At 62.1% G+C, this 230,686-nt stretch carries 226 protein-coding genes, 1 tRNA gene, 1 other RNA gene and 1 riboswitch (1 of these 229 cut by a window edge); of the genes, 125 read left to right on the forward strand and 103 right to left on the reverse strand.

The annotated features are described in order from the left end of the window. The first annotated feature begins 205 nt into the window (after positions 1-205). Positions 206-1,000, forward strand: a complete 795-nt coding sequence (locus tag QRM57_RS12820; protein WP_284986897.1) for a GntR family transcriptional regulator — start codon at positions 206-208, stop codon at positions 998-1,000. 109 nt (positions 1,001-1,109) lie between these two features. On the opposite strand, the gene QRM57_RS12825 is transcribed toward QRM57_RS12820, so the two are convergent. After that, entirely contained in the window at positions 1,110-1,898 is a 789-nt protein-coding gene (locus QRM57_RS12825) for a PspA/IM30 family protein (protein WP_235520643.1), read from the reverse strand. Between the two features lie 100 nt (positions 1,899-1,998). Next, positions 1,999-4,077: a TPM domain-containing protein gene (locus QRM57_RS12830; protein ID WP_284986898.1), complete on the reverse strand. Its 2,079-nt coding sequence runs from the start codon at positions 4,075-4,077 to the stop codon at positions 1,999-2,001. A gap of 321 nt (positions 4,078-4,398) precedes the next feature. Between QRM57_RS12830 and QRM57_RS12835 the strand changes: the two genes are divergently transcribed. The 6 genes from QRM57_RS12835 (at position 4,399) to QRM57_RS12860 (ending at position 10,840) form a co-directional block, all read left to right on the forward strand. Then, positions 4,399-6,027, forward strand: a complete 1,629-nt coding sequence (locus QRM57_RS12835) for a trypsin-like peptidase domain-containing protein (protein WP_284986899.1) — start codon at positions 4,399-4,401, stop codon at positions 6,025-6,027. A gap of 237 nt (positions 6,028-6,264) precedes the next feature. Beyond that, positions 6,265-7,068, forward strand: a complete 804-nt coding sequence (locus QRM57_RS12840; protein WP_284986900.1) for an electron transfer flavoprotein subunit beta/FixA family protein — start codon at positions 6,265-6,267, stop codon at positions 7,066-7,068. Positions 7,069-7,081: 13 nt separating this feature from the next. Further along, positions 7,082-8,035 carry an electron transfer flavoprotein subunit alpha/FixB family protein gene (locus tag QRM57_RS12845; RefSeq protein WP_284986901.1) on the forward strand — a complete coding sequence of 318 codons (954 nt, stop codon included), beginning with the start codon at positions 7,082-7,084 and terminating at the stop codon, positions 8,033-8,035. Positions 8,036-8,040: 5 nt separating this feature from the next. Continuing rightward, positions 8,041-8,820: a PIG-L deacetylase family protein gene (locus QRM57_RS12850; protein WP_284986902.1), complete on the forward strand. Its 780-nt coding sequence runs from the start codon at positions 8,041-8,043 to the stop codon at positions 8,818-8,820. Positions 8,821-8,894: 74 nt separating this feature from the next. Then, a complete protein-coding gene (locus QRM57_RS12855; RefSeq protein ID WP_211714223.1) occupies positions 8,895-9,440 on the forward strand; it encodes a gluconokinase in 546 nt (181 codons plus the stop codon). Then, the gene (locus QRM57_RS12860; protein WP_284986903.1) at positions 9,437-10,840 is read left to right on the forward strand and encodes a GntT/GntP/DsdX family permease; all 1,404 of its coding nucleotides are present in this window, start codon (positions 9,437-9,439) and stop codon (positions 10,838-10,840) included. The genes QRM57_RS12855 and QRM57_RS12860 overlap by 4 nt, the downstream gene beginning before the upstream one ends. Positions 10,841-10,928: 88 nt before the next feature. Here QRM57_RS12860 and QRM57_RS12865 read toward each other — a convergent pair whose 3' ends face one another. The 4 genes from QRM57_RS12865 to QRM57_RS12880 form a co-directional block, all read right to left on the reverse strand. Next, positions 10,929-11,759 carry an anti-sigma factor gene (locus tag QRM57_RS12865; RefSeq protein WP_284986904.1) on the reverse strand — a complete coding sequence of 277 codons (831 nt, stop codon included), beginning with the start codon at positions 11,757-11,759 and terminating at the stop codon, positions 10,929-10,931. After that, the gene (gene sigK / locus QRM57_RS12870) at positions 11,752-12,477 is read right to left on the reverse strand and encodes an ECF RNA polymerase sigma factor SigK (RefSeq protein ID WP_502868648.1); all 726 of its coding nucleotides are present in this window, start codon (positions 12,475-12,477) and stop codon (positions 11,752-11,754) included. Before sigK ends, QRM57_RS12865 begins: the two co-directional genes overlap by 8 nt. A 78-nt stretch (positions 12,478-12,555) precedes the next feature. Then, complete coding sequence (locus QRM57_RS12875) at positions 12,556-13,023, reverse strand: tRNA (cytidine(34)-2'-O)-methyltransferase (RefSeq protein WP_211714220.1); 468 nt, start codon at positions 13,021-13,023, stop codon at positions 12,556-12,558. Between the two features lie 42 nt (positions 13,024-13,065). Continuing rightward, positions 13,066-14,004: a J domain-containing protein gene (locus QRM57_RS12880; RefSeq protein ID WP_284986905.1), complete on the reverse strand. Its 939-nt coding sequence runs from the start codon at positions 14,002-14,004 to the stop codon at positions 13,066-13,068. Between the two features lie 111 nt (positions 14,005-14,115). On the opposite strand from QRM57_RS12880, the gene QRM57_RS12885 reads away from it, so the two are divergent. Together QRM57_RS12885 and QRM57_RS12890 are read left to right on the forward strand one after the other, a co-directional pair. After that, a complete protein-coding gene (locus QRM57_RS12885) occupies positions 14,116-15,057 on the forward strand; it encodes a diacylglycerol/lipid kinase family protein (protein ID WP_284986906.1) in 942 nt (313 codons plus the stop codon). A 75-nt stretch (positions 15,058-15,132) separates the two neighbouring features. Continuing rightward, on the forward strand, positions 15,133-15,804 hold the full coding sequence (locus tag QRM57_RS12890) for a hypothetical protein (protein ID WP_284986907.1): 672 nt from the start codon (positions 15,133-15,135) through the stop codon (positions 15,802-15,804). A gap of 20 nt (positions 15,805-15,824) precedes the next feature. On the opposite strand, the gene QRM57_RS12895 is transcribed toward QRM57_RS12890, so the two are convergent. Continuing rightward, positions 15,825-16,241 carry a hypothetical protein gene (locus tag QRM57_RS12895; RefSeq protein ID WP_284986908.1) on the reverse strand — a complete coding sequence of 139 codons (417 nt, stop codon included), beginning with the start codon at positions 16,239-16,241 and terminating at the stop codon, positions 15,825-15,827. A gap of 89 nt (positions 16,242-16,330) precedes the next feature. Between QRM57_RS12895 and QRM57_RS12900 the strand changes: the two genes are divergently transcribed. Together QRM57_RS12900 and QRM57_RS12905 are read left to right on the forward strand one after the other, a co-directional pair. Further along, a complete protein-coding gene (locus tag QRM57_RS12900) occupies positions 16,331-17,026 on the forward strand; it encodes a helix-turn-helix transcriptional regulator (RefSeq protein ID WP_235520629.1) in 696 nt (231 codons plus the stop codon). Positions 17,027-17,035: 9 nt separating this feature from the next. Further along, entirely contained in the window at positions 17,036-18,259 is a 1,224-nt protein-coding gene (locus QRM57_RS12905) for a cysteine desulfurase family protein (protein WP_284986909.1), read from the forward strand. A 38-nt stretch (positions 18,260-18,297) separates the two neighbouring features. Here QRM57_RS12905 and QRM57_RS12910 read toward each other — a convergent pair whose 3' ends face one another. Continuing rightward, positions 18,298-19,536, reverse strand: a complete 1,239-nt coding sequence (locus QRM57_RS12910) for an NAD(P)/FAD-dependent oxidoreductase (RefSeq protein WP_284986910.1) — start codon at positions 19,534-19,536, stop codon at positions 18,298-18,300. A 176-nt stretch (positions 19,537-19,712) separates the two neighbouring features. On the opposite strand from QRM57_RS12910, the gene mnmA reads away from it, so the two are divergent. Both mnmA and QRM57_RS12920 read left to right on the forward strand, forming a co-directional pair. After that, a complete protein-coding gene (gene mnmA, locus QRM57_RS12915) occupies positions 19,713-20,834 on the forward strand; it encodes a tRNA 2-thiouridine(34) synthase MnmA (RefSeq protein WP_235520696.1) in 1,122 nt (373 codons plus the stop codon). A 94-nt stretch (positions 20,835-20,928) separates the two neighbouring features. Continuing rightward, a complete protein-coding gene (locus QRM57_RS12920) occupies positions 20,929-22,554 on the forward strand; it encodes a gluzincin family metallopeptidase (RefSeq protein ID WP_257369224.1) in 1,626 nt (541 codons plus the stop codon). Between the two features lie 19 nt (positions 22,555-22,573). Here the strand turns inward: QRM57_RS12920 and QRM57_RS12925 are convergent, their stop codons facing one another. Then, a complete protein-coding gene (locus QRM57_RS12925) occupies positions 22,574-23,401 on the reverse strand; it encodes a caspase family protein (protein ID WP_284986911.1) in 828 nt (275 codons plus the stop codon). Between the two features lie 242 nt (positions 23,402-23,643). Here QRM57_RS12925 and QRM57_RS12930 point away from each other — a divergent pair, with 242 nt between their 5' ends. The 4 genes from QRM57_RS12930 to QRM57_RS12945 all read left to right on the forward strand — a co-directional run bounded on the left by QRM57_RS12930 (position 23,644) and on the right by QRM57_RS12945 (position 29,209). Beyond that, positions 23,644-25,272, forward strand: coding sequence for an ABC transporter substrate-binding protein (locus QRM57_RS12930; RefSeq protein ID WP_257369222.1), 1,629 nt, complete (start codon positions 23,644-23,646; stop codon positions 25,270-25,272). 126 nt (positions 25,273-25,398) lie between these two features. Beyond that, the gene (locus tag QRM57_RS12935; RefSeq protein WP_284986912.1) at positions 25,399-26,490 is read left to right on the forward strand and encodes an ABC transporter permease; all 1,092 of its coding nucleotides are present in this window, start codon (positions 25,399-25,401) and stop codon (positions 26,488-26,490) included. Between the two features lie 2 nt (positions 26,491-26,492). After that, positions 26,493-27,506, forward strand: a complete 1,014-nt coding sequence (locus tag QRM57_RS12940; RefSeq protein ID WP_257369220.1) for an ABC transporter permease — start codon at positions 26,493-26,495, stop codon at positions 27,504-27,506. Next, entirely contained in the window at positions 27,503-29,209 is a 1,707-nt protein-coding gene (locus QRM57_RS12945; RefSeq protein ID WP_284986913.1) for an ABC transporter ATP-binding protein, read from the forward strand. The genes QRM57_RS12940 and QRM57_RS12945 overlap by 4 nt, the downstream gene beginning before the upstream one ends. 78 nt (positions 29,210-29,287) lie before the next feature. Here the strand turns inward: QRM57_RS12945 and QRM57_RS12950 are convergent, their stop codons facing one another. After that, positions 29,288-29,944 carry an NADPH-dependent F420 reductase gene (locus QRM57_RS12950; RefSeq protein WP_284986914.1) on the reverse strand — a complete coding sequence of 219 codons (657 nt, stop codon included), beginning with the start codon at positions 29,942-29,944 and terminating at the stop codon, positions 29,288-29,290. A 160-nt stretch (positions 29,945-30,104) separates the two neighbouring features. Between QRM57_RS12950 and QRM57_RS12955 the strand changes: the two genes are divergently transcribed. Together QRM57_RS12955 and QRM57_RS12960 are read left to right on the forward strand one after the other, a co-directional pair. Continuing rightward, entirely contained in the window at positions 30,105-30,494 is a 390-nt protein-coding gene (locus QRM57_RS12955) for a chorismate mutase (RefSeq protein ID WP_235520619.1), read from the forward strand. Positions 30,495-30,497: 3 nt separating this feature from the next. Beyond that, a complete protein-coding gene (locus tag QRM57_RS12960) occupies positions 30,498-31,532 on the forward strand; it encodes a uroporphyrinogen decarboxylase/cobalamine-independent methonine synthase family protein (protein ID WP_284986915.1) in 1,035 nt (344 codons plus the stop codon). Here QRM57_RS12960 and QRM57_RS12965 read toward each other — a convergent pair. The 6 genes from QRM57_RS12965 to QRM57_RS12990 are packed head-to-tail and all read right to left on the reverse strand — an operon-like array spanning position 31,529 to position 37,781. Continuing rightward, a complete protein-coding gene (locus QRM57_RS12965) occupies positions 31,529-32,254 on the reverse strand; it encodes a DUF4166 domain-containing protein (protein WP_284986916.1) in 726 nt (241 codons plus the stop codon). The two genes, QRM57_RS12960 and QRM57_RS12965, sit on opposite strands and share 4 nt — an antisense overlap. A gap of 11 nt (positions 32,255-32,265) precedes the next feature. Beyond that, positions 32,266-33,558 (reverse strand): DUF58 domain-containing protein, encoded by a 1,293-nt coding sequence (locus QRM57_RS12970; protein WP_284986917.1) that lies wholly within the window; start codon positions 33,556-33,558, stop codon positions 32,266-32,268. Positions 33,559-33,590: 32 nt separating this feature from the next. Beyond that, entirely contained in the window at positions 33,591-34,631 is a 1,041-nt protein-coding gene (locus QRM57_RS12975; RefSeq protein WP_284986918.1) for an AAA family ATPase, read from the reverse strand. Further along, on the reverse strand, positions 34,628-35,830 hold the full coding sequence (locus QRM57_RS12980; RefSeq protein WP_284986919.1) for a DUF4350 domain-containing protein: 1,203 nt from the start codon (positions 35,828-35,830) through the stop codon (positions 34,628-34,630). The genes QRM57_RS12975 and QRM57_RS12980 overlap by 4 nt, the downstream gene beginning before the upstream one ends. Then, entirely contained in the window at positions 35,827-36,510 is a 684-nt protein-coding gene (locus QRM57_RS12985; protein ID WP_284986920.1) for a DUF4129 domain-containing protein, read from the reverse strand. The genes QRM57_RS12980 and QRM57_RS12985 overlap by 4 nt, the downstream gene beginning before the upstream one ends. Continuing rightward, the gene (locus QRM57_RS12990) at positions 36,507-37,781 is read right to left on the reverse strand and encodes a DUF7847 domain-containing protein (RefSeq protein ID WP_284986921.1); all 1,275 of its coding nucleotides are present in this window, start codon (positions 37,779-37,781) and stop codon (positions 36,507-36,509) included. Before QRM57_RS12990 ends, QRM57_RS12985 begins: the two co-directional genes overlap by 4 nt. 223 nt (positions 37,782-38,004) lie before the next feature. Between QRM57_RS12990 and mtrA the strand changes: the two genes are divergently transcribed. The 7 genes from mtrA to secA all read left to right on the forward strand — a co-directional run bounded on the left by mtrA (position 38,005) and on the right by secA (position 48,412). Beyond that, positions 38,005-38,679: an MtrAB system response regulator MtrA gene (mtrA, locus tag QRM57_RS12995; protein ID WP_211714198.1), complete on the forward strand. Its 675-nt coding sequence runs from the start codon at positions 38,005-38,007 to the stop codon at positions 38,677-38,679. Then, positions 38,651-40,615, forward strand: a complete 1,965-nt coding sequence (gene mtrB / locus QRM57_RS13000) for an MtrAB system histidine kinase MtrB (RefSeq protein ID WP_284986922.1) — start codon at positions 38,651-38,653, stop codon at positions 40,613-40,615. Before mtrA ends, mtrB begins: the two co-directional genes overlap by 29 nt. Then, the gene (locus tag QRM57_RS13005) at positions 40,612-42,330 is read left to right on the forward strand and encodes an LpqB family beta-propeller domain-containing protein (protein WP_257369206.1); all 1,719 of its coding nucleotides are present in this window, start codon (positions 40,612-40,614) and stop codon (positions 42,328-42,330) included. The genes mtrB and QRM57_RS13005 overlap by 4 nt, the downstream gene beginning before the upstream one ends. A gap of 106 nt (positions 42,331-42,436) precedes the next feature. Next, entirely contained in the window at positions 42,437-43,438 is a 1,002-nt protein-coding gene (locus QRM57_RS13010; protein WP_257369205.1) for a ComF family protein, read from the forward strand. Between the two features lie 142 nt (positions 43,439-43,580). Then, complete coding sequence (gene hpf, locus QRM57_RS13015; protein ID WP_235520694.1) at positions 43,581-44,309, forward strand: ribosome hibernation-promoting factor, HPF/YfiA family; 729 nt, start codon at positions 43,581-43,583, stop codon at positions 44,307-44,309. 29 nt (positions 44,310-44,338) lie between these two features. Next, positions 44,339-45,628: a winged helix-turn-helix domain-containing protein gene (locus QRM57_RS13020; protein ID WP_284986923.1), complete on the forward strand. Its 1,290-nt coding sequence runs from the start codon at positions 44,339-44,341 to the stop codon at positions 45,626-45,628. A 42-nt stretch (positions 45,629-45,670) separates the two neighbouring features. Next, entirely contained in the window at positions 45,671-48,412 is a 2,742-nt protein-coding gene (secA, locus tag QRM57_RS13025; RefSeq protein ID WP_284986924.1) for a preprotein translocase subunit SecA, read from the forward strand. A 93-nt stretch (positions 48,413-48,505) separates the two neighbouring features. Here the strand turns inward: secA and QRM57_RS13030 are convergent, their stop codons facing one another. Beyond that, complete coding sequence (locus QRM57_RS13030; protein WP_284986925.1) at positions 48,506-48,928, reverse strand: Rv3235 family protein; 423 nt, start codon at positions 48,926-48,928, stop codon at positions 48,506-48,508. A gap of 152 nt (positions 48,929-49,080) precedes the next feature. Next, positions 49,081-49,854 carry a LysM peptidoglycan-binding domain-containing protein gene (locus tag QRM57_RS13035; RefSeq protein WP_284986926.1) on the reverse strand — a complete coding sequence of 258 codons (774 nt, stop codon included), beginning with the start codon at positions 49,852-49,854 and terminating at the stop codon, positions 49,081-49,083. Between the two features lie 139 nt (positions 49,855-49,993). Here QRM57_RS13035 and QRM57_RS13040 point away from each other — a divergent pair, with 139 nt between their 5' ends. Then, positions 49,994-50,566 (forward strand): hypothetical protein, encoded by a 573-nt coding sequence (locus tag QRM57_RS13040; RefSeq protein WP_284986927.1) that lies wholly within the window; start codon positions 49,994-49,996, stop codon positions 50,564-50,566. On the opposite strand, the gene QRM57_RS13045 is transcribed toward QRM57_RS13040, so the two are convergent. Then, entirely contained in the window at positions 50,563-50,784 is a 222-nt protein-coding gene (locus QRM57_RS13045; protein WP_257369199.1) for a helix-turn-helix domain-containing protein, read from the reverse strand. The genes QRM57_RS13040 and QRM57_RS13045 overlap by 4 nt on opposite strands. A gap of 152 nt (positions 50,785-50,936) precedes the next feature. Here QRM57_RS13045 and QRM57_RS13050 point away from each other — a divergent pair, with 152 nt between their 5' ends. Genes QRM57_RS13050 through QRM57_RS13065 form a run of 4 tightly spaced genes read left to right on the forward strand, consistent with a single transcriptional unit; the run spans position 50,937 to position 59,304 of the window. After that, complete coding sequence (locus QRM57_RS13050) at positions 50,937-51,581, forward strand: CpaB family protein (protein ID WP_284986928.1); 645 nt, start codon at positions 50,937-50,939, stop codon at positions 51,579-51,581. Beyond that, positions 51,578-52,888: a CpaE/TadZ family protein gene (locus tag QRM57_RS13055; protein WP_284986929.1), complete on the forward strand. Its 1,311-nt coding sequence runs from the start codon at positions 51,578-51,580 to the stop codon at positions 52,886-52,888. The genes QRM57_RS13050 and QRM57_RS13055 overlap by 4 nt, the downstream gene beginning before the upstream one ends. Positions 52,889-52,945: 57 nt before the next feature. After that, positions 52,946-57,802, forward strand: a complete 4,857-nt coding sequence (locus QRM57_RS13060; protein WP_284986930.1) for an NAD-glutamate dehydrogenase — start codon at positions 52,946-52,948, stop codon at positions 57,800-57,802. Between the two features lie 32 nt (positions 57,803-57,834). Then, on the forward strand, positions 57,835-59,304 hold the full coding sequence (locus QRM57_RS13065) for a sensor histidine kinase (RefSeq protein WP_257369195.1): 1,470 nt from the start codon (positions 57,835-57,837) through the stop codon (positions 59,302-59,304). A 152-nt stretch (positions 59,305-59,456) separates the two neighbouring features. Here the strand turns inward: QRM57_RS13065 and QRM57_RS13070 are convergent, their stop codons facing one another. Next, positions 59,457-59,705: a WhiB family transcriptional regulator gene (locus QRM57_RS13070; RefSeq protein ID WP_003804966.1), complete on the reverse strand. Its 249-nt coding sequence runs from the start codon at positions 59,703-59,705 to the stop codon at positions 59,457-59,459. A gap of 240 nt (positions 59,706-59,945) precedes the next feature. On the opposite strand from QRM57_RS13070, the gene QRM57_RS13075 reads away from it, so the two are divergent. Continuing rightward, the gene (locus tag QRM57_RS13075) at positions 59,946-60,446 is read left to right on the forward strand and encodes a hypothetical protein (protein ID WP_374111519.1); all 501 of its coding nucleotides are present in this window, start codon (positions 59,946-59,948) and stop codon (positions 60,444-60,446) included. Between the two features lie 25 nt (positions 60,447-60,471). Here the strand turns inward: QRM57_RS13075 and QRM57_RS13080 are convergent, their stop codons facing one another. Further along, on the reverse strand, positions 60,472-64,608 hold the full coding sequence (locus QRM57_RS13080) for a type VII secretion EssC family protein (protein WP_284986931.1): 4,137 nt from the start codon (positions 64,606-64,608) through the stop codon (positions 60,472-60,474). A 169-nt stretch (positions 64,609-64,777) separates the two neighbouring features. Here QRM57_RS13080 and QRM57_RS13085 point away from each other — a divergent pair, with 169 nt between their 5' ends. The 10 genes from QRM57_RS13085 (at position 64,778) to QRM57_RS13130 (ending at position 76,057) form a co-directional block, all read left to right on the forward strand. After that, positions 64,778-65,395, forward strand: a complete 618-nt coding sequence (locus QRM57_RS13085) for an acyltransferase (protein WP_211714185.1) — start codon at positions 64,778-64,780, stop codon at positions 65,393-65,395. After that, a complete protein-coding gene (locus QRM57_RS13090) occupies positions 65,392-66,483 on the forward strand; it encodes a DegT/DnrJ/EryC1/StrS family aminotransferase (protein ID WP_235520596.1) in 1,092 nt (363 codons plus the stop codon). Before QRM57_RS13085 ends, QRM57_RS13090 begins: the two co-directional genes overlap by 4 nt. Further along, positions 66,483-67,469 (forward strand): Gfo/Idh/MocA family protein, encoded by a 987-nt coding sequence (locus QRM57_RS13095; protein ID WP_284986932.1) that lies wholly within the window; start codon positions 66,483-66,485, stop codon positions 67,467-67,469. The genes QRM57_RS13090 and QRM57_RS13095 overlap by 1 nt, the downstream gene beginning before the upstream one ends. Positions 67,470-67,655: 186 nt before the next feature. Then, a complete protein-coding gene (glf, locus tag QRM57_RS13100; RefSeq protein WP_284986933.1) occupies positions 67,656-68,840 on the forward strand; it encodes a UDP-galactopyranose mutase in 1,185 nt (394 codons plus the stop codon). Continuing rightward, complete coding sequence (locus QRM57_RS13105) at positions 68,837-70,843, forward strand: glycosyltransferase (RefSeq protein WP_284986934.1); 2,007 nt, start codon at positions 68,837-68,839, stop codon at positions 70,841-70,843. The genes glf and QRM57_RS13105 overlap by 4 nt, the downstream gene beginning before the upstream one ends. Positions 70,844-70,845: 2 nt before the next feature. After that, on the forward strand, positions 70,846-71,703 hold the full coding sequence (locus QRM57_RS13110; protein ID WP_284986935.1) for an ABC transporter permease: 858 nt from the start codon (positions 70,846-70,848) through the stop codon (positions 71,701-71,703). Next, the gene (locus tag QRM57_RS13115; protein WP_284986936.1) at positions 71,704-72,435 is read left to right on the forward strand and encodes an ABC transporter ATP-binding protein; all 732 of its coding nucleotides are present in this window, start codon (positions 71,704-71,706) and stop codon (positions 72,433-72,435) included. 71 nt (positions 72,436-72,506) lie between these two features. Further along, on the forward strand, positions 72,507-74,609 hold the full coding sequence (locus QRM57_RS13120) for a DUF6541 family protein (RefSeq protein WP_284986937.1): 2,103 nt from the start codon (positions 72,507-72,509) through the stop codon (positions 74,607-74,609). Between the two features lie 2 nt (positions 74,610-74,611). Continuing rightward, positions 74,612-75,097, forward strand: a complete 486-nt coding sequence (locus QRM57_RS13125) for a GtrA family protein (protein ID WP_167263114.1) — start codon at positions 74,612-74,614, stop codon at positions 75,095-75,097. 3 nt (positions 75,098-75,100) lie between these two features. Continuing rightward, complete coding sequence (locus tag QRM57_RS13130; RefSeq protein WP_284986938.1) at positions 75,101-76,057, forward strand: glycosyltransferase family 2 protein; 957 nt, start codon at positions 75,101-75,103, stop codon at positions 76,055-76,057. A gap of 76 nt (positions 76,058-76,133) precedes the next feature. Here QRM57_RS13130 and QRM57_RS13135 read toward each other — a convergent pair whose 3' ends face one another. Continuing rightward, positions 76,134-79,334, reverse strand: coding sequence for a chitobiase/beta-hexosaminidase C-terminal domain-containing protein (locus QRM57_RS13135; protein ID WP_284986939.1), 3,201 nt, complete (start codon positions 79,332-79,334; stop codon positions 76,134-76,136). 493 nt (positions 79,335-79,827) lie between these two features. Between QRM57_RS13135 and QRM57_RS13140 the strand changes: the two genes are divergently transcribed. The 3 genes from QRM57_RS13140 to QRM57_RS13150 all read left to right on the forward strand — a co-directional run bounded on the left by QRM57_RS13140 (position 79,828) and on the right by QRM57_RS13150 (position 82,830). Then, on the forward strand, positions 79,828-80,643 hold the full coding sequence (locus tag QRM57_RS13140; protein ID WP_284986940.1) for a hypothetical protein: 816 nt from the start codon (positions 79,828-79,830) through the stop codon (positions 80,641-80,643). Between the two features lie 332 nt (positions 80,644-80,975). Then, a complete protein-coding gene (locus QRM57_RS13145) occupies positions 80,976-81,266 on the forward strand; it encodes a hypothetical protein (RefSeq protein WP_284986941.1) in 291 nt (96 codons plus the stop codon). Positions 81,267-81,378: 112 nt separating this feature from the next. Next, positions 81,379-82,830: a hypothetical protein gene (locus tag QRM57_RS13150; RefSeq protein ID WP_284986942.1), complete on the forward strand. Its 1,452-nt coding sequence runs from the start codon at positions 81,379-81,381 to the stop codon at positions 82,828-82,830. A gap of 83 nt (positions 82,831-82,913) precedes the next feature. On the opposite strand, the gene QRM57_RS13155 is transcribed toward QRM57_RS13150, so the two are convergent. Beyond that, positions 82,914-85,256 (reverse strand): GH25 family lysozyme, encoded by a 2,343-nt coding sequence (locus tag QRM57_RS13155; RefSeq protein WP_502868649.1) that lies wholly within the window; start codon positions 85,254-85,256, stop codon positions 82,914-82,916. A gap of 673 nt (positions 85,257-85,929) precedes the next feature. On the opposite strand from QRM57_RS13155, the gene QRM57_RS13160 reads away from it, so the two are divergent. The 6 genes from QRM57_RS13160 (at position 85,930) to QRM57_RS13185 (ending at position 92,122) form a co-directional block, all read left to right on the forward strand. Beyond that, a complete protein-coding gene (locus QRM57_RS13160; protein ID WP_284987081.1) occupies positions 85,930-87,153 on the forward strand; it encodes a TadA family conjugal transfer-associated ATPase in 1,224 nt (407 codons plus the stop codon). Next, complete coding sequence (locus QRM57_RS13165) at positions 87,153-88,004, forward strand: type II secretion system F family protein (protein ID WP_257369186.1); 852 nt, start codon at positions 87,153-87,155, stop codon at positions 88,002-88,004. Before QRM57_RS13160 ends, QRM57_RS13165 begins: the two co-directional genes overlap by 1 nt. Further along, entirely contained in the window at positions 88,001-88,942 is a 942-nt protein-coding gene (locus tag QRM57_RS13170; RefSeq protein WP_284986944.1) for a type II secretion system F family protein, read from the forward strand. The genes QRM57_RS13165 and QRM57_RS13170 overlap by 4 nt, the downstream gene beginning before the upstream one ends. 664 nt (positions 88,943-89,606) lie before the next feature. After that, the gene (locus tag QRM57_RS13175) at positions 89,607-90,317 is read left to right on the forward strand and encodes a helix-turn-helix transcriptional regulator (RefSeq protein WP_284986945.1); all 711 of its coding nucleotides are present in this window, start codon (positions 89,607-89,609) and stop codon (positions 90,315-90,317) included. Positions 90,318-90,458: 141 nt separating this feature from the next. Continuing rightward, positions 90,459-91,379: a DUF2971 domain-containing protein gene (locus QRM57_RS13180; protein WP_284986946.1), complete on the forward strand. Its 921-nt coding sequence runs from the start codon at positions 90,459-90,461 to the stop codon at positions 91,377-91,379. A gap of 500 nt (positions 91,380-91,879) precedes the next feature. Continuing rightward, a complete protein-coding gene (locus QRM57_RS13185) occupies positions 91,880-92,122 on the forward strand; it encodes a DUF3263 domain-containing protein (RefSeq protein WP_284986947.1) in 243 nt (80 codons plus the stop codon). A gap of 2 nt (positions 92,123-92,124) precedes the next feature. Here QRM57_RS13185 and QRM57_RS13190 read toward each other — a convergent pair whose 3' ends face one another. Beyond that, positions 92,125-92,511, reverse strand: a complete 387-nt coding sequence (locus tag QRM57_RS13190) for a hypothetical protein (RefSeq protein ID WP_284986948.1) — start codon at positions 92,509-92,511, stop codon at positions 92,125-92,127. Between the two features lie 52 nt (positions 92,512-92,563). Between QRM57_RS13190 and QRM57_RS13195 the strand changes: the two genes are divergently transcribed. From QRM57_RS13195 to QRM57_RS13205, 3 genes are read left to right on the forward strand one after another with little or no spacing between them, the layout of a single operon-like run. Next, on the forward strand, positions 92,564-93,058 hold the full coding sequence (locus tag QRM57_RS13195; protein ID WP_284986949.1) for a hypothetical protein: 495 nt from the start codon (positions 92,564-92,566) through the stop codon (positions 93,056-93,058). A 17-nt stretch (positions 93,059-93,075) separates the two neighbouring features. After that, a complete protein-coding gene (locus QRM57_RS13200) occupies positions 93,076-93,213 on the forward strand; it encodes a hypothetical protein (protein WP_211711671.1) in 138 nt (45 codons plus the stop codon). Between the two features lie 7 nt (positions 93,214-93,220). After that, positions 93,221-93,481, forward strand: a complete 261-nt coding sequence (locus QRM57_RS13205; protein WP_211711672.1) for a hypothetical protein — start codon at positions 93,221-93,223, stop codon at positions 93,479-93,481. A gap of 370 nt (positions 93,482-93,851) precedes the next feature. On the opposite strand, the gene QRM57_RS13210 is transcribed toward QRM57_RS13205, so the two are convergent. Together QRM57_RS13210 and QRM57_RS13215 are read right to left on the reverse strand one after the other, a co-directional pair. Continuing rightward, entirely contained in the window at positions 93,852-95,501 is a 1,650-nt protein-coding gene (locus QRM57_RS13210) for a hypothetical protein (RefSeq protein ID WP_284986950.1), read from the reverse strand. A 211-nt stretch (positions 95,502-95,712) separates the two neighbouring features. After that, entirely contained in the window at positions 95,713-96,981 is a 1,269-nt protein-coding gene (locus QRM57_RS13215) for a prolyl oligopeptidase family serine peptidase (RefSeq protein ID WP_284986951.1), read from the reverse strand. Positions 96,982-97,109: 128 nt separating this feature from the next. On the opposite strand from QRM57_RS13215, the gene QRM57_RS13220 reads away from it, so the two are divergent. After that, positions 97,110-97,235, forward strand: a complete 126-nt coding sequence (locus tag QRM57_RS13220) for a hypothetical protein (RefSeq protein WP_284986952.1) — start codon at positions 97,110-97,112, stop codon at positions 97,233-97,235. Positions 97,236-97,289: 54 nt separating this feature from the next. Here the strand turns inward: QRM57_RS13220 and QRM57_RS13225 are convergent, their stop codons facing one another. The 45 genes from QRM57_RS13225 to QRM57_RS13445 form a co-directional block, all read right to left on the reverse strand. After that, the gene (locus QRM57_RS13225) at positions 97,290-97,583 is read right to left on the reverse strand and encodes a hypothetical protein (RefSeq protein ID WP_284986953.1); all 294 of its coding nucleotides are present in this window, start codon (positions 97,581-97,583) and stop codon (positions 97,290-97,292) included. Positions 97,584-97,587: 4 nt separating this feature from the next. Next, positions 97,588-98,403 (reverse strand): M23 family metallopeptidase, encoded by an 816-nt coding sequence (locus QRM57_RS13230; RefSeq protein WP_284986954.1) that lies wholly within the window; start codon positions 98,401-98,403, stop codon positions 97,588-97,590. An 8-nt stretch (positions 98,404-98,411) separates the two neighbouring features. Next, positions 98,412-99,122, reverse strand: a complete 711-nt coding sequence (locus QRM57_RS13235; protein WP_284986955.1) for a collagen-like domain-containing protein — start codon at positions 99,120-99,122, stop codon at positions 98,412-98,414. Next, a complete protein-coding gene (locus QRM57_RS13240) occupies positions 99,106-99,429 on the reverse strand; it encodes a hypothetical protein (RefSeq protein ID WP_284986956.1) in 324 nt (107 codons plus the stop codon). Before QRM57_RS13240 ends, QRM57_RS13235 begins: the two co-directional genes overlap by 17 nt. A 22-nt stretch (positions 99,430-99,451) precedes the next feature. After that, a complete protein-coding gene (locus QRM57_RS13245; RefSeq protein WP_284986957.1) occupies positions 99,452-101,071 on the reverse strand; it encodes a hypothetical protein in 1,620 nt (539 codons plus the stop codon). Continuing rightward, positions 101,071-101,544 (reverse strand): hypothetical protein, encoded by a 474-nt coding sequence (locus QRM57_RS13250; protein ID WP_284986958.1) that lies wholly within the window; start codon positions 101,542-101,544, stop codon positions 101,071-101,073. Before QRM57_RS13250 ends, QRM57_RS13245 begins: the two co-directional genes overlap by 1 nt. A 62-nt stretch (positions 101,545-101,606) precedes the next feature. Beyond that, complete coding sequence (locus tag QRM57_RS13255; protein ID WP_284986959.1) at positions 101,607-102,395, reverse strand: hypothetical protein; 789 nt, start codon at positions 102,393-102,395, stop codon at positions 101,607-101,609. Position 102,396: 1 nt separating this feature from the next. After that, positions 102,397-103,476, reverse strand: coding sequence for a hypothetical protein (locus QRM57_RS13260; protein ID WP_284986960.1), 1,080 nt, complete (start codon positions 103,474-103,476; stop codon positions 102,397-102,399). A 9-nt stretch (positions 103,477-103,485) separates the two neighbouring features. Continuing rightward, complete coding sequence (locus tag QRM57_RS13265) at positions 103,486-104,262, reverse strand: hypothetical protein (protein ID WP_284986961.1); 777 nt, start codon at positions 104,260-104,262, stop codon at positions 103,486-103,488. Next, the gene (locus QRM57_RS13270; RefSeq protein ID WP_284986962.1) at positions 104,255-106,915 is read right to left on the reverse strand and encodes a tape measure protein; all 2,661 of its coding nucleotides are present in this window, start codon (positions 106,913-106,915) and stop codon (positions 104,255-104,257) included. Before QRM57_RS13270 ends, QRM57_RS13265 begins: the two co-directional genes overlap by 8 nt. Beyond that, on the reverse strand, positions 106,908-107,357 hold the full coding sequence (locus QRM57_RS13275; protein ID WP_284986963.1) for a hypothetical protein: 450 nt from the start codon (positions 107,355-107,357) through the stop codon (positions 106,908-106,910). The genes QRM57_RS13270 and QRM57_RS13275 overlap by 8 nt, the downstream gene beginning before the upstream one ends. Beyond that, on the reverse strand, positions 107,291-107,656 hold the full coding sequence (locus tag QRM57_RS13280) for a hypothetical protein (RefSeq protein WP_284986964.1): 366 nt from the start codon (positions 107,654-107,656) through the stop codon (positions 107,291-107,293). The genes QRM57_RS13275 and QRM57_RS13280 overlap by 67 nt, the downstream gene beginning before the upstream one ends. Positions 107,657-107,756: 100 nt before the next feature. Further along, on the reverse strand, positions 107,757-108,329 hold the full coding sequence (locus QRM57_RS13285) for a phage tail tube protein (RefSeq protein WP_284986965.1): 573 nt from the start codon (positions 108,327-108,329) through the stop codon (positions 107,757-107,759). 66 nt (positions 108,330-108,395) lie between these two features. Continuing rightward, the gene (locus QRM57_RS13290; RefSeq protein ID WP_284986966.1) at positions 108,396-108,614 is read right to left on the reverse strand and encodes a hypothetical protein; all 219 of its coding nucleotides are present in this window, start codon (positions 108,612-108,614) and stop codon (positions 108,396-108,398) included. A gap of 196 nt (positions 108,615-108,810) precedes the next feature. Then, on the reverse strand, positions 108,811-109,080 hold the full coding sequence (locus QRM57_RS13295) for an HK97 gp10 family phage protein (RefSeq protein WP_284986967.1): 270 nt from the start codon (positions 109,078-109,080) through the stop codon (positions 108,811-108,813). Between the two features lie 4 nt (positions 109,081-109,084). Beyond that, on the reverse strand, positions 109,085-109,435 hold the full coding sequence (locus tag QRM57_RS13300; RefSeq protein ID WP_284986968.1) for a hypothetical protein: 351 nt from the start codon (positions 109,433-109,435) through the stop codon (positions 109,085-109,087). After that, the gene (locus QRM57_RS13305) at positions 109,435-109,866 is read right to left on the reverse strand and encodes a Gp19/Gp15/Gp42 family protein (protein ID WP_284986969.1); all 432 of its coding nucleotides are present in this window, start codon (positions 109,864-109,866) and stop codon (positions 109,435-109,437) included. Before QRM57_RS13305 ends, QRM57_RS13300 begins: the two co-directional genes overlap by 1 nt. A 15-nt stretch (positions 109,867-109,881) precedes the next feature. Then, positions 109,882-110,169: a hypothetical protein gene (locus QRM57_RS13310; RefSeq protein ID WP_284986970.1), complete on the reverse strand. Its 288-nt coding sequence runs from the start codon at positions 110,167-110,169 to the stop codon at positions 109,882-109,884. A 1-nt stretch (position 110,170) separates the two neighbouring features. Beyond that, a complete protein-coding gene (locus QRM57_RS13315; RefSeq protein WP_284986971.1) occupies positions 110,171-111,100 on the reverse strand; it encodes a phage major capsid protein in 930 nt (309 codons plus the stop codon). Between the two features lie 8 nt (positions 111,101-111,108). Beyond that, positions 111,109-111,471 (reverse strand): DUF2190 family protein, encoded by a 363-nt coding sequence (locus tag QRM57_RS13320; protein WP_284986972.1) that lies wholly within the window; start codon positions 111,469-111,471, stop codon positions 111,109-111,111. Positions 111,472-111,473: 2 nt separating this feature from the next. Next, complete coding sequence (locus tag QRM57_RS13325) at positions 111,474-112,736, reverse strand: head maturation protease, ClpP-related (RefSeq protein WP_284986973.1); 1,263 nt, start codon at positions 112,734-112,736, stop codon at positions 111,474-111,476. A gap of 14 nt (positions 112,737-112,750) precedes the next feature. Further along, positions 112,751-114,085 carry a phage portal protein family protein gene (locus QRM57_RS13330; RefSeq protein WP_284986974.1) on the reverse strand — a complete coding sequence of 445 codons (1,335 nt, stop codon included), beginning with the start codon at positions 114,083-114,085 and terminating at the stop codon, positions 112,751-112,753. A 16-nt stretch (positions 114,086-114,101) separates the two neighbouring features. Then, positions 114,102-115,949 (reverse strand): terminase large subunit domain-containing protein, encoded by a 1,848-nt coding sequence (locus QRM57_RS13335; RefSeq protein ID WP_284986975.1) that lies wholly within the window; start codon positions 115,947-115,949, stop codon positions 114,102-114,104. Continuing rightward, positions 115,903-116,571 carry a terminase small subunit gene (locus QRM57_RS13340; RefSeq protein WP_284986976.1) on the reverse strand — a complete coding sequence of 223 codons (669 nt, stop codon included), beginning with the start codon at positions 116,569-116,571 and terminating at the stop codon, positions 115,903-115,905. The genes QRM57_RS13335 and QRM57_RS13340 overlap by 47 nt, the downstream gene beginning before the upstream one ends. Then, a complete protein-coding gene (locus QRM57_RS13345; protein WP_284986977.1) occupies positions 116,568-116,966 on the reverse strand; it encodes a hypothetical protein in 399 nt (132 codons plus the stop codon). The genes QRM57_RS13340 and QRM57_RS13345 overlap by 4 nt, the downstream gene beginning before the upstream one ends. A gap of 193 nt (positions 116,967-117,159) precedes the next feature. After that, entirely contained in the window at positions 117,160-117,456 is a 297-nt protein-coding gene (locus QRM57_RS13350; RefSeq protein WP_284986978.1) for a hypothetical protein, read from the reverse strand. 112 nt (positions 117,457-117,568) lie between these two features. Further along, positions 117,569-118,321 (reverse strand): hypothetical protein, encoded by a 753-nt coding sequence (locus tag QRM57_RS13355; RefSeq protein WP_284986979.1) that lies wholly within the window; start codon positions 118,319-118,321, stop codon positions 117,569-117,571. Continuing rightward, on the reverse strand, positions 118,318-118,650 hold the full coding sequence (locus QRM57_RS13360) for a VRR-NUC domain-containing protein (protein ID WP_284986980.1): 333 nt from the start codon (positions 118,648-118,650) through the stop codon (positions 118,318-118,320). Before QRM57_RS13360 ends, QRM57_RS13355 begins: the two co-directional genes overlap by 4 nt. Before the next feature lie 2 nt (positions 118,651-118,652). Next, complete coding sequence (locus tag QRM57_RS13365) at positions 118,653-119,690, reverse strand: HNH endonuclease (protein ID WP_284986982.1); 1,038 nt, start codon at positions 119,688-119,690, stop codon at positions 118,653-118,655. Between the two features lie 192 nt (positions 119,691-119,882). Further along, positions 119,883-120,092, reverse strand: coding sequence for a hypothetical protein (locus QRM57_RS13370; protein ID WP_284986983.1), 210 nt, complete (start codon positions 120,090-120,092; stop codon positions 119,883-119,885). 369 nt (positions 120,093-120,461) lie between these two features. After that, entirely contained in the window at positions 120,462-120,779 is a 318-nt protein-coding gene (locus tag QRM57_RS13375) for a hypothetical protein (protein WP_284986984.1), read from the reverse strand. A gap of 774 nt (positions 120,780-121,553) precedes the next feature. Beyond that, the gene (locus tag QRM57_RS13380; protein ID WP_284986985.1) at positions 121,554-121,853 is read right to left on the reverse strand and encodes a hypothetical protein; all 300 of its coding nucleotides are present in this window, start codon (positions 121,851-121,853) and stop codon (positions 121,554-121,556) included. Beyond that, complete coding sequence (locus tag QRM57_RS13385; RefSeq protein ID WP_284986986.1) at positions 121,850-121,981, reverse strand: hypothetical protein; 132 nt, start codon at positions 121,979-121,981, stop codon at positions 121,850-121,852. Before QRM57_RS13385 ends, QRM57_RS13380 begins: the two co-directional genes overlap by 4 nt. A gap of 169 nt (positions 121,982-122,150) precedes the next feature. After that, a complete protein-coding gene (locus tag QRM57_RS13390) occupies positions 122,151-122,354 on the reverse strand; it encodes a hypothetical protein (RefSeq protein WP_284986987.1) in 204 nt (67 codons plus the stop codon). Between the two features lie 143 nt (positions 122,355-122,497). Further along, positions 122,498-122,923: an ASCH domain-containing protein gene (locus QRM57_RS13395; RefSeq protein WP_284986988.1), complete on the reverse strand. Its 426-nt coding sequence runs from the start codon at positions 122,921-122,923 to the stop codon at positions 122,498-122,500. 119 nt (positions 122,924-123,042) lie between these two features. Then, a complete protein-coding gene (locus tag QRM57_RS13400; RefSeq protein WP_284986989.1) occupies positions 123,043-124,305 on the reverse strand; it encodes a DNA polymerase III subunit beta in 1,263 nt (420 codons plus the stop codon). Further along, positions 124,302-124,598 (reverse strand): hypothetical protein, encoded by a 297-nt coding sequence (locus tag QRM57_RS13405; protein WP_284986990.1) that lies wholly within the window; start codon positions 124,596-124,598, stop codon positions 124,302-124,304. The genes QRM57_RS13400 and QRM57_RS13405 overlap by 4 nt, the downstream gene beginning before the upstream one ends. Next, positions 124,598-124,990, reverse strand: a complete 393-nt coding sequence (locus QRM57_RS13410; protein WP_284986991.1) for a hypothetical protein — start codon at positions 124,988-124,990, stop codon at positions 124,598-124,600. The genes QRM57_RS13405 and QRM57_RS13410 overlap by 1 nt, the downstream gene beginning before the upstream one ends. Further along, positions 124,977-126,317 carry a ParB/RepB/Spo0J family partition protein gene (locus QRM57_RS13415; RefSeq protein WP_284986992.1) on the reverse strand — a complete coding sequence of 447 codons (1,341 nt, stop codon included), beginning with the start codon at positions 126,315-126,317 and terminating at the stop codon, positions 124,977-124,979. Before QRM57_RS13415 ends, QRM57_RS13410 begins: the two co-directional genes overlap by 14 nt. Further along, a complete protein-coding gene (locus tag QRM57_RS13420) occupies positions 126,314-126,637 on the reverse strand; it encodes a hypothetical protein (RefSeq protein ID WP_284986993.1) in 324 nt (107 codons plus the stop codon). The genes QRM57_RS13415 and QRM57_RS13420 overlap by 4 nt, the downstream gene beginning before the upstream one ends. Positions 126,638-126,659: 22 nt before the next feature. Beyond that, positions 126,660-126,860: a hypothetical protein gene (locus QRM57_RS13425; RefSeq protein WP_284986994.1), complete on the reverse strand. Its 201-nt coding sequence runs from the start codon at positions 126,858-126,860 to the stop codon at positions 126,660-126,662. Then, positions 126,857-127,129: a hypothetical protein gene (locus QRM57_RS13430; protein ID WP_284986995.1), complete on the reverse strand. Its 273-nt coding sequence runs from the start codon at positions 127,127-127,129 to the stop codon at positions 126,857-126,859. The genes QRM57_RS13425 and QRM57_RS13430 overlap by 4 nt, the downstream gene beginning before the upstream one ends. Beyond that, positions 127,126-127,896 carry a hypothetical protein gene (locus QRM57_RS13435; RefSeq protein WP_284986996.1) on the reverse strand — a complete coding sequence of 257 codons (771 nt, stop codon included), beginning with the start codon at positions 127,894-127,896 and terminating at the stop codon, positions 127,126-127,128. The genes QRM57_RS13430 and QRM57_RS13435 overlap by 4 nt, the downstream gene beginning before the upstream one ends. Continuing rightward, positions 127,896-128,129, reverse strand: a complete 234-nt coding sequence (locus QRM57_RS13440; protein WP_284986997.1) for a hypothetical protein — start codon at positions 128,127-128,129, stop codon at positions 127,896-127,898. The genes QRM57_RS13435 and QRM57_RS13440 overlap by 1 nt, the downstream gene beginning before the upstream one ends. A 208-nt stretch (positions 128,130-128,337) precedes the next feature. Then, positions 128,338-128,697: a helix-turn-helix transcriptional regulator gene (locus QRM57_RS13445; protein WP_284986998.1), complete on the reverse strand. Its 360-nt coding sequence runs from the start codon at positions 128,695-128,697 to the stop codon at positions 128,338-128,340. 173 nt (positions 128,698-128,870) lie between these two features. Between QRM57_RS13445 and QRM57_RS13450 the strand changes: the two genes are divergently transcribed. The 14 genes from QRM57_RS13450 to QRM57_RS13515 all read left to right on the forward strand — a co-directional run bounded on the left by QRM57_RS13450 (position 128,871) and on the right by QRM57_RS13515 (position 140,655). Next, positions 128,871-129,455 carry a hypothetical protein gene (locus QRM57_RS13450; RefSeq protein WP_284987000.1) on the forward strand — a complete coding sequence of 195 codons (585 nt, stop codon included), beginning with the start codon at positions 128,871-128,873 and terminating at the stop codon, positions 129,453-129,455. A gap of 16 nt (positions 129,456-129,471) precedes the next feature. After that, a complete protein-coding gene (locus tag QRM57_RS13455; RefSeq protein WP_284987001.1) occupies positions 129,472-129,849 on the forward strand; it encodes an ImmA/IrrE family metallo-endopeptidase in 378 nt (125 codons plus the stop codon). A gap of 26 nt (positions 129,850-129,875) precedes the next feature. Further along, complete coding sequence (locus QRM57_RS13460) at positions 129,876-131,318, forward strand: recombinase family protein (RefSeq protein WP_284987002.1); 1,443 nt, start codon at positions 129,876-129,878, stop codon at positions 131,316-131,318. Between the two features lie 34 nt (positions 131,319-131,352). Next, entirely contained in the window at positions 131,353-132,402 is a 1,050-nt protein-coding gene (locus tag QRM57_RS13465; protein WP_284987003.1) for a DUF6602 domain-containing protein, read from the forward strand. Positions 132,403-132,562: 160 nt separating this feature from the next. After that, the gene (locus QRM57_RS13470; protein ID WP_284987004.1) at positions 132,563-132,967 is read left to right on the forward strand and encodes a TadE/TadG family type IV pilus assembly protein; all 405 of its coding nucleotides are present in this window, start codon (positions 132,563-132,565) and stop codon (positions 132,965-132,967) included. Between the two features lie 124 nt (positions 132,968-133,091). Next, a complete protein-coding gene (locus QRM57_RS13475; protein WP_350309848.1) occupies positions 133,092-133,484 on the forward strand; it encodes a hypothetical protein in 393 nt (130 codons plus the stop codon). Positions 133,485-133,525: 41 nt separating this feature from the next. After that, positions 133,526-133,936 (forward strand): pilus assembly protein TadG-related protein, encoded by a 411-nt coding sequence (locus QRM57_RS13480; protein WP_284987006.1) that lies wholly within the window; start codon positions 133,526-133,528, stop codon positions 133,934-133,936. A gap of 65 nt (positions 133,937-134,001) precedes the next feature. Further along, the gene (gene prfB / locus QRM57_RS13485) at positions 134,002-135,120 is read left to right on the forward strand and encodes a peptide chain release factor 2 (RefSeq protein ID WP_235520578.1); all 1,119 of its coding nucleotides are present in this window, start codon (positions 134,002-134,004) and stop codon (positions 135,118-135,120) included. A 208-nt stretch (positions 135,121-135,328) separates the two neighbouring features. After that, a complete protein-coding gene (ftsE, locus tag QRM57_RS13490) occupies positions 135,329-136,093 on the forward strand; it encodes a cell division ATP-binding protein FtsE (RefSeq protein ID WP_026540084.1) in 765 nt (254 codons plus the stop codon). Beyond that, the gene (ftsX, locus tag QRM57_RS13495; RefSeq protein ID WP_211711497.1) at positions 136,090-137,004 is read left to right on the forward strand and encodes a permease-like cell division protein FtsX; all 915 of its coding nucleotides are present in this window, start codon (positions 136,090-136,092) and stop codon (positions 137,002-137,004) included. Before ftsE ends, ftsX begins: the two co-directional genes overlap by 4 nt. A gap of 55 nt (positions 137,005-137,059) precedes the next feature. Continuing rightward, on the forward strand, positions 137,060-138,475 hold the full coding sequence (locus QRM57_RS13500) for a M23 family metallopeptidase (protein ID WP_235520577.1): 1,416 nt from the start codon (positions 137,060-137,062) through the stop codon (positions 138,473-138,475). Between the two features lie 65 nt (positions 138,476-138,540). Continuing rightward, positions 138,541-139,011 (forward strand): SsrA-binding protein SmpB, encoded by a 471-nt coding sequence (smpB, locus tag QRM57_RS13505; protein ID WP_235520576.1) that lies wholly within the window; start codon positions 138,541-138,543, stop codon positions 139,009-139,011. Positions 139,012-139,111: 100 nt separating this feature from the next. Then, positions 139,112-139,480, forward strand: a transfer-messenger RNA (tmRNA) gene (gene ssrA / locus QRM57_RS13510). Between the two features lie 188 nt (positions 139,481-139,668). Then, positions 139,669-140,655: a S1C family serine protease gene (locus QRM57_RS13515; RefSeq protein WP_284987008.1), complete on the forward strand. Its 987-nt coding sequence runs from the start codon at positions 139,669-139,671 to the stop codon at positions 140,653-140,655. Positions 140,656-140,659: 4 nt separating this feature from the next. Here QRM57_RS13515 and QRM57_RS13520 read toward each other — a convergent pair whose 3' ends face one another. Beyond that, entirely contained in the window at positions 140,660-141,034 is a 375-nt protein-coding gene (locus QRM57_RS13520) for a hypothetical protein (protein ID WP_235520574.1), read from the reverse strand. Positions 141,035-141,071: 37 nt separating this feature from the next. On the opposite strand from QRM57_RS13520, the gene QRM57_RS13525 reads away from it, so the two are divergent. Continuing rightward, positions 141,072-142,520, forward strand: coding sequence for an MFS transporter (locus tag QRM57_RS13525; protein ID WP_284987009.1), 1,449 nt, complete (start codon positions 141,072-141,074; stop codon positions 142,518-142,520). Positions 142,521-142,537: 17 nt separating this feature from the next. On the opposite strand, the gene QRM57_RS13530 is transcribed toward QRM57_RS13525, so the two are convergent. From QRM57_RS13530 to QRM57_RS13560, 7 genes are all read right to left on the reverse strand, one after another. Beyond that, the gene (locus QRM57_RS13530) at positions 142,538-143,251 is read right to left on the reverse strand and encodes a metal-dependent transcriptional regulator (protein ID WP_284987010.1); all 714 of its coding nucleotides are present in this window, start codon (positions 143,249-143,251) and stop codon (positions 142,538-142,540) included. A gap of 9 nt (positions 143,252-143,260) precedes the next feature. Beyond that, positions 143,261-144,049: a class I SAM-dependent methyltransferase gene (locus tag QRM57_RS13535; RefSeq protein ID WP_284987082.1), complete on the reverse strand. Its 789-nt coding sequence runs from the start codon at positions 144,047-144,049 to the stop codon at positions 143,261-143,263. 120 nt (positions 144,050-144,169) lie between these two features. Continuing rightward, positions 144,170-145,576, reverse strand: coding sequence for an aminotransferase class V-fold PLP-dependent enzyme (locus QRM57_RS13540; protein ID WP_257369175.1), 1,407 nt, complete (start codon positions 145,574-145,576; stop codon positions 144,170-144,172). A 33-nt stretch (positions 145,577-145,609) separates the two neighbouring features. Continuing rightward, positions 145,610-145,723: riboswitch (SAM riboswitch) on the reverse strand. Between the two features lie 183 nt (positions 145,724-145,906). Continuing rightward, entirely contained in the window at positions 145,907-146,719 is an 813-nt protein-coding gene (gene hisN, locus QRM57_RS13545) for a histidinol-phosphatase (protein WP_211711505.1), read from the reverse strand. 54 nt (positions 146,720-146,773) lie between these two features. Then, entirely contained in the window at positions 146,774-147,889 is a 1,116-nt protein-coding gene (gene rsgA / locus QRM57_RS13550; protein WP_284987011.1) for a ribosome small subunit-dependent GTPase A, read from the reverse strand. A 2-nt stretch (positions 147,890-147,891) separates the two neighbouring features. Continuing rightward, positions 147,892-149,262 (reverse strand): 3-phosphoshikimate 1-carboxyvinyltransferase, encoded by a 1,371-nt coding sequence (aroA, locus tag QRM57_RS13555; protein WP_257369174.1) that lies wholly within the window; start codon positions 149,260-149,262, stop codon positions 147,892-147,894. A gap of 6 nt (positions 149,263-149,268) precedes the next feature. Further along, positions 149,269-149,784, reverse strand: coding sequence for a DoxX family membrane protein (locus tag QRM57_RS13560; RefSeq protein WP_284987012.1), 516 nt, complete (start codon positions 149,782-149,784; stop codon positions 149,269-149,271). A 180-nt stretch (positions 149,785-149,964) separates the two neighbouring features. Between QRM57_RS13560 and QRM57_RS13565 the strand changes: the two genes are divergently transcribed. Continuing rightward, positions 149,965-150,768 (forward strand): sigma-70 family RNA polymerase sigma factor, encoded by an 804-nt coding sequence (locus QRM57_RS13565; RefSeq protein WP_235520567.1) that lies wholly within the window; start codon positions 149,965-149,967, stop codon positions 150,766-150,768. Further along, positions 150,765-151,025 carry a mycothiol system anti-sigma-R factor gene (gene rsrA / locus QRM57_RS13570; protein WP_235520566.1) on the forward strand — a complete coding sequence of 87 codons (261 nt, stop codon included), beginning with the start codon at positions 150,765-150,767 and terminating at the stop codon, positions 151,023-151,025. The genes QRM57_RS13565 and rsrA overlap by 4 nt, the downstream gene beginning before the upstream one ends. A 95-nt stretch (positions 151,026-151,120) precedes the next feature. Here rsrA and QRM57_RS21070 read toward each other — a convergent pair whose 3' ends face one another. The 5 genes from QRM57_RS21070 to QRM57_RS13590 form a co-directional block, all read right to left on the reverse strand. Then, positions 151,121-151,195: a 50S ribosomal protein bL37 gene (locus QRM57_RS21070; RefSeq protein ID WP_369299106.1), complete on the reverse strand. Its 75-nt coding sequence runs from the start codon at positions 151,193-151,195 to the stop codon at positions 151,121-151,123. A 103-nt stretch (positions 151,196-151,298) separates the two neighbouring features. Further along, on the reverse strand, positions 151,299-151,913 hold the full coding sequence (locus QRM57_RS13575; protein WP_284987013.1) for a PadR family transcriptional regulator: 615 nt from the start codon (positions 151,911-151,913) through the stop codon (positions 151,299-151,301). Next, positions 151,913-152,761: a DUF4097 family beta strand repeat-containing protein gene (locus QRM57_RS13580; protein ID WP_284987014.1), complete on the reverse strand. Its 849-nt coding sequence runs from the start codon at positions 152,759-152,761 to the stop codon at positions 151,913-151,915. The genes QRM57_RS13575 and QRM57_RS13580 overlap by 1 nt, the downstream gene beginning before the upstream one ends. A gap of 108 nt (positions 152,762-152,869) precedes the next feature. Next, positions 152,870-153,469, reverse strand: a complete 600-nt coding sequence (locus tag QRM57_RS13585; protein WP_014922202.1) for a GDSL-type esterase/lipase family protein — start codon at positions 153,467-153,469, stop codon at positions 152,870-152,872. 138 nt (positions 153,470-153,607) lie between these two features. Beyond that, positions 153,608-157,402 carry a multifunctional oxoglutarate decarboxylase/oxoglutarate dehydrogenase thiamine pyrophosphate-binding subunit/dihydrolipoyllysine-residue succinyltransferase subunit gene (locus QRM57_RS13590; RefSeq protein ID WP_284987016.1) on the reverse strand — a complete coding sequence of 1,265 codons (3,795 nt, stop codon included), beginning with the start codon at positions 157,400-157,402 and terminating at the stop codon, positions 153,608-153,610. A 483-nt stretch (positions 157,403-157,885) separates the two neighbouring features. On the opposite strand from QRM57_RS13590, the gene QRM57_RS13595 reads away from it, so the two are divergent. From QRM57_RS13595 to QRM57_RS13615, 5 genes are all read left to right on the forward strand, one after another. After that, positions 157,886-159,238 carry a hemolysin family protein gene (locus QRM57_RS13595; RefSeq protein ID WP_284987017.1) on the forward strand — a complete coding sequence of 451 codons (1,353 nt, stop codon included), beginning with the start codon at positions 157,886-157,888 and terminating at the stop codon, positions 159,236-159,238. Further along, positions 159,235-160,305, forward strand: a complete 1,071-nt coding sequence (locus QRM57_RS13600) for a hemolysin family protein (RefSeq protein ID WP_284987018.1) — start codon at positions 159,235-159,237, stop codon at positions 160,303-160,305. Before QRM57_RS13595 ends, QRM57_RS13600 begins: the two co-directional genes overlap by 4 nt. Positions 160,306-160,412: 107 nt before the next feature. Next, entirely contained in the window at positions 160,413-161,414 is a 1,002-nt protein-coding gene (locus QRM57_RS13605; RefSeq protein WP_284987019.1) for a metal ABC transporter solute-binding protein, Zn/Mn family, read from the forward strand. Between the two features lie 141 nt (positions 161,415-161,555). Further along, positions 161,556-162,371: a metal ABC transporter ATP-binding protein gene (locus tag QRM57_RS13610; RefSeq protein WP_284987020.1), complete on the forward strand. Its 816-nt coding sequence runs from the start codon at positions 161,556-161,558 to the stop codon at positions 162,369-162,371. Next, the gene (locus QRM57_RS13615; protein WP_284987021.1) at positions 162,372-163,262 is read left to right on the forward strand and encodes a metal ABC transporter permease; all 891 of its coding nucleotides are present in this window, start codon (positions 162,372-162,374) and stop codon (positions 163,260-163,262) included. Here the strand turns inward: QRM57_RS13615 and QRM57_RS13620 are convergent. Then, the gene (locus QRM57_RS13620) at positions 163,259-163,726 is read right to left on the reverse strand and encodes a Fur family transcriptional regulator (protein WP_235520689.1); all 468 of its coding nucleotides are present in this window, start codon (positions 163,724-163,726) and stop codon (positions 163,259-163,261) included. The two genes, QRM57_RS13615 and QRM57_RS13620, sit on opposite strands and share 4 nt — an antisense overlap. A gap of 94 nt (positions 163,727-163,820) precedes the next feature. On the opposite strand from QRM57_RS13620, the gene QRM57_RS13625 reads away from it, so the two are divergent. Further along, positions 163,821-164,474, forward strand: coding sequence for an MBL fold metallo-hydrolase (locus QRM57_RS13625; RefSeq protein ID WP_257369163.1), 654 nt, complete (start codon positions 163,821-163,823; stop codon positions 164,472-164,474). On the opposite strand, the gene cds1 is transcribed toward QRM57_RS13625, so the two are convergent. Further along, complete coding sequence (cds1, locus tag QRM57_RS13630; RefSeq protein WP_284987022.1) at positions 164,471-165,553, reverse strand: L-cysteine desulfhydrase Cds1; 1,083 nt, start codon at positions 165,551-165,553, stop codon at positions 164,471-164,473. The two genes, QRM57_RS13625 and cds1, sit on opposite strands and share 4 nt — an antisense overlap. A 71-nt stretch (positions 165,554-165,624) precedes the next feature. Between cds1 and QRM57_RS13635 the strand changes: the two genes are divergently transcribed. Genes QRM57_RS13635 through QRM57_RS13645 form a run of 3 tightly spaced genes read left to right on the forward strand, consistent with a single transcriptional unit; the run spans position 165,625 to position 168,118 of the window. Continuing rightward, positions 165,625-166,542 (forward strand): sulfurtransferase, encoded by a 918-nt coding sequence (locus QRM57_RS13635; protein ID WP_284987023.1) that lies wholly within the window; start codon positions 165,625-165,627, stop codon positions 166,540-166,542. Next, positions 166,539-167,693, forward strand: coding sequence for an NAD(P)-dependent alcohol dehydrogenase (locus tag QRM57_RS13640; RefSeq protein WP_235520554.1), 1,155 nt, complete (start codon positions 166,539-166,541; stop codon positions 167,691-167,693). The genes QRM57_RS13635 and QRM57_RS13640 overlap by 4 nt, the downstream gene beginning before the upstream one ends. Next, positions 167,690-168,118, forward strand: a complete 429-nt coding sequence (locus QRM57_RS13645) for an HIT family protein (RefSeq protein ID WP_257369159.1) — start codon at positions 167,690-167,692, stop codon at positions 168,116-168,118. The genes QRM57_RS13640 and QRM57_RS13645 overlap by 4 nt, the downstream gene beginning before the upstream one ends. Before the next feature lie 61 nt (positions 168,119-168,179). Here QRM57_RS13645 and hrpA read toward each other — a convergent pair whose 3' ends face one another. Genes hrpA through QRM57_RS13660 form a run of 3 tightly spaced genes read right to left on the reverse strand, consistent with a single transcriptional unit; the run spans position 168,180 to position 173,337 of the window. Continuing rightward, complete coding sequence (gene hrpA, locus QRM57_RS13650; RefSeq protein ID WP_284987024.1) at positions 168,180-172,127, reverse strand: ATP-dependent RNA helicase HrpA; 3,948 nt, start codon at positions 172,125-172,127, stop codon at positions 168,180-168,182. A gap of 13 nt (positions 172,128-172,140) precedes the next feature. Beyond that, positions 172,141-173,133: a helix-turn-helix transcriptional regulator gene (locus QRM57_RS13655; RefSeq protein ID WP_284987025.1), complete on the reverse strand. Its 993-nt coding sequence runs from the start codon at positions 173,131-173,133 to the stop codon at positions 172,141-172,143. 33 nt (positions 173,134-173,166) lie between these two features. Beyond that, on the reverse strand, positions 173,167-173,337 hold the full coding sequence (locus QRM57_RS13660) for a hypothetical protein (RefSeq protein WP_014922190.1): 171 nt from the start codon (positions 173,335-173,337) through the stop codon (positions 173,167-173,169). An 81-nt stretch (positions 173,338-173,418) separates the two neighbouring features. Between QRM57_RS13660 and QRM57_RS13665 the strand changes: the two genes are divergently transcribed. Next, on the forward strand, positions 173,419-174,387 hold the full coding sequence (locus tag QRM57_RS13665; protein ID WP_235520550.1) for a GlxA family transcriptional regulator: 969 nt from the start codon (positions 173,419-173,421) through the stop codon (positions 174,385-174,387). A gap of 3 nt (positions 174,388-174,390) precedes the next feature. On the opposite strand, the gene QRM57_RS13670 is transcribed toward QRM57_RS13665, so the two are convergent. The 6 genes from QRM57_RS13670 to QRM57_RS13695 all read right to left on the reverse strand — a co-directional run bounded on the left by QRM57_RS13670 (position 174,391) and on the right by QRM57_RS13695 (position 179,011). Then, positions 174,391-174,693, reverse strand: coding sequence for a protealysin inhibitor emfourin (locus tag QRM57_RS13670; RefSeq protein ID WP_235521624.1), 303 nt, complete (start codon positions 174,691-174,693; stop codon positions 174,391-174,393). 79 nt (positions 174,694-174,772) lie between these two features. Continuing rightward, complete coding sequence (locus QRM57_RS13675) at positions 174,773-175,816, reverse strand: M4 family metallopeptidase (protein ID WP_284987026.1); 1,044 nt, start codon at positions 175,814-175,816, stop codon at positions 174,773-174,775. 157 nt (positions 175,817-175,973) lie between these two features. Further along, positions 175,974-176,046 (reverse strand) — tRNA-Arg (locus QRM57_RS13680). 108 nt (positions 176,047-176,154) lie between these two features. Then, on the reverse strand, positions 176,155-177,660 hold the full coding sequence (locus QRM57_RS13685) for an FAD-dependent oxidoreductase (protein ID WP_284987027.1): 1,506 nt from the start codon (positions 177,658-177,660) through the stop codon (positions 176,155-176,157). Beyond that, entirely contained in the window at positions 177,657-178,529 is an 873-nt protein-coding gene (locus QRM57_RS13690; RefSeq protein WP_284987028.1) for an FAD:protein FMN transferase, read from the reverse strand. Before QRM57_RS13690 ends, QRM57_RS13685 begins: the two co-directional genes overlap by 4 nt. 5 nt (positions 178,530-178,534) lie before the next feature. Beyond that, on the reverse strand, positions 178,535-179,011 hold the full coding sequence (locus QRM57_RS13695; RefSeq protein WP_284987029.1) for an FMN-binding protein: 477 nt from the start codon (positions 179,009-179,011) through the stop codon (positions 178,535-178,537). Between the two features lie 243 nt (positions 179,012-179,254). On the opposite strand from QRM57_RS13695, the gene argS reads away from it, so the two are divergent. From argS to QRM57_RS13820, 25 genes are all read left to right on the forward strand, one after another. Then, the gene (gene argS / locus QRM57_RS13700; RefSeq protein WP_235521620.1) at positions 179,255-180,904 is read left to right on the forward strand and encodes an arginine--tRNA ligase; all 1,650 of its coding nucleotides are present in this window, start codon (positions 179,255-179,257) and stop codon (positions 180,902-180,904) included. 3 nt (positions 180,905-180,907) lie between these two features. Further along, the gene (gene lysA, locus QRM57_RS13705; protein ID WP_257369152.1) at positions 180,908-182,380 is read left to right on the forward strand and encodes a diaminopimelate decarboxylase; all 1,473 of its coding nucleotides are present in this window, start codon (positions 180,908-180,910) and stop codon (positions 182,378-182,380) included. Further along, positions 182,373-183,689: a homoserine dehydrogenase gene (locus tag QRM57_RS13710; protein WP_235521618.1), complete on the forward strand. Its 1,317-nt coding sequence runs from the start codon at positions 182,373-182,375 to the stop codon at positions 183,687-183,689. The genes lysA and QRM57_RS13710 overlap by 8 nt, the downstream gene beginning before the upstream one ends. Beyond that, positions 183,690-184,793 carry a threonine synthase gene (gene thrC / locus QRM57_RS13715; RefSeq protein ID WP_284987030.1) on the forward strand — a complete coding sequence of 368 codons (1,104 nt, stop codon included), beginning with the start codon at positions 183,690-183,692 and terminating at the stop codon, positions 184,791-184,793. Between the two features lie 2 nt (positions 184,794-184,795). Next, positions 184,796-185,770, forward strand: coding sequence for a homoserine kinase (gene thrB / locus QRM57_RS13720; RefSeq protein ID WP_284987031.1), 975 nt, complete (start codon positions 184,796-184,798; stop codon positions 185,768-185,770). Between the two features lie 300 nt (positions 185,771-186,070). Then, a complete protein-coding gene (rho, locus tag QRM57_RS13725; protein WP_284987032.1) occupies positions 186,071-188,245 on the forward strand; it encodes a transcription termination factor Rho in 2,175 nt (724 codons plus the stop codon). A 253-nt stretch (positions 188,246-188,498) separates the two neighbouring features. Next, complete coding sequence (prfA, locus tag QRM57_RS13730) at positions 188,499-189,572, forward strand: peptide chain release factor 1 (RefSeq protein ID WP_235521614.1); 1,074 nt, start codon at positions 188,499-188,501, stop codon at positions 189,570-189,572. 33 nt (positions 189,573-189,605) lie between these two features. Continuing rightward, complete coding sequence (gene prmC, locus QRM57_RS13735; protein WP_284987033.1) at positions 189,606-190,478, forward strand: peptide chain release factor N(5)-glutamine methyltransferase; 873 nt, start codon at positions 189,606-189,608, stop codon at positions 190,476-190,478. Between the two features lie 12 nt (positions 190,479-190,490). Continuing rightward, a complete protein-coding gene (locus QRM57_RS13740) occupies positions 190,491-191,327 on the forward strand; it encodes an L-threonylcarbamoyladenylate synthase (protein ID WP_284987034.1) in 837 nt (278 codons plus the stop codon). After that, positions 191,324-192,109, forward strand: a complete 786-nt coding sequence (locus QRM57_RS13745; protein ID WP_284987036.1) for a WecB/TagA/CpsF family glycosyltransferase — start codon at positions 191,324-191,326, stop codon at positions 192,107-192,109. The genes QRM57_RS13740 and QRM57_RS13745 overlap by 4 nt, the downstream gene beginning before the upstream one ends. Further along, positions 192,110-193,069, forward strand: coding sequence for a glycosyltransferase (locus QRM57_RS13750; RefSeq protein WP_284987037.1), 960 nt, complete (start codon positions 192,110-192,112; stop codon positions 193,067-193,069). Between the two features lie 278 nt (positions 193,070-193,347). Beyond that, complete coding sequence (locus QRM57_RS13755; RefSeq protein WP_235521609.1) at positions 193,348-194,463, forward strand: MraY family glycosyltransferase; 1,116 nt, start codon at positions 193,348-193,350, stop codon at positions 194,461-194,463. A 118-nt stretch (positions 194,464-194,581) separates the two neighbouring features. Further along, positions 194,582-195,073, forward strand: coding sequence for a Cg1360 family ATP-synthase-associated protein (locus tag QRM57_RS13760; protein ID WP_284987038.1), 492 nt, complete (start codon positions 194,582-194,584; stop codon positions 195,071-195,073). Next, the gene (locus tag QRM57_RS13765) at positions 195,060-195,395 is read left to right on the forward strand and encodes a hypothetical protein (RefSeq protein ID WP_257369142.1); all 336 of its coding nucleotides are present in this window, start codon (positions 195,060-195,062) and stop codon (positions 195,393-195,395) included. Before QRM57_RS13760 ends, QRM57_RS13765 begins: the two co-directional genes overlap by 14 nt. 81 nt (positions 195,396-195,476) lie before the next feature. Next, positions 195,477-196,277 carry a F0F1 ATP synthase subunit A gene (atpB, locus tag QRM57_RS13770; protein WP_211711545.1) on the forward strand — a complete coding sequence of 267 codons (801 nt, stop codon included), beginning with the start codon at positions 195,477-195,479 and terminating at the stop codon, positions 196,275-196,277. A gap of 80 nt (positions 196,278-196,357) precedes the next feature. Continuing rightward, on the forward strand, positions 196,358-196,576 hold the full coding sequence (gene atpE, locus QRM57_RS13775; protein WP_011775261.1) for an ATP synthase F0 subunit C: 219 nt from the start codon (positions 196,358-196,360) through the stop codon (positions 196,574-196,576). Positions 196,577-196,627: 51 nt separating this feature from the next. Continuing rightward, positions 196,628-197,185 carry a F0F1 ATP synthase subunit B gene (locus tag QRM57_RS13780; RefSeq protein WP_257369141.1) on the forward strand — a complete coding sequence of 186 codons (558 nt, stop codon included), beginning with the start codon at positions 196,628-196,630 and terminating at the stop codon, positions 197,183-197,185. Then, entirely contained in the window at positions 197,185-198,012 is an 828-nt protein-coding gene (locus QRM57_RS13785) for a F0F1 ATP synthase subunit delta (protein ID WP_284987039.1), read from the forward strand. The genes QRM57_RS13780 and QRM57_RS13785 overlap by 1 nt, the downstream gene beginning before the upstream one ends. Before the next feature lie 86 nt (positions 198,013-198,098). Beyond that, positions 198,099-199,736, forward strand: a complete 1,638-nt coding sequence (gene atpA, locus QRM57_RS13790) for a F0F1 ATP synthase subunit alpha (RefSeq protein ID WP_211711786.1) — start codon at positions 198,099-198,101, stop codon at positions 199,734-199,736. Positions 199,737-199,812: 76 nt separating this feature from the next. Continuing rightward, complete coding sequence (locus QRM57_RS13795) at positions 199,813-200,703, forward strand: F0F1 ATP synthase subunit gamma (RefSeq protein ID WP_257369139.1); 891 nt, start codon at positions 199,813-199,815, stop codon at positions 200,701-200,703. 84 nt (positions 200,704-200,787) lie between these two features. Further along, the gene (gene atpD / locus QRM57_RS13800; protein WP_144649785.1) at positions 200,788-202,239 is read left to right on the forward strand and encodes a F0F1 ATP synthase subunit beta; all 1,452 of its coding nucleotides are present in this window, start codon (positions 200,788-200,790) and stop codon (positions 202,237-202,239) included. 1 nt (position 202,240) lies between these two features. Then, positions 202,241-202,525 carry a F0F1 ATP synthase subunit epsilon gene (locus QRM57_RS13805; RefSeq protein WP_026540143.1) on the forward strand — a complete coding sequence of 95 codons (285 nt, stop codon included), beginning with the start codon at positions 202,241-202,243 and terminating at the stop codon, positions 202,523-202,525. Between the two features lie 10 nt (positions 202,526-202,535). Next, a complete protein-coding gene (locus QRM57_RS13810; RefSeq protein ID WP_235521603.1) occupies positions 202,536-202,967 on the forward strand; it encodes a DUF2550 domain-containing protein in 432 nt (143 codons plus the stop codon). Positions 202,968-202,972: 5 nt separating this feature from the next. Continuing rightward, entirely contained in the window at positions 202,973-204,271 is a 1,299-nt protein-coding gene (locus QRM57_RS13815) for an alpha/beta hydrolase (protein WP_284987040.1), read from the forward strand. After that, positions 204,253-206,769 (forward strand): DUF2156 domain-containing protein, encoded by a 2,517-nt coding sequence (locus tag QRM57_RS13820; RefSeq protein WP_284987041.1) that lies wholly within the window; start codon positions 204,253-204,255, stop codon positions 206,767-206,769. Before QRM57_RS13815 ends, QRM57_RS13820 begins: the two co-directional genes overlap by 19 nt. A 107-nt stretch (positions 206,770-206,876) precedes the next feature. Here QRM57_RS13820 and QRM57_RS13825 read toward each other — a convergent pair whose 3' ends face one another. The 3 genes from QRM57_RS13825 to nucS all read right to left on the reverse strand — a co-directional run bounded on the left by QRM57_RS13825 (position 206,877) and on the right by nucS (position 209,334). Beyond that, the gene (locus tag QRM57_RS13825) at positions 206,877-207,080 is read right to left on the reverse strand and encodes a cold-shock protein (RefSeq protein WP_018776337.1); all 204 of its coding nucleotides are present in this window, start codon (positions 207,078-207,080) and stop codon (positions 206,877-206,879) included. A gap of 272 nt (positions 207,081-207,352) precedes the next feature. Continuing rightward, complete coding sequence (locus QRM57_RS13830) at positions 207,353-208,591, reverse strand: N-acetylglucosamine-6-phosphate deacetylase (RefSeq protein ID WP_284987042.1); 1,239 nt, start codon at positions 208,589-208,591, stop codon at positions 207,353-207,355. Positions 208,592-208,638: 47 nt separating this feature from the next. Continuing rightward, entirely contained in the window at positions 208,639-209,334 is a 696-nt protein-coding gene (nucS, locus tag QRM57_RS13835) for an endonuclease NucS (protein ID WP_235521599.1), read from the reverse strand. Between the two features lie 49 nt (positions 209,335-209,383). On the opposite strand from nucS, the gene QRM57_RS13840 reads away from it, so the two are divergent. Then, entirely contained in the window at positions 209,384-209,728 is a 345-nt protein-coding gene (locus QRM57_RS13840; RefSeq protein ID WP_257369134.1) for an Rv1322 family protein, read from the forward strand. Positions 209,729-209,747: 19 nt separating this feature from the next. Then, the gene (locus tag QRM57_RS13845) at positions 209,748-210,542 is read left to right on the forward strand and encodes an alpha/beta hydrolase (protein ID WP_284987043.1); all 795 of its coding nucleotides are present in this window, start codon (positions 209,748-209,750) and stop codon (positions 210,540-210,542) included. Positions 210,543-210,634: 92 nt separating this feature from the next. On the opposite strand, the gene QRM57_RS13850 is transcribed toward QRM57_RS13845, so the two are convergent. After that, positions 210,635-211,927 (reverse strand): AI-2E family transporter, encoded by a 1,293-nt coding sequence (locus tag QRM57_RS13850; RefSeq protein ID WP_235521596.1) that lies wholly within the window; start codon positions 211,925-211,927, stop codon positions 210,635-210,637. Positions 211,928-212,129: 202 nt separating this feature from the next. Between QRM57_RS13850 and QRM57_RS13855 the strand changes: the two genes are divergently transcribed. The 8 genes from QRM57_RS13855 to QRM57_RS13890 all read left to right on the forward strand — a co-directional run bounded on the left by QRM57_RS13855 (position 212,130) and on the right by QRM57_RS13890 (position 221,576). Continuing rightward, on the forward strand, positions 212,130-213,878 hold the full coding sequence (locus QRM57_RS13855; RefSeq protein ID WP_284987044.1) for a DUF8094 domain-containing protein: 1,749 nt from the start codon (positions 212,130-212,132) through the stop codon (positions 213,876-213,878). 36 nt (positions 213,879-213,914) lie between these two features. Next, positions 213,915-214,901 (forward strand): tetratricopeptide repeat protein, encoded by a 987-nt coding sequence (locus QRM57_RS13860; RefSeq protein ID WP_257369131.1) that lies wholly within the window; start codon positions 213,915-213,917, stop codon positions 214,899-214,901. Then, on the forward strand, positions 214,901-216,001 hold the full coding sequence (locus tag QRM57_RS13865) for an NADH:flavin oxidoreductase/NADH oxidase (RefSeq protein WP_257369130.1): 1,101 nt from the start codon (positions 214,901-214,903) through the stop codon (positions 215,999-216,001). Before QRM57_RS13860 ends, QRM57_RS13865 begins: the two co-directional genes overlap by 1 nt. Positions 216,002-216,043: 42 nt before the next feature. Next, positions 216,044-216,919, forward strand: coding sequence for an ABC transporter ATP-binding protein (locus tag QRM57_RS13870; RefSeq protein ID WP_257369129.1), 876 nt, complete (start codon positions 216,044-216,046; stop codon positions 216,917-216,919). Further along, a complete protein-coding gene (locus QRM57_RS13875; RefSeq protein ID WP_284987045.1) occupies positions 216,901-218,472 on the forward strand; it encodes a transporter in 1,572 nt (523 codons plus the stop codon). Before QRM57_RS13870 ends, QRM57_RS13875 begins: the two co-directional genes overlap by 19 nt. 86 nt (positions 218,473-218,558) lie before the next feature. After that, positions 218,559-219,341 carry a glucosamine-6-phosphate deaminase gene (gene nagB, locus QRM57_RS13880; RefSeq protein ID WP_257369127.1) on the forward strand — a complete coding sequence of 261 codons (783 nt, stop codon included), beginning with the start codon at positions 218,559-218,561 and terminating at the stop codon, positions 219,339-219,341. A gap of 8 nt (positions 219,342-219,349) precedes the next feature. Beyond that, positions 219,350-219,688: a DUF3039 domain-containing protein gene (locus QRM57_RS13885; RefSeq protein WP_211711563.1), complete on the forward strand. Its 339-nt coding sequence runs from the start codon at positions 219,350-219,352 to the stop codon at positions 219,686-219,688. Positions 219,689-219,800: 112 nt separating this feature from the next. Further along, a complete protein-coding gene (locus QRM57_RS13890; protein WP_284987046.1) occupies positions 219,801-221,576 on the forward strand; it encodes a DEAD/DEAH box helicase in 1,776 nt (591 codons plus the stop codon). A gap of 73 nt (positions 221,577-221,649) precedes the next feature. Here the strand turns inward: QRM57_RS13890 and QRM57_RS13895 are convergent, their stop codons facing one another. Further along, positions 221,650-222,276 carry an isochorismatase family protein gene (locus QRM57_RS13895; RefSeq protein ID WP_235521588.1) on the reverse strand — a complete coding sequence of 209 codons (627 nt, stop codon included), beginning with the start codon at positions 222,274-222,276 and terminating at the stop codon, positions 221,650-221,652. Then, positions 222,276-223,604 (reverse strand): nicotinate phosphoribosyltransferase, encoded by a 1,329-nt coding sequence (locus QRM57_RS13900; protein ID WP_284987047.1) that lies wholly within the window; start codon positions 223,602-223,604, stop codon positions 222,276-222,278. The genes QRM57_RS13895 and QRM57_RS13900 overlap by 1 nt, the downstream gene beginning before the upstream one ends. Before the next feature lie 37 nt (positions 223,605-223,641). Between QRM57_RS13900 and clpS the strand changes: the two genes are divergently transcribed. The 6 genes from clpS (at position 223,642) to rdgB (ending at position 227,953) form a co-directional block, all read left to right on the forward strand. Then, positions 223,642-224,004, forward strand: coding sequence for an ATP-dependent Clp protease adapter ClpS (gene clpS, locus QRM57_RS13905; protein ID WP_235521586.1), 363 nt, complete (start codon positions 223,642-223,644; stop codon positions 224,002-224,004). Then, the gene (locus QRM57_RS13910; protein WP_284987048.1) at positions 223,997-224,563 is read left to right on the forward strand and encodes a DUF2017 domain-containing protein; all 567 of its coding nucleotides are present in this window, start codon (positions 223,997-223,999) and stop codon (positions 224,561-224,563) included. The genes clpS and QRM57_RS13910 overlap by 8 nt, the downstream gene beginning before the upstream one ends. Before the next feature lie 64 nt (positions 224,564-224,627). Further along, positions 224,628-225,701, forward strand: coding sequence for a glutamate racemase (murI, locus tag QRM57_RS13915; RefSeq protein ID WP_416404501.1), 1,074 nt, complete (start codon positions 224,628-224,630; stop codon positions 225,699-225,701). Further along, entirely contained in the window at positions 225,698-226,492 is a 795-nt protein-coding gene (locus QRM57_RS13920; protein WP_284987051.1) for an MBL fold metallo-hydrolase, read from the forward strand. The genes murI and QRM57_RS13920 overlap by 4 nt, the downstream gene beginning before the upstream one ends. A gap of 46 nt (positions 226,493-226,538) precedes the next feature. Further along, positions 226,539-227,297, forward strand: a complete 759-nt coding sequence (gene rph / locus QRM57_RS13925; RefSeq protein ID WP_011775233.1) for a ribonuclease PH — start codon at positions 226,539-226,541, stop codon at positions 227,295-227,297. After that, a complete protein-coding gene (gene rdgB, locus QRM57_RS13930) occupies positions 227,294-227,953 on the forward strand; it encodes an RdgB/HAM1 family non-canonical purine NTP pyrophosphatase (RefSeq protein ID WP_284987052.1) in 660 nt (219 codons plus the stop codon). Before rph ends, rdgB begins: the two co-directional genes overlap by 4 nt. Positions 227,954-228,037: 84 nt before the next feature. Here the strand turns inward: rdgB and QRM57_RS13935 are convergent, their stop codons facing one another. Beyond that, positions 228,038-228,799, reverse strand: a complete 762-nt coding sequence (locus QRM57_RS13935; protein WP_257369291.1) for a DedA family protein — start codon at positions 228,797-228,799, stop codon at positions 228,038-228,040. Between the two features lie 153 nt (positions 228,800-228,952). Here QRM57_RS13935 and QRM57_RS13940 point away from each other — a divergent pair, with 153 nt between their 5' ends. Beyond that, a complete protein-coding gene (locus tag QRM57_RS13940; RefSeq protein ID WP_284987053.1) occupies positions 228,953-229,963 on the forward strand; it encodes a 3'-5' exonuclease in 1,011 nt (336 codons plus the stop codon). A 66-nt stretch (positions 229,964-230,029) separates the two neighbouring features. Continuing rightward, positions 230,030-230,581: a DUF4395 domain-containing protein gene (locus tag QRM57_RS13945; RefSeq protein WP_284987054.1), complete on the forward strand. Its 552-nt coding sequence runs from the start codon at positions 230,030-230,032 to the stop codon at positions 230,579-230,581. A gap of 9 nt (positions 230,582-230,590) precedes the next feature. Here QRM57_RS13945 and QRM57_RS13950 read toward each other — a convergent pair whose 3' ends face one another. Then, positions 230,591-230,686 carry the end of an ADP-ribosylglycohydrolase family protein gene (locus QRM57_RS13950; protein WP_257369119.1) on the reverse strand. It continues 975 nt past the right edge of the window, so only the last 96 of its 1,071 coding nucleotides appear in the window; its start codon lies off the right edge, out of view; it ends in the stop codon at positions 230,591-230,593.

The raw sequence follows: 230,686 nt of genomic DNA on the forward strand, positions 1-230,686 counted from the left end.
TCGCTGGGCTCATAACCCAGAGGTCACAGGTTCAAATCCTGTCCCCGCAACTGGATGAAGATCCGGATCAGTATTACTGATCCGGATCTTTTGCCTTAAGGGCAGGTCGGGCCGCCGATGCTAGCATCGAAGCCGATTGGCCGCGCACGGAATTCCTTTGCGTCTGATAGTTGCCATACTTTGCCAGAACAGAGGAGACGGCCCATTGGTCAATGAAGACCCCCACCTTGGCCTCGATCGTCGGATCCTTCAACGGGACAGCCCAGTCGCTGTCTACCAGCAGGTGGCCGACGTCCTGACAGAACAGGTCAGCCGCTTGGAACCGGGCTCCCGCATACCAACGGAAGAGTCCCTCATGGATGAGTACGGGATCAGCCGTACTACTGTTCGTAAAGCCATTGAGAAGCTCGTGGTCAAGGGTCTCCTGATCCGCAGGCAGGGAAAGGGGACGTTCGTGATGGCCCAGCGGCCGGTCAAGATGCTCAACCGCCTGGCACCGTTCATGGAGACGTTTACTGCGGCGGGGATGAAGACCGTCAAAGGGCTCATCGAATACAAGTGGATGGAAAAGGATCAATCGGTGCCGGCCAAGCTGGTCTCCGAGGACAACCTTGTTCTGGTCATTCGCCGCTCCTATTCAAGCGCGGGCTGGCCTTATGCAATTGCTGAGATATTCATACCGTCGCACATTGGACGCCACATCAGTCTTGCCGACGCGGAGCGGAACTCGATTTACCAAGTCATCCAGGACAGGACCCTCAAGCCCCTGCACCGGGCCGAAATCACGGTAACCATGCATGCTCCCCCGGAGCACCTCGCTGACGCCCTGAACGTGCGTGAATTCCCCATGGTCCCGCGCTTGGAACGGACCACGCTCGGACCCCACGGCGAGGTTCTGGAATGCACGGTGACGTACTTCCATCCGAAAGGTTTTGAGATCCGGGCCGAAGTGGCAACGGATGCCAGCCCGGGCCAGGACCAGCCGCAGCCTGGTGGATAGTTGCCGTGCTGGAGTCAAAAGAGGCAACAAAAAAGTGGGTAGGACCGGTATCCGGTCCCACCCACTTCAAGGTTTATAAGGGTGCCGGCTTGAACGTGCCGGCGGCTTTCTAGAGCTTGTCGAAGTCGGCTTCGTCAACGGTCGAGCCGCTCGAGGCCGGGGTGCCGGCACCGATAGCCGGCTTGGCGCCGCCGGACTTGAGTGCCGCGAGCCGGGCCTCGATTTCGGTCTGTTCGCCGAGGTCTTCCAACTGGTTGAACTGGGCATCGAGGCTGGAGCTGGCGAGTTCCTGCTGGCCGAGGACCTTTGCCTCTTCGCGGCGGATCTTCTCTTCGAAGCGGCCTACTTCGCTGGTCGGGTCCATGATGTCGATGCTCTTGAGGGCGTCGTGTACCTGGGACTGCGCAGCGGCTGTCTTCGAGCGTGCCACGAGCTCGTTGCGCTTGGCGGTGAGCTGGTTGAGCTTGTTCTTCATCTGGTCAAGCCCGGTCTTGAGCTTGTCCACAACCTCGGTCTGGGACGCGATGCTGGGCTCAGCCGTCCGTGCCTCGGATTCGGCAGTCATCTGCCGCTGGATGGCCACCTTGGCGAGGTTGTCGAACTTCTGGGCATCCGCGGCGTTGCCGGAAGCACGGTATTCGTCGGCCTTGCGGGACGCAGCGAGTGCTTTGTTGCCCCAGTCCTGGGCATTCTTGATGTCCTCGTTGTAGTCGGCCTGCAGCATCCTGAGGTTGCCGATGGTCTGCGCCACAGCTGACTCGGCCTCGGCAATGTTGTTCGTGTAGTCGCGGACCATCTGGTCCAGCATTTTCTGCGGGTCCTCTGCCTGGTCGAGCAAGGCGTTGATGTTGGCCTTAGCCAGCTGCGAGATCCGACCGAAAATGGACTGCTTAACCATGGTGTTGCCTTTCGTCCTGCTCAGTGGATGCCCACTGAAATCAGTGATCAGTTGTTGTACCGCTGCTATTTGGGGCACGGACCCCGCTTAGTTTGTAGGTCTAGAAGCTGCCGGAATCGCCGCCACCGAAGTCGCCGCCACCGCCACCGAAGTCGCCGCCACCGCCACCGAAGTCGCCACCGCCCGAGTCGCCGCCGAAGAAGCCTCCGCCGCCCCCGCCGTCGTTGTGGCCACCACCCCAGCCACCTCCGCCGCCGTTGAGGATGGAGTTGATGAGGATTCCGCCGAGGATGGCGCCGCCGAGGCCACCACCGCCGCCTCCGCCGCCGCCGAACATTCCACCACGACCGTAGCCTTGGTCGGCGTAGCCGAACTGGTCAACGTCGGACTGTGCGAGCTGAGCTGCCTGGGCGGCGAGGGAGTGTGCCTGCTGGGCGTAGGTCAGGGCCGTTACGGGATCATTGCGGGAGATGGACAAGGCGTAGTCGAGGTTTCGCTGTGCTTCGGCCAGTCGGGTACGGGCTTCTGTGCCTACGCCGCCGCGTCGAGCTGTGATGTAGTCCGAGGTAGCGCTGATTTGGGCCTGCGCCGCCATGATGGTTTGCTGCAGCGAGGCCTGGGCGCGCCGGGCCTGTTCCTGCTGGTCCCGGATACCCGTCAACGACTGGTCCAGGACCTGATGGGCCGACTCAACTCGGCTGAGCGCGGCGATGGGATCGATCTTGCCGCCCTGAATCTCGGCCTTGACCTGCGCCAAAGCAGATTCCACGCCAGCCACCGGGCCGGCCAGCTCGGGGTGTGCACCGGACTGGATCATCGCACGTGCCTGGGCAAGGTCCTGGCTGGTTTCAGCCACGGCGCCGTCAAGCGACGCGCGGGCTTCATCCAGGCTTCCCGCAGTCTTGGATATTGCTTCGATCAGGATGTTCGTCTGGTGCAGGCTTTCCTCGGCAGCGCGGACGGCCACTGCCGCCATGCTGTTCTCACCTGCAGCCAGTTTCTCTTGTGCGGTGGAGGCGGCGTTCTGTACAAACGCGAGGCGCTCTTTGGCCTGGAGAATGTTGTCCGAAACCTGGGTCAAAGCGGTTTCGGCGTACTTGGCACGGAGTCCTTCAAGGGATTGCTCCGCGCTGGCGATCCTGGCGTCAGCGTCCTTGGCCCCAGCCGAGACTGCTGCCAGAGCCTGCGGCGCGGTCTTTTCCAGCTCGCGCAGGGAGTCGAAATCCGCCTTTTGGTCGCGGAGTGATGCCAAGGCGGCCTCGGACCGGCGAATGATCTCTCCAAGCCAGGTCCGCTGCTGTTCTTCGGTGTCCGGGATATGGTCGTCGAGCTGCTGCTGCAGCTTGAACGACTCGGTCATGTGGTTCTTGGCCTCTTCCAGAGCCTTGGTGAAGTTGCCAATTGCGGAATCGCCATACTGTGCCTGCGCGAAGCCGAGTTCCTGCTCGCTCGACTTGATCGCATCATCGGCTTCAATCAACAGCGAACCGCTCTTCTGCCTCAACTCGGGGATGCTCAGTCCAGCCAACGGGTCAAGCTGTTCGCCCTGCGGACCGTAACTTGCACTGACTGCCTTGGTGCCGGCCTTCTTGCGGCGGTTCCGGAGGTAAAGGTAGGTTCCTGCGCCACCAGCAGCAACGGCGCCGACGCCAACGAGGACGCCGACCCCTGCGTTGCCGCTGGGCACAGTTCCACTGCCGCCGCCGGCTGCGTCGCCGATAGCTGCTGCAGTATCGATTGCGGCCTGGGCATAGTCCTTCTTGCCACCTGCCAGGTTGGCCGTCACAGCGTTCTGCGTGATGTTGGCCTGCTTTGAGGCGATCGAACTCGCGGAGTTCACCACGAAGTTGTACTGACCTGCTGCAGAGATGGCCAGAACGGCGTCTGCTTTGCCCATCTTCTTGGCCGTAGCTACGGCCTGTGTCCAGGCTTTGGGATCGGAAGGATTCGTGAACGAGTCCACCGTCACCACGTACAGGTTGTACTTGTGGTCCTTAAGTGTCTTTTGAATTGCGTCCTGGACTTCACCCTTGCGGCTGCCCAGGAGATTCGCATCATCCACGATGTTCTGCCCCGACGGTATCGTCACAGGATCGGCAGCAAAAGCCGCGCCGGCCGGGAAGGCCAACACTCCAGCCACGCCAACGACAGCGAGTACGCGTTTAAATATTGACCGCATGTGCAACCCTTCAGCACGTCTGCGACTGGAACAAGGCGTACCAATCGTCACAGAATGCTCAGCGGCCCCACGCATGGTGTAAAGCCGCAGGTCGCTGTGGCAATTCCTCTTGATTCTATGGTGCACCCCATAGCCCGTCCACAGCGGTGAATATGCCACCAGCGAAATATAGGAGAAAGCGTGGCTGTTGGCACGTTTAGGGCAATCCAAGGAACCCCTGCACCGCTCGCCCTGCCCTTTCAGGAAGCTCCCAGCGAACGTCCGCTTTTGTTCCAGTGAATGGGTACATAGTTGATGAAGACGAGGACGAAAGGAAGACCCATGACGGAGAACCCAGCGCAGGGCACCGCCCCAGAGAACCGTGAGCCGTCTGAGCCACGGGCCACTTCGGGCGAGCACAACGATGCCAACGCTACCCAGCAGCAGCCTGCCTGGACTTCAGGCCAGGGTGGAGCACAACCAACAACTCCCATTCCGGCATATCAGCCGCCGGCCGGACAGCATCAGCCGCCGGCACCGACCCCCCACTACTACGGATCCCCGCAGCAAGGCCCGGCCCAAGGCGCTCAGCCTGGCGCCCAGCAGCAGGACCCAACGCAGCGTCCTGCGTACCCCTCACAGCAGCCGTTCTACGGTGGGGGACAGGCCAACAACCCGGGCTCGCATTTCAGCAACGCCCAGGGACCCCATCAGGGCCCAGGATCGCAGCACACGCCCGGACAGTCATCGGCAGTCACCACCAAACGCAAGCCGGCCTTCGGCGTCGGGACCCTGGTCGCGAGCATGCTCGCCGCTGGCTTGATTGGCGGCGGCGTGGTGGCTGGAAGCAACGCGCTGTGGGACAACAACACCTCACCGGCGGCCTCGACGGGCAGCCAGTCCAGCACGGTCATCGTGAACAACAAGGACGACGTCAACGTCATCACCGCGGCAGCCGCCAAGGCCTCACCCAGCGTGGTGACCATCAAGGCAACCAGTGGCAACGAAGGCGGTACGGGCTCCGGCATCATCCTCGATGACAAGGGCCACATCCTGACCAACACCCACGTGGTCACCCTGGACGGAGCGACGTCCAACGCTGCGATCGAGGTACGAACCAGCGATGGCAAGGTGCTCAAGGGCACGGTCGTAGGCACAGATCCTTTGTCAGACCTGGCCGTCATCAAGGTGGACGACGCCTCGGGCCTGGTTCCGGCAGCGTTGGGTGACTCTTCCAAGATCAACGTGGGGGACACCGCCGTCGCGATCGGTTCGCCGCTGGGCCTGACTGGGACGGTCACGGACGGCATCGTTTCGACCCTGAACCGCACCATCAGCGTGGCTTCGTCGGCCGCGCCGAAGGAAGGCACAGACAATTCTCAGGGCGGCGGACAGGGCTTCCAATTCGCCCCTCCAGGCGGTGGCCAGAGCCAGTCCACGGCAAATGAGGGATCCATCTCCATCAACGTGATCCAGACTGACGCCGCGATCAACCCGGGTAACTCCGGCGGCGCCTTGGTCAACAGCAAGGGTGAAATCATCGGCGTGAACGTCGCGATCGCTTCCGCCGGCAGCGGCACCTCCAGTTCTTCCAGCGGCAACATCGGCGTGGGCTTCAGCATCCCGATCAACCATGCCAAGCGCGTGGCCCAGGAGATTATCGATACCGGCAAGGCCAGCCACGGCCAGTTCGGCGTCTCGGTGCGGGCCAAGTCCTCCACGGGCAGTGACTCGAGCTTCTCGGTCGGTGCCGAGGTTGCTTCGGTGACGTCGGGCTCCGCCGCCGCGAAGGCCGGGCTGAAAGTGGGCGACGTCGTTACCAAGTTCGGGGACTACGCGGTCAGCGACCCCAACCAGCTCACGGCAGCGGTCCGGGAGCAGCCGGCGGGCGCCAAGGTGAAGGTGACCATCCTCCGCGGCGGCCAGTCGCAGGAGGTTGAAGTTACCCTCGACGCGGCTGCCCAGCAGTAAGCGCGCAGCAACAGCAGGAAAAGCGAAGTACGACGGCGGGCCGCACCCTTGGGTGTTGCCCGTTTCGTCGTTGCACCCTGCCGTGTGGCCCGAAACAGGGGTTAACGCTGGGAGTGGAATTCCGTGGGCAATATGCTTAGCTAGGACGAGCCCACGCGCTGGGCAATTCACGGCCACGCTTCTGCGTTTGGCCGTCCACAAGCATGGAAGGCTGCTTCGAAGACAGTGGAAGAGACATTGAAGATTGTCGTTCTGGTCAAGCACGTCCCGGACGCGCAGTTCGACCGGCACATCACCGGCCCAGACAACACAACCGACCGTGACGAGAGCATCCTGTCCGAACTGGATGAGTACGCCCTCGAGGCCGCGCTGCAGCTCGCCGAAGAGCGTGGCGGCCCCAAAGCCGGCAACGAGGTCATCGCCTTGAGCATGGGTCCTTCGGGAGCCGTTAATGCCGTCAAGAAATCCCTCCAGATCGGCGCGTATTCGGGCGTCCACCTGAGTGACGACGCGCTGGCCGGCTCGGATGCGGCGGCTACGTCGCTTGCCCTTGCCGCCGCCATTGAGCACCTTTCGGCTGACGGCCGTCCTGTGGACCTTGTCCTGACGGGCATGGCATCGACCGATGGCGAGACCTCGCTTGTTCCGGCGCAGTTGGCTGAGCGGTTGTCGTACCCACAGGTGACCTTCGCGTCGAGCCTGGAGGTTTCGGGCGGCCAGGTCCGCGCACGCCGCGACGCCGGCCACTTTTCGGAGACTGTCGAAGCGAGCCTTCCGGCCGTCGTTTCGGTCACCGACCAGATCAACGAGCCCCGGTACCCCAACTTCAAGGGAATCCTGGCAGCCAAGAAAAAGAAGATCGCTTCCCTGACGCTGTCCGATATTGGGCTGGACGCCTCCCAGGTCGGCCTGGCCGGTTCCTGGACAGTGGTGGAATCGGCTGATGCGCGTCCGCCCCGGACCGCGGGCACCATCATCACAGACGAAGGCGACGCCGGCATCAAGCTGGTCGACTTCCTGGCCGCACAGAAGCTGCTCTAAGGGGATCCCAACCATGGCAAATGCACTTGTTTTCATTGACAACCCGGGAGCGGCTCTCAAGAAGAGCAGCTTGGAGCTCCTGACCATCGCCCGTTCGCTGGGGGAGACCGCCGTCGCAATCACCGGTGAACTGACCGACGACGTCGCTGCCACCCTGGGTGCCTATGGCGCCTCCACGGTGTACCAGCCGTCGCTGGCGAACCTTGACGAATACCTTGTTGGGCCGAAGGCCGCCTACCTTGCGGCAGCCGTCGACGCTTCGGGAGCCACCGCAGTGCTTCTCGACAACTCGCCAGAGGGCAAGGAAATCGCAGGCCGACTGGGCATCAAGCTCAGCGCAGGTGTGATCACGGATGTCGTGGGCGTCGAAGCTGACGGCACTGCGCACAAGTCTGTGCTGGCCGGTTCCTACACCACCACTGCCAAGGCCACGACGCCGGTCACGGTGTTGTCGGTGAAGGCCAATAACGTTGAGCCGGCTCCGGTTGGTGCTACCGCTGTCCCGACGACCACCACGGTGGATGTACCGGCCGACGCCGCAGCGAACTCTGCCCGCATCGCGGCCCGCACCGAAAAGCCGGTCAGTGGGCGGCCGGACCTCAGCGAAGCCAGGATCGTTGTTGCCGGCGGACGCGGCGTGGACGGGGACTTCGGTCCACTGGAAGAGCTCGCAGACGCCTTGGGTGCCGCAGTGGGAGCATCCCGTGCTGCCACTGACGCTGGCTGGATTGGTCACGATGCCCAGGTCGGCCAGACCGGAGTCACGGTTTCTCCGCAGTTGTATATCTCGGCCGGCATTTCCGGAGCCATCCAGCAGAAGGCTGGTATGCAGACCTCCAAGGTCATCGTTGCCATCAACAAGGACGCCGAGTCACCGGTGTTCGAGATCGCGGACTATGGCATTATCGGTGACCTGTTCAAGGTCCTCCCGCAGGCCACCGCGGAAATCAAGAAGCGGAAAGGCTGATCCCTTTGCCTACTGACATCCCGTCAGCAAAGAGCCCGTTCGATGCCTCCACGGAGCGTGTCGAGCGGGTGCTTTGTTTTACCGCCCATCCTGACGACATCGATTTCGGCGCTGCGGGGACCATCGCGGCCTGGACGGCAGCCGGTGTCCAGGTCAGCTACTGCATCATGACAGACGGCGATGCCGGTGGATTCGATCCTGTGGACCGGGAACGCATCATCGAGTTGCGGGCTGAGGAGCAGAAGCGTGCCGCTGCGTTGGTTGGTGTCACTGACATCCATTACCTTCACGAGCGCGACGGCTACCTTGAACCGACTCACGGCGTCATCAAGCAGGTGGTGAAGCTGATCCGTGAGATCCGGCCGGACATCGTCTTGACCATGCATCCGGAGCGGAACTGGGACCGCCTCCAGAAGAGCCACCCCGACCACCTTGCCGCAGGGGAAGCGGTGACCCGGGCCGTGTATCCGGCGGTGGAGAATCCCTTCGCCTATCCGGAACTGGCGGAGGCCGGGCTCGAGGCCTACAAGTTGCCGTGGCTCTGGTTTATCTCGAGCCCGGAGGCCCGGGAGAACCACTTCGTGGATGTCTCGGCCCACGTTTCCGCCAAGCTCGACGCCATACGGGTCCACGCGAGCCAGCACCCGGATGTCGAGGCGATGGAGAGGGTGGTCCGCGGACTGATGCTCGCTAACGGACAACGTGCCGGACTGCCGGAGGGGACCAGCGCCGAGGGCTTCCATGTGGTGTCCGTCAATGGATCCAGCACCATAGCAGGCTTCTGATATTGCCGTGATGTAACCCGTGTCATATGCTTGGTCTCGGTTAAATCATATTTATTCGAGGAAGGCAGACTTTGATGGCGAAGACTGCGCAACAACCCGTACTGGTGATTATGGGAGTCTCCGGTTCCGGCAAATCGACTGTGGCCGGTGTTCTCGCCGGGAAGCTGGGATGGGATCTCGCTGAGGGCGACGACCTTCATCCCGAAGCCAACGTCGCCAAGATGCAGTCGGGGCTCGCCCTCACTGATGAGGACCGTTGGCCTTGGCTGGGCATCATTTCGGATTGGATCCGTCAGCGCACGGACGCCGGAATCCCGGCAATCATTACGTGCTCGGCACTGAAAAAGAAGTACCGCGACGTTCTCCGCGGCGAAGGAGTGGTCTTCGTTTTCCTACAAGGAAGCAAGGACAAGATCTCGGACCGACTGGCCTCCAGGCACGGGCATTTCATGCCGCCGTCGCTTCTGGAATCGCAGTTTGACGCCCTGGAGGAACCCACCGACGACGAGAACTACATCTCGCTGTGCGTTTCCGCGTCGCCCGCCGAAGAAGCGGATGAAGTCATCGAGCGGCTTGGTCTTCGCCCCGCAGGCGCCAATACCGGAACGAGTGCTTCGTGAAGGCCCTGGAAACTGCGACGGAGGTCCAGCAATGGGCCGCGCACGACACGCAACTCCTCGTGGTGGCAGCGTTGGGAATCGCCCTGATCGTAGTGCTGATCGCGAAACTCAAGATGCACCCGTTCCTCGCCCTTGTCCTGGGTTCGGCCTTTGTGGGGCTGGCATCAGGGGTGGAGCTGGGGAAAGTCATCACCAACTTCGAGGACGGTGTGGGCGGTGTCCTGAAGGAAGTTGGCCTGCTGATTGCGCTTGGCGCCATGCTCGGAAAGTTGCTCGCCGATTCCGGCGGTGCCAACCGGGTTGTCGATACTTTGCTGGCCAAGGCCAGCGGCAACAAGCTGGTCTGGATGATCACGCTGGTTGCTGTCATCATCGGCCTGCCCATGTTCTTCGAGATCGGGCTCGTCCTGCTGCTCCCGGTCATCGTGCTGGTCACCCAGCGATCCAAGATGAAGCTGATGCGTATAGCCATCCCGGCTTTGGCTGGCCTGTCGGTGCTTCACGGCCTCGTGCCGCCGCACCCCGGACCGCTCATTGCCATCAGCGCAGTGAAAGCGGAACTGGGAACAACGCTGGGCCTGGGCATCTTGGTGGCTATCCCCACCGTTATCATCTGTGGCCCGCTTTTCTCACGCCTTGCTGCCCGGTGGGTACCCGTAGACGCTCCTGCCGTTGCTGGTGGCATTGACACCCAGCACACGGCGGACCTGAGCGATGTCAAGCGCCAGCCTTCCTTTGGCGTGACGCTGCTGACCATCATTTTCCCGGTTGTCCTGATGCTCCTGAAGGCCTTGGGGGGCATCATTTGGCCGGACGCCGCAACTGCGCCCGGCATCAGGATCTTCTTCGACTTCGTCGGCCAGCCGCTGGTAGCCATGACCCTTGCAGTGCTCCTGGCAATCGTTACCTTCGGCTACGCCGTGGGATTCACAGGAACCAGGATCACGGCGAAACTGGGGGAGAGCCTGGGCCCCATCGCAGCCATCCTCCTCATTGTGGGTGCCGGCGGCGGTTTCAAGCAGACGCTCATTGGTGCCGGAGTGGGAGACGCCGTCAAGAAGTGGGCAGAAGGGGCCAACATGTCGGTCCTGGTCCTGGGCTTCATTGTCGCAGTGGCCCTCCGCCTGGCCACCGGCTCGGCAACGGTCGCCACGGTCACGGCAGCCGGTATCGTCGCGCCCCTCGCCAGCAGCCTGAGCCCAACCCATGCAGCTCTGCTAGCGTTGGCGATCGGCGCCGGCTCGCTGTTCCTCTCTCATGTCAACGACGCCGGATTCTGGTTGGTCAAGGAACTGTTCGGCCTCACGGTCGGGCAAACGTTCAAGACGTGGTCGGTCATGGAGACCTTGATTTCCGTGGTTGGATTCGGCTTCGTGATGCTGCTGTCGCTGGTCTTATAGCTTCCGAAACGCAGTAAGACGCCCGACGGCGGCCGTCCCCTCTTAGGTGGGGTGGCCGCCGTCGGGCGTTAAGTCAGCAGGTCAGCGCTCAAGCGGAAAGAGCTACCACCAGCACCGGGGCTGTGGTGGGCGCTTTCGACCCGCCCGCTGGTTCCACCGTGATGGCTACGGAGGACGCCGAAGAGAGGCCCTTCACAACCGCGGGCTTCGAGAGCGTCTGCGCATCCATGGTGCCCTGCGGTACGGGGGCGGATCCGTCCTTTGGCAGCGTCCACAGCTGGTAGACCTTGCCCTCGGGTGCAGGTGCTACGCCATTCATCAGGACCACAAAGGAGTCCTTGGCCGAGGACGCCGAGATGGTGGCTGTGCCGCCGCCGGGAACCGCTGCAGACTGCTTCTGGACATCCTGTGCCTGGAGGACCTGGTTGACGGGATCATTCTGGGCGGAGACATACGACCCCACACCAATCCCACCCAGGGCAAGCGCCGCGGCGGCTGCCGCTCCTACGATCCATCGGCGCGCGCCACCATTGCGGCGTTCTTCGCGCTTTACCCTGGCTGCCGCGAGATCGTCGACGGCGGGCACGGCCACCGTAGACGCTGCGGGCGCGGAGGCCGGCTCCGTTGCAGCGTCCTTGGTGATGCGGTCCATGATGTTTCCGAAAAGTGCGGCAGGCGGCTCTTCCTCGGGCGCAAAGCTGACCGCAAGGGTCTCGCGGGCTTCACGGACCCGCTCCAGGAATTCCTGAGCTTCGGGGGCGTCCTTGACGTACTCATCGATCATGGCCCGTTCATCGTCACTGACGGCGTCCAGGGCATAGATCTCAGCCAATTCGAGGACCCGGCCCTCGGCGAGGTCGGTAGCAATGTCGTTGGCAAACATTCTGCGGATAAAGCCTCCACCAGTGTTCTCACTCAAAGGAACCCACCCCCAGGCAGGTCTTCAGGCGCAGCAGTCCGTCGCGGATGCGGGACTTGATCGTGGGAACGGCGGCGCCAAGGTGCTCGGCCACTTCCCGGTAGGTCAGGCCGCCGTAGTAGGCGAGCCGGACCGACTCGCGCTGGGTGTCAGTCAAGGTGCCAAGGCATCGGCTGACGGCCTCGGCTTCGAGGTTGCTGTCCGCTTCCTCTGCCACCACGTCCCTGTCCGGGTCCAAGCTGGCTGCGCCGTATTTGGCCTCACGGTCCGTTGCGGACTGCACGGAACGCACCCGATCAATGGCGCGACGATGCGCGATGGTCATGAGCCAGGCCAGCGGAGTTCCTGCGGCACGGTCAAACTTTGCTGCGCCTTCCCATACCTGGATGAAGACTTCCTGGGTGGCGTCTTCGCTGAGGTCCGGGTCAATCAGGACCCGCTTGGCCATGCCGAATACCCTCCGCGAAGTGAGACGGTAGAACTCTGCGAAGGCCTGCTGGTCTCCTGCGGCCACAAGGTTGAGCAGGCCGGTGAGCTGCGAGTTCAGGTCTGTCGCAGTATCGGCCGGCTCGACCACCGGAACGGAGGGTTTGTTGGGGATGTCCATCACCGTCCAGCATATGTTGTCCCGTTTGAATCGCGCAGCATGAGCCGCTGGTGTTGTGGGCGCGGCGGGACGGTGCCTTGCTGCCATCGCGCTGGTCTGCTGCACGCTCACGTGGGCTCCCTCAATGAATATCCGGGCCAGGGGTTGTCCCTGCATAAGGTATTCGGTGCTGTGGGGTCCTTGGATGGGCTAGAGTTTGGCGCCCGCGAATCCGTTTTGCCGCCAGGCCTCGAAGACTGCGATCGAGGCCGCGTTGGCCAGGTTCAGTGAGCGGAGGGAAGGCTTCATGGGCAGGCGGACACGTGCGGTGACGTGGGGATCCTGCTTGAGCCATTCCGGCAAGCCCACGGACTCGGGGCCGAACATCAGGACGTCCCCTTCGCGGTAGCTGATGTCCGTGTAGGACGTTTCGCCGTCGGCGGTGTAGGCGAAGACGCGCTCCGGCTGCAGGGCCGACCACGCGGCGTCGATGTCCTTGTGGACAGTCACGACAGCCAGGTCGTGGTAATCGAGGCCGGCGCGGCGCAGCTTGGCGTCGGAGAAGTCGAAACCCAAGGGCTCCACCAAATGGAGCTCAGCCCCGGTGATGGCCGCCAGGCGGATAGCGTTGCCCGTATTGCCCGGGATTTCTGGAGTGTGGAAAAGGATGCGGAACACTGTCCCATCTTAGTCAGGGGCCCGGGGAGCTGCCGATTGGGCCTAATGCATCCCGCGGAGGAGGCGTGCCAGAACCGGTACCACTACCGTGTTGGGTGCCGGTCCGGAGCTGAGGAATTGCTTCAAGCCCCGGGCCAGTCCTGCACCGTTGACCACTTCCACCGGGTTGTGGGTGGACTGGCCCTTGCCGTACTGGTCGATGACCGGTTCGTGGAGGTTTCCGTCCGGACTGTGCAGGACCACCCAGCCGGTGACGTTCAGTTCAGGAAAGATCTCCTGCATATGGCGGACGATGTGAGCCAGTTGCGGGGGAGCCACGGAACGTCCGCCATGCCGCAGCGACTGTCCGTCCCACGCATAGGCGCCTTTGGGCAGCAGCATGGAGCCCACCAGGGCAAGCCGGTAGCCCGACAGGACAGCGTGGTCGATGTGGTTGTTGTCCGACGGCGAGCGGAGACCGTTGATCAGGCGGGCCGCGGGGATAGCGGTCAGGACTTGCCTGCTGATGAGCTGGACCGTTCGCATCTCGCGCTGGATGCGCGCTTCGGCACCGAAGATGCCACGTTTGCGGGGTATCCCGTGGACTTGCCTGGCAGCTTCTGCCGCGGAGATAAGGGGTACCTCGTTGGGGTCCTCGAAGCCGGGCACGTAGACCGGTGGATCGCCCGCTGTGTTCCGTTGGGCCTGGGGTCGTTTGATGTTGGTGGTCGGACCCGGAGCGGACGCGCCGGAGTAATCGCCTGGCCGCGGCTGGCTGACACCCGACGCTCCGCTGGCATAGCGGCGGTCATATTCTGCCCTGCGCTGTGGGTCGATCAGTGTCTCGTAGGCCAAAGTCACCCGACGGAAAGTTTCCGCTTCGCCGCCGTGATCCGGGTGGGCCATACGGGCAGCCTTGCGGTAGGCCACTTTGATCTCCTTGTCCGTTGCCGTGACGGCGACGCGGAGAACCTGATAGTGCGAACTGCTGCCCTCGGCCAAGCACAGGCCCTTCTCTTATGACGGTCCGCGCAAGACAGACGCGGCACTGGCAAGTTTATCCAGCTACGTGGTGAACGAGTGCAGGAGGGTGCGTGGTTCCCGGCTGGCATAATGCAGGCTGTGACGTCACCCGCCCTTCCCGTCCCGCCCTCCGGCGCGTCGGGAAATATTGTCCTGGCAATAAATCCTGCTGCTTCCTTTGGACGTACCCGCCATGCCGGGCACCAGGCCGCAGGGTGTTTCCGCGCCGCAGGCTGGGACGTCGTCGTGCTTGAAGCTGAAGATTATGGCGCCCTGGCTGACATGGTGGACCGGGCGCTGGGCGGGACGGGTGTGGCTGCGTTGGTGGTGGTGGGAGGCGATGGCGTGGTCCACCTGGGCGTCAATGCCCTTGCCGGCAAGCACATTCCGTTGGGCATCGTCCCCAGCGGTACCGGCAATGACGTGGCGCGTTTGTTGAACCTGCCCCTCCATGACACCACCGCCGCGTGTAGGCAGGCGCTGGCCGCGCTGGCGTTCGGTGGGCGGAAGATCGACGTCGGGCGGGTCACCGTGGAGGGTCGCACCACCTGCTTTGCAGGGGTGCTCTCAGCCGGTTTCGATGCAGCAGTCAATGAACGGGCCAATTCCTGGCGTTGGCCGCGGGGAAAGAACCGATACAACCTGGCGATGCTGCGTGAGCTTGTCTCCTTCGGTCCGATCGAATATCGGGTGACTGCAGACGGCCGGCAGTGGAGGCAGCGGGCGTTGTTGATCTCCGTGGCCAACGGGCAATCGATCGGTGGCGGGATGAGGATCACCCCGGAAGCCGCCCCTGACGATGGATGGTTGGACCTGTTCGTGGTGCGGCCGCTTTCCAGGCTGCGCTTCCTGGCTGTCTTCCCCAAGGTGTTTGCGGGAAACCATACCGACCACCCGGCAGTACAGATCCGTAGGGTGAGGCAGGTGCGGCTGGAGGCTGCTGGTGTCGTTGCTTATGCCGACGGCGAGAGGCTGGGCGAATTGCCTGTCGATGTGGAAGTGGTGCCTGGCGGCTTGCGCGTCCTCGCCTGAGCGGTAGCCGGATAGACTCGATCGCGTCAGGGCCGCGGGCCGGGGCCGGGAAAGCCGGAAGGGGCTTGAGCGACAGTGTCAGGGAATGTTCGACGGCGGTTGGCCGGGTCGGCTGCCATCGCCGCCGTAGGTGTCCTGTTGGCCTCTTGCAGCGTCAACGTCCCGGATCCGGAAGCGCCGAAGCCCTCGCCGTCGGAGTCCACGCTTTCGACCCCCACCATTACGCCCGGGCACGATGCGGAGGCCGTGGCTGCCAAGGACCTTCCCATGACTGCAGGAAGCACCTTGGCTTCGGGGGATCCTGTGACGGTCTCCAGCCGGATGGAGGAGGTGCCCGGGTGGTCACTGGTTCATTCGGGCCTGCAGGGCGAAGTCCGGTACAAAAGGGCCGATGGATGCGCGTTGGCAATCCGGGTCAGCGTCAACCAGGGCCCTCTGGTGGTCTCAGGCGACGACAACGCTTCAACCAGGGCATTGTTCCAATACCTGGATGCCGGGATCGCCGCCGAGACTCTGAAGCCCGCCTCACTTCGATGGGGAGGAGACACTGACAAACCGCAGCACAGTGTGGAGTTCCTCGCCCTGGACTCCTCATCTCCCGGAGGGACCGCGGCGCTGGTGCTGGCAAGGCTATTCAGTGCGCCGGCGTCCTCGGTGTACATCTCCCTCGCTTGCCCGAATCCTGGAGCGCTTGCGAGCGCGCGGGCGGAGATGGTTTCCAAGCTGGCAGTAGTTCCCCCTTCCTGAGCGGCTTGCCCGGCTGGGTCCTAGCCTTGCGGTGCTCGGGCTGTGGCGAGGCGGTTCAGCGCCAATGCTCCTATGAGGAGGCCGAAATCCCTCAGCGCAACATCGAAGAACGCGCCAAGGACCAAAAGGTTGACGATGATGCCGAGCAGCCAGGCGGCAACCACCAAAGAGCCTACGCGCGGACGCACAGCGACCAGGAACCCGGCGACTACCTCCACCACGCCCACCCCATACATGAAGACTTGCGCAGGCACCGGTACCACGGCCGTGGCAACGGGAGCGAGGTAGTGGGTCCACTCCGTCAGGAGGTTGGTGAACTTGTCGAGGCCGAAAACCACGGGTGCGACCGTAAAGACGGTCCGTAGCAGGATGAACGCCTGCCGGTCGGGATTGCGGCGAAATGTGGCCCGCGGCATTGCTGTTGTTGAGGTTTCCATGACTCATCCTTTCTAAAAATAGATACCTTGATTTTAGAACCGCCGGATTCTTAAATCAATGAATCTACTTTTAGAGATAAGCTGTTCCCATGGGCGCAACCGACTTCCCCTGGATCCGAAAAATCGCCGCCGTAGCCTCCTTGGGGGAGGAGAACCGCCGGGCGCTGTACCAGTACGTGCTGGCATCGGGTGAAGCCGTTGGCCGGGACCAGGCTGCCACGGCCCTTGGACTATCGCGAAGCACGGCGTCCTTCCATCTGGACCGGCTGGTGGACGACGGGCTTCTTCGCGCAGAGTTCAAAAGGCCGGGAGGTAAAACCGGTCCCGGGTCCGGGCGGCCCGCCAAGCTCTACAGGCCCACACTCGATGAAGTCGGCGCCTCGGTTCCGCAGCGGAGCTACGACCTTGCCGGCCACCTCATGGCTTCCGCGATTGCCCACTCCGCGGCGGAGGGAGTTCCGGTCTCACATGCCCTTCTCGATGTGGCCGATGCCTCCGGCAGGGAGGCCGGTCGATCGGGTGACTTCATTGGCGCACTCGCCGACTGCGGCTACCAGCCAACGCCCGACGACGCCGGCGGGTACCGGCTGCTCAACTGCCCCTTCCATCGACTCTCCCGGGACCACTCAGAGGTGGTTTGCCCCATGAACGGGGCCTTCCTGCGGGGTGTGGCGGTGACGTCCGGTGCCGACCCGTCAACGGTGGTGGGAGACACAGGGCCCGGACATTGCTGCGCCAGGATCACCCGCCACATTGACGACTCCGGCCACGACGCGGCCCGGTAGAATTGCAAGGTGCCTGTATACCTCGATCACGCTGCCACCACGCCCCTTTCGGCTGAAGCGCTCGCCGTCATGACGCGTGAGCTGGCGCGAACAGGCAATCCGTCCTCGCTTCACGGCGCGGGCCGTCGTGCACGCCGCGCGGTGGAGGATGCCCGCGAGACGTTGGCTGCCGCAGCCGGCGCCCATCCATCGGAAGTGATCTTCACTTCGGGTGGAACTGAAGCGGACAACCTGGCTGTCAAAGGCCTGTTCTGGGCCCGCCGTGACGAAAATCCGCGCCGGACCCGCATCCTCTGCTCCGCCGTCGAACATCACGCCGTCATGGACACCGTTGAGTGGCTCGAGCGCCACGAGGCGGCTGACGTCGTATGGCTTCCCGTGGACAGTGAAGGCGCCGTCCGGTTGGATGTACTCCAGCGCGAGATCGAACGTGACCCTGATTCGATCGCCTTGATTACCGTGATGTGGGCCAACAATGAGGTCGGGACCATCCAGCCGGTAGCCGAGGTGGTGGGGCTGGCCAAGCCCCACGGAATCCCGGTGCATTCGGACGCCGTCCAGGCATTCGGTTCTGTTCCCGTCGACTTCCGGGGATCGGGCCTGTCTGCAATGTCCGTCTCAGGTCACAAGCTCGGCGGACCAGTGGGCGTGGGCGCGTTGTTCCTGGGCAGGGCCGTGACCTTGACTCCGGTTCAGCATGGTGGCGGCCAGGAGCGGGACGTACGTTCGGGAACCCTGGACACGCCGGCCATCGCTGCGTTCGCTGCGGCCGCCGAAGCAGTCACCGCCCATTTGGCCCAAGAGCAGGAGCGGCTGGCTGGCCTGCGCGACCGCCTGATCGACGGCGTTCTGGCGGCGGTTCCCGATGCCGTACTGCGGGGAGCGCCGGGCGCTGGCCGCCTTCCCGGCAACGCCCACTTCACGTTCCCGGGATGTGAAGGGGATTCGCTGCTCTTCCTCCTTGACCTGGCCGGCGTGGAGTCGTCCACGGGATCGGCATGCACCGCGGGAGTGCCGCGCCCTTCGCATGTCCTCCTTGCCATGGGTTTGGATGAGGACACGGCCCGCGGGGCACAGCGGTTCACCCTGGGCCACAGCTCTACGGATGCCGACGTCGAGGCTCTCCTCAAGGCATTGCCGGAGGCCTGTGCACGGGCCCGGCAGGCCGGGATGGCGGGCCACGAGTCCAGCATTCAAACGGCGGCGACGGTGGCCAGGCAGCACCAGGCCTGAGCTGTTGCGCGCCGCCAGGGCGTGGGCAGTTCCGCCCGTTACGGGGTGGGCAGAAGGTCCTCGAGGGGGACTGCCGGATCAGCCAGCCGATCCAGGCTGACGCGAACCCTGCCCGTGATGAGGGCCTTGATCGCCTTCTGGACACGGCGTTGGTTGATGCTCATGCCTGCAACCACGCAGCCGTCGTTGACCCAGAAAGCGATGAAGCTGCCGTCAGCCACGGTGCCGCGAATGACGGGCGAAAGGCCGGACGCCAGTGAAGGGAAGCCCGAGTATTCCATGCTCGCCTCGTACTGGTCGGTATAGAAGTAGGGCACTGCATCAAAGGTGGCGTCCTGGCCAAGCATTGACTTCGCCGCGGTCTTGCCGCCGTTGAGCGCATTGGACCAGTGTTCGCTGCGGTGGTGTTCGCCGGTGAATGGATGGAGGGCGTTGGCCACATCTCCTGCGGCAAGGACGTCCGGGGCACTGGTGCGGAGGGCGCTGTCCACCAGGATCCCGTTGCGGACGGCCAGGCCCGCTGTCTCGGCGAGTGCGGTATCCGGGACGACGCCGACGGCAACGACAACGACGTCGGCCGGGAGCCTTTCGCCGCTGTCCGTGACCACTGCTTCCACTGTTCCGGCGCGTCCCTCGATTCCCGCAGCGCTCGCCGGAAGCCTGAAGGCCACACCGTGATCCTGGTGAAGGCGTTGGAAGTAGCGGCCCAATTCCGGTCCAATGGCGGCACTCAGCGGAATATCCTCCAGCCCGAGAAGAGTGACGTCGTTGCCGTACGTGCGGGCTGCCGCCGCCAATTCCATGCCGATCCAGCCGGATCCGATCATGACCACTTTCCTGCCGCCGGCTTTGAGGAGGCTTTGCAGCCGCAGGCTGTCCTCGAAGGTCCGGAAGGTCATGACGCCCGCCAGGTCCGAGCCGGGAAGGGGGATGGTCCTGGGGCGTGCGCCGGTGGCGATGAGCAGTTTGGCGTATTCCAGACGGTGGCCACCCTGCAGCACTATCCGATGGTTGGACGGATCGAGCTCCACCGCGGCGTTGCCAAGCAGGAGTTCGACGCCGTTCTCCTGGTACCAGCCGGCAGGAACCACGGGCACGGAATCTTCGCCCGCCTTTCCGAGGAGGAACTCCTTGGAGAGGGGAGGGCGGAGGTAGGGGATACGGTTCTCGGCGCCGAGCAGTGTGATGGGACCATCGAAACCTTCGTCCCGCAGGGTCCTTGCGGCAGTGGCACCGGCAAGGCCGCCGCCGGATATGACCATTCGTCCTGTAGCCATGTCAGCTCGATTCTAAAATCAGTTGTTCTCATTTTAGAATTATGAGTAGGAGTGGTCAAGGCATTTAGCACACTCCGGCTACCGCGAGCTAGAATGGACGGGCACACTGGCCGTTCCGGGCCGGACACAGGGCAGCCCCAAACACACAGAAAGCCAGCATGCGAGTACTTGCAGCAATGAGCGGCGGAGTCGACTCCGCCGTGGCAGCCGCCCGCGCCGTCGAAGCGGGTCACGACGTCGTCGGGGTCCACCTCGCGTTGTCGCGCATGCCGGGGACCCTCCGCACCGGAAGCCGCGGTTGCTGCACCATCGAGGATTCCCGTGACGCTTGGCGTGCTTGCGACGTCCTGGGCATCCCGTACTACGTGTGGGACTTCTCGGAGCGTTTCAAGGAAGATGTGGTCCAGGACTTCATCGATGAGTACGCCGCCGGGCGCACGCCCAATCCGTGCATGCGCTGCAACGAGCGCATCAAGTTCGCCGCATTGCTGGAGAAGGCCATTGCTCTGGGTTTTGATGCTGTGTGCACCGGCCACTATGCCAAGGTCATCGAAGACGCCGACGGTAACCGCGAACTCCATCGTGCCGCTGACTGGGCAAAGGACCAGAGCTACGTTCTGGGTGTCCTGACCCACGAGCAGCTCAAGCACTCCATGTTCCCGCTCGCTGATACGCCGTCCAAGGCGGAGGTCCGCGCCGAAGCTGAACGCCGGGGCCTGTCCGTGGCAAACAAGCCGGACAGCCACGACATCTGCTTCATTTCCGACGGCGACACGCGTGGCTGGTTGGCCGAAAAGATCGAGATGACCACCGGCGATATCGTCGATGAAACCGGCGCCAAAGTCGGGGAGCATCCCGGTGCCAATGCCTTCACGGTGGGCCAGCGTCGTGGCCTGAAGCTCGGGACTCCCGCTGCCGATGGCAAGCCCCGGTTTGTCCTGGAGATCCGTCCCAAGGAAAACAAAGTGGTGGTTGGTCCCGAAGCGCTCCTGGCCATCGATGAGATTCGCGGCATCAAGGTTTCGTGGGCGGGCCTGCCCATTTCCGAGGTTGCTACCGGTGCGGAGTTCGATTGCTACGCCCAGGTCCGCGCCCACGGTGATCCCGTGCCGGCAGTTGCACGCGTGGAAGCAGTGACCGACGACTCCGGCATTGAGCGGGCTGAGCTCGTGGTTACCCTGACGGATCCCTTGCGTGGGGTTGCGCCGGGCCAGACAGTCGTGCTCTACCAGGGGAGCAGGGTACTGGGCCAGGCAACCATCGACGCCGCCCGCTCCCTCCAGCGCGCGGCACTCTAAAGGGCCATTGCCACCGGATTGGCCGGCCTCCATACTGGGCTAAGCAGCGTTTCCGCTGCGGTATGTGGGGTCCGCATCCGGGATGGCGATGACTGTGGCATTTCCAAAGAAGGGCCCGGGAGATGTCAAAGCCGGGCAAATGGTCACGGTGACCGTCCTGGCTGAGGGGCCAATCGGAGCGGACGGTACTGCCCCGGAGACGGCGCAGGTACGGATCCCTGTGGAACGGCTGAGGCGCGGACCCACCGGGCACCGCTACGCGATCCACATCCGGAAGTGGCGCGGTACCAACGTATCCCCGGTGACGCTTACCAGGCAGGGAGACCCCTGGCAGTTGGTCGACGAGCCGCCGCCGCACGGTCTGCGGGAGCTGCTGGATGACACCCGCTTCCTGGCCCAACATGTGTACGGGGTGGCGATGAGCACTTTGGACATCTTTGAAAGCACCCTGGGACGGCGTATGCCTTGGAACCCGGAGGGGCGCGTGGTCCTCAAAGCCCGCGACCTGGTCACAGCCACGGATACCGGATACCAGCGTGGAAGCAACATCATCCGCTTCGGCTCGGTGGATCGGATGGGATACAAGGTTCCGACGGCCCTCTACAGGGACATCGTGGCCCACGAGGTGACGCACGCGATCCTGGACGGATTCCGTCCCGCCTGGGCCGATGAGCTGGCCACCATGGAGCAGCTGGCGATGCACGAGGCCCTGGCTGACCTCGTGGCTATCCTCTCGGTCTTTTCTTCGCGGGACGTCGTCTACCGTCAACTTGAAGCAGCCCGAGCCGGTTTCGGAGCCGGGCAGGTGGTCGATGACGTGGTCATGATGCGATCGCTGTTCGATTTCGCCCGCGACCTGTTCGCCCGGGGTCCGCTGCGTGAGCCGTTCGTGGGCGTTGTCCCCGACCACTGGCAGGAGCTGTGCGAACCTCATGCACGCGGTGCCGTGGTGGTGGGCGCCGTGCTCCGTGCCGTCCAGCGGCTCTGGGGCGAAAGGAATGCCAGGCTGGGAGACGGGCAAAGCCTCCGGCAAAAAGCCGAATCCGGGTCCATCGTGGCAACCCGGGTCCTGCGGATGGTTATCCGGGGACTGTCCTACATGCCGCCGGTTGATGTGTCCTGGCGTGATCTCCTGCGGGGCATCATCGCAGCCGACCTGGACATGGTCCCGGAGGACATCCACGGGTACCGCGAGGCGCTTCAAGCGGAATTCTCCGCAATCGGCATCCGGAGGGTGTCCAGGGACAACATCAGCGGCGTTGAGAACTACCAGGGGCTCCGCTATCCCATCCGCCTATCGGCCCTGGGCTCGGACCCCCAGGAAGTGCAGCGCTTCGTCTGGGAAAACCCGAGGCTCCTGGACGCGGCACGGCTGGAACGACGGACTCCACTGAGCTCCACGCGCGTCCGGACATCGGAGCGCGTGTCCCCGGACGGGTTCGTCATTTCCGAAATTGGGGCTTCCTTCATCCAGACGGTGCGGATGAGCCGGCGGGAAGCGAACGTCCGCCTCGGGTTGAGGACCACAAGGGACTACGTGGACATTCGGGGTGGAGGACTTTTGCGGTTCGACGCCGGTGGGCGGCTCGTGTATGCCGCGCTGAAGCCCGTGATGGACCGGGACCGGCAAGGGAAGTTGTTCGGTTCCGACCAACAGCACGACGCCGAGCTGGCCGCCTCAGCGGGCGTGCGAAACAGGTTTCACGGCACCGGTGACTAGGCGATTCATGCCCGAACTGTCACGTTCCCCATGCGGCCTTGCGGGCTGCTCTGGGGGCTTCCAGTTGCGCCACTTGGTCAAAGCCTCCGGCCTTCAGGCCTTTGCTGACCAGCTTGAGGATTTCGGCCCGCCCCAACGCCCCGTCGGATCGGAGTGTCTTCAGGAAGTTGTAGGTGAAGGCGCCGTTATAGCGGCCCTCTATCAACGCGTCGGCGGCCGTTTGGTCCGATCGGCAGGCCGCCATCAGCACTGGAGCTGACAGCTTGGCGGTTTTGACCAGGTCGCGCAGGCTTCGGAGCTCCTTGTCTTCGTTCGCTATGGCAGCTTCCGGCGTCGGTGCGGGGAGGAAACGTGGCCGCCTGCCAGGTAGCAAGTCCAGGGACTTGAGCCCCGTGCCGCTGTGGCAGGTGTCCAGGACAACGTCCATGAGGACACCTGCGGGCAGGCGGGCAAAAACGGCTGAGAGTTCATCATCCGAGATCACGGTGTCGGGGTCCCACGCGTCCCCGCTGCTGTTGATGTCATGGCAGGCGAAAGCCTCATCCAGGCTGTCGTCCTCGTCCCCGTTGGTATCAGGGATTTGGGTGCCGTGGCTGGAAAAGGTGAAAACGAGATGTGTGGCTTTGCCGGCGACCGCCGCGTCCACCAGTTTGTTCAGCTCCGCCATGACTGACTTCTTCGTGGCCTGGGCGTCGCAGAGAACGGTGATGGCCGAAGCCTCGAAGCCGTAGGAGTCTGCCAGGACAGCGGCCAGGTCCTTGGCATCGTTCACGCAGCCCTGTAGCCAGCTCGACTGCGGCAGGGAAGCGAACTGATTGATACCTACGCAGAGTGCTGCCTTATCCATGTGCTTGTCCAAGCTGTCGCCCCTTGACTGATCACCCGGGACCACCATATTCCCGCCTCCGCGGCTGGGCAACGGCTGCCGGACGAAGAAGAAAGCTACTGGAAGGTAAATTTTATGTCTCGAATCACAAAATCCGGGGTTCTCCGCTCGGGAAGTCTGGTTGAATCGTGGGATCAAGAGTGTCCGCCGTCACAAATTTTCCACGGCGGCGCGCCCAATCCATCGAACAGAAGGTTCACCAGATGGCACTGAACAAGAAGGCCCTGCACGGCGTTATCGCGCTGGCGGGCATCTCCGCATTCGCCTTGACGGCATGCACGGGGCCCTCCGGAGGCGGTTCATCATCCGCTCCGGCTGCCGGCGGCCCCATCGCCTACGGCACCACGGACAAGGTCACCTCCCTTGACCCGGCAGGCTCCTACGACAACGGTTCATTCATGGTGATGAACCAGGTCTACTCCTTCCTCCTCAATTCCAAGCCGGGCAGCGCAGAGCCCGTACCCGACCTCGCCGAATCGGCGTCGTTCACGTCCCCTTCCGAGTACACGGTCAAGCTCAAGTCGGGGCTCAAGTGGGCCAATGGCCACACCTTGGACTCCAAGGACGTCAAATTCTCGTTCGACCGCCAGGTAGCCATCAACGACCCCGCTGGACCGGCCTCGTTGCTTACCAACATCCAAAGCGTGAGCGCACCGGATGCCACCACCGTGGTGTTCAAGCTCAAGAACGCCAATGACCAAACGTTCAGCCAGATTCTCAGCAGCCCTGCCGCGCCGATCGTGGACGATGAAGTCTTCCCGGCAGACAAGATCCTCTCGGACGACGAAATCATCAAGGCCAACGCCTTCTATGGCCAGTACACCATCGACAGCTACAAAAAGAACGAGCTGGTCAGTTTCAAGGCATTTGCCGATTACAAGGGTGTCCTTGGCAAGCCGGCGAACGACGCCGCCACCATCAAGTACTACGCCAGCCCCACCAACCTGAAACTGGAAATCCAGCAAGGTGCCATTGACGTTGCCTTCCGCAGCCTTAGCGCGACGGACATCGACGATCTCCGCAAGGATTCCAAAGTCAAGGTCCTCACAGGCCCCGGTGGCGAAATCCGCTACATCACTTTCAACTTCGACACCATGCCGTTCGGAACCAAGGCCACCGGTGCTGATCCCGCCAAGGCACTTGCCGTGCGGCAGGCAATCGCCAACCTTGTTGACCGCCAGGCCATCGCCGACCAGGTTTACAAGGGCACCTACCTGCCCCTGTACTCGAACGTCCCCAACGGATTCATGGGAGCCAACGAGTCCTTCAAGGACGCCTATGGCGACGCCGGCAAGCCGAGCCTGGACAAGGCCAAGAAGGTCCTGACAGATGCCGGGATCACTGAACCCGTCTCACTGAACCTGCAGTACAACCCGGACCACTACGGTGGATCCTCCGGCGACGAATACGCCATGGTGAAGGAACAGCTGGAGAAGTCCGGCCTGTTCAAGGTCAACCTGCAATCCACCGAGTGGGTGACCTACAGCAAGGCCAGCCGCGCCGACGAGTACCCGCTGTTCCAGTTCGGTTGGTTCCCGGACTTCAGCGACGCGGACAACTACCTCACCCCGTTCTTCCCGGAGGGCGGCTTCCTCAAGAACCACTACAACAACGCCACGGTCAACGACCTCATCGCCAAGCAGCTCACCGAAGCGGACAAGACCAAGCGTGAATCTGACATCAAGGATGTCCAGAACGCACTGGCTAAGGACATCTCCACCTTGCCCCTGCTCCAGGGTGCCCAGGTGGCAGTTGTCGGCAGTGGCGTGAACGGTGTCGACAAGACACTGGATCCGTCCTTCAAGTTCCGCCTCGGAACTGTCTCCAAGTAACCGAGCCTCTCCATGGAAGGAAGGCGGGACGTCCACCAGACGTCCCGCCTCCTTGCTGAACACCAAGGTGGGCAGCACGCATGAGCCAAATCCCGCGCAATCCACGGGCAGGAAATACAGGTAACAATGACAACACTTATTGAGGTCCCCGAGGCAGAGCCAGGGATCGTTGCTCCAAAGAGCAAGTCCAGGTCCGGAGGAGGGCTTGGCAGATACATCGTGGTCAGGTTCTTCCTGATCATCCCCACAGTTTTTATCCTCGTGACACTCGTCTTCTTCCTGATGCGGGTCATAGGCGACCCCATCACCGCGGCACAAGGTGGCCGGCTTCCTCCGGACGTCCTGGCGCAGCGCATCCATGACGCCGGCTACGACCGGCCCGTTCTCGTCCAGTACTTCGAATACCTCGGCCAACTCCTGACCGGGAACTTCGGTACCACTATCACGGACCGGCGTCCCGTCGTCGAGGTGCTCACTACCTTTGGTGCGGCAACCCTGGAGTTGTCCATCAACGCACTGATCGTTGCGCTCGCAGTGGGCATTCCGCTCGGACTTATCGCCGCGCAACACCGGGACAAGACGTCCGACGCCGTGCTGCGGTTCTTTGCGATCCTTTGCTACGCGACACCCGTCTTCTTCTCGGGACTGCTGCTGAAGCTCACCTTCTCCGTCTGGCTGGGTTGGTTTCCCGTCGCGGGCCGTGCTTCAACCCGGACGGAACTGACCATGGGCGGACTGGCGGCGCCGTCGGGCATCTATTGGCTGGACGCGATTCGCAGCGGCAACTTCACGGCACTGGGCGATGTCGCAGCCCATGCGGTTCTCCCTGCCATCGCGTTGGGCTTGTTGACCGCCGGGGTGTTCCTGCGACTGGTGCGCACCAACGTGATCGGCACCCTCGGCAAGGACTACGTCGAGGCCGGCCGGTCCCGGGGTGTCAGCGAGTACAGGCTGGTGACCAAGCACGCCTATAAACCGGCACTGATTCCGGTCATTACCGTCATGGGCCTGCAGATCGCGTTGATGCTGGGCGGTGCCATCCTGACGGAAACCACGTTCGAGTGGAAGGGCCTTGGGTACCAACTGGTTCAGTACCTCAATGCCCGCGACTTCGTGGCAGTACAAGGCATCGTGGTGCTGCTGGCCATCATCGTGGCCGTCACCAACTTCATCGTGGACATCATCGCCGCGCTCATCGACCCCCGAGTGAGGTACTGACCATGAGCACACCAACGCTCACACCGCCCCGGCAGCCCCTGTTCTCGAGGCTTCCGGTAGTGTCCCACCTCAAGAAGAGCGTAGGGCTCCAACGCGGCATGCTCATCGTGGGGGTAGTCCTGAGCGGGCTGTTCATCCTGACCAGCATTTTCGCACCGCTGCTGGCACCCTATGGATATTCCCAGCTCAGCGATGCCTCCGGTTCCTTCCCCACGCAGCAGGCTCCCGGTGGAAATCACCTGTTGGGAACCACCGTGGGCGGCTACGACGTCCTGTCGCGGGTTATCTGGGGATCGCAGACAGCCGTAACCGTCATCATTGTGTCCGTTGCAATGTCCCTGTTCCTCGGTGTCGCACTGGGGTTGCTCAGCGGGTACTTCGGGGGCTGGCTTGACCGGATACTCGTGGTGGTCGCGGACGCCATCTACGCCTTCCCGACGCTGCTCCTGGCAATCGTCATCTCCATTGTCATCAGCCGGGGCCAGTCCAGTTTCTGGGGCGGGATCTTCTCCTGCGCGTTCTCGATCACCGTGGTGTTCGTCCCACAGTATTTCCGCGTGATACGCGCCGAAACCATCCGCCTCAAAGCCGAACCATTCGTCGAATCGGCCAAGGTCCTGGGCGCCTCGAGCCTGCGCATCATCGGACGGCACATCTTCAAGAACGCCACCAGGACCCTGCCGCTGATGTTTACCCTCAACGCATCGGAGGCCATTCTCACCCTGGCCGGCCTGGGCTTCCTGGGTTTCGGCATCGAACCAACGTCAGCAGCCGAGTGGGGTTTCGACCTCAACAAGGCCTTGGCTGACACCTCGTCGGGAATTTGGTGGACAGGTGTCTTCCCGGGCATCGCGATCGTCCTGACAGTGCTGGGCTTGACGTTGGTCGGCGAGAGCATCAACGACCTCAACGACCCCCGCATCCGCGGACGCAAGCGCGCCGGCAGGACCCCGGTACTGTCCGCAACCCCGGAAACAGGAACGCCGGAAACCCCGGCAGAGGCAGGAAAGCCATGACCACCAACCTTGGAAATGTCTCAGACCAGTCCGTTGCTGGTGAGCCCGTGCTCACCATTGACCGTCTCCAAGTCACTTTCGCCACCGATGGCGGAGACGTTCACGCCGTCAAGGACGTCAGCCTGGAGGTGAAGGCCGGTGAAGTAGTGGCCATCGTGGGCGAGTCGGGATCGGGAAAGACCGTCACCGCAAAAACGATCCTGGGCTTGCTTCCCGAAACGGCCATCAGCTCCGGTGCCGTGGTGATCAATGGCAACAACGTGATCAGTGTCAGCAAATCCACGCTCAGGAAAATCCGTGGCAGGGATGTTGCCATGGTCTTCCAGGAACCCTCCACGGCGCTGAATCCTGTCTTTACCGTCGGATGGCAAATAGCCGAAGGTATCCGGGCACACGCAACGGACGGCAAGCGTGTTTCCGCCAAGGAAGCCAAGAAGAGGGCCACCGAGGCGCTGCGGAAAGTAGGTATCCCGGACCCTGAAACCAGGGTCGATTACTATCCGCACCAGTTCTCCGGAGGCCAAAAACAACGTGTCGTCATCGCCGCGGCGCTCGCGTTGAACCCCGGGCTGATCGTGGCCGACGAACCCACCACGGCGTTGGACGTCACCGTCCAGGCCGAAATCCTGCAGCTGCTGCGCGACCTCAGGGACAACTACGGCACCTCCATTGTGCTCATCACGCACAACATGGGCGTTGTGGCTGACCTCGCTGACCGCGTGGTTGTCATGTATCAGGGCGACGTGGTGGAGGAGGCGCCGTCCCGCGTCCTCTTCGCCGAACCCCGCCAGGAGTACACCCGCAACCTCCTCGCCGCGGTTCCCCATCTGGGCCGGCACTCGGCCTCTGAAGGTGCCCGGAGCCGCCTCCACCAGGACGGCAAGGTACTGGTTGAGGCCAAGAACCTGACCATCGAGTACCCGGGCCGGTTCGGACGGCACGGGTTCAAGGCAGTGGACAACGTCAGCTTCACGGTGTCAGAGAACGAGGTCTTTGGCCTGGTGGGTGAATCCGGCTCCGGAAAGTCCACGATTGGTCGCGCCATCGCAGGCCTGAACCGGACAACCGGGGGCAGCTTGAAGGTGCTCGGCTACGAGATGCTGGACTTCAAGGAACGAACGTTCCGTCCGCTGCGGAAAGAGATCGGGTTTGTCTTCCAGGACCCGGCGGCGTCCTTCAACCCGCACCTGACCATTGGTGAGTGCGTGGCGGAGCCGCTTGTCATCCACACGAAACCGAGCGCCGCCGAAGCGAGGAAAAAGGTCGGTGAGCTACTCGAATCAGTCCAGTTACCGGCGTCGTATGCTCAGCGCTACCCCCACGAGCTATCGGGTGGGCAGCGGCAAAGGGCCTCCCTGGCGAGGGCGCTGGCGCTGAACCCGCGGCTTCTGATCGCCGACGAACCCACGTCGGCCCTGGATGTATCGGTGCAGGCCAAGGTACTGGACCTCTTCAAAGACATCCAGGAGCAGTTCGGCTTCGCGGCGCTCTTCATCAGCCACGATCTCGCAGTGGTGGACATGTTGTCGCATTGGGTGGGCGTGCTTTACAAAGGCCAGCTGGTGGAGCAGGGGATCGGCAACCATGTGATGGGTTCGCCCCAGCATGACTACACCAAGCGGCTTATTGCCTCGCTGCCGGTGCCGGACCCGGACGAACAAGCACGACGGCGGGAAGCGCACCGGGCACTGCTGGGCGGCTAGCCCGGCATTTATCCCGGCGCGTGAGCCACAGCAAAGGCACGCCCCCTGCATGGGGGCGTGCCTTTGCCGTAGTTGGTTCTATTCGGAAACGATGCCGATATTGAACATCTTTCCTTGGGGCTGTTGCATGAAAATCCGCAACCAGAGGGGGAGCCACATCTCCATTGCGCGCGCAGCGTCCAGCCCGCCCAGATCCCGGATGTGCGCGGGCGTCCACCCAAATTCCTGGAGCAGGCCCGACACTACGGCCTTGGCGTCAGCGTCGTTGCCGGCCATGAAGATGTCATGCGGCGCCGGGAGCCGGCCGGGATCCACCATGACCGGTGCGGTGACGGTGTTCAGCGACTTCACCACCCTGGCTCCCGGATGGGCTCTTTGGATGGTTTCGGCGATGCTGTCCGTATTGCAGACCGTGAGCGGGGGAGGGAATCCCTTCGATGAATCCAACGGGTTGGAGACGTCCAACAGGATCTTGCCGTCCAGGGTGGCGTCACCTGCCTCGGCCAGGACTGACAGGCTCACGGTGCCGGGGGTTGCGTTGATGATCAGGCTGGACCGTGCACAGGCCTCGGCGAAGGAGCCGGCGCTTGCCCCTGCGCCTGCGCTTCGGGCCCATTCCATGCCTTTGGGATTACCGGCCTCGCGGGAACCCATGGTTACTTCATGACCCAGGGTGACGAGTTTTCCGGCGAGCGCGTGCCCTACCATTCCCGTACCCAGCACAGCGATTTTCATGGGAGCTCCTTTGCCTAGGCTGCGGTGATGGTGCCATTCTGCTCCGTTTCCGGCGGCAGGAACACTGCCCACACCGGCTCGCCAGGCGTGGTGCATGCCCTGCTTGCGGAGGGCAGGTAACAACGGCGCCGTCACGTCCCCACACCCTAGACTGGGGTGCATGACCGAGTACAACAATGCCCTTCCCGATGACGCCGATTCCTTCAACCCGGCTGCGAGTTCCCTGGCCGGCCAGGTGGACCGCGCCGTCATGGATGAGCTGCTGTCCATTCGGTCCAGTATCGACAACATTGACGCGACCCTGGTTTTCCTCCTCGCGGAACGCTTCAAGGCCACCCAGAAAGTAGGGGTGCTCAAAGCCACGCACAAGCTTCCTGCTGGTGACCCGGGGCGTGAAGCTGCCCAGATCGCGCGGCTGCGGAGACTCGCTGAGGACGCGCACCTTGATCCCGCCTTCGCGGAGAAGTTCCTGAACTTCATCATCAGCGAAGTGATCCGACACCATGAGGCTATTGCCGAGGATCACCAGATCTCCAGCCAGCAGGCCTGATCCATGTCCTCATTGAATGACCTGCGTGCCAGTGCCACGGCGCTGGGGCCGTGGCCAGGCAGCGACCCGGCAGAAGCAAACCGGATTATCCGCGGCGAGTTGGGCGACCCGCATCTTCCGTTCCTGCCGTCGTTGCCGGACAGGGGTGTGGGATCGGACCCCGTTGGCCGAACGGGTTCCCTGCTGGTGGACCTGGCCATCGATGTCCAGCCCCATGGTTGGCGTCTGGTGGACAGGCCCGGCAAGGACGCCCAACGCGCTCGTTCAGCCCTGTCTACCGACATCAACATCCTGGCCGACATCGCCGGCGCCGAGGATAGTTCGGCCACGGCCCTGAAAGTCCAGTTGCTGGGCCCGATGAGCCTCGCTGCCAGCCTTTACCTGCACAACGGGGAGCGGGCCCTCCTGGACTATGGCGCCAGGCGGGATGTTGCGGAGTCCCTTGCTGCGGGCGTTGGCGACTATGTCCGCAGGATCTCAGCCGCGGTGCCGGGCGCCGGGATCGTGGTCCAGGTGGACGAACCGGATATCGCGTCGATCATGGCAGGGACCATCCCGACGGCGAGTGGTTACCGAACGCTGAGGTCCATCCCGGGGGAGGAAGTGACAGGCGCTTGGCAGTTGGTCATCAAGGCGCTCAAGGCTGCGGGTGTGGTGGAAACCGTTGTTTCGGTTCCCGAAATAGAAGCACCCATTGACCGAGTGATCGCTGCCGGGGCTGACGGTGTCGCCGTGCCTCTCAAGGCCCTGACGACCCGGCAATGGGAACAGCTTGCAGAGGCCGTGGAAAACGGCAAACGCTTGTGGGCGGGTGCCCTGCCGACGGGAGATCCCCAGTCCCTGCTGCCCCGGACTGCCGACGTGGTGGAGTGCATCTGGAAACCGTGGCGCCAACTCGGCTTGCCGGCATCGCAGCTTGCCGGGGTGCGGGTCACCCCGTCCACTGGTTTGGAACACTTCACACCGTCGTCCGCCAAAGCCGTCCTTTCGAAGCTGACGAAGGTCGCTGACGGTCTGGACCAACTCATCCAGGGCTAAATCCGTTCCTCCCAGCGGTCCGGTTCCGCGTACCGTGGGAGTGTTGTGCCGGGTGCCGTGCCCGGCAGGTAGGGTGCCAGGCGGTAATGGAACCGCCCGGCATACACCAGGACCAGGCCGATCTGCGGTTGGATGACCTTGACCTGGATCCGGTGCTTGCCCTCGACGCCGTCCCACCACTGCTCGGCGTAGGCGCGGGCGTCCAGGGCTTCAGGCAACGGAATCCGCAACGGCCCCAGCAGGAGCCGGCTTGCTTTCGACACTCCACGCAGCCGGCCCTCTGGGGTGACGCTGACATCCAGGTCCGTGACCAACCGGCGGTACCGGCCCACATGGTCCACCAGTCGGGCTTCCACCCCTGGTGCCGGTTGCCCGCCCGACGTCGGAATCGCACTGGTCGTGTCATGGAAAAGCCGTGTTCCGGACGGGAAGTAGATCTCGCGGCGGGCTGTGAGCGCTGGTCGCCCGAAGGGGTCGACATGGGCGTGGTTTTCTATGCGGAACGGTATGCCTTCACCGTACTCGGGGAAGAAGGCCTCCTCGCTTCCGGTCAATGCGAGGAGGGGCCGCAGCCACTTCTGCCGGCAACCCACAACATCAAAGATCCCCTCGCCTATGCCATAGGTGCCTGAACCAGCGGAAAGCGAAAAATACTCCTGGAGTTCCGGCGTCAGTCTCTTGAAGTCCTCTCCGAGGGCGAGTTCATAGATGGGGCTGTTCATGGGCGTCCTTCCTAGAGCCGTCCGGCGGCTTTGAGCCGTATATAGGTGTCTGCGAGCAGAGGCGGAACGTCGAGGGGGTCAGCGTCCACCACCTCGGCTCCGAGTTGTCGCAGTTGGGCTGTAACAGCGGCCCGCTCCAACAGTGCGCGTTCAGCGGCGGCTGCACGGAACACCTGGCTGGCCGTGGTCCGTTGTTCCTTCATCCCGGTGAGCAGGGGATCGCGGACCGAGGCAACCACTACCGCGTGTTGACGCGACAACTGCGCGACGGTGGGGAGCAACCCTTCTTCGGGGGCGCCGCCGTCGAGCGCCGTCAACAAAACCACCAGCGAGCGGTGCGCCGAGACGGCCCGCATTTGGCCCGGTATCTGTTGCCAGTCAAGTTCGATCAGTTCCGCTTCCAACGGGGCCATGGCCTGGACCAACTGCCCGAGCAGATTGCCCTTCGACGCCGATTCGACCCGGGCGCGCAGCCTCCTGTCGTAAGCGAGGAAGTCCACCCGGTCTCCACCCCTCTCGGCGAGCACAGCCAGCAACAAGGCGGCTTCGATGCCTGTATCGAGGCGGGGTTCATCGTTGATTCTCGCGGCGGCTGTGCGGGACGTGTCGAGGACGATGACGACGCGGCGGTCCCGCTCCGGGCGCCACGTCCGCACCACTACGGAGGTCCGGCGTGCCGTGGCGCGCCAATCGATGGACCGGACATCGTCTCCGCGGACGTAGTCCCGCAGGGAATCGAACTCCGTTCCGGCGCCGCGGATCTGCACAGCCGCCTTTCCGTCCAGTTCCCTGAGTTTCCTTAGCTTGGAGGGCAGATGCCGCTTGGAGTGGAAGGGTGGCAGCACCCGCAGCCGTCCGGGGAGCACGCGCGTACGCTGGCGGGCGGCCAGGCCCAAGGGCCCCATTGAGCGGATAGTCAGGTGCGGGCTTTCCAGGTCCCCGCGACGCCGGGGTACCAGGGCCACGGTCAGGCGGCCCCTCTCACCGGCCGGGACCGTGAGGCTTTGGACAGGGCTGATGGCTCCCGCGGAAGGCTGCCATGCATCACGGATACGGGCCCGCAGTTTACGGCTGGTGGGATTGGATACCATCACCACCGAATCCGCTTGGCCTTCAAGCGTGACGTTGCCGGGTTGCCGTCGTTCCAAACCCAGTTTGGCCGGAGACACCGCCACCACAAGGTCAAGGACCAACAGGAGCAGGAGTCCGATGCCGACAAAGAGAACAGTGCTCCACGCGGGGAACACCACCAAGGGAACCAAGCCCAGCACGGCCAGGAGCACGAAACGCCCGGTAATTGCCACTTAGTCCGCCCGGTCCTTGAGAAATCCTGGAATCATCGCGGCACCGGGACGGACGCCAGGATACTGCCCAGGACATCGTCCACCTGGATGCCATCCATCTGGGCTTCCGGCCGAAGGCCCACCCGGTGCCTCAGGCAGGGCAAGGACAACGCTTTGACATCGTCCGGGGTCACGAAGGTCCTGCCCGACAACCACGCCCACGCTTTGGACGTATTGAGCAATGCGGTGGCACCTCTGGGGGAGACCCCGAGCTGGAAAGAAGGTGCGGACCTGGTGGCCCGCACCACGTCCACGATGTACGCAAGAATTTCGGGTGCAACGGTCACATCCGCTACTGCCGCCTGGGCGGAGGACAGCTCGACGGCGCCAGCGACCGGCCGCACGCCGGCGGCTGCGAGGTTGCGTGGATCAAAGCCGACGGCATGGCGCCGGATGACCTCAATTTCCACGGCCCTTCCCGGCAACGGCATGGTCAGCTTGAGGAGGAAACGGTCGAGCTGGGCCTCAGGCAAAGGATAGGTGCCTTCATACTCCACAGGATTCTGCGTGGCCGCCACGATAAAAGGAACCGGCAACGGACGGGACAGCCCATCGACCGAGACCTGGCGCTCCTCCATGGCTTCCAACAGTGAAGCCTGGGTCTTCGGCGGTGTCCGGTTGATTTCATCCGCGAGCATGATGTTCGTGAAGACCGGGCCTTCGCGGAAAGTGAATTCGGACGAGTGGGAGTCGTACACCAGGGAGCCCGTCACATCGCCTGGCATCAGGTCGGGGGTGAATTGCACCCGCTTGGTGTCCAGGCTGAGAGCGGTGGACAACGCCCGTACCAGGAGTGTCTTCGCCACCCCGGGCACACCCTCCAGGAGCACATGGCCGCCACACAGCAGGGCGATCAGCATTCCAGTCACGGTGGCATCCTGGCCAACGACAGCCTTGCCCACTTCCGCCCGGACGTTGAGCAGCGACTGTCGTGCAGGGTCTTCTCCGGCCGGCCGCTCCGGTGCCTGCTGTGGGGCGGCGCCGCCTGCGTGTTGGCTGTTGCTGTCCGTGTAGCTGTTCGGCTGGCTGCTCATCGGGCGGTTGCCTCCTCTTCGATTCGTTCGATCTGTTGGGCCCACTGCACCAGTTGGCCTTCGGTTGCGGGTATGGCGTCGATCAGGACTGACCGTACTTCCGGTGCCGGCCTCCCCAAGCGGTTGGAACAGGCGTCCACGATGGCTTCGGCGGTGGCGTCGGCCCCGAGGTTGAAATGACGGGCCAAGCGGGTGAGGGTTCCTGCCCGAAGATTGTCCGCTGCGCGGTCTATGGCCCGGGAGTCCTGGTACAGCCGGGCCCTTCCCTCTGCTGTCTCTGCTGCCTTGACAACCACGGGGAGCGGTTCAAAGACCAGCGGCCCCATGCGCCTGCCCCGCCAGGAAATGGCAAGGACGGCCACCAAGCCAAGCCAGGGGCCGGCGAATGCCAGCCATCGGGGTGCCAGCTCGTTCAGGGTAGGTGTCGAATCCGATGCCGCAACGTCTTCGATGCCGGGTAGGTACCAGACAAGCTCGGCATTGTTCCCAAGGGTTCGCAGCGCCAGGGCGGCGTTTCCCTCAGATGCGAGGTGTTCGTTGTCGAGCACCTCGGTGCTGCCGATGGCCACCAACCTCCCGTCGGCTGATGCGGCGTAGACGCCCGGTCCACCGTCCCGGATGGGGTAGCAGACTACGGGACCCTGGAAAACAGGTCCCTGCACGGAAATTCTGCCGGCCGACGTGGCGTCCTCCTGCTCGCAACCCGGCTCTATCGCGGTGGTTGCTTCAGGAACGACGCCACCGGGATGGAAGTCCGGCCCCAGTCCACCGAGGCTCCGCAACCTTGGCTTGACCAGCACCAACCGGTCGGCCATCGCCGCAACATCCTGTACTTGGTCCTGATTGAGGAAACCACGGGGATCATAGACAAGCACTGTGGCTCGGGGCTTTTCAGTCAACGCGGCCCGGGTCTCCTCCAACGTGTCGGTCGGAGTGACGGAAACGCCGTGCTGCCCCAGGATTTCTGCCGCGGCCATGGCGCCATCCGGGGCGGGATTCCGGGCGGACAGGGGGCGCTTGTCGCTGTTGCCAGTGAGAGTGGAAACAGCGAGAAAGGCCACCAAGCCGGCGAGCAACGCACCGATCGCGATCCACGCCAGGTTCTTTCGGAACCAGTCAGGGAAGCCGCGCCGGGAGGAGCCGCTGGTGGGTGCCGCCTCATCCGAACCTTGGGAGTGTTCCTGCAAAGTTGTCGTCATCGTGGCACCGCGAAGCCGGCAGCTGCCTGCCCTGCATAGTCGGGCTTCATGGCAAGGACATCGGTATCCAACTGGCGCAGGGAATCGTAATCGGCTTTCGTAGCCCCCGCCTCGCCGTAGCGTATTGCGTCGAACACGCGGGCAGCGGCAATGAGCCTGCTTTGTGCGGCCCCAAAAGCACTTCCCAGTTGGGCTGCCGCTTCGTCTGCGGTCCTGCCGGCCCGGACATCAATGACGTCCCGCTCTTCAGCGGACCTGACCAGGGCGCGGAACAAGTCGACGACGGCGGCCGGCCAGTCGCCGTCGTCGGCCGCGGCTGCGGCACGCGAACGGTACCCGTCCGCATCCATGATGCGTTCGTCACCATAAATGTCCCTGACCCCTGCTTTTCGCCGTGCGTTCAACCGTGGCCGGACCACAAGGATGGCCACGATAACGACCGCTACGGCCACAGCGAGGATGATGGGCACGGCGAGGTCGGGTCCTGGACCGGACAGCTCACCGTCGAAGGACGAGAGCCAGTCCAGGAAATCCCGCCACAGCTGGTCAACCCAGCCTGGACGTGCGTCGGGGTATTGGGCTTTTGCGAGTTCTTCGGCAGCCCATTGGCGCGCCTCGTCGCGACCCGGTGTCACTGGGGGCTCTGTGCCCACCAGCACGTTCCAGCCGGGAAACCTCATGCGGGAGGACGCTGACCAGGCGGGATGTGTGGAAACTGTCCACCGGCTGGTGGCTGCCCGTTGCCGGGTAGGGCCGAAGGGGCGCCCGGGATGCCGTCAGGGTCCGCTCCGGTTTCCATTAACCGCATCAACTCCACATCAAGGCCATCACGACGCATGCGCAGGTCCATGTAGAGCAACGCCAGAACTGACGCCTGGAAGGCAAAAGTTACCGAGCCCACCAAAGCTCCGATGGCGGAGGAAATAACCGTACTGACCACCATGGTGGAAGCGACTGTGTCCTGGTCGGGATGGGGCGAGACCACTCCGCCGATGGCAGTGGCAGCCAGAGAGGCCGGGATCTGCACGATCTGGGCAATGATTCCCACCATGATCGCCACTACGAGGGTGATCCCGAAAATACGCCACCAGTTGTTCTTCGTCAGCTGCCAGGACCGAAGGAGGCCGTCATAGACGCCCGTGCGTTCCACGACGATGGCCGCCGGGGCGAGCATGAGCTTCAGGCCAATCCACACAATAAGGACGACTGAGCCCAGCCCCACCGGGAAGACAATAAACAAGGCCATGGGCCCCATTGCCGTAAACAGCAATACCGCGATCCCCGCTACGGCAGCAACAGCGAGCAACCCGCCCAGCGTCAGCAAGGCTGCTACGCCAAGCAGAGGCCAGATCCTGCGTCCGGCGAGCGTCCACATCTGCTTGAAGCCGGTCCGTCGGTTAAGGACCGACCGCGCCACCGGGACCACCAGCACTCCCTGGAGGACCGAGCCAAGGAAACCGATCAAGACCGAAATACCCATGGCCCCTGCCATGACGGCAAAGACCGGGCCCATCGCTTGGAGGAACTCCTCCTCGGAGTTGACGGTTTCAAGGGATGAGGTCATCTGAACCATCCCCACCGTGACTGCCCCGATCAGGATCGCCCCGATGGCCTGCACGATCAGGGCCGAGCCAAACATCGCCGCGGCGTTGCGGCGGATGGTTTGGAAGGAGCCGTCGAGGATCTCGCCGAACTGCAACGGACGCAATGGAATGACGCCGGGTTTTGGGGGCGCAACGTAGAGGGGCTGGCCGTAGGGAGCTCCGGGTGGCCACCCTGGCGCAGGCTGTCCCGGGACGCCTTGGCTACCGGCCGGCGGAACTGCCCACGCTGGAGGGCCGCCCCACTGTGGCTGGTTGCCCCACGCGGGTTGGTTGCCTGGCGGTGGCTGGTTGCCCCACCCGGGTTGGTTGCCTGGCCACCCATCCTGGCCGTGCTGTGGTTGTGACACGATATCCTCCCCATAAGGCCCGCTCCGTCGACGTCCGACGTCCCCCATACGGACCCTCGCACCCAGCCTATAGTCCCGCCGTCGTCGCTCCTAGCCTGCCGCGGTGCCGCCGTCGACAAGCATGGCCGCGCCGTGGTGCGTTACGGTGGAATTGCCCTGGGGGCGCCATGCCGTGCGCCGTGCCCAACGGGACAAAGACTTGGCGATAAGGGAATATATAACTATGAAGGCACGCATTCTGGTAGTGGACGACGACGAAGCACTCGCGGAGATGATTGGTATCGTCTTGCGCAATGACGGCTTCGAGCCCGTCTTCTGCGCGGATGGCGGACAGGCCTTGGAAATCTTCCGTTCCTCGAAGCCCGACCTCGTGCTGCTGGACCTCATGCTCCCGGGCTCGGACGGCATTGAAGTGTGCCGCCAAATCCGTGGCGAGTCAGATGTTCCCATCGTGATGCTCACGGCGAAGTCCGATACGTCCGATGTGGTCCGTGGCCTCGAGTCCGGTGCCGACGACTACGTGCCCAAGCCCTTCAAGCCCGCCGAACTGGTGGCGCGTGTTCGTGCGCGCCTGCGTCCGGGCGAACAGAAGGCCCCCGAAACGCTGCGTATTGCGGACGTCACGATCGACGTCGCAGGGCACCTGGTGACCCGTGGCGGGGAGCGCATTTCGCTGACGCCCCTCGAATTCGACCTTCTTGTGGCCCTCGCCCGGAAGCCGTGGCAGGTCTTTACGCGCGAGCTCCTCCTCGAGCAGGTGTGGGGGTATCGGCATGCCGCGGACACGCGGTTGGTCAACGTCCACGTCCAGCGTTTGCGCTCAAAGATTGAACGCGACCCGGAAGCGCCAGAGGTTGTCTTGACGGTGCGTGGTGTCGGATATAAAGCAGGTTCCTGAGTCCGCAGCCGGCGAGGCCGGCGCGGCAAAAGGGGATGCTGCCCCCGAGGTTTCCGAAACAGCCGGCGTCGAACAACCGACGCCGGCTACTTCGGCCACCCCAAAGCCGGCAGAATCGTCCCCGCCTCCGGCACGGGACCTCTCGTGGTTCCTGACCCGTACCCGGATCTGGACACGCCGGGCCCTGATCCTTGTCCTGCGGGTGTCGCGGCTGGTTGTCACCGGCATAAGGCACATCCGGCCTGGCCTGCGCTTCCTGTGGAAGTCCTTGCTGCGCCGCTGGCGCCGTTCACTGGAATTCCGAACGGTCCTCACCACGTTGCTCCTGGCCGTGACATCGTTCGCCATCGTGGGTGCGTACCTTTCCAACCAAATCGCCAACAACCTGTTCCAGGAACGACTCGCCCAAGCGGAGTCAGAGTCACGCTACAACGTCAAACAGGTCCAGGACACGTTCGACGGCGCCCAGGTCACCGACCAGTCGAGCGTCATCACCTTGGTTTACGACACCCTCACGGCTGTGGAAGGCCGTGGATCGGTCATTCAACGGCGATACGTCTTCGAAGCCAAACCCGAACAGACCAAGCCGCGAAACCGCTGGGTAGAGTCGAGGGCCTCGGACCAATTGACAGTCCGGGTCATACCGCCGGAGTTGCGCAAGGCCGTACAGGAAGGCGGGAAGCAGCAGTTCTGGGCCTCCACGCAGTTCCCCGTGGGCAACGAGGACCGGCCCGGCATCGCGGTCGGAAACCTGGTGACGTTCAACGGCACGGCCTATGAGCTGTACCTGATCTATGACCTCAACACGGCCCAGCAAACCCTCAATGAGATCCAGAACGTCCTTTGGGCCGGTGGCGCCGCACTGGTTCTCATGATTGGTGCCATTGCCTGGTACGTCACCCGGAATGTCGTCAGTCCCGTGAGCCACGCTGCAGTGGTCTCGGAGAAGCTAGCCGCCGGGCAGCTGCAGGAACGCATGGTAGTCAAGGGCGAAGACGAGGTGGCACGATTGGGTGCCTCGTTCAACCACATGGCTGCAAGCCTCCAGGAACAGATCACCCAGCTGGCGACGCTGTCCCAGATGCAGCAGCGCTTCGTCTCCGATGTCTCCCACGAGCTCCGCACCCCGCTGACCACCGTGCGCATGGCCGCAGAGGTCCTTTTCGATGCCCGTGACGAGTTCGATCCCATGAACAAAAGGTCTGCGGAGCTGCTCTATCACCAGGTTGAGCGTTTCCAGTCGTTGCTGTCGGACCTGCTTGAGATTTCCCGGTTCGACGCCGGCGCCGCCGTCCTTGACGCCGAGCCCCAGGACATCTTCCAGGTGATTTCCCACGTCATTGACGGTGCGGCGCCCGTGGCCGAGGAGTATGGCTCGGAAGTCCGGCTGAGCGCCCGCCAGAAGAGCATTGTGGTGGAAATGGACTCCCGGAGAATCGATCGGATCCTGCGCAACTTGCTGCTCAATGCACTCGAACATGGTGAAGGCAGGCCCATCCATGTTTCGGTGGCAGCAAACCATGATGCTGTGGCCGTGTCCGTCAGGGATCACGGCATCGGCATGAGCCAGGCAGAGGCAGCGAGGGTATTCGACCGTTTTTGGCGGGCAGATCCGGCCCGTGCCCGAACCACTGGAGGGAGCGGCCTTGGCCTGTCAATCGCTGCCGAGGACACCAAACTGCACAACGGATGGCTGCAGGCCTGGGGCCGTAAGGGATCGGGATCCAATTTCCGCCTGACGCTGCCGCTGCGCCAAGGCGGCACCATCGTAAAGTCGCCGTTGCTTCTGGAACCTGCGGACATCGAATTCCCCGGATCGGCAAACGAACGCCACATGCTGGTGCTTGGTACGGGATCCACGGGCAATCCCGGTCAGACCGCTTCAGATGCTGACCGGAATCCGCAAACAGGCAGCGGAACGGGAGAGGCCCCGTGACGAGAACGCGTTTTGCCCGCTCCAAGGCCGCAGCCGTCATTCTGGCCGTGCTGATGCTCCTGCTCACCTCCTGCGCGCAAATTCCCCGATCAGGACCAGTTGGCAAGAGCAAGGATGAAGGTGCAGGCAATCCGAATGCGCCGGTATTCTTTCCTGCCGCTCCGCGGTCCGGTTCCAGCCCGGAAACCATCATTGAGGACTTCTACATGGCCGGCAGCGGCTATGAGGACGATTACCCTGTTGCCCGCCAGTACCTGACACAGGCGCAGTCGGTGACCTGGAAGCCTGACAAGAAGGCCCTCGTTTTCCGTGCGGCGCACGTGGTCAAGGCTGCCGCGGAAAACGAATACGTCTACGAACTTGATCTTGCCTACTCCGTGGACGCTGACGGCGTTGCCACCCAGTTCCCACCGGGAACCAAGGAGACCATCCCCCTGACCTTGGAGCAGGTAGAGGGGGAGTGGCGCATTTCAAAGGTCCCGGACGGCACGGCTATTCCGGAAGAAACGTTCAAGGTCATTTATGGGGCAAACCCCATCTACTTCTACGACCCGACCTTCACCTACGCGGTCCCTGACTATCGGTGGTTCATCAAGAAGAACACCGTCAAATCGATGACCAGCGCCTTGTTGGCCGGCCCGGCACCCTACCTTCGGGGCGCTGTGGTCAGTGCTTTCCCATCGGGGATGAAACTTGCCCGCGAATCCGTGCCCGTGGTCTCAGGTGCTGCGCAGGTGGACCTGTCGGCGAAGGAACTGTTTGATGCCTCCGCGGAGGATCGCCAGAGGATGCAAAACCAACTGGCCCTGACCTTCAGGAGCCAGCCTGATGTCATCAACGTCCAACTTCGGGCAGACCAGGACCTGGTCCGGGTCGAGGACAACGGAACGGTGCTGCCGCCCGTGCTGGACAAAAATGTTCCTGCACACCAGATCGCCGTGAACAATGGTGACCTGGTGCGGTACGAGAACAACAGGGTTTCCCCGCTCCCGGACATCCAATCCGTTGCGGGCTTGGGGCCGCATGCTCCCGCGGAGTCGCCAGTGTCCCAGACGGCCGCCTTCCTCAACGGTGACAGGACCACCCTGTACTCCATCGAACCAGGCCAGCCCGCGCGACAACTCACCACCAGGAGCACACTGACCGGGCCATCGTTCAGCCCACAGGATTGGGTTTGGACCGCGGGGCCCGGTGCCAACGGCGCTGCCGAAGTGGTGGCGTACAAACCCACCGGAGTTCCACCGGGCACCACCGTGCCTGCCGTCACGATCACCCCGTCCTGGCTCTCGGGCCGGACCGTGAAGGATTTCCGGGTGTCCAGGGAAGGGACGCGGGCCCTGGTCATTTCGGAGGCCAACGGCAAATCCGCGGTCCAGATCACCGGAATAGTCCGTACTCCTGACGGCGTGCCCAAGGACCTCACAACTCCCGTCACCCTCCTTAGCACCGGCAATGCAAACCAGGGTGTGTGGATTAACGGGTCAACGGTAGCCGTGATGTCCGGCTCCGCGACGTCCACGGTTGTTCCGGAGTTGCTCAGTTTGGCCTCAGGGGAACCCCAGCAGCTCGCACCCTGGGACGGACTGACCAGCCTCAGTGCCGGCAACGGATCCGAGCAGATCTATGGTCAGTCAGAGGCGGGGATCTTCCAGCGGGTCGGCAACGGCTGGGAACTCCAGCTCAAAGGACCTACAGAACCCGCGTTTCCCGGCTGACGTCTTCGTCAGGCCGCTATCACGGCCCTTTGTCCACATGGGGCCTCTGTCCACATAGGGCTACGAAGTCCTTCCGTGCAGTAGTGCACTGGCACAGGCTGATGGAATGACTTCGTTTCCTCCCGCCGCAAAAGCCGCCCGCCCCCGTCGCCGCGAGGACCCTGACCTGGAAGCCACAGCCAGCGGTCCCGCACGGCGTCGCGGACCGGACAGGCAACCCATGGGCAGGATCCTTTCCGCGCTCCAAAGAACCGCGGCTGAATTGTTGGCCCTGCTGATCCCTGTTGAATGTGTCTGCTGCAATGCCGAAGACACCGTCCTGTGTCGAACTTGCGCCAAGCGGGTCCGGCAACTCTGCAGGCAGCCCTTTCGGGCGGAGCAGGAGGCGCCCGCCCTGGTCGAGTTCGACGGTACGGCGAAGATCGGTGTGGTGGCTGCGGGGCCGTACCGCGATGAACTGGCGCAATGCCTGCTCTCGTTTAAACACCATGGCCAATGGAAGTTGGCCGGAGTGCTGGCGAACTGCCTGAGCAAGGCCGTGGACTCTGCCGCAGGTGGCTTGGAAGGCTATCGCCTCGTCCCGGTACCAACCAGTACAACGGCGTTCGCGAAGCGCGGATTCAGCCCTGTGCACCTCCTGCTCTTCTGGATGCGGCTCCGGAGGACACACCCGCAAGGCCGTGCATTGGATGCGCTGGTGAAGACCGCCCGTCCGTTCCGCCACGGGCTGGGCCAATTCGCACCCCGCGATCTTGCCATTTGGCTTGCCAACTCCGTGCTGGGTGGCGACGCCGGCCAGGATCGGGGCGGGCAAAAGGGGCTGGGGCGGGGCGGGAGGGTCAGCAGGGTCCGCGGCTCCATGCGTGTGCGGAGCCGCTGGCGCAAGGAGCTCAATGGTGCCCGATGCATACTGATCGACGACGTGCTCACTACGGGCGCCACCCTGGCCGAGGCTGCGCGGGCCGTCACCGCGGCCGGAGGCGTGGTTTGCGGCGCTGTTGTTCTCGCGGCCACGAGGCCACCAGCCTACGCCTCCGTAGTGATCGCAGACGACCCCATGGCAGTTGATAAGACAAAATCAAAAAATAAACGGCCAAAGGATGAATAACACGTGACGATGAACTAACGTCGGTTGTGGGTACCAAGAACAGATGTACCTGTCGATAGCGGCTCGGAAAGGGGCTCGACTGTCCGTCAGACCAGCCCCCAACAGAGTCGTTGTCGTGTCACCGAGTTATTTGGAGGGCACCATGGAGTTCATGATCAGCGGACGAAATCTGACAGTTTCTGACCGCTTTCGCGAATACGCCGGCGAAAAAATCTCGAAGATTGAATCGCTGGGGGATAAGGTCCAGCGAGTAGACGCCAAGGTTTCCAAGGAAACCAATCCCCGGCAGACGCCGGGCCAGCTCACCGTCGAAGTGACAGTCCTGGGCCGAGGCCCCGTTATCCGTGCCGAGGCCACAGCCGCTGACAAATTCGCTGCCTTCGATCTTGCGTACAACAAGCTGCTGGAGCGGCTCCGCCGTGCGAAGGACCGCAAGAAGGTCCACCACGGCCGCCACACGCCCAAGGCCGTCCGGGAGGCCACGGCAACGTTGGAGCCGGCCAGCACCAGCGAGCCGCTCTACGTCGAGGCAAGCAATCACCAGGACTCCGAGCCACAGACCGATGAGCGTTCTCCCTACGAGATTGAGAACGACATCCCGGCGGGCGATTCACCCGTCCTGATCCGCCGCAAGGTATTTCCCGCAGCGTCGCTGACACTCGACGACGCCGTGGACAGCATGGAACTGGTGGGACACAACTTCTATCTGTTCCTGGACAAGGAAACCAACGCGCCCTCGGTCGTTTACCGGCGCAGTGGCTGGACTTATGGTGTGATTACCCTTGATTCGACGTGCGAACCGGGTGAGGAGGCAGTGGAAGAGAAGATCCACGCCTATCGCTCCGATGACCAGGCCGCTACGGCAAAGTAAGTCGTCAACTCCTGCATGAAGGGACTTCAATGACCGCTTCGCTGAGCCTCTCACAGGCACGGCGGATCGCATTGGCAGCTCAGGGTTTGGCAAAGGTCCGGCCTACCGGCCCCGTCACAGCACGGGCGGTGGGCCGGACCTTTGCCCGGCTCCAGTTGGTCCAGATCGATTCCGTGAACGTAGTGTCACGCAGCCACTACCTTCCGTTCTTTTCCCGGTTGGGTAACTACGACCCCGACATTCTGCATGTCATGGCTGGCCGGAAGCCGCGCAAGATGATGGAGTATTGGGCGCACGAGGCAAGCTTTATCCGGCCGGAGCACTTCCACGACCTCCTGCTGTGGCAAAAGCGCGCTTGGGTGGGCGCGCACACCCTGGATCCCTTGGAACGTCAGGGTATGGAAGACCGCATTCTCTCGGCCCTCGCCTCAGGGCGTCCAATGACCGCGTCCGAACTGACTGCGAAGCTCGGGCATGTCCACGATGCTTCGCGAGACCAATGGGGTTGGAACTGGAACATGGTCAAACGCGTGCTTGAGCACCTCTTTGAAGAAGGAAGGGTTTCCGCGGCTACAAGGACCCAGCAATTCGAGCGGAAATACACCCTCACCACCCGGGTCGTTCCGGACCTGGCTCCGCCGGTCCTTGATCCCGAAGCATCCTTGGACCGACTGATCGAGGCCGCCGCCCAAGCCCATGGCATTGGCACGGTGCGGTGCTTCTCGGACTATTTCCGTACACCGGTGAAGGCGGGAGCGGAATCGGTCCGGCGTTTGGTGAAGTCCGGGCGGCTGGAACCTGTCTCCGTCCGCGGCTGGGACCGGGAAACCTTCAAGCACGTCGAGGCAAAATTGCCGCGAAAAGCGGAAGGGCGTGCTTTGCTCAGTCCTTTTGACTCATTGGTCTTTGAACGTCGACGCCTGGAAGAGCTCTTCGGCTTCCACTATCGGATTGAGATCTACACCCCGGCTGCCAAGCGACGATTCGGCTACTACGTTCTGCCGTTCCTCCTGGGCGAACGCATTGTGGCGCGGGTGGACCTGAAGGCGGATAGGGCCTCCGGCCAGTTGCTGGTGCGCTCGGCGTTCGGTGAGGCCGACGCACCGGCGGATACCGCCGTCGAACTTGCCGCAGAGCTCTGCCTGATGGCCCAATGGCTCGGCTTGGACGAAGTGGTGGTTTGGCCCGTTGGTGACCTTGCAGCCAGCCTGGCCAGTGAGGTGGCAGTCCTCAGTGTCGATAGTGCCCGCCCCGCCCAGCCGAGCAGTCCGCTCACAGGTGAACCCGGCAACGTGGCGTTGGTCTCTCCCGTAGACTGAAACAGCCAGAATTCGGCAGCATGAGACTGGGAGCAATTTCACGTGGCATCACTAATCGAAAAACTTCTCCGCACGGGTGACAAAAAGACACTCAAGCAACTGCGGAACTATGCCGATTCCATCAATGCCCTGGAAGACTCTTTCAAGTCCTTCACGGACGCTGAACTCCGTGAGGAAACGGATCGCCTCCGCGCCCGCCACCAAGACGGCGAGACCCTTGAGGCACTGCTGCCCGAAGCCTTTGCCGGCGTTCGCGAGGCGTCATCACGGACCCTGGGAATGCGGCACTTCGATGTACAGCTGATGGGCGGGGCCGCCTTGCATTTGGGCAACATCGCCGAAATGAAAACCGGTGAAGGTAAAACCCTTGTTGCCACCGCACCGGCTTACCTCAACGCCCTGACCGGCAAAGGCGTCCACGTTGTCACGGTGAACGATTACCTTGCCGAATACCAGTCCGAACTCATGGGACGCGTCTACAGGTTCCTTGGCCTCACCAGTGGTTGCATCCTGTCCAACCAGGACCCAGCGGTGCGCCGTGAACAGTACGCTGCCGACATTACTTACGGCACCAACAACGAGTTCGGCTTCGACTACCTGCGCGACAACATGGCCTGGGATGCCAGCGAACTGGTGCAGCGCGGCCACAACTTCGCGATCGTCGATGAGGTTGACTCCATCCTCATCGACGAGGCGAGGACACCCTTGATCATCTCGGGACCGGCGCAGGGCGACACCAACCGGTGGTACAGCGAATTCGCGAAGGTTGTTACGCGGCTTCAGCCTGAGGTCGACTACGAAGTGGACGAGAAGAAGCGGACCGTCGGCGTGCTGGAAGCCGGCATCGAAAAGGTTGAGGACTATCTCGGAATCCAAAACCTGTACGAATCTGCCAACACGCCCCTCATCGGCTTCCTCAACAACGCCATCAAGGCGAAGGAATTGTTCAAGCGGGATAAGGACTACGTCATCCTCGACGGTGAGGTCCTGATTGTCGACGAGCACACCGGGCGCATCCTGGCTGGACGCCGCTACAACGAAGGCATGCACCAGGCCATTGAAGCCAAGGAAAATGTCGAGATCAAGGCCGAGAACCAGACTCTCGCCACGGTGACCTTGCAGAACTACTTCCGCATGTATTCCAAGCTCTCCGGCATGACCGGTACGGCCGAAACCGAGGCCGCGGAATTCATGAGCACCTACAAGCTTGGCGTCGTTCCCATTCCCACCAACCGGGATATGCAACGTATTGACCAGTCAGACCTCGTGTACAAGAACGAGGTCGTCAAATTTGATGCAGTGGTAGCTGACATTGCCGAGCGCCACGAAAACGGGCAGCCGGTACTCGTTGGAACCACCAGCGTTGAAAAGAGCGAATACCTGTCGAAGCTCCTGGCAAAGGAAGGCATCCGCCACGAAGTCCTCAACGCGAAAAACCACGCACGGGAAGCCTCCATCGTGGCCCAAGCGGGCCGTAAGGGTGCGGTAACCGTTGCCACCAACATGGCTGGCCGTGGTACTGACATCATGCTCGGCGGCAATGCAGAGTTTACCGCCATCGCCGAACTGGCCAAGCGTGGTCTCGATCCCGAAGAGAACTCCGAAGAATACGAAGCCGCGTGGCCCGAAGCGCTTGCCGCAGCCAAGCAGGCCGTCAAGGACGAGCATGAAGAAGTCCTGAACCTCGGTGGTTTGTACGTCCTGGGTACCGAACGCCACGAATCACGCCGTATCGATAACCAGCTGCGCGGACGTTCAGGCCGTCAGGGCGACCCCGGCGAATCCCGTTTCTACCTTTCGCTGACTGATGACCTCATGAGGTTGTTCAACTCCGGCGCCGCCGAACGGCTGATGAACAGTTCAGTACCTGATGACGTAGCGCTCGAGTCCAAGCTGGTGTCCCGCGCAATTGCCTCGGCCCAGGGCCAGGTGGAGGCTCGCAACGCGGAACAGCGCAAGAACGTCCTTAAATACGATGATGTCCTCAACCGCCAGCGCGAAGCCATCTATGGTGACCGTCGCAGGATCCTCGAAGGCGACGACCTTCACGAAAAGGTCCAGTACTTCCTCGAGGACACCATCAATGCACTGATCGAGGCAGCAACCGCCGAAGGAACCGGCGACGATTGGGACTTCAACCAGTTGTGGACGAACCTGAAGACGCTCTACCCGGCCACGGTTACACCCGAAGACATCATCGAGGAGGCCGGCGGCAAGTCACGCGTCACGGCAGAGTTCCTGAAGGATGAGATCCTCTCCGACGCCCGGCTCGTGTACCAGGCCCGCGAAGAAGCCATCGGATCGGAGAGCATGCGCGAGCTTGAACGCCGTGTGGTCCTGTCAGTCCTGGGACGAAAGTGGCAGGAACACCTCTACGAGATGGATTACCTCAAGGAAGGAATCGGGCTCCGGGCCATGGCCCAGCGCGATCCCCTGGTCGAGTACCAACGGGAAGGTTTCGTCATGTTCCAAAGCATGATGGAAGCCATTCGCGAAGAGAGCATCGGGTTCCTGTACAACCTTGAAGTCGAAGTGACGCCCGCCGAGGACGTAGTGGTCGCCGACGATACTGCCACTGGCACGCATACAGAGCACCACGATCCGCAAATCCGGGCGGCAGGCCTGCAGGCACCGGAGAAGCCGGCGCAGTTGCAGTACACCGCACCTGGCGAGGACGGAGCAACCCAGACCCGGGTGGAGGGCCGCGCGTCAGGCCGTTCCGGCAATCCCGCCAAGGCGGCTGGCCAGGAGCCACGCAAATCTGCGAAGAAGAAGCGCCGCTGACCCTCGGTAGCTGCGAGTCTAAAGGGCGAACCCCGGACCTAAGGTCCGGGGTTCGCCTTTATTCATTGGTCCCGCCTTGCGATGGGTACGCTGTCAGCCAATTTCGAGCGCAGTAACCTGCCATACACCATCCAGGCGTTCGAGCCTCATGGCTACCGCGCGGCAGCGTTGCTCTTCCGCCACCACGATGCTGGCCTCACAGATGGACTCGGAGATGGAGCATGTCCGAACGGATCGGACCATCGGACTGCTGTGGGGCTGCTGGCTGCCGCGGACCCTGGCGGCATGTTTTCGGGTGAGAGCCGCCCGGTGCTGCAAGGAGAGGTAACACTCGGCATCAAGGGAACGTGAGAGTTGCTGGAGGGGCCGCGTCCCTGCGAGAACCTCCAAAGCTGCCTGTGCAATGCTCCTCGCAACGAGTCGAACGTCGACGTCCGCGCTGTTGGAGCTGCGGACGACGCCGGTCCCACTTCTGCCTTGACGGCTTGCCGGCCTGCTCGGAGTCGTAACGGTCATGGTCATACCTCATGCATTCACAACATGGGCTCGGGCGTGGGGTCGCCGTTGCCTGGGTGGCTTCTGCTGGGATGACGATGGATGGGAGTCGGGATGCTGTTGGAGCCCCTGAGTGGGCTCGCAGTCGGACCTTCGGGACCGCGGATTCCGGGCTAGCCGGGGGGTGGAGGCTGGAGGACCTGGCCTGGCTGCAGCAGGGTCGGGTCGGCACCAATCGTGGAGCGATTCGCGTCGTACCATTTGGGCCAGGACAGGGCGATGTCTACGTCGGTGGCGAAGGGCCCGAGCCGTGACGCCGCGATGGACCACAGCGAGTCTCCGGGTTGCACGATGACGTCTGCTTTCCCGGGAGACGTGGCCTGCCGGGACGCGGGCCGGCTGAGGAGCCCGGGATCAACAACGGGGTGTTCGGGTTTCCATCCCGGACTAATGGCCTCGACCCTTGCCGAACCTGTTTCGACAGGCGCTGGAGCGCCAACCTTCGGCGTGCTGTGCGATGTCGGGGTCCACGATGCTCCGGTGGAATCGGTGGTCACCGTGTCTGTGGCGTGCCACCCAGGTTCGGGTTGTGTTGCTGCTTGCGCGGCGCCGGAGGCCAGCAGGTTCAGGCCGAGTACGGCTGCAGCAAGGCGCAGCATAAAACCGGGGCTGAACTTGGAAATGGTACGGGCGGCCTTAGTCCGGCCTCTGCGCTGCATCGCGGTGGCCAGGAAGGCAAGGAAACATGAGGCGGTCCACCACGTCGCAATGGAGCTGCCAACGATGCTGGCGGAGGTTCCCAAAAGGTGGTCAAGGGAGGACTGTTGATGATGATGTTCGGCAGCCAACCATTGGCCCATCAAGACGGTGCCGGTGAACGCCAAAAGCAAACCAAGCCCGAGTAACGAAGCAGCAAGGACCAGGTCTTTGCGTAGTGTTCGCGCCATGCCAAGCCCCCAAAGCCTAGTTTGATGTCGTTTGATCGTCTTTGACCCATTCTGATGGGTTTTGTCGGCGATTGTCCAATCCTTGTCACCAGAAAGCGGTGAATTGTCCTGCCTTCCTAGTGCAGCCTAGTCTGGCCACATGAGATGGGACTCTCTTTTCAGCGATTTGGAAGCACAATTTTCGGCCGAACGCGCGCTCCGTGATGAGTCGGAGATAACGGAACGGGCCAGGGTTGAACTCGGTGGCATCGAACTCAGCGACCGGCTCCGCGGCGTGGTTGGCTCAGGCATCAAGGTCATGCTGATGGATGGCAGCGTGCTCCAAGGTGGGCTAAGCCACGTCGGCAGTGAGTGGATTGTGCTCACTGAGGGAGCGCGGCAATGGTTGATCCCTCATGGATCCGTGCTGTCCTACCAGGGGCTTGGGAGGCTGGCAGTCAAGGAGGCATCCCGTGTTCAACGTTCATTGGGAATCGCTTCGGCGTTGCGGGCCCTGTCCAGGGGCCGCATCCCCCTCGTCGTCTACCTGGCTATCCGGAATGGCGGCGGCCATAAGCTCGATGGGGTTATCGACAGGGTGGGGAGCGACCACTTTGACTTGGCCGTCGTGCCGCAGGGTGAGGAGAGGCGCGCCGGAAGCGTTGCGGCGGTTGTGACCGTTCCCTTTGTCGCGTTCACGGCCATCAGCTCTCCGGGTGGCCAGGAGTTCTAACGCTGGGCGGTTTTGGACCTGGACTCTTCGATCATTCGGCTGGTTTCTGCATATCGGTCCTGGATGTACTGCTCCAGCATCGCTTCCTCGATGCGCCATTGTCCGCGCCCTCCCACCTGTATGGCCTTCAGTTCCCCGCTGCGCACTAACGCGTAAGCCTGGGGGGAGTTTATTTGGAGTTGTTCGGCGACATCCGCCAGAGTCAGGAATCGGGGCATGGCTCCATTTTGCCATCGGTGGTGCTGTTTGGGGTAGTTATCCACAGTTTCGGGCTATTTGGGGTCGTTCGCTTTGGGGCCGCCGCCCGCCCCGGGCAAGAATGGGAGGCAAGTCCATAGGACATGCCCAAACTCGTAGGGGGAGCTGGAAAATGGGTCCAAATGCAGTGGCGGCGGCCGCGCGCTTGAGGAAGCCCTCGTGGAAGGACCCTCGACTGCTTGTCGGGATTCTTCTGGTACTCCTGTCCATTGCCGGCGTTGTCGCGCTCGTGGGCGCGGCCGACAAGACGACTCAGGTATATGCCGCCCGGGAGGATATCGCAGTTGGCCAGCGGATTACCGAAGCAGACTTTTCCATCGTCAACGTGCGTTTGGATGCCATCGAATCGAACTACGTTACCGTCGAAAGCGGCTTACCTTCCGACAAGGTCGCTGTACAGAGGGTAGCGAAGAATCAATTGATTCCGCAGGGCAGCCTGGGTACGGCCGACCTCCTGAATCGTAAGCCGGTTGCCATATCGGTGGATGAAGAACTGCCCGAGCAGGCCGTACCTGGGGCGCGGGTGGATGTGTGGGTTGCGATGCCCGGAACCGACAGGTCATTCGAAGAACCTGAATTGTTGTTGCCGGGCGCGGAAATCGCACAGGTGTCGGAAGGTGCCACTACCTTGGGGGCTTCGAAGACAAAAGTTGTACTGGTGCTGGTGACCGATGAACAAATGCCCAAGCTGTTGGGTGCGCAGGCCAATGATGCCAAGGTGTCCGTTGTGTGGAACCCGGCGGGCTTGGCCCGGTGAGTATTCCCGTCGTAACCGTTGGCACAGCTGAAGAGGACGTCGTGGGTGGGCTTGAGCGCCTGCACGGACCGGTAACGGTTGTCCGGCGTTGCTCCGAGCTTGCAGAACTGATTGCCGCATGCCAAAGCGGGCTGGCTATGGCCGCCGTCGTTGCCGAAGGCTGCCGGGAGCTGACCGCAACCCTCGTTGACCGCCTTGGTGCCGTGGGGGTCTCGGTAGTAGCCCTCACTGACGATCCCGAGGAATCCCGACGACTCCAGTCAATCGGCGTTGTCGCCGCCGCACCCGGCATCAATCCGTCCGCCCTCGCCGACCATATCTCTGAAGCAGTAGGACGTGTTGCGTCAATTGCTGGAGCCCATTCCGGATACGGCAGCGCATTCTCGGATCCGGCCGCTGAATTGACCGGGGTGCCGGCGCCGGCAGATGTGGAGGAAGGGGCGCGCGGAAAAGGTGAGATTATCGCCGTCTGGGGTCCGACAGGTGCACCCGGCAGGACCCTGGTAGCGGTCAACATCGCGGCGGAACTCGCCGCAGACGGCAAATCAGTGATCCTGGTCGATGCTGACAGCTATGGTGCCAGCGTTTCAGCGGTTCTTGGCCTGCTGGAAGAGTCGGCAGGTCTGGCGCAGGCGTGCAGGCTGGCTGATCAGGGCTTGCTCGATGACAGGGCTTTGGAGTCAGCGGCTTCCTTCGTATTTACCAAAGGAGGCGCTTTCCGCGTTCTCACCGGAACCACGCGTGCGGACCGTTGGACTGAGCTCAGGGCAGCGGCGCTTTCCACGGTTCTTGAGCTGGCCCGTCACGCGGCGGAATTTGTGGTCGTGGACACGGGATTCTGTCTTGAGTCGGATGAGGAACTCACCTTTGACACCATGACTCCGAGGCGCAACGCGGCAACCCTCCGCAGCCTGGAGATGGCTGACCTGGTGCTTGCTGTTGGAGCGGCGGATCCCATTGGGATACCGCGCCTGATTCGCGGCTTGGCTGATCTTGCATCAGTCGTTCCGCAGGCACTGCCCCGTGTGGTGCTGAACAAGGTCAAGCAATCCACCGTGGGCCATTCGCCCAGGCGGCAACTGGAAGAGGCGTGGGAACGGTTCGGACCCGGCCGGGCCATCGACGCGTACCTTCCCTCGGATCCTGCTGCCTGCGAGTTGGCCCTGCTGACTGGTGCGGTCTTGCTCGAAGCTGCCCCGGACTCACCACTCCGTCATGCCCTAGCCCAACTCGTTTGTGCGCCTGGCCAGCAAAAACGCAATTCTTTGGGTCGATCAACCAGAGCCCTTCGCTTTTATAAGCGATAGGCTCACCATGTGGGCTGCAGAGTCGCAGCAATCAACTTGTGATGGAGGCGTTTGTCGATGTCGTCAGGATCCAGCGTGGAGGATCGGTCCGATGCAGCAGTTGTCCGTGAAGGGTTCTTCGGTGACTACTATGAGCATCTCGCAGAGGAGGATTCCCGCGCATACTCGCCTGAGCTGTTGATGTCGCGGGCTTCCCATCACAGGACTGTTGCCCAGTCCCGCCGACCGGGCAATGCCGTGGTGGAAGTCTCCGCCGAATCCGACCGAAGCGTCGTCTACATCGTCACCGACGACATGCCCTTCCTCGTTGACTCGGTCAATGCTGAGCTCGTTCGCCAGAACTGCGCCATCCGACTCGTAATGCACCCTCTGTTCGTGGTGTCGCGCGATCGGACGTCCGGGGAACTGGCCAAGATCTCCAGGGTGCCGTCCAATGTGGGTATCTCCAGCGGTGATACAGCAGCACTGCCAAGCGTGGCTCATCTCCTCGGTGACGGTGACAACGCGTCACACATGGAATCGTGGATTGCTGTCGAGATCGACCGCGTGAGCGATGAAGTCCGCGAAGAGCTCGTCGCCGGCCTGCAACGCGTGCTGGGCGACGTCAGGGCAGCCGTCGAAGACTGGCCGAAAATGCGCAGCAAGGCACTCGAACTGGCTGAAGCGCTGGGAGGCGTCTCCCACCCGGAACAGGTTGCCGAACTACGGCAGGCCCAAGACCTCCTGCGATGGTTGGATAACGGAAACTTCACTTTCCTGGGGTACCGGGAGTACGACCTCGTCAATGAAGACGGCGAAGACGTCCTGCAACTGCGGGAAGACAGCGGCCTCGGCTTGCTCCGTGCCGGAGACTCCACCCGCCAGGTCCAGCACCTGACTGATGCCGGGCGAAAGCGTGCCAGGGAGAAGCGCGCCCTGGTCATTACCAAGGCCAACTCGCGCTCTACCGTGCACCGGCCTGCTTACCTCGACTACATCGGTGTCAAAAGCTTTGATGCGCTGGGCAATGTCAACGGTGAACGGCGCTTCATCGGGCTTTTCGCGACCAGTGCCTACACCGGATCCGTGCGCAGCATACCGATTGTGCGGGACAAAGTGGATGCAGTCCTGCGTAACGCCGGATTCCCGATCGACTCCCACTCGGGCAAGGACCTGCTCGGCATCCTCGAGACGTATCCCCGCGATGAGCTGTTCCAGATCGAGGTAGCTGACCTGGCTGCCACGGCCACGGGTATCCAGCGTCTGCAGGAACGCCGGCGCACCAAGCTGTTCCTTAGGCCCGACATTTACGGTCGATTCATGTCAGCCGTGGTCTACTTGCCCCGCGATCGCTACACCACCAGCGTCCGGCTCCGGATCGAGCAGGAACTCCGTGAGACCTTCCAAGCCGAGAGTATTGACTACGAGGCCCGGATTACCGAGTCGGCTTTGGCCCGTGTCTTCTTCAGGATCCGGTTGCCCCGGGCCGCGGAGCTTGCCGAGGTTAATGTAGAAGAGCTCGAACATCGCCTGATGCGGGCATCGAGGTCGTGGAGCGAAGGTATCGCAGAAGTCCTGCGGGAGAACCGTCCAACAGCAGAAGCCGATGTCCTGTCGGCTCTGTGGGCTGAGGCATTCCCGGCCGGTTACCGCGTGGATTACGAAGTCGAAGATGCCCTGGAAGATATCGAGCGATTCGAGAAGTACGGTGCCGAAGCGGAAAGGGCGGGGGCATCCACCCAGCAGGTCAAGCCGGGGGTGCATGTATACCTTCCGGAGGGCGCGGGTGAGGTGTTGGAAGAGGACGCACGCGTCAAGCTCTACCTGATGGAACCCAAGAGCCTTAGCCAGATCCTTCCCTACTTCCATAACCTCGGCCTCGAAGTCCTCGACGAGCGCCCCTTTGAGATTGAAACCGCAGACAACCGGGACTTCTTCCTCTACGACCTTGGTCTTAAGTACCCTGCCGGGGTTGATCCCCTGACCACGGGTGACCTGCTGGGCGATTCGTTTGGGGCAGCGGTGACCGGGGCTGTGGAGTCGGACAACTTCGACAAATTGGTCCTCCGTGAAGGTATGCACTGGCGGCAGGTTGTGGTGCTGCGCGCGTACGCCAAGTACATGCGGCAAATGGGCAACACCAACTCCTTCGGTTTCATAGCTGACACACTCCTCGGGAACCCGGACGTTGCCCGAGGCCTCAACGAACTGTTCTCGGCGCGCTTCGATCCCGCGGTTCCCGAGGACCTCCGGGCTGACCGACAGGCTGCTGCCCGGGATGCACTCGCGGAATCCATTGAGCAAGTAGCCACCTTGGATGCCGACCGCGTCCTGCGGACTTTCGTGAACCTTATCGAGTCGACGCTGCGGACCAACTACTTCCAAAACAAGGACTACGTCAGCTTCAAGCTGGATCCGACCTCGATTGATGGGCTACCTTTCCCGCGCCCCATGTTCGAGATCTGGGTTTACTCCCCGAGGGTGGAAGGTGTGCACCTCCGCTTTGGAAAGGTGGCCAGAGGTGGTCTTCGCTGGTCGGATCGGCGGGAGGATTTCCGCACTGAGATCCTGGGCCTTGTTAAGGCCCAGACGGTAAAGAACGCCGTGATCGTTCCCACTGGAGCCAAGGGCGGCTTCTTTGCCAAAAAGCTTCCTAACCCTGCCGTCGACCGGGCCGCCTGGATGGCCGAAGGAATCGAAAGCTACAAGACCTTTATCCGGGGATTGCTGGACATCACTGACAACCTCGTCACCTCAGCGGACGGCGAGAGGCTGGTGCCGCCGTCGGACGTTGTCCGGCATGACGGCGACGACTCCTACTTGGTGGTGGCAGCTGACAAGGGCACTGCAACGTTCTCGGATACCGCCAACGGGCTGGCTGCCGAATACGGGTTCTGGCTCGGCGACGCCTTTGCCTCCGGCGGTTCGGTCGGCTACGACCACAAGGCCATGGGCATCACGGCACGCGGAGCCTGGGAATCCGTCAAGAGGCACTTCAGCGAGTTGGATCTCGACACCCAATCCGAAGAATTCACGGTTGTCGGCGTGGGCGACATGTCAGGCGATGTCTTTGGCAATGGCATGCTGCTTTCCCGGCACATCAGACTGCTGGCAGCCTTTGACCACCGCCACATCTTCCTGGATCCGACTCCCGATGCGGCGGCGTCCTTCGCCGAAAGGCAGCGGCTGTTCGAATTGCCCAGGTCTTCCTGGGATGACTATGACCGCTCCGTCATCAGCGAAGGCGGTGGCGTGTACGCGCGCCAGGCAAAGACCATTCCGGTCTCGGACCAGGTCCGCAAGGCGCTGGGACTGCCCGACGGCACAACCCAGCTCAGCCCGCCGGAACTCCTCCGCGCGATCCTGCTGGCGCCGGCCGACCTTCTCTACAATGGCGGCATCGGTACCTACGTCAAGGCCAGTACCGAGACGCATGCCGCGGTGGGGGACAAGGCAAACGATGCCATTCGCGTCGATGGCCGCGACCTGCGGGTCAAGGTGGTGGGCGAGGGTGGAAACCTGGGTCTGACCCAGCGTGGACGCATCGAGGCTGCCCTGCAGGGGGTCATCCTTAATACGGATGCGATCGACAACTCGGCCGGCGTGGACTGCTCCGACCACGAGGTCAACATCAAAATCTTCGTTGACAGGATGGTCGCGGCAGGCAAGCTGGAAGCCGCGGACAGGGCATCGTTCCTGGCCGATATGACCGATGAAGTGGGACGGCTGGTCCTGCAGGACAACATCGACCAGAACATCCTGCTCCTCAACGACAGGACCCGGGTTGCCGATTGGAGCCCGAGCTACGAGCGCCTGATGGATTGGCTGGAGAAGTCCGCAGACCTCAAGCGGGACCTTGAAGCGCTGCCGACTACCGACACCCTGCGTGCGAGGTTGGAACAGGGCCAGGGCCTGACGTCTCCGGAACTGGCTGTCCTGGCGGCCTACGCGAAGATCGAGCTCGGCGCAGCCCTCCGCGACAGCAACCTTGCCGATGATCCGTGGTTCGCGGACACCATCCGCAACTACTTCCCCAAGCAATTGCGCGAGAAGTTCGACGCCGAATTGGACACCCATCCGCTGCGGCGCGAAATCATCGCCACTGTGGTCGCCAATGACATCATCAACCTGGGCGGCATCACCTTCGCGTTCCGGGCCATGGAAGAGACGTCGGCAAATGAAGTCGCAGTCGCCAAGGCTTTCGTCGCCCTGCGTGAAATCTACGACCTCGACCCCATGGTCGATGAACTGAATGCGCTTCCGGCGTCCTTCCCTACAGAACACTGGAGCGAAGTACACCTGGACATCCGCAGGTTGCTCGACCGCGCAGTGCGGTGGGTGTTGGGTCAAGGCATGGCGTCCCAGCCGATTTCCGAGGTCGTGGAATCGTTCAAGCCGATGCTGGCTCCGCTGCGTGCAAAGCTGCTGGACTACTTGCGGGGCGAGGATAAGGTCCGCATCACCGGCTGGTTGGAGAAGGCACGCGGTTGGGAACTGCCGGATCATCTGGCACACAGGTGGGCGGAGCTGTTTGAGAGCTATGCCCTTCTGGATATTGCCCGGATCGCCCGGACCGGAAACGACACGGTCGAGGACGTCGCCCACGTCTACTACACGGTGTTCAACCGCTTCCACGTCGATTCACTGCTGGAGCGAATCAGTTCGCTCCCACGTGACGACCGCTGGCAGGCGTTGGCCCGCGCTGCACTCAGGGATGACCTTTATTCGACGGTGGCAGACATGACGACGTCGGTACTTGAGTCGACTGAGTCCGGCACCTCGGCGGAGGATCGCCTGAGGGCATGGGAGGGGCAGAATGCCGAGCAGCTCGGCCGGGCCAAGACCATGTTCGATGAGGTCAACGCACTCGAAGCCGACGACATGGCGTCACTGTCGGTAGCATTAAGGCTCTTGAGGTCAATCGTTCGACGCTAGGAGCAAGTCCCGGCGTCGCAAATGGAGGTGCAGTGGCAATCTTTACAGACCCCATCAGGGAACACGCTGATTTCGGGCCTGGAGATGCCGAATGGCTGCACCTCCTCGTCGGTGACTGGCAGATGGTCGCCGACCTGGCTTTCGCGGACCTTGCGTTGTGGTTCCCGCACCCGGAGCTCGGCTATATCGCCCTCGCCCACGTACGTCCGTCGACATCGCATACGGTGTTCCATGCGGACTTCGTGGGTGAGGGCATCCGCTCCGACCTCCGCCCATTGGTGGACAAGGCGTGGAACAGCCGATCGATCGAACGATCCAGTGAAACCAGCTGGAGCAGCGAGATGGCTTTGCGCGTGGAAGCAGTTCCCATGGTGCGCAACGGCCGCACACTGGCCGTTGTCACTTCGCACATGGACCTGTCCAGTTCGCGGATGCCGTCCCGGCTGGAACTGACCTATCGCCAGTGCGCGTACGACCTCCTACGGATGGGAACGCTCGGGTTATGGCCCGACTTTGCCTCACCGACGGGATCCCGCCGAGGGGCGCCCCGTGTTGGTGACGGGCTTATCCGTCTCGATGCCGACGGAGTCGTGCAGTATGCCAGTCCCAACGGAGTGTCCGCCTTCCGCCGTCTCGGCGAAGTCGAATCGCTGGAGGGACGCTCGCTCGCCGAAGTGACTGCCGGTCTGCTGAAAGATCGCCGCATGGTGGACGAAACCCTGCCATTGGTGGTTACGGGCAGGATGCCCTGGCGCAGTGAAATCGAGTCCCGGGGCGTGAGCCTGTCTCTTCGGGCCATTCCCTTGCGCGACGAGCAGCATCGATTCGGGGCCCTCGTTCTCTGCCGTGACGTTTCCGAGCTTCGTCGGCGGGAGATGGAACTCGTTACCAAGGATGCCACCATCCGGGAGATACACCACCGGGTGAAGAACAACCTGCAGACTGTGGCTGCGCTGCTGCGCATGCAGTCCCGCCGTATGGTCAGTGACGAAGCCAAGCAGGGTCTGGAACAGGCCATGCGGCGCGTAGCCACCATTGCACTGGTTCACGAGACACTTTCGCAGGGTTTGACGCAGAGCGTCGACTTCGATGAGCTCATCGGACGGCAGTTCCGGTTGTCGGCCGAGGTTGCCTCTCCCTCCCAGCAGGTACGCACAGAACGTTCCGGGCTGTTCGGCGAATTGCCCAGCGACTTCGCCACTCCGTTGGCTTTGGTCATCAACGAACTCGTCACCAATGCAGTGGAGCACGGGCTCGAGGGGCGGACTGGAACCGTATGGTTGTTGGCGGACAGGGCCGACGGGGACGGGAACGACGAATTCCTGACGGTCACCATCGCAGATGATGGCGTTGGATTGCCGGACGGGCAGTACACGGAGGGCCTGGGCCTTCAGATTGTCCGCACGCTGGTGACCAGTGAGCTCGGGGGATCGATCCAGTGGAGGCCGCGTGAAGGCGGCGGGACCGCCGTCGAAATCGTCCTGAACCTTGCCCGGTCCTAGGGCCCGGAGGGCACCAACCCGGGTAAACCAGGGCTCGAGTAACCCGGGCCTGCGGGAGACGTAGCAACCCAGCTGGGCTGAAAGCGTCACAGCGCGTTAAAACAGAAGGCCGCGGACCCTCGGGTCCGCGGCCTTCTTGATGGGTTCTATGCCTAGGAAGCGCGACGTGCGCGAGCTGCCCGGCGCTTGAGGGCACGGCGCTCGTCTTCGCTCATGCCGCCCCAGACGCCGGCGTCCTGTCCGGATTCCAAGGCCCACTGCAGGCAGGTATCAACTACCGGGCAACGACGGCAAACGCTTTTGGCTTCTTCTATCTGGAGAAGTGCTGGTCCGGTATTGCCGACTGGGAAGAAGAGCTCCGGGTCCTTGTCGAGGCAGGCTGCGCGATTACGCCAATCCATGCTGATCAGTCACTCCATTCGTGAGAACTAGTAGGGTCCCTTTTGTGAAAACATTCACGAGAGGCTCCAAAGGAAAGGGGCCCGCATGGGCCCCCTTGGTCGTCTGAGTCAAGCGTTTCATGTTAACGCCTTGTAAACAAGGGGTGTTAGCGGACCAAATGCCCGGAATCCGTGAGCGATGCATCACATCAGCGGCCGGTGCCCTCACTGCTAGATGACTATGTCCGGTAGTGTGCCAGTGTGTCAAGACCTCCAGTTAACCCCAGCCAATCCACGCCCGAACCCGACGGAAAAGACGGGCCCGCCGTCTCGACGCCCGGCACGATCGGGGCACCCGGACGCACTCCGCGACCGCTCGGCGTCGCAGTCATCTCCTTGGTTGTCGTACTGGAAGCACTGGCTCTCCTGGGCGCCGCTGCCTGGTATGCATTCGAGCTGCTCACGGGAGCGCCTGTGCTGACGTTCTGGGGTGCGATTTTTACCCTGGGGTTGCTCTTGGCTTTTTCTGCGTGGCTGTTTGCCGTAGGCCACTTCCTGTTCCGGGGTTACCGGTGGACCCGTGCGGCCGCGTTGGTGGCACAGTTGTTCGTCCTCACCATCGGCTTCCCCACCATGACCGGCGGTTTGGTGCTGCCGGGTTTGGCGATGATCATTCCCGCACTCGCGGCGATAGTGTTCTTGTTCCAAAAGGACGTCATCGCTTACGCATCACGCACCGGCGGCACGTCAGCGGCACTATAGGCCGCTCCGTCCTCGTCATCAGACGTCAATGGGCTGCCAGGGCTCCTTGATATGGAGTCACCTCTTTTCCCTGGATAACGAAACCCCTGCCTGGGCGCGCGGGGCCAACATCGTCGAGCCTTGCTCCAAAGAGTTCACCGTCATGCGGTGTTGACGGGGCCAAGACCACTCCGGCGCCAAAGGACCGCACGTCGCCGGCCAGAGGCATGTGATGCACGAGTGCCGGTCCCGTCGTGGCTGTAAGCACGATTCCCCGGACTTTACCTGTCAGCGCGGTGAGCGCATGGCGGCCCTCGGCATTCATGGCGTCCGCGTCGTCCACCAGCAGGATGCTGTTGGGATCCAAGGCGCCGGCTTCTGCCTGGTCGGCGATGGAAGCCCAAAACGAACCTGTACCGTCGGCTCCGTCAGGGTATACCCACGGCACCAGTGGGTTAAGGTGCCGGAGGCCGGCCAGCGCGGAGCTTTTGCCGGAGCAGCGCCCACCCAAAATGGCGCTGACGCCCCGTTCCGGAAGAGGGAGGGCAACGGGAATGGCTTCATCGCCCCCAACACCCAACCACAGGGGGGCTCGTGCATCTCCATCTGGGGAAAACTGGTCCGAGCCCTGGGGGAGCGGAGCCGTGGTGCAGGCTTCGGGCACGACAGCACTTTGCCGCACTTCTTCCAGGCACCGGAAGAACTCCTCGGCGCTGAGCATGTCAGGAAGTGGCCTGATCCGAAAAGGCGGTTCAGAATTCTCCAAGTCCTTGAAGGGCCATGCGCCCGACCCTGGAGCTTCCCGGAACTGTGCAACGTTGGAGTGGCCGTCAATGAAATTACCGGTGACCACAGCCCGACCAGCGACGTCTTCGATCTCGGGAAGCCGCGGCCAATGGAAACGCGCTTCCTCCGTGGACCCGCTGGGAAAGTACGCCCGATTGGGGACTGCGGCGAAGAAGCGCGAACTGACGAGCTCTCTCTCACCTGAGATCAGCACAGAGATGCCGAGGGGAGTGCCGTCGCGGACGATGTCGTGCAATGCCGCCTCTACCCATCCAAAAATCCCGTTCCGCAGGGCGTTGGACCACGAGCACCACCCCGTCACGATCAGTACCAGTGGAGTGCCGGATCGTGCGGCATTCCGGGGGTCGCGTCGAACATCCAACTCCCCTGCAAGGCGCTTGACGATTCGCGCCGCGAGGGGCAATTGGTGCAGCCCCGCACGGCCCCCGAGGAGTTGCTCTTGAGCCGCGTCTTCCAACAGCCCGATGGCGTCAAGGACGTAGAGGTGAGGTTGTGGATGGGCTGTGGCCAGCATGGCGGCCACTGCCCTGAAGGAGGTCATCACGCCGCTGGATGTGCTGCCGATCATGGCCAGATGTCCATGTTGGGCCGGAATCCACGTCAAGGGTTCGACGACTTGCTGGGCTGGCGCATCCACGAGTGCAAAGGGTCCAACGCGCCATGATGAGGCTGTTGTAGAGTCCTCGCCTTGGGCCGATCCGGGGGCCGGGAGACTGTGGTTCCAGGCTATGGAATCGGGCAGCGGGTCGGCTATTGGAGAGCGCGGATGCAGCCCGCCCATGGCCTGCCAGAGTTCAGGGAGAGTGGACGCTATGGTGGCCGTCCCTGCGCTCGCCTGTTCATCGCGCTCATTGGGCCCGGCGTCGGCGACAGCGCGTTGCAATATGGCCTGGGTAGCGGGCTTGACAAGGACCTGCCCGTAGGCGGACCCGGGTCCGGAAGACGCCGTTGCGGAAGGCACGTCCAGTGATGCTGTCTGGAATTCTTCGGCGTCACCTGAGGCCCTGGCCAGAAACGCGCGTCCCGGACTCCCGACGTGAATGGAAGCCGCAGCCTTGTTGTTAATGATGTCCAAAGACTCTGCGTCGGATTGCACCCTCAGCGCAATGCTGGAGGTGACGTTGGCCCGGATGTCGGCGGTGAGGGCTCCTTGGGGTCTTTGCGTTGCCATCACCAAATGAATTCCCAAGGAACGCCCGATGGCTGCAATGCGCATGAGTTCTTGAAGAGCGCCGGGCGCTTGGTCCACGAGCATGCGGAACTCATCAATGACCAGAAGCAGGTGCGGTATGGGGGAGGACTGCCGATCCGAACGGTGGTACTGACTCAGGTCTGACACGCGCGCCTCTGCAAGCGCCTCTTCCCGGCGGCTGATTTCGGCACGGAGTGAGACGAGTGCGCGGTCGAGATGATGCTTGGTGAGGTCGGTCAGCATCCCTACGCAATGCGGGAGGCTCGCCAGCGGAGCCAAACCCGAACCACCCTTGAAATCGATGAACAAGAACGTTGCGTAGTCCGGGGAGTGGTTTAGGGCTATGGACGCTACCAAGGTTCGCAGCAGTTCCGACTTCCCGGAGCCCGTGGTCCCGGCAACCAGAAGGTGTGGGCCGTCGATCTTGAAATCGAAGGTCATGGGGCCAACGCCGCCCTGGCCCAGCACCGCAATAAGACCGGTTCGGCTTAGGGGGTCGGCCCAGCGTCGCAGCAGCCTGCGCGGTCCGCCCTGATGCAGATCAGTGAACGAGCAGCTGTCGGGAATGTCGTCGCCGTCACCGGTCCTCTTGTTCCATGTCTCCGACGCCAAGAACCGGCAAAAAGCGTCAAAGACGTCCACGGGGATGAGGTCGGGGATGAAGTCCTGGTGGGAGCCTTCCACCCGAAGGACGCCAGCGGTCCCGGATGACCCCAATTCAACAGTTGGCAGCAGTTGCGGCGCCCAGCCGGAGCAGTCGATGACCTGCCAGCCAACCCGGCGTGCGGCTGTCAGCACCGATGTTATGGATTCAGTACCGCTTCCGCCGGGATCATCGATGATAAAGAGCCTGCCAGGCGGAATGCCATGGCGGTTAAGGGCAGTGATGGCTGTCAGGTTATTGGCTGCCAGGGTCACGGTGCTGAGGAAACGGGCGGGCAAGGGCAGTCTTCTGATCGGTCCCAGCAGGATGATGGGTGTCTGGGACGAGCCTTGGAAACTGCCTAACTGCATCAGCACAAATCGGAGCAGGGCGTCCACATGGTCCTGGTGTCCACGAAGCCTCACCAGGGGGATCTTCGGATCCAAGGTCACAGCGGCTGTCCCGATGGCAGGCGGCTGGAAACGGGGATCGTGAGGCACCATGCGAACATTCGCCACGGAATTCATAATGGTGCCGAGCCGCACCCACGTGCCGTCGCCCGACGTCGGCTCCCCGTCCGTCGTCGGACTCTTCTCTGGCTGGCAAGGCCCAGCCGGGTACTGAAGTTCCTGGCTGTCCGCTCCCATGGCCAGGAGTGGACGGTACTTTGCCATGACGATATCGGCGGCCGAGGGAGAGCACCGCCGGCGTCGGGCAATATCTTCCTGCACTGCCCGGGAAAGGGCCTGAACCCGGTCCTTCCGCTCTTTTCGGCCAGTGAGTAGCGGGACCAGCAGGCTGACTGCGGAAAGTGCAGTAAATCCGAGATACATCCATGTGCCAGTGACAGCGACCAGTGCTACGCCGGCTATCAGCGGCAGTCCTGCTGCCAGCGCCAAGGGCAGGCGGCGGGTTGTGGGTGATGCGTGCACCACGTCCAGGGGCTCTTCAACCGAGCATCCAGCGAGTGCAGATAACTGCGATAAGGCTCCTCCTATGTCAGGGGAGATGCTGAAAGTCGAGTTGCCGCAGCGGATCGAGGATTCCGAGTTGATGGGGCTTCGCCGCGTTGCCTTCCCGCAGACGTACAGGGGTGCAGCTCCTTCCATCTGGCTCACCACTACTGCCGTGCCGCTAACCTCCAGTACAGCGTGCTCCCGTGACATCGCCGAATCCGGTATCTGGATATCGACCTGGCCGCGTCCGATCATGAACCGCCCGCGCCGGAGCCGGAAAACCGAGCCGGCGGCCGGGCCGGAGTGGGCCAGAAGCACCAACGGGACCGATCCGCCCTCCTGAGTCTGGGGCTGCAGCGGAGGGCCGTCCACCAGGATGGCGCCGGAAACCAACGGGGGAATTCCCACGGTGAGAGCAGTTAATTCCAGTCCCTGAACAGTAAGAAGGGCAGTGCCATGGGTTTCAGCAATGAGGGATTGAACGTCGACGCCGGACGTTCCGGCAGGCACTGCGATGGACAATTCAGTGGGCTCGACATTCCGCTCCGCACCGGGGCTGCGGACCAGTGTGCACTCCAGGGGCATCGTGTTTCCTTTCGCAATAAACTGCTTCACCACCGACGATAGGGATTCGGCGATGGGAGTTCAGGACCCCTCATGGCCTATGTGGACAACAGGGCCAAGCCTGTTCCCCATGCCGGTGACTTGACGCCGTGGCATGGTGTCTCAGCTAAGATGAGTTTCGTTGTCGCGTGTGCTCAATGAGGAAGGACCTTCACCGGTGATAGTGGTTGCGGAGAGCGCCGATGTTTCAGACAAGGCTGTAATTGGTGATGGATCAAAGATTTGGCATCTGGCCCAAGTCCGCGAGCAGGCCGAACTTGGCGTCAATTGCATCGTAGGACGGGGTGCTTACATTGGCACCGGGGTCAAGATGGGGGACAACTGCAAAGTTCAAAACTATGCACTTGTCTATGAGCCCGCGGAACTGGAAGCCGGAGTTTTCATCGGCCCGGCCGTGGTGTTGACGAACGACACCTACCCCCGTGCCGTTGGCCCGGATGGGAGCCAGAAGAGTGCCCATGACTGGGAACCTGTGGGCGTCACGATTCGCGAAGGTGCGTCCATTGGCGCCCGCGCCGTGTGCGTCGCCCCGGTGACCATTGGACGATGGGCCACCGTGGCTGCCGGAGCAGTAGTCGCCAAAGACGTCCCGGACTTTGCGTTGATGGTCGGAGTTCCGGCCAAGCGCCATGGTTGGGTTGGCAAGGCCGGATTCCCGCTGAAGCGCAGCGGAGAGAACTGGGTGTGCCCCGAAACCGGCGCAACGTATGTTGAACAGAACGAGATTCTTCGAGAGGTAGAGGCATGAGCCCCGAATTCATTCCCCCCGCAAAGCCCATCATTGGCGAAGACGAGCGGAAGGCCGTAGACGCCGTGCTGGCTTCCGGCCAGCTCGCCCAGGGGTCGGAGGTGGCAACCTTCGAGCAGGAATTCTCGCAGGTCCTCCTCGACGGCAGGGCAGCGGTGGCGGTTAACTCCGGCACCTCCGGTTTGCACCTTGGCCTCCTGGCTGCCGGTATCGGTGCCGGGGACGAAGTCATCGTTCCATCCTTCACTTTTGCTGCCACCGCGAACTCCGTTGCATTGACCGGCGCAACGCCGGTCTTCGCCGACGTCGACCCGGACTACTACACGCTGGACCCCGCTTCCGTCGAGTCGAAGATCACGGATCGTACGGCTGCCATCATGCCTGTCCACCTCTACGGACACCCTTTCGATGTTGACGGCATTGGCGCACTCGCGGCAAAGCACGGCGTCAAGGTCTTCGAGGACGCTGCACAGGCCCACGGCGCGGCCGTCAACGGACGCAAGGTCGGTACGTTCGGCGACTTCGCAATGTTCAGCCTTTACCCCACCAAGAACATGACGTCCGGCGAAGGCGGCATGGTGAGCACGGGCCTGGCCGACGTCGAGCGCCGGCTTCGGCTGCTGCGTAACCAGGGCATGGAACGGCAGTACGAGAACGAACTGGTCGGCTTCAACTGCCGGATGACCAATATCCACGCTGCAATTGGTCGCGTGCAGTTGACCAAGGTCGAAGCCTGGACGAAGACACGCCAGGAAAATGCAGCCTTCTTCGACGCCAACATTGAGGGCGTCGTCACTCCCAAGGTTGCGGACGGCTACGAGCACGTCTACCACCAGTACACCATCCGCATCGCAGAGGACCGCGACGGCTTCGCGAAGGCACTCCGCGAGGAGTACAACGTGGGCTGTGGCGTCTATTACCCCATCCCCAACCACCGGCTCGCTCCGTTCCAGACCTCCGATGACCTGCCGGTAACCGAGGAAGCGGCGGCAAGCGTGCTTTCGCTCCCGGTTCACCCGTCGTTGAGCCAGGACGACCTTGACCGGATCGTTGCCGCGGTCAACGCCGTTGCAAAGGCAGGCAGCTAGTGGCGAATCTCCGCGCAGGCCTCATCGGATTGGGAATGATGGGGCGCCACCACGCCCGCGTCATCCGTGAACTCGAAGGCGTGGACCTGGTGGCCGTAGCGGATTCCTTCGGGGACCCGCACAATGTTGCCGATGGCTTGACCGTCTGTGGCTCCGTGGATGAACTCATTGAGCAGGGCATTGACATGGCTGTCGCTGCTGTGCCAACGGTTCTTCACGAGGAAGTGGCACTGAAGCTCGCCGAGGCCGGTGTGCACTGCCTTGTCGAAAAGCCCATCGCGAACGATTCCGAGTCTGGCCGACGCATCGCCAAGGCGTTTGAGGCCAAGGGACTCATTGGCGCCGTGGGGCACATCGAGCGCTTCAACCCTTCGCTGCAGAGCTTGCGGGAGCGACTGGAGAACGGCGATTTGGGAGACGTGTACCAGATCAGTACCCGCCGACAGGGCCCGTTCCCTGCAAGGATCGCCGATGTCGGAGTGGTCAAGGATTTGGCCACGCATGACATCGACCTCACGGCATGGCTTGCGCAAAGCAACTTCGTCAACGTCATGGCGCACACCACGTCCAGGAGCGGACGGGAGCACGAGGACATGGTCACCGCCATTGGCCATCTGAAGAGTGGGGTTGTCACCAACCACATCGTGAACTGGCTGTCTCCCATGAAGGAGCGGACCACAGTTGTCCTGGGTGAGCGTGGTGCTTACATCGCCGATACCATTTCTGCTGACCTGACATTCATCGAGAACGGAACGTTCCAGACGGACTGGGACTCTGTCGCGGCGTTCCGTGGTGTCTCGGAGGGTTCATCCACGCGTTTCGCGTTGGCCAAGCGGGAGCCGTTGAAGATGGAGCACGAAGCTTTCCGGGACGCCGTCCTCGGAAAGTCGATGAACATTGTCACAATGGCCGAAGGCCTTGAGACGCTCCGGGTTGCTGAGGCTGTACTTGAATCGGCCGATTCAGGCTCCGTGATCGCGCTCTAGTACCAAGCTTCACGCAAGGATCGACGGGAGGCTGGCCCCAGTGCCAGGCCTCCCGTTTGCTTTTTCGACTCATGGGAAAGGCTTCCGTGGCAGGCCCCCGAATCGGGGAACAATCGGAACGTCGGGTAGCCTTGACCAGTAGACGTGGGCATTTCTGTGCCCGCACGCCAATACACAGGAGAGTTTGTGAACGCTGATCTCGTCGTCGTCGGCTCGGGTTTCTTTGGCCTGACCATTGCAGAACGCGCCGCTACCGAGTTGGGGCTGAAGGTCGCGGTTCTTGATCGCCGCCACCATATTGGAGGAAACGCCTACAGCGAAAACGAAGAGAAGACTGGAATCGAGGTTCACCGCTACGGCGCGCACCTCTTCCACACTTCGAACGAACGCGTCTGGGAGTACGTGAACCGCTTTACGAAGTTCACCAGCTACCAGCACAAGGTTTACACCAACCACAAGGGTGAGGTGTACCCGATGCCCATCAACCTGGGCACCATCAACCAGTTCTTCCGTTCCGCGCTGAGCCCCTCGGAGGCGAAGGCGCTGATCGCAGAGCAGGCCGGTGAACTCGCGGGCACGGATCCCCAGAACCTGAACGATAAGGGCATCCAGCTGATCGGCCGCCCCCTGTATGAAGCTTTCATCAAGCACTACACCGGCAAGCAGTGGCAGACGGATCCCAAGGACCTGCCGGCCGAGATCATCTCCCGGCTTCCCGTGCGCTACAACTACGACAACCGGTACTTCAACGACACGTATGAGGGCCTCCCGGTTGACGGCTACACCGCCTGGATCGAACGCATGGCGGACCACCCCAACATTGAAGTCATCCTGAACGCGGACTTCTTCGACGACGGCGAGTACGGCCGGTCTTCGGTCCTGGGCCAGGTTCCGGTTATCTACACCGGGCCTGTTGACCGCTACTTTGACTACGCAGAAGGCGACTTGTCGTGGCGCACCATCGACCTTGAAGAAGAAGTGCTCCCGATCGAGGACTTCCAGGGTTGCGCTGTCATGAACTACCCTGACGCCGATGCCGCCTTCACCCGCATCCATGAGTTCCGGCACTTCCACCCGGAGCGGGACTACACCAAGGATGCCACCGTCATCATGCGCGAATTCTCCCGCTTTGCGGAAAAGGGCGACGAGCCGTACTACCCGGTGAACACCTCCGACGACCGCCAGAAGCTCCTGGCCTACCGCGACCTGGCCCGGGGCGAGAAGTCGGTCCTGTTTGGTGGCCGGCTCGGAACCTACAAGTACCTCGACATGCATATGGCCATCGGCTCAGCACTGTCCATGTTCGATAACAAGATCAAGCCGCACTTCACGGGCGGCGCAAAGCTTGAAAGCGGAGGAGTGGACGCATGACCGCTACTACCAACGAAAGCCAGGAGACTGCCATGACGGCTGAAAATGCCTCGGAAGCCTCAACGCAGGAGAGCCTGCGTATCGTCCAGCGCGTTGTGTTCCCCGCGAACCGGGACTTGGATACGCTTCCGCTCTATGTCGACCCGGACACCAGCAAGGTGCAGAAGGACGACGGCGGCAGCAGCGCCGTCGTGCAGGCAGTTGGCATGACCCGCAAGCTGCACCCGGAAGATATCCTGGACCGTGGCTCGGTGCAGGTTCGCCGTGGCGAGCGTCTGTCTTTCGGCTCGTATTTCAACGCCTTCCCTGCCAGCTACTGGCGCAAATGGACGGTTGCAACCAAGACCGTCCTCCACCTCGACACCGAGGGCGAGGGAACCGTCATTGTCTACCGTTCCAATGCCCGTGGGGCGGCGCAGCGGGTGGACTCGATCCTTGTGGAAGGCGAGTCGAGCAACGATTTTGAGTTGCCGCTTGCTCCCTTCGGTGATGGTGGCTGGTACTGGTTTGACCTGATCGCCGGCGGTGACGGCATGACTTTGAAGAGTGCCCACTGGGCTGTTCCCGATGAGGGCCGCCCGCAGGGCAAGGTGACGCTTGGCGTCACCACGTTCAACCGCGCCGACTACTGCCTTGAGACCATCAAATCCATTGATGCCGATGCAGGTCTCCGAGAGATCCTTGCCGAGCTCATCATTGTGGACCAAGGCAACAAGAAGGTTGCCGACGAAGCAGGTTTTGATACTGTGGCCGAGTCCATGGGCGATCAATTGCGCGTCATCAACCAGGGCAACCTGGGCGGATCCGGTGGGTTCGCCCGCAACATGTACGAGATGCTCGTGTCGGACAAGAGCGATTACGTCATGCTGCTGGATGACGATATCGAGCTCGAAACAGAAGGCGTCATGCGCGCAGTTGCGTTCGCTGACCTCTGCCGGAAGCCCACCATCGTGGGCGGCCACATGTTTGACATGTACAACAAGTCGGTGCTCCACGCCTACTCAGAGGTAGTGAACTTCTACCGTTTCCTCTGGGGCCCGGTGGAGGGACTCGGAAACCACGACTTCTCCGCAGCCGGCCTCCGTTCAACCCCGCAGCTTCACAGGCGTTGGGACGCGGACTACAACGGGTGGTGGATGTGCCTGATCCCCAAGACCGTGGTGGAAACCATCGGTTTGTCCCTTCCAGTCTTCATCAAGTGGGATGACGCCGAGTATTCCCTGCGTGCCCGCGCGGCAGGCTTCCCGACCGTCACGCTTCCGGGTGCCGCAGTGTGGCACGTTTCCTGGGCTGACAAGGACGACTCCGTTGACTGGCAGGCCTACTACCACGAACGCAACAGGCTCATTGCCACATTGCTGCATTCGCCCTTCCCCAAGGGCGGACGTATCCTGCGCGAAAGCCTGAACGCTGACGTCAAGCACTTGGTGTCCATGCAGTACTACCCGGAGCAAGCCCGCATCATGGCGCTTCGCGACGTCCTGGCCGGTCCCGGCAATCTGCACCAGCAGTTGGCGACCACTATGCCGAAGCTCCGCGCCATGCGCGACGAGTTCCAGGATTCACAAATCAAGACGGATCCTTCGGCCTTCCCGGAGGTGTTCCGTAAGCGGCCCCCGAAGAAGCCCCAGTCCTACAAGCAGCCGGGTGCTCTTGGCCTGCTTCCCTGGGCAGTGAAAACGGTCCTCAAGCAGACATTGGCCCCGGTCCGCGATTCCGCCAAGGTTAATCCTGAAGCGCACGTGGCGCATCAGGACGGCAAGTGGTGGAGCCTGGCACATTTGGACAGCGCAGTGGTTTCCAATGCCGATGGAACCGGCGCCTCGTGGCACCTGCGTGACCCCCAACTGGCGCGTCAGATGTTGGTTGAGTCCGCCAAGCTTCACGCACAGTTGTTCTCAAACTGGGAGACTCTGAGGGCCCAGTACCGTGAGGCCCTGCCGGAGATTACGTCGGTGGAATCCTGGCGGGAAACCTTTGAAGCGTCGGAGACCAGCAAGTAGCGATGGCAACCTCCACAGATACTTATGCTGTTCCGGGGGTAGGCGCCGGACTTCTGGATGTCTACCGCCGCCGTTACCTCCTGAAGTTGATCGTCCGCAAGGAACTTAGGGTCCGCTACCGGGGGTCCGTGCTTGGCTTGGCGTGGTCCTACGTGAAGCCATTGGTCCAGTACGTCGTTTTGTTCTTCGCTTTGGGTATTGTCCTGCGTGTCGGGGACCAGATTCCCAACTATGCGCTCTACATGTTCTCGGGCGTTATTGTCATCAACTTCTTCACGGAGGCCTTCTCCAACGCCACGCGTTCGATTGTCTCGAACGCGGCATTGGTCAAGAAGATTTATCTTCCCCGCGAGCTCTTCCCGGTAGCTTCGGTGTGGGTGGCCGCAGTCCACTTCCTGCCACAACTGGTGGTGCTGCTTGCCGCTGCCCTGCTGGGCGGTTGGCACCCTGACGTCATGCAGCTTTTCGGGGCCCTCTTGGGCTTCGTTATCGTTGCAGTCACGGCCACTGGACTGGGGCTGCTGGCTGGGGCGATCAACGTGTTCTTCCGCGATGCCGAGAACATCGTTGACATGCTGATGATGGTCATTACCTGGACCTCGCCGGTGCTTTATGACTGGACCATGATCCGCCGTCTGGCGGCACCGTGGGTCCTCTTCGTGTATCAACTCAACCCCATTACGGTCGCCGTGGAACTGTTCCACTGGGCGTTCTGGTATCCCACCGTGGACCGTCCCGTGGAGCTACCACCCCACCTTTTGATCACGGGATTCGTTGGTTTGGGTATGGCGGCCTTGTTCCTGGTCGTCGGCCAGCTCGTGTTCCGTAGGCTCGAGGGCCACTTTGCGCAGGAGGTTTAGATGGGCGCCGCAGTAATCGTCAAAGGGTTGAAGAAAACCTTCAACCTACGGCACTCGCACTCGCTGAAAGAGACGCTGGTCTGGCTCGTTAAAGGCCGGAAGGGCGACCTGACCAGGAAGTTCGATGCCCTGCACGACGTCAGCTTCGAGATTCAGCCGGGGGAGACCGTCGCTCTTCTGGGCTTCAATGGCTCCGGTAAATCGACTCTGCTGAAATTGATATCCGGCGTGATCCTGCCGGACCAGGGGACCGTTCGCACCAAAGGGCGTGTGGCAGGCCTGATCGAAGTCGGCGCGGGCTTCCATCCAGACTTGTCGGGACGGGAAAATGTGTACCTCAACGCTGCCATCCTGGGAATGTCGGAGCAGGAGATCCAGGACAAGTTCGATGACATCGTAGCTTTCTCCGAGATTGAGCAGTTCATCGACACCGAAGTGAAGTTTTACTCCTCGGGTATGTTCCTTCGCCTTGCCTTCGCGGTGGCGGTCCATACCCAGCCGGATATCTTCCTGGTGGATGAGATCCTGGCCGTGGGCGACGAACCCTTCCAGCAGAAGTGTTTGGCCAAGATCAAGCAACTTTCCGATGAGGGGAGGACCTTGGTGGTGGTCAGCCATGACCTCGATATGATCTCGCGTATCTGTGACCGGGGTGTCGTTCTTTCCTCGGGAACGGTGCAGTTTGAGGGACCTGCTGACCAGGCTGTGGCCTGGCTCCGGGAACGCAACTAACCGACATCAATTGTAAGAGTCGTCTGTCAACGGATGGCTGGTAAAAGCATCTTAGAAAGGCGATCGTAGGGATGGGTATCGGCCCGCTACTGTTGTGTGTACTCCTGATCGTTGTTTTGTGGTGGGGGCCAGGCTGGCTCCTGGGCGAGGCACTGGGCGTGCGTCGTATTTTGCTGCCCGTCGTGGCCCCGTTGCTGGGAATGGGCGTGCTGACTGTCATCGGGGTCATGGGCAACGCTTTAGGCTTGAGCTGGCAGTTGCTGCCTGTCGTGTTGGTTCTAGTACTGCTGTCCGCGTTCCTTTTCGTAGCCCGACTGGCTCTCCAGCGGCGTTTCCCGGACAAGTTCGATAGTCCTCCCGCAAAGAGCATTTTTGGGAAGCACCACTTCAAGGGGACGTGGTTGGTCATTGCCGCCGGTCTCGTAGCAGGTGGCGCCGTCGCCGCGGTCTCTTGGACCGTTGGTACTGAGGGCCTCCTGGGAATTAACCAGGACTGGGATATTCCCTGGCACGCCAACATGATCCGGTTGATCTCGGTCAACCACGAGTGGGATCCCAGCATCGCAGGCAACTTTGCCTACTACGACACCAACATTGCCGAAGCCCCGATCCGGAGTTATCCGATCGCCTTCCACGCCGTGCTGTCGCTGTTCTGGCCGATGAGCGGTGTCAGTATCCCCGTGTTCCTGAACGTCTTTGTCATGGTGATGATGGGCGTCCAGTTGCCCCTGAGCACCATGGCGCTGACAATGGTGGTCACCCGCCGTCCCCTCGCAGTGGCAGCCGCGGGTGCCGTGTCGGGTTGGTTCACGGTGTACCCCTACGACTTGCTCTGGCGTGGTCCGCTGATTCCATTCTTTGCCGGGATGTTGCTGGTGGGCCCTTTTGTTTACCTTGCTGTCAAAGGTGCTGTGGACCGCCGGAAATTCTGGATTCCGGGAATCGCCTTCGGCGCAGTGGGCCTGATTGCTGTTCACCCTTCCCTGGCCTTTGTGGTCTTGCCGGTACTGGTTTTCTGGATGCTCTCGGCGCTGATACGCCGCAAGGGAAGAATCCTTGGGATTACCGTCTACTTGGCTGTCTCGGGTGTGCTGGCCGTCATCCTCGGACTGCCCATCATCGCCCAGATGTTGAAGGAATCCGAAAGGGTTTCCAAGCAGGTCTGGGCAGCCGACACGGACCGCAACGGTGCCATCCAGAACATCATTTTCCTGAATCATGGCTCCATGGCCATGCCCATCCTCACGGCCATGGTGGCCTTGGGCTGCCTTGCGTTGGTCTTCAGGATCCGTATGTGGTGGTACTTCGGCCCCGTTCTGGCATTTGCCTTCCTGTCGGTATACACCATGGGTTCGAACAACCCGCGCTTCATGTCCTTGACGGCGCCTTTCTATGATGATCAGTGGCGGATTTTCGGCATTCTCGTCATGCTCCTCATACCCCTTGCGGGCCTGGGTGTTGCCCAGGTGGCGGAGGCAGTGGCTTGGCTTATTGGAAGGCTTCGTGCGTCCCGTTCCACCAATCGGGAGGTGGGCTCGTCGCACCGCGGCAGCATGGTGCTGACAGCTGCCGTGGCGGCCGCTGTGCTCTTGGTCAGTGGCATTGCTGCGATCCCATACTTCAAACAGAACGCTGAGCGGATCAACATCAACACCAAGGTGGACGGTGCAACGCTCAGCAAATCCGAGGTGGACCTGCTCAGCAGCATGGACCGCTATGTTCCGCAGGATGCCACCGTGCTGAACGATTCCTGCGACGGTTCGGTGTGGATGTATGCGCTCGGGAACCGTATGCCCATGATCCGCCACTTTGAGATCCTTCCCACCAACCGGCAGTTGCTGGTCCTCCAGAAGTTGGGTGACCTCGCCTCCGACGACGCCGCCCGTGCCGCTGCTTCCGAGCTCGGCATCGAATGGGTGTACATCGCCGATGGACGGATCCGCGCGTGGGATGAGCCCAAGCCGGGCCTGACACAGCCGGATTCCATCCCGTACCTTAAGCTCGTGGTGCGAGAAGGCAACGCGGCTCTGTACCAGATCGACTGGAGCCAGCTCCCCGGTGGTAAACAAGCCTTCGACGCCGCGTCCAAGGACCGTCTTCAGCTCGACGGTGTCTCCGGCATCCTTGAGAACACCAAGCCTGATGGCATTGCCCCGCTAGGAAGGATCTGCTGATCATGAAGGCTTTCATCGGAAAGTTCATGGCCTCGAGCCTGTTCAAGTTCCTCGTGGTGGGCGGCCTGAGCTTCCTGGTCGACCTTGGCCTGCTTGCTCTGTGTTTCCAGGTCTTCGGCTGGCCCCTGTGGCTCGCAACAGGAGCCGGTTTCTGGGGCAGCTTCTTCTTCAACTACTTCCTGCAGCGCCATTTCGCCTTCAACGGTGGGGGTACTGCTTTGGGCGGCGTTCTCAGGTACTCGGTCCTTCTGGCATTCAACACCGTGGCCGTCATGGGCATAGTGGAGCTGTTCCAGTTCCTGGGTGCTGGTTATGTAGTGGGTAAAGTAGTTGCGACGATTGTCACCATGGGGTGGAACTACTTCATCTACAAGCACTGGATCTTCCCGCAGCAAAAGCAAGTGAAGAACGCCACTGAACCTGTAAATGGCGAGCCTGACTCCGGCTTGCCGGCCCAAAAACTCACACCTAACAGCAGCGAAGGATAATCGATGTATCGAGGCGTTCGAATAGCCGCGGTAGTACCGGCCTATAAAGAAGAAAACCACATCGCACGGGTCATCGAAACGATGCCCGACTTTGTCGATGACATTGTCATTGTTGATGACTGCAGTCCGGACGACACCTCTGGCGCTGCCCGCCGGGCCGACGACGGCCGGGTCACCTTGATCCGCCACGAGGTCAACCAAGGTGTGGGTGGCGCTGTCCTGACGGCCCACAAGGCTGCAATGGAACTGGGCTCAGACATCAACGTTGTCATGGCCGGCGATGCGCAGATGGATCCCGATTACCTTCCGCAGCTGCTGGACCCTGTGGTTGACGGCTACGGTTTCGCCAAGGCCAACAGATTCTTCTCCGGTGAATCGTTTGCCGGCATGCCCGGGTACCGTATCTTCGGCAACATTGTTTTGTCCTTCATGACAAAGCTGGCTTCAGGTTACTGGCACATCTTCGATCCCCAGAATGGCTACACCGCCATCCGGACGGAGGTGCTGCGCCGTCTGCCAATGAATAAGGTAGCGGCCCGGTACAGCTTTGAGAACGACCTTCTCATCCACTTGAACATCCTGGACGTTCCGATCGTGGACGTGCCCATCCCGGCCGTGTACGGCAATGAGGTGTCCAGCATCAAGCTCCGGAAGGTCATCCCGGAACTGCTGGCAATGCTCTTCGGCGGTTTTTGGCGCCGGGTGTGGTGGAAGTACATGGTGTGGTCCTTCTCCGCAGTGGCACTCCTGCTCATTGCCGGGATCGCATTGATCGTTATGGGCCTGGTTGCCGGGATCTGGGTTCTGGCAGCCAGTGTGGGTTCACCCACGGCGGGGTCGGTGATGCTTGCTGTGGTGCCGTTTGTGCTGGGTGTGCAGATGCTGTTGGTCTCGTTGCAACTGGATATTCAAGCCAGTCCCAACAGGCCGTCCATGCACCCCATGAAGGAACGCACCTAGACTGCCAACTCAGAGACAAAGGGAGAGCCCGGACGCATCATGCGTCCGGGCTCTCCCCATTATGAATCCCCTTCAGCTATGGGAGGGAGGTGAATCCTCCCCAGCCCCAACCCACCTGGCTGCGGGACAGCCAGCCGGAGGTTCCGTTGCCCGGGTAGAGGAAGAGGTTGCCACCCGAGTCCCTGGCGAGGAGATCGTTCTTGCCGTCTCCGTTGAAATCACCCGGGCCCAGGATGGCGGTCATTCCACTCCAACCACTTCCCACCTGGACCCTGCTGAGCCACCCGCCGGTACCATTGCCGGGGTACAGCCAGAGGATGCCCGATGTGTCGCGGGCAAGGACATCGGTCTTGCGGTCGCCATTGAAGTCACCGGTGCTGAGGATCGCATTCATGGCATTCCACCCGGCGCCCACCTGCACGCTGGAAGTGAATCCGCCGGTTCCGTTGCCGCGGTAGAGCCATAGGGCGCCGGCAGAGTCCCTGGCAAGGATGTCGGCCTTGCCGTCACCATCGAAGTCACCCGGGGCGAGGATGAGTGTCATGCCCTGCCAAGCCGTTCCTGCCTGGACCTTGGGCTGCAGTCCACCGTTTCCGTTGCCCGGATAGAGCCAGAGGACCCCGCTGGTGTCGCGTGCCAGGACATCGCTGCGGCCGTCTCCGTTGAAGTCTTTTGTGGGAATTATGGCATTCAACGAGTTCCAGCCGGTCCCCAAGGACCGCTGGGTGAGCCATCCACCGGTTCCATTGCCCGGGTAGAGCCACAACGTGCCGCTATTGTCCCGTGCCACCACGTCGTTCTTGGCGTCACCGGTGTAGTCCTTCCAAGTGCTGGCCGGAGGGGAAGCCACGGTGTAGTTCTGCGTCACGACGGCGGAACTGTTGTTGGAGGTGTCCACCGCGAAGTACTTCAGGGTCATGGCTGCTGTCAGGGTGATCGCTGCCGTGTACTTGTTGCCGGCTGTAGCCGTTGGATTTGCACCGTTGGTCGTGAAGTAGATGCTGGATCCCGGCTCATTGGACGCCAGGGTGATCTGTTGATTCGCTGGGTAGCTGCCACCTGGTGGAGTCGCTGTCACAATCGGCGGGGTGGTGTCCAGCACCGTGTAGTCACGGGACACCACTGCCGAGGCATTGCCGACGGCATCCACAGCCACAGCCTTGACCGTGGTGTTTGCTGTCAGGGCGAAAGCGGCGGTGTAGGCCTTGGTAGAACCTGTAGCGGACGTCGCCGGCGTGGTGCCGTCGGTGGTGTAGAAGATGCTACCTGCCTCATTCGACGACATGGTGACCTGCTGCCCGGAGGCGTAACCCCCGGCTGCGGGGGACACCGTGAGGGTAGGGGCCACGTTGTCCACGACATAGGTTTGGCTCGTCACGGGGGAGGTATTACCGGCCGTGTCCCGGGCAAAATATTTCAGTGTCATGGACGTCAAAGGGATTGGCCCGCTGTAGACAGGGCTGCTGGTTGTGGGCGTTGAACCGTCGGTTGTGATGAAGATAGTGGCGGCTTCATTCACAGAAAGAGCAACGGACTTGTTGGGCCCGTATGTTCCTCCCACGGGATCCACGGTGACTACCGGCGCAGTCGTGTCGGCAGCAAAAACTGTCACATTCCGCGAGGCCGTCGCCGTGTTTCCTGCGTTGTCCCTGGCCTCCACGGTGAATGTTGCGGGACCGCTTGGGACGTTTGAGTACACCTTGGGAGATGTGCAGTCCGTAAAGGCATTGGAGCCAAGCTTGCACCTGAAACCGGCTGCGTCCGGTGACGACGAGGAGAAGGTGAAGGATGGTGAGATGCCTACGGTCGCGCCCTCCGCCGGATCACTGATGGCAACCTGCGGGGCAGTCAGATCAGCAGTGACCGTCACCGTGCTTACGGGGCTGATGTTTCCTGCTCTGTCCGTGGCTCTGACTCCGAGCACGTGTTGTCCCGCTGTCGCGAGCTTGAACACGTAGCCGGTGGCGCATGCCGTGAACGTTGTGGTGGAGTCGACTGAGCACGACAGGGTCGAATCCGAGTCGGAGGTTGCACCAAGGACCGGTGAACCGTTGACCGTCGATCCCGCCGCAGGAGAAGTGATGATGGGGGCTGCGGGAGCTGTCAGGTCGATGGTGAACGCCCGGGACACCGGAAGTCCCGAAGGCGCGGCCCGGACGGAGAACGTATAGGCGCCGTTCGGCAGGGCAGCAGCCGGGGTAAAGGTGCCCCCGGTGCATACTTGCCATACCGGCGTCGCGGTACTCAACTGGAGGCTGCATTCAAGTGCTCCGCCGGAAGGCGTGGATGCCACCACGAAAGTCGGCGTGGAGTCGTTGGTGAAAGCCGGATTGGGGGCTTGCGTGCCATCGGCAGCCGTTGGGCCACTGGTGATTGATGGAACGACGCCGCCCAAGGACAGGAGCCTGCCGCGCTCGCTTGGCTTCGCGGGGTCAAGCTGACCTGGGTCTTCCATGACCAGCAACTTCCCGTCCCGAATGCCGAGGCCTCCGATCATACTGAAGCCCAAAGCCCACTTGTTGTCGACGGAATCCGTGCTCAAGTCGATGCGTGAGATGGTGTCCTTTCCGGCGTCGGCACTGGAGGTTCCGCCTGCGGTGCCTGTGTAGAGAACCAAGGGCGACTGCCAGTCGTAATAGATTGCTGTCGGCTTTCCGACGTTATAGAGCGGCGAAGGAACGAAATTCGTCAACTCACCGTCGTCCGGGGCCGTGAAGACGGTCAGTCCCGAGGTCTCCGCAACATACACCACCACGTTTCCAGCACTGTTTCGGTGCGTTGCTGCCAAGCCAAGAGAGCGGGAGTTGACGGAGGCGATGGACTCTATGCTCGGGTGGAGGGCGGTCGGGTCAACAATCTTCACGATTGACCGGGCGTTCCCGAATGAGAGATAGATGTTGCCGTCGGGGCCATCGCTGACGGCGTTCGGCCGCAAGTCCCCATCGAAGATGGTCAGCTCGCTATCGTATTCGAACGTACTGCTTCCGGAATTCCAGCGGGCGCGAACGACATCGGAACTTCCGACGGCGGCGTCAGGAATGAAGGCGATCTCGTCCCCGGAGCCCACGGCGGCAGGTGTCGGATCGATCATGGCCGGGGTACCGGCTAACGCCGGGCCGTTGTCGTGCCCCGGAAGGGTTCCGCCGAGGCACGTGGACACTTCCAGGCCTCCAGGCGTCGAGCCTGACGCCTCTGTTACACGGCAGAAACCGGCCCGGGCATCTGATACCCATAGTCTGCCTTGTGGGTCCACTACCGTTCCCGCTGCCTTGGTCAAGCCGGTAGTCAAGGTTTGGCGGGCTTGATCTGCAGCTGCGGGCCCGGCGCTCAGCACACCTGTAAGGGCTGCTGAGGCCAAGCTTGCAGTGGCCAGGAGTGCGGTCAACGTATGACGGCGATGCTCCGGACCGCCCGCACTGCGGGAAGAAGAAAGCGTTGTTGGATGAGAGGTTCTTGAGCGACCGGCGAAGGCAAGACATGCCAAACCAAGCTGAAGAACACTGCGATTGCGCGTGTCCACCGAGGGATCCCCACTTCATTCGGATGCTCCCCAGCTCCGCATGCATTGGTTATTCGCCCCACGCCGTCTCCGGCTGCGTCTATGTATATCTTCCACCAATCCCACGATTTGTCACTACTATTGCGCGGATTGTTCCTTCCCCAGTCACCCGGCACGGGTTCCCAGACCGATTCCGGGAAGGATTGTCATGGGGGCGCGGGACGTCTTGACCGCGTAACTGGAGCAATTCACGATGGGGGTGGAGGTAACAATGCGCAGACTATTTCCCACTGCCCTGCCGGTGCTGATGCTCCTGGTCGCCTGCACGGCCCCTTCGCCTCAACCAACATCCGCTACGCCACAACTGGGCCCGGATGCGTCGCCAGGCAGCAATCCATCCGCGTCAGCAACCTTGGTTCCAGGCGGGCCGGCACCTTCTGGGACGCTCAACGGCGTAGCCGAGGGAGACGGTGCCCCGGGAGAGGATGAACCCGGACGGTTTTCATTCCTATGCTCAAGCCTTGATGCGTCCCCGGTAGTTCAGTTGTCGAGCCTGGCTGAGGTTTGGGCGGCCAGCAACTATACGCGGATCGCCTCCTGCGAGGTGACGTATGCGGGATCCGGGCCGTTCGAACCGACGGCCCGGGAAGCTGAAGCAATTTCCACAGCGGCGATGCCGGGCGGGAGCTCGGGCAATGGTCTCGATACCCTGTTGGACGTCCTCCGCTTGTGCACCCGGATCAGCGACGAGGCCGGACCTGGCGGCTTCGACGAGGCAAGCCGAGGGACCCTACTTGCTTCTTCGGCATACTGCCCTAAGGGGCCGCAAGGGAAAATCATTGCCGCTTGGGCGCGGGGTGAGAGGTTTGGAGATGGCTCCCACGCAGTGGCCGATGGCGTGGCAGCGGGCACTTTCCAGTTGCTCAAGCCAGGCGCCTATGCCGAGGACTGTGCGTGGACAGTCACCGGATCGGACGGTTCGGTTGTGGCCCGTGGCGGGCTGGCTGAAGCGGCCAAACAGGTGGTTCTTGAGGACGGGCAGAACTTTACTAGTGACAAATGCGGAATTTGGGGGAAGATGTACTAAGACGCAGCCGGAAACGGCTTGGGGCGAATAACCAATGCATGCGGAGCTGGGGAGCATCCGAATGAAGTGGGGATCCCTCGGTGGACATGCGCAGGCGCAGTGTTCTTCAGCTCGGTGTGGCGACTTTCGCCTTGGCCGGTTGCTCAGGAATCAAAGTAAATACGTCCCAACCTTCCGCTCTTGATGTGGCCCGTGTTGCCGAAAAGGACAACAAAGTTGCCACTGAGCGGCCAGAGCCCAAGATTCGATATCAATTTACTTGCACAGCTGCCGACGGCAGCCCCATCGGCAAGTTCTCGAGTCTTGAGGAGGTGTGGGCGTCGACAAGGTACATGCAAATCACGGACTGCCAGGTTACGTATGTCGGCAGTGGACCCTTTGTGCTGACCTCCGAGGAGACGGCTGCGGTCAACGCTGCCGTAGCCGCCGGTGCTCCCGCAGGGCAGGCCACGGACCTCTGCCTCCGCATCGTCAGGGCCTGCACCCGCACAGACCTGCGAGGTCTCCCGGAGGCGCTTGCGGCTTATGGCGTTCCGGTGGTGAAGGGAGCCTTGACTCTCGCGCCACTGGCTCCGCAAGCAGCCCTGCTTACCCGTTGGCTCAAGACCGCGGTAGCACGCTAACCAGTAAGTCGCAGGTGTTATTTCTCATGGTGCTGTGATCTTTATTGACAGCAATTCGAAGCGACGGATTCGTCGCATACAACCGTACTGATTTGTGTGGCCACATGGTCTAATGAAGGTGGTCTCACGTATTGGCTGTTCATCGTTATCGGGAAACGGACTTTGTTTGGGGGCAAACGAAGATCACCCGTTGCGCACAATCAAGGGAGTGATCTTTATGGCGTTTCGAATTGGAACGGCAAGCGCTGATATAACGCCGTCTCTGAGTACCAACCCGTATATGGCGGGGTATGGTTCCACTGATGGTGGTCGCGAGGCCACGAGCAGTTCGCCATTTGAGCCCCTGTACGCCCGCGCCATCCTGATTTGGGAGGACGCGAGTCCTCACATCATCATCAGCTTGGATGTCCTGGCCTTGCCGCGTGCCATGCATCAGCGGATCAGGGACAGGATCCTCGGACTTGCTGACTGGGCGGACAGTGACATTCTGATTCAGGCCACACATACACACAATGGTCCGGTGCTGATAGACACCCTCCATCCGTACATGGCGTATGGCTTGGTGGATCTTGGCCTGGTGCGCTCCTACAGTGCGGACCTTGAGGACACTATTGTCAACCTCGCCCAGGAGGCCCTGAACGCGAATGAAACATCCGTGACCTTTGACTACAAAGTTTCGACTCAGAACTTTTCTGCGAACAGGGTGGGCCTTCCCTATACCGAAACAGCAGTCCCCATTCTTGTTGCCCGGCGTGGGAATGGTACGCCAGCGGCTGTTATCTTCAGCTATGGCTGCCACCCGATTAGCGCAGGCCTGCGTACGCTCTTCGATGGGGATTTTGCTGCAGGTGCCTGCAACTACATCGAGAATCGCAACCCGGATTGCTTTGCGATGTTTGTCCAGGGACCCGCCGGAGACCAGGACCCTGGTGGCGTGCGAAGCTGGGAACTCAGGGACCAGCACGGGGATGCCCTCGGAGCTACCGTGAATTCAAGTATGCAGTCCGCGGGCCGCGCCCTCAGCGGGCCACTGCTCACCAGGTACCAGGAAGTCCAATTGCCGTTGGATATTACTCCGACGCCCGCCAACCTGGCCGCAGTGCGTGCTGCCTATGTGGCCCGGCTCGGAAACCCCAACGGCCAACCGCAGTGGTATCAGCGCCATGCACAGGTCATGATCGGACGCATCGACAGCAACAGTTTTGAAACAGCCGTTCCGTCGCCCTTTCAGGTGTGGAAGTTCAATGGAAGCCCTCAGTTGAAGATCGCAATGATCGGGGGAGAACTGGTCAGTGGATACGCCGCCTATTTCCGGAGCCGCAATGGAGGTACGAACGGGATCATTGTTGGGGGATATGCCAATGAGTCGTGCTGCTACATTCCCAGCAACGAGTTTTTCCCGCCCTCCATGCCCCTGGGAAGTTATGAAGGAGGGTGGGAACCGGACTTTCCGGGCATTGCAGGGGGTTCGATGACCGTCTACGGACATTTGGCACATTTCAAGGCCGGTACCAACGGAGTGGAGACAACCTTGATAAATGCCATGAATACACTGCTCGCGTAATCACGCCAACATCCTGGAGTTTCCCACCAGCTCCGTCTCCGGCACCGTTCCTGTAACAGTGCCGGAGAGGGGCGGCAAATAGCTTATCTTGCTGCAGGTGCCAGTATTGTCAGACCGTTCCAGCCGGAGCCGATCTGGGTCGCCGTTCCCCAGGATTTGCCCGGTCCCACTGGGTAGTATCTGAGTTCCCCGATGGTGGTCCGGGCAATAATTCCGCTGGAACCCGGACCAGCGAAGCCACTGACGGCATCGAAACTCGAAATGATGTTCCACCCCTTTCCAACCACGGAGGCGGCCTCAGGAACAAAATTTCCCGTGCCGTTGGAGCGGTACAGTTTGAGGTCTCCGGTGTTGGTTTTAGCCAGCAGGTCGGCATTGGAGTCTTTGTCGAAGTCCATTTGAACAATATCCAGACCGGTCCAACCAGTCCCGATCGCAACCCCGGTGGAGACTGTCTTTCCGGTGGGGTTGTTGAAATAGTACAAGCGGCCGTTTGAGTCGTAGCCGACAATTCCCGGGTGGGCATCCGACTTTTTCCAAGTGCCGACGCTCAAAGTCCAGCCCTTCCAGTTGCTTCCAAGGGGAAGTGGTGCCCCAAATCCCTTGCCGCTCTTTCCGGGATAGACGTTCAGCCTTCCGTCGTTCCATTGCGCAACGATGTCCAGTGCGCCGTCGCCGTTCCAGTCAGTGACAAAACCGGCGGTCAGACCGGCCCACCCTGTCCCGATCAAGTCTTGTGGCAGTAGGGCAGTGGTGCCGGTGCCTGGGTACCGGTAGAGATTCACATCCGGCCGCACGGCCAGCACGTCTTCCTGATCGATTCCCAAGGTCGAATCGACATCCACAGGCGTTCCGCTGATCAGGGTTGCGTCGTTCCAGCCCAAGCCAATGAGGGTCCGGGTTCCCCACGTCCCGGAATTTGCGGGGTAGTAGTAGAGGTCTCCATTGGAGGCACGGGCATTCAGTCCTTGGGAGTCGGCTCCGGAGAAATTCGTCGAAGAGCTGACCGCAGTCATTCCATCCCAGCCCGAACCGATGACTGAGGCTGGTTCGCCAAGGAAGTTGCCCCCGCCGTCGGACCTGTACAGCCTGAGGGTTCCATCCCCAGTACGGGTGACCATGTCTTGGTTGCCGTCACCGTCGAAGTCGATCTGGTTGAGTTGGTGTCCACTGAAACCGGTCCCTATCAGGACCCCGTTTCCGAGACCTCCACCACCGTTGTTCGGGTAGCTGTATAGGTTGCCCTTATAGTCCTGGCCTACGACACCCGGGTATCCATCTTTGAGATTCCACCACCCAACAGTCAGCGACATTTCTTTCCACCCGGAACCTACCTGGATGGGAGCGTAGAAACCGCCTCCGGGGGCGCCCCTGAACACTTTCAGAGTTCCATCTGACCATTGCGAGAGGATGTCCTGGACGCCGTCCTGGTTCCAGTCCACTACGTAAAGTGCTGATGCCCCCGACCAGCCTGAGCCAATCGCTACAGGCCCCGTAATCCGGCCAGTACCGCTGGCCGGGAAGGCATCCAAACCTCCCCCGGAGTTGGTAGCGAGGATGTCGGCTCCTGATGCGATGGACGGATTGGGTGGGGAAGAAACACCCCGGGCGAAGGTCCGCAGCTGGTCGTAGCTGCCGTTGAAGATGTTGGAGTCACCCTCGAACGGTCCGGTGCTGCTGTATTGCCACATGGAGTAGTTGCCCCAGCTCACGGGCAAGGTTCCGGGCGTCTTGGTGGGGTTGTTCCAGTAGGAAGCGATCCACAAGGGATAGCTGCCGAAAGTGGAGTTCCCCACGCACGTGTTCCACCAGTCCGTGGTGCTGTAGATGACTGGGAACCGGCCCGTCAGCGCCATGACGGTGTTGCCGAAGTCTGCCGCCCACTGGCCAAGTTGCGCCTTGGACATGTCGTAGCACGTGTTCCCGAAGTAGAAGCCGTTGATGGTGCGTCCGGCATAGGGGTTGTACTCAATGTCGAGGACGGGCGGAAGGGTGTAACCGTCCGCGGTCCAGCCTCCGCCATTGGCCACAAAATACCTGGCCTGGTCAGCGCCTGAGGACCAGTTGGGGATGGCAAAGTGGTAGGCCCCACGCACCATGCCTGCGTTTCGTGAGCCGTCGTATTGCTGGGCGTAGTTTTCGTTGAGGTAGTAATTGCCTTCAGTTGCCTTGACGTATGCCCACCTCGAGCCCTGGTTCCATTGGCTCTGCCAGTCGACGTTGCCCTGATGGGCACTGACGTCCTGGCCCGCAATCCCGATGCTGGGCCGCCAGTGTCCAGTGTCAGCCCCCAAGGGCTGGACCGGGGCTTGCTCAAGCGTTTGGGCGTCCGCAGGTGCCGGGGAACCCTTTCCTTGGGCGGCGGCAGTGACCCGTGGGGAGCGCTGTCCCATCTCGGCTCCGCCGGCCGGGATAGCTGATCTCATCGCCACGTTCTTTGCCACCGCGTCTTGCCCGCTGCCCGGCAACGCCTTTGGATCCGGCGCCTGCGCCGCCTCGTTCAACGGTTGGCCGGGCGGCTGCGTCGGCGGGGAGGAAGGTCCGACGGCGGTTCCCGGCTTGGGTTCCGCGGGTGCGGTCGGAGGGACATACGGTTGGGCATCCTTCTGGGGAGCCACAGCGTCTGTGCCCGTCGGAGCGGGACGTGGGCCCTGCGATGGCGTCGGTTGCGACGTGGCAGACGGAGCCGGCTGGGGTCCCGTTGACACGGCTTGCGCAGGAGCTCCGAGGCAACTGCCAGCCACGAGGGCGGTCGCAAGGGCAAGGCCTGCGTTGGTCCACGTCAACCGTCGGGGCACGTTGAGGGATGGTTTTTTCATTTGCATTCCGGCCCTGTGCCGCGGCTCAGCGGCGCATGGTGTGGCTTGCGGACAAGCTCCGGGGCGGGCGCCTGCGCATGGGACCAAAGGCCAGCTCCTAACGGCCTTACCCTAACATTCTGGAACTGGAGTGACTAGTGGGGTTGAGGATACTGCAGTGACTCCTGATTCTGACTTATCCACATGTGCCTCCGAGTGACTTGAGGGGCTTTTGGCGCTCGCCTAGCGTGAGTCACTCGAGATGCGCTCGGTTGACCAATCCGTGACCATTGGGGGAGATGTGGACGCTGTAAAAATAGTCGAGGGCGAGGTCCGCGAACTTATCCGCCGCAGGGGTTTGGATCCCTTGGAGCAAACGGCCGACGTGCGTCGACTTGTTGAGGCCGCGGTCAGCGACTATGACGAGCGGGCGCTCCTCGGGCCCCTTCCACCTTTGGGACATCTCGAGGCGGCGCGCCGCCACGTCTTTGATGCCGTCGCCGGTTTCGGTCCCTTGCAGCCACTTCTGGATGACCCCTCCATCGAGGAGGTCTGGATCAATGCTCCCCATGAAATTTACGTGGCCCGGAAAGGGGAATCTGAACTGACTGCCCTGAGCCTCACCGAGCAGCAGGTCCGGGACCTCGTTGAAAGGATGCTTAAGAGCTCGGGCCGGCGGCTGGACCTGTCATCACCGTTCGTGGATGCTGCGCTGCCGGACGGCTCAAGGCTGCACGTAGCCATCCCCGATATCACCCGGAAGCATTGGGCAGTGAATATCCGGAAATTCATTGCCAAGGCAAGCCGCCTGGAGCACCTCGTCGAGCTGGGAAGCCTGACACCCCAAGCAGCCAGATTCCTGGGCGCTGCCGTGGCCAGTGGCCTCAACATTTTGGTGTCCGGGGCCACCCAAGCGGGAAAAACCACCATGCTGAACTGCCTGGCGGCGAATGTCGGTTCCCGCGAAAGGGTAATCACGGTAGAAGAAATCTTCGAGCTTCAACTGCCTCTCCGCGATGTCGTGGGCCTGCAGTGCAGGCAGCCCAACCTGGAGGGTGAGGGCGAAATCCCGCTGCGTCGGTTGGTCAAGGAAGCACTGCGTATGCGGCCCGACCGCCTCATCGTCGGCGAAGTCCGTGAAGCCGAGAGCCTGGACATGCTGATCGCCCTTAATTCGGGCCTTCCCGGTATGTGTACGGTGCACGCCAACTCCGCTCATGACGCTGTAACGAAGATCTGTACCCTGCCACTGCTGGCAGGGGCCAACATTTCCAGTGCCTTCGTCCTACCCACGGTCGCTTCATGCGTAGACCTCGTGGTGCACTGCGGTCGCCACTCCACCGGGCGCAGGCAGGTTACCGAGGTGCTCTCCCTGGGGCGCCGCGTGGAGAACGGGATCATCGAGTCATCCCAAGTCTTTGGCATGGTTGGCGGCCAGTTGCAGCCCAGAGCCAATTCCATGCCCGCGGTCGAGAAGTTTGCCCGGGCAGGTTTCGATGTTGCCGCCCTCCTGGAGTTGAACTGATGGCACCACTTCTCGGGATTCTCTGTGGCCTTGGCGTATTTCTGGTGTGGTGGTCCACGTGGGAGCAGCCCGCCGGAAAGAAGAAAGCCAAGCCGCGGCGACTGGACCTCTTGCTGGTATCGGCGGGGATAGAAAAGGTAACGGCTGGCGGGCTCATCGCGACCTGCGCTGGATGTGGCCTTCTCGCCCTTCTCGTCTTCTTTGTGCTGACGGCCTCGCTTCCCATCGCTGTGTGCTTCGCAATTTTCGGTTCCTGGGTGCCCTTCGGCGTGGTTCGCTGGAGGGCGAAGAAGCGCCGCGCGGCGCTCCGCGTCCTTTGGCCGGACGTAGTGGATCATCTGCGCTCCGCCATCCGGGCGGGCCTGGCGTTGCCGGAGGCACTGATTCAGTTGGGTCACAACGGGCCGGATGAATTGCGTGCCCTGTTCCTCGACTTCGGGGCCGATTACAGGTCGGGTGGACAATTCGATGCTGCTTTGAACAGGCTGAAGGAGCGACTGGCTGATCCAGTGGCAGACCGGATTATCGAAGCACTTCGGATGACCCGGGAGGTGGGCGGATCCGACCTTGGCCGGATGCTTGGCACCCTCGCTGAGTTCCTGCGGGATAGTGCCCGGACACGCAGCGAGCTTGAGGCCCGGCAATCCTGGACGATTAACGCCGCCCGCCTCGCCGTCGCGGCCCCGTGGATCATCCTGGTGGTGATGGCAAGCCGGCCGGAGGCGATGCGGGCCTACAGCTCACCCCTTGGCGCCATGGTGCTGCTGGGAGGCCTCCTGGTCTCCGTGATCTGCTACGCGGTCATGCTGCGAATAGGCGCGTTGCCTGAGGACGAACGGATCCTTGCATGAGTTCAACAACAGCGCTCGCGGTCCTGTGTGGACTCCTGCTTGGGGCAGGGGTGTGGCTGACGATGGTTCGCCTGCCTTTCCTGCGCGGCATCACTCTGGCCGAACGAATCGAACCGCAGCTGAAGTCCAGGAACCTCGAATCGCGCCTTCTGCGCCCTCCCACGCAGAACCTGACGCCATTCGGACCCCTGGAACGGATACTCCGTCCAGTGATTCGTGACGCAATGCGGCAACTTTCCCGGTTCAATGTCGGTTCGACCGCTCTGGCCAAGCGGTTGGCGCGGGCGGGTTCGCAGAAGTCGACTCTTGATTACAGGGCCGAGCAATTGCTGTGGGCCGGCGCTGGCTTCGTGCTTGCTGTTCTGGTGGTTGCTGTCCGGGCAGCGACTGGACAGTTCAGCCCGGCACTACTGGTGGTCGCGGTCATCGGAAGTGCATTGGCGGGTTATCTGCTGCGTGACTACGTTCTTGGCCAACACATCAAGCGGCGCGAGTCCAGGATGCTGTCCGAATTTCCAGGCCTTGCCGAGCTCATGGCCTTGGCCGTTGCTGCAGGGGAGAGCGCGATGGGCGCCATGGACAGGGTGACCCGCAGCTCCAGCGGCGAGCTTTCCGCCGAATTCGCCAGGGTCATCGCGGATGCCCGCTCCGGAAAGCCGCTGCCAGAGGCCCTGCGAGGCTTTTCCTCCAGGGCGGAGCTGCCACCCCTCGTCAGGTTCTTCGACGGGCTGGTGGTTGCTGTGGAACGCGGCACTCCACTGGCCGGCGTACTCAGGGCGCAGGCTGCCGACGTCCGTGACGCCGCCAAACGCGAGCTGATGGAATCAGCCGGCCGGAAAGAGATCGCCATGATGGTGCCGCTCGTTTTCGGTGTACTTCCACTCACGGTGGTTTTTGCCGCCTTCCCAGCCATTGCAGCCCTGGAAATCAGCCTCTAGGAGGCTGGCCAGGTCCATCTCATCATCCTGTTCACCAACAAGCTGCTTCAACACCAGCTCGACACATAGTGGGGAAATCATGAAGGAAAAAGCTCAAAGCACAATTGCAGCCTGGGTCCTGGTACTTGGTTGCGGCTCTTGGTTCACGGCCGGACTGGGGGAGACAATGCCGGCCACGGACGACCATGAACGGGGGGACGTACCGGGTTGGGTCATGATCACACTAGTGAACGCGCCCTAATCTCACCGGCAGGAACATCGGCGAGTTGGCTGGGGGAGAACACACACCACTCACATTGGTAACAGTGGTCTAATCTCACCCCTCGGCCTCTACTGGCTGCTACTGATGCTCATGACGCTGCCAACGGAGTGCACCGGGGAACCCTGGAAGAGACGTTTGAACGGGCGGCACGGAACTCTTCGGCGCACTTGGGAACAACCCTGTTAGCTGGGTGTACATCCCACCGTAGGACGAGTACTGGCCATCACTCATTCATCGTGCCCGGGTTGTTCTGCCTGCCGCCGTCAAGGAGGGGCAATGAGGGCAGGTCTTCCGTGTCACGAAAGCCGGACTACAGCCACTAAACAATTGCACCGGCACGGGCCGCTGCTGGCCTCTGTCCGGACAACGGCGGTCAAAGTCACGCGACACTGGGGGCATCACATGGTACACAGAGAAACTGGATCGAGGTTCGAAACAGAAGCCGACGAAGCCGTCGAGCAAATCGGACCGGGCCGGAGCCTCCGCATCATCTCGTCGCCGGGCGGTGGCAGATCTGCAGCCCTCAACAGCATCGTCAACCGGCTAGAGCGAACAGGTCACACAGCATTCGTCGTTCGAGCCCTCCGCACTCACCGAAACATCCCGTACTCCGCAATCGCACGCCTGGACCTACGCGCCGAACCAGGTCACCCCGTTTTACGGCTCGCAGACGACCTAACCGCCCAACTGACCGTCAAACCACGCACCCTGCTAGCCATAGACGATATCCACCACGTCGACCCATACTCGCTAGCCGTGATTGAAGACGCTCTCCGCCGCTCAAACTGCCCATTGATCACCACGGCACCAGATGATCTTGAGCTGACATCGGACCACCTCGCAGTTACGAGTACCCGCAGCGAGACACTGATAAGCCTCCCAGCAGCAGCGGTGGTGCCCACCCGCAAAGTCCGTCTGCCGCCACCGCAGTATGAGCTCACCCCGCGTGAAACTGAGGTTTGTGCTCTTGCGAGACACTGCACAAATTTGGAGATCGCAAATCGCCTACACCTCAGTGTCCGTACCGTCGAGAACCACATCTCCAATGCGCTCCGGAAGACCGGGGCTTCCTCCAGATTGGACCTCTTTGACCTCGGCCAGGGTAGACGGTGAACCGCCGGCCATGGTGCACCACCTGCGGCCACCACCACGGGAACGAACGCTGCACGGCCACGACACACCACGCAGTAACAGACGGGGCTTCGAAGTGCGGTTGTACGGGGGAGCTTGGCGATGCTGGATAGATTTGATGCCATGACATTCTTGCCAACACAGATCGAGGAAGAACCGGCAACCGGAGAGGTCTTCCACTACACCTCCGCAGATGTAGCAATCTCCAACATCCTGGCCACGGGCACCCTGCGACTTTCTCCGATGCATTCGACCAATGACCCTTGGGAGAGCGAGCCCATCTACACTGGCTTCTCTCTGGTAGATCCAGAGGATGAGAAGCAATTCGACGGGGATAGATTCAGGGCCGCCACCAAGGAGATCGACCACCACATAAGGCTCCGTTCCAAAGTGCTCTGCCTCACCAGAGATTGGGGCCAGGGCCTTCCGCGATTCGAAGGCGAACGCCGCGGATGGCGTCACCTCTCGTCCTGGGCACATTACGGCGGTGGCCACGCTGGCGTCTGCATGGGATTCGACCTTGAAAAGCTCCACGAGGCGTTCGAAAAGGTCGGAGGTTCAGACGACCTTCGAGTCTCCGGCCCTATCTCCTACTGGCGAGGGCCCCGTGCGCCGTTCCTGGATTCAATCGACACCAGCCACCTGATCCGGTACGGCACGGACGCCGTAGCCAGGCACTACGCGGAAGTATTCAAAAAGCAAATCTTCTTGTCTAAGCATGCCGACTGGAGCGCGGAATACGAGTACCGTTTCGCTCTCATGAACCAGTCCACGCTTCCGGAGTACATCGACATCAGCGACGCCTTGACGTGCGTGTTCCTGGGGCACTCCTTCCCCGACTGGAAGCTGCCCTCCTTGCACGAGGCGCTGTCGAAGTTCGGAAACATCGACATCAACCGAATGCGCTATCACAACCGCACAGTCCAGGCTCTCCCACCGGGTGAACCTGAAGTGGCAGGCACCGCCTTCCCACCGACAGAGGGTGGGTCCCTGATGGAACGCGTAGATGCTCTTGCGGGCGAAGCGAAGTACCACGTCCAGTAAACGCTGAGCCTGAAGCCGCCCATGGGCATTGAATGAGCATGGGCGGCCCAAGCCAGGACACCGCTATGTAAGCAGGCCCATCAGATCAATGACGACCGCGGCCAGGCTGAGCATGACCACCGTCCAGTCCAGCGGCGTCCATCGATAAATGCCACGCCATTCTTTCGCATGCCGACCAGGCATAACGATCACCCGTCCTTCTCCAGGAGGGGAGACTGGCAACACTTTCAATATGTCGTTGCTTATGACACGTCGACATTATTACGATGTAGCCAGCAACCCAACCTAGGTTTAGTTGCTCTGGCCGGGCACTCCTTCACAGTCCGCAAAACTCTGGAGTGCTCGGCCCCACGTACTTAAGCTAAGACCGCACACTGGAATTTCCGCAACGCGTCGTCGGCAAGTCGCGTGTCCAAGCCATTAATTCCATAAAAACCCCGGCGAGTCGCCCCTATCTTCGTGACGCAATTCTGTCGTGCCTCAGCCGTAGGCTGTCCGGGATGCTCACTGACCAACAAAAAGCCATGCTCGACCTCGCCGGGGAACACTTCAAACATGCGGGCTCGCTCGACACGGCAGCCATGGAACGCTTCGGGATGACACCCACTAGGTACTGGCAGGAAATGAACCACCTTATCCGGACAGAGTCTGCCGTCGCATATTGTCCGCAGACCGTGGCGCTGCTCAGCAATCGCCGCCGGCCGCCGAAACGAACCGGCAGCAGGCTCACTCAAGTTCGTTGACCTTAGCGGCCACCACCGTGCAGGCCCGTTTCGCGCTGGGCCCGGTCCAGGATCCTGTCGGCGTACTCCCTCAGGCGCACCCAAATGGCGGCATCCCTGTCAGCTACTCGGTCCCTGATCTCCCGGATGAGTGGAAGCGGCGTTTTTGGGTTGGACACCACGCGTCCGAGGATCTGCGCGTTATCGAACGTTGCAGCCCACGCTAGATGCTCCGCAGTCACGCTGGGACGGCCAAGCACGCCCAGGACGACCTCCAAGTGAGCGTCAGGTGTCATTAGCGCTTCCAGTACTTCTGGGCGGACGCTGGACCTGGCGAGGACCGACACGGCCGCCTTCCAGTCCCCGGCCAGAGCCTCGGCTTCGAACGTCTCGGCGTCGTATCCAGTCATCACACCATCATGCCAAAATGGCTGGCGTGAGGTGACCCGGTAGCGTTCTTCCATGGAAGAAATAATCGGTGCCGCTATCGGGCTGGCCGGCGCTTGTGTCGGCGGCGGAATTCAATGGGCCATCGCCAAGCAAAAGAGCCGGTCTGACGCAATAGATAAGATCAGGGAACGCCAAGTGCTGTTCGCTGCGTCCGTTTCGCAGTACCTGCTTTACGTCCGGAACGTTGAGTACGCAGAGAACAAGAACCGGGCGAGAAATGATCTGCGGCATCTGTCCAAGGAACAGAATGCCGACCTAAGTGCAAGGTACCGGACGGTTGTGTCCTCCGCTTATGCACTCATGGCATGCGGCGACGTGGGCCTCAGGGACAAAGCAGAGAAGTTCCTGAGAAAGTTCGAGGAATATGCTGAGGGGCTTCGGGACATCACAACTGGGGACCAGGGCGATTTCCCGAAGCAGGATCCGGTCGACCTGGCTACGAGCAAAATTCGTGACCACAAGCCATCACTCCGGCGTAAGCCTAGACAGATCAGAAAGGGTTCCTGACGTACGTGGAAGTGACCTTGACAATTCAAAACGAACAGGGCGAGACCGGACAGGTGTCCGCTGTGCAGCCAGATTACGAGTCCGCTCTAGCCGCGGCCCGGGAGCTGGTGCCCGAGGGATTCAAAGCCATCGTCATCCGGACTGATCTGGCATGATGCTCGAATGACTGACAAAGAGATCCCCGAAGAAACTATCCAAACCCTCCTGGCAGCGTCCAGGACGTACGAGGAATTGCAGCTTGCTTGGGAGAAGGTGCACCTCCGCTGGAGTAACGGCGAGGCCACCATCGAGGAGGACCGCGCGGCCGACACCGCACGGCGGGGCGCATTGGAAGAACTGAAACGCCTAGAACGGGAACTTGGAACCAGCCTCGGTGAGGTATCTGAGTACCTAAAGAAGTCACCCTCTGACCTGCGCAAATAGTCGTTCCAGCCCCTGGCCAACCGAGAATGGTCAGGGGCCTGACTGTCGCGTGTACGACAGTTCCAGTCACAGCGCAAGTCAAATTACGCGAACCGATGGATGTCCGGTTATGTTCATTTCATGGGGCTTGAAAGCACAACAAAAGATGAACCGCCGGTGGACCGGACATGTGATCACTGCAACGCAGCAGTGAACGGTGACGGGAAGGACTGGAAGCACGAGATAGGTATGTGGTTTTGCCCATCCTGCAAAGACTCCTACTGGCACGGTCCACCAAGAACATAACGTCAACATAACGTCAAAAAGGCCCCCAACCCTCGCGAGAGAGTGTGGGGGCCTTAGTCTTGTGGCGAGCTTCCCTTCTTCTGCGCTAGCCCCGATCAGAGTACGGCGCGTCGTTTCTGACGCCGGATCCGTTGACCACATTGATGTAGACGTACTTGCCCGAGCCTAGGGATGTGCTTCCCAGTTTGGCGGTTACAGATTCCAGTCGGGGATTGATGCCAAGTTGCTTGCCGTAGTTCGGGTTGTAGTTCACTGCCGCGACGGTCTTGTCGAACGTTCGGCCGGAACGGTCGGTCCATTTCACCTGTATGGTCCCGCCACTCAAGTTTTGGCCAGTGACCAATACATCTCCACTTGAGGAGGGGAAGATGGAGTCAGTGATAACTGGTGTCATACTGCCCGCCCTCATCTGGTCCAGCATCGGAGCCCACGTTCCCCGACAAGTGAAGAAGGGGTCCCACATGTAGGAGATCACTTTCACGGGGTAGTTGCCGATCTGCTGCAGTTGGCGGTCATGCCGTGCTTTAGTGCTCTGGCCACGGTAGTTGCCGTCACAGGTGTTCTGGCTGGTGCCTGGCGCCATGCCTTCCATGTTGGCCCATAGTTCAGCGCCGGTGCCTTCAACGCCGTCGGCCATGGCGAGGAAGAAGTCGCGATTCGATGCTGTGTACTTTTCGCCCCAGGTACCGTTGCCGACGATTGAGGCTGTGTATGGGTCTACGCTGGCACCGGCTTCGTGGCCGAAGAACGACCCGCCGTTTCCTGTCCCCATGCCGTCCTGAGGCGCGATGGCCAGACGCACGCCATTAGCCGTCCCGGCGATTTTTCGCACTGCTTCGCGGGCGTTGTCCGGGGTGAGGCGGCCCGGAGTGTCATTGCGGGCAGCGATGTAGGGGCTCACCAGTGCGGCGCGGCCCGGCTGGTACTTGGCAATCGCGGCGTTCTGAAGGCTGTAGAGGGCAAGTGTTGAGTCCCAAAAGCCCCCGTCTGCGACGGGCATTTCCGTGTAGAGATAGTAGCCGGCGAGGCCTGGCACGTTGTTCACTTTTCCCTGGAATTGCAGGAAGCGGTTGGTGAACGCGCTGAAGGTTGATTGGTAAGAAAGGTCCACTAGGTAGGTTAGGTCCGTCCGCTTCACGGGTGAGGGCATGCCGACGTACACCTTCATCCCAAGGGCTGTAGCCGCCTTGGCTACGGAAACAGATGTGGAAGTGGTTCCGCTGGTGATGACGACAACGTCATAGGTGCCATCGGACGAGTTGCAGCCCGTTCCCTGAGTAGGAATGACCATGACTGTGTAAACGGTCGTGCCACTGGTTACAGTCTTGTCCCTGGGGCATGAAAGTGCAGGCGCACCCCATGAGTTCCCATCGGTGTAGCTGAAATATCGGTTTACCTTGACCCCGGAAGCCGCTGCGGTTGCACAGTTGACGCCCGATATTGAGCACTCCGGTGGAACTGCTGCGAGCGTTGAGGGTTTCAGGTATGCCCCGAAGGTGATGACGGTATCCCCGCCGACGGATTTGATGTCGGTTAGTTTGGCGGTGTTTGCGGCGTCATTCGTGCTGCCGAAGATGAAGTATCCGCTAATGGGGTACACAGGGGTTGGGGCCGCTTGGGCGCCGGGCCCTTGAATGCAGCCGATGAGCAACACGAAGGCGGCGAAGAGAGAAGTGGCGAAATGCCGAACGTTGATGGGACTCGTAGAGGACGACTTGGTCCTGAATTTTTCCACGATGGATCCTCGGGCTCGTAGGGTGAGACCTTGGACCTATGGCAAAAGAATGACGCGCAGGGAACCCAAACTCAAGGACTTGACGGGGATCTTCATAACCAACACAAGATCGCAAACAGCCTTGGACAAAATTGACAAGTCCCTTTGGTGTCTGTCCTCGCAGTGCGTCACATCAACTACAGAATGGTTCCCTTGGCTGGGAAATCCGTCCCTAAGAAAGCCGGAGATCCCGGACCAAAGGACTCTTCACATCCCATGCAGCAAGTCCGATAGCCTCAATCGATGCTCCCGATTCCAGCCGGACACTGATGTTTTGCGTAGAGCTACCTGCGGGCAACTCAACGTACTTGAAGTATCCGACACCGCGGTAAGTCGAGAAGTGGAAGCCCTGCTGAGTGAGGGATTCGTGAGTTGATCCCTTGGCCGCGACGCTGAATACCATGCCCTTTGTGCTCGCGGCGGCAGAGTTCTCAACATCAAATGCTATTCGGAGTTCATTTTCGCCGGTCCACTTGACCCATGTAACCGACTCATTCAAATCACGTTCGCCCCAGGAATCGCCATCTTCGACGTGCCATAGTGGAAATGCCAATCGACGGGCTTCGCCCTCGACGGGAGGAAAGTAGGTCGTCGTTGGCGCCGGGATCTCTGCAGTAGATTTCAGAAACTGAAGCATGAAAGGAGTCGGCTGAACACTATGACCTTCATTCCGCGACGTCAGATGGAGCGAAACGGAGCCAACAGAATCAGACTGGTCCGCAAGGGACTGCACTCGATCCACGAACTCCAACGTTTCCTGGAAGGCGCTATCCCCTCGGTTTGTAATGATCGTCATAGGCGGCACCGACCGCGTTGACAACAGTCGCTCGTAGACATTGGTTCTTTCCGGGTGTTCTTCCGTTAGGCTGGCCAGAGATCGCCCTTGGAGGGCCATTTTCTCTACATCCGCCAAGGAGTCCTTGTCCGGGTACTGCAGGAGGTCCAGTTGCGGTACTTCCGCAACTGCCCGCGCAACCTTGAGCTCCGCTGCAATCATCAGCGCGCCGTACCCGCCCATTGAGCTGCCGTAGAGGACAACATCTGCGATGTTGATCCCGCGTCGCTCGCAGAACTCTTTGATGAATGCCGCTAGTTCGGAAACTATGTCTTCCTCCGAACTGGCGAACCATGAGGCGGCTAGATCTGGAGACGAGTTCAACATCGGGTCGCTCAATGAGAGAACGTCCCATTCGGGGAAGCCTGAGGCCCAGGACCAACGCGGGTAAAAGGGCGCCTGCGGAGGGGCATCTTTCCGCTGGGCTGACGGCAGGAAACAAAGCAGTTTCTTCGGTTCCGCCGCAAAATTGCCGAACGCCTCTATGCCAAGACCACGCGTCGTCTCAGACGTGATAACTCGATCTCTCGAAGAGAACTCAGGGTCACGTGAAACATCAGAAAGTGTAAGAGTTGCGTCCATGGCGGCCGCGATCTTGTTCGACATACTTGTTGCCTATGTTTGAAGGGTCTATTCGGTGGCCAATGCTACCAACGAGTAGGGGGCATGCTGGCACTTGGCCACTACTACGGTGGGAACACGCCGTTCCACGGTGAGAATGGTAACCTAGCCCTATGACTACTTTGCATCAGTCCATCGATCAGGAACACACGGACGTGGAAGCGGAAGCTGAACGCCTCGTAGGCCCGTTCGATCAGGACGAACTCAAAGTGCACGAATACCCCGGCGGGATCAATTGATCAAACAAAGCCAACAAGACCCCCACCCTCGCAATGAGAGTGGGGGTCTTTTGCTTATTGGTTGTCTTCCGGAGCAAGGATCGGCAGGTACTTCCGGAGCCAGTCATTGACGCCAGGCACGGCCAGGACACGGGTGACAAGCGCAGTGAGAGCCGCGATTGCCACGAGGATCCCGTTGAGCGCCGGGAAAACCCAGGCTGGCAGGTACACCTCATACGGCTTCAATGCCTCGACTGTCGCCAGCAGGACGCCATTGAGCAGCGGTACCAGTGCGACGACAGCGAACACCGTTCGCAGGACAGCGGAGCGCGGGTTGCGCTCCTGCGTGGACAAAATGTGATCAGCCATTGGATTATGCCTTTCCCTGTGCGTTGACCGCGTTCTGGATGACTTCTTCAAGGTCGTCCAGGCGGTCCAGGATCTTGAGGTCGTTCTTGTTGGTGAGGCTCGGCAGGGACTCGCCGCCGATGATGGACTTGTTGGTGCCCTCGTTGTTGAAGATTGCTTCGTGGATGGCATCCACCTTCTTGCAGGCAGCCTTGACGTCAACGAACAGCTCGGAGATGGTCGGGCCGCCGGTGAAGGCCGCGGTGTTCAGGAACGTGTGCATATCGGGCATGTCGTCCTCCTGGGGAGTTGTGGTGATTGTGCCAGCGGGGCCGATGGAGGCGCCGCGGATCTGGTCTGGGTACTCGGTGCAGTACAGGGCCGGTTTTACGCGGCCATAGGTGCCGTTGTTGTAGTTCGGGCGGGCCGGGATTACCTCGAAGTGGAGGTGGGCTCCAGTGGTCCAGATTCCGGAGTTGCCTGTGAGTGCGATGAGTTGGCCCTTGCGTACTCGCTGGCCTCGGTTGATCAGCGTTGCTGAGAGGTGCGCCATTATGAAAAGTGGCCCGCCGTCGTCAGCCTGGAGCCCGACAGTGAGCCCGCCGCCCGCCGTCATGAGCCAGGGGTTATCAGAGCCGTCCAGGGTCAGCCAGAACTGTTCGAACTCGATGTAGCCGTCAGCAGGTGCGTAGACCGGTGTTCCGCTGGGCGCGGCCCGGTCCTCGCCAGTATGCCCGCCGTCAGGGTTCACGCCGCCGGGGGCAGAGCCGAACGAACGGACGATCCCAGCAACGAAGGAAATCGGCCATTTGGATTCGAGTGGGTATGCGTATTTGCCCATTGGCACTCCTATGTTTTTGGCGCGGCCGGGGCAGCGCAGGTGTAGGTGCTGGAGCCGGGCGGGTCCGCTGTGCAGGTGTACCCGGCCATCGGGCCTGACGAGAATGTGATTGACGAAGGAGATGCGCCTGGTTGCCCGTCAGTTCCGTTGGCACCATTCGCCCCTGCAGCGCCCGCAGGTCCCGCCGGGCCGACCGGACCTATCGGGCCTTGCTCGCCCTGTGGGCCGGGTGGTCCGGGCACGGTGGAGTCAGCGCCCTTCACGCCGTCACTTCCATCTGTGCCATTGGTTCCGGCAACGCCAGCGGCTCCCGCAGCTCCGGTGTCCCCTTTGCCGCCCTTCTCACCGGGGATGCCCTGGGGGCCGGGGACGCCTTGGATGCCTTGGACGCCCTGAGGACCCTGTGTCGGTTCCGTAGCGGCGCGTTCGAGGTTCCGGCAGGTCTCAGAAGCGGCTGCAGTTTGGTCTGTGGTCTGGCAGAGAGCGTCCGTGGCCGCTTGTGCGAGGTTCTGTTTCTCCTGCGCCTGCGTCGCCCCGTACTGGGCATTGACCTCAGCCAGCCGGTGATTGTCGAAAGCCAGCCACCCAGCAACGGCGACAGCCGCAAGGAGCAGCAACGAAAGACCAGCAAGGAGAAGCTGTGTCCTCTTGCTAGCCTGTCGCGATCTGGCCGCCGCTGATGCGGCCGCCTGAAGCTCTGGATCATTCAGTGTCGTCATGCTCATCCTCCGTTGGCCATTCGGCGGGATCGGGTTGGAGATCATGAACGAGCAACTGGTCCCGCCACTTGCCGGCCGTCGCCTTCACACGGGATGTGTACCGCTTGTTCCGCCGGCGTTCTTTCTCGAAATCGCTGGCTTGCTTCTGGAGCTGAGCTTCGAGGGAGGCGACTCTGGCTTTCAGTAGTTCCTCCACCGCAATCTCCCTGCGTTCGCGTTTCTTGTCTGCCCGGTCGATGAGCTTCCAGGCGCCACCGCCGCAGGTTGCGAGACCTGCGACGATGGCGGTGATGAGCGCTGGCTCCACACGCGTATCCGTCCTGTCATTGCTAGTTCACGAACCCTTTGGCGGTGATGAGCGGGGCAGCGAAGAAACGGCCGATGGCGTCAGCAATCTCCTTGCGGAAGTGCGTGGTGTCACCGGGGATGAAGATGGACGGTGGCGCTTCCTTGTTCGCGATGGCAGCAGTGTCAGCAGCGGTCGGCGTGATGCCCGCATCGGCAAGAGCCGGTCCGATGAGGTAATCCATGACGCTGTAGAACGTGCCAGGGTAGAGGTACTTCATCTGGTTGATGAGTGCCCACACACGCGTGTGGCCAGCGGTTCCAGCGGTCTCGGTTGAGCGAAGCGTTGGTCCGAAGAACAGGACGCGCTTCTCGCCAGCGGGCAGGAAGTCCAGCACCTTGCGGTGGTTCGCCAAGATGTGATCTGCCATCACGCCTTCGAGGCCGTTGACGACAAAGTCCCAGTCGTTACGGGCGGCCCAGAACACAAACGGTGTGGTCTTCACGAGGTTCTGCCCACTGACGAACAGGGTGGATCCTGTGACGGTGAGTGCGGCGCCGCTGTTGGTCCGGGTGAACGTCCAGGTATTCGTTGCGAACGTGAACGCGAGAGTGCCAGGAATGCCTGCCAATGAGCCCGCGTAGGCACGATCTCTCGGGATGAAGGACTTGAACTTTGTCACCACAGCCACAGCGCCAGATGCCGGGATAGACCCGCCGGTGACTGTGAAGTAGAGCTGGTGGACGCCCATACGAATCAGAACCTCATCCGTGGTATCGCCGGAGCGTCCACGGTTGTTCACCGTGGTGCCGGGCAGCAGTGTCGCCGCTCGTGCCGGCCACGCCTCGGACGCCAGCCAAGTCTGACCGGTGCCGCCGCCCTCAGTGAGGGAGTCTCCCCATGCGTCGAAGACGGTCCGGGACGGGTTCACTGGTGCGTCTGTGGCCCACGCTTGGAAGACGTTGCTGAGGCTCGTGCGGCGGGAAATGATGGGCCCGGTAGGGCTCCACTCAGTGAGGACCTGCATGGTGACGCCGTTCGCGACCGAGACGCGCTTGACGTCGATCTCGAACGGATTCACAACCCCGGGGTTATTCAGTGTGCTCGTGGCGATCGTCGAGGTCTCGGTGCGGTGGCGGCCAGGAGGCAAGGTGTTGAGGTCCTGACCAGACACAACCAAGGAGCTCTGTGACGCCACCGTCTCCCACGTAGTGAACGATCCGTTGACGTTCTGCATGCGCGACCAGAGCCGGCCAGGGTTTGACGTCGCATACTCGATAGCCATCTGGGCCACCCGCCCAGGGGCGACCGGCAACACATCAATTGGACCAGCGAACCCGCCCGGAACGGGAGGCAGGTTGGTCATCGTCAGGGCGTTGGTGAAGCTGTCCACCCGGTACTGGCGCATGTCAACGACAGTGTTCCAGTCCGTGCCGTTCGGAACCGTTAGGGGCTTGTTGACGATGTTCCAGTTGGCAGCGTCGTACGCCGCGCCGGACGTAAAACCCACCTTGGCGCTGACAACGTCACCGTTCGGGGAGATGACCGTTTGATTCGCTAAGTACGGCGTGTTTGGCTTCCACGAAGACGCATCACCCGGGGGGCCCTGGATGCCTTGGGACCCGCGAACGTTGGCGAGGAACGCCCACTTCCAAGTAGCCATCAGGACTTACTCCATTCGTAGACGTTCCCCGTGTTGAGCGGGTTGGCCGGGTCGCTGGGGTCGTCTTTGAGCCAGAGCGTGAACGGCCGCGGGTCAGTCGGTGGAGCAAGGGACACGTAGACCATGCGGGTGTTCTTCGGCGGCTTCCCGAACAGGTCAGAGAACGCGCCACCAGTGAGCGGCACCTGCAGTTGCCAGTCCGGGAAGTTGTAGCCACCAAAAGTGCGCGGAACGATGGACTTCACCCAGACGATCTGGACCGTGTACCAAGCGTCATCGAGCATTTCAACGGTGGGCGCGAGGTCGACGGACCAAGAGCCGTTAGCCGCCGGCGTGACCTTGACTGGCTCCCGCGGGAAGATGACCCCGCCTTCTTTGGTTTGCGGGGCGTTGAGCGTGAAGAGGAGCTGGGGGAACTTGCCAGTGAAGCTTGCGCCCACGACGTCCTTGATGTTTCCGCTCACTACTGCCATAGGGGCCTCCTGGGCATAAAAAAGCACCCCTTAGGGTGCTTGGTCGTTTAGGTGTCCTCGCCTTACGAAGTCACACGGAAGAGTTCGCCCGTGGAGGGATCCACGCGGATGTTTGCTGGCTGCGTCGTCGTGGGCAACCCAGAGATGACTACCTTCGGCGCTCCGAGCTGCAGCGCTACAGAGCTGACAAGGAGCATCCCCAGAGCTCCGGACGAAACAGATGCGTTAGGCATGTTTATCGTGGTCCCGCCCGCGCCAGTGTTCTCCAGCGTCAGTCCGCCAAGCTTGATCTTCTTGCCCTCGGCCACGGTCAGATCGTTGTTCAAGGTGGTAGCACCCTTGATGTCCAAAGTGCCCTCAGATGTCAGGTTGCCGTTCGCCGCGATCCTGAAAGATCCAAATTCCGCAGATCCGTCCGGGTTGATCTTCGCGGAACCGCTGGTGATTTTCCCTGTCGGGTCGATCTCCATGGTGCCAAATTTCGCTGACCCGTCTGGCCGGAGTTCGATGTCTCCCGCTTTGAACAGCCCGCCAGATGCAATTTCCAAGTTGTTGAGGACCGTCATAACCCCGGAGACGTCGACATTTCCGGATACGTCCAATGGCCCCGAGATCACGACATCCCCAATGAAGGTGACCAGGCCGGAAGCTATTAGCCGGCCGATGATTTCAGCGGTTCCTGTAACCACAAGGCCGCCGTTTTCGATGGTGATCACGCCGCCGCTGTGAACCCGAAGCCCGCTGCGGCCGATGGCCATGTTGTTCTGGTTCGAGGCGTACTCGAGCTGCCGGACACGCTGCACGAGCCGCTGAATGACAGGGTCGTTCTCCAGGTTCTGGATCTGTGTCATGTCAGCCTCCCTGCTGTTGAAGTTGGAGGTCCACGGAGTCCTCACTGAAGGTGAAGCCGAGCAGCCGCCAGTCGCTCCAGCCGTTCGGCACGTAGAAGGCATCTTTGAGGTTCACGCGCACGGTCCCACCAAGCAGCAGCTCAGAGGGTGCCACAACGCCGTCCGGGCGGATACTGAGGCTCAGCTGCTGGGTAGGCTCGTTCTGCGCTTCCACATCAGCCCGCGCACGGGCCGCGAGCTGGTCACGGTTGCTGATCCCGGAATAGGACACCACCCGTTCCAGCGCGGGGAAGTCGGATGTCGCGAAGGATTCCTCGGCTTTCACCAGGATGTCTTCTCCGCTTCCCTCGCCCGTGCCGATGACCTTGTTGGCCACGTTCGCGCCGGACCCTTTTTCCTTGATGCCGATAATGTCCGTCTTCTTCGTGGTGGCGTCCCACTCCCAGTAACCGCTGACCAGGTTCCCGGAACGCATGGCCCACTGGAGTTTGTAGTCAGGAGTCCATTGCGGTGGGAAATCGATGTCCGGACCGCCATCCGTCTTGATCAGCTCGTCAAGGGCATCAGCGACGCTGGGGAACTTGTACCCGTAGTACTCGCGTGTGTACGGCCCCGGCAGGTCGTCCTCCCAGACGATGGGGAGGTCATACCGCGCCAAGGGTGCCGCGTCCATGCCTTCCTGAATGGCCTTCTTGGCGATGGTCGCCAGATGCCCGGTAAAGACCAGCGGCGGGAGCTTCTCCACGCCGGCGCCGTGCATAGGAAGCACGTGCCGTGATTTCCAGATCCACCAAAGATCCGCCAGCTGAACTTCCAGCACGCCCGTGAAAACGTCTCGGTCGGTGTCAACGATCAGGCCAGCGTAAACAGGGGTCCGGTTCCATTCGACTACCAAAGCCCGCCGAAGCTTAGCCATGGTCACAGGGGTGACGACTTCCCGCACCTTCGCGTTTTTGGTTAGAAACGTTGCTGCGCCCGGGGATGTGGCATTCAGCTGACGGCCGCCGGAGAAGGTATCCGCCGGGACCTCGATACGGTCACCCCAGGCGGACGTGCTGACGGAGAAGACCTTCCACGCCACAGGGCCTCCTCAGATGTAAGTGTCGGTCAGGGTGAGCGCTACGGTTGCTGTGCCGCCTGCGCTGGCAGGGGCAACGGACAACAGGCTCTCCGTGTTCGGCGGGATGGTCGGCGTGTACGTGAGCCCGAGCCCGTGATGAATGACAACGCCGTTGATCCGGAGCCGGCCATCCGCGTAGTCGATCTCGTGCGGAGACGCGAACCACAGCGGCTGCGTCACCTGGAACGGCTGCCCCATGACGTACACCGTGTACCCGAGCGCGCTGGTGCCCTGGACTTTCAGCGTCGGGGTTGCCGGGTAGTTCCCGCGGTTGATGATCCCGCCGATCTCGGCGGCCTGGGTGGTGACATACTGCTCGGTGTTTCCGTACTTCAGCGGGTCAGGACACCAGAGCGTCAGCTGGTAATCGGAGTTCGAGGTCCCGTGGATGGGGTCCACGTCGACGTCGTCAACGTGGGCTTCTGCCCACTGCGTGAGCCCGCCCTTGGTGACCTCGATGCGCTGCAGCGAACCGTCAGCGCCCAGCCCTGTCAGTTGCAGGCCTTCGCGTTCCCTCTCGGGGATGCTCTGCGCCAGGACCTTCCCTGTGATGTTCACGGATCGCGACTCCGGGTAACGGGGAAGGACGTAGGAGCCGGGGCCCTGGGGGTGAGCTTTTTGCTCGCCCCGCAGAGGCACCCGGTCATCCCATCCGTCCAGCCCGTCCTTCACCACGGTCAACGGCCCCAGGCCAGGGCGACCGAACAGCTGGAGCCCGCCAATGACGATCAGGAGGTCATCAGACACGTTCCCTCCTCAGCTTGTAGTTGAGTTGGTTGTCAAAGGCACGCGCAACGGATTCCGGTGTCATCTGGTCCCGGATCGGCATGGTCACGTGGACGGTTGCCCCGGTTCCCTGCCATCCGGCAGCAGCAGCTCCAGCAGGTGCACTTGTGTTGCTGGTGGTTCCTGTCAGGCTCGCGGCACCCATGATGGTGTTTGCTGCTGCCTGCACCTTCTGCTGCTCGCTCGTGATGCCCTTGGCGAAGTCGCCAGCCAGGGCCTTACCCGAGTATGACGTGTAGCCCCTACCGGAGAACGGGCCCTTCTTGGCTGGTGAGAACGGGAAGAACTGACGTGCTCCTTCGAGGACCCCTCCGATGGCGTCACCGATGGCACCGGCGGCCCCGGTGATCCCGTCGATGAAGCCTTGAATCAGCGCTTTCCCGGAATCGAGGAGCAGCGTGCGTAGATTTCCGAGGGATTCCAGAATCCGTGCTGGGAGGCTGGTGAAGTAGCCGACCGCGCCCGAGACGAAATCCCCGATCCCCGTTGTGACGGCGGACCACAGCCCCGCGAAAAATCCGAGAATTGCCTGCCAGTTGTTGATGATCAGGTAGACGGGGTTGAACTGAAGGAACATTCCAACAGCCCACGCAACGAAGGCAGCTATCCCGTTGCCGACGTTGTTCCAGGCGTCGATGAAGAACTGACCGACCGCAAGCGTTCCGGCCAGGAACAGGGCCCACACGGCTTGGAATCCGGGGAGGAAGGTTCCCGTGAACCAGTTCACGACGTTTTGCACCACGGACTGGATGAAGTTGAAGACGTTCGAGAAGATCTCGCGCCCCAGCTCCGTCTGGGTGAAGAACCAGACCAGGCCTGCCACCAGCGCAGCTATTGCGATGATGATCAGGCTGATCGGGTTAGCGTTCAGTGCTGCGTTCCATGCCCACTGCGCGGCTGTCGCAACACCCATGGCTACCACGCCGGCGGCGGTAGCGACTCGTTGAGCAACGAGCGCCGCTGTTGCCCGAATGGTGGCGAACATGCCCGTGGACTGGGCAGCCGTATTCGCCCCGGTCGCCGCGGCGTGCTGCATTTCCAAGCGGATGGCTTGGACACGCAGGATGTTGTTGGCGAGGTTCACCGGTGCCATCGCGACTTGAGCCGCCTGTAGGGAGAACATCGACGCGCCCATCGCGGTCGTGGCGATCCTCCACGCGACGAAGCCAGCCACGATCGCCGGCATCCACGCGATGATGGTGTCCACATGGTCCGCGAGGAAACCCAGGGCACCCACGACTACGTTGAGACCAACGCTTGCGAGCTTGGTCGCAGCGTCCGTGACCTTGGGCAGTTGCTCGCCGAAGGCAACGAAAGCTGGCCCGAGGGTGCTCAGGGAGCTGCCGATACTGGAGAACGCTCCGCCGGCTTGGCCTGCGGCTGGTCCGATGGAGGCGAAGAAGTTGCTGACGCTGCTGAAGTCCAGTTGCTTGAAAGCATCGGCAAGCTGGTGGATGACGAAAGCTGCCTGCTCCATGAAGCCAGGGAAGCCCGAGCTTGTTATGTCTCCGTCGTTCGCGATCCATGCTTCCCGGAAGGCCCGGATACCGCCGCGCATCTCCCGGAAAACGTCCCCGGAGATCGCACCCACCCTCTGAAGGAAGCCGGTGAATCCGGAGGCGGTGATCTGGTCTCCGCCTGAGCGGAAGGCCAGCACGAAGGCGTTGATGGAACCGATCGCTTTGTCCATGGCCACGAAGAAGTTCGCGGCGAAGTTGGAGATGATCGGTCCGACTTTGGTTTGGAAGGTGTCAGCCCAAGCCGCGGCGAAGGGTTTCAGTCGAGTGGTGAGGCCTTCGAAGATCAGCTGGACCTGGTTGAAGACCGGCTTCACCAAGGGCAGGAACCCGCCGACCAGCGCCATGCCGAAGTTCGCCATCGCGGACTTCATATTGGCGAACGCGCCGCGGGTGGTGTCGCCCGATTTCTTGGCTGCCCCACCGATGTTCTCGGTCAGGACCTTGTTGAAGGTAGCCGCGTCAACTTTGCCCTTGGCGACCATGGCGGTCATCTCAGAGGCTGTAACGCCGTAGTGCTTGGCCAGCATTTGCAGGACGCCGACGCCGCGGTCCCCGAACTGGTTCAGGACGTCGTTGGTGACCTTGCCCGAGTTGGTGACTTTGCCCATGATGGTGCCCATTTCGCCCAGGGGAACCTGGGCGGTGGAGGCAGCATCGGCGACGAGAGTCAGGTACTTGGACATCTCTTCGCCGGGCTTGATACCAGAGGCGAGCGCGGTTGAGGCGACGTTGGCGGCGTCGCCCATGCCGAAGGCTGTGCCCTTGACCGAGGCAAGTGCGTTGGACATGACCTCGGAGACGGTCTCGGTGTTGTTGCCGAGGCCCTTCATCTTGGCGGTGGCGTCTTCGATTTGCAGGGCTTTGCTGATGCCGCCCTTGATGCTGATGGCTCCGATAGCGCCAACGATGGCTCCGCCAGCGAGCAGGGACTTACCGACGATACTGCCGATTCCCTTGACTGCGGATCCGAAGGCGGTAGAGAACCGCCGTCCGCCTTCGGATCCTGAGGCTTCGACCTCGCTGGTGACCTTGGTGCGGAACCCGGGGAATACCGGGGTGATCGCTACCTGGCCGGAACCAACCTCATCAGCCATCAGTGGCCTCCGTCCGTATCTGCCCGAAGGCGCTCTTGGAACGCAGCCGCGCGGTGAGGGCCTGGCGTTCTTCGGGGGTGACGGTTTCCGCTGTTTCTTCGGTGTCCCACGGAAGGTCGAGGACCAGTTGCTTCTCGTCCTTGCCCCGGGTGGCGCCGAACACTCGCGCGAACGTGCCGGCGGCGTAGATTTCGCGCCTGCTCATCGGGTAGCGCCACTCGAGCATCGACATGCTTAGATGCGAGTCGAGTTCAAGGGTCAGGCCCTCGATGAGGTCAGCGGCTTCCTCGTAACTGCAGCTGACGCCGATCTCATCGGCGCTGAGTCCGAACCGGGCCCGGAAGTCGTACCGGACCGCCGGCCAGTGATCAGCTGCTAGTTTGAGGAAGGCCCAAATTTTCCCTGCTGCCCACCCAGCCGCTCTCCCACGGCCTGGAGCCATTCCATGGTGAAGAGGATGGTGTCAGCACCGTCCTGGAGGCCTTTGAGGGTTGCCGAGTCGGCTGCTGGCATGATCTCGTCCAGGACGTAATCAACCATTTCCATCTCGGGCAGTTCCTGGTCCTCGATGGTGAGGAGCTGCTTCATCTTTGCGTAGGGGAGCAGCACGGACAGGCTGATCTCGCCGTCCGCGGCCGTCTGGCACTTCAGCGTGTTTTCCACGACGAAGCTGCGGGGCTTCGGCCCGGGCTCGGGAGCCTTCGATTCGGTGGCCTTGGCAGGGGTCTTGCGTGCTGTCATGGGAGTACTCATTTCTGAGGGTGAGCTGATGGGTTGGTGCTGCTGCGGCGCGGTCACCCATCAAGAGCCGCGCCGCAGCAGGTATAGGTAGGCGCTGGGCCTAGTCCTCTGCGGGGATAAGCCACTCGCCAAGGTGGTCGTTGTTCAGCTCCGGGGACCGATCGATCTTGTAGGTGACCTCGTAGCCCAGGACGGAGCCGCGTTCGGACTTGTCCTCCGCCACCGACTCGATGCTGACGTTCGCGGCCACACGCCGGCGGATCAGGCCGGACTTGAAGATCTCCTCCGTGAACACCACGTACTTGGCGCTCGTGCCGCCGCCGTCAATGGTGATGAAGCCATTGGCGTCCGCGGTCTTGCCACGGATGATCGCGCGCACCGTTTCGTCGGTCTGGGCGTACTTGACCTTCAGCGTGACCTTCGCCAGGCCGGACGGGATCGAGAAGCCGTCCTGCCAGAACACGATGGGGTCACCGTCCGACTCCATGGACCATTCGAAACCGCCGTCCTCGGTCAGGAGACCGGGGAGCTTGAACGCGGCAGGAAGCACAAAGGCTTCGTCAGCACCTTCAGTAGGGGTAGGAATAGGCGTGCCGAACGGACCGACACCCATGTGTCCGGTGACCGGTACGCCAACTGCTGTGACGTCATTGCCTTGGCTGTCTGCGGGCATTATTCCTCCAAATAGAAGAGGCCACCCGCAGAAGCGAATGGCTGAGTTGATTTGTGGTTGGGTGGTCTAGCTGAAGGCCTTGCCCACAACGGACAGGGTGAAGGTTGAGTACCGCCGGGGGAAACCGGTGTCATCAGGGACCTTGTAAGGCCCGTTGCTGTCGGTGACTGCTGCAACCGGGTTTGCTGGGTCCGTGCTCGGGCACGCCTCGACGATTGCGCACACGAGAAGCGCCAATTCTGTGGCTGCTTCCTTCTTCACCGAGTCGGATCCCAGAATGGTCACACCTACTGAAGCCGACCGCGTCGATATGCCGGTCCTGGCTCCACTATCGTCGCGGACGATGACTTGGAATGCTGGACGAGGCTTATCCGGAGGAGAGAATTCGTTCGAGATGAACCCGCCAGTGCGCCCACGTGCCAGTAGCTCCGCGCGGATGTGACCAGTCAGGAACTTTTCGAGGTCCGAGTGAATGACTTGGCTAGCCACGTTTCACCGAATTCAAAGCGCGGACAAGATTACCGGTCCGGGACTCGATGATCATGCTCTTGGGGTCCTCGGCAACTACCAATGCGACGTTCCTGTTGCCAGAGGACTTAATCCGGACAGTGATGTTGTCCCTGTATTCTCCGGTATCAACCGGAGCGGAGGCCTGGGCCGCAGCCTGCACTTCCTCTGCCTTTTGCTTCACCAACGAGGTGACCGGTCCGGAATGCCCAAGCTTCGAAAAGAAGGATTCGTTCCACTTCATCAGCTCACCCCGCAACCTTCTTGACCCTGAATTCCACGCCCGGATTCCAACCCGTGAACGGGCTCCTCCAGTCGGCGACTTCGCCCTCTACCTCCCAGAGCCCGGAACGGGCCCGGATCCGGTCCTGAGGGAGCACATCAATACCCGGAGCGCCGTAGAGGCTCATGCTCGTGGTTACCGAACTCCGGTTCTCGGTGTTGACTTCGGTGCTGCTGGACGGAGCAATGGCCACACCCTCGATGTCCAACGTGTCCGGGGCCGACCAGGCCCGCTCCGTGGCTTGACCCGAGTAACCATCCTCCACGAGCTGCGCCCGTTCGCGCACCACCGTTTCGCCGTTCGCCAGGGGAAACATCAGCACCGCCCTTCCGGCCAAATGAACAGACCCTCGTAGCGTCCTGAGGGTGGCGAGTGGAAGACAGGAAGGGCCGCGCTGCGACCTTCGAACACTTCCACCATCCAGCCTTGAATCTCGGTGGGGTTGGTGCTTCCAGCCAGCAGCGTGGCTGACCTTGACATTGGCCCGACACCTTCGGAGAAGGACTTCGCCCCCCTCACAGGCGGGACGTCCACCGCGCTGAGGACCATCTGCACCACGACGTCGGCAACGTCATCAGTCGTCAGATAGTCATCAGGGTTGCTGACCCGCTGGTCCACGTCCGGCCAGCGCCGCCGAATGGCGCGAGAAGCCGAGCCGAGGTAGTACTCGGCCCGAGGCTTCTCCACGGAGCTGAGTGGACGCCACGCCTTTTCGATCGTCGCGATTTCTGCCAGATCAGCAGCCATGGCGTCCACCTCCTCTTACTTCGCCGGGGTTGCCTTGGCAGGCGTCGACTTTGCCGCGGCCGCAGCGGCTGCATCAGCCGCTTCCTTGGCATCAGCTGCCGCCTTCGCATCCGCCGCAGCCTTTGCGGCAGCGGCATCAGTCGGAGATGGTGCTGAGCGTTCGACCTTGACGACACCAATGGCAACGAGCCGCTTTCGTTCCTCGGCAGTGACGCTATCCGGCAGGACCGCGCCCTTGTCGAAGTAGCGTTCGGTATCGCCGGTCTTGGCCACGATCAACGTGGCGGTGACAATGTGTCCCATATCAGACCCCCGTATTCGTGATGATGATTCCGGCGTTCGGCTCCAGAACCACAGGAACCGTCACGCGGCGAGCGCGCAGCAGGTATCCGTCGTTCTCGTCGTCGCGGATGGCCTTGGTCTCGACACCAACGCCGCCGGCGCTGGTGTAACCGGGGCCGCCCAGCTTCTCGTCAGCCATTCCACCGAGTTGCGTGGTGTCCACGAGGAGCGGATTCGCGGAAGGGGTGTGGTTGCTGCTGAGCCACGTGAGGCCCAGCGCCTGCGGCCACAGTCCGGTAACGAGTGGGTTTCCTGCTTCGCGTGGGAGCAGGCCATCGGCGTTGAGGCGAGCAATGGCCTTGGCCCACTGTTCGTCCCTGAGCACGATCACGTCCGGGTCATAGCCTTCATCCAGGCCCGTGACCTTCGCCTTGGCGAGGAGCACGCCTTCGACAATGGCGTCGCCAGTTGTCCAGGCACCAGGCGCTCCGGCCCCGGTGACGCTGTAGGTCTGGGTGATCTTGGATGCGATCACACCGAGCGCTGCGGAGTCAACGAACTTCACGGACTGGTTGACCAGCTTCGTGAAGGCTCGCTCTACGGGGCTGATGCCGAGCCGCGCAATGGCTTCATCAAAGACTGGGACGTCCTGGCCCCATTTGTTGGTCTTCGCGGCGGCCAGTTCACCGCCGGAGGCCGTGGTTTTGGGGTACGAACCGCCAGGCGCGACTGCTTCCGGTTCGTCGTTGGTGAAGATGGGCTCGCCCGTCTCGTACAGGATGGCGCCGCCCACGGCTTCGAAGCGGCCGACCAGCATGCGGTCGGAGATGTAGCGCTTTTCCAGTAGGTCGCGCAGACGCCGGGCGATCAACTTCGGGGTTTTGAGGAGGTAATGAACTTCCTCAGTGGTGCCGCCCGAGACTGTGACGGGCGGAGCGGGGTATGTGTACATCTGGGCTCCTAGTGATCCATCAGAACTTCGACGGGCACGTCTGTGCCTGCCGTCAATGCAGTGCCTACTGCGTGGGCGGCGTCGCCGGCACCAATGGTGATGACTTTCCCGGCAGCAGCTGGAATGACGCGAGCGCCGACGGCGATCGCGCCGGAGGCAAGCAGCCGCTGTACACCGCCGGGCAGGACGGTGACCTTTTCGCCGGCCTTCGCGTCGAAGGCTGCGGTTCCCACCCACGAGGGGGTGGATGCGGAGGTGGGTGAGACGCTGCGCGGAGCGGTGACTACAAGGAGCTGGCCACCAGTTACGTCTGCGGCCGCTGTGAAAGTGACCGGGGCGCCGTCGTCGAAGAGGCGTACGTGCTGTCCCATGATCAGCCTTCCTTTCCGGGGTAGAACTTGGAGTAGACGTGGTCCTCGTCGGTGGCCTCATCGACGCCTCCGGTGTAGCCCGACGGCTTCAGGTTGACCAGGCCCGGTGCGAGGCCAGCCAAGGTCTCGGCCATTCCCGGATCTGCGGCGAGCGCATTGATCCAGTGGTCGCGGCGGGCGGGCGCAATGCGGCCGTCGTTGACCGCGGAGTCGACAATTGCGGCGCGTTCGGCGACGAGCTGCTGATTGCGGGCTTCGCGTCCTTCGGCCGCTGCGGCCTGGAGGTCTGCATACTGGGCTTCGTCCAGTACGACGGTGCCGGCGGCTGCGGTGGGTGCTGCGGGGTCCTGCTCTGCGAGTACCTCGTCAACGGCGGCCAGCAAGGCGTCGTCGTCCAGGTTTGCTTCGGCGGAGATGCCGAGCCGCTCACGGAGCCCCTTTTTCAGTGCATCCGACATGGTGTCGGTTCCTTCCTCTTGGGGTTGGGTGGTGTCCTTCGGCTCGGCCGGAGGCATGTTGGAGGTCTTATCGACCAGGTGGGTGAGTTGCTGGAGTGCGTGGCCGGTTGCGAGGCTCAGGCTCTCCTTTCGGGCGTGGTTCGTGGGGACCATCGGACGTGGTGCGTCCTGTCGGCCGGCGTGGGCGAAGATCGAGAGGTCAAACTTTGCGTTGGACGCGTTGTTCTCGCCCTCTGCGTCTTTGCCCTTGCGGGTGACGACACGATCAGCCAAGCCAGCTGCCACGGCCTCTTCGGCTGTGTACCAGGTTTCCGCGTGCATTGCGGTGCGCCAGTCTTCGCTGGTGCCTCCTGCGCGTTCGGCGTAGACGCTGGCGATGGTCTCCGATAGCTGGTTGAGGATCTTGGCGGTTTCTTCCATGTCCGCGGCGTTACCCCAGCACACGGCTGAGGCGTCGTGGATCATCATTTCTGAGCCGAAGCCCATGACCACTTCGTCGGCGGCCTGCACAATGAACGACGCCGCGGATGCAGCCAGTCCGTCCACCGTTGCGGTGATGTGGGCTTTGTGCCGGCGCAGCGCGTTCATGATGGCAGTGCCGTCAAAGACTGACCCGCCGGGGGAGTTCACGAAGAGGTTGATGTTTTCGACGTCGAGGGCGGCCAGCTCGCGGACGAACTCGGAGGCATTCACGCCCCAGTAGCTGTCGATGACGTCGTAAATGTAGACGTCTGCGGTGTCCCCGGAAGCCGCTTCCATCCGGTACCACTGTTTGCCTTCAGTCGCCATTTTCAGTGGTCTGCTCATCTGAGTGCTCCTTGTCATGAACCGGGCCAGCTGCCCTGGGGGCGTTGCTCCGGCTCGCTGCGGGCTGGCGTGGGTGTTTGGCCGGTCTGGGTCTTGGTAGTCCGCTCACGGGCCGAGGACGGGTCCGCGGCCGGGAGGCTGTACTGATTCCTCAGGTGAGCTTCCAGTGGGTCATCCAAGGTGATGGCGCCGGCATCAGCCAGCCGTGCGATCGACTCGGCTGTTGCCGGGTGGCGGGAGCCGATCTCGTCAAACACGAGTTTGGGGGCTGGCTCTTCCGGTCCCCAGTTGTAATCAACGAGATCCTCAATGACGTGCTGGTTGGTGACGTCTGCGATCTGCATGGCCACGGTCTGCAACGACAGGGTGAAGAAGTCCGCAAAAGTTGAGCCCAGCGCCCAGGAGCCCGTCTCCGTGCCCAAGTTGAGGAAGTGAGCCAGAACAGCCCGGGCCATCTGCTCGTCGTAGTAGCGGATCGGCTTGTCGGCGTCAGGCAAGTCGCCCTCAACGCCTTTCATGTCGATCTTCGCGCCGTACGCAATGGATGCCCCGGAGTTGTCCCCGGACCGCAGTCCCTTGGCGATCTTCAACCCAGCTGCAATCTCTTCGTTCTGCCGCTTCACGTACTCGGTGGAGTCGAGATTGTCAGGCAGCTGCGATGCGGTGTACACCGGCACGCCCATCCCGTTCCGGTCCAGTGTTTGGGCCTGGACGCGCAACGCCCGGTCCTTGAGTAGCCAGTACTTATAGGCCGGCCGAATTGCGGACTGCCCCAGCCAGTTGCCGCCTTCCCGATCATTGACATACGCAACAAGGTTCTTCACCTCGATGCGCGGGTCCTTTTCGCCGGGCTTGGCAGAGAACTGCTCAATGGCGATCAAACCTCCGTCAGGAGCAACATCGATCTTGCTGATAGTCCGAGGCGGCCGCCACTCCAGCTTCCGCAGATGTGCCTTGCCGTTTTCGACGCGATACACCGGCTCGAAGAAGGAGTGACCGAAAGGCAGCATGGTCAACACCAGACGCAGGTGCTCAGTCCACGAGAACCTGTTGCGGGTCCGCAGCACTGGCCGCCCGGAGTCTCCAACGATGTTCAACCCCAAGTTGTCGGCTACATGCTGCGTAATCTCATCGCGTGCGCCGTTGGGGTCGATCCGGTAGGTGGTGCGCCTGATGGGCAGCGTGATGGCCCGCAGTGTTGAAACAACCTGAGCATCCTGGCGGCGCATCTGGTCAAAAACCCGGACGTTTTTAGGCCACTGAAGCTCTGGCGTCTCCTCCTCTTCTGGTGCGGCCCACCATTGAGAGGTGTTTACTGCGTAGCCTTTGGCCGATTCAGGAACTGCCATGTGCTGCCCCTCTCATCTAGAAGCCCTGGCGGGCAATGTCATCGGCGGAATAGTCGGTGTCGGACGTTTTCACGGCCTCCGGGGGCGGTGGTGGCGGTGGTGGCGCTTTCACGCGGCGCCCCATAAGCCACTTGGCGGCCGTGAAAGCCATCAACGGTGCTATCTCCGCAGGGGAGGCCCGGTGGTCCGGGATTGACGCGCCGCCACTGAATACCTTGACCACGGCGGTAGCTGCAGCTGTGTCCAAAGGAGGCTGGGGATTGTGGAAAACTGTCACGTCCCTTACGGAGTCAAAAACGTCAGCCCAGCCGCTGGTGAGGTCACTTCCCGACCACTCAGTGACCGGAATCGTGAACTTCTCGTCCTCTGCCAGGCTCTCCATCAGCGGGGAAATAGGAGCGCCCTTAGATTGGCCAGCAATGGCTTTGATCCTGCTCCGACGGCTAGGCTGCCCGGGCTTCGGAGTCTCATCCATCAGCCAGTCCTTGACCCAATCTGACCCGTTTCGTCCCGCAACAATTTCAACCTGGGCCTTGCCATCGGGCCTGTAACCGCCGAATGCCACATAGGTCATTGACCGGTCGTGCGACTGGTCAATACCAGCCCAGACGGGCGAGCCCGGCACGATGCGATGCTCTTCTGCCACTCCCTTGGACCCGTCCCCCAGGACAATCACCGGATTCTTACCCTTGTCCCACGAGCCGGGCGGGAAAGGGCCCAGCAATGTGCCCTCAGACCACTGGCAAAGCACCTCAGTGCGGAAGACCCACTCAGGATCTGTCCGGCAGGCCGCAGCAATGGTTCGCTCGGTGAAACCCGAGTTCCAATTCAGCGATGGATTCGCTTGGGCCCAGCCCTGACGGTCACGCTTATCGCAGCCCGGCGTGGCTGACCACTCCCAGAGGCCAAGCGTGTCCTCGTCTTGCTCGAATTCGGCCAGCTCGTCATCATCCAGCTCGTCATCGTCGCCCTCAACGAGGTCAGCGACGTCCAATGCTGTCGGCCCGGCCGCTCCGATCTCCTCACAAATGCCGTCCGGGTCTCCTACACCGTCATGAGCCATCTTCCGGAGATACTGCAAAACAATCGACGTCATATCGCCGGCGTTGGACAGCGCGAGAATCAACGCCTCGGCCTGCGCCATGGTCGTCTTGGTGATCGCGCCCCAAGCTTCCCAGTTCTGATGCTCGCGCAGCTCGTCAAGCATGATCAGGTTGCCGGTAAAACCACGGCCTGCACGTCGGTTGGCGGCCTTGACCTTGTACCGCGGGCCGGTCTTCTTTCCGGCCTTGCCCTGAGACTCTTGGGGATTTAGCTCCAGGGCCTTTTTGCCGTTGACCTTCACGACGCGCTTGAGGAGCTTGGACAGCTCCTCGTCCTCTTCCACGAGGTCAACGGCGCCCTGCCATACTTCCTCAGCAGTTTCGAGGTCTTGCGCCGTGCCCATGACCAGGGGCCAGCCCCAGACGATCATGAACCACAGAGCCAGTACTTGTGACAGCGTGCTTTTGCCGTTCTGGCGGGCGATCAGCACCACTGCTGTCCGGAACCTCAGTGAGCCGTCGGGGAGCAGCTCCAGCATCCGGCACAGCAGTACCTTCTGCCAGGGGTAGAGATCTACGCCCAAGGCCTCGCGGGCGAATTCGATGACGTCATAGCCAAGAGTGGTGTCCGGCGTCAGTGCCCGCAGCGGAGGGGTGCAAATACGCGGTTCTGCGTACCCGTAGATCTTGGGCCGCTTGGCCCCGGTTTGATCCGGAATCGGGACGTGGCAGATCTGGCGGTAGTAATCGCCCGGGTCTACCGCGTTCGGGCCACTAACCGGATCGGCGTGCCCTGGCGCGAGCTTGGAAGTCTGTGACACTCGCACCCTCCGACTTGGCATCCTCGGCCGGCTTCTCACCCTCTGAAGCTGCAAGGGCTGGCACTCCGACGCCCGTTGGCAACGAGGCGGGTGTTATTTGCAGCTCGGCGCAGGCTTTGAGGTACTGCGGCACAGTTGTGGTCATGGCCTTCTGCAAGGCCTCCATGCTGTCCCGCTGGGCTTCATCGATCATCCACGCCAGCGTCTTCAGGGCGGCTACCGGACCAGCGAAGCGGGCTCCGTGGAGGTGCTTGGCCTCCGTGATGGTCCTGGCCGTTGCGTCAGCGATGTAGCCGCTCTTCCGAGTTGGCTTGACCAGCGGGGCAAAGCGGTCGCCCCAGATGCGGATCTGCTCGGCTGTGGCCCTCTCAACAGCGAGCGCGGGGTGGGGGATTACCTTTCCCCGGGTGTCGGTGACTACCATTCCCTCGTCTTCGATCCGGCCCCGGGCTTCCCTGAGACGTGCGGTGAGGGTGCAGTAGGTCTCTAACGCAACCCGGTCTACTTTCCCCACCAGGTCGTTGCTTTCGACGATTTCACGCCACACCTCTGCTACTGCGTTGGGCAGGTGATCGGGTGCTTCCACTGGAGCGAGAGTGTCAGGTGTTTTGCTCTTGGTCACAGGATCAACTCCCCGATCTTCATCTTGCCGGCGCGGAGCGGCTTGGTGGACAGGTTGCCGATGGTGATGGAGTTCAACGGGCGGGCTTCGATGGTGGGCCACTCCGCGGCCCTTTGCGGACGCAGGCGTGCGACCAGGTCGGACAACTGCCTCCGTGACATTCGCCAGTCGATTAGTAGGGCAATGTCTGCGACGCTCATGTGCGGGTAGTCAGCGAGCGTGTCCGTAACAGCCGGTTCGGCTTCCTCGGACGCCGAGGGGCGGTAGTAGCTATCCCGCGCCCCGGGACGCAGTCCGCGGCGGACAGCGTTCCGGGATGCTCCCTTGCTGCGACTGATACGACGGATTGAATCGCCGCCTTGATGGGCATCCCGGAACGCTTGGCGGTCATGCATCAGAAGTAAATGCTGGCCAGCAGGTTTCTGTCATCACTGAACCGGCCTTTCGGGTAAGATATGGGTCCGTTTTCCCCGCCAACTCAACGTTCTCGCCCCAAAAATCCCTCGAGGGACTTCCGGGGGGAGAGGACGGAGCAGGCGGGGAGCGTCCGGCGGTTCGCCTTGCTGGATTTTATTGAGGTCCGGACCGCTACCAGTCTTCGGACATGACACCCATGCCGAGATCCACGCCCGTACCAGCTGCTTTGTTGCAGTCCAGATGGGCGGGCTTCCAGTTGCTCGGGTCCCACGTCAAGTGTGGGTACAGCTTGCGGGACTTCACATGCTGGACGCTGCACGACTGCTTGTGCGGATAGGTGAGGGAGTAGTCGATGCTCTGCTTGCAGATGCAACAGACCTCGTCGCGCCTTCGTCCTTCGGCTTTGACTTTGGCCAGCGCTTCACCTGCACGCCTGCCTGACCACGAGGGGATGCTCAGTCCGTTCACATCAGTCTCACCGCCTTGGCTGGACATGACAAAGGCCCCGACGGTGATCCGTCGAGGCCTTCATTCAAAGCTGTAGGGACAGCTGTCCCCTCGGAATTACTGTACTGCATTTCTAGACAGTTGTTCGACGCCTCGCCCGCATGCGCTCTGACACCTCCAGTACATCGCCTGGGTAGTAGATCCGCTGGGCTTTGGTTGTGGTCGTGACTCGATCCAGAACGTAGTGCAGCCTGCCCAGCTTCACCCAGTTCTCGAAGTCGAACTTCGTGACGATCACTCTTGCTTTCCGTTGAAGATACTGACGTACCGCTCTCGGTGGCATCGGTTCCCCTCTGGCCTTGCGCCTCAGCTTGTCCAGCACATCGCTGACGTTGTGCACGGTGTTGCATGCTGGGCACTTCACAGTGGCATCGTCTGGGTGGGCGACCAGCCGGCCATCGCACGGGACCGGATCGTCGTCTTCATCTCCACCGTCGAGCGGCTCTTCGCACTGCCCATAGACGCGTTTGTCCTCAGGCCCCCACACAAGGTCTCGTCCCTGCTGTACCCAGAGGCGGGCCATGTACAGGATCTCGCCCGCCTTCGGGTTGTCCATTGCTGTGGCGTGAGCCCGGTCCGGGAGTTGATGCAACCATGCCCGCAGCAACCAGGCATCGACGTTCATGGCTGGCTTGGACTTCGCATGACCACCACCTCCGCCACTGGCGCCCGGACTTCGGGTGACGCTCGTCTGCTCGATTGCCCCATCAATCAGGCTCAGGATCGGGCCGACGTCGGCAAGGAGTGAGTCGAGCCCCAAGATGCAGTCGGTGCAAAGGTACAACGTCGTCGGGCGGTTGCAGTCTTCGGCTGTGCAGGTCGTCATTTGTCACCTCTCAGCTCTCGTTGGATTCGGCCACTCTTGAGATCCTCGGGACGCCACACGTCCGCATCGAGGCCGGCCATTTTGAGAATCTTCAGGCAAATGACCTGGGCTGGACGCACCCGGCCCGTGGCCGTCTTCAGCTCCCGGAACAGGACACGCCTCCTGGACAAGCTGCCAAGGACGAGATCCGGAAAGCCAGCCTGCGAACGCCGGCTATCTGGGTTGTGATAGCGCAGCTCATATCCGAGGAACTGGGCGAGTTCCAGGACAGATTCTTGGAGCTGATCTTCTGATGGTGAGTTGTGTGATGAAAGTCGTTTGGTAGGCATGTTCAGTTCCGTCCTCGGTTGCGGGGGCGTCTTCTTCTCTTGGTTTGGTTCTTGGGTTTGCCTTGGGTTGAGTGCGGGGCTTCCTGCCCTTCACTGCCCTTACCTTCCAGACCCGTCCCGTCCCTACCCGTCCCGACGAATCCAGATCCGGGAGACCTATGTCCTGGGTCAGGATTTGGTCTCGTGTTGGTTCTGGATCCCGTTGCAGCCGGTTGATGCTTCGCCTGAGCTGTATGGGCCGGTGACTCGCTGGACGGGCCGGAATGAGCCGTTGCCTCGTCTGTTCCCGGAGCGGCCTGCGTGGGCGGCTCTACGGGGTGCGTGTTGTCCGTTGCCGTGGTGCTGGTGGCCGGTGTTGCACCTGTTCGGGTGTAGGTGGGTTCGATCGGAGTGCCGTGTTTGGCGATGAAAGCTGCCGTTGCTGGGCCGATGATCGGCTCTGCCGGAACTTGAAGGGTCTTCCAGGTGCTCTCGGGATCGTCTTGCCGGCGTCCGTTGCATTCGCGGCAGCAGACAACGAGTGTGTCTACGGTGCCGGCCTTGCCGGGGTTGGTGTGGTCATAGGTGGCGCCGCGTCCGGACTTAGTGTCGCCCCAGGCGACTGACTTGCCACAGTATCTGCAAGCGTCTCCGTCGCGGGCTCTTACTCGCCACGTCAGCTCATTGTTCCGGGTGTCCTTCTTTCTCTGGTTGTTCCACTCACGCTCCGCCTTCAGGATCATATGGAAGAGGTCGTTGTCCTCCACCAGCTTGAATGCCTTCCGCTCTTCGCCGTCCACCGTGATTCTGGTTTCCGTGAGGTAGCCGCAGAACTTCGCCGCTTTGATCAGCTCGTGATATCTGCCGAGAGACCCGGCCATGAGTTTCGCTGTACCGACGCTGATGATGTAATCCTGCTCGTACGCTGCGGCCTGGGTCGCGCAGCGCGCGACGAAACCGAAGCACTCGTTGAGGATCCGGTCATCGGCGTCGTCCATTTCCACGGCCGAGAGGACGATGGGGTGATTCGCCGCCGCGTCGCCCTGCTTCAGCCATGGCACTGGATGGACCTGCTTTCGTGGTTGGCGCCGTTCTCGGCGCGAGTGAGTAAGAGAATCTCCGTCGGTACGCGAGGACCAAGGGCCGGCCGGCCATGGCAGCGCGCAGGAATGTGCACTCACATGGGCTCAGCTCTAGGCCTAATACGGTCTCCGCGTAGTTGACGATGTCGTCGGCCCGCCGTTGCGGCTTCGTCATTGGGTGCGGACGCCGGTCTTGATCTGTTTGATCTGCAGGCCCAACCCTGCACGGACCAGAACTGGGGTGCGCGGGTCGATGCCGGCCCGCTCGGCTTCCTGGATGAACTGGCCCAGCTCCGCCAATGTGGCACCCGTCCTCGGGTTCTCCGCGTCCCTGGTCACTTGGATCAGTGGCATCGAGCGGCGATTGAATTGATCGCTCATCTTTCATTCCTGTCTTCGGCGCCCGGCCCGGTGCAACTGCATCGGCGAGCGCCGCCTGTTTCTGAGTAGTAGATGCCGTTGCAGGACGGCCATTGGTTGTTCTGTGTGCCGTGGTAATGCCCGCAGGTTGGGCAGCGGATCACCGGTGAGGCTTCCGGCCATTGTCGAGTAGCTGCCCCGTGGTGAACTTCCGGCAGTCGTGGGATACGGCGGTTGGTGCGGTAATCAGGATGAATGGGTTACGCACGCCGGCCCTTCGTCGCCGTGAGATTTCTTCATCGGTGAGATAGAAGACAAGGTCCCCGCAGTATGGGCACTGGGCTTCGTGAGTCATGCGGAGCTGGCAGTGAAGGACTCGAAGCCATCGCCTCATTGCCCCTCCTTGACGGCGGTAGCCCGGATGATGGCGCGGACTAGATCGTCCCGTTCCTTGCCGGCAAAGGAGTCGTAGACCAGTTCGGTGAAGGTGTCCACAGCTTCAAGGGCACGCTTCATGCTTTCGTCGTCCAGGGTTACCCGGTGCACACCGTTGGCGGCATCATGAGCATCAGACGCAGCAAGGGCGGCGGTGGCGAGTTCTCCTGCGTCTGTGGTCTGCCATGCGACGGAGGTGTTGACCAGTGCCTTCGCGGCGGCTTCCTCCCGACTGATGCTTTGCTCTCCTGCTCCAATGCGGTGTTTGTTCATGTTCGGGCCTTCCATGCCTCGGGTTCTGGGCTTTCGCCTTCGATGTAGTAATCGCGGTAGAGCATCGGCTGGTGTCCGCAGCGGGGGCAGTCTGCACTGCACCTAAGCCCTTTGCCGTCGTGGAACCTCAATGCGGTCCCGTCTGGCAGTATCTGCTGACACAGGGCGCACGTCGGAGCGACATATCCGCCCTCGAACTCGTACTCCCAATGGCTGGTCGGATCGCAAAACGGACAGGGGATCTCGCCTCCGGTCTCACTGTCTGCGTCGAAAAGCATGCCCTCATGGCAGTAGGTGTCCATGTATGGTGCACCGAACGCGGACCACTCGAACATGCCGTCGGGGTGAGTTGGAGATTCACTCACGCGATCCACTCCCAAGCCACGTATTCCTCTTCCCAGCTCGTTGAGATCGGGCCTGACCTGGTCATGTCCTTGGGGAGTCCGCCTTCTGCCATACAGTCGCCATCTTCTCCCTCGTAGTTGGCGCTATTGCTGTCAAACCAGTCCTGCATCCAGCACTCTTCGTGAGAGACGTACGGGTGCCCGCACGGGAAGCTCTCACACCCGCAGGAGTCAGGATATTGATGGCATTCCGCTGCTGAATTGCCGCGACATTCAAATTTCAGGGTTGGCTTGTCTCGCCATCCGTCGCACGTGGGTTCTGCGGCTGTCAGTTCGACGTAGTGGACTGCCGTCTTTTCGCAGAGCTTGCAGCCAGGCCGCTTGATTCCGTTCGCTGAGTGCGAGTTGTGCAGCTCCTCGATAACGCTGCTCATCGGCCGCCCCACTTCCTTCGGTCCTTCAGCAGGATTGGATCATGGGGAAGGTTTTTCGGCGGGTCGAACAAGAGCTTGCCGAACGACTCAGCTGCGAGCGCGATGCCGTTAACGAATTCCACGACAGGTTCCATGGCCTCTGCGAGGGCCTTGCCGAGGTGGGGAAGGTTGCCGCGCACATGGCGGTTGCGTGCTTCCAGGATGCGCAGCCGGTCAACGGCGGTCAGTGTGACGGCGCACAGGTCGCATCTGTAGACCCAGCGGGCCTTGCCTTCTTTGCGGATGAGTTGGCTCATGGTTGGTCCTTTTTTGTCGGGAAGATCTGGGCGTAGAAGTCGGGGTGTTCTTGCAGGAGTTGGGCGAGCTTGGCCGTCAGAACGGGGACTGGATCAGGTTTGGGTTCCTGCGCAGTGTTCGTGGTCATGCTGCTGAGTCTGACCAGGGGCCGTGTTTGATGCAGATGCCGCCCCAGTGCTGGTTCCAGCCGTTCTGCTTGGCGAAGCCTCCGGTGTCCCATGAGTGGCGGCTGTATCTTCCGCAGTCTGGGCAGTGCAGAGGTAGGCAGTGCTCGCCGGGGTGCGCGCATTCCTCCCTCATGGCTCTTCCTCGTGGTCGTAGTGCGGAAGTTCAGCAAAGCGGCTGAGGGTGTGCTCGATGTCTTCGGCCCGGTCTGCTGTGATGGCGGAGTACCCGGGCAGCCCCCAGTCGAGACGCCCACGGGCGTAAGTCGCAACCTGAGCTGAACGCCAGAACTCGGCAGCGAGTTCGACGTCGGTGAGGCGCTTGCGCTGAGACATAGTGGCTTCCTTGATTCGGTCCGCCTGCCACTGCATCGACGCTTGGAAGCCGCGCATAGCCTGAGTGAACGGGCTACCACCGGGCTCCACAGCGGGCGGGAAGCTCGGTACCGGTGGGTGAATGGTCAGCTCCAAGGGGCGGCTCATTTCGTGGCCGCCAAGTTCCAGAGGCCGAGCTGCCCGACCTCGGGGAAGGGGCAGGCCAGTGGGCGGGGGTTGGCCAGTTCCCAGTGGTAGAAGCCCGGGCGGGCCCACTCTGAGCAGTACCCGTCCTTAGTGCGGCATTCCGTTGAGTAGTGGCAGCCAACGACTTCCACGGTCCCCAGGACGTACCCCTGCAAGTGCAGGTGATTCCGGACAGCCTGCGGTGCCTCGGCACGGGCGCGCTTGTATGCTTCGAACTCGTACCCGGCCTCGTCGTCGCGCTTAGCTGCGTGGATGTACAGGGTGCCGCGGTGCTCGATGGACTGGGAACGGTTCTCGACGTCCTTGCCCGCATGCAGGATGGACCAAGCCCACGGGTTCTTCACGGTGACTGCCGTCAGCGCTGGGACTTCAGAGCCGTTCACGAGCAATCACACTCGCCTTGGGCGTTCTGCACCTTGTCACAGGCCTTGCATGTTTTGAGCTTCGGCGGGCGGGAGAGTAGCTGAGCGATCATCGCGTCTTCGTTTGCCTCGGTCATGGTCTACTCGCCTCCCAGGATGTCGTTGGGCAGCCTGACAGGCATCAGCAGATATCTGTAAGTGCTGGCCTTCTTGCCCTTCTCCGGTGCAGGAGTCAGGCAGAGTGGCTTGGTCAGCGTGTGAAACCCGAACCTCACGACATCCGCCTTTGTGGCTTTGATTCCGTCGAGAAGGTAGTGCGGGTTGAAGGCCACAGTTGCGGATCCGTCAATATTGACCGTGTCTGCCAAAAGGACGGGAGTGGCTGCCTGGTCTGCGCCTTCGTGGAAGCTCGGAGAGACGGAGATTGAACCCGGCGCCATTTTCACGAGGGCTGGAATGTTGCGCTCGTTCACTTCCTTGGCCACCATCACCTGATCCAGCACATCCCTGCGGTTGACGTCCACGGTCATGCCGTACTCGGCCGAGAAAATGGAATCCAGCTTCGGGTAGTCCCCACTGGTAGGCGAGAGAGTGAACGCCACGTCACCGGAACCGATGTTCAGCGTCTCGCAGCCACCCATCCTGTCCGCTATGTCAGCCGCGGCAAGCACGCCTACAGTGATCTTCTCGTCCACCAGGTGCTTTGCCATGGCCTTCCACGTCGCCGCCCTCAGAAGGAATTCGAACTCCTGTACCGTCCGGGACGACAGCGTCAGCGTCTCTGCCGAGAGCCGGTACCGGTCCGTGGCATGGATGGTCAGTTTCTTCCCGGTGCATCGCAGCTGCAACGCTGTGAGGATCGGCAGGGTGTCATCGATGCTCGCCGCAACGGTGGCGCGATCCAAAGCGCAGGCCAACTCTTCACGGTCCACATTGAAGACGTCCAAAACACCATGCTCAGGAATCGTCGGGTAATCAGAGAAGGCGAGAGAATGCAGGCAAGGGATCGTGTACCCCGCAGCTGTCACAGTGGTCAGCCGCTGCCCCAGCAGATCCTTGGACTCCACAGTCACCGGCACATCCCGCTTACGGGCAGTCAGTACACGGATCGTCCGCACAAGCCACTGGAAGGGAACCAAAGCCTTGGCGTTGCGCAGAGCATTCACCGGCTCGTGATTGAGCCTGGCGGACGCCGTCGTGGAGTAGTCATACCCCAACAGAGTGGCCTTGCCCCGATTGCAGTCGATGACCATGAAAGACAGGATCGGCAGAGCAGGCCGGGACGAAATGGCAACGCCTACGGCGGCAAGCTTCCGCAGCCACTCCGTACCCGTGGCAGTCACTTTCAGATCGGCGAGCGCTGGTTCTGTGGTTGTGGTGGTTTCGGTGATGGTGGCGGTCATCTTCTGGCCTCTCGTGGTTCGTGGGTGTAGTGCTGGGCTTCTTCGGCTTCGAGTGCTGCCCTGGCTGATGTGAGGTCGATTCGTGCGCGGTCCAGCTCGTCGTCTGTTTGGCGGAGTCGTCGGGATTTGCTGACGGTGTCGATCCCGTCCAGGTCGTCGGCAAGGATTTCCGTGAGGAGGTTCTGCCGGCGGATGTTCAGCGCCGAGGTGATCCTGAGTGCTTCGTCGTGGCGGCTGCGGTAGACGCGGGCCTTCTGGTCCTGCCAGTTCTTGTCGTGGGTTACGCAGGGCATCAGCGGGCCATGCCGTTCAGGCGTGTTCCGGCCTTGCGGTGGCTGCTGATGATGAGCTGGCCGTAGTCGAACGCTTCCCGGGCCGTGTCGTGCCACTGGTTCTCTTTCGAGATCGGGTGTGTGACGTCGGGTTCGTCCCAGAGGGTGAGCTTCCAACGTCCGCTTGCGCCTGGTCGGACGCCGGCACGTGGGAATCGGCGGTCATGGTTGACTTCGAACGGTGCCGACGGCCGGTAACCTTCCATGGCGTCCACATGGTCAAGGACGTCTCGTTTGGCTTTCCACTGAAGGCCCACGGGCGCCGGGTCGTCAAGGATTTCCGGCCGGAAGCCGCACCCGCAGACCGGCTCGTTGTCCGCGTTCCGCTTAAGGAAGTGCCTAGATGTCGTCATTGTCGTCACCTTCCGCGAGGGCGGCCTTCTGGGCGGCGAAGTGCTGAATTGCTTCCAGCTCGGCTTCGGTCCACTGGTATCCGTAGGAGTGCTCCAGCGATTCACGCCAAGGACCGGTGGACATATAGCCGGTATCTCGGCCCCAAGAGGCGAGGTCCGTGAGCAGCTCCTCTTTGTTCCCGCCGTGACGCACCAGGTGATTCAGGACAATGAGCTGGTCAGTGGAGAGCTTCGCGATGCCGTCAACAATCTCCTGGTCGTCGATCTCCTCGTGCTCCTCAATGCCGAGCCAGAACCCGACGGAACCAAGGTCGAGCTGCTCGGCCATGTCCAGCGCAAGCTGGTGCACGACGTCGGCTGCCGGCTTCTTCAAAATGCCTTTGAGGAAGCTCTCCCGGACAGGGGCAGCCAATTCCAAGCCGCGGATGATTTCACCACGGCGCACATCAGCGGCGATTTCCTCGGGGGTCTTCTCGGGCGGGGTCCAAGGTTTGTGCGCCTCCCGCTTGCGTGCCCAGGTGATCTTCGGGAAGTCGGGATGTACGACGGCAATGAGGTCCTTCTCTACGGCCTCAGTAACCGAGTGCTCGGTGTATGTGGGCGAGATGTCCTTCCATTCCCATTGCGGGCCCTCCGGACGGTCCACAACTTCAACACCGGCTCCTTGCAACTCAGCCGTCAGGCGAGGGAGGTTCTCCCGCCAAGCACGGACCTCCTTCTCGGCCGCCAGCCGTACCTCCCAGTCGTTAGGCTTGTCCGCAACCTGCAACAGGCGCTCCTCGGCCTTCTCGTCGTCAGCGAAAGCGAGCAGCTCGAGCGCCTGATCGATGTTGAGGGTCGCGTCTTCGATCTTGGTCTGAGCAGCCTGGGACAGCTTCGTGATTTTCGACCTTGAGCGGACGTACTTCTCACCACGGCTCAGGGACTTAGCGACGGCTTTGACGTTCATTCCCTCGCAGTCCAGCAGGGACTGCACACCGCGGGCCGCGTCCATCTCCGTGAAGTTCTCACGGTGGGTGTTCGCCACAATCATGAAGGCGATCTGCTTCGCCTTCGTATCCAGGTCGTGCCGAATCTTGCAGGCAAGGTCTGCAACGTTCCCGAGCCGGGCAGCGGCTTTTCTTCTGTGGCCCTCCAGCAACATGAATTTGCCGGCGTCCGCTCCCTCGGTCATCGGTACCACGTGGCAGTCGTCGGTATTGCCGTCCTTGGCAAGACTGTTCGCCAGCTCCACAAGATCCTGATCGGAACCGAGGTCAGAACGGGGGTTGTCGGGGTTGTCGATAAGGGCATCGACAGCGATTCTTCTTGTTTCGATAGTGGTCATGACTGTCCTTCGCAAGTGTGGGTGAATGCTTGCTCCGCCAGGGCAAGAGTCAGCGCGGCCTGTAGCCGGCTGATAGCTGCATCGAGTTCGCCATCCTGCAACGCCGAAAGGGCGCGGGTGGTCGTGCGTTCGATGCGGAGAAGGCGCAACGCAGCGTCATCACGGACTACTGGGTTGCCAAGCCACTCTTGTTCGGTGGCTGGTTCCTGCCTCTGGCGGTGGACGTTCTCCTGGTCCTTCTGAGTAAGGACCGGGACAGCGTCCGCTGTCTGGGGAAATGGGGTGGCGCCGGGGCGGGCGCCTGGTGGTCTATCTGTCATCGGCGCCCCCAACCGCCGGTCATCATCTTCTGCGCCCGGGCTGCGGGCCCGACTCGAGAACGAAGCCGCCGGCACCCGCAAGGATGATCAGCAGCCCAGCGAGGTAAGCGCCGTTGACGGTGCCCGAGGACATGAGGACCAGGGCAGCGCCGAGAATCACCAGAGGCCCGTAAAGGTAGGCGCGGCGGCGATACAGGCCGACCCGCGCCGTAGGGCGCATCACGCGCCAACCCCCGGCAAAGCCGCCGACTGCTCGTCATGGCCCCGGTACTCATGCAGAGAGAAGTTAGCTCGGGGAGTCCCGTCCACGATGATCTGCTTGGCATGGATATCGACCGCGACCTTCTGTGGCACCGGCCATTTGGTACGGGCGTAAGTTGTCAGCTGTGCCGTCAGCTCCGTGTTGTCACGGAAGTGAAGGTTCGCCCGATCCTTATACGGGCGGTGCCCGATCGGCTGCACAACGGCGAAGAGCCGCTTCCTGGTCTTCATCTTCTGCTGCCTCCCCAACGCTCAGCGACCTTGGCATCCAAAGCTGCCAACTGGTCTCTTTGCGACACGTTTGGATCGAATACCGTCACCGTGGCCAAGTGCGGCCCCGGCTTCGGCATCGGCGTCGAGGTTGGATCTCTCCACTCGAAGTGGGCGATATTCGCATCCCCTTCGGGGGTGGAGGCGGCCGCCGCCGGCACGTCGGGGGATTCGACGGCAGCTGCCGGATCAGAGGGCTGCCCCCCGGCAGCCTGTTGAGAACCATCGTTACCTCGACGGAATTCATTTGCGGTCGTTTCGACAGTCGTCACGAACAGCATGGCGTTCTGAACAACCTCGGCGAGCGCTGCTGTGATTTGTGGGAGAGCGTGATCGATGTTTCCCAGGCGGTCGAAGTGCCTGGCTGTTTTGAGAGCGCCGATAAGGTTCTCGGCGTCCGTGATTGTGGACTGGAGGTCGCTGAGGCGCCGGGAAACTGCCGGATTAACGTGCTTTGCGGCTGGGTTGATGCTGAAGTAGAAGCCCTTGGGAAGCCGCGTGCTGAATCTTGTCAGCACAGTCTGGACCTGCTCGTGGCGTTCGATCTGGCAGCCCCCGGCATCGTGGGCGCGGACCATGGCGCGCATCTCTGTCTGCTTCGGGTCCTCGTTTGGAGCCATGCCCTCAGTAACGGGCCACTGAAGAGAGAGCCCGCAGTCCTCGCACTCGAAGTAGGCGTCAGTCATGTAGCCGTCCTCGTCGCGGCCACCGTTGCTCCAGCTGCTCATCAAGCCACCTCTGCAACTGCTGGTGCGTTGCGGATGGGCCGACCCATGAGGCGGGCCTCGGCAAGCTTCTCCAACTGTTCCAGAGATGGGCCTCCGGGCGTGTAGGCGGCCTCAGCGATCTCGCGTGGGCTCATGCTGTTCATCCGGGCTGTAGCTTCGGCAAGGACGCGGCCGGCGGCTGCTATGTGGGGGCGGGCTTCCGGCGGTAGCTGCCGGAGTCTTCTGATGACCATTTGTTAGACTCATTTCTGATTCGAGAGCCAGGCCTTGTTCAGATCAGGTGCCTGGCTCTTGGGTTATCTACGGGCGGTCCAGTTGGTTCTTGGCGGAATGAAACTGGACCGCCTTCTTTCTGCCCTCAGTGGTTTTCCACTGGGGAAGTGGGGACCGGAGCGGCAGCAGCGGGGGAAGGTGCTGCCGCTCCGGAGTGTGGGCGGGTGCTCATACGTGGAGCCGGCGGGGATGCTGACTTACGGAGCGGGCGCCTGTGCGATGAGAAGCGTTTCGTGTTCCACCTTCCACGTTGGGCGCGGCTTTTTGTTCGTGGTCAATGAAGAGGTCCTCCCAGTCGCAGTCCAGGGCGAATGCGATGCCCATGGCGAATGCTTCGGAGATCGTTTTCATCTTGCCCGTCTCCACCTGCTGAACGGCGGCTTGCGAGCGGCGCGCCAGATGGGCGACATCGCGCTGCGTGTATCGCTTGGCGAGGCGTCGGCGGCGGATCAACTCCGGGTCCCGGATTTCCATCCAGACCTCCTTCTTGGCTTGCGGTGGGCGGCGACGGATCGTTGCTGAGTTCATTTCTACTCTCCTCTTTTCAAGATGACAAGTTGATCATGTTCCATATTCCACTACTTGTCAAACTGATAAGCGGCAATTTCCTTGCGTCACCTGCAAAGATGGACTTGTCACTTGTCAGAGCATGGCGTGTCGCCGCTTCCAATAGCGAGACGTAGCCGGGAAGAGTTACCGCCGTGAACATGAACCCAAGCCTCCGCAACCTCGTGGAGACTGCCGTGGAGCGTCACCAGACCTCTGTCCGGCAGCTAAGCATTCTTGCGCAGAAGCAGGGCTACAGGGTTACTCACACAACGCTCAACCAAGTGAGGAGCGGAACATACAAATCCGCCCCCTCCGAAGTGACCATCAAGGCCATTGCTTGGTTGGCCGGCGTCAGTGAGCAACTCGCGTTCACGGCCGCGGGGCAACCTGTCCCCGGTCCGCCGTTTGCCGAGGAACTGCCAGCAGGTGTCGACAATCTTCCGCCGAAAGCGCGAAAGGCTGCCATCGACATGCTGCGAGTCCTTGTGGACATGAATCAGGGCCAAGCAGATGCAGAACTCAGCAGTGACCAGGAACAGCCAATCGACATCCGTCGTGCCAGCGAGCGCCGTAACGCTCGCCCTGGACAGAAGACCGACTCTGACTTGAAAAGTAAAACTGTCGTGCCCCTAAGCGATGATGCGATAGACCGTCTGCACAAAGAGCAGTGGGAAACGTTGGCGGCCAAGAAAGCACCAGGGGGCATTGCACATGATCAGAATCCCGAGGACACCTGACTCTTACGCAAGAGAGTTGGGCGTCCAGATCCGATTCGGTTGGGTACCGGATGGGGCGTGGGGGAGCTACGACGCGGATCACCACCTGATCACGCTTCGCGTGGGCCTTGGTCCTCTGCAGCTGCTATGCACGCTCATGCACGAGCTGGGGCACGCCGCGCATCGTCACCGGGGCCGCGGTCGCCGGCAAGAGCGCGAAGCCGATACCTGGGCGGCCCTGCGGCTGATCTCAAAGCAAGACTTCATCGACGCCTATCTCGAACGCCAAGATGCGGTAGGCATCGCACACCGGCTCGGGGTTCTTCCCGACGTCGTGGAGCACTACATCACCGCCCTCACGAAAGCTGAGCGCGAATCCCTGGCGGAACTCCTCCGCGCACGCCTCGCCGCCTAAGCCTTACTCCAAGAGAGCCTTCCACCGTGAACACACAAAAGGCCCACCTTAGGGCTGTCCAAAACGCGCCCCAAAGGGCGGTCGCCTACATCCGAGTGTCCAAAGAACGCGACGGAATGATCAGCCCGGAGCTGCAGCTGACCTCCATAGAGCAGCACTGCGAGCGCAGCGGATACGAGATCGTAGAAACCATCACTGATCTCGACATGACGGGCCGCTTCTGGAAACGCCGGCAAGTTGAGCGTGCCATTGGCATGATCGAGGCCGGCGCAGCTGACGTCCTAGTTGTCTGGAAGATCAGCCGCGTATCCAGGAACCGAAAAGACTGGGCCATCGCCGTTGACCGCGTCGAAGGCATCGGCGGACGCATGGAATCCGCCACCGAACCAATGGACACCACGACGTCGTCGGGCAGGTTCGCCCGGGGCATGCTAGCCGAGCTGGCCGCGTTCGAGTCAGAACGCATGGGGGAGCAGTGGAAAGAATCCCACGCCAGGCGCGTAAAGGCCGGCATCCCCGCGAACGGGAAACCACGGTTCGGCTACCAGTACTCCAAAGAGGAAGGCTTCAGCCCAGATCCCGTCACAGGGCCGGTCTTAGCTGACCTCTACCGGCGGTACCTCTCCGGACAATCGGTCTACTCGCTCGTGAAATGGCTCAACGACGGACCAACAAGGCCCGTCTCCGGCTACGGCGTCTCCAGCGACGGCCTCTGGTCGGATCGGACAGTCAGAAGGATCATGGACCAAGGCTTCGGGGCCGGCTACATCACCTATCATGGCGAGCGCATCCCCGGTATTCACGAACCTGTCATCACGGAGGCTGAATGGATCGAGTACCAGGCACGCAGGGCGACCCGGCGCGTTCACCGGCGCAGCGAACGATCACAGTACCTCTTTTCGGGAATGATCCGGTGCGCCTGCGGGGCGACCATGCACGCTGGGCTCTACGGCAACAATCGCTCACCAAAGTACAAATGCGGTGCCGTTGGCAACAAGCGAAAGCACACGGGCGGGTACGTCATGACCAGCACGGTCGAGACGGACGTTCTGGCATGGCTTGAGAGCGTAGCGGCCAACGTTGAAGCTGAGGCCGATCTCGCTGCCCGGGCTGAGGAGCAAACAGCCAAAGCAATCGACGCAGTGGGGCATCTCCGAAAGCAACTGGCCAAGCTGAGCACCCGAATGGACCAGCTCACCAACAAGATGCTCGACGGCACAATCCCGGACGACACCTACCGGCGCCTTCGAGACGAACTGCAGGCCCAGCGCGACGACCTAGAGGTGTCCATCAGGGACGCGCTAGTGGTGGCGTCGCGGCCGCCGGCGTCATTGATACCAGACCTCTTGGAGAACTGGGCGATACTTCCACTGGATACTAAGCGTGATCTGTTGTCGCGCCTTATTCATCATGTGGAGGTTGAACCGATGCGCCCACGATCCCGGGTTACTGTCCATCCGCGCTGGTGACAACGGTCACCAGGAACTCACCGAAAGGCTGACAATGACCGAAAGCACGCAGGAACCCGAAAAGTGGGCTATGGGTATCATCGGCGAGACGCCCTCGATTGACCACGTCCACCTGGAGTGGCTTAGGAAGACCGCCAGGGAGATGGCCGACGACTGGGAGCGGATCTACGCCAGAACTTCCGGTGACAAGAGCCGGACACAAGAAGGGGGCCATGAGGCCGAAACTGCCTGGGCAGAGTTCCTGACGAATTGGCTACCCCCGACATATGAGGTCGCAACCAGGAAGTACATCATCGGCGAAGTGGACACGGGGGCCCCTCCCTTCGAGACCGACATCATTATCTACCGGCCGTCCTATCCGAAAGCGCTTCGGACTAAGACACAAGTTCTCGCAGCAGGAGTGGCAGCCGCCTTCTCAGTGAAGACCACACTCAGGGCAGAGGGCATCGCCGAAGCCGTTGATTCCTGCGCCAAAATCCAGCGAACGCTATCCGACCGGGAAGCGACCATGCGGCGCGAACTCGTAAGGCCGTTCCCGTACGGACTCCTAGCGCATTCCCACATGTGGAAGAAGCCAGGCTCGAAACCCGCCGACAACATTTCCTCGGAGCTTTACCGGCGGGACAACCAACTGTCGAGGCATCCAAAAGAGTCCCTTGAGCTGGTCTGTGTCCCAGACGTTGGCGCATGGTGCAAGCAAACTTCCTATAGCCACGGTATGCATTTTCCGCCGGACTACTTCGCGGACATGGAGCCGGAACTTCGTGATGCCACTATCGCCGAAATCGGCAAGGCTCGGCTACACACGGTTCATGTCGGGTCACAACGAGAAGATCCCGCACTTGCAATAGCAGTATTTCTAACGGCGTTGTACTCCTACCTTGCCATGCAGGACCCGGGCTTAGACGAGCTGGCCCGCTCATTCAGCAAGATGGGTGGATTCAACGAGGGGTCGGGCCTCAAGCGGGAGTGGGATGTGGAAAGCGTACTGACGGCTGGTCTGTTGTCAACCACTACGCATACCGGATGGCCCCTAGAGAATGGGGAAAATTCCCATCACTTCGGGAGTACATTCGGGTTTTAGGTTTCATCTCGACACAGGTGAGATTAGGACGCAATCACACTGATGTCAGCCGTCCTGGTTGCGGGGCTGTTGGCCCTCGCTGCGCCGGCCCTAAAGGACCTCTTTAACCAGGCAATCCATCAGGTTGCCAAGTAGGCCCCGGCGCGGAAGGGTCCGTACCTTGGGTCATTGGCGTCGATCGGCGGCCTCGGCAGCTCCCGACGAGCAGGGGTCAGCGGTCGTCGATTTCGTTCTGGTCGGGACATTGCTGACCCTGTTGTTCCTGTCAATCATCCAGTTCACCTTGGTCTTGCATGTCCGGAATACGCTCATCGATGCTGCGGCCTCCGGTGCACGCTACGGATCATTGGCGGACAGGACACCGACCGACGCCAAAGAGCGTGCTTCTGAGCTGATCGGCTCTGCCCTGAGTGCCGACTTCCCACGTGACGTTACCGCAGCCGAGGCTACGATCGACGGCCTTCGCACCTTGGAGGTGACTGTCAGGGCGCCTTTTCCGATGGTGGGGTTGATCGGGCCCGTCGGACTGATGGAGGTGAAAGGACATGCGGTTCTTTCGGGCTGACCTTGGGGGTCGGCTCAGGACGGCTATGCGGCAAAGGCCAGCTGATGCCCTGGGCGTGCGGACAGAAGTCGGGGCGGGCCGGGTACCTCATGTGATTCCCAGCGGGGCGCAGGAAGGAAGCGCGGTGGTCGAGTTCATCTTCCTGGCCTTGCTTTTAATGGTCCCGGTGTTCTATTTCGTCGTGACTGTCGGCCAACTGCAGGGCGGTTCCTTCGCCGTGGTGGGGGCGGCGGACCAAGCCGCGAAGGTCTACGTTGCCCAATCAAACCCGGCGGGCGCCCAACGGGCGGCGGAGCAAACTGTCCTCGTTGCACTGAAGGATTATGGCTACACTCCCGAGCAAGCCAGCTTTGAGGTCTCGTGCGACAGACCAGACTGCTCATCGGCGGGTGCCACGGTTTCCGTCGTTGTGCACTTGGATGTTCCCTTGCCCATGATGCCGTTTGCGGACGCCGGACAACTGACGGCAAGCAGGGTGAGTGCGACAGCAACACAGGTTGTGGGGCGATACAGATGACGGGTTGCAGATGCAGCAGGACAGCCTCGGAGGACGGCCAAATGACAGTTCTTATCATCGGGTTTGTGGCGTTGTCCCTCCTGCTGGCAACAGCGGTGATGGCCGCATCCGCTGTGTACCTGGAACACAAGAAGCTGCTCTCCCTGGCTGACGGAGCAGCGCTCGCTGCCGCGGATGCGTACGTTGCGGGGGAGATAGGCGGGGGAAGCTCGCCATCGACCACGTTGGCGGACAGCAGGGTGCTTGCGGCGGCAGGCTCGTACTTGGACAAAAGCCATGCTTTCGTTAGCCATGACCATTTGACCGTGCAAGCTGAAACAGGGCGTGGCCCGGGGGATACCGCTGTTGTGGTCCTGGCGTCCATCGCCCATCCGCCATTGATCAGTTTCCTGCTTCCCGACGGTATCGCTGTTGAGGCCAAATCCACTGCACGGTCGAGGCTAACGCAGTAATGATCCGGGCCAAAGTATCCGGCCCCGACGGGGGAGTCCGATGAATAGCGTACGCTGGGATAACCATGGCTGACATTGATTTTCCCGCAGAAATCCGCGCCCTTCGCGCAACTTACAGCTCCATCGAGAACGTCACGGATGTTGATGCCCTCAAAGCTGAGATCGCTGAACTGAGCGAGCAAGCCGGTGCGCCGGACCTTTGGGACGACCCCGCAGCAGCCCAGGTGATCACGTCCCGGCTGTCGCATCGGCAGTCGGAAGTTGAGCGACTGTCGAAGCTTGCTTCCCGCATCGATGACCTCGAGGTGCTGGTGGAGTTGGGCCAGGACGAAGGCGACGAAGCTTCCATGGCCGAAGCCGCGAAGGAATTGGCCTCCATCCGCAAGGCACTGGAGGAACTCGAAGTCGTTACCCTGCTCTCGGGTGAGTACGACGAGCGGGAAGCAGTTGTCACGATCAGGGCGGGGGCAGGGGGCGTTGATGCCGCCGATTTCGCCGAGATGCTGATGAGGATGTACTTGCGCTGGGCCGAACGCCATGGTTATCCGACCACTGTCATGGACACCTCCTATGCGGAAGAAGCGGGTTTGAAGTCCGCCACTTTCGAGGTCAAGGCGCCATATGCGTTCGGCACACTGAGCGTGGAGGCGGGCACCCACCGCCTGGTCCGCATCAGCCCCTTCGATAACCAGGGCCGGCGGCAGACCTCCTTTGCGGCCGTGGAGGTCATCCCCCTGATTGAACAGACGGACTCGATCGAGATTCCCGACAACGAAATCAGGGTGGACGTCTTCCGGTCCTCGGGACCGGGTGGCCAGTCGGTCAACACCACCGACTCCGCAGTACGGTTGACGCACATTCCCACTGGAATTGTCGTCTCCATGCAGAACGAAAAATCACAGCTCCAAAACCGCGCAGCGGCCATGCGGGTCCTTCAGTCCCGCCTCTTGTTGGTCAAGAAAGAACAAGAAGACGCGGAGAAGAAAGCACTGGCCGGTGACGTCAAAGCGTCGTGGGGCGACCAGATGCGTTCCTATGTGCTCAATCCGTACCAGATGGTCAAGGACCTGCGCACGGAACATGAAGTGGGCAACACATCGGCAGTGCTGGACGGCGATATTGACGACTTCATTGACGCTGGCATCCGTTGGCGCACGGGCAACCGCAACGCCGCTGCCAGCTAGGCCGTACAGCAGTCAGCAGATCCCGCAGGCTGTCAAAGGCTGTGAGGAGTCGGTCCGGATTCGGCGACACGCCCCTTAAAGGTCCGGTTTAGCTCCCTATCCGTGCGTATAGTCGAGTGGCCGGTGCTCTCACTTCCCCCATCGAAAGCCCGCGCTCCGGCTGTTGGACTGGGCGACTACGTCATGTCCGGCGGGGTTCTAAAGGGCCATGATCAGATTTGAGAATGTCACCAAGGTCTACGAGCAGAATGCCCGACCGGCGCTCGACTCTGTCAGCCTTGAGATCAACCGCGGCGAATTCACGTTCCTCGTCGGTGCCTCGGGCTCAGGCAAGTCCACGTTCCTGCGGCTGATCCTGAAGGAAGACAAAGCGTCCTCCGGGTCCGTTTACGTCGCGGGCCAGAACGTCGCCAACATTTCTAGCTGGCGGGTCCCCAAGCTCAGGCGCGGAATTGGCGTGGTCTTCCAGGATTTCCGCCTTCTGCCCCAGAAAAACGTCTTTGCCAATGTGGCCTTCGCGATGCAGGTCATCGGCAAGAGCCGTTCTATTATCCGCGAGACAGTGCCGGAGGTCCTGAAAACAGTGGGTCTGGAAGGCAAGGAACGGCGAATGCCGCATGAGCTCTCCGGTGGTGAGCAGCAGCGCGTGGCGATCGCCCGCGCCGTCGTCAATCGCCCCGGCATCCTGCTGGCAGACGAGCCGACCGGAAACCTGGACCCCATCACTTCGATGGGAATCATGGGAGTCCTGGACAAAATCAACCAGAACGGCACCACGGTGGTCATGGCCACCCACGACGACGACATCGTCAACGAGATGCGCCGGCGCGTGGTGGAACTTAAGAACGGTAAGGTCATCCGCGACGAAGCCAAGGCCCTGTACACATCGATGATTCCTGTGGTGGGGGAGTCGCGCCGTCTGCGCGATGCCAGCGGCGAGGAACTCGACCGGGCCCAGGGGGCACAGCTGTGAGGCTCCTGTTTATCCTCGGGGAAATCGGCAGTGGCTTGCGCCGCAACCTGTCGATGGTGATTTCCGTAGTATTGGTGACTTTTGTTTCCCTGACGTTCGTCGGCGCTGCGGGGATGCTGCAGATGCAGATCAACCAGATGAAGGGCTACTGGTACGACAAAGTCCAGGTGGCGGTCTTCCTCTGCAACGACGGTTCGACGGCGGTTGGCTGCGCATCCGGTCCGGCCACGCAGGAGCAGCAGGACAACCTGAAGGCGATGCTGGAGTCCCCTGCCGTCAAGCAGTACATCAACGACTTCCAGTTCGAATCCCAGGCCGAGGCCTACACGCACTTCAAGGAACAGTTCTCCAACTCACCGATCGTGGACTCCGTGTCCGAGGACCAGCTGCCGGCCTCGTTCCGCATCAACATGAAGAACCCCGAGAAGTACCAGATCATCAGCGAAACGTTCTCCTCCCAGCCGGGCGTCGAGACCGTGAGTGACCAAAGACAGGTCCTTGAACGCATCTTCTCGTGGATGAACGGCGCCTCCGTGGCTGCTATTGGCGTTGCTGCGGTGATGATTTTCTGTGCGGTGCTGCTGATTACGACAACCATCCGCCTTTCAGCCTTCAGCCGGCGTCGCGAAACCGGCATTATGCGGCTCGTGGGCGCCTCCAAGATGGTCATCCAACTGCCGTTCATCCTCGAAGGCGTCATAGCCGCCGTCGTTGGAGCCTTGTTGGCCTCGGTCACCCTGTGGCTGATGGCTCATTTCTGGCTCAATGGCGACCTCTCCAGACAGTTCCTTAATACGCCGTTCATTTCATCGGCGCAGGTTCTGGTGATCGCCCCGGTCCTCATTGCGCTGGGTGCGGGGCTCGCTGGTATATCGTCACTATTGACCTTGCGGCGCTACCTGAAGGTTTAGCCGTGACCCTCCCGTTTCACCGAACAACCGTGCTGACAAGCGAAAAGGACTCCTGATGACCACGTTGGACCCGACCTCCCTGCGTCGGCGCCTTGCGTCCGGCCACGTTCGGATTCTGGGTGCTGCCCTTGCCGTGGGTCTGGCTGTCAGCCTCCTGTCAGGTGCCCCAACCGCGCAGGCAGACAACCTGGATGACCAGCAGGCCGCCCTGGAAGCAGAGTCGGCCAGGGTGCAGGCCTCCCTGGAATTCGTGGACGCGAATATCGCGAAGGCTGCCGGTGACCTGGTGATCTACCAAGGCCGTCTTCCGGGAGCCCAGCAGGCGCTGCTTGAAGCTCAGGGCCGGGTTGCCGGCGCAGTCAAGGAAGTCGAAGCGTTGGCTGCCCGGGTGGAGCTTGCCCAGCAGAACAAAGCGAAGATTACCGAACAGCTGGAAAGTGATAAACAAAAAATCACTGACACCAAAAAGCTGATCGGGCAGATTGCGTCCCAGGCGTACAAATCGGGCGGCGTGCCTACCAACATCGCCCTCTTGTTCGGCTCCAGCGAAACAGGAAGCCTGACCGAGTCCATGGATTTGGCTGACCAGGCGATGCGCAGCCAAAACGCAGCGATGACCAAATTGACGCAGCAAAACGCCACGAACGTGAACTCACAGGCGCGGCTGGTTGCGGTCGAGGAGGAAATCCAGGACCTGAAGGCCAAGGCTGATGCCGCGCTGGAGCGGGAGAAAGCGGCCCGGGATGAGGCTGCGAGCAAGAAAGCCGAAGTCGACAAACTGATCGAAGACACCACCCGCTTGAACGGACAATTGCAAGCGGCCAAACCCGGGATCGAAGCCAACCTCGCTCGGGTGAAGTCCGAACAGGACAGCGTTGCAGCTGAAATCGTGGAGCGCGACCGCAAGCTACGGGAAGCGTGGGAAGCGGAGCAACGGCGTATCGCTGCGGAGGCTGCTGCTGCCGCAGCCGCGGCTGCTGCAGCACAGGGTAGGCCGGCACCCCCGGAGCAGCCTTATGTTCCGCCCGCTGCGGGATCGCCTTCGGCATTCGGTTTGCGGCACCCGTTCGCCAGCGCTGTGCCCATCACGTCGGGGTTCGGTTGGCGTGCAACCCCGCCGGGCACCATCGACTTCTACGGCACGGGTGGTTACATGCACACCGGCATCGACTTCGGTGCGGCCTGCGGTACCCCCGTCTACGCGGCCGCCGCGGGCCAGGTGTTCAACTCCGGCTGGAACTCAGCAGACGGAGGTGGCTGGCGGGTCAAGATTTCCCACGGCGTTGTCCAAGGCAACTCGCTGACCACCATCTACTATCACAACAGCAGCATTGTGGTTGCCAATGGTCAGCAGGTCTCGGCAGGGCAGCTCATTGCCTACTCGGGCAGCACAGGTAACTCCACTGGTTGCCATGCGCACTTCGAAACCTGGCTCAACGGCTCGGCAGTGGACCCCATGACCCTTCTCTAAGGTGCGGGGGCCCGCCGGGGCTGGCGTACACTAGTTGAAATCCGCATCTAACAAGGAGTTCTACTGTGCCCAAGGAAAGTGGCCGTAAGGTAGTGGCCACCAATCGGAAGGCCCGGCACAACTACCTCATTCTTGATACCTATGAGGCAGGCATTGCCCTCATGGGAACCGAGGTGAAGTCCCTCCGCGAGGGCCATGCGTCCATGGTGGATGGCTTCTGCACCTTCTACAACGACGAGCTGTGGATGGAGGGTATCCACATCCCTGAGTACAACCAGGGGAGCTGGACCAACCATGCCGCGCGCCGGCGTCGTAAGCTCTTGTTGCATCGCGAGGAACTGGACAAGATTTCGCAGAAGATCCGCGAGTCCGGCTTCACCGTGGTCCCGCTCCAGCTGTATTTCCTCGACGGACGTGCCAAGGTGGAAATCGCCCTTGCCCGCGGTAAGAAGGATTACGACAAGCGGCAGACCCTCCGCGAGCAGCAGGATAAGCGTGAGTCCCTGCGTGAACTGCGTGAACGCAACCGACGCTAGCCGGCCAAGGCGCGTGTCCGGGAATGAAACTTCCGATTAATGCGCTATGCTAAGTAGTCCGGCGGAGCTTCCACAGTCCGCCGGTTTGGTAACAAAATACGGGGATGATCGGTTTCGACGATGTTAGTCGCGACAGGTGAAGCGGGCCGAGGATGCAGAATTATCTCGTAAACGCTGTCTGCAAACCAATAAGTGCCGAATCTAAGCGCACTGACTTCGCTCTCGCTGCCTAAGCAGTAAGACAGTCCGTCAGCCCGGGGTTGCTATCGCCCCGGTTCCTGGCGTCATTTAGATAGCCACTGCTGTTTGCCTTCGTCATTGAGGTAAACGGGACTCTTAGATGACTGGGCCCGGATCAGCCGCCTGTTTGCAGGACGGCTGGGGCCGAGAAAATCCGACGCAAACTGCGCCCGGAGAAGCCCTGACAACACGACATCGGACGGGGGTTCAATTCCCCCCATCTCCACCCCGGAAAGCCCTCGGATCCTCGCGATCCGGGGGCTTTCTTCGTGCCGAAAACTACCTGCCCGTAAGCCACGTTCACCCACGGCGTACCGTAAACCGGACTAGCCCCCCAACCCCGGTCGTTGTACTGGGTAAGCGCGAAGCCGGACGGGGCGTGCGGATCGCGGTCCGACGTTTGGCAGGAGGCAAGTGATGAGTACCGAGCCTGAGTTTGAACAACAACACCCGGACGAAGACGAGGCCCTGGACGCGTATTCGCAGCTCGTCATCAGGGTGGCGGAGTCCGTAACACCCCATGTTGCTGCCATTGAAATGACAAGCACAGGGCGCCGTGGCCAAGTGCGTGTGGGAAGCGGATCCGCCGTCGTGTTTACGGGCGACGGGTACTTGCTGACGAACGCCCACGTCGTGGCGGGCATTCAGTCCGGCCGGGCCGTCTTCGCGGACGGTAAGCACACCGATGTGGAGTTGGTGGGTGCGGATCCTCTGTCCGATCTTGCTGTGGTCCGTGGGTTGAGATCCACGCCGCCTCCGGCGCTGCTGGGTAACGCGGACTCTTTGCGTGTAGGGCAGTTGGTCATCGCCGTGGGGAACCCCCTCGGCCTGGCCGGGTCCGTGACTGCCGGCGTGGTCAGTGGCCTGGGTCGCTCCATCCCTGTCCGGGCAGGAGAACACCGGCGGGTGATTGAAGATGTCATCCAGACCGATGCTGCGCTGAATCCAGGAAATTCCGGTGGGGCTTTGGCTGATACGAGGGGCCGCATCGTCGGCATCAACACTGCTGTCGCCGGACTTGGGCTGGGGTTGGCTGTTCCCATCAACAGGACGACGCAGAGGATCATTGCCTCGTTGCTGCGGGATGGCCGGGTGCGTCGAGCCTACCTGGGCCTGGTCAGCACCCCGATACCCCTTGACGCCAGTGCCGTGGTGCGGACAGGTCAGAAGGAAGGCTTGCGCGTTGTCGAGGTGATCGCGGGCTCACCTGCTGAGCGGTCCGGACTCCAGCCAGGTGATCTGGTGCTGCGTGCCCAGGGGAGGGCGGTGTCCAGCGCGGAAAGCCTCCAGAAGCTGCTCTTTGAGGAGGCGATCGGCGAACCGTTCCCGCTGACCGTGCTACGGGAGGGCCGGACCTTCCAGCTTCTCGCGGTACCTTCGGAGATGAGCCAGCAGGCGGGTTAGCCGGCTAGGCCTGGTTCTCCGGAACGTCCACGACGCCGACGAAGCGGCTGCCAACGCCTTCGTATTCGCTGCGGACTTCGCCGAGGAACAGCTTGGGCAGCTCGGAGTTCCGGTGCGTGCCGCAATAGACGAACGAGAAGTCCGGCCACCACTTCTTGGGCCGGACAGCCTCAGAGTAGCCGCACACAGCGCATGTGAGGTGGACCCAGACTGGGCGCTTTCCGGTGCGGTTGGCACGGGACTGCACGAGCCAGGCCGGGGGATTGTCCTGCATGTCGCGAAGCTCGGCCTCGCTAAGGCGGGACGGAATGCCGTGGCGTTGGGCCATTTCCATCGAAATATCCAGGGCCAGGGCGGCGTCACGTCTGCTAATCACCATTCAACGATACGGGACTCCTTCGGCGTAGGCTGTGCTCATGACTGACGCAGCCGCTGTGGAACCGAGCACCCCGCTCCAAAAACGCGTGCTGGTGGTGGCAATCGTGGCTTCGTTCATTGCGATCCTTGACGGTTTTGTGGTGAATCTCGCACTTCCGGCCATTGGGCGGGAACTGGGCGGTGGCCTGGTCATCCAGCAGTGGGTGGTGGATGCGTACTTGCTGACGTTGGGTGCCCTCATCCTGGTGGCCGGCTCATTGTCCGACCATTTTGGCAGGGCCAGGATCCTGGAATGGGGCCTGGCCGGGTTCGCGGTGACCTCGGTGATGTGCGGGCTTGCCTGGACCGGCGAAGTCCTTGTAGTCTCACGTGCCCTGCAGGGAATTGCCGGTGCGCTCCTGGTCCCGAGTTCGTTGGCCATGATCGTTACCTCGTTCTCCGGCCCTGCCCAGTCCAAAGCCATTGGCCAGTGGTCCGGGTGGACCAGCGCGGCTGCCATTGTGGCGCCGCTTATCGGCGGTGTCTCTGTGGATTTGCTTTCCTGGCGGGTCATTTTCTTCATCAACGTTGTCCCTGCAGCCCTGATCTGGCCTATGCTGTCGGGCTTGCGAGCAAGTGACGCCGCACGGGACAAGAGCAAGAAGATCGACTATCTCGGTGCGTTCCTGGCGATGGTCGGCCTGGGTGGTCCCGTATATGCCTTCATCGAGCAGGGCAGGATGGGCTGGGAGAGCCCGCTGGTGTGGGCGCCGCTGGTGGTTGGAGCCGTAGCTTTGGTGCTTTTCCTGGTCCACGAGGCGCGGACTGCCCAACCGATGCTGCCGCTAAGGCTCTTCGGCATCCGCAATTTTGCGTGGGGCAATGTTGCAACCTTGGCTATTTACGGCGGGATTTCGCTGGGGTTCTTCGTCCTGGGCATCTACCTTCAGCAGGTGGGCGGTATGGGTGCGACATTGGCCGGCATCGCACTGCTTCCGGGTACGGTCATCCTGATGCTGTGTGCGTCGTATTTTGGCGGCCTTGCCGGCAAGTATGGCCCTCGTTGGTTCATGACGGCGGGTCCGTTGTTGTGCGGCGTGGGCTTCCTGATGTCATTGACGGTCCAGGAGCCCCTCAACTATTGGACGCAGGTGCTTCCCGGCCAGATTGTCTTCGGCGTGGGTTTGGCTACTCTGGTGGCTCCCCTGACAGCGGCGATACTGGGTGCAGTGCCCACGGAGGAGGCCGGTATAGGCTCGGCGGTCAATAACGCAGTGGCTCGCATTGCCGGCTTGATTACCATTGCCTTCGCCGGGGTGATCGTTGGACCGGTGTTCACGCGGCAGGGCCTGGATAATGCCTTGCTGGTCACCGCGGCCCTTTTCGTCATCGGGGGCCTGGCGTCCGCCGTCGGGATCCGGAACCCGCCGCGCGAAGCGGCTGCCTCTGCTGGAAGCGTTACTGACACGGCGTCCGACGACGGCGGTCCCGCCAGCCAGCGCAGCTAGCCGGACGTGCGGCTGCTTCAGTGCCCGGGGAGCACGCACCCAGGATGGACTCCTGCGCTTTGCACCCAGAGAGCCGATGCGACTTCGTCGGCCAGGTCAAACTCACGGCGATCCGGTCCGCTGCCGATCCTCACAACGAGTGCCCCACCGAACGGCTTGCGCCCCATGACTTCAACAGGCGCGTCCAGCGCGATGTCCTGGGCAGCCAGGTAACGGAGGAGATCGGGGTTTTCGTCGCTGATGCGGGTGATCTTCCCGGCATGGCCTTGGTCCAGTTCGATCATTTGGTACGCGTGCGGCAAGTCCACCATTCCGTCTGCCGACGGAATGGGATCGCCGTGCGGATCCCGGACGGGGTGTCCAAGCTTGGCTGACATGCGTTCGATGAAGGTGTCGGACACCGCATGCTCAAGCATCTCGGCTTCGTCGTGGACCTCGTCCCAGCTGTAGCCCAGTTCCTCCACAAGGTAGGTTTCGATGAGCCGGTGCCGACGCACCATGGACAAGGCCAGCCGCATGCCTTCAGAGGTCAGTCGAATGGCGCTGTAGGGCTGGTGGTCAACCAAGCCCTGGTCTTTGAGCTTGCGGACCATTTCCGAGACGGAGGAGTTGGCCACGCCCAGCCTTTGGGCGAGCTGGGAGGACGTGATCGGCTTGTCCTGCCACTCCGTATAGGAGTAGATGACCTTGACGTAGTCCTCGATCGAGGAGGAGGGCGTACTGGTCTTCACACACCAAGCCTACCGTGGCGGCGCACCCTGGACCTTGAGTGCACGCCACGTTTGCGTCACGTAGGGCACGGGCACTGTTTCGCCCGCAGCATGTCCAAGATGTTCGTGGAGGTACCACTTGAGGTTATCCATGACTTTCGCACGGGTGGTCTCGCCGGCACGGAGGTAGTAACTGCGCGACTTCGCCAACTCCATGATGTCCTCCGGAGTCAGGGGATCCTCCCATGTGGTCAGGTGGCGTTCCAGGCCATGGAACTCCGGACCGATAACTGGCCGGAATCCCGGCTTGTGGACATCTCCCGCGTGCATGATCCGGGACAGCCTGTGGACCCAGGGAATGGACGTGTCCAGCTGGTTCCACACTAGGCCCATCGTTCCGCCGGGCCTGAGGATCCTGGCGATCTCCGTGCTGGCGGGGAGGGGGTCGCACCAGTGCCATGCCTGCGCAACGCTGACGACGTCGAATGCTGAGTCCGTCAGCCCTGTTGCCTCGGCTGTTCCCACCAGTGCGTTGACCTGCGGATAGCTTTTGCGCAGTTGTTCCAGCATGTCCGGTGAAGGATCGACGGCGGCAACCTCCAGGTCCCGCTGGAGGAGAAGCGACGTGAACTTGCCGGTGCCCGCCCCGATGTCGGCCGCTGTCCGGGCCCCTTGGGGCAGGATCCATTCCAGGGAGTCCATGGGGTATCCGGGGCGCACGCGGTCATAATGTTCCCCGCCGTCCTGGAAGCTTTGGCCCAGTTCGTGCCTGCGGGTGGCGTGGAGCTTGGGACCGCGTGGTCCTGCTGGTCCGGGAATGACCGCCGGATGACTCGCGGCTCCGGGGGACGGCGTGGACACGCGGAGCTCCTTCACAGGGTTGCCAAAAGGTACCCTACGAATTTACCGCAGCCGTGGAACCCTTTGGTGCGCGGATTCCTAGTCCACAGTGCAGGGCGCTGCGCCTGCCGTGCCCGGAGTATTGGGTGCCCATTCAGGGTAGCTGCGGTGGTCGTTCGCGGGTACCCAGCGGCCTTCGTCCACTACGTAGTCCCAGCCAAGTCCGTTGCGCTTGAGTTCCTCGATGCCTGCCAGCAACCTGGTGGCGTCCTCCAACCGGGAGCCGACGCCGAAGCTTGCCCGCAGCGAACCTGACGGCAGTCCCAGGCGCTTGAGCAGCGGGTGGGCGCAGAACCGGCCATCCCGAAGGCCGACACCGTGTTCCGCCGCGAGGTAGGCGGCGACCAAACCGGCGTCGAAGCCTTCCACGGAGAAGTTGACCACACCAATGGTGTCTACGGAATCGCTGAAGATCTTGTGGACAGAGACGCCCTCAATCGCTTCCAGGCCTTCAACAAGGTAGGAACGTATGGCCGCTTCATGGTCATGCCATTCCTGCTCATCCAGGCCGGCCAACACCTGGGTGGCGCGGGCCAGGGTTGCCGCTCCCAGAACGTTGGGAGAACCGCCCTCATGGCGGGCCGGGCCGGTAGCCCAGCTGACCGAATCCAACCGGGCTTCACGGACGGCTCCGCCGCCAGCCAGGTGGGGGACACCGGCGTCGAGCCAGTCAGGGCGCCCCACCACCACTCCAGCGCCGAACGGAGCGTAGAGCTTGTGGCCGGAGAAGACCAGGTAGTCGATGTCCGCTTCTGCGATGTTGATGCGGCGGTGGGGTGCAAGTTGGGCGGCGTCCACCACGATCCGTGCGCCGAACCCGTGGGCAAGGGAAGCCAGTTCGGCGATGGGGAGGATTTCACCGGTGACGTTCGAAGCGCCCGTGACCGCCAGCAGGCTCACGCCGCCTTGGGCGAGTTCATCGCGGAGTTTATCCAACGTTGCGGCCAGGGTTGGTGCTGCAACGACGCTTCGGTGGGGCACACCCTGCCAAGGCAGCAGGTTGGCGTGGTGTTCGATGTCCAGGTACAGGACCTCGCCAGCGACCTGGCCATCAACCACGGGGAGGCATCCGGCCAGCAAGTTCAGGGAGTCAGTGGTGTTGCGGGTGAAAATCACGGAGTCATCAGCCCGGCCGCCCACGAATTCACGCACGATGTTCCGGGAATTTTCGTAGACAGAGGTGCTGATCTGCGAAGCAAAACCCGCACCGCGGTGAACGCTGGCGTAGTAAGGCAAAACCTCGTTGAGGTGCGCCGAGACGATGGTCAGGGCAGGTGCCGATGCGCCGTAGTCGAGGTTGGCATAACGGACATGGCCGCCTTGGATCAGGGGCGCCTGCAACTCCGCGCCCGTGACAGCGGCCAGCGGACGTGCAGCAGCAACCGGCACTGCGCTTGCCTCAGCAAACGACGGAATGGTGTTGGCGTTGAACGTAACGGTGCTCATGGGACCTCACTTAAGAGGGACCCCCGCATGGGGGATCCGCGCTTGCCGTATCCGTTCCGGACCGGCCGGGTCGTCACCCGGGGCACCCCACCGCGAATGGAGGGTTGCCGGCCAGCAAACCGGGGTTTAGCGCTGGCACTCGTGACCTGTAAAAAAGGTTAGGGCATACCCATCAGCCACTCCAAAGCCGGTGGACATTGTTAAGCGCATTGTTACGTGGAACGAAAAAGTCGTCATTGGGCGAAGATAAAACGGCGGACGGCCCCAAAAGGGGTCGTCCGCCGTCGAAAATTTCGTGATGGTTCGATGCGGGCCGTGCCGCAACCGGAGCTAGAGGAGGTCGTCCAGCCCAGGGTTGAGGCGCTTGAGGACCTCCGAATGCAATATCGAGTTGGTGGCCAACGCGTTACCGCCGAACGGTCCGTCTTCGCCCTCCAGCGACGTGAAGCGTCCGCCGGCTTCCGTGACGATGGGCACCAAGGCAGCCATGTCGTAGAGATTCAGCTCAGGTTCGCAGGCGATATCCACGGCGCCTTCGGCGACCAGGCAATAGGACCAGAAATCCCCGTAGGCGCGAGTACGCCAGATGTCCTCTGTGAGTCCCATGAATTCGTCGAGGTTGCCGCGTTCCTTCCAGCCGGAAAGGCTCGAGTACGACATCGACGCGTCCGCCAACCGGGAGACGTTGGAAACCTTCAGGCGTGTGGCGGAGGCGAGCGAACGGCCCATGTAAGCGCCCATGTCCTTGGCTGCCCACCACCGCTTGCCCAGAGCCGGGGCGCTCACTACGCCAACAACCGGTTCGCCTTCATCGACCAGCGCAATCAACGTTGCCCATACCGGAACACCGCGAACAAAATTCTTGGTGCCATCGATGGGATCGATGATCCAACGACGCGAGCCGTGTCCGCTGCTGCCGAATTCCTCGCCCAGGACGGCGTCGCGGGGGCGGGAACGGGACAGCTGGCCGCGAATCGCTTCCTCCGCGGCCTTGTCCGCATCTGTGACGGGTGTGAGGTCCGGCTTGGTTTCGATCTGCAGGTCCAGCGCTTTGAAGCGATCCATGGTCTGGGCATCTACTGAGTCTGCGAGGACGTGGGCGAGACGCAAGTCATCGTTGTAGGTGGAAACGGGATGGGTCATGCCACCAAACTATCCTGAATCACTGGCCGCAGTGGGGACGTGAAGCCGCCACGATCAGTTGACCGTGCCCAATTCCTTGGCCTCTTTCGCTTCGAGCCGGGGATCAGCCCCAAGCAAGCGACGCAGTGAGGCAAGGCGGGCGACGCCTGACGGTCCGGCATGGCCTTCGTTGACCCACGCATCCAGTCCGCAATTGATGGCGGTTGCGTCGTGTTTGCAGCCGCGTTCGCAGCCATCCGTGCCGGGCTCCAAGTCGGGGAAGGAACGCAGGATCCGGTCCGGGTCCACATGGGCCAAACCGAAGGAGCGGATGCCGGGAGTATCGATGATCCAGCTTCCCGTGGGGGCGTCATCGAGTTTAAGGGCCAGGGCCGACGAGGAAGTGTGCCTGCCGCGGCCCGTCACCGCGTTTACGCCGCCAGTGGCGCGTTCGGCTCCCGTCAGGGCGTTGACCATGGTGGACTTGCCCACACCGGAGTGGCCGAGCATGACAGTTACTTTTCCGCCGAGGTGGGAGCGGAGCTGCGCGACGGCATCCCGGTCGAGGCGGGCGGACAGGCCGTCGTCGGAACGCGCGTCAATGCCGCCGGCCCCTGAATCGGCGGTCCGGCTGATGATTACGGGGAAGTCCAGGCTGAGGTAGTTCGCCAGCAGTTCCGCCGGGTCCTTGACGTCCGCCTTGGTGATGAGCAGCAGCGGCTCGATGCCGGCGTCATACGCGGCCACCAGGGCGCGGTCGATGAATCCGGTCCGGGGCTCGGGGTTCGCGGCCGCCACCACCACCACGAGTTGATCGGCATTGGCCACGACGACACGTTCGATCGGATCGGTGTCGTCAGCACTGCGGCGCAGGAGCGTCCTGCGCTCCTCCACCCGGACCAGGCGGGCGAGGGTATCCGGGTCTCCGGAGACATCTCCGACCAGGGCGACGAAGTCACCCGGGACCACGGGGTTACGCCGCAGTTCACGGGCCCGTGCTGCGATGACCAGGCGCTCGTTGTCGGTGTCTTCCCCGACAATTGCCCGGTACCGTCCCCGGTCTACGGTGATGACGCGCCCAATGACGGCGTCATCGTGGCTTGGGCGGTCCTTGGTCCTGGGGCGTGACCCTTTTTTGTTGGGACGGATACGGACATCGGACTCGTCCCAGGAGCGTGCGTCGCGGGCCATGGTCAGTTGCCGGCCTCTTCCGCGCCGGCAGTCCCGAGCATCCGAACCCACATGTCCGGGAACTCCGGCATGGTCTTAGACGTCGTGGCGATGTCTTCGACCTTGACCCCTTCGACGGCGAGGCCAAGGATGGCACCCGCTGTGGCCATGCGGTGGTCCGCGTAGCTGTGCACGATCCCGGAATGCAGGGCAGCTGGCCGGATAACCAAGCCGTCAGCCGTTTCCTCAGCGTCACCACCCAGCCTGTTGATCTCGGCCACCAGGGCCGCGAGCCGATCAGTTTCGTGGCCACGTAGGTGGGCAATGCCCGTGAGACGCGAAGGGCCGGCTGCAAGTGCGCAGAGCGCGGCAACGGTGGGTGCGAGTTCGCTGGTTTCGTCGAAGTCCGCGCCCTTGATCTCCTGACCACCGGTAACGGTCAGCGTCCCGTCCTGAAGAGTGACTTCCGCTCCCATGGTGGCGAGGATGCTCCGCCACATGTCGCCCACCTGCGTGGTGCCGGATGGCCAGTTGGGGATGCGGACGGTTCCTTTGGTAGCCAGCGCAGCTGCCAGGAAGGGGCCGGCGTTGGAGAGGTCCTGCTCAATCCGTTGGTCAAAGGCGCTGATGGGACCGGGGGATACCCGCCAGTGGTTCGGCACCGAATCGTCCACAGAGACCCCGACGCTGCGGAGGGTCGCCACCGTCATCGAGATGTGGTCAAGGCTCGGAACGGGCTTGCCTACATGCTCCAGGTGCAGGCCCTCGGTGAAACGCGCACCCACCAGCAGCAAGGCAGAGACGAACTGCGACGAAGCGCTGGCATCGATCACCAGGTGCCCCCCGCGCACCTCCCCGGTGCCTTCCACCGTGAACGGAAGGGCCGACGGCGTCCTGCCTCCTTCAGCGGCGACAGGAACCCCCAGCGCCACCAAGGCCTCGATGATGGTGCCCATGGGTCGGTTGCGCGCATGCGGATCGCCGTCGAACACGGTAGCCCCGCGGCGCAACGCCGCGAGCGGCGGAACAAAACGCATCACAGTTCCAGCCAGCCCGCAATCGATGGCGGTTTCTGCGCTTGTAGCCAGGGGATCCAGCGGCGTGATCAGGAGGTCGGGTCCGTAGTCGCCGTCGCCGGGTTCTTCAGTGACCGTGGCGCCGAGCTGCCGAAGGGCCTGGATCATGAGGGCAGAGTCGCGGGAATGCAGGGGAGCCCGCAGGCGAGACGGCCCATCCGCCAAAGCTGCAAGCACCAGGTACCGGTTGGTCAACGACTTCGAACCCGGGACCGTCACCGTCGCATCCACAGGGCCTTGGGCGTACGGGGCGGACCATAGCGGAAGCGAGGTTTCGGTAGCTGCTGGGTCGGTGTTGGCGGGGGTGGTGCCTGTCATGCTTCCTTATGCTCCAACTGCGTTGTCTACGGCCTTGCGAACTGCTTTGTCGGCGCGCTTGATCTGCTTGCCGGTGACCTTCCTGGCGTCGGCCGCGAGGTGCTCGGCCCGCCATGCGATGCTTGGCCGGCCCTCGGTGTCAACGGAAGCAAGCAGGACGCCTCCCGTGAGGGAAATGTTCTTGAGGAGCCGTGCCTTGCGGGCAATCCGGCCTTCCTTGGTGCTGATATCGGCTGAGCGCCACTCCACATAGGAGTTAAGGGCGGACGTCACAACCAGAACGGTTGCGGCGAAACGGGAGAGCTTGCCCAGGCCGAGCAATGTCCCGGCGCCCAGCTGGGCGCCGCCGATAACACGGGCAAGGGTCTTCTCGTCTGCCTTGAAGGGCAGGGACTCCGATGCGCGGCGCAGTACAGGCGAGAGTTGCTTCGCGGTGTCGTCCGCGTTCCGTAGCTTTCCCAGACCTGCGACGACGAAGCTGGACGCGAGCATGGGACGCGCGAGAAAACGGATAACAGACATGTCTTGCCTCCTGGATGGCTTGCCACACTATTGGATGAGTGTTGTGTTCACGGGGTGCAGTCTGCTCTAGTCTTGCACCTTTGCGGAATATTTACCCAGCGGCGGCCGTTGTGAACAACAGGTGCGGTGGAGACCGGACCGCGGCATGGTGTTGCCGCTTCGCTGAACGGAGTTGGTTTTTTGACTTTGGTTAAGGACCGGGCGGTCCTGTCAGAGCCGGGGTACGGTTCACAGCTGGTTTCACCCAAGCTGACAGTAGACTTGGCAACGATGAGCACCATTGAACCGGCCGCAGCGGCCATGTATGAAGCAGCCGAATCGTCCGCAGAGGGCACTGCGGAGGCGACGGCCGCCGTCGACGTCTCCTCTGAGACGTCCGAGCAGCGGCGTGCCCGATTCGAGCGCGACGCCATGCAGTATGTGGACCAGCTGTACTCGGCAGCGATGAGGATGGCGCGGAACCCTTCGGACGCGGAAGACCTGGTCCAGGAGGCCTACACCAAGGCCTTTTCCGCCTTCCACCAATACAAGCCCGGGACCAACCTCAAGGCATGGTTGTACCGCATCCTGACCAACACCTATATCAATCTCTACCGAAAGCGTCAGCGGGAACCCCTGCAGTCCAATTCGGACACGATTGAGGATTGGCAGTTGGCCAAGGCCGAGTCCCACACCTCCGCGGGGCTGCGGTCCGCGGAAGCCGAGGCGTTGGACCATCTGCCGGACTCCGACGTCAAGAACGCGTTGCAGGCCATCCCGGAGGAATTCCGGTTGGCGGTCTACTTCGCGGACGTCGAGGGATATGCGTACAAGCAGATCTCAGAAATTATGAACACCCCCATCGGCACGGTGATGTCGCGGTTGCACCGCGGCAGGAAAATGCTGCGGGACATGCTGGCGGATTATGCCGCCGAACGGGGCTTCAGGGCCCATACCGAAGATCAGGCCGCGGCCGGAAGCAACAATCAGGAGAAAGAGAAATGAGCGACTGCCAGGGATTGGGCGATTGCGACGATACGCGAATGCAACGGATTTATGAGTATCTCGACGGTGCGTTGACCCGTGATGACCTCAGTGAAATCAAGCAGCACCTGGATACGTGCGGGGAATGCGCTGAGCAGTATGACCTCGAGTGCCTCATCCGCACCATGGTTAAGCGTTCGTGTACTGAGTCAGCACCGGAGAACCTCAAGAATTCCATTCTTGACAGGATTCACTCCATCAAGCCCGTGGACGCCTGATCCGTCCCGGCAAAAGGTATTAAGCGTCGAGGGCCCCGGAAACCGAATGGTTTCCGGGGCCCTCGCTTTTAGGCATGTGACACTAAGCCGCTGGCTTAGGTGTTGGGACGCTTGCCGTGGTTCGCGCCGCCACGCTTACGGTCACGACGCTTACGTGCACGCTTGCTCATAGCTGGCCTCCTTCAAGGATTGATACTCAATAAAGCTGCCCTCCAGTTTCGCACACCCGGGTGCTGGGTCGCGAACCGGCGGGACCGGGAAGGGAAAAGGCGCTCAGTTTCGCAGCGAATTACGGATCGAAATGCGTGCTTGGTCCAGCACGGCACGGACAGTTTCCAGGGCCACAGGCGTCAAGGGATGCGAAGCGCCGTGCTGGCGCAATTCAACCCGGATGTCATCCCTGAACGACTGAACCATCAGCTCAGCTTCCTTCAGGATCCGCTGGCTCTCGGGTGTGTAGCCGCCGGTGTGGCTTCGGAACGTGGCCGACGAAGCGCTGCTGCGTGCGGCCTCCGCGGTTGCCGCGAGGTCCGCCCGCAGGCCGCGCATGTTGGTCCTGATGTCCTCCCGCAGGTTGTCGGCCAGCCGCCTGACCGAGGCAGAGATGGTGTTTTCCACATCGGCCAGTTCCGCTCTTCGGCCGTCCAGTTCGGCGCGGCCGGCGTCGGTGATGAAGTACTTGGTGCGCCTGCCCTCGGTTTCGGTGGCAACAAGTCCTTCTTCTTCCAGCTTGCCCAGGCGGGGGTAGATGGTGCCGGCGCTGGGGGAGTAGGTACCGCCAAAACGGTCGCCCAGGGCCTTGATCAGCTCATAGCCGTGTTTCGGGCCTGCCTCGAGCAAGGCAAGCAGGTAGAGGCGCAGGGCCCCGTGGGCGAAGACCGGGGGCATCAGAGGCCCGCTTCCCCGCCGGCGGGGTTCTCGTGGTCGGTTGTGGGCGCTGAGGCATGCATGATGTACGTCTTGCCGGACACGGTGTTGGTGCGGACCAGCATCAGCCGCTCGTCGGGTCCTACGATGGTGTGCACGTTGTTTCCTGGCTGGGCGTACAGCTGATCGTCGATCACCACCGATCCGCTGGCGGACTTCGCCACGATGTCCAGGCCGACGTCATGGGGCAGCCGGATGGTCAGGTCACCGGAAACGGAGTTGGCTCCGAGATCGTTCGTGTAGCCCTGGAGGTCGAAGCTGAGGTCGCCGCTGACCGTGTTGGCCCGGACGTTCTTGAACGTGCCGGACGCGGTAACTTCGCCGGAGACGCTTTTGGCGGTCAGGACGCCGTCGTGGTTTCTGGCGATGACCTCGCCGCTCACCGTGTTGACATGGAGTTCGCCGCTGGTTCCGTCCGCCATGACGGAGCCGGAGACGGTGTTCAGCCGGGTGCGGCCGCCGGTGCCGGACACCATGCCGTCCCCGCTCACCGTTCCGGTTTCGACGTCGACGCCATGGGGGAGGGCGATTCCCACTACCACGGAGTTGGTGCTGGTGTTGTTGACCGTGCCCATCAGGTTGCGGAACCAGCCCTGCGGACCCTGTAATTGATGGCGGACTTCCAAGCGGCCATCCACCAAGGTGACGGTCAGCGGGTCGCCGGTGATTTCGCTGATTTCGATCCGGACAAAGTCCTCGTCGTGGGACACCACGTCGAAGCGGCCCTTGACGATTCCCAGCTTCAGCGATCGGACCTGGTCCACTTCGATGGTTTGCGGACCGGTGACGGTCCATAGCTCCTCTGACATGTCCCCTCCAGATTGCGATATATCGCGTTGAATAATTTCACGATATATCGCGATTTGGAGGGGCGCAATGGTTAGCCTGATCAGAGGGCCGGCAAGGCTGCCTCGCAACTACTCGGGCTGTGCGATGTTCAACCACTGGAACCAGCCGCGGTGCAGGACGAGCCACGCGATCAAGCCGTAGCCGGCCTGCCCGGGGGTTCCTCCATTGGCGGCCAGGTCAGTCCTCCACTGCTCGTGGTTGAGCAAGGGCGAAAACGTGTCCACGTAGTGGTGGTTCCGCCGGGTGGTGACATCGGCAAACGCTGTGTTGAGTTCGGCGAGCCGCTTGTTCCGTGCTGGGTCAAGTGTGGGCGGCGGGCCGACCACAAATACCTCAACGCTGCTGTGCGAGGCGCCGTCCAGGATGTTGGCAAGGTTCAACCTGCTCCGTGCCGTGGACAAGCCGAACTCCAGGTCGCGCCCCGACAGGCCGATGACCAGGCGGTTCTCGTGCGTGTCGCTGAAACGCCTGCCCGCTTCATCCTGCCAACGGGCGGCCAGCCCCTCAGTACCCTCCATGGGACAGGGCAGCGGGAAACTCTCCACTACGACGGAGTCCTGGGGTGTACGGGCCAGCACTCGTCCGAGCCAACCCAATGCGCGGGGATCCCCCAGGCCCGCCAGCAGTTCATCTCCTACAGCTGCGATGCGCAGCTTCCTGTCTTCCACGGTTACCTCTTCACACTCGTTACGGTCCTTGCACGGTCCAGGCTCAACAGCCGGTTCGGGAACCGGTACCTGTCCCATTAAACAGAACTGCCCGGCCTGAGGCGCGCTTATCGCTCCTCGGGCCGGGCAGTTTCGGTTTTACTTGCGTTCGAACGCCTGCTTGATCAGGGCATCCTGCTCAGCAGCGTGGCGCTTCATGGAACCTGCAGCCGTGGACGCAGAGGCCGGACGCGACACCAGGCGGAGCTTACGATCGAGCTCCGGTGCCAGGTTCAAGCCCATGAACGGCCAAGGACCCTGGTTGGCAGGTTCGTCCTGTGCCCAGACGACGTCAGCGTTCGGGTACTTGGCGAGCTCCGCTTCGATCTCAGCCTTGGGCAGCGGGTACAGCTGCTCAACGCGGATGATCGCTGTGGAGGTATCGCCGGACTTCTGCCGGTTGGACAGGAGGTCGTAGTACAAACGGCCCGAAACCAGGATGACGCGGTCAACGTTCGCGGGCTGCATCTCTGGATCGCTGATGACCGGCCTGAAGCCGCCGTTCGTGAAGTCCTCGACGGCGGAAGCGGCGCCCTTGAGGCGCAGGAGCTGCTTGGGCGTGAAGATGATCAACGGCTTGCGCGGACGGCTGTAAGCCTGGCGGCGGAGCAGGTGGAAGTGCGAAGCGGCCGTGGTGGGGTTCGCGACGATCATGTTGTCCTCGGCGCACATCTGCAGGAAGCGCTCAATGCGTGCCGAAGAGTGGTCCGGGCCCTGGCCTTCGTAGCCGTGCGGCAGCATGAGTACCAACGAGGAACGCTGGCCCCACTTCTGCTCAGCCGAGGAGATGAATTCGTCAATGATGGTCTGCGCACCGTTGACGAAGTCACCGAACTGGGCTTCCCACAGGACCAGGGCGTCGGGACGCTCTACCGAGTAGCCGTATTCGAAGCCCATTGCGGCGTATTCGGACAACAGGGAATCGTAGATCCACAGCTTGGCCTGGTCGTCCGAAAGGTTACCCAGCGGGAGCCATTCGTTGCCATTGGCGCGGTCATGGAAGACGGCGTGGCGCTGGACGAACGTACCGCGGCGGGAGTCTTGGCCTGCCAAACGAACAGGCACCCCCTCCATGATCAATGAGCCGAAGGCTGCGATCTCGCCGAAGCCCCAGTCGATGCCGCCTTCACGGGACATCTGCTCACGCTTCTCCAACAGCTGCTTGAGCTTGGAGTGGACGGTGAAGCCTTCTGGAATTTCCAGGTGGGCCTTGCCGATGCGGGCAAGGGTCTCAGCGGAAATTGCCGTGGATGCAGGGGAGTTGGTCCCGAAATCGGCCTGCTGTGCGATCGGCCGCTCGATGTCCGAGACAGCTGCGGAGTCCGCAGTGATGATCGGAATCGGCGACGTCTGGGCAGCGTGGGTTTCAGCGAAGACGCGCTCGAGGCGTTCCTGGTAGTCGCGGAGCAGTTGCTCTGCTTCTTCCTCGGTGATGTCGCCACGGCCGATCAGCGACTCGGTGTACAGCTTGCGGACGGAGCGCTTGGCTTCGATCAGGTTGTACATGAGCGGCTGGGTCATCGAGGGGTCGTCGCCCTCGTTGTGGCCGCGACGGCGGTAGCAGACCATGTCGATGACGACATCCTTGTGGAAACGCTGACGGAACTCGTAGGCGAGCTGCGCAACGCGGACCACGGCTTCAGGATCGTCGCCGTTCACGTGGAAGACCGGAGCCTGGATCATCTTGGCGACATCCGTGGAGTACGTGGACGAACGCGACGAGGACGGGGCCGTGGTGAAGCCAACCTGGTTGTTGACGATCACGTGGATGGTGCCACCGGTGCGGTAGCCGCGCAGCTGCGAGAGGTTGAGGGTTTCAGCCACAACCCCCTGACCCGCGAAAGCTGCGTCACCGTGGACCATGATGGGCAGGACAGGGAAGGACTCACCCTGGTCCAGGCGGTCCTGCTTGGCGCGGACGATGCCTTCGAGAACGGAGTCCACTGCCTCGAGGTGCGACGGGTTCGCGGCGAGGTAGACCTTGGTCTGCTTGCCGTTGTCCGAGGTGAAGGTACCTTCGGTGCCGAGGTGGTACTTGACGTCACCGGAGCCCTGGACCGAGCGTGGGTCCTGGGTACCTTCGAATTCGCGGAAGACCTGGGCGTAGGTCTTGCCTGCGATGTTGGTCAGCACGTTGAGGCGGCCACGGTGGGCCATGCCGATGGCAACCTCATCCAGGCCGTCGTCGGCTGCATCAGAGATGACGGCGTCGAGCAGCGGAATCAGCGACTCGCCACCTTCCAGGGAGAAGCGCTTCTGGCCGACGAACTTGGTCTGCAGGAAGGTCTCGAAAGCCTCTGCCGCGTTGAGCTTGGAGACAATGCGGAGCTGCTCTTCACGGCTCGGCTTGGAGTACGGGTGCTCGAGCTGGTCCTGGAACCACTTGCGTTCTGCAGGTTCCTGGATGTGCATGTACTCGATACCGGTGGTGCGGCAGTACGCATCGCGCAGCACGCCAAGGATGTCACGGAACTTCAGCATCGGCTTGCCGCCAAAACCACCCGTGGGCCATTCACGGTCAAGGTCCCACAGCGTCAGGCCGTAGGTCAGGACATCGAGGTCCGGGTGCTTGCGCTGGACGTACTCCAGGGGGTCGGTGTCGGCCATGAGGTGGCCGCGCACGCGGTAGGAGTGGATCAGCTGCTGGATGCGGGCGACCTTGTTGATCTCGTCGGCCGGATCAACCTGCAGGTCCGGGCTCCAGCGCACGGGCTCGTACGGGATGCGCAGGGCTTCGAAGATCTCGTCGTAGAAGTTCTGCGCGCCGAGGAGGAGCTGGTGGACCAGCTTGAGGAACTCGCCACTGCCTGCGCCCTGGATCACGCGGTGATCGTAGGTGGAGGTCAGCGTCAGGATCTTGCTGATGGCGTTCTGGGCGATGATCTTCTCGCTGGCACCCTGGAACTCCGCCGGGTAGTCGAGGGCACCGACGCCGATGATGGCGGCCTGGCCCTTGGAAAGGCGCGGCACGGAGTGGACAGTGCCGATGCCGCCGGGGTTGGTCAGCGAAACCGTGGTGCCTGCGTGGTCATCAGCCGTGAGCTTGCCATTGCGGGCGCGCTTGATCAGGTCCTCGTAGGTGTGCCAGAACTCAGCGAAGTCCATGGTCTCGGCCTTCTTGATGTTCGGAACCATCAGGAGGCGCGTGCCATCGGGCTTGGGCATGTCAATGGCAATGCCGAAGTTGACGTGCGCGGGCTGCACGGCGCTCGGCTTGCCGTCGATCTCGTCGTAGTAGACGTTCATCGAGGGGAACTGGGAAAGCGCACGGACAACGGCGTACCCGATGAGGTGCGTGAAGGACACCTTGCCGCCACGTGCGCGGGCAAGGTTGGAGTTGATCACCACGCGGTTGTCGATCAGCAGCTTGGCGGGTACTGCCCGGACGCTGGTGGCTGTGGGTACTTCCAGGCTGGTGACCATGTTGGTGGCGATGGCCTTGGCCGGGCCCCGCAGGACGGAGACGACGTCTTCTTCCGGCGCGGTGGGTGCCTTGGTGTTCTTGGGCAGCTGGGCCGGAATGGGCTGCGTTGCGTTGCCGCCGGCGGGCTTCTTTGCTCCGTCCCGGGCAATCGTGGCCGGTTCTTTCTTGGCCGGAGCTGGTGCTGCAGGGGCAGTCTCCGTGGCAGCTGCGGGAGCGGCCGGCGCCGGTGCCGGGGCCGCTGCGGCCGGAGCCACTACGGGAAGTACTTGGGTTGGGGGATTGGCAGCTGCTGGAGCTGCGGAGGTTCCGTTGGAAGAAGTGCCGTCAGCGGAGGCAAAGGATTCGAAGAGCGGCCACCACTTGGCGTCGACCGAATTCTTGTCCTGTTGGTACCGCTCGTACAGTTCGTCAACGAGCCACTCGTTTCCGCCAAATTCCTCTGGTAGACGGTGGCTGGGCTGCTCTGGCACTTGAAATACGCCTCTTCCATGAGTGTTGTTTTCCCGCTGGCCAAGGTTGCTTTTCCGCAACGATGGGACAGGGTCCGGGTCCCGCGAACTCAGACCCCTGACAGTCTAGTTAGGATCGTTGGTTAACTGCCAATAGTGGTGACCTAAATCATGTTGGAGCTGACTTAGTGGACCAAGGCGTCCATTAATGTGCGGTAACCCGAGTGTGGGTGCCCTGCCGGCGGACTGTAGACTGAAAGTCTTATGGACAGTAAATCTAGGTGCCGGCCTGGGAACTGTCGGGGGAGCCAAACTGGCAACTCCGCACAGCGTGCCCGTCGAGCCGGCAACACCCGTTCACATGCCCATCACGCGCCGGCGTTTTCTGCCGGTGGTGCCGCAGACCATGCGTCCGCGGCGCCCGACCAGCCTCCGCCGGGCCGAATTCCCTGGCCGATGGCGTTATCCCCATTGCACGCGCCCACCCTTGGGGTGATGCGCTAAGTGGAATGGATTCTTCTCCTTGCCGGCTTTGCCCTGATTCTTGGCACCGGCTTTTTCGTAGCAGTTGAGTTTTCCTTGGTGGCTCTGGACCAATCCAGTGTCCAGCGTGCGGTCGACAACGGAGACCAAGCAGCGGCCCCCTTGTTGAAATGCCTCAAATCGCTCTCAACGCAGCTCTCCAGCTGCCAGCTCGGCATCACGCTGACCACGCTGCTGACCGGTTTCGTGATGGAGCCCTCCGTTGGTCAGTTGCTGTTGGGTCCTTTGGGCTTGTTGGGCCTTCCCTCCGAGGTGGTGCATTCGGTGGCGTTGATCGTTGCGATGGTCTTCGCGACGCTCCTGTCCATGCTGATCGGTGAGTTGGTTCCCAAGAACATGGCCATCGCCCTCGCTTTTCCGTTGGGCAAGCGGCTCGCCCGTCCGCAGCTGATGTTCACTGCAGTGTTCAAACCGGCGATTGTGGTTCTCAATGGTTTCTCGAACAAGGTGCTGAACCTTTTTGGCCTTGAGGCCAAGGAAGAGATCTCGGGGGCACGGACTCCCGCGGAACTCGCTTCGTTGGTCCGGCGCTCCGCTGAACTCGGGACGCTGGATGCCGGCACGGCCAACTTCGTGGCGAGAACCCTGAACTTTTCCGGACGCACGGCGGCGGACGTCATGACGCCGCGAATCCGGATGGAAACAATCGACGCCGACCAGTCGGTGGCCGGTATCCTCGACGCCGCACGTCGAACCGGTTACTCGCGGTTCCCCGTCATCGGCGATTCCACGGATGATATCCGCGGGGTGGTCCATGTCAAGAAAGCTGTGGCCGTACCGGCTGAGCGCCGTTCGAAGCTCCAGGCCGGTGCGATCATGACCGACGTCCTTCAGGTTCCGGAGACCATCCACTTGGATGCGCTCCTGTCCGAACTGCGTGAAGGGAATCTGCAGCTGGCAGTTGTCCTGGACGAATACGGTGGCACGGCCGGCATCGCCACCCTCGAGGACCTCGTGGAAGAGATCGTAGGCGAAGTGGCGGACGAGCACGACAAGGTCCGCCCCGGCGTTCTGCAGAGCGCATCAGGGGACTGGTATTTCCCGGGCCTTCTCCGGCCCGACGAAGTAACCGAGCAGATCCCCAACTTGGTTGTCCCCGACGAATCTGCCTATGAAACCGTGGGCGGGTATGTCATGAGCCAGCTGGGACGTATCGCCAAGACAGGCGACGTCGTGGACGCGGTCGGCGGCACGTTGACGGTGACCAGGATGGACGGCCGCAGGATTGACAGGATCTGCTTCCACCACGTGGAGACGGATGAATCGTCACCCGAAGACGCTGAAGGCGCCCATCACGAAGCAGGTGCCCTATGAGCGACTGGGTAGGAATCGTCTGGCTGGTCGTGCTCCTGATCGGAAACGCGTTCTTCGTGGGTGCGGAATTCGCGGTCATGTCGGCACGGCGCAGCCAGATAGAACCACTGGCTGAGGCGGGCTCCAAACGTGCGCAGACAACATTGCGTGCCATGGAAAACGTCTCGCTCATGCTGGCTTGCGCCCAATTGGGCATCACCGTTTGCTCGCTCCTTATTCTCCAGGTGGCCGAGCCCGCTATCCACCATTTGCTCGCTGAACCCCTCGAGCTTGTAGGTGTTCCGGTTGAGTTGGCGGACATCATCGCCTTCGCGATCGCCTTGCTGTTCGTAACATTCCTGCACGTCACCTTTGGCGAAATGGTTCCGAAGAACATCTCGGTGTCCGTGGCCGACAAGGCGGCGCTGCTGTTGGCTCCGCCGCTGATGTTCATTGCCCGCATGGTCAACCCAGTCATTTGGACCCTCAACTGGCTGGCCAATCACATCCTGCGGTTGATGAAAATCGAGCCCAAGGACGAGGTCTCTTCCTCCTTCACCCTGGAAGAGGTCCAATCGATTGTCCAGGAGTCCACGCGCCACGGATTGGTGGACGATGACGCGGGCCTGTTGAGTGGAGCCCTGGAGTTCTCCGAGCACACGGCGGCCCACATCATGGTCCCGCTGGACAAGCTCATGGTGCTCAAGACGGCTTCCACCCCCGTGGACCTTGAAAAGGCCGTCAGCCGGACGGGTTTCTCACGTTTCCCGATGGTGGACGACGACGGCGAACTCGCCGGTTACCTCCACGTGAAGGACATCCTGTCCATCCCGGAGGAGGGCCGGAAACACCCTATTGCCGAGGGGCGCATCCGTTCGTTGGCAAACCTTGCACCGGATGACGAAATCGAGCAGGCCATGTCTGTCATGCAGCGCACGGGATCACATTTGGCGCGAGTCGTTGGTGCCGGTGGCGACACCCAGGGCGTGTTGTTCCTCGAGGACGTCATCGAGCAGTTGGTTGGAGAGATCCGGGACGCCACCCAGGCGACGGGGATCCGCCGTTATGGTGGCCAGCAAGCCCAATAAGGCACAGTAAGCCAGTTCTGGCGTCGGTCGTTTCGATCGACGCCAGAACTGTCTAAATAGGAATCATTCCTATTTAGAGCTACACTGAAGCCCGTCAGTAATTGTGTTTGATTCTCATTTTGAGTAGATCCGAGGTCTTCGTGCGTCGTTCCGCCGTCCGCCTGTCCCTGGCCGCTTCTGCAGGCCTTGCCGCGCTCCTGCTGTCCTCCTGTGCTGGCCCGGCCGGGGCGGGCAACAAGTCCCAGTCAGGTGCCATCGAGGTAGTTACCTCGACGAACGTTTACGGCGACATCGTCAAGGCCATCGGCGGGGACAAGGTGGACGTCAAGGCAATCATTACCAAGACCAGCCAGGACCCGCACTCCTACGAGGCCAGCGCCCAGGACAAGCTGGTCATTTCCAAAGCCAAGCTGGTGGTGGAGAACGGCGGCGGGTACGACGAGTTCCTGCACAAAATCGCGGACGAGACCAAGATCGGCCACGAGAACATGATCAGTGCCGTCGAGGTTTCGGGGCTCGCTCCCGAGGAGGAATCCCACAGCGCAGACGCCCACAGCGACGAGCCCCACGCACACGACCACGGCAGCTTCAATGAGCACGTCTGGTACAGCCTGGACACCATGGGCAAGCTCGCTGATGCGGTGGCGGCCAAGCTCGGCAGCCTCGACGCCGGGTCCGCTGCGACCTTCACCGGTAACGCGGATGCCTTCAAAGCGAAACTCAATGGGCTGACCACCACGTTGAATAACGTTAAGGCCGCCAACGAACACCAGCCCGTGGCCATTACAGAGCCGGTTCCCCTGTACCTCCTTGAAGCGGCCGGCCTGGAGAACAAGACACCCGAGGCTTACAGCGCTGCCGTCGAAGAGGGGACCGACGTGCCGGCATCGGTACTGAAAGAGACCACCGACCTCCTCGGTTCCAAGTCGGTGCGCTTCCTTGCCTACAACGAGCAGACCGAGGGCCCGCAGACCGAAGCGGTCAAGCGCGCGGCAGAAGCCTCCGGGGTGCCGGTACTGAACTTCACCGAGACGCTGCCCGAGGGGAAAGACTACGTCCAGTGGATGGCCGACAACGTGGAGTCCATCGCCTCGGCCTTGAAGAAGTAGCTTTACCCAAGGCCCTGACTGGGGTGAAGGGTCCCGTTGCCGTCCTAAGATGTTCAGGATGGCTACGGGGCCTTTCCTGCCCCCTGCATAACACCACCAGAACTATTGCGTTCCCAGCAGCGCTTGGATCGAGGACAACTTTTGACACCGGTAGTGAGCCTCCGCGGCGCCAGCCTGCAGTTCGGCAAGAGGACGCTCTGGCGGGACCTGGATCTCGACATCAACCCGGGAGAGTTCTTTGCCGTCCTGGGGCCCAACGGCAGCGGTAAGACGAGCTTCCTGAAGGTGCTCCTCGGGTTGCAGGAACTCCAGTCCGGAACCGTTTCCCTGGGCGGCCACCCTGTGGAACGTGGCAGCAAACGGATCGGCTACATTCCACAGCAGAAGGCGTTCGCGCCAGATACCCCTTTGCGTGCCCGCGACCTGGTGGGGCTGGGGATCGACGGCCACCGCTGGGGCATCAGAGTTTCGTCGGGCAAGGTCAACCAACGGATCGACGACTTGTTGGAGCAGGTAGGGGCCTCCGATTACGCCAAGGTCCCCGTGGGCCAGCTGTCCGGCGGTGAGCAACAACGGCTCAGGGTGGCCCAGGCGCTGGCCTCGGAACCGCAGGTCCTGCTGTGCGATGAGCCGCTGCTTTCGTTGGACCTGCATCACCAGCAAGGTGTCAGTGCGCTGATCAACAAACAGTGCCACGAGAGGAACAGCGCCGTGGTTTTCGTGACCCACGAGATCAATCCTGTGATCGACTATGTGGACCGGGTGCTCTATCTGGCAGGTGGGCAATTCCGTGTGGGGACGCCACAGGAAGTGATGACCACGGAAGTTCTTTCGGAGCTGTACAACAGCCACGTGGAAGTCATCCATACCAACGGAAGGATCGTCGTCGTCGGTCTTCCGGACGCGACCACGCACTTCCATGACGATGCCCACGCCAGCGTCGGGGAGGAGCTCTAAATGGATCTCGCTTCTGTTTTTCAGACCATCTTCAATTTTGAGAACTACTCCGAGCTGCTGGTCCTGGTCCAGAACTCCATCTGGGCCGGGGCGGTTCTGGGGCTGTTGGGCGGCCTGGTTGGCACATTCGTGATGAAACGCGATCTCGCGTTCGCTGTTCACGGAATCTCGGAATTGTCCTTTGCCGGCGCTGCTTTTGCGTTGCTGATTGGCGCGGACATCATCCTCGGGTCCTTGATCGGCTCGGTGGCCGCGGCAGTGCTGTTGGGCTTCATGGGCGTCAGGGCCCGGGATAAGAACTCGATCATCGGCGTCATCATGCCCTTCGGCCTGGGCCTGGGAATCCTGTTCCTGGCGCTGTATGAGGGCAGGGCTGCGAACAAGTTCGGGCTGTTGACGGGGCAGATCGTGTCCGTTGACACCGTTCAGCTGCAGGTTCTCGCGGGGACTGCCGTCGTGGTGATGCTTGCGTTGGTGGCTATTTGGCGGCCGTTGAGCTTCGCGAGCGTGGACCCCGAGATGGCGGAGGCGCGCGGTGTGCCTGTGCGTGGACTGGCGATAGGCTTCATGGTTCTGCTGGGCGTCAGCGTGGCGCTGTCCATCCAGATCGTTGGCGCACTTCTGGTGCTTGCCTTGCTGATCACCCCCGCTGCGGCTGCTTTGAAAGTGACTACCTCGCCCAAGTTGGTGGTGGTGCTCAGCGTGGCCTTTGCCATGACCGCCACCGTGGGCGGCATCCTCCTTGCCCTTGGAAGCAGGATCCCCATCAGCCCCTACGTCACCACGTTGTCGTTCCTGATCTACGTGGTGTGCCGGGTGATCGGACGCGTCCGCGCCAAGAGGGGCCTCAACGGGCGGGTGTCGCGGGAACAGCCTGCGGGAGCGCTCTAGAGCTTTCCCGCGGCTTTCTTCGCGGTGCACTCAGGGCAGAGCCCGAAGATCTCAACCGTGTGCGCGACCTCGGTGAAGCCATGTTCCGCAGCCGTGCGGGCAGCCCAGGTCTCGACGGCGGGGGCCTCCACCTCGACCGCTTTTCCGCAGTTGCGGCACAGCAGATGGTGGTGGTGGCCGGTGACTGCGCATCGACGGTAGACGGCCTCGCCTTCGCCGTTGCGCAGGACATCAATCAGTCCGTCATCCGCCAGGGACTGCAGGATGCGGTAGGCGGTGGCAAGGGACACCGAGATGCCCTTGTTTTGCATCAGCCGGTACAGCTCCTGGGTGCTGACAAAGTCGTCCAACTCGTCCAGGGCGGCGCTGACAGCCAAACGTTGCTTGGTGACACGTTGCTCCTTCACACCGCCGGAGGCCGGCGTGGCCGGGCCTGTCGTGGTGGAACCGGTGCCGTGTGGCATTGACTGACTCACTTCCGTGGGGATCCTGGCGAACCCCAATTTTACCAGCAGGGGAACCTTGGAAACTCTCAGGGGCCGCCCCTAGGCTGTCCCCATGAAGCTCACCAAGTACACCCACGCATGTGTCCGCTTGGAGAAGGACGGAAACGTCCTTGTCATCGACCCCGGGGCCTTCTCTGAGGCCGAAGAAGCGTTGAAGGGGGCGCAAGCAGTACTCATCACGCATGAGCATAACGACCATATCGACTCACCCGCCGTTCTGGCAGCCCTGCGGAGCAACGAGTCGCTGGTAGTCCACGCCCCGGCCGGTGTCGCCACCGCACTCAAGGAAAACAGCGACATCGCTGCCCGTGTGCACGTCGCCGAGCCCGGCTCTGACTTCCAGGCTGCCGGCTTTGGCATTAAAACCTTCGGCGGCCAACACGCCGTGATCCATCACCAGATTCCGGTCGTGGCGAACATCGGTTACCTGGTGGACGGGAACGTGTTTCACCCGGGGGATTCCTTCGTGGTCCCGGACGGACTGGACGTCAAGACACTCCTGGTACCCATCCATGCACCGTGGTCCAAAGTGGGCGAGGTGCTGGACTTCGTGATCTCCGTGCGTGCTCCCAAGGCGTTTCCGGTCCATGATGCGCTGCTCAACGATATGGGACGGGGCCTCGTTGAAGGCCATGTCACACGGATTGGTTCCCGCTACGGCACCACGTACCAGTCGCTGGCGCCACGGGACTCCGTGGAGGTCTAGCCGGTCCAGGTTCCCGTGTCGTGGAAGTGCTTCAACACCGCTTCATGCGGCGCGGGATCCAGGCCGTGCGAGGCAAGCCACCCGGCGTCGTTGTAGCTGCCTGCGTAGCGGTCGCCGCCGTCGCACATGAGCGAAACGATGCTGCCTTGCCGTCCTTCGGAGATCATGGCAGCCACCAGTTGCCAAACGCCCCAGAGATTGGTGCCGGTGGAGGGTCCCGCGTGCAGGCCGGTGAGTTCGCGGAGATGCCGCATGGCGGCTACGGACGCGGCATCGGGGACCTGGATCATGTGGTCTATCACCGCCGGAATGAAACTCGGCTCGGAGCGCGGACGGCCGATGCCTTCAATGCGGGAGGGCAATCCTGTGGCTGTGGATGCGTCGCCGTCCCGCCAGGCCGGGTAGAAGGCCGAGTTTTCGGGATCAACGACCGCAAGGCGGGTGCTGTACCGGTTGTAGCGGAGGTAGCGGCCGATTGTGGCACTGGTGCCCCCGGTGCCGGCTCCCACTACGATCCATTCGGGCACCGGGTGCTCTTCCAGGGCGAGCTGCTCAAAGATTGATTCGGCAATGTTGTTGTTGCCCCTCCAGTCGGTGGCCCGTTCTGCGTGGGTGAACTGGTCCATGTAGTAGCCGCCGCACGTCTTCGCGGTCTCTTCAGCTACCGCGTAAACCTCGGACGCGTGGTCCACGAACAGGCACGTGCCGCCGAAGTCTTCGATCAACGCGATCTTTTCGGGGCTGGTTGTCCTGGTCATGACCGCGATGAACGGCAGGCCGATCAGGCGCGCAAAGTACGCCTCGGAAACCGCCGTGCTGCCGCTGGAAGCTTCGACGATGGTGGTGCCTTCAGTGATCCACCCGTTGACCAGGCCGTAGAGGAACAGTGAGCGTGCCAGACGGTGTTTGAGGCTGCCCGATCGGTGCGTCGACTCGTCCTTCAAATACAGCTGCACGCCCCAGTGCTCCGGTAACGGCACTGCGTAAAGGTGGGTGTCAGCCGAACGGTTGTTCTCCGCCTCGATTTTGCGGATGGCCTCGCTGGCCCAGGCCCTGTCCTGAATACACGAATTGCTCACTGGATAAGCCTAGGCTGGAATCCGGGCGCCGACAGCAACGGTGCCCGTGCCGTCGGACCGAAGGAGAACCCATGGACACTCTGATCAGCGCTGCAGGGCTTCGCAAGCGCCAGGAATCGGGCGAGCGGACTGTGCTCCTGGACGTACGTTGGGTCCTGGGGCGAAGCGATGGGCACAGCGAGTACCTGGCCGCCCATCTGCCGGGTGCTGTTTTTGTGGACCTCCCCTCGGAACTCGCAGACCACGCGCTGCCCGAGCGGGGCCGCCACCCGTTGCCTTCCCCGGAACGCTTCCAGGCGGCCGCGCGCAGCTGGGGGATTAACGACGGCGACACGGTGGTGGCGTACGACAACAGCGGCAGCATGGCAGCGGCCCGCGTGTGGTGGATGCTGCGGAACGCCGGTTTCGGCTCGGTCTACCTTCTCGACGGCGGCCTTTCCGTTTGGCGTGCAAAAGGGTATCCGGTGGAAGAGGGGGAGGTGCGGCCCGCCGTCGGAAACGTCACTTTGGGCGACGGCGTCATGCCGGTCGTTACCGAAGCGGAAGCCGCAGAGTGGCCGCAGCACGGGACGTTACTCGATGCCCGGGCAAGGGAGCGTTACCGGGGTGAAGTGGAGCCCGTCGATCCCAGGGCGGGACATATCCCGGGGGCCGTGAATGCTCCTACCACGGAAAACCTGGCACCTGACGGTACGTTCCTGCCGGCGGAACAGCTCCGCCGACGCTTCGAAGACCTGGGCCTGGAAGATTCCAGCGACGTCGCCGTCTATTGCGGTTCCGGAGTGACGGCGTCGCACGAAATTGCCGCGCTTCATATCGCTGGGTTCACGGCATCGCTTTTTCCTGGATCTTTCTCGCAGTGGTCCAACAACCCCGGTAATCCCGTGGCGGTAGGAGCTGAACCGTTCGAGGCCGGGGCTGGGAGTGAAGGCCGTCACGATGGTCGGAGTGGCACCAGCGCCACTGCCGGGAGTAGCGTCGAAGGATGACACCCGGACGCCCTGTGCCCCCGCCACTTGCCAAGACCATCACCCCTGATCCGGACTGGACCGGAGCCGGCTCCAGTACGCTGGCCGCAGCCTACGGCGCAACGGCGCCTGACAGCGGGCTGGTGCCCCTGACGGTGGCACGCCGGATCCCCACGGAAGACGACGTGGAGATCGCGATCGAATTCTGTGGGCTCTGCCATTCGGACGTTCATGCCACGCGTGGGGAATGGCGCGTTCCGCCGTATCCGCTGGTACCCGGGCACGAAATCGTGGGCCGGGTGACCCGTGTGGGCTCCGCCGTGCAGGATTTCGCGCCGGGCGACCACGTAGGCGTTGGTTGCATGGTGGATTCGTGCCGCGAATGCGAAAGCTGCCTCGACGGCCTGGAACAATACTGCGAGCGGGGCAACATCGGCACCTATGGTGCCCCGGACCCCCGGCACGGTGACGCTGTCACCCAAGGCGGATACTCGACGTCGGTGGTGGTTGACCGCCGGTTCGTGCTGAGGATCCCCGATGCCCTGGATCCCGCAGCGGCAGCACCGCTGTTGTGTGCCGGTATCACTACGTATTCCCCGCTGCGGTACTTCGACGTCGAAGAGGGCGACACCGTAGGTGTTGTGGGCTTGGGCGGACTGGGTCACATGGCCGTCAAGATCGCCAAGGCCATGGGCGCGGAAGTCACTGTGTTCACCACCTCCGAGTCCAAGTTCGACGCAGCCCGTGAACTCGGAGCCGACCACGTGGTTCTTTCCAAGGACTCCGAGGCCATGGAAGCAGCCAACCGCAGCATCGACGTCATCATCGACACGGTCGCTGCACCCCACGACCTCAACCCCTATTTCCGGACACTCCGCCTGGACGGTGCCCTCTTCCAGTTGGGCCTTCCTGCCGACGACATGCCGCCGGTCAGCCCCGCCCTGTTGATCCGGCGACGGCTCGCCTACGCGGGTTCGCTGATCGGAGGCATCGCGGAAACACAGGAAATGCTGGACTTCTGTGCCGAACATGGTGTCGCCAGCGACATCGAGATTGTGGGAGCTGAACAGCTGAACGAAGCGTACGACCGCATGGTGGCCGGCGACGTGAAGTACCGTTTCGTTCTGGATACCGCAACACTCCAGGAACCATCGGAAAGGGCAGACGCATGAGCACGCTGTTCACCAGGATCATTGACGGGGAGATTCCCGGCCGCTTCGTCTGGAAGGACGATGAAGTGGTCGCCTTCCTGACCATCGCCCCGCTTACACAGGGCCACACGTTGGTGGTGCCGCGTGAAGAGGTTGACTCGTGGACGCATGCAAGCCCGGAACTGCTGGCCAAGGTCATGGACGTCGCCCAGAGCATCGGGAAAGTACAGGAGGAGCTCTTTGACGCCAAGCGCGTGGGCGTCCTGATGGAAGGCTTCGAAGTGGAGCACCTGCACGTGCACGTGTGGCCGGCCTACTCCACTGCGGACTTCGAAGTGCACAACGTGGACCACAACCCGGATCCGGCGGTCATGGACGCTACTGCGGTGAAACTCCGTGCAGCCCTGCGGTCTGCAGGGCACGGGGACGCCGTTCCGGCAGACTGAGACCCTTCCAAGAGTTAACCCGGCGGTGCTGAATCAGCGCCGCCGGGTTTCTTGTTGGCGGTTATGCCGGGGCAAGCGCCTGGTTGAGGACGGTACGGATGCGCTTCTCCGACACGGAGTAGGCGGTTCCGAGCTCCACGGCGAACAGGCTGACCCGCAGCTCTTCGATCATCCAGCGCACCCGGGTTAACTCGGTGCCTGCCCGACGTCCCGGCAGGAGGGCCGAAACGGCGTCGTCGTAGTCGTCCTCGAGGCCTTGCACGACTGCCATGTTGAGGCTGTCGCGTTGGACGTTCCCAGGCAACTTCTCCAAGCGCTTCTCAATGGCCTGCAGGTACCGCGGCACTTGGCTCAATTGGGCGTAGCCCGTACGTGCCACAAAGCCCGGAAAGACCAACTGCTCCAACTGGCTCTTCATGTCATTGAGCGCACTGATCAAGGGCAGGCTCGCGTTGGACTTCAGTTCCTTCTGGATGCGGCGGGTGCTCGACAAGATCCGCTCGACGACGGCGGTCACCGTGAACACGGTATCGATCAGTTCTGCCCGTACTACTTCATACAGTGCATCAAAGGACTGTCGGTCCCACGGAAGTTCCTGCGGCGTCAACTTATCGATCGCAGCAAGGGCGCAGTCCGCAATCAGGGCGCTGACGGATCCGTGCGGGTTCTGGCTGAACGTGAGCTTTTCCATGTTGCTCAGGTGCTCCAGCACGTAACGGTCGGGGGGTGGAATACGCAATGCCAGGAGCCGGATGACTCCACCTCGCATGGCGGCCTCCTGTTCCGCCCGGGTCTGGAACACCCGGAGCGCCACGGACTTGCCCTCATCCACCAGGGCGGGGAAACCGGTGACGGCGTGGCCCTTGACGGTGCGCGTGACCTGGCGTTCCACGGTGCCAAAGTCCCATTCCGTGATGCCGCTCTTCTCTGCCACCGCACCATCACCCGCCGCTGAAGTGCCGGGGGCTGTGTGCTGGCCGGTAGTCGTGCCAGGTGTGCCGGCTCCCACTCCGTTCTTGGCGCGGGACGTCGTGGCCGGGGTAGCTCCGAGCGACTCGGCAATGGCGCGACGGGTGGCCGGTGCCAGCTTCTCCTGGAGCTCAGCGAGGTCCTTGCCCTCGTCCAGTACCTTGCCTTTGCTGTCCACTACCTTGAAGCTCACGCGCAGGTGTGCCGGCACGGCATCCCAGTTCCATGAGCCCGGAGGTATGACATGCCCTCGCAGCCGGCGCAGTACGAGCTCCAGGGAAGGCTCGAGCTCGTCGGTTGCGGGATCGAAGTCAGCTTCAAGGGCTGCGGTTGCCTGCCTGGCGACATCCGGTGCCGGAACGAAGTTCTTGCGTACCTGCTTGGGCAGGGATTTGATGAGGGCCGTGACGAGCTCCGCGCGTTGGCCGGGTATTTGCCAACGGAACGGGGCGTCGTCCAACTGGTTAAGGAACAACACCGGAACCTCAGCGGTCACGCCGTCGGACGGGTTGGGAGCCGATCCCGGCGCCACGGGGTGGAACTCGTAGCTCAGGGGGAGTTCAAAGCCCTTGTGCATCCACGTCTTTGGGTACGCGGAGTCATCCAAGGACTCGGCTTCTTCACTCATCAGCAGGGACTGGTCGAAGTCCAGAAGGGCGGGGTCCGATTGGCGGGCGTCTTTCCACCACTTATCAAAGTGCCGTTCGGAAACCACGTCCTTGCCTACGCGGGCGTCGTAGAACTCAAAGAGCGTCTGGTCATCCACCAGGATGTCGCGCCGACGCATGCGCGTTTCGAGTTCTTCGATTTCCTGCAGCAGGGCACGGTTACGGTGGAAGAATTTGTGGTGGGTCTTCCACTCACCCTCCACCAGGGCGTGCCGAATGAACAGTTCCCGGGACAGTTCGGGGTCGATGCGCCCGTAATTGACCCTGCGGTTGGGAATGATCGGCACACCATACAAGGTGACTTTTTCGTGGGCCAGCACGGCGCCCTGGCGCGAGGACCAGTGCGGTTCGCTATAGGAGCGCTTCACCAGGTCCGGTGCCACCTGTTCGGCCCACAGGGGGTCGAACTTCGCGGCAACGCGGGCCCAGAGCCGGCTGGTTTCCACCAATTCGGCAGCCATGACAAACGCCGGCGACTTCTTGAACAGCGCCGACCCGGGGAAGATCGCGAAACGGGTGCCCCGCGCGCCGGCGTATTCGCGCTTGCGCTCATCCAGGAGGCCGATGTGGCTGAGCAACCCTGACAGCAGGCTGATGTGGATGCCCTCATAGTTGCCCACGGGGTCCGCTTCGCGCTTGTTGTCCAGGGTGATGCCCAAAGGCTTGGCCATTTGCCGGAGCTGTGTGAAGAGATCCTGCCACTCGCGGACGCGCAGGTAGTTGATGAACTCATTGCGGCATAGCCTGCGGAATTGGGTGGAGGAGAGCTCACGCTGTTTTTCCTGGATGTAATTCCAGAGATTGAGGAAGCCTGTGAAGTCCGAGATCTCATCGCGGAAACGTGCGTGTTTCTCCGCGGCGAGCTGCTGCTTGTCCGTAGGCCTCTCCCGAGGGTCCTGGATGGTCAAAGCCGCGGCGAGGATCATGACTTCCCGGACGCAGCCGCGCTTGCCGGCCTCCACAATCATGCGGCCCAGCCTGGGATCAACCGGCAATTGGGCAAGTTGATGGCCGACGGCGGTCAGGCCACCACCGTTTCGGCCGTTGCCGCCGGCGTCGGCAGGCTTGGAGGCACGCAAGGCGCCGAGTTCGCGGAGGAGAGTGACGCCGTCGTTGATGGCCCGTGACTCCGGGGGCTCCACGAAGGGGAAGTTCTCGACGTCCTTTGGACCGCGCGCAACCCCCATTGCTGTCATCTGGAGGATGACGGCCGCGAGGTTGGTACGCAGGATCTCGGGGTCCGTGAACTGCGGACGAGACTCGAAGTCCTCTTCTGAATAAAGACGGATGGCTATGCCTTCGGACACACGGCCACAACGTCCTGAGCGCTGGTTGGCCGAGGCCTGGGAGACGCGTTCGATGGGAAGGCGCTGGACCTTGGTCCGGTGCGAGTACCGGGAGATGCGGGCCGTGCCGGTGTCGATCACATACTTGATTCCCGGTACGGTCAACGATGTTTCGGCCACGTTGGTAGCCAGGATGATGCGCCGTTTGCCGCCCGGGTTGAAGACCTTGTGTTGTTCCTGGAGGCTGAGGCGGGCGAAGAGGGGAAGCACTTCCGTCCCGGCAAGGCGGCGGTTCGTTTGGATACGGCCATTGATGGCCTCTGCAGCGTCACGGATTTCGCGCTCGCCGGAGAAGAAGATGAGGATGTCGCCCGGGGCTTCCTTGGCGAGCTCGTCAACGGCGTCGCACACGGCATCGAGGGGATCGCGGTCCTCTTCGAGCTCGTCGTCCGAATCGTCCTCGTCCCCGCCCGCCGGCTGAGACAGTGGGCGGTACCGGATTTCCACCGGGTAGGTCCGCCCGGAGACTTCAATGATCGGTGCCGGATCTTCATCGGTACCGAAGTGCTTGGCGAAGCGCTGGGGGTCGATGGTGGCGGAGGTGATGATGACCTTGAGGTCCGGGCGCTGGGGAAGGATCCGCTTGAGATAGCCCAGGATGAAGTCGATGTTGAGGCTTCGTTCGTGCGCCTCATCGATGATGATCGTGCTGTATTTCCGCAGGAGTTTGTCCCGCTGGATCTCCGCAAGCAGGATGCCGTCGGTCATCAGCTTGATTTTGGTGGACGCGCCCACCTCGCCGGTGAAACGGACCTGGAAACCTACTTCCTGGCCGATTTCGACGCCAAGTTCGGAGGCTATGCGTTCGGCAACAGTGCGCGCCGCAAGGCGGCGCGGCTGGGTGTGGCCGATCAGGCCCTTGTCTCCAAGGCCTAACTCGAGGCACATCTTGGGGATCTGGGTGGTCTTACCAGAGCCGGTTTCGCCGGCAATGATGGTTACCTGGTTGGCCGCGATGGCCGCCATCAGATCCTCGCGGCGCTCGGATACGGGCAGCTCTGCGGGGTAGGAAATAAGAAGTGTCATGGCTGCTGCCAGTCTACTGTGGCTTGGTTCCGGCGTCCGCGACCTCCGACACAGTCCCGGCCGCTGCACGGAGGCGATGGGAAAGGTCCAAGGCGAAGGTCCTGAATTCCTCCGGCTCGATGATCTCGAAATTCATGTCCAGCGAGGCCAGATAGGCCCCCGCTGAGGCCAGGCTGTCCCATCCGGACCGCAGGATCGTGGCCTGGTCGCCGTCGGCCGTTAGGGTGGCGTACTGGGAACTTACGACGGCGGCTACCTCGGCGAGGGGCGCGCGGAGCCGCACGACGACGTCGAACCTGTAGGGCGAACGCGTAATTGATTGCTGTACGTACGCCGCAAGGTCCTCTGCCGGCAACGGCCGTGGAGTGTACTTCCTGCGTTCCGAAGGCAGGGAAGCAAAGCGGTCGGCCCGGAACGTCCGCCAGCCTTCCCGCTCCAGGTCCCACGCCACCAAGTACCAGCGCCGGCCGGTGTCCACCAGCCTGTAGGGTTCCACCAGCCGGCGAGCGGAGTCGCCGTCGGACCTGACGTACTCGAAGGAGATCTGCCGCCTGTCGGATATCGCCGCCGAAACCACCGTTAACTGTTGCGGATCAACGCTTGCTGCATTGGTGGGAAGGGTGGTCACGGCAGCTTTCAACATGGCGAACTTAGGGCGAAGCCGGGAAGGCAGGACCTGTTCCAGCTTTGCCAACGCCCGCACGGAGGCCTCCCCGATTCCCGCCACCGGGCCCGCCGCGACGGAATTCAGGCCCAGGGCGACGGCCAAAGCTTCGTTATCGTCAAGGAGGAGGGGCGGAAGCTGCGCGCCAGCGCCAAGTTGGTAGCCGCCGGCGATCCCGGGGGTGGCGTGAATGGGGTAGCCAAGGTTGCGAAGCTTGTCGATGTCGCGGCGCACCGTCCGTTCGGTGACGCCCATGCGGTCAGCCAGGTCTGGTCCGGTCCATTCCCGGCGAACCTGCAACAGCGACAAGAGTTGAAGGAGCCGGGCCGAGGTTTGGATCATGCAAGCGAATCTAGTCCATGGCCGGGCGATTCCTCAGTAGATGCGCGGATTCCAGTAGGGGCTGCTCGGAGCATCGAAAGCGCTCCACGGTTCCTTGGAGTTGATGGGCGGGTTGTGGCCGCGGCCATCCTTCAAGAGGGCTGAAACGGTAGCGGCAACGGCGGTGATGAGGACGATGAAGAGGATGATTCCGAAGATTTCCATGCCTCCAGCCTGCTCCTGTGGCAGGTCAAGAAACAGTGGCAGAAATGCCCCATTTAGATAATTTTCTGCCACACTGGATGTATGTTGAAATCAGTGGCGGTGATCGTTGTTCCCAACTTCTCGATCTTCGAATTCGGCACGGCTTTCGAAGTCTTCGGCATTGACAGGACTGACAGGGACGGCGGAGTTCCGGGTTTCGACTTCCGGGTCTGCGCCCCGGAACCGGGTGATATCCGGATGAAGTCGGGGCTCTCCCTGCACGTGGAGAACGGACTTGAGGCAACCGCGGACGCGGACCTTGTGATCATGACCCCCTTCGGCAGGGACCAGGAGCTGCCCGAGTCCGTCCTGGAGGCCCTGCGCGCGGCACACGAGCGGGGAGCATGGGTCATGTCCATCTGTTCAGGGGCCTACGCGCTGGCCCGCGCCGGATTGTTGGACGGGCGCCGCTGCACCACCCACTGGCACTACTCGCATGACCTTGCAGCGCGCTACCCGGAGATCATCGTGGACGAGAACGTCCTTTACGTCCAGGACGGAACCATCATCACCAGTGCAGGCACGGCCGCAGGAATCGACGCGTGCCTGCATTTGGTCCGCGTCGAACTGGGAGCCAACGTCGCAACGGCCATAGCCCGCGACATGGTGGTGCCGCCGCACCGTGACGGCGGACAGGCCCAGTTCATCGACCGCCCCATGCCGCAATGCGGATCAGCGCCCATGGAGGAACTCCTCCGCTGGATGGTGCAGCACCTTGACCAGGAGCACAGCGTCAACGAGCTGGCGGCCCGGCTGCACATGTCCCCCCGGACGTTCGCGCGCCGATTCCGTGCTGAAACCGGAACAACACCCGCCGCATGGCTGAACTCGCAGCGGGTAATAAGGGCCCAGGAACTCTTGGAGAGTACGGAACTGAACATCGACGAAATTGCCCGCGAGGCAGGTTTTGGGCATTCAGTGCTCCTCCGGCACCACTTCACCAAGGTCCTCTCTACCAGCCCACAGAGCTATCGCCGGGCGTTCCGCGGACAGCTGGCCGAGGCAATCTAGGCGTCAGCGCCGACTGCCCGATTTTCCCCGCAACTCCGAGCCCTCCGCCTTGGCGCACTCCACCAGTTCCTGCCACGGGCCCGTTATGGCCCGCTCGGGAAGTGTTGCGCGGCGTTGGCCGGCCCGGATTGAGTACATGAAGCGATCCGGTTCGTTCAGCGTACGGTCCATGCCCTGTGCCTCGTCCCATGGGCAGGCCTCAACGATGGGAACCCACCGTTCCTTCTCCTCGGAAGAGATGGCTTCGACGATCCAGACGCGCGTCATCGCTGCGATTCCTCCACTGCGTTGGACGGTGATCTTCATGACCCGGCTGTTTCTCGTTCCACCCTCGGATGCCAGTCACCCGGCGGGTCCGAACACGGCCGTGGGTCCCGCCAACTGACTAAACCTTGACCTTCACAGTGTCCCACGCCTTCAGGACGGCGTCATGCTCCGCGGAGCCCGCACCGTACAGTTCTTCGGCCGTAGCAACCGTGGTCCTGGCGAACTTCCCAAAGGTGCAGGCCGCGGGCAAGGCCCCACTGGTCAGGGTGCCGTACCAGATCTGTCCCGGAGCCTCCCAGGCATTGCCGCCCAGGGTGGCGCTGACCAGGTAGAAGGCCCTGTTGGGGATACCCGAGTTGATGTGCACACCGCCGTTGTCGGCACTGGTCCTGACGTAGGTGTCCATGGAATCAGGCTGGGGGTCTTTACCCAGGACGTCGTCGTCGTAGGCGGTTCCGGGGGCTTTCATGGAGCGAAGAGCGGCGCCCTGGACCTGATCGGTGAAGAGTCCTTCGCCAATAAGCCAGCTCGCCTGCTGAACCGATTCCTGTTTCGCGTACTGCTCCACGAGGACTCCGAAGACGTCCGACATCGACTCATTGAGGGCCCCCGCTTGGTTGCGGTAGGCGAGATTGGCGGTGTATTGGGTCACGCCGTGGGCCAGTTCGTGGCCGATGACGCTCACGGACTTGGTGAAGCGCTGGAAGATCTGGCCGTCTCCGTCGCCGAAGACCATTTGGCTTCCATCCCAGAAGGCGTTGTCATACAGCTTGCCGTAATGAACGGACGCGTCGAGGGGGAGACCGGCGCCATCGATGGAGTCCCGGCCGAAGATCTCGCCGTACAGCCGGTGGGTGTTCCCCAAGCCGTCATAGGCCTCATCCGCTGCGGCATCCCCGATGGCGGGGGCGCCTTCTTTCCGGACGAGACGGCCCGGCAGTGTCTCCAGGCTCCCGGCATCGTAGATGGTCCGCTTCGGAGGGCCCGGCTTGGCCTGCCGCGCGCTGGGCGGTGCTGCTGGAAGGGGTGCCGTCCGAAGGGCCTGCAGGCCTTTGACGTGCAGCAAGGATTCCTTGGCCGCCCTGGCAACTGCCCGCAGGCGCGGTTCATTCTGGGCAGCAATCCTGCGGAGCATGTACGGCGGGACGATTGAGCAAATCACGGCAAACCCCTTTGGCTACGGACGAGGACCCTTTGGGATCAGCCTAGGAGCAGGGGCGGACAAAATAGTGTTGGAGGCCCGGCAAGCCCCGAAGTGATAGCGGCTGACCGGGAGACAAAAATACCCCGCCAGCAAGGCTGGCGGGGTATTTTCATTGTGCCCTCGATAGGATTCGAACCTACGGCCTTCTGCTCCGGAGGCAGACGCTCTATCCCCTGAGCTACGAGGGCATCCAGGGATCCCTCCGTTGCCGGTGGGACGTCCTAGAGCTTAGCAGCCACTGAGCCGCAAAGGAAAACTGCAACACACTTCCTTCAGCAGGTTGTTCGGCAGGTTGCTCAGTACCCCGCGAAAGAGTCCACATGAACCCGTCGTGCACCTGCGCCTCGGGCTGCCGCCCGCAAGGAGTCCACGCTGGAGGGTGAACCGGAGACAAACACCTCACGTTCGGCAATATCCGGCACCAACTCCTTCAGGCGCCCTGCATCGATCCGCGACGTTCCGGCGTCGTGCATGAACTCCGGGGGAGCGGAACCGTCCGCGAGCCGGGCAATCACTTTCGCCCCTGAGGCTTCCAACTGGCTGGTTCCGGCCAGCTCGGTGCGGCTTTTGGCGAGGTACAGCACCACCGTGTCCCGACTCCCGCGGGAGTCGGACGCAAGCTGCGACAGGAAAGGCGTGATCCCGATTCCTGCCGCTATCAGCAGGACGGGTTTGCCGGCGTCGTGCGGGAGCAGGAAATCACCGCCCACCGCGGTGGCCGAGACGGTATCCCCGGGGTGGAGCGCCAACAATGCCCTCTTGGCAGTGGACAGCGGCTCTGCCGTGCCGACTCCGAACGTCACCTCCGCCGCACCGGGCGGGTTGGTCATGCTGAAGACACGACGGCGGCCCTTCCCATCGGAGCCGGAATGCGGCAGGTTCAATTCCATGAACTGGCCGGCCGCGAACCTGACAGGACGCTGTGGTTCGAACCTGAACTCCGTGCTTCCAGGTGTCAAAGGCCGGGAGCCCTTGAAGACCAGCTCGACACCACCCCGTTGGCCAAGGAAGAACGCAATCAGGTTGCCAAGCAGCAGCGCCAGTTCCGGGGAATTCGCGACGAAACCGAGGTTGTAGGGGACAGCGAAGACAACACCGACGACGGCGGCAAGGGCCAACTGCTGCCAGCGCCGGGGAGGCAGGGTGAGCGGCTCGGAAAGCATGAAGCCGACAAAAAAGAGCAAAGGACGCTGGGCCAGGGGCTGCCACAGGGCCTGTCCGAACGTCATGCCCCGGTTCAGGAGTTCGGTGGTGATGATGCCGGTGGCGGTTACCATGAACACCGCTGCCATGAGCATCTTCCGGGTGCGGTAAAGGACAACCAGCACCCCGGGCACCAGCAGCCACAGCATCGCCGGTGTCGCAGCCCACCAGGTCGCAATGTTCAGGCCCGTCAGGCCAGTCAGGAAAGCCCCGGCCGCGGCCGGGTTGAAGATGTGCCGGCCACGGAACGCCAGCGCGTACTTGGAAACGCTCGCCAACACGCAGGCCAGTGCCACGCCGGCCATGTCAGCCGCCCCGAACGCCGGCCAGAACAGGAAGTAGAGCAGCAGCCCCGTAATGAGCGAAGACTCCGAGTGCGGCCTGACCCGGAACACCAGGGCCAGCAAGCGGCTCGACAAGTACGTCAAGCCAACGCAGAGCGCCAGGTGCACCAGCATCTCCGGGATACCGAACGTCAGCCAACCCAGCACGTCGAGAACCATGCTGTAGGCCACCAGGATGGCAAGGACCCAGAGAATCAGGCGGTACATCGTGAAGCGGCCCAGCCAGGTATCCAGACGGGACTTAACGGCAATCATGAAAACAGTCTCCCCTCAAATGCCGCGGAATACGTGGCACCACCTGCCGATGACACCTTGAGCCACGAGAACTCGAACTCATCCTCCAACGGCCCCGGATCCACCATGAACAATGCCGTGGCCAGCGCATCGGCCTCCAAGGCGCTCGCAGCCATGGTCCAGGTCGCAACAGTGGTTTCGATGGGCTGGCCGGTGGCGCCATCGAGTACATGGTGCAGCCCATCGCCCCAGGCTCGCCGGTTGGATGCCGAGGCACACAGCGCGGAGTTGGCCAGTTCCACGGTGCCAATGGCCTGCTTCGGGTTGTACGGGTGTTCCAACGCGACGACGACCGGATGCGTACCGGAATGCAGCATGTCGCCGCTGCCGTCCACCAGGAAATCGGCGTGTCCGGCAGCCCGCAGGACGTCGCCCAGAAGGTCAACCAACTGGCCTTTCCCGGCGGCGCCGATATCCAGGACCACCGCTTTGGTAACCATCAGCTCCGTGCCTGTCCACTCAAGGGTGCCTTCCCACGGGGGTGGCGCCTCCGGGCTGCCCGGGCTGGCCAGGGCGTAGTTTGCGTCGTAGCCGAGATGCTCGAGGCTGCTGCCGATCAGTGGCGTCATCCTTCCACCGCTGAGCCGGTACAGGGCCGCATAGATCTTTTGCAGGGCAGGTGCGTGGTCCGGAAGGGTGATGCGGCCGGGGCCCCGTGACACGGTGGCCACCAATGAGTCCGGCCGGAACCGCGACCACGCCTTGTCGTACGCGGAAACGGTGTCCAGCAGTTGGCCCCGGAGCTCAGCGCCCAGGGTGTCCGGCGTCGAAATTTCCCACCGTGTACCGATCCCCTCGAAGTCGAACAGGCTCCAGCCAGGGTGCGGCATGGCTGCTACTTGGCCTGGGACTTGATCTGTTGCACGGCATCATTGAAACCGCCGGACGTCAGCGAGGAGCCAGCCACTTTCGAGACGTTCAGCTCATCGATGTCCTTGCCGACAATCTGGGCTGCGATGCCACTGGCAAATTCGCCTTGGAACTTCTTGGTGTTCGGATTGGAGGGATGGGTTGTGATGTTGACCGCAGTGACCTTATCCGCAGCCAACGTCAGCTCTACGCCTACCGTTTCCTGGCCGTTGGGCGAGGTGTAAGTGCCGTCAGCGCTGTATGTGCCGTCCTTATAACCGGATGCCCCGTTGGCTGAGGATCCCTGTGGCGAGGGAGCGGTGGTGGAGACCTTGCCACCGTTCTGGGAAGCGGGAGTCTCCACGGCCGGCGATTCGGCCTTGGGGGCGCAGGCAGCAGCCGTCCCGATGATGGAGAGGCCGGCAAATCCAACGTAGAGGCTCTTGCGGAGTGGCGTAGTCATGGTTCTGCTCGTTTCAACTGGGCGTTCGACTGGACCGGTTTGCTAAGGGGCAATGACTGCAAGTCATTGCCTGTCCGGGGAGGCCGCTCATGCCGTCCCCTTACGTGTTCATAACGTTGAAATGAGCCTAATGGTTCAGGCTGTGCCGGGCGCCAGCCAGACCTGTGCCGGGGCTGTGTCAAAAGTATCCACATACGGCAGCCTCAATTCCGCGACTTTGCGGGCCCCCGGTAGGCTAGATCCGTGACTCCCGAAGAACTCTCTGCTGCCATATCCGCCTGCCTCAAGGACGCCGTCTCTGCCGGCGAAATCGCGTTGACGGAAACGTCCGTGCCAGACGCCGTGCGCGTGGAGCGACCCAAGAACCGGGACCACGGAGACTGGGCCACCAATATTGCATTGCAGTTGTCCAAGCAAGCAGGCATGAATCCCCGCGAATTCGCCGGAATCCTCAGTAACCGGCTGCAGGCCATTCCCGGTGTCACGGGCGTGGATATCGCGGGTCCCGGCTTCCTGAACATCACAGTCGATGCTGCTGCAGCCGGCGCCCTGGCCAAGGCCATTGTCGAAGCCGGTTCCAGCTACGGTACAAACCAGGCCCTCGCTGGCCGCGTGGTCAACATGGAATTCGTTTCCGCCAACCCCACCGGTCCGCTGCACATCGGGCACACGCGCTGGGCTGCCCTGGGTGATTCGATTGCCCGCGTCCTGCGTGCTTCGGGCGCCGACGTCACTGCTGAGTACTACATCAACGACGCCGGTTCGCAGATGAACGTCTTCGCCAACTCAGTGTTGTCGCGGCTGCATGGACGTGGAGTCCCCGAAGGCGGCTACCCGGGCGAGTACATCCGGGAACTCGGCGACGAAGTCCTGAAGGCCCACCCGGATGTCCGTGAACTGACGGACGAGGCAGCGCTGCCGGTCATTCGTGCGGCAGCCTACGAAGCCCAGATGGCTGACATCAAGGCCACGCTGGCCGGATTTGGCGTGGAGTTTGATGTCTTCTTCTCCGAGAAGGAACTGCACGACGCCGGTGCGATCGAATCGGCCGTCGCCCGCCTCCGCGAGCAGGGCCACGTGTTCGACGACGGCGGTGCCGTCTGGTTGCGCACTACCGACTTCGGCGACGATAAAGATCGCGTCATGATCCGTGCAAACGGCGAACCGACCTACTTTGCAGCGGATGCCGCCTATTACTTGTCCAAGAAGGACCGCGGATTCACTGAGAAGATCTACCTCCTCGGCGCGGACCACCACGGCTACATCAACCGCCTGAAGGCCATTGCCGCGTGTGCCGGTGACGATCCCGAGGTCAACATTGAGGTCCTGATCGGTCAGCTGGTGTCGGTCAACGGTGCCAAGCTGTCCAAGCGTGCGGGCAACATCATCGAGCTCAAGGACCTTATCTCCTGGCTCGGCAAGGACGCTGTCCGTTACTCATTGGCCCGCTTCCCCGCAGATTCCCCCCTGACACTGGACCCGGAACTGTTGAAAAAGCACAGCAACGAGAACCCCGTGTTCTACGTGCAGTACGCGCATGCCCGTTCCCGCGGCACTGCACGGAACGCCGAAGAGGCCGGCGTGGACCGTTCAGTCTTCGATGCCTCGCTGCTGGATCACCCCACGGAAAACGAGTTGCTCTCCTATTTGGGCAGCTACCCGTCCATCGTTGCCAAGGCTGCCGAGCTGCGGGAGCCCCACCGGGTGGCCCGCCACCTCGAGGTCATCGCCGGTGCTTACCACCGTTGGTACGACGCGTGCCGGGTCTCGCCCCAGGGCGAGGAACCCGTCCAGGACGTTAACCGCACCCGCCTGTGGCTGAACGACGCCACCAGCCAGGTGCTCGCCAACGGACTCGAACTGCTGGGCGTGTCAGCGCCGGAACGGATGTAAGCCATGAACACCAACGCAGCACATGCTTCTCCGCTCGCTCCGGATTGGCTGGCAGTTCCCGAGAACCTCAATGCCCTGCAGTCGCCGATGTGGGCTGCCGGCGTGGAGAAGAACGACGCCGGTGAGGTCGCCATTGACGGCATTACTGTCAGTGAGCTGAAGGAACAATACGGAACCCCGCTTTTCGTCATGAGCGAGTCGGACTTCCGGTCCCGCGCCCGGGCGTTCAAGGACGCGTTCGACGAAGCCTTCGCGGACATCTGCGGGGGAGTGGACGTCTACTACGCAGGTAAGTCCTTCCTGTGCACCGCAGTGGCCAGCTGGGTGGCCGACGAGGGCCTCCGCCTGGACACGTGCTCCGGCGGTGAACTTGCGGTCGCTGCACGTGCGGGGATCCCGGGTGCCAACCTTGGCCTGCACGGCAACAACAAATCCGACGCGGAAATCAACCGTGCCTTGGATATGTCCCTTGGCCGGATCGTGGTGGACAGCCTCGACGAACTGGAACGGGTGGCAAAGATCGCCTCCAGCCGGGGCGAAACAGCCAAAGTCATGTTGCGGCTGACCCCTGGCGTGCACGCCCACACCCACGAATTCATCGCCACGGCCCACGAGGACCAGAAGTTCGGCCTCTCGATGGCAGGCGATTCAACCGACGAAGCTGGGCTCTCGGCAGCAGAGGAGGCCGTGGCTGCTGCCACCGCCTACGACAGCATCGAACTGCTGGGCCTGCACTGCCATATCGGGTCACAGATTTTCGAGCCTGACGGCTTTGCCTTGGCAGCGGAGAAACTCCTCGGATTCCTTGCCGCCATGCAGGCGAAATACTCCATCACTCTTCCCGAGCTGGACCTCGGCGGTGGTTACGGCATCGCCTACACGCCGGTGGACACTCCCCGGCCGCCCGCCGAGATCGCGCAGGCCATGGCCGACGTCGTTCGTTCCACCTGTGCCGCACTGGGCATCACCGCCCCCCGGATCTCCATCGAGCCAGGCCGCGCGATCGTGGGGAGCAGCACCTTCACCCTCTACGAGGTTGGCACGCTCAAAACGGTCCGCGTAGACGTCCCGGAGAGCGAAACGGAGGACAAGAACGTTACGTATCCGCGGCGCTATGTGTCGGTGGACGGCGGGATGAGCGACAACGCCCGTCCGGTGCTGTACGACGCGGATTATTCGGCAATTTTGGCTTCACGCGACTCCACGGCCGTTCCGCAGCTGTCCCGCGTAGTGGGCAAACATTGCGAGAGCGGCGACATAGTTGTTAGAGATGTATATCTGCCCGCGGATGTGGCAGCCGGTGATTTGCTCGCAGTACCGGGTACCGGCGCCTACTGCTGGGCCCTTTCCAGCAACTACAACTACCTGGCCCGGCCTGGCGTTGTCGCTGTACGCGACGGAGCCGCCCGGCTGATTGTCCGCGGGGAAACCGAAGAAGATCTCTTGAACCGCGACATGGGAGTGGCGAATGTCTGAAGTGCAAACCTTGAAGGTGGCCCTGCTGGGCTGTGGCAACGTTGGGGCCCAGGTTGCGCGGATTCTGATTGACGACGCCGAAGCTTTGGCTGCCCGCACCGGAGCCCGTCTGGAACTTTCGGGCATTGCCGTGCGCACCATCGATGCACCCCGCGACGTCGAACTGCCCCGCGAACTGTTCACTACCGATGCCGACACCCTGGTCAAGGACGCGGACCTCGTCATCGAGCTCATGGGCGGCATCGAGCCCGCCCGCTCCTTGATCCTGACGGCCATCCAGAACGGTGCCTGCGTGGTTACCGGCAACAAGGCATTGCTCGCCCAGGACGGCCCCACTCTTTATGAAGAGGCTGACAAGGCAGGCGTCCAGCTCTCGTATGAAGCGGCCGTTGCGGGAGCCATTCCTATCCTGCGTCCCATCCGCGACAGCCTGTCAGGCGACCGCATCACCCGTGTCCTGGGCATCGTCAATGGCACCACCAACTTCATCCTCGACCAGATGGACACCACAGGCGCACAGTTCGCTGACGCCCTGGCCGAAGCCCAGCGGCTCGGGTACGCAGAAGCGGATCCTACTGCCGACATCGAAGGACACGACGCCGCGGCTAAGGCTGCCATCCTCGCGTCCCTGTCGTTCCACACGCGCTTCTCCCTGGACGATGTCTACTGCGAAGGCATCACGAAGGTCAGTGCTGCGGACATCGCTTCGGCCAAGGAAGCGGGCTTTGTCATCAAGTTGCTCGCCATTGCCGAAAAGATCGAATCTTCGGATAACGGCAGCGGCATTTCGGTGCGGGTCCACCCCACCCTCTTGCCCCGTGAGCACCCGCTGGCTGCAGTTCGCGGTGCCTTCAACGCAGTGTTCATTGAGGCCGAAAATGCTGGTGAACTGATGTTCTACGGACAGGGCGCTGGGGGTACCCCCACCGCCTCTGCCGTGCTGGGCGACCTGGTCTCCGCGGCCCGCCGACTCGTACTGGGCGGCCCGGGCCGAACGGAAACCACCACAGGCCATGTCCCTGCGCTGCCCGTCGATGCCTCCAACACGAGCTACTACATTGGCCTGGACGTCGCCGACCAGGCCGGCGTCCTGGCCCGCATCGCGCACATCTTTGCCGAGCACGCCGTGTCCATCGAGACAATGCGCCAGACAATCCACCGCGACGCTGCCTCCAAGGTCGAGTCGGCGGAGCTGAAAATCGTGACGCACCGTGCATCCGAAGCTGCACTCGCAGCAACCGTCGAGGCCGTGAAGGGCCTCGACGTCATCAATTCTGTGACATCCGTACTGCGGGTAGAAGGGGTCTAAGTGGCTCACCAATGGCGCGGAGTAATCCGCGAATACGCTGATCGTTTGCCCGTAACGGAAGCCACCAAGGTCATCACCCTCGGCGAGGGCGGTACGCCGCTCGTCCACGCGCAGAAGCTCTCCGAGCTCACGGGCTCCGAGGTATACCTCAAGGTGGAGGGCATGAACCCCACGGGTTCCTTCAAGGACCGTGGCATGACCATGGCCATGACTGCGGCCGTGGAAGCCGGCGCGAAGGCCGTTGTCTGTGCCTCCACCGGCAACACCTCCGCTTCTGCGGCTGCCTACGCAACCGCGGCGGGACTCAAGTGCGCAGTGCTCGTCCCCGAAGGCAAAATCTCCATGGGCAAGCTGAGCCAGGCCATCGCGCATGGCGCCACCTTGCTCCAGGTGGATGGCAACTTCGACAACTGCCTGGACATCGCCCGCAAGCTCGGCGAGGCTTACCCGGTGTTCCTGGTGAACTCCGTAAATCCGGCACGTATCCAGGGCCAGAAGACCGGTGCTTTCGAAGTTGTTGACTCGCTGGGCGATGCTCCCGACATCCACGTGCTGCCCGTCGGCAACGCCGGCAACATCAGCGCCTACTGGAAGGGCTACAAGGAGTACTCCGCACCGTTTGAGACCGCCAACGGAACGCTCCCCGCCGTCTCCACCAAGACCCCCATCATGTGGGGCTTCCAGGCAGCAGGTGCCGCGCCCTTCGTGGCAGGGCACCCCATCACCGAGCCTGACACCATCGCCACTGCCATCCGCATCGGCAACCCGGCATCGTGGGACACCGCTGTCGCGGCCCGCGACGAATCAGGCGGACTGATCGAGGCAGTCACCGATGACGAGATCCTGGCGGCCCACCGTTGGTTGTCCGCCAAGGAAGGTGTCTTCGTCGAGCCCGGCTCCGCCGCTGGTGTTGCCGGCCTCATCAAGAAGCACGCGGCAGGCGAGGTTCCTTCGGGAAAGACCATCGTCATCACGGTCACCGGACATGGCCTCAAGGATCCGCAGTGGGCACTTCGTACCGAAGACGGCAGTGATGTCCAGCCCGTCAAGGTGCCGAACGACGTCGTCACCGTTGCCGCGGAACTGGGACTGGAAGAAAACTAAGAGTGGAATCAACGCAGCCCACCGCGACCGATCGTGCACTCGTCGCGGCAGGCCAGCGGCTGACCGTCACGGTCCCCGGTACGAGTGCCAACCTGGGCCCCGGTTACGACAGCCTTGGCTTGGCCCTGTCCATCTATGACACTTTGACGGTTGAAACCCTTGGCACCGGAGAGCTCGAGTTCGAGCTCTCCGGTGAGGGGGCAGATACCCTCCCCCGCGATGCCAGCCATTTGGTGGTGCGGGCGATCGACCTGGCGCTGGATCGCCTTGGCTTCCAGCGCTCGGGCCTGAAAATTACGGCTGAAAACGTCAATCCCCATGGCCGGGGCCTCGGTTCGTCCGCGTCGGCTGTTGTGGCGGCAGTTACTGCTGCCAACGCCTTGGTTCCGGAGGAATCCCGGCAGGGCCTCGACTGGGTCCTCCAGCTGACCAGTGAGATCGAAGGTCACCCGGACAACGTCGCACCGGCGATTTTCGGCGGACTGGCGCTGTCATGGCAGGACAGCGAGCAGTACAGCAGCACCCGCGCCGATGTGGCGCCCGAGGTTATTCCCGTGGTGGCTGTGCCCGACTACGAACTGTCCACGGAAACTGCCCGCGGTCTGCTTCCTGCATCCGTTGGCCACCACGCGGCAGCCATGAACTCCGGACGCGCAGCCCTGCTCATCCACGCTCTGACAGCGCAGCCTGAGTTCTTGCTGCCGGGCACCGAAGACTACCTTCACCAGAGTTACCGGGCGCAGGCCATGCGTCCCAGTGCGGACCTCATTGCGGCGCTCCGTTCCGCCGGACATGCAGCTGTAGTCTCGGGCGCCGGACCCACCGTGATGGTGCTGGCCAATGGCGAACAAGAAGCCGCGGTTGTTACTGAATTCATCGAGGCGTACACGGCGTCCAACACACCCGATGTCGGTTGGCGTGTGATGACGCTGGCTGTAGACGTTCAAGGTGCTAGAGTGGAAGTGCACCGCCGGTAAAACCGCGGGCAGTTCCCTGATTTTGGATTGCGGCACTTTCGCCGTACCTTTCGTCAACTGTGCCAACGTTGGTGGTGCCGTCTCTTTCCGGCCTCAGGTGCCGCAGATCTTTCTCTGTTCCTGATCAATTGGCCGGCTGTCCGGGTAACTGGATCCAGTGATGACGATCAGTATCCGGCCCTGGTGGCCACAATCCATCAGGCACGGCCAAATCGCAGGCTGCAGATCTGAACTGCAGCCCAGAACAAATCATCGCGTCCAGCTCTCGCTCTGGACGCCGTCGAGGGGGAAGGATCCTTCGTGACAGAAACCACTGAGCTGTCTTCAGCTGTGGACACAACATCTTCTGCTGCCGAGTCGTCAACGGCAGCAACCACCAAGAGCAGCGGGCTTGCGGGCCTTAAGCTTGCCCAGCTTCAGGCTCTCGCGAGCCAGCTGGGCATTTCCGGGGGATCGCGCATGCGCAAGGGAGACTTGGTCTCGGCCATTTCGGCCCACCGCGCAGGTACTCCCACCACGAAGGCTCCCGCTAAGGCCTCAGCCCCGGTCAAGGCCAACGCTGCCGTAGCCAAGGAAGCTCCGGCCGCGGAGGTCAAGGCCTCGGACAACGGCGCCTCTGCCGAGTCGGCTGAAGCCCCGGCCCAGGAAGCCCCGCGTGCCCGTGGACGTGGCCGAAGCCGCCGCGCCACCAGCGACGGCGTCGTAGCGGCGGCTGAAGCCGCATCGGCTCCGGCCGAGCCCGTAGCTGCACCGGTTGCTGATGCACCTGCTTCAGTGGAAACGCCGGAGGCAGGCACTGAACGCCGCCAGCCGCGCACCCGTAACCGCCGCCGTGGCGAAGCAGCCGCAGCCCCCGCTGAGGCATCGGAGGCTCCGGCCGCTGAGCAGCGCACCGAACAGCGCGAACAGCGCGCCGACCGCGCCGAACAGCGCGAACAGCGTGCCGACCGCACCGAGCAGCGCGAACAGCGTGGCGACCGCGCCGAACAGCGCGAACAGCGTGCCGACCGCACCGAACAGCGCGAACAGCGTACTGAACAGCGCGAGCAGGCCGATTCCGGCGAGCAGCGCGACCGCCGCGATAACACCCGTGGCCGCCGTGATGACAACAACGACGGCGAAGACACGGGCAACCGTCGTAACCGCCGGAACCGTCGTGACCGCAACGACCAGAACGACCGCAGCGATCGCCGCGGCGGTCAGGACAGCCGTGACGGGAACACCCGCAGCGACCGTTTCCGTGACCGCAACGAACGCCGCCGTGGCCGTGCCCAGGGACCGGACGTTGACGACGTCGAGGTCACCGAGGACGATGTGCTGCTGCCCGTAGCCGGCATCCTGGACGTCCTGGAGAACTACGCGTTCATCCGTACGTCCGGTTACCTCCCCGGTGCCAACGACGTCTACGTTTCGCTGGCACAGGTCAAGAAGTACAACCTCCGTAAGGGCGACGCCGTCGTGGGTGCCATCCGCGCACCGCGTGATGGCGAAGACCGCAGCCAGCAGTCCGCCCGCCAGAAGTTCAACGCGCTTGTCCGCGTTACTTCCGTCAATGGCAAGACTCCGGAAGAGCTCAAGGACCGCGTCGAGTTCGCAAAGCTCGTCCCGCTGTACCCGTCCGAGCGCTTGCGCCTGGAAACCGACCCCAAGAAGATCGGTCCGCGTGTCATCGACCTCGTGGCTCCGATCGGCAAGGGCCAGCGTGGCCTGATTGTCTCCCCGCCCAAGGCTGGTAAGACCCTCATCCTGCAGTCCATCGCCAACGCCATCACCACCAACAATCCTGAGGTCCACCTCATGATGGTGCTCGTTGACGAACGTCCCGAAGAAGTCACGGACATGCAGCGCACAGTCAAGGGTGAGGTCATTGCCTCCACCTTCGACCGTCCCGCAGACGATCACACCACCGTTGCCGAGCTCTCCATCGAACGCGCCAAGCGCCTCGTGGAAATGGGCATGGACGTGGTAGTCCTCCTGGACTCCATGACCCGCCTGGGCCGCGCCTACAACCTGGCAGCACCGGCCTCCGGCCGCATCCTGTCCGGTGGTGTGGACTCCGCAGCTCTGTACCCGCCCAAGCGCTTCTTCGGTGCTGCCCGCAACATCGAAAACGGCGGCTCGCTCACCATCCTGGCAACGGCTCTCGTGGAGACCGGCTCCAAGATGGACGAAGTGATCTTCGAAGAGTTCAAGGGCACCGGCAACATGGAGCTCCGCCTGTCCCGTCAGCTGGCTGACAAGCGAATCTTCCCGGCTGTGGACGTCAACGCGTCCGGCACGCGCCGCGAAGAGAACCTGCTCTCGCCTGAAGAAGTCAAGATCATGTGGAAGCTGCGCCGCGTCCTCTCCGGACTGGAGCAGCAGCAGAGCCTTGAGCTGCTGACCAACAAGATCCGGGAGACACAGAGCAACGTCGAGTTCCTCATGCAGGTTCAGAAGACGACGCTCGGAGCGAAGTCGGATAACGACAAGTAGCTGTGCTCTAACCGCTCAAAATATGCCGGCCCCGCCCCTACGCCGGGTAGCTTCCGATCTGCGATCGGAAGCTACCCGGCTCCGGCAGGCCCGAAGCCACTCTCTGGCCGGCATATTTTGAGCGGTCTTTGTTTAAGGAATCCTTGGCCCGACACCACGTGAGGTCAGAGACGGCCCAGTGGGCCCCAAATGGGCTGTGCGTGACCACACGATGCAGTTATTAGACTTGTTAGAAGTCGAAAGAGGTTTGAGAATGTTTGAGTCCGTACAGGGATTGCTTGATGAGCATGCTGCTATTCAGGCGCAGTTGAGTGATCCTGCCGTTTATGCTGATCAGTCTGCGGCCAGGAAGTTGGGACGGCGGTCTGCTCAGCTTCAGGGCATTGTGGAGGCTTACAACAAGTGGCGCGGGCTCAACGACGATCTTGAGGCTGCCAAGGAGATGGCTGACGAGGATCCCGAGTTCGCCGCTGAAGTAGTGCAGTTGGAAGAGCAGATCCCCGCAGCTGAGGAACGTCTTCGCCGGCTGCTGATCCCGCGCGATCCTGATGATGCCCGCAACGTGATCCTGGAAGTAAAGGGTGGCGAAGGTGGCGATGAAGCTGCGTTGTTCGCCGGCGACCTCCTGCGCATGTACATGCGCTACGCCGAATCCCGTGGCTGGAAGACCGAAATGATCTCGGCCACCGAATCTGACCTCGGTGGTTACAAGGACGTCTCCGTCGCGATCAAGGGAAACTCCAACGATCCCGCAGAAGGTGTCTTCGCCAGGTTGAAGTTTGAGGGCGGTGTCCACCGTGTACAGCGCGTTCCCGTGACCGAATCGCAGGGCCGTATCCACACCTCCGCTGCAGGTGTACTGGTTCTTCCCGAAGTTGATGAGCCCGAAGAGCTCGAAATCAACCAGAATGACCTCAAGATCGACGTTTACCGTTCTTCAGGTCCCGGTGGCCAGTCCGTGAACACCACTGACTCCGCCGTCCGCATCACCCACTTGCCCACGGGCATTGTCGTGGCGATGCAGAACGAGAAGTCGCAGCTGCAGAACCGTGAAGCCGGCATGCGCGTTCTTCGTGCCAGGCTCCTTGCCCACCAGCAGGAGCAGATCGACGCCGCCAACTCGGAACAGCGCAAGTCGCAGATCCGCACCATGGACCGTTCGGAGCGCATCCGCACGTACAACTTCCCGGAAAACCGGATTGCGGACCACCGCACGGGTTATAAGGCCTACAACCTCGATGCCGTGATGAACGGCGATCTTGAGCCCGTCATCCAGTCGGCCATTGAGGCTGACGAACAGGCGCGCCTGGACGCCATCGGCGAATAGCACACTGCCGCACCTCAACAGCAGAGTAGATCCATGACGTTTTACCCAGGCCAGAGCCTCGCGGACGCAGTTCGCGAGGCTACTGCCATTCTTACCGAGGCGGGCGTGCCCACGCCGCGCGTGGACGCGGAGCTTCTCGCAGAGCACCTCCTGGGAGTCGGCCTTGGCCGGCTTCGCGCGATGCTCCTCGGCAGTGATCCTGCGCCTGAAGGCTATGCGGACCTGGTGGCCGAACGTGCCGCGCGGGTGCCGTTGCAGCACATCACCGGCGTCGCCTATTTCCGGTACCTTGAACTGCGCGTTGGCCCCGGTGTGTTCATACCCCGGCCTGAAACGGAATCGGTGGTCCAGTTGGTCATCGACCACCTGGCAGGAATGCCACATCCCAAAGTAGTGGACCTTGGCACCGGATCCGGCGCGATCGCCGGCTCGATTGCCCACGAGGTCCCGGGTGCCGAAGTCCACGCGGTTGAGTTCAGTACTTTTGCGCACGCGTGGGCCGCGAAGAACCTGGAACCCTTGGGGGTCACGCTCCTGCAGGGCGATCTCAGGGATGCGCTGCCCGAACATAACGGAACCTTCGACGTCGTCGTTTCCAACCCGCCGTACATCCCGGCGGAGGCGATACCCACAGAACCGGAAGTTGCACTCCACGATCCACCCGAGGCACTGTACGGTGGGGGAGCGGACGGCATGGAACTCCCGACGGCGGCAGCAGCCTCTGCGGCGCGGCTCCTGAAACCAGGCGGCTACTTTGTGATGGAACACGCTGAAGTCCAGGCGGCGTGGATCGCGGGGATGCTCCGGGGAACGGGACGTTGGATTGACGTCACCACGCACTTTGACCTGAACGGCAAGGAACGTGCCACCAGCGCACTGCTGGCAAGCGCCGCTCCTGATGAGTGAAAGAATAGGGCTGTGACCACAACCTACAATTGCACTTCCGATGACCAGCGGACTGAAGGCCTTCAGCACGCCCAGCGGGCCATCAGCGAAAAGAAGTGCATCGTGCTTCCCACTGACACTGTTTACGGCATCGGTGCGGACGCCTTTTCACCCCTGGCCGTCACCCTGCTGCTCGCTTCCAAGGGCCGCAGCCGCCAGATGCCCCCGCCGGTGCTGATTCCCCGGATCAATGCCCTGGACGGGCTGGCCACCGATGTACCGGCGGATGCCCGGGCACTCGCGCAGGCTTTCTGGCCCGGTGGACTGACCCTCATTCTGCACGCCCAGCCATTTCTGGACTGGGATTTGGGCGATACCAAAGGCACCGTAGCCCTTAGGATGCCAGACGACGAGATCGCATTGGACCTCCTGAGCCTGACCGGCCCGCTCGCGGTCTCCTCCGCCAACCGCACAGGCCAGGAGGCGGCCCAGACAGCTTCCGAGGCCCGCCTCCAATTGGCTGAATCGGTGGAGGTCTACCTGGAAGGCGGGTTCCGGCCCGTCAAGGGCACCGCAGCGCTGCCGTCCACGATCGTCGATGCCTCGTCCACGCCATTCCGTGTGGTTCGCCAAGGCGCCATCGAGCTTGAACGCCTGCGCGAAATCGTTCCGTCCATCCTTGGTTTTGGGGAAACCCTTGGGGCTGAGGTCCCGGGACAGCAGGCCGAACCCGAGGAAACTGCCTCCGGTGACGCGCAGGGGGACGTATCGGAACCTGACGCCGTTGAACAGGAACCTGCGGCCGTCGAACAGGGACCTGCGGCCGACATCGCGGAACCAGGCGCTACAGTCCAAGCCAAGCCCGAATGATTCCCGACCGCCAACGCGTCCCCGTCCTTGACGTCGACGCCACTCCGCTGCGCGTTGATGAGCTCATCAATGCCATGGGCGGCCTCATTGCAGCGGGCACCACCGCCACGGTGCTGGGTCACAACCTCCACAGCATTACGCTTTTCCACTCCTGCCCGGAGTTCCGCTCCCTCTACCGGGACAGTTCCATTGTCCTGCTGGACGGCGCGCCCGTGGCCTTGCTGTGGGGCCTGGCCCACAGGAAGCAATTACATCCACTCGGCCAAGGAGCCATGGCCTACCGGCTTGGGTCAATGGATTGGATTCCTGACCTCGGGAAAGTGCCCGGCTTGCAGCGCGTGGCAGTGGTTGGCGCCGGTCGTGAGGCCAACACGAAGGCCGTCATGCGGTTGCGGTCCATTGCGCCCGGCGTAACCGTTGACGGAATGCCCGGTGAAGACTGGGATGGCGCCACGGAGGCCGCCGTAGTGAACTGGCTCAGCGACTTCCGTCCGCAACTGGTCCTCCTGGGTTTGGGGATGCCCCTCCAGGAAGCTGTCCTCCAGCGACGACTCGCGGAGTTGCCACCGGCTGTGTACTGCGCAGTTGGAGGGGCCATTGAACAGGTTGCAGGCGTCCAGAAACTCGCTCCACGCTGGCTGGGGCGCCTGGGCCTGGAATGGGCCTGGCGACTGCTGCTCCATCCGGGGCGGGTTGCCTACAGGGTATTTGTTGAACCGTGGAAGCTGGCAGGCCTCTTGATTCGCCGCCGCTTCCAACCATCCAAGACCGAAGGCCAATGAATGACCTCCCAACCCATAGTGGTCGCCGTCGTGGTGACCTACAACCGACGTGAACTTCTTCAGACAACCTTGGCTGGGATCGCCTCTGGCACCCGGGTGCCGGACGTCGTCGTCGTCGTCGACAACGCCTCCACGGACGGAACAGCGGAGTTCCTGCGGACCTACCAGGGGCCGGTGACCACGGACGTGGTGACGTTGAATACCAACGTAGGCGGCGCAGGAGGCTTCGCAGTCGGCATGGAACGCGCAGTCCTTGACCATCGCGCAGACCACGTGTGGATCATGGACGACGACACTGAGCCCCAGCGCCCGGCGCTGCAGGAAGCACTGGACCTTGCCCAGGCATATGGGCAGGACACAGGAGACGTCCCTGGTTTCATCGCCAGCCGGGTTGTGTGGACTGATGGTCGCGACCATCCCATGAACCGTATGCGCCCCCGGATGGCCGCAAGCGAAGAATCCCGAAGCGCGGCTGCCCGACTCGGTGCCACGCAAATCCGGAGCGCTTCGTTCGTTTCGGTCCTCATTCAGGCAGCGGAAATCAGGCGCCACGGACTGCCCATAGCGGACTACTTCATCTGGAACGATGACCTGGAGTACACCGCCAGGGTTTCCCGCAAGGGCATCGCACTGAGCACCAACGCGTCGGTTGCCAACCACCACACGAAAGTCTTTGGTGACGCCGGCGCCGACCCGGGCCCCCGCTTCTATTACGAGGTGCGCAACAAGGTGTGGGTCTACACGCGGTCCAACGCACTGGCGCCGTGGGAAAAGGTGCTCTTCACCGGTGCTTCACTGCGAAACTGGACCCGGACGATCATCGCTTCCAAAAACCGGAAAGTACTGTTGGCAGGACTTTTCAACGGCCTCCGGGACGGCCTTAAGGCCCCGCGACCCAACGCCGAAGTGTTGGCCGGTATCTACGCGCTGCGTGATGTCCGGCAGCCCGTCCGGCAGTAAAAAGCGGTGCTAAGGCAGCTAAACAACTTGGGGTACTGCGGCTGCGTCACAGGCTGGTCACGGCCGATGGCATTAGTATCGTGACAAGAGTCCACGAAAATCCCGCAACATTCGGCAGAGCCGGTGCAGGCATGGCGACGGAGTAGTTCCATTTATCCACAGACAGAATTCCACACCTTGAGCTGCCCGGGATTCCCCGGCATCCAGGCGGGGATCCGGCCACGTTCGCTGACAAGCGCTTCCGATCCAACGGGCGGGCAATTTCCGGGAGCCGCAGCATGATCATGTATCTGCTGATGGCGCTTACGGCTGCCGTGGTGTCCTACGCGGGGACGTGGGGCGCACGCGTGGCCGGCAACAAGCTGCGGCTCTACCGGCCCATCCGCAGCCGCGACATGCACTCCGTGCTGATTTCCAAGCTCGGCGGCCTGGGCATTTTCGCCGGCTTCTTCGTCGCGTTGGTCGTTGCCAGCAATTCCTTCTTCGTCAGGGACATTTTCAGGCACAACGATGCTCCATGGGGGATTCTCGCGGGCGCCGTCGTCATCGTGGCGGTTGGAGTGGCGGACGACATCCTGGACATCCGCTGGTGGATCAAACTGCTCGGACAAGGAGCGGCTGCGCTCATTGTGGCTGTCTGGGGAGTCCGGATGTCCGTCGTCCCGTTCATCCCCGAACCGATCTTCCTGGGCTCCGAGGTGGTCCAGATTGTTCTCACCGCGGGCCTGATTGTCACCACCATGAACGCCGTGAACTTTATCGACGGGCTCGATGGACTGGCAGCAGGGGTGGCAACCATTGGCGGGGGAGCGTTCTTCCTCACCGCCTACTGGGTCCACCGCAACAACCCCTCCACCGACAATTCAGACCTGGCGACACTACTGATGGCCATCCTGGTTGGCAGCTGCATCGGATTCCTGCCCCATAACTGGTTCCCGGCAAAGATCTTCATGGGGGATTCGGGAGCCATGCTGATCGGGCTGCTCATGGCTTCCGCCGGCGTCGTGGCGACGGGACAGATCGGGTCCGGCCTCTACGATCGCGCCAACGGTATCCCCACAGTGGTTCCCATCCTCCTGCCCTTCGCGGTCCTGTCCCTTCCACTCCTGGATCTGGGAATGGCGGTGATCCGGAGGACGGCAAGGGGACAGTCGCCATGGTCCGCCGACCGTGGGCACCTCCATCACAAGCTGGTTGACCTGGGGTACTCGCACCGCACCGCCGTCGTCATGCTGTATGTGTGGACCTGCATCCTTGCGTTCGGCGGCGTCGCCTTCGCTGTATTCCCGTGGCAGGTGGTACTCATCGTTGTCATCGCGGCAGCGCTCGTCATGGCGGCAGTCACGGCGTGGCCCTACTTCACCCGGAACTCGACGCGGCCGGGGGAGCAGTAGATGAAGTCTGGTTAGAGTCACAGTTCTATCTCATGTAGAATTCTTACTGCGGACAGTCACTCGCCCGTAAATCCCCCTTTGAGAAGATGGCACCTGTGCCACAAGGATTGGTATCCCCATGACATCCAACGCCGAAACCGGACGACCGTCCGGTAAACGTAGTGTTGGATCTGTTGGCGACCAGTCTTCGTTGTGGCTCCGGTTGCTCATGCTCAGTGCCGCAGCAGCGGTGGCAGCAACAGCCATAACCTGCGTCATCGCGGCCTTCATGAACGGCGGGCAAGGCGCTCTTTCAGCAGCGTTCGGTTCCGTCCTGGTCATGCTCTTCTTCGGAATCAGCCTCCTGATCGGCCATTTTGTTGGCCGTAACAACCCTTCCGGCGCAGTCGGGCTATTTGTCGCCACGTATTTCATCAAGGTGATCGGATTCGCCGTGGTGCTCTTTGTGCTCGGCGCTCCGGACTGGCTCCACCACCGCTGGTTCCTGATTGGTGCTGTGGTTGCCGTTGTCTTCTGGCAGGCCGCGGAAATCTACGGCTTCAGCAAGGCCCGCCTCCAGATCTACAACGACCCAGCCGAGCAGAAGGACGGTCCGGATGTCTCCGCGTAAGCGCTATTCACGCCCGTCCCTTCCTGCCCAGCAACCTGCCAGCGGCAACGAAACCGGCAACGACGGAAACGACGGCGGATATAACGCCGGTATGGCTGTCTTCAGCTACATCATTGGCGGGATCATTGTCTGGAGTTTGGTAGGCTGGGGTCTGGATAATCTGTGGGGGACCCGCTGGATTGTGCTCCTTGGCGCTCTGCTGGGAGCCGCAGGAGGGTTCTATCTTTCCCATATGCACGGCCTCACCAGGCAAAGCACCACTCCTGGCGAGAGTAACGCAGACAGCGGTCCGTCCACGGACGGGGACAGTAATGCCAAATAATTTCACACGGATGACGAATGCGTCCAACGCGTCCGGACTCCAACCAATGCCCAATGATGGACACAGCAGAGAGGAAACGCGTTGATCGCGCTTGCGCTCCCCGCCCAGGATTCGGGGTCCTTCACCCCACCCGGAATCGACGAAATGCACCTGCCGGCAATCCTGCCTTGGGGTGCGCACGATGGCTTCTCCAAGCAGATGCTGCTGGTGATCCTATCGGTCGTCATTATCGCTACATTCTTTATCCTCGCTGCACGTAAGCAGCAGCTGGTTCCCGGCAAGCTGCAGTTCGCAGGCGAGATGGCCTACGGCTTCGTCCGCAACAGCATCGCCAAGGACATCATCGGCGGCAAGGACTTCATCAAGTATGTTCCGCTGTTGTTCAGCTTGTTCTTCTTTATTTTGGTCAACAACATCTATGGCGCGATCCCCGTCATCCAGCTGCCAAGCTTCTCCCACGTTGGTGGAGCGTACGTGCTGGCAGGCATCGTCTTCTTCACCTGGATCGCAATCGGCGTCAAGAAGAACGGCCTGAAGTACTTCAAGCTCGCAACCGTGCCGTCGGGCATCCCGTGGTACATCCTGCTGATCGTCGTACCGATCGAAATCATCTCGAACTTCCTGGTCCGCCCCGTCACGCACAGCCTCCGTCTGTTCGCGACCATGCTGGCCGGCCACCTGATCGTCATGCTTGCCGGTTCCGGTATCGAGTTCCTGGTTATGCAGGAGAACGTCCTGCTCAAGGGCGCATCGGTCCTGGTCCTCGTTGGTGCCGTGGCGATGTACATGCTCGAAGCGCTGATCATGGCGCTGCAGGCTTACGTGTTCACTTTGTTGACCGCTATTTACATCGAAGGCGCCCTGCACGCCGACAGCCACTAGGCTCCCAAAAACTTCCCCTCGCGGGGATGAAGCAACCCAAACAACCTGCCGCACGGGCGGCATCTTGAAAGGAAGAAAAAATGGAAGGCACCATCAACGGCTCCCTCAACCTCATCGGCTACGGTCTCTCGGCCATCGGCGGTGGTATCGGTGTGGGTCTCGTGTTCGCCGCGTACATCAACGGTGTTGCACGTCAGCCGGAAGCTCAGCGTGTGCTGCAGCCGATCGCGTTCCTTGGTCTGGCACTGACTGAAGCTCTTGCCATCCTCGGCCTCGTCTTCGCTTTCGTTCTTTCCTAATAATAAGAACCCAAGCGAATTCGACGCACGAGTAGATAGGACGGGTGAAATATGAATCAGCTGATCATCTCAGCCGCCACTGAAGGCGAAGCGAAGAGCAACCCGCTCGTTCCCAACGTCTGGGAAATGGGCGTTGTCCTCGTCGGCTTTGCGGTCCTCTTGTACATCGTGGTCAAGTTTGTTGTCCCGATGTTCGAGAAGACCTTCGCAGAGCGCGCCGAAGCAATCGAAGGTGGCATTGCAAAGGCCGAAGCGGCCCAGGCAGAAGCTTCTGCAGCTCTTGAAGAGTACAAGCAGCAGCTCACCGACGCCCGCGCCGAAGCCAACCGCATCCGCGAAGAAGCACGCGCCGAAGGCGCCCAGATCCTTGCGGACCTCAAGGCCAAGGCAGCTGCCGAGTCCGCCCGGATCACCGAGCAGGCACACGCTGCCATCGAATCGGAGCGTCAGGCAGCTGTTGTCTCGCTTCGTTCCGAGGTTGGCACCCTGGCCACCACGCTGGCCGGCCGCATCGTTGGTGAAGCACTCACCGATGACGAGCGCGCTGCACGCGTTGTGGACCGCTTCCTTGCAGATCTGGAGACCCAGAGCGCAGGTGCAGCTAAGTAATGGCAGGTATATCGAGCGAATCGCTGACCACAGCGCTGGCGCAGTTGGAAGCCAAGCTTCCCTTCGCCTCGCTGCAGTTGGCTAAGGACCTCTTCGGAATCCTGGGAACGGTGGACAGCTCGGCTGGCTTGCGCCGCGCCCTGACTGACCCGTCCCGTACCGGAGACGAGAAGTCGGCGCTGGTCAAGCAGCTGGTTGGCGGGAAAGTCTCCGCTGATGCTGCTGAGATTGCGGGCGGGTTGGCCAGCTCACGCTGGGCATCTGCACGCGATATCGGCGATGCACTCGAGACCCTTGCCGCCACGGTGGTCATTGCTGTAGCTGAAAACAAGTCGGCCGTTTCTGCCTCTGGTATCACGGGGCTGGAAGAGCTGGAAAACGATCTGTTTGCTTTCAACCAGGCCGTCGCTTCCAGCCACGAAGTACAACGTGCTTTGTCTGAGCCGCAGGCATCGCCCGCGGCAAAGATCGCACTGGTCGAGAAGCTTGTTCCTGGCATCAGCGAGGAAGCCAAGGTTCTCATCAGCCAGGCAGTGACGCATCCGCGGGGTGTCAGGCCGAGCAAGCTTGTCGAGTCCTTCGCCAAGCTTGCAGCCAAGCGCCAGCAGCGCTGGATTGCAACCGTCAGCGTTACCCGTCCGTTGACGGAAACGCAGGCCAGCCGTCTGCAGGCCGGGCTGAACGCCCTTTACGGCCGCGAACTGAAGGTCAACGTCAATGTCGAACCGGCACTGATCGGCGGAGTCCGCGTCCAGGTAGGTGACGAAGTGCTTGACGCTTCGGTCATAGCCCGCCTGACCGAACTTCGCCGCCAGCTCGCTGGCTAAGCAAAGACAAAGCACAACTTAACTGATATAAATCCCGGTCATCGTGAGCAACGATGATCACGAAAACAGGAGAGCAGGGACTGCAGATGGCCGAATTGACCATCAACGCCGACGACGTCCGTAATGCGTTGAACGAGTTCGCGGCGTCCTACGAACCCGGTAACGCAGAGCGCGTAGAGGTTGGTCGTGTGACCACCGCAAGTGACGGCATCGCCCGTGTTGAGGGTCTTCCCTCGGTCATGGCGAACGAGCTGCTTCGCTTCGAAGATGGCACGCTGGGCCTCGCCCAGAACCTCGACGTCCGCGAGATCGGTGTCATTATCCTCGGTGACTTCACCGGTATTGAAGAAGGCCAGGAAGTTCACCGCACCGGTGAAATCCTGTCCGTTCCGGTTGGCGACGCCTTCCTGGGTCGCGTTGTCGACCCCCTGGGCCAGCCGATCGACGACCTTGGCGAGATCAAGGCAGAGGGCACCCGTGCACTGGAACTCCAGGCACCGGGCGTTACCGAGCGCAAGTCGGTTCACGAACCGATGCAGACCGGCCTCAAGGCTATCGACGCCATGATCCCGATCGGCCGTGGCCAGCGTCAGCTGATCATTGGTGACCGCCAGACCGGTAAGACCGCAATCGCAGTGGACACCATCATCAACCAGAAGGCCAACTGGGCTTCGGGAGATGTCACCAAGCAGGTCCGTTGTGTCTACGTTGGTGTTGGCCAGAAGGCTTCCACCATCGCAGCCGTACGCCAGACCCTTGAGGACCACGGCGCGCTGGAGTACACCACCATCGTGGCGTCCCCGGCATCCGACCCCGCTGGCTTCAAGTACCTGGCACCTTACGCAGGTTCTGCCATCGGCCAGCACTGGATGTACGGCGGCAAGCACGTCCTGGTGATCTTCGATGACCTGTCCAAGCAGGCCGAGGCTTACCGCGCCGTGTCCCTGTTGCTGCGCCGTCCGCCGGGACGCGAAGCCTACCCGGGCGACGTCTTCTACTTGCACTCCCGCCTGCTGGAGCGTTGTGCAAAGCTCTCCGACGAGCTCGGCGCAGGTTCGATGACCGGTCTTCCGATCGTTGAGACGAAGGCGAACGACGTTTCCGCCTACATCCCGACCAACGTGATCTCCATCACCGATGGCCAGATCTTCCTCCAGTCGGACCTCTTCAACGCCAACCAGCGTCCTGCTGTTGACGTTGGTGTGTCTGTGTCCCGCGTTGGTGGTGCCGCACAGGTCAAGTCCATGAAGAAGGTCTCCGGTACTTTGAAGCTGGACCTGGCCCAGTACCGCGACATGCAGGCCTTCGCCATGTTCGCATCCGACCTTGACGCTGCTTCCCGCCAGCAGCTGACCCGTGGTGCCCGCCTGATGGAACTGCTCAAGCAGGGCCAGTACTCGCCGTTCCCGGTCGAGAACCAGGTTGTCTCCATCTGGGCGGGTACCAACGGCTACCTGGATGACGTTCCGGTTGAGGACATCAGCCGTTTCGAGTCCGAGTTCCTGGAGCACCTCAAGCACCAGTCCTCCATCCTGACCACACTGGCCCAGACCAACGTCCTGGATGACGACACCGCTGCTGCACTGAAGGAAGCCATCGTTTCCTTCAAGAAGGGCTTCTTCGGCCAGGGCGACAACCACTTGGTTGGCGCAGGCCACGAAGAGCACGCAGCGATCGCCGGCGGCGACGTCGACCAGGAAAAGATCGTCAAGCAGAAGCGCTAGTTTCGATAACCTGCCCTGCCGGGGTCCGCGAGGGCCCCGGCAGGGCAGCACATCGGGAACATAGGAAAGGATAAGTATGGGAGCCCAGATTCGGGTCTACCGTCAGAAGATCAGCTCGACGACGTCGATGCGCAAGATCTTCAAGGCGATGGAACTGATCGCTACCTCGCGCATCGGTAAGGCCCGCGCACGCGTAGCAGCTTCACTGCCTTACGCGAACGCGATTACCCGCGCCGTTTCTGCTGTCGCAACTCAGAGCGAAATCGATCACCCTCTGACCACGGAACCGGAGCAGATCCGCCGTGCCGCTGTCCTGATTATTACCTCAGACCGCGGCCTTGCAGGATCCTACTCGGCCAGCGTGCTCAAGCAGGCTGAAGGTCTCTTCGAGCTTCTTCACGCAGAAGGCAAGGAAGTCAAGGCGTACCTCGTTGGCCGTAAGGCGCAGGCGTACTTCGATTTCCGCAACCGGTCATACTCCCGTGTATGGACCGGCGGCACGGACGCACCGGAATTCGAAACCGCCCAGGAAGTCGGAGCTGCACTTTTGGAAGACTTCGCCACGGACTTCGAAGAGGGAGGCGTGGACGAGATCCACGTCGTCTACACCCGCTTCAAGTCCATGGTGACGCAGGAACCTACGGTTATCCGTTTGCTCCCGCTGGAGGTCGTCGAAGAGGAAGCAGCCTCGGAGTCCGAGCTGTTGCCGCTGTACGAATTCGAACCGGAAACCGAGCAGGTGCTTGATGCACTGCTCCCGCGTTACATCGAATCCCGCATCTTCGCAGCAATGCTGCAGGCTGCAGCTTCCGAGCTCGCTGCCCGCCAGCGTGCCATGAAGTCGGCCGGTGACAACGCTACGGATCTGATCAAGAAGTACACGCGCCTTCGCAACACGGCCCGCCAAGCCGAAATTACGCAGGAGCTTTCCGAAATCGTGGCCGGCGCCGACGCCCTCGCGTCCTAGCCCGCAGCTGTTTCGGTTGTAAAGCCTTACCTGCAACAACAGATAAACTTAACCCCACGCCATCTACTGAGTGAAGTGAGAGAGATGACTGCCACTGCTACCGAACACGTAGCAACGGCCGGTGCCACCGGCCGCATTGCCCGTGTTATTGGTCCGGTTGTCGACGTCGAATTCCCGGCTGACGCAATCCCGTCGATTTACAACGCTCTGACCACTGAGATCACCCTCAATGGGCAGACCAAGACCATCACGTTCGAGACCTCCCAGCACCTGGGTGACAACCTCGTTCGCGCCATCTCCCTGCAGGCTACCGACGGACTTGTCCGCGGTACCACCGTGCAGGACTCCGGCGCACCGATCTCCGTGCCCGTCGGCGACGGCGTCAAGGGCCACATCTTCAACGTCCTCGGCAAGCCGTTGGACGTCGAAGAGTCCGAGATCAAGGCTGACGCCTACTGGCCGATCCACCGCAAGGCTCCGGCCTTCGCTTCCCTCGAGGGCTCCACGGAGATGCTCGAGACCGGCATCAAGGTCATCGACCTCCTCACCCCGTACATCAAGGGTGGAAAGATCGGTCTGTTTGGTGGCGCCGGCGTCGGCAAGACCGTTCTGATCCAGGAAATGATCACCCGTGTTGCCCGCAACTTCGGTGGTACTTCCGTTTTCGCCGGTGTCGGCGAGCGTACCCGTGAAGGTAACGACCTCTGGGTTGAAATGGAAGAGGCAGGCGTTCTTAAGGACACCGCCCTTGTATTCGGCCAGATGGATGAGCCGCCGGGAACGCGTCTGCGCGTGGCCCTGTCCGCGCTCACTATGGCGGAGTACTTCCGCGATGTCCAGAACCAGGACGTGCTGCTCTTCATCGACAACATCTTCCGCTTCACGCAGGCAGGTTCGGAAGTTTCCACGCTGCTCGGCCGCATGCCGTCCGCTGTGGGCTACCAGCCGAACCTTGCTGACGAGATGGGTCTGCTCCAGGAGCGCATCACCTCCACCAAGGGTCACTCCATCACGTCGATGCAGGCCATCTACGTGCCCGCTGATGACTACACCGACCCGGCTCCGGCAACGACCTTCGCACACCTCGACGCGACCACGGAACTTTCCCGTGAAATCGCATCCCGTGGTCTGTACCCGGCCGTTGACCCGCTGACGTCGACCTCCCGCATCCTGGATCCCCAGTACATCGGCAAGGACCACTACAACACGGCTGTCCGTGTTAAGCAGATCCTGCAGAAGAACAAGGAACTCCAGGACATCATCGCCATCCTTGGTGTTGACGAACTGTCCGAAGAGGACAAGATCGTCGTGTCGCGTGCACGTCGCATCCAGCAGTTCCTCTCCCAGAACACCTACACCGCCAAGCAGTTCACCGGCGTCGAAGGCTCCACCGTGTCCATCAAGGACACCGTCGAAGGCTTCACGGCTATCTGCGACGGCGAGCTGGACCACATCGCAGAGCAGGCGTTCTTCAACGTCGGCGGCCTGGATGATGTCGAGCGCAACTGGGCCAAGATCCAGGAACAGACCAAGTAGTATGGCTGAGCTCGAGGTTGAGATTGTCGCGGCGGACCACTTTGTGTGGTCCGGAGCGGCCAAGATGGTGAAGGCCCGCACCAGCGATGGTGAAATCGGAATCCTGCCGGGCCACTCGCCCCTTTTGGCCATCCTGGCCGAGGGCGAGCTGGCAATCCAGCCGGTTTCCGGTGACCGGATCGCTGTAGTTGTTGACGGTGGGTTCTTCTCCGTGGACAACGATCGCGTGGTCATTGTTGCTGACAACGCCAAACTGGGCGAAGCGGCTACAGCGGGGATCCGATAGCACGACCTTGATGGACGATTCCCTTTTTCCGTTCATCGCCCTGGCAACAGCGTTTACGTTGCTGATCATTTCACTGTGCCTTCTGGGGGTGCGCCGCTTCAATCTGCGGCGTGCCCTCGGCACGGTAGACGCCTCCATTTGCATGGCTGGAAACAGCTGGCAGATGGGGGTTTGTCGTTATCAGGACAATGAGCTTGAGTGGTTCCGCTTAATGTCGCTCAGTGTGATTCCCAAGTACAAGTTCACCCGCAGCTCACTGGAGCTGCTCGGGCGGCGCCAACCGACTGAGGACGAACTCGTGAGGGTTCAACCCGGCGTCGTGGTGGTCGAATTGCAGTATGAAGGCACCAAGTTCATGCTTGCCATGAACTTTGATGCCTATGCAGGACTTTCGTCCTGGCTGGAGGCCGGACCGGTCATCGGCGTGGGAACCTGGCGATAGGCGACATGGACTTCCTTTCGGATGTCAGCCTGGTTGATGGGCCCTTCATGTGGTTCTGCGTCGGATTCGGGGCTGTTGGGGGCTTGTACCTGCTGTGGCGCCGCCAGCGGTCCTGGCCTGTCGTAGTGGTTGCCTGCCTTCTCCTGTCCGTAGGTGTAGTGGCCCTGGTCCATTGGATCCTGATTGACCTCACGGCATCGTTCTCGGAGAACCTGCCCTTTGAGACGTTGGTCTGGTCTGTCCTTGCAGTCACAGCCCTGCTCCTGAGCATTGCCCGCCTTCCACGAAACGGCGCCAAAAGTCGCTTGCTGGGTTGTGTGGCAATGTTGGGCGTGGTTCTCCTGTGCGTTGCCCAGGTAAATCTTTACTTCGGACTCAACAAGACTGTGGCCGATTTGCTCGGCACGGCCGTGGCGCGGATACAGCCGCTGGAGCCAAGCCTCCAACGGTCAGCAGGCAGTGTGCCCGGTCCGTCGCTGAGTGCATGGAAAGCTCCTGATTCCCTGCCTGGAGGCGGAGTCCTCCGCAAAGCCCACATTCCCGGTACGGCTTCAGGCTTCGATGCCCGGGACGCCTACATTTATCTGCCCCCTGCTTACCTGTCGTCCCCGCGGCCCAGCCTTCCTGTGTTCATACTTTATGCGGGACAGCCCGGCGGCCCTACCGACTGGTTGAGTGGCGGGAGGCTTCGGGCGCTCCTGGACCGCTTTGCTGCGGACCACGGGGGATTGGCGCCAGTGACGGTCGTGGTGGATCCCAATGGATCGGCCAATGCCAACACCATGTGCATGGACAGCAACATCGCCCACGCCGACACGTACCTGTCCCAGGATGTGCCAGCCTGGATCAGCAGCACTTTGGACGTCTCCACTGACCACAGGCAATGGGCAGTTGGCGGATTCTCTTTCGGTGGCACCTGCGCCCTGCAAATGGGAACCCTGCACCCGAACCTGTTTCCTTCCGTTGTTGCGTTCTCCGCCGAGCGCGAGCCGGCCCTTGCCAAGGATCGGGGCAAGACGATTGCGGACTCCTTCGGCGGCGATGTTGAAGCTTTTGAGTCCAGGACGCCCTTGGTTCTGATGGCTGAACGCAGGTTTTCCGGCAGCGGGGTGTATCTGGTTTCCGGTGAAGCGGACCACGAGTTCACGGCATACATGCATGAACTGGCAGATGCGGCCCGGAATTCGGGATTCGACACCCATGAGCAGTCCATCGCCCATGCCGGACACTCCTGGGACGCCGTGATCGAAGGGATGCCAGGGGCGCTTGGATTCCTGGCCAAGCGGTGGGGAATGCCAGAGTGAGCCTCGCCCTGAGCCGTATGGTGTTGCCAGCCATCAGGCAAGCTGGCAGGCACCTGCGTTCGACACCTTTCACCCTCTTTGCCCTGGTGCTTTTTGTCGTGCTCTCCATAGCGTCCGGAAGCCTGCTGATGGGCCCGCCGGAGCCGTGGCTTCCAGTGGCCGGTGTTTCACTGGCTGGGCTCAAGGCTGGGGAGTGGTGGTCCATCTGGACCTCCCTCTTCTTCACCACCAACCCCCTCGCCTACGTCACAGCCATTCTCATGATGCTCTTCCTGCTTGGTTTGGCCGAACGGCGCTTCGGACCACTCAAGACGGCAGGGGTTTTTTTGGGCGGCCAGTTCGCCTGCGTTTCCGCGTTCTTGCTGGTCACCCAAATTGCCCGCCAAGCTGACGACGGCTGGTTGTCGCGCATGGCCGACACCCGGTTGATTGGTCCTTACGGCGCCATCCTGGCTACGGCCATGGCAGCGAGTGCGCTTCTTCCCACCCTGTGGCAGCGACGCCTGCGGACGGTGACGCTATCCATTTCATTGCTCCTGCTGCTGTATGTTGGCCACGCAGAGACGGTCGTGGGGTTCCTCGGTGCGCTGATTGGCCTCGCCGCCGGATGGTGGATGCAGAGCAGCCAGGGCCATCTTTATCTCTACCGTTCCACGGGCAGGGAAGTACGTAACCTGCTTTCCTTGACCATGGCGATTTTCGCCGTGGGGCCAATCGTGACGGCTGTTGCCAACAGCCCCTCTGGCCCGCTGTCCTTGCTTCGTGATGTCATCCTGAACCCCTTGCCCACCCTGAGCCAGCTGGAAACCAGCTGTGGCGGAACAATCGACGTCGCGTGCCTTGAATCGGGACGGCAAGCGTACACGGGACCTTTCGGACTGGCGCTGGCTGTGGTGCCGGTAGTGCTCCTGCTCATTTGCGCGGACGGAATGCGGCGGGGCCGCCGGCTGGCCCTGGGGATTGCCATCGGAGTGCAGCTGGTAGTGGTCGCGTTGTCGGCAATCTACCTGGCCCTCTTCGCCGGAATGCCGCGGGTGCAGGGACGTCCTCACGTGGGGATGCTGAACTCGGCCGTGGTACATCTGATTCCGCTGGTACTCGTTCCCTTGGTACTTGCGCTCCTGATGTTCGTATACCGGGGGCACTTCAAGGTGGGGTCTTCGGAGCGACTACGCCGGAAGGTTTTTTGGTGGGTGGGGTTGACGGGCGGTGCGCTCATCCTTGCCTACACAACGGTGTGGCTGGCGTCGGGCGGCATGGATCGCGACGGTGGACTGCTTGGTTTGGCGGCTGAACTCGCCCGCCAGTACCTTCCGGTCCCACTGCCGGGCGTCTACCGCAAGGTCTTTGCCGACCGTGACGTCCTTGAAGTCTTCCTTTTTTCCTACTCCGGCACAGTCTTTTGGCTCGTCGCGCTGGCGGGGGTCTGGGTCCTCCTGGTGCGTGGGCACCTGGCTGGAGGGTTGGACCACCAATCACGTCAAAAGGCCCGGGCGTTGGCGAAGCAAGGCGGCGATTCGTTGTCATGGATGGCGCTGTGGGAGCCCAACAAGTACTGGTTCACGGCAGATGTCAGCGGGGGAGTTGCCTACCAGCAACACGGCCACGTAGCGCTGACGCTCGCCGGACCCCTTGGCGCGGCAGAGCACCACGTAGCTACGGCTGAGGGCTTCCTTGAGTTCTGCTCCCAGCACGCCCTGATCCCGTGCTTCTACTCCTGCACCGATGAGCTATGGCCCATGCTGCAGTCCAAGGGTTTTCGCAGGGTCGCGGTGGCCCAGGAAACCCGTCTCCGCATCAGGGACCTGGAGTTCCGGGGCAAGGAGTGGCAGAACGTCCGGACGTCCCTCAACCGCGCAGCAAAACGCGGCATCAAAGCCAGTTGGGGCCGCTATTCGGAGCTGCCGCACGGAGTCCGCGCCCAGGTCAGCGAGGTCTCCGAAGAGTGGGCTGCGCAGAAGAAGATTCCCGAGATGGGCTTCACACTCGGTGGCCTGGACGAGTTGGAGGACGACGACGTTCTCTGCTGCGTGGCCGTGGACGAGGCGGGTTATGTCTACGGGGTGACCAGTTGGCTGCCGGTGCACCAGAACGGGAAGGTTGTTAGCTGGACGCTGGACTTCATGCGGCGACGCGGCGATGCCTTTCCCGGAGTGATGGAGTTCCTCATAGCCTCGGCCGTACTGCATTTGCGCGACTCCGTGGAAGTCATCTCGTTGTCGGGCTCGCCCCTTGCCAGTGACAAGGGCGAAATCGAGCAGCAGGCGAAAGGCCTTGCCGGAATTCTCGACGCCGTGGGACAGGCACTGGAACCGGTTTATGGATTCCGGTCATTGGCATCCTTTAAGTCACGATTCCAACCTGAGTACCGGTCCTTGTACATGTATTACCAAGACCCGCTGCACCTTCCCGCAATGGGACGTGCGCTGAGCCGCGCGTATCTGCCGGGATTGTCGGTACGACATTCTGCAAGGCTTCTTCGAACATTGGTTGGTTGAATTGTCAACGCCTATTGGTGGAGGCTTTTCTTAAATGCGTTGACCCCGGCTGGTAAGCCGGGGCCAACGGTGTTGTTCCTGCCGGAAGCAGAATTCAACAGGTAATGCTAGACGACAGTAACGCCGGTTGCCTGGGGGCCCTTGGCGCCCTGGCCGATCTCGAACTGAACGCGCTGGTTCTCATCGAGGGTCTTGAAGCCACCGGTCTGGATCTCGGAGTAGTGAACGAAAACGTCCCCATCCGAGTCATCCGGGGTGATGAAGCCGAAGCCCTTTTCAGCGTTGAACCACTTGACGGTTCCCAGTGCCATGTATTTCTCCTCATTATGGAAAAGCAGTCCGATACACCTCGTACCGGCTTTGTTACTCCGCGAGAAGACCATGGATTCCCGCCAGGCCCGGCCCGGCTGGTTTCGCAGGAGCTTCACGCTCGCAACTCGTCTTGCGAGCATGAAAACCACCTACACAAAGACTGCTACAACACTTTCATGCGGCCTGCCGGAGGTCAACGGTCTTTTGGGCAATTCGGGAAAATTTTCGGTAAAAAGAAGGTAACGCCGACCTTTGAATTCACATGCCGTCATTACTGGTGCAACCACTGACCGTTTCGAAGGACGCCGGTGAGTTCCAGGTCGGCATTGGTGACAACCACGTCGGCACGCAATCCGCGGCGCAGCCCGCCAATTTCATCGGATAGTCCCAGGACTGCGGCGGGGACCGCTGTTGCCGAACAGAGGGCGTCAGGAAGTGCGACGCCGGCTGCCACCGTTTTGCGGACCACTTCAAGAAGGGTTGCGGTGCCACCCGCAATGGATCCGGTCGCATCCAGTGTTGCTACTCCGCCGCTGACGGTCACGGGCGACGGGCCGAGCATGTAGTTTCCATCCGAGAGGCCGGCTGCCGCCATTGAATCAGTCACAAGGACAATGTTGGCGGCACCGACCAGCTGGAAAACGGTCGCCACAGTGTCTGGGTCGAGGTGGGTGCCGTCCGCGATGAGCTCCACAACGGCCTTGCCTGACTGGGCCATGCGCAGGCAGGCGGCGACAGGGCCGGGTGAGCGGTGATGGAGGGGTGGCATCCCGTTGAAAAGGTGCGTCACCGTGGGAAGCGAGCTGACGCCGTCGAACCCTGCCAGCTCAAGCCCCTCCCGGGCCGCAGCCAGCGACGCCGCCGCAGTGGCGTCGTCACAGTCGGTGTGTCCCAGCGATGGTGTGACGCCGTGGGACGTCATCAGGTCCACCAGCGCTCCGGCTCCGGGAAGCTCCGGGGCGTAGGTCATGGTGGCGAGCTTGCCATCGGCGGCGCCGACCAGCTCAGCCATGAGTTCGAGGTCAGGGTCCAGCAGGAAGTCGGGATTTTGGGCGCCACAGCGGGCATGGGAGAGGAAAGGGCCTTCGAGGTGGATGCCGGCCACGAGCCCCTCGTCCACCAGCTTCACGTACAGTTCTATGCCACGAAGCAGGTCTTCCCGGGGCGCTGTGACCATGCTGGCGAGGAAAGTGGTGGTACCGGAGCGGTGCAGGAAGTCCACGGCTTTACGTGCCGACGCCTCATCGCCTCCCGGGAAATCTCCACCGTTTCCGCCGTGGCAGTGCACATCGACAAGGCCAGGAATGAGGTAGCTGCCGCTGGGAACGCCAAGTCGGACAGCGCTCTGGAAGCCCTCATAGGCCTCGGGATCAAAACCCCCGGCAGGACCCGCATAGGCGATCCTGTCGCCGTCGATGGCAAGAAGGCCGTCTTCCACCATCTCGCCGTCGCTGACAAGCGTTCCTTTGATGATCTGATGGCTCGGAGCGGAGGAAGTGGCGGCAGTCATGGTTTCGATTCTAGTGGCCCAACGCACAGTCCCCCGAAGGGAGGGGATCAGAAGAGGCGGGATTCGCTGTCATCCACACCGCGCATCGCGTCATAATCCAACGTGACGCAGTCGATACCGCGGTCGTTGGCAAGGACTTTGGCCTGCGGCTTGATTTGTTGGGCGGCGAAAATACCGCGCACGGGTGCCAGCAGGGGATCGCGGTTGAGCAGTTCAAGATAACGGGTCAACTGTTCGACGCCGTCGATGTCGCCGCGCCGTTTGAGTTCGATGGCAACCGTGGCTCCGTTGGCATCCCTGGCCAGAATGTCCACGGGACCGATGGCGGTGAAGTACTCGCGGCGAATCAGGGAGTAGCCCGTTCCGAGGGTTTCGATCTGCTCGGCAAGCAGCCGCTGGAGGTCCGCTTCCACGCCGTCCTTGATCAGGCCGGGGTCGGTTCCGAGCTCATGGGACGTGTCGTGGAGTTGCTCGTAAATGTTGATGATGAGGCGGTCGTCGGTTTTGGCTGATTGAACGGTCCACTGCTCCACCACGCCTTCTTCAACCTCGGTCTCTTCGGGTGACGTCACCCGGAGCGTGGCGGGAGGGCTCATCCAGTTCAGCGGTTTGTAGGAACCGCCGTCCGAGTGCACCAGCACTGAGCCGTCCGCCTTGACCAGCAGCAGCCGGGTAGCGAGGGGGAGATGGGCCTTAAGGCGGCCAACGTAATCAACAGAACAACGGGCTATGACGAGTCGCACCCGCCCCACAATACCGCCTGGGACCTGGTGGCTGGGGCAGAATGGAACCATGCCCCGCTCCAACCGCCCCCGTCGCAACGCGTCCGGTACACGCTCGGGCGGCAACGGCGGCAAGTGGACTGAGCCGGTGCCCGAACTTGACCTGGAGCGCGCCCGCAGCGGCATTGCGCGGCGCGAGAGCGCACCTGACGGGGACTGGATGGTGCGGACCATGACGGCCAAGAAGGCAGAGAAGGAATACATCTGCCCGGGTTGCTCCACGGCGATCCTGCCGGGCATCGCCCATCTGGTGGTGTGGTCTGACAGCCATTTGTTCGGACAGGCAGCCGGCCTGGCCGAACGCCGTCACTGGCACACCAACTGCTGGACGTCGCGGACTTACCGCTACCGCTGATTCGAATAGGCTTGGACGCATGACTTTCGATCCCGCCTCGCTTGTTTTCACGCCACAGGACGCACCATCCGAGATCCGCGCTTCAACGATCCTGCCTGCCCGGCGCGAAAATATCGAGTTCACCACCGAGGACGGCAAAGTCCTGCGCGGGGAACTCGCGCTTCCCGAATCCGGTGAAATCGCCGCTACCTTGATCACCCTGCATCCGTTGCCGACCCACGGTGGGTTCATGGACTCCCATGTCTACCGCAAGGCGTCCTACAGGCTTCCGGCGTTGGCCGGCGTTGCAGTGCTGCGGTTCAACACCCGTGGCACGCAGTCGCCGCGGGGGACAAGCGACGGACAATTCGAGGAAGGCATCGGTGAGCGTTACGACGTTGAAGCGGCGGTGCGGTTTGCCGTGGATCGTGGCCTGCCGAACCGCTGGCTGATCGGCTGGTCCTTTGGTACCGAACTCGCCCTGATGTACGGCGCGGTGGAGCCGGTCGCTTCACAGATCCAGGGAGCTGTGCTGTTGTCGCCCCCGCTGCATCGTGCCACTGATGTCCACCTCAAAGAGTGGGCATCTTCCGGGAAGCCGCTGACAGTCCTGGTGCCCGAGCACGATGACTATCTGCAACCTGCCGAGGCAGCGCAGCGCTTCAGCCTGGTTCCGCAGGCCCGGTTGGTCGGCGTCGACGGTGCCAAGCACCTCTGGGTGGGCGAGAAGTACGCGGCGCGCGTCCTGGATGAAATTGTCGACGACGTCACTTCCGCGGGTGCCGGAGTGGACGGCCTGCCACGCCAGTGGGCGGGGCCGGTCGCCAGCGCCTGACCCGGTGGCCAGCGCCTGACTGGGTGGTTATGCAGAGAATGCCCCTAAACCCGAGGGTTTAGGGGCATTCTCTGTACTAAAACAGCGGAAGGTCAGTGCCGGTCTTGGCGGACGATAAAGACTTCCTTGATCAGAAGCATGATGGCCGCAGCCGTCGGGATGGCGATCAGGGCGCCGAGCACCCCGAGCAGGCTGCCACCGGCGATCACGGAAATCACGGCAACGGCGCCAGGAACCGCGACCGCGCGTTGCATGATGCGGGGGGAGATGAAGTATGCCTCGAACTGCAGGTACGCGAAGTAGGCGATGGCATAGACGACGGCGGTCTGCCATCCGGCCGTGAGTGCAACGAGGATGACCACGACTGCGGCGATAAGGCCTCCCACCAGCGGAATGAACGCGAGCAGCAACACGACGAACGCGAGGAGCACGCTGAACGGAACGCCGAGGATCGTCATCACGATGAACGCGAAGATCGCGTTGAGGAGGGCGACGCAGGCCTGGCCGATCACGTAGTTGCCCACGGAATCAGTGATGGCCTCCGACAAAGCCTGGACCCTGGGCCGGCGCGAACGGGGAGCCAGGCGGTACGCCCATTTCTTCATGGACGGCAAGGCTGCCAGGAAGTACAGGCTCAGGACGAGCACTATCAAGGAACCGAACAGCCCGTTGGCCACGGTGGAACCGAAGCCGACCACGCCGCCAAATATTCCGCCCATGGTCTCAGGGTCCTTGACGAACTTATCCAGTTCCGTGGTGATCCGGTCCCGGACACCGAACTGGCTGTCCGCTGTCCGGAAGAAGTCCGAGTCGAGGAAGCCGCGGATCCAGTCCGGGGCCTGGCGCACGATTTCCGAAACCTGCTCGACAATCGTAGGAATCAAGGTGGCGAAGAAACCGGCTACCGCCAGCACCAGCACGGAAACGGAAATCAAAATACCGGCGGGGCGGGGGACCTTGCGGCCCTCCAGCCAACGGACCACGGGGTCAAGTCCGAGCGCAATGAAAAGGGCCGCAACGATCCACAGAATGAGCTGCGTGGTGTTGCTTGCGATGTAGAACACTGCAAGGGCAACGCCGACTCCGGCGGTGCCCATGAACCCTACGTACAGCGGGTGCTGGGACGACATCCGGGGGCCAGGGGAGCCGAAACCATGATCGTCCTCGGGACGGAAGTCCTCGCGGACATCTGTGCCCTCTTCCTCGGGAGGCATTTCGAAACGGACGCGGGTACGCGCTCCCGGGATCGGCTGCCTCAGTCTCCGGCTGATGGCGGCAAGCCGCCCCGTGCGGACAGGAACGGTCGCGGCGGTTCCGTCTGACGTGGCTTCCACCGCACTTGACCCGGGCTCATTGGCGGGACGGGGCTCCAACGGTTCTTTCACGCGGTTTAGCTGCCTTTTCATTGGTGGTACGGGGCTGACCGGCACGCAGGAAGGTCCTGTGTTCATGATCATCGCCACACTATCAGGACCGCGGAATCGCGCTGCAGCGGCGCCATCCCGCGCTTTAAGGGACCATGCCGCCGTCGGCCCGATCTGACTCTCTGATAACAAAACGGTTACCCTTGAAGTTCAACGACCGCTGATGATAGGTGATCCTGTGCGTTTGAAGACTGCAGCCTTGCTGGTGCTGCTGGGCCTGCTGACGATGCTGGCCGGCATTGGCCAGCTGACTTTTTGGGCTCCATCCGAGACTGTGACGGCTTCGGTACCCAGTGATACCAAAGCTGCCCCGCTGACCGTGATCGACCAGAAGTTGATCGCACTCCACGACGGGCCGGTGAAGATCAAGATCCAGGGCGAAGGCAACTTCACGGTTGCTACCGGGCGTCCGGACGACGTCAACGCCTGGGTTGGCAAGACTGCCCACACCACCCTGACGGGCGTGTCGGCCGACCAGAAGTCCCTGGAGGTTTCCTCTGCCGACGGTGAGGCCACTGCGCCTTCTCCCGCAGGATCCGACCTTTGGGTCAGCACCGAAGACGGCAGCGGCGAACTTGACTACACCTGGAACCCGCCGGCTGATGGCGAGTGGTCCCTCCTGGTAGCCAGCGACGGAACCAAGCCCGCGCCGTCGTCGATTTCCATGACTTTCCCGAACAACGCCACGACCCCCTGGGCCGTGCCGCTGATTGTCCTGGGCATCATCATTATCCTGGTTGGCGCCGCCCTTCCATTCATTGCCAAGGCCCTCAGTAACCGCCGCAGGGATGGCGAAAATGACGGCCCGGGGAACGCTGAAGAAACTACGTCGCTGCCGGTGCAGTCGCCCGCGGACGACACGACACCGGTCCGTGAGACCAAAAAAGAAGGCCCCGCATTGCGGGTTACGGCAGTAGCGGCAGCTTTGGCTGCTGTCATGGTCGGCGGAACGGCCGTCGCCGCGCAGGCCACCACCACGCCCCAGCCTTCTGCCAGTTCAGCCCCGGCAGCCGCGGACGGCGGTACTCCGGTCATGCTGGAATCCCAGTTGCAGCGCATCCTGGAGCAGGTTGCCAGCACCGTTGACGCGGCCGATGCCGCAAAGGATGCAGCCAAGCTTGCTCCCCGGGTGGACAAGATGGAACTGCAGGTCCGGACCGCGAATTACAAGATCCGGTCTACAGTGTCCGCCTACGAACCGCGTATGCCGGTTCGTGCCACCAAGCTGCAGAGCAGCGTCATCAGCACCAAGCGTGACTGGCCCCGCACGGTCTTCGCCCTCACCCAGGGCGACGGAAACGTTGTGCCGCAGGTCCTGACGCTGGTTCAACTGTCCCCGCGTGAAAACTACAAGCTGTGGGGCACCGCTCCGCTGCAGCCGGGCACCAACTTCCCGTCCTTCCCCGTACCCCGTGAAGGAACCAAACCCGTTCCTGCCAGCGACAGCACCGGCCTTGCGTACAGCGGTAACGAGGCCTTGGGAATCCTCGGCGAGATGTTGACGAACCCCGATTCGCCTAACCGGAGCAAGCTCGCCGATGGGCAGTCCTCGCCTTACATCGCCGGTGCGTTGGCCTACCAGGCAGACACCGTGAAGAACGGCACCAGCGCCAACTTCAAGTTCACCCACACCCCGGTCACCAACCAGACTGTGGTGTTGCGTACGGCCGACGGCGGTGCGCTGGTGGTTGGGCGACTGGACTTCGCTTTCGAAGGCACGCCGAAGGCTGCCGGTGACAAGCTGTTGTTGGAGGATGATTCCGCAGTCTTTGCCGGAGGCAAGGAAACCACGACGGGCATGGTCCTGAACTTTGCCGAGTCCGTTGCGGTCTACATTCCGCCGGCAGGCTCCGCTGATCCCATGAAGCTGGTTGCAGCAACGCGTGGCCTGGTGGGAGCCAGCTTTAAGTAGCATTCCCCTGGCAGGGCAGCGGCTAGAGTGGACGGTATGAGTTCGCCCGGATACCGACCCACTCCAGCCGCTGCCAGCCAGCTCAACCTTCGTGGTGCAGTAGACCTTTCGTCGTTGCGCCGCCCGGCAGCGCCACCCGCGCCGCCTGCTTCCGCGTCACCGGATGGGGGCACCCCCGGCGAAGGCGGGTCCGGCAGGGCTCCGCTGCGTGTGGAAGCTACCGAAACCAATTTCCAGGATCTGGTGCAGCTTTCCGCCCAGATCCCTGTGCTGTTCCTGCTCTGGTCGCGCTATGCGGCAGAATCACCCGCTGTCCTTGAGGCCTCGGAACGGGTTGTTGAAAGCTATGGCGGTCGCCTGGTGCTCGCTGCCGCCGACGTTGATGCCTTTCCCCAGCTTGCACAGGCGTTCCAGGTCCAGGCTGTGCCCACCGCAGTAGCGGTCATCAAGGGCCAGCCGGTTCCGCTCTTCCAAGGACCCGCAGATGATGCGCAGATCCGGGACCTTGTTGAAGAACTCCTGAAGGTCGCTGCGGCCAACGGCGTTACCGGCAGCATCGGCGACTCCGCCCCGCCTGAAGGGACGGACGAACCCGAAGCCCTTCCGCCGCTCCACCAGGCAGCGATCGATGCCATTGAGGCAGGCGACTACGCGGGTGCGGCTGCGGCCTACAAGCAGGCTCTCCTGGAACAACCGGCCGACGCCGACGCCAAAGCCGGATTGGCCCAAGTGGACCTCATGGCACGGTTGGAGAGCCTGTCTGCTCCCGACGCCGAAAAGCTCCGCGACCTGGCTGCCCAGGAACCGGACAACATCGAAGCCCAGCTTGGTGTGGCCGACCTTGATGTTTCCGGCGGCCACATCGAGGACGCTTTCAACCGCATCATCACCTTCATCGGCCGTAATTTCGGACCGGAGCGCGAGACGGCCAGGGTTCGCCTCCTGGAACTCTTCGAAGTTGTCGGGACGCAGGACGAAAGGGTCGCCAAGGCCCGCCAAGGTCTCGCCAGGGTGCTCTTCTAGTGCCGTCCGCACTGTTCACCCCGCTGCAGCTGCGTTCACTCACGGTCCCGCACCGGGGCTGGGTTTCGCCCATGTGCCAATACAGCTGCCATCCCGAAACCGGGGAAGGAGTCCCTAACGATTGGCATCTGATGCACCTGGGTTCTTTCTCGGTGGGCGGTGCCGGGTTGATCATGAGCGAGGCCGCTGCGGTGAACGCGGAGGGCAGGATCAGTCCCTTGGACGCCGGCCTGTACTCCGATGAACAAGCGGCGGGTTGGGAACGGATAGTCCGTTTTGTGCACCAACACGGCGCCGTGGACTGCAGGATCGGGGCCCAGCTGGCCCATGCAGGCCGCAAGGCATCAACCTATTGGCCTTTCTCGGGCCGTTCGGGATCAGTTGCAGTGTCCGACGGCGGTTGGGCCACCGTTGGGCCGACCACGGATGCGTTTGATGGATATGCCGCGCCGGCTGCCATGAGCGAAGCCGACATTTCACAAGTGGTGGCGGATTTCGCTGCGGCAGCTTCCCGCGCCGTTGCCGCAGGGTTCGACACCGTCGAAATCCACGGCGCCCATGGCTACTTGCTGCACCAGTTCCAGAGCCCGCTGATCAACACCCGGACCGATCGGTGGGGTGGTGACGAAGACGGCAGGAACAGGCTGATGCTCACCGTGGTGGACGCCGTCCGGAAGGTCATTCCGGAGTCAATGCCGCTTTTGTTGCGGATATCGGCTTCGGACTGGGCAGAAGGGGGAGTGGACGTCCACGCGTCGGTCCGTCTGGCCCGCGCTGCGGCTGAGCGTGGAGTGGACCTGGTGGATGTGTCCAGCGGAGGTGCCGTGGCCCACCAGAAAATCACGGTTGCTCCTGGATACCAAGCAGGGTTCGCCGAGCAAATAAAGCGCGACGCCGGTGTTCCCACCGCGGCAGTCGGCTTACTTACCAGCCCCGCCCAGGTCGAAGACATCGTGGCCAACGGGCGTGCGGATGCCGTCTTCATGGCCCGTGCTGCACTGCGGGACCCGCACTGGTGGCTCCGGGCGGCATATGAACTTGGACATGACATCCCATGGGTGCCGCAATACCAACGCGCTGTGCCCCGCCACGGCTTCTAGGACGTCCGGGCAGGTACACACCAGCGAGGTTAGGCTGGTCACATGACGGAACCACGCCATGAACCCATGTCCACACCACCGCAAGCACCCGAGCCGCACGTAAACCGACCAGCCCAGGCCAACGCCACGCCGCCGGCACCAGATGGTTCCCCCGCTGGAGGCACCATTGCCGCGCTTTCCATCCAGGGCCTGGCCAAGCGGTTCGGCGAAAAGATTGCCGTGGACGGCGTGAGCCTGGAGGTCCCCGCGGGCTCGTTCTATGGAATGGTCGGCCCGAACGGGGCTGGAAAGACCACCACCCTGTCCATGGCCACCGGTTTGCTCCGGCCCGACTTCGGTACGGCGTTCGTGCACGGGGTGGATGTCTGGGCCAAACCCCTTGAGGCCAAGAAGCTCATGGGTGTTCTTCCTGATGGCGTGCGTTTGTTCGACCGCCTCACAGGCGAGCAGTTGGTGACCTATTCGGGGCTGCTGCGCGGAATGGACCGGGACGTCGTCGGTGCCCGTGTCACCGAGTTGCTTGCTGCCCTTGATCTCCAGTCAGACGCCGGCACGTTGGTGGTCGACTACTCAGCCGGCATGACAAAGAAAATCGCCTTGGCCTCGGCGCTCATCCATGCCCCGCGACTTCTTGTCCTTGACGAGCCATTCGAATCGGTGGACCCCGTTTCAGCCGCAAACATCCGCGGCATCCTGGAAAGCTACGTCGCATCCGGCGGCACTGTCATCGTCTCCAGCCACGTGATGGACCTGGTGCAGCGCATGTGCAGCCACGTCGCCGTCGTTGCCGGAGGACGGGTGCTGGCGGCCGGTTCCGTGGACGAGGTCCGTGGTGGTTCCACCTTGGAGGAGCGTTTCGTTCAGCTGGTGGGCGGCGGACACAGGACGGAGGGGCTGGAATGGTTGCGCACCTTCTAAGCCTGAAGTGGCGTTTGCTGCTCAACGGCTTCAAGCGCAGTCCCTGGCAGTTGGTGGGCATGGCCCTCGGTTTGCTCTACGCGCTGGGCGTTCTGTCCCTCCTTGTGGGTGGCCTGGTGGCGCTGCGCTGGGCTGATGCCGGGATCGCGCACACCGTCGTGGTGCTGGGCGGCGCGGTCACTGTGCTGGGGTGGGCCATCATTCCGCTGGTCGCTTCGGCAGCTGACATGACGTTGGATCCCGCACGCTTCACCACTTTCGCGATTCCGCCAAGGCAGCTGCTGACTGGCCTGGCGCTTGCAGGATTCATTGGTATTCCGGGACTGGCCACGCTGATTGCCGCCCTTGGGACTGTCGGGACCTGGTGGAGGAGCGTCCCGGCCGTTTCAGGGGCGCTGTTTGGCGCTGTCCTTGGTGCCGTTACCTGCGTGGTGCTGTCCAAGGTGGTCACTACGGCCACCGCCGGCCTGGCGTCCTCGCGGCGTTTCAAGGACGTCAGCAGCATTATCGTGTTCATCCCACTTGTCCTGCTCGGTCCGATCATGGCGGGAGTGGTGGATGGCGTCCGGGGAAGCGCGGAGTATCTTCCAGCGCTGGCCCGCACCGTGTCCTGGACACCGTTTGGCGCCCCGTGGTCCTTGGGTGGAGACCTTGCGGCCGGCGATGTTGTTGCTGCGGCCGTCAAGCTCCTGATCTCGGTGGCGACCATCGTTGTCCTGCTCTTTAGCTGGCACCTGTTGCTGCAACGCGCGTTGGTCACCCCGCCGTACTCCGGCGGTTCGGCGAAGAAGGGCGGAAAACTTGGACTGTTCGGCCTTCTGCCTGGGACGCCGACAGGCGCGGTAGCGGCCCGCGCCTTGATCTATTGGTTCAAGGATCCCAGGTATGCGGCATCCCTGGTGATTGTCCCAATGTTCCCGGTCCTGTTCTTTTTTGCCGGGTCCCAAAGCGGCAGCTACGGCCTGCTCATGATCCTCGGACCGTTGACGGCGTTCACCATGGCGTGGTCAATTTGCGCCGATGTCTCGTATGACAACACGGCATTCGCCCTCCATCTCGCAGCTGGGGTCCGCGGCCTTGATGATCGGCTGGGGCGTGCACTGGCTTGCCTGGCCATCTCGCTTCCCGTCGTCTTGCTGTTTACGGTTGCCCCGTTGTTCGTCACGGGGGATTGGCACTGGTTGCCGAACCTTTTGGGCTTGTCGCTGGGGACGCTCTTTACCGGTCTGGGCCTGGCTTCCGTCATTTCGGCCCGCTACAACATTGCGGTTCCCTTGCCAGGAGACAGCCCCTTCAAGAAGCCACCAGGAAATGTTGCCCAGACCCTGGCTGTACAGGCAGTGGGTATGGGACTTCTTGCCCTCCTGCTGGTGCCTGAACTGGCGCTGGTGGCTGTCCAGGCTTTCAGCGGTGGGCCCGAAGCGGGCTGGATCAATCTGGCGGTGGGTCCGTTGTTGGGGCTGGTCCTCTTCGTGCTTGGCGTGCGCCTGGGCGGAAAATGGTTGGACGCGCGCGGGCCGGAAATGTTCGCCCAGCTCAGCGTTAACCGCTGATTCCGTAATATCCATGCCCATAGATGGGACATGGGATAACCTCTGTGAAAGATACTTCGAGAACCCATAAGTAGAAAGGCGTGACGATGGAAGTTGTCATTCTCCCTGGCACCAAGCAGATCGGTGCGCTCGCTGCCGATGCCATCGAGGCGCTGGTGCGCCGTAAGCCGAATGCAGTGCTGGGCTTGGCAACAGGCTCCTCGCCATTGCCCGTCTATGACGAACTGGCGAGCCGTTACGAAGCCGGGGGACTGGACTTCAGCCAAGCCCACGGTTTCGCTTTGGATGAGTATGTGGGCCTCAAAGCCGGCCATCCTGAGTCCTACCGGGAAGTGATCCGCCGCGAGTTCACCAACCGCGTGAACATCAAGCCGGAAAACGTCCATGGTCCCGATGGTGCCGCCGACGACCTTGAAGCGGCGTGCCAGGCATACGAGGACGCGATCAAGGCCGTGGGCGGGGTGGACCTGCAGATCCTTGGCGTCGGAACGGACGGCCACATCGGTTTCAATGAGCCGGGTTCTTCGTTGGCTTCGCGGACCCGCATCAAAACCTTGATTGAGCAGACCCGCAAGGACAACGCACGCTTCTTCGACAGCATCGACGACGTTCCCCACCACGTGGTGACGCAAGGCCTTGGAACCATCATGGATGCCCGGCATGTAGTCCTGGTGGCCACCGGTGCCCAAAAGGCGCAGGCCGTCCGTGACTTCGTCGAAGGCCCTGTTGCCGCCATCTGTGCTGCTTCCATCCTCCAGATGCATCCGCACGCGACCATCCTGGTGGACGAGGCTGCTGCTTCCTCACTCAAATTGGCGGACTACTATCGGCACACTTACGACAACAAGCCGGAGTGGCAGGGGCTGTAGACGGTAAGATGTTTGGCATGACTACGCTTCCTCCGGATCCATTCGAAAACGACCCCATGCGCGAGCTTTCCGGAGCCGGAACGTCCACTGCCACCATTGAGCGCGAGGAAACGCGCCAGGAAGTGGAGCCCGGCGACCGTGAGCGGTTTTCGCACTACGTCCGCAAGGAAAAGATCATGGAATCGGCGTTGACCGGTGAACCTGTGATCGCTTTGTGCGGCAAGGTGTGGACGCCAGGGCGCGATCCCCAGAAGTTCCCGGTCTGCCCGGAGTGCAAGGAGATTTACGAAGGCCTCCGCCCCGGCAACGACGGTGGAAAAAACGGCGGCCCGGACAACTCCAAGTAGTGGGCAGGAAGCAAACACAGGCCCAATCTGATCGTTACCGCTTTCCGGACCGCTGCGGCGTGTCCGGAAAGCAGGGCGTCGCTGACGCTGCCAGCTTGCGGGGGAAACCAGCATGACCGAGACACTTTTTGGTGGCCCCTCGCTGCCTCCCGCTTACCCGGAGCGCGCCGCCTGGGGTACCGCGCCCAAGCTTCGTGCCTGGCAGCAGGAGGCACTTGACCTCTACATGACGCGCAATCCCAAGGACTTCCTTGCCGTGGCAACGCCCGGTGCAGGTAAGACCACCTTTGCGCTGCGCATCGCCACCACCCTGCTGGACAGCGGGGTGGTCAACCGCGTGACCATCGTGGCGCCCACGGATCACTTGAAAAGGCAGTGGGCGGACGCTGCAGCCAAGGTCGGAATTGCCATCGACCCCAACTTCAAGAATTCCGACGGGCAGCACGGCCGTGGGTTCGTTGGGGTGGCCGTCACCTACGCCCAGGTGGCCAGCAAGCCGATGCTGCATCGAGCGAAGACTGAAGCTGCTCGCACCTTGGTGATCCTTGATGAGATCCACCACGGCGGTGAAGCTTTGTCCTGGGGTGACGGCCTCCGCGAGGCGTTCGATCCTGCAACGAGGCGGTTGTCCCTGACGGGTACGCCGTTCCGCTCGGATACCTCTCCCATTCCCTTCGTCGAATACGCCGAGGGCCGTGACGGCATTCGCCGTTCCAAGGCCGACTACACCTATGGTTACGGCAACGCGCTGCGGGACCACGTGGTTCGTCCCGTCCTGTTCATGGCTTACTCGGGCCAGATGCGTTGGCGGACCAGCGCCGGTGACGAGATGGCAGCCTCGCTGGGCGAAGCCGCCGTGACCAAGGACATTACGTCCCAGGCCTGGCGAACGGCCCTGAACCCTACTGGCGAGTGGATCCCGGCTGTCCTGGCTGCCGCGGACAAGCGCCTGAGCGAGGTCCGGCGGACGGTTCCGGACGCTGGTGGCCTGGTGATCGCTACGGACCACGACGACGCCCGCGCCTATGCGGGACAGTTGAAGAAGATCACGGGGCAGTCGCCCACAGTGATTCTTTCTGACGATTCCAAGGCCTCCAGCAAGATTGAAGAGTTCTCTGCAGGGGACAAGCGCTGGATGGTTGCCGTTCGGATGGTGTCCGAAGGCGTGGACGTTCCGCGCCTGTCGGTGGGTGTCTACGCCACCTCGACGTCCACCCCGCTGTTTTTCGCCCAGGCCGTGGGCCGCTTCGTGCGTGCCCGCAAAAGGGGCGAAACGGCGTCGGTATTCCTGCCTTCGGTCCCGCCGTTGATGATCCTTGCCAACACCATGGAAGCGGAACGCGACCACGCCCTTGACCGTCCGGAGAAGGACGACGACGGACTCTTCAGCCCCGAGGAGAACCTCATGGCTGAAGCAAACCGGGAAGACAAGGCCTCGGACGAGCTCACCAAAGGCAAATTCGAAGCCTTGGACTCGCAGGCCTCCTTTGACCGTGTCCTGTTCGACGGCGGCGAGTTCGGTACGGGGGCCGACATCGGTTCCGATGAAGAGCTGGACTTCCTGGGCATACCGGGGCTTCTCGACGCCGAGCAGGTGGGCACGTTGCTGCGCCAGCGCCAACACGAACAGCAGTCGCGGAAGAAACGGCAGTCGCCCTTGGCGGCAGCCGCGTCGCCGGCGATCCCGGACCACCGCATGCTCATGGACCTGAGGAACGAACTGGCCAAGAACGTGGCCGCGTGGTCTGCCCGTACAGGAACGCCGCACGGAGTGGTCCACACCAAGCTGCGGGAAGTGTGCGGTGGCCCGGCTGTGGCCCAGGCCAATGAGGAGCAGTTGCAGGCACGCCTGCGAAAACTCCAGGACTGGTTCATAGGCCGGAAGTAGCCGGCCCGAGTTTCAGTATGTATGCCGAAGGGCGCCGCGGTTGCGGCGCCCTTCGGCATACATGGCGTCCAGGTCAGTTGTGTTCAACCTCGACGCCGGCTGCTTCCATCTCCTCGAATGCCTCGGTGAGGTCCTCGGCAATACCTGCCGTGAGGTCCGCGATGACTGTGGTGCTGTATCCGGCCTGGACAGCGTCCAAGGCCGTGGACTTGACGCAGTAGTCGGTCGCAATGCCTACCACCACCACTTCCTCCACGTCGTGGCTCTGCAGCCAGTCATCCAAGCCGATGGCCTCTTCATCGACGACTTCGGGCACTGCGGCCCCTGCTTTGAGGTCGCCGGAGGGAACGTCGTCTTCGGGCGCCAGGATGCCTTCGAAGCCGGAGTAGGCAGCCGTAAACTGCCCTTTGCGGAAGTAGGCCTGGATGTACTCGGGGTCCAGGTCCTCGTGGAGCTCAGCCCCCTTGGTCCTTGCCCGGCAGTGCGGAGGCCACGAATCGACCATGTCGGGCTCGTCCGAGAAGTGGGCGCCCGGCTCGATGTGCCAGTCCTGGGTTGCCACAATGTGATCGAAGAGATGCTGGTTGGCATCGACGTATTCGGTGATGGCGCCCGCCACGGCTGCGCCTCCTTCGACAGCAAGGGTGCCGCCCTCGCAGAAGTCGTTCTGGACATCGACGATGATCAGTGCCCTGGACATCAGTTCTCCTCGTAGACGGTGGGAATGGCGGGCTCGCCACGCTGCAGCCGGTTGACGACGGCGGGTAGCTCAGCCATGGTTGCGGCGTGCCGTTCCTTGGCACGGACGACGCCTTCCGGGCCGGTCCAGCCGGGAAGGACTTCGCCGTTCTTGACGAACTGCTGGAGCAGCTGCCGGTCGTTGCCGTCGTCCTCGGGACGGTGGCCGATACCCACGATTTCGTGGGTTGCCTTGCCGCGTTCGTTGAGCTTGCGAAGGGCGTATTTACGGCCCCCGACGCTGACCTTGTTCTTGGCTGCCTTGGCCACCGGGATGAATTCGCCGTCGTCGTTGGTCCTGCTCACCAGTTTGTAGACCATGCTGGCCGTCGGTGCGCCGGAACCGGTGACGAGGGATGTGCCTACCCCATAGGAGTCCACGGGGGCGGACTGCAGGGCGGCGATGGCAAATTCGTCGAGGTCCGAGGTCACCACAATGCGTGTGTTGACGTTGCCCAGGTCATCGAGCAACTGCCGGACCCACTGTGCCTGGGCGACGAGGTCGCCCGAATCCAGGCGCACCGCGCCCAGCTTGTCACCGGCGAGGTCGACGGCGGTCCGGACGGCTGCTTCGACGTCGTACGTGTCGACCAGCAGCGACGTTCCCGGGCCAAAAGTCGCAATTTGGGCTTCAAAGGCCTCCCGCTCCGTGTCGTGCAGGAGCGTGAAGGAGTGGGCAGCAGTGCCCACGGTCTTGATGCCGTAGCGGCGCCCGGCTTCCAGGTTGGAGGTGCTGGCAAAGCCGGCAATCACAGCGGCCCTGGCGGCCGCCGTCGCGGATTCCTCCTGGGTGCGCCGGGAGCCCATCTCGATACACGGGCGGGTGCCGGCTGCAGAGGTCATCCTCGAGGCAGCGGAGGCGATGGCGCTGTCATGGTTCAGGACCGAGAGGATGAACGTTTCCAGGATGCATGCTTCGGCGAACGTTGATTCAACAATGAGGATGGGGGAGTTGGGGAAGTAGGCATCGCCCTCGGCGTAGCCCCAGATATCGCCGCTGAACTTGTAATTGGCGAGGTAATCCAGGGTTTCCTGGTTGACCACGTTGTTTTGCTCCAGGAACTCCAGCTCGGCCTTCCCGAAGCGGAAGTCGGCGATTCCCTCCAGCAGGCGTCCCGTGCCGCCCACCACGCCGTAGCGGCGACCGTCAGGCAACCGCCGGGCGAAGGCTTCGAACACTGATCGGCGATGCGCGGCCCCGGAGTGCAAGGCTGCCTGAAGCATGGTCAGTTCGTAGTGGTCTGTGTACAAGGAAGTTGCGGGGTGGTCCCACGACGTGGCTCTACTCACGAATTCACTCTAGTGCGAGCCGCCATAGAATGGACAGATGAGCCCTAGCGTTGCGTTTGGCACGGACATCGATGAGCGGACGGAAACTGCGGAGCAGTCGTCCACCGGTGTCCTGACAGCCCCTGATATCCCTTGGAACCTTGTGATCTGGAATGATCCCGTCAACCTGATGAGCTACGTGAGCTACGTGTTCCAGAGTTACTTCGGCTATTCGGAGTCCAAGGCGCACAAACTGATGATGGAGGTCCATAAGAAGGGCCGCTCCATTGTTGCCCACGGCAGCAAGGAACAAGTTGAGCAGCACGCCGTAGCAATGCACGGATTTGGTCTCTGGGCCACCGTGGAGAAGGCCGCGAGCGGCAATGAGACACCCGGAAAGGGCGGCCGCCAGCGTGGCTAAGGCATTCAAGTTTGGACTCAAGGGCATCACCGGATACCTGGAGCCGGCCGAGCGGGACCTCCTACGCGGATTGTTGGACGATGTCATCTCCATGCTGGACTCCGATGTCCGGGACAACGAGGATCCGTTGGCGGCCCTGATTGGCCTGGACATGGACGTCAAGCAGCCCAGCGACCGCGCCCTTTTACGGCTTCTGCCCAATGTTCTGAAGGACGACGACGACGGCTCGCTGGAGTTCCGGCAGCTCACCGAACGCTCTGTCCGGGAAAGCAAGGTCGGTGCCCTGCGGGCCACCGCCATGGGACTGGACAAGGACGAACTGGTCCTGACCCTCGAAGATGCCACCCGCTGGTCCATGGCACTGAACGATGTGCGGCTTGTTCTGTCCGAACGCCTGGACATCCGCGATGAGGCTGACGCGGAGCTCATCCACAGCATGCAAGACTGGAGCCAGGCGGAGGACGTTGAGAGCTACTTGGCGTTGGTCTACAACTTCACGACGTGGCTCCAGGAGTCCCTGGTGCAGGCCATGATCTCCGCCAGGCAGGCGAAATCCTGATCCGCCCCGTGGGTTGGTGCTGCCGCCTTGTGACACATCAGACACGAGGCGGAGACCACAGGTAATGGCCGGACGCCATGGGAAGCCTTATTCTCGAATAATTATGACTTCAGCATCGGGCAGTTCACCAAGCGGCGCTTCAGCCAGTGGCGGCCACCTCAGCGACGGGGAAATCGTGGGGGCGCGCCCGATCGGTATCTTCGACTCGGGAGTTGGCGGGCTGACGGTAGCTCGGTCCATCATTGACCAGCTCCCCAATGAATCGATCCTCTATGTGGGGGACACCGCCAACGGCCCCTACGGCCCGCTTCCGATAGCCGAAGTGCGGGCCAACGCCCTGGGCGTCATGGACGAGCTGGTGGACTCCGGCGTCAAGTTGCTCACCATTGCGTGCAATTCCGCGTCGGCTGCCGTGCTCCGGGATGCCCGTGAACGCTACACGGCCCGCTACGGTATCCCTGTTATCGAGGTCATCCAGCCGGCCGTCCGCCGCGCCGTCTCAGCCACACGCTCCGGCAGGATCGGCGTTATTGGCACCTCCGCTACGGTTGGTTCCCGGGCCTACGAGGACACGTTCGCTGCTGCACCGGACCTGACCATCACGTCCGCGGCCTGCCCGGCATTCGTTGAATTCGTGGAAGCCGGAATTACCACCGGCCCGGATCTTCTGTCGGCTGCCAACGAGTATCTGCAGCCGCTCAAAGCCGCCGGCGTGGACACCGTTGTCCTGGGGTGCACGCACTACCCTTTGCTGACCGGGGTCATCTCGTTCGTCATGGGCGAAGACGTGACGCTCGTATCCAGCGCCGAAGAGACGGCCAAGGATGTCTACCGTGCGTTGGCCAACCACGGTATCCAACGGACTGAGCCTGCAGCGCCCAGCCACGAGTTCATCGCCACGGGGGATGCGGCACACTTCGAAACCCTGGCCCGCCGTTTCCTGGGTCCCGAGGTCCTTTCCGTCAAGCACGTTGACCATGTGGCTGCCCAGTACCCCACTGGCAGCCTGGCCCGCATTACGCCCGAGATGCTGGAAGCTGCCCGATCGGGATCCGGGTTGTCGAGACGTTCCTACTTCGTCCAGCCAGAGGGCAACCCCGCCTTCGGCTCGGGTGCGGCCATGGGACGTGGCCTGTGAAGCTGACGATCGTGGGGTGCACCGGATCCTTCCCGGGCCCCGGTTCGCCCGCGTCCTGTTACCTGGTGACGGCACACGATGGCGAACGTGAGTGGAAAATAGTCATGGACCTCGGCAGTGGAGCCTTGGGCGCGATCCAGCGCTACACGGACCTTGAGGACATAGACGCGATTTTCCTCACCCACCTGCACCCGGACCACTGCATGGACTTGTGCGGCCTGCACGTCGCCGTCCGTTGGAAACCAGGCGGTTGGGGTCGTGACAGGCTTCCGGTGTGGGGGCCTGCGGCAACCGCGGACCGGATGGCGACCGCCTATGGGCTGGAACTTGATCCCGGGATGCACGAGGAGTTCGACTTCACCAACTGGGCCGAACAGAAGCCCGTAACTGTGGGGCCCTTCACCGTCACGCCCTATTCCGTCAATCACCCGGTTGAAGAGGCATACGCCTTGCGTGTTACCGCTACGGAACCGGGCAAGGACGGCATTCCGGTTACCAAGGTCCTGACGTACTCCGGGGATACTGATTCCTGCCAGGGGCTCGAGGACGCTGCCAAGGGTTCGGATCTGTTTCTCTGTGAGGCTGCCTTCGAGGAGGGCCGCGACGACGACATCAAGGATGTCCACCTCACAGGCAAGCGGGCAGGCGAGGCCGCTGCAAACGCAGGGGCCAAACGGCTGCTGCTGACGCACATTCCCGTGTGGACCTCGCAGACCAAAGTACTCTCGGAGGCAAAGCCGGTATTCGGAGACGTGGCTGTGGCTGTCGCAGGGGTTCACTACACCATCTAGGTGGGCCGTCGTCGGGGGGCCTGGTCGGCTTGGCTAAGCTTGGAGCATGACTTCTGAAGCAACAGCCACACCCGTCATCCGCGCCGATGGCCGGACCCCCGATCAACTGCGCCCCATCAGCATCACCCGCGGCTGGTCGAAGCAGGCCGAGGGATCGGCGCTGATTGAGTTCGGCAACACCCGGGTCCTGTGCACCGCTTCGCTCACCGAGGGCGTGCCGCGCTGGCTCAAGGGAGAAGGCCGTGGCTGGGTTACGGCCGAGTACGCCATGCTTCCCCGTGCCACCAACACCCGATCCGACCGCGAGTCCGTGAAGGGCAAGATTGGTGGACGCACCCACGAGATCTCGCGCCTCATCGGCCGTTCGCTGCGCTCCATCATCGACACCAAGGCCCTGGGCGAGAACACTATCGTCCTGGACTGCGACGTCCTCCAGGCCGACGGCGGTACCCGTACGGCTGCGATCACCGGCGCCTACGTGGCCCTCGCGGAAGCCATCCGCTTCGCCCGGGAGAACAAGCTCATTGCCCGCAACGCCGAGCCCCTGGTGGACACCATCGCGGCCGTTTCTGTCGGCATCATCGACGGCGTCCCCATGCTGGACCTGCCCTACGTTGAAGACGTCCGCGCTGAGACCGACATGAACGTGGTGGTGACCGGTTCCGGCAAGTTCGTCGAAGTGCAGGGCACCGCTGAGGGCGCACCGTTCGATCGCGACGAACTCAACGCCCTCCTGGACCTTGCCCTGCTGGGCACCACGCAGCTTTCGGCCATCCAGCGCGAAACGCTGGCGGAAGCTCCGTGAGCGCCGTAGAGCCAGGCGGCCCCCGGCTGGTGCTGGCCACCCACAACAAGGGCAAGCTGAAAGAACTGCGTGAACTTCTTCGGGGCCAGGTGCCAGGGCTCGACGTCGACACCCAAGTGGTGGACGCCGCTGCGGCCGGCGCCCCGGATGTCGCCGAAACCGGTGTTACGTTCGCGGAGAACTCGCTGCTGAAGGCCCGCGCGGTGGCGGAAGCGACCGGCCTGGTGGCCATCGCCGACGACTCCGGCCTGGCAGTGGACGTGCTGGGCGGAGCCCCCGGGATCTTCTCTGCACGCTGGTCGGGGCGACACGGCGATGACATTGCCAACCTGAACCTTTTGTTGGCGCAGCTCTCGGACGTTCCCGATTCCTTCCGTGGAGCGGCCTTTGTCTGCGCTGCTGCGTTGGCGGTGCCCGGCGCCGATGGCATTGCCCATGAAACCGTGGAGTACGGACAGTTGGAGGGGACCCTGCTGCGTGAACCCCGCGGCGAGGGTGGCTTTGGCTACGACCCCGTGCTGCAACCAGCCGGAATGGACCGCAGCTGCGCCGAACTCAGCTCCGAGGAAAAGAACGCCATCAGTCACCGGGGCCAGGCGTTCCGGGCATTGCTGCCCGCCATCGTGGACGCATTGTCAGAGCCGCAACTGAAGTAAGCCTGGACATGCGAAAACGAATGGCACCCCGCGCGGCGGGGTGCCATTCGTTTTTTGCTTGCTTGAGCGGAACGCCGGGCGGCCCTAGAGCTCGCCGGTCTTGCCGCCGTCGTGCTCGTCGATGAATTCCTCCACGGGATCGGTTCCCTGGGCGGCCGCCTTGCGTTTGGCGACGAATCCGCGGCCCACCTCGATGAGGATCGGAATAACGGAGATCAGGACGATGACGATGAAGATAATGTCGATGTTCTTGCCGACCCACTCGAACTGGCCGAGCCATGCACCGAGCAGGGTAACTCCGCCACCCCACAGGACGGCGCCAATGACGTTGAAGAGGAAGAACTTGCGCTTGTCCATCTGGGCGACGCCCACGATGACCGGCACGAAGGTGCGGATAATCGGCACAAACCTGGCCAGGATCAGCGCTTTGCCGCCGTGCTTCTCGAAGAATGCGTGGGCGCTTTCGACGTTTTCCCTCTTGAACAGCCTGGAATCGGGCTTGTTGAAGATCGCCGGCCCGGCTTTCGCTCCGATGAGGTAGCCGGTCTGGTTACCCAGGATGGCCGAGACGATGATCAGGCCACACATGCCCCACAGGTTGAACTCAATGGCGCCTGTCGACACCAGCAACCCGGCTGTGAAGAGCATGGAGTCGCCGGGCAGGAAGAAGCCCACCAGCAACCCGGTCTCGGCGAAGACGATGGCGCAGACCAGGAGAACCACCCAGGGTCCCAGCGGTGAATCGCGCAGGAAGACGTCGGGGTTCAACCAGTCCGGCAGGAACGACGCCATGGCCGGCTGCACTGGGCCCGCGCCCCCGAAAGTGGATACGGCCATATCGCTTATCGCAGAAAAGATCACCCATTAAGCCTACTTGAAGCCAGTCCGCGGAAATTTCCGTAAGCCGCAACGGCTGCATGTCACCTCAATCACCCATGCAATGGCCGCCTCGCCGTCCAAATCGGCGGGGGCGGACTTTTCCCGCTGTAATCTTGACCAGTGGCATTGGACTTTACGGCGATCGACTTTGAAACAGCCAACGGCTTCAGGGGCTCCCCGTGTTCAGTTGGACTCAGTAAGGTCCGCAACGGGGTTGTGGTGGAGGAAGCCTCATGGCTGATGCGCCCTCCGGAGAACCACGATCATTTCGAGTTCCACAACACGCGGATCCACGGTATCCGTGCTGAAGACGTCGCCGGGCGCCCACGGTTCGGGGACCTCTTCCCCGAGATCGGGGCATTCATCGGTGGGGACGTACTTGCCGCCCACAATGCGGCCTTTGACCTCGGCGTGATCCGCTCGGGCTTGGAAGTATCCGGGCTGCCCGGGCCTGCCTACCACTACGTCTGCACCGTCATGCTGTCGCGTCGATGCTATTCCTTGGTGTCCAATTCCCTGCCGTACGCGGCAGAGGAAGCCGGGGTCCCGCTGGTGAACCACCACGACGCAGCCGAGGACGCCCGCGCGTGCGCCGGCATCCTGGTGGACATTGCCCGGCGCAACAATGCCAACAGCATCGCCGAACTCTATCTTTCCCTGGGGCTGAACCTGCCCCATCAACCGGCGTTCGATCCCGCGTTGGGCTTGTCAAAAGCCACAGTCTCGGCGTTGGCCGCCAAGAACGGCAGTTCCCTGGAACGTGCCCTGGAAGGGGCCTCGGGCGGTCCAAGCGGCTGGTCGGCGTGGCCGGAGGAGGGCCCCAACCCGCTGCCCAACCCCGCGGCCGAGCCGGGACACCCGCTCTTCGGCCAAACAGTGGTATTCACCGGTGATCTTGCCATTACACGGCCGGAAGCCAAGTCCCGGGCCGCGGACATGGGGGCCCGCCCCGAAAGCCGTGTGACTGCTCGGACCACGGTGCTGATTGTCGGAGACGGTTTCGTGGCTGGAGACCTTCGGGCAGGACGGCTTACAGGCAAGGCGAAACGGGTCCTTGAGCTCCACGCCAAGGGACAGCAGATCGAGGTAGTCTCCGAGGGCGAGTTCCTGCAGATGGTGGGCGGCGCCTGACCGGCCGGGGGTCACACTGCGCAATATTGCTTCCCGTCCGTGCAGCAGCGCTCCTAGCCTTGGTTCATGACCAAGCCAAGCTTTCCCCAAGCGCCGGCCCGCCAAGCTGCGGACACTCCCGTTGGCGGTGGGATCGATTGGCGCGCAGTGTTTGCCTTTCCCAATCCCGTCAACGAGTACGCCGCCCGGATTACGGCTGGGCTTGTGGTGGTGCTCGCTGTCGTGACGTTGGTGGCCGGCTGGGGCTGGGGGTTGGTTGCCCTCGCCGCAGGTTTCTGGCTCCGCGTGCTTTTTGGTCCGCGGATTTCCCCGTTGGCCCTGTTGTCCGTCAAGGTCCTGGCTCCGCGGATTGGTCATGCCAAGCTGGTTGCCGGTCCTCCCAAGCGGTTCGCGCAAGGCATCGGGGCCGCCTTGACCAGTGCCGCCGTCGTCCTGTTCTTCACTGGCTTCCAGCCGGCTGCATGGATTCTGCTTGCTCTGCTGATCGTTGCGGCCTCGCTGGAGGCATTCGCCGGTTTCTGCCTGGGGTGTGCAATCTTCGGTTTCCTGCAGCGCCGTGGCCTCATTCCGGAGGACGTGTGCGAGGCCTGCAACAACATCACGCTTCGCAGAACCTAGCCCCTGCCTTCAGCCGGTGGTGACGGCGAGGAGACGGTCGGCCATACCGCGGATGACCTCCGGTGCTTCCAAAGCCTCCAGCCAATCCGCGGGCAGGCACCGCTC

Origin of the sequence: Arthrobacter sp. fls2-241-R2A-172 (genome assembly GCF_030208885.1) — a bacterium.
GTDB lineage: Bacteria > Actinomycetota > Actinomycetes > Actinomycetales > Micrococcaceae > Arthrobacter.

Coding starts and splice junctions, on each gene's coding strand:
- QRM57_RS12825 (WP_235520643.1), bottom strand. CDS start 1,898: ATGGTTAAGCAGTCCATTTTCGGTCGGATCTCGCAGCTGGCTAAGGCC.
- QRM57_RS12830 (WP_284986898.1), bottom strand. CDS start 4,077: ATGCGGTCAATATTTAAACGCGTACTCGCTGTCGTTGGCGTGGCTGGA.
- QRM57_RS12835 (WP_284986899.1), top strand. CDS start 4,399: ATGACGGAGAACCCAGCGCAGGGCACCGCCCCAGAGAACCGTGAGCCG.
- QRM57_RS12845 (WP_284986901.1), top strand. CDS start 7,082: ATGGCAAATGCACTTGTTTTCATTGACAACCCGGGAGCGGCTCTCAAG.
- QRM57_RS12855 (WP_211714223.1), top strand. CDS start 8,895: ATGGCGAAGACTGCGCAACAACCCGTACTGGTGATTATGGGAGTCTCC.
- QRM57_RS12885 (WP_284986906.1), top strand. CDS start 14,116: ATGCAGGCTGTGACGTCACCCGCCCTTCCCGTCCCGCCCTCCGGCGCG.
- QRM57_RS12895 (WP_284986908.1), bottom strand. CDS start 16,241: ATGGAAACCTCAACAACAGCAATGCCGCGGGCCACATTTCGCCGCAAT.
- QRM57_RS12900 (WP_235520629.1), top strand. CDS start 16,331: ATGGGCGCAACCGACTTCCCCTGGATCCGAAAAATCGCCGCCGTAGCC.
- QRM57_RS12910 (WP_284986910.1), bottom strand. CDS start 19,536: ATGGCTACAGGACGAATGGTCATATCCGGCGGCGGCCTTGCCGGTGCC.
- mnmA (WP_235520696.1), top strand. CDS start 19,713: ATGAGCGGCGGAGTCGACTCCGCCGTGGCAGCCGCCCGCGCCGTCGAA.
- QRM57_RS12925 (WP_284986911.1), bottom strand. CDS start 23,401: ATGGATAAGGCAGCACTCTGCGTAGGTATCAATCAGTTCGCTTCCCTG.
- QRM57_RS12930 (WP_257369222.1), top strand. CDS start 23,644: ATGGCACTGAACAAGAAGGCCCTGCACGGCGTTATCGCGCTGGCGGGC.
- QRM57_RS12935 (WP_284986912.1), top strand. CDS start 25,399: ATGACAACACTTATTGAGGTCCCCGAGGCAGAGCCAGGGATCGTTGCT.
- QRM57_RS12940 (WP_257369220.1), top strand. CDS start 26,493: ATGAGCACACCAACGCTCACACCGCCCCGGCAGCCCCTGTTCTCGAGG.
- QRM57_RS12945 (WP_284986913.1), top strand. CDS start 27,503: ATGACCACCAACCTTGGAAATGTCTCAGACCAGTCCGTTGCTGGTGAG.
- QRM57_RS12950 (WP_284986914.1), bottom strand. CDS start 29,944: ATGAAAATCGCTGTGCTGGGTACGGGAATGGTAGGGCACGCGCTCGCC.
- QRM57_RS12955 (WP_235520619.1), top strand. CDS start 30,105: ATGACCGAGTACAACAATGCCCTTCCCGATGACGCCGATTCCTTCAAC.
- QRM57_RS12960 (WP_284986915.1), top strand. CDS start 30,498: ATGTCCTCATTGAATGACCTGCGTGCCAGTGCCACGGCGCTGGGGCCG.
- QRM57_RS12965 (WP_284986916.1), bottom strand. CDS start 32,254: ATGAACAGCCCCATCTATGAACTCGCCCTCGGAGAGGACTTCAAGAGA.
- QRM57_RS12975 (WP_284986918.1), bottom strand. CDS start 34,631: ATGAGCAGCCAGCCGAACAGCTACACGGACAGCAACAGCCAACACGCA.
- QRM57_RS12980 (WP_284986919.1), bottom strand. CDS start 35,830: ATGACGACAACTTTGCAGGAACACTCCCAAGGTTCGGATGAGGCGGCA.
- QRM57_RS12985 (WP_284986920.1), bottom strand. CDS start 36,510: ATGAGGTTTCCCGGCTGGAACGTGCTGGTGGGCACAGAGCCCCCAGTG.
- mtrA (WP_211714198.1), top strand. CDS start 38,005: ATGAAGGCACGCATTCTGGTAGTGGACGACGACGAAGCACTCGCGGAG.
- QRM57_RS13010 (WP_257369205.1), top strand. CDS start 42,437: ATGACTTCGTTTCCTCCCGCCGCAAAAGCCGCCCGCCCCCGTCGCCGC.
- hpf (WP_235520694.1), top strand. CDS start 43,581: ATGGAGTTCATGATCAGCGGACGAAATCTGACAGTTTCTGACCGCTTT.
- QRM57_RS13020 (WP_284986923.1), top strand. CDS start 44,339: ATGACCGCTTCGCTGAGCCTCTCACAGGCACGGCGGATCGCATTGGCA.
- QRM57_RS13030 (WP_284986925.1), bottom strand. CDS start 48,928: ATGACCGTTACGACTCCGAGCAGGCCGGCAAGCCGTCAAGGCAGAAGT.
- QRM57_RS13035 (WP_284986926.1), bottom strand. CDS start 49,854: ATGGCGCGAACACTACGCAAAGACCTGGTCCTTGCTGCTTCGTTACTC.
- QRM57_RS13040 (WP_284986927.1), top strand. CDS start 49,994: ATGAGATGGGACTCTCTTTTCAGCGATTTGGAAGCACAATTTTCGGCC.
- QRM57_RS13045 (WP_257369199.1), bottom strand. CDS start 50,784: ATGCCCCGATTCCTGACTCTGGCGGATGTCGCCGAACAACTCCAAATA.
- QRM57_RS13050 (WP_284986928.1), top strand. CDS start 50,937: ATGGGTCCAAATGCAGTGGCGGCGGCCGCGCGCTTGAGGAAGCCCTCG.
- QRM57_RS13060 (WP_284986930.1), top strand. CDS start 52,946: ATGTCGTCAGGATCCAGCGTGGAGGATCGGTCCGATGCAGCAGTTGTC.
- QRM57_RS13070 (WP_003804966.1), bottom strand. CDS start 59,705: ATGGATTGGCGTAATCGCGCAGCCTGCCTCGACAAGGACCCGGAGCTC.
- QRM57_RS13080 (WP_284986931.1), bottom strand. CDS start 64,608: ATGCCCCTGGAGTGCACACTGGTCCGCAGCCCCGGTGCGGAGCGGAAT.
- QRM57_RS13090 (WP_235520596.1), top strand. CDS start 65,392: ATGAGCCCCGAATTCATTCCCCCCGCAAAGCCCATCATTGGCGAAGAC.
- QRM57_RS13105 (WP_284986934.1), top strand. CDS start 68,837: ATGACCGCTACTACCAACGAAAGCCAGGAGACTGCCATGACGGCTGAA.
- QRM57_RS13110 (WP_284986935.1), top strand. CDS start 70,846: ATGGCAACCTCCACAGATACTTATGCTGTTCCGGGGGTAGGCGCCGGA.
- QRM57_RS13115 (WP_284986936.1), top strand. CDS start 71,704: ATGGGCGCCGCAGTAATCGTCAAAGGGTTGAAGAAAACCTTCAACCTA.
- QRM57_RS13120 (WP_284986937.1), top strand. CDS start 72,507: ATGGGTATCGGCCCGCTACTGTTGTGTGTACTCCTGATCGTTGTTTTG.
- QRM57_RS13125 (WP_167263114.1), top strand. CDS start 74,612: ATGAAGGCTTTCATCGGAAAGTTCATGGCCTCGAGCCTGTTCAAGTTC.
- QRM57_RS13130 (WP_284986938.1), top strand. CDS start 75,101: ATGTATCGAGGCGTTCGAATAGCCGCGGTAGTACCGGCCTATAAAGAA.
- QRM57_RS13140 (WP_284986940.1), top strand. CDS start 79,828: ATGCGCAGACTATTTCCCACTGCCCTGCCGGTGCTGATGCTCCTGGTC.
- QRM57_RS13145 (WP_284986941.1), top strand. CDS start 80,976: ATGCAAATCACGGACTGCCAGGTTACGTATGTCGGCAGTGGACCCTTT.
- QRM57_RS13150 (WP_284986942.1), top strand. CDS start 81,379: ATGAAGGTGGTCTCACGTATTGGCTGTTCATCGTTATCGGGAAACGGA.
- QRM57_RS13155 (WP_502868649.1), bottom strand. CDS start 85,256: ATGAGATCAGCTATCCCGGCCGGCGGAGCCGAGATGGGACAGCGCTCC.
- QRM57_RS13165 (WP_257369186.1), top strand. CDS start 87,153: ATGGCACCACTTCTCGGGATTCTCTGTGGCCTTGGCGTATTTCTGGTG.
- QRM57_RS13170 (WP_284986944.1), top strand. CDS start 88,001: ATGAGTTCAACAACAGCGCTCGCGGTCCTGTGTGGACTCCTGCTTGGG.
- QRM57_RS13175 (WP_284986945.1), top strand. CDS start 89,607: ATGGTACACAGAGAAACTGGATCGAGGTTCGAAACAGAAGCCGACGAA.
- QRM57_RS13180 (WP_284986946.1), top strand. CDS start 90,459: ATGACATTCTTGCCAACACAGATCGAGGAAGAACCGGCAACCGGAGAG.
- QRM57_RS13185 (WP_284986947.1), top strand. CDS start 91,880: ATGCTCACTGACCAACAAAAAGCCATGCTCGACCTCGCCGGGGAACAC.
- QRM57_RS13190 (WP_284986948.1), bottom strand. CDS start 92,511: ATGACTGGATACGACGCCGAGACGTTCGAAGCCGAGGCTCTGGCCGGG.
- QRM57_RS13195 (WP_284986949.1), top strand. CDS start 92,564: ATGGAAGAAATAATCGGTGCCGCTATCGGGCTGGCCGGCGCTTGTGTC.
- QRM57_RS13205 (WP_211711672.1), top strand. CDS start 93,221: ATGACTGACAAAGAGATCCCCGAAGAAACTATCCAAACCCTCCTGGCA.
- QRM57_RS13215 (WP_284986951.1), bottom strand. CDS start 96,981: ATGTCGAACAAGATCGCGGCCGCCATGGACGCAACTCTTACACTTTCT.
- QRM57_RS13220 (WP_284986952.1), top strand. CDS start 97,110: ATGACTACTTTGCATCAGTCCATCGATCAGGAACACACGGACGTGGAA.
- QRM57_RS13225 (WP_284986953.1), bottom strand. CDS start 97,583: ATGGCTGATCACATTTTGTCCACGCAGGAGCGCAACCCGCGCTCCGCT.
- QRM57_RS13230 (WP_284986954.1), bottom strand. CDS start 98,403: ATGGGCAAATACGCATACCCACTCGAATCCAAATGGCCGATTTCCTTC.
- QRM57_RS13235 (WP_284986955.1), bottom strand. CDS start 99,122: ATGACGACACTGAATGATCCAGAGCTTCAGGCGGCCGCATCAGCGGCG.
- QRM57_RS13245 (WP_284986957.1), bottom strand. CDS start 101,071: ATGGCTACTTGGAAGTGGGCGTTCCTCGCCAACGTTCGCGGGTCCCAA.
- QRM57_RS13250 (WP_284986958.1), bottom strand. CDS start 101,544: ATGGCAGTAGTGAGCGGAAACATCAAGGACGTCGTGGGCGCAAGCTTC.
- QRM57_RS13255 (WP_284986959.1), bottom strand. CDS start 102,395: ATGACACAGATCCAGAACCTGGAGAACGACCCTGTCATTCAGCGGCTC.
- QRM57_RS13270 (WP_284986962.1), bottom strand. CDS start 106,915: ATGGCTGATGAGGTTGGTTCCGGCCAGGTAGCGATCACCCCGGTATTC.
- QRM57_RS13275 (WP_284986963.1), bottom strand. CDS start 107,357: ATGGCTCCAGGCCGTGGGAGAGCGGCTGGGTGGGCAGCAGGGAAAATT.
- QRM57_RS13280 (WP_284986964.1), bottom strand. CDS start 107,656: ATGACAGCACGCAAGACCCCTGCCAAGGCCACCGAATCGAAGGCTCCC.
- QRM57_RS13285 (WP_284986965.1), bottom strand. CDS start 108,329: ATGCCCGCAGACAGCCAAGGCAATGACGTCACAGCAGTTGGCGTACCG.
- QRM57_RS13295 (WP_284986967.1), bottom strand. CDS start 109,080: ATGAAGTGGAACGAATCCTTCTTTTCGAAGCTTGGGCATTCCGGACCG.
- QRM57_RS13300 (WP_284986968.1), bottom strand. CDS start 109,435: ATGTTTCCCCTGGCGAACGGCGAAACGGTGGTGCGCGAACGGGCGCAG.
- QRM57_RS13305 (WP_284986969.1), bottom strand. CDS start 109,866: ATGGCTGCTGATCTGGCAGAAATCGCGACGATCGAAAAGGCGTGGCGT.
- QRM57_RS13310 (WP_284986970.1), bottom strand. CDS start 110,169: ATGGGACACATTGTCACCGCCACGTTGATCGTGGCCAAGACCGGCGAT.
- QRM57_RS13315 (WP_284986971.1), bottom strand. CDS start 111,100: ATGTACACATACCCCGCTCCGCCCGTCACAGTCTCGGGCGGCACCACT.
- QRM57_RS13320 (WP_284986972.1), bottom strand. CDS start 111,471: ATGGGACAGCACGTACGCCTCTTCGACGACGGCGCCCCGGTCACTTTC.
- QRM57_RS13325 (WP_284986973.1), bottom strand. CDS start 112,736: ATGAGCAGACCACTGAAAATGGCGACTGAAGGCAAACAGTGGTACCGG.
- QRM57_RS13330 (WP_284986974.1), bottom strand. CDS start 114,085: ATGGCAGTTCCTGAATCGGCCAAAGGCTACGCAGTAAACACCTCTCAA.
- QRM57_RS13345 (WP_284986977.1), bottom strand. CDS start 116,966: ATGCATGACCGCCAAGCGTTCCGGGATGCCCATCAAGGCGGCGATTCA.
- QRM57_RS13355 (WP_284986979.1), bottom strand. CDS start 118,321: ATGACGACCTGCACAGCCGAAGACTGCAACCGCCCGACGACGTTGTAC.
- QRM57_RS13360 (WP_284986980.1), bottom strand. CDS start 118,650: ATGCCTACCAAACGACTTTCATCACACAACTCACCATCAGAAGATCAG.
- QRM57_RS13370 (WP_284986983.1), bottom strand. CDS start 120,092: ATGAGCGATCAATTCAATCGCCGCTCGATGCCACTGATCCAAGTGACC.
- QRM57_RS13375 (WP_284986984.1), bottom strand. CDS start 120,779: ATGAACAAACACCGCATTGGAGCAGGAGAGCAAAGCATCAGTCGGGAG.
- QRM57_RS13380 (WP_284986985.1), bottom strand. CDS start 121,853: ATGAGCCAACTCATCCGCAAAGAAGGCAAGGCCCGCTGGGTCTACAGA.
- QRM57_RS13385 (WP_284986986.1), bottom strand. CDS start 121,981: ATGACCACGAACACTGCGCAGGAACCCAAACCTGATCCAGTCCCCGTT.
- QRM57_RS13390 (WP_284986987.1), bottom strand. CDS start 122,354: ATGTCTCAGCGCAAGCGCCTCACCGACGTCGAACTCGCTGCCGAGTTC.
- QRM57_RS13400 (WP_284986989.1), bottom strand. CDS start 124,305: ATGACCGCCACCATCACCGAAACCACCACAACCACAGAACCAGCGCTC.
- QRM57_RS13405 (WP_284986990.1), bottom strand. CDS start 124,598: ATGCCCTGCGTAACCCACGACAAGAACTGGCAGGACCAGAAGGCCCGC.
- QRM57_RS13410 (WP_284986991.1), bottom strand. CDS start 124,990: ATGACGACATCTAGGCACTTCCTTAAGCGGAACGCGGACAACGAGCCG.
- QRM57_RS13415 (WP_284986992.1), bottom strand. CDS start 126,317: ATGACCACTATCGAAACAAGAAGAATCGCTGTCGATGCCCTTATCGAC.
- QRM57_RS13420 (WP_284986993.1), bottom strand. CDS start 126,637: ATGACAGATAGACCACCAGGCGCCCGCCCCGGCGCCACCCCATTTCCC.
- QRM57_RS13430 (WP_284986995.1), bottom strand. CDS start 127,129: ATGAAGACCAGGAAGCGGCTCTTCGCCGTTGTGCAGCCGATCGGGCAC.
- QRM57_RS13435 (WP_284986996.1), bottom strand. CDS start 127,896: ATGAGCAGCTGGAGCAACGGTGGCCGCGACGAGGACGGCTACATGACT.
- QRM57_RS13440 (WP_284986997.1), bottom strand. CDS start 128,129: ATGGTCATCAGAAGACTCCGGCAGCTACCGCCGGAAGCCCGCCCCCAC.
- QRM57_RS13445 (WP_284986998.1), bottom strand. CDS start 128,697: ATGAACTCAGCAACGATCCGTCGCCGCCCACCGCAAGCCAAGAAGGAG.
- QRM57_RS13465 (WP_284987003.1), top strand. CDS start 131,353: ATGACCGAAAGCACGCAGGAACCCGAAAAGTGGGCTATGGGTATCATC.
- QRM57_RS13480 (WP_284987006.1), top strand. CDS start 133,526: ATGACAGTTCTTATCATCGGGTTTGTGGCGTTGTCCCTCCTGCTGGCA.
- prfB (WP_235520578.1), top strand. CDS start 134,002: ATGGCTGACATTGATTTTCCCGCAGAAATCCGCGCCCTTCGCGCAACT.
- ftsE (WP_026540084.1), top strand. CDS start 135,329: ATGATCAGATTTGAGAATGTCACCAAGGTCTACGAGCAGAATGCCCGA.
- QRM57_RS13500 (WP_235520577.1), top strand. CDS start 137,060: ATGACCACGTTGGACCCGACCTCCCTGCGTCGGCGCCTTGCGTCCGGC.
- QRM57_RS13515 (WP_284987008.1), top strand. CDS start 139,669: ATGAGTACCGAGCCTGAGTTTGAACAACAACACCCGGACGAAGACGAG.
- QRM57_RS13520 (WP_235520574.1), bottom strand. CDS start 141,034: ATGGTGATTAGCAGACGTGACGCCGCCCTGGCCCTGGATATTTCGATG.
- QRM57_RS13525 (WP_284987009.1), top strand. CDS start 141,072: ATGACTGACGCAGCCGCTGTGGAACCGAGCACCCCGCTCCAAAAACGC.
- QRM57_RS13540 (WP_257369175.1), bottom strand. CDS start 145,576: ATGAGCACCGTTACGTTCAACGCCAACACCATTCCGTCGTTTGCTGAG.
- hisN (WP_211711505.1), bottom strand. CDS start 146,719: ATGACCCATCCCGTTTCCACCTACAACGATGACTTGCGTCTCGCCCAC.
- rsgA (WP_284987011.1), bottom strand. CDS start 147,889: ATGGCCCGCGACGCACGCTCCTGGGACGAGTCCGATGTCCGTATCCGT.
- aroA (WP_257369174.1), bottom strand. CDS start 149,262: ATGACAGGCACCACCCCCGCCAACACCGACCCAGCAGCTACCGAAACC.
- QRM57_RS13560 (WP_284987012.1), bottom strand. CDS start 149,784: ATGTCTGTTATCCGTTTTCTCGCGCGTCCCATGCTCGCGTCCAGCTTC.
- rsrA (WP_235520566.1), top strand. CDS start 150,765: ATGAGCGACTGCCAGGGATTGGGCGATTGCGACGATACGCGAATGCAA.
- QRM57_RS13575 (WP_284987013.1), bottom strand. CDS start 151,913: ATGCCCCCGGTCTTCGCCCACGGGGCCCTGCGCCTCTACCTGCTTGCC.
- QRM57_RS13580 (WP_284987014.1), bottom strand. CDS start 152,761: ATGTCAGAGGAGCTATGGACCGTCACCGGTCCGCAAACCATCGAAGTG.
- QRM57_RS13600 (WP_284987018.1), top strand. CDS start 159,235: ATGAGCGACTGGGTAGGAATCGTCTGGCTGGTCGTGCTCCTGATCGGA.
- QRM57_RS13615 (WP_284987021.1), top strand. CDS start 162,372: ATGGATCTCGCTTCTGTTTTTCAGACCATCTTCAATTTTGAGAACTAC.
- QRM57_RS13620 (WP_235520689.1), bottom strand. CDS start 163,726: ATGCCACACGGCACCGGTTCCACCACGACAGGCCCGGCCACGCCGGCC.
- QRM57_RS13625 (WP_257369163.1), top strand. CDS start 163,821: ATGAAGCTCACCAAGTACACCCACGCATGTGTCCGCTTGGAGAAGGAC.
- QRM57_RS13635 (WP_284987023.1), top strand. CDS start 165,625: ATGGACACTCTGATCAGCGCTGCAGGGCTTCGCAAGCGCCAGGAATCG.
- QRM57_RS13640 (WP_235520554.1), top strand. CDS start 166,539: ATGACACCCGGACGCCCTGTGCCCCCGCCACTTGCCAAGACCATCACC.
- QRM57_RS13645 (WP_257369159.1), top strand. CDS start 167,690: ATGAGCACGCTGTTCACCAGGATCATTGACGGGGAGATTCCCGGCCGC.
- hrpA (WP_284987024.1), bottom strand. CDS start 172,127: ATGACACTTCTTATTTCCTACCCCGCAGAGCTGCCCGTATCCGAGCGC.
- QRM57_RS13655 (WP_284987025.1), bottom strand. CDS start 173,133: ATGATCCAAACCTCGGCCCGGCTCCTTCAACTCTTGTCGCTGTTGCAG.
- QRM57_RS13660 (WP_014922190.1), bottom strand. CDS start 173,337: ATGGAAATCTTCGGAATCATCCTCTTCATCGTCCTCATCACCGCCGTT.
- QRM57_RS13665 (WP_235520550.1), top strand. CDS start 173,419: ATGTTGAAATCAGTGGCGGTGATCGTTGTTCCCAACTTCTCGATCTTC.
- QRM57_RS13670 (WP_235521624.1), bottom strand. CDS start 174,693: ATGAAGATCACCGTCCAACGCAGTGGAGGAATCGCAGCGATGACGCGC.
- QRM57_RS13685 (WP_284987027.1), bottom strand. CDS start 177,660: ATGATTGCCGTTAAGTCCCGTCTGGATACCTGGCTGGGCCGCTTCACG.
- QRM57_RS13690 (WP_284987028.1), bottom strand. CDS start 178,529: ATGCCGCACCCTGGCTGGAGCCTGTTCGACTTCGAGGGGATCGGTACA.
- QRM57_RS13695 (WP_284987029.1), bottom strand. CDS start 179,011: ATGACTACGCCACTCCGCAAGAGCCTCTACGTTGGATTTGCCGGCCTC.
- lysA (WP_257369152.1), top strand. CDS start 180,908: ATGAACACCAACGCAGCACATGCTTCTCCGCTCGCTCCGGATTGGCTG.
- QRM57_RS13710 (WP_235521618.1), top strand. CDS start 182,373: ATGTCTGAAGTGCAAACCTTGAAGGTGGCCCTGCTGGGCTGTGGCAAC.
- prfA (WP_235521614.1), top strand. CDS start 188,499: ATGTTTGAGTCCGTACAGGGATTGCTTGATGAGCATGCTGCTATTCAG.
- prmC (WP_284987033.1), top strand. CDS start 189,606: ATGACGTTTTACCCAGGCCAGAGCCTCGCGGACGCAGTTCGCGAGGCT.
- QRM57_RS13745 (WP_284987036.1), top strand. CDS start 191,324: ATGATTCCCGACCGCCAACGCGTCCCCGTCCTTGACGTCGACGCCACT.
- QRM57_RS13750 (WP_284987037.1), top strand. CDS start 192,110: ATGACCTCCCAACCCATAGTGGTCGCCGTCGTGGTGACCTACAACCGA.
- QRM57_RS13755 (WP_235521609.1), top strand. CDS start 193,348: ATGATCATGTATCTGCTGATGGCGCTTACGGCTGCCGTGGTGTCCTAC.
- QRM57_RS13760 (WP_284987038.1), top strand. CDS start 194,582: ATGACATCCAACGCCGAAACCGGACGACCGTCCGGTAAACGTAGTGTT.
- QRM57_RS13765 (WP_257369142.1), top strand. CDS start 195,060: ATGTCTCCGCGTAAGCGCTATTCACGCCCGTCCCTTCCTGCCCAGCAA.
- atpE (WP_011775261.1), top strand. CDS start 196,358: ATGGAAGGCACCATCAACGGCTCCCTCAACCTCATCGGCTACGGTCTC.
- QRM57_RS13780 (WP_257369141.1), top strand. CDS start 196,628: ATGAATCAGCTGATCATCTCAGCCGCCACTGAAGGCGAAGCGAAGAGC.
- QRM57_RS13785 (WP_284987039.1), top strand. CDS start 197,185: ATGGCAGGTATATCGAGCGAATCGCTGACCACAGCGCTGGCGCAGTTG.
- atpA (WP_211711786.1), top strand. CDS start 198,099: ATGGCCGAATTGACCATCAACGCCGACGACGTCCGTAATGCGTTGAAC.
- QRM57_RS13795 (WP_257369139.1), top strand. CDS start 199,813: ATGGGAGCCCAGATTCGGGTCTACCGTCAGAAGATCAGCTCGACGACG.
- atpD (WP_144649785.1), top strand. CDS start 200,788: ATGACTGCCACTGCTACCGAACACGTAGCAACGGCCGGTGCCACCGGC.
- QRM57_RS13805 (WP_026540143.1), top strand. CDS start 202,241: ATGGCTGAGCTCGAGGTTGAGATTGTCGCGGCGGACCACTTTGTGTGG.
- QRM57_RS13810 (WP_235521603.1), top strand. CDS start 202,536: ATGGACGATTCCCTTTTTCCGTTCATCGCCCTGGCAACAGCGTTTACG.
- QRM57_RS13815 (WP_284987040.1), top strand. CDS start 202,973: ATGGACTTCCTTTCGGATGTCAGCCTGGTTGATGGGCCCTTCATGTGG.
- QRM57_RS13825 (WP_018776337.1), bottom strand. CDS start 207,080: ATGGCACTGGGAACCGTCAAGTGGTTCAACGCTGAAAAGGGCTTCGGC.
- QRM57_RS13830 (WP_284987042.1), bottom strand. CDS start 208,591: ATGACTGCCGCCACTTCCTCCGCTCCGAGCCATCAGATCATCAAAGGA.
- QRM57_RS13840 (WP_257369134.1), top strand. CDS start 209,384: ATGCCCCGCTCCAACCGCCCCCGTCGCAACGCGTCCGGTACACGCTCG.
- QRM57_RS13845 (WP_284987043.1), top strand. CDS start 209,748: ATGACTTTCGATCCCGCCTCGCTTGTTTTCACGCCACAGGACGCACCA.
- QRM57_RS13855 (WP_284987044.1), top strand. CDS start 212,130: ATGATAGGTGATCCTGTGCGTTTGAAGACTGCAGCCTTGCTGGTGCTG.
- QRM57_RS13860 (WP_257369131.1), top strand. CDS start 213,915: ATGAGTTCGCCCGGATACCGACCCACTCCAGCCGCTGCCAGCCAGCTC.
- QRM57_RS13870 (WP_257369129.1), top strand. CDS start 216,044: ATGACGGAACCACGCCATGAACCCATGTCCACACCACCGCAAGCACCC.
- QRM57_RS13875 (WP_284987045.1), top strand. CDS start 216,901: ATGGTTGCGCACCTTCTAAGCCTGAAGTGGCGTTTGCTGCTCAACGGC.
- nagB (WP_257369127.1), top strand. CDS start 218,559: ATGGAAGTTGTCATTCTCCCTGGCACCAAGCAGATCGGTGCGCTCGCT.
- QRM57_RS13885 (WP_211711563.1), top strand. CDS start 219,350: ATGTTTGGCATGACTACGCTTCCTCCGGATCCATTCGAAAACGACCCC.
- QRM57_RS13890 (WP_284987046.1), top strand. CDS start 219,801: ATGACCGAGACACTTTTTGGTGGCCCCTCGCTGCCTCCCGCTTACCCG.
- QRM57_RS13895 (WP_235521588.1), bottom strand. CDS start 222,276: ATGTCCAGGGCACTGATCATCGTCGATGTCCAGAACGACTTCTGCGAG.
- clpS (WP_235521586.1), top strand. CDS start 223,642: ATGAGCCCTAGCGTTGCGTTTGGCACGGACATCGATGAGCGGACGGAA.
- murI (WP_416404501.1), top strand. CDS start 224,628: ATGGCCGGACGCCATGGGAAGCCTTATTCTCGAATAATTATGACTTCA.
- rph (WP_011775233.1), top strand. CDS start 226,539: ATGACTTCTGAAGCAACAGCCACACCCGTCATCCGCGCCGATGGCCGG.
- QRM57_RS13945 (WP_284987054.1), top strand. CDS start 230,030: ATGACCAAGCCAAGCTTTCCCCAAGCGCCGGCCCGCCAAGCTGCGGAC.